Annotated in this window: 175 protein-coding genes, 5 tRNA genes and 33 pseudogenes (2 of these 213 cut by a window edge); 144 read left to right on the top strand and 69 right to left on the bottom strand. The window is 70.6% G+C overall.

Features of this window, described 5'->3' with window-relative positions; genetic code table 11:
- The 7 genes and pseudogenes from OJ254_RS01770 to OJ254_RS01740 form a co-directional block, all read left to right on the top strand.
- Positions 1-564 carry the final stretch of a putative bifunctional diguanylate cyclase/phosphodiesterase gene (locus tag OJ254_RS01770; protein WP_423835801.1) on the top strand. The gene continues 2,352 nt to the left of window position 1, outside the view, so 564 of the gene's 2,916 nt are visible here — the last part of the coding sequence; its start codon lies beyond the left edge, outside the window; the stop codon is at positions 562-564.
- A 209-nt stretch (positions 565-773) separates the two neighbouring features.
- Positions 774-2,633, top strand: coding sequence for an acetolactate synthase large subunit (locus tag OJ254_RS01765; protein ID WP_261955516.1), 1,860 nt, complete (start codon positions 774-776; stop codon positions 2,631-2,633).
- A gap of 28 nt (positions 2,634-2,661) precedes the next feature.
- Positions 2,662-3,186 carry an acetolactate synthase small subunit gene (gene ilvN, locus OJ254_RS01760; protein WP_006602925.1) on the top strand — a complete coding sequence of 175 codons (525 nt, stop codon included), beginning with the start codon at positions 2,662-2,664 and terminating at the stop codon, positions 3,184-3,186.
- Positions 3,187-3,297: 111 nt separating this feature from the next.
- Positions 3,298-4,295: pseudogene (gene ilvC, locus OJ254_RS01755) on the top strand (ketol-acid reductoisomerase).
- A gap of 271 nt (positions 4,296-4,566) precedes the next feature.
- Positions 4,567-6,159, top strand: a complete 1,593-nt coding sequence (gene serA, locus OJ254_RS01750) for a phosphoglycerate dehydrogenase (protein ID WP_265360961.1) — start codon at positions 4,567-4,569, stop codon at positions 6,157-6,159.
- A 288-nt stretch (positions 6,160-6,447) separates the two neighbouring features.
- The gene (locus tag OJ254_RS01745) at positions 6,448-7,050 is read left to right on the top strand and encodes a PRC-barrel domain-containing protein (RefSeq protein WP_265360960.1); all 603 of its coding nucleotides are present in this window, start codon (positions 6,448-6,450) and stop codon (positions 7,048-7,050) included.
- Positions 7,051-7,163: 113 nt separating this feature from the next.
- Positions 7,164-7,751, top strand: coding sequence for a TetR/AcrR family transcriptional regulator (locus OJ254_RS01740; protein WP_265360959.1), 588 nt, complete (start codon positions 7,164-7,166; stop codon positions 7,749-7,751).
- Positions 7,752-7,836: 85 nt separating this feature from the next.
- Here the strand turns inward: OJ254_RS01740 and OJ254_RS01735 are convergent, their stop codons facing one another.
- Together OJ254_RS01735 and OJ254_RS01730 are read right to left on the bottom strand one after the other, a co-directional pair.
- Complete coding sequence (locus tag OJ254_RS01735; RefSeq protein WP_265360958.1) at positions 7,837-9,519, bottom strand: purine-cytosine permease family protein; 1,683 nt, start codon at positions 9,517-9,519, stop codon at positions 7,837-7,839.
- 594 nt (positions 9,520-10,113) lie between these two features.
- A complete protein-coding gene (locus OJ254_RS01730; protein ID WP_265360957.1) occupies positions 10,114-11,388 on the bottom strand; it encodes a PucR family transcriptional regulator in 1,275 nt (424 codons plus the stop codon).
- A gap of 206 nt (positions 11,389-11,594) precedes the next feature.
- On the opposite strand from OJ254_RS01730, the gene OJ254_RS01725 reads away from it, so the two are divergent.
- Complete coding sequence (locus OJ254_RS01725; protein ID WP_265360956.1) at positions 11,595-12,521, top strand: proline dehydrogenase family protein; 927 nt, start codon at positions 11,595-11,597, stop codon at positions 12,519-12,521.
- Between the two features lie 71 nt (positions 12,522-12,592).
- Complete coding sequence (gene pruA / locus OJ254_RS01720) at positions 12,593-14,224, top strand: L-glutamate gamma-semialdehyde dehydrogenase (protein WP_265360955.1); 1,632 nt, start codon at positions 12,593-12,595, stop codon at positions 14,222-14,224.
- Positions 14,225-14,285: 61 nt separating this feature from the next.
- Here pruA and OJ254_RS01715 read toward each other — a convergent pair whose 3' ends face one another.
- Positions 14,286-14,936, bottom strand: coding sequence for a Uma2 family endonuclease (locus OJ254_RS01715; protein ID WP_265360954.1), 651 nt, complete (start codon positions 14,934-14,936; stop codon positions 14,286-14,288).
- 353 nt (positions 14,937-15,289) lie between these two features.
- On the opposite strand from OJ254_RS01715, the gene OJ254_RS01710 reads away from it, so the two are divergent.
- Positions 15,290-15,421 carry a hypothetical protein gene (locus OJ254_RS01710; protein WP_261955507.1) on the top strand — a complete coding sequence of 44 codons (132 nt, stop codon included), beginning with the start codon at positions 15,290-15,292 and terminating at the stop codon, positions 15,419-15,421.
- A 157-nt stretch (positions 15,422-15,578) separates the two neighbouring features.
- Here OJ254_RS01710 and OJ254_RS01705 read toward each other — a convergent pair.
- Positions 15,579-16,791: pseudogene (locus tag OJ254_RS01705) on the bottom strand (metallophosphoesterase family protein).
- A gap of 130 nt (positions 16,792-16,921) precedes the next feature.
- On the opposite strand from OJ254_RS01705, the gene OJ254_RS01700 reads away from it, so the two are divergent.
- Entirely contained in the window at positions 16,922-17,962 is a 1,041-nt protein-coding gene (locus tag OJ254_RS01700) for a 3-isopropylmalate dehydrogenase (protein ID WP_265360953.1), read from the top strand.
- 308 nt (positions 17,963-18,270) lie between these two features.
- On the top strand, positions 18,271-19,359 hold the full coding sequence (locus OJ254_RS01695) for a branched-chain amino acid aminotransferase (RefSeq protein ID WP_265360952.1): 1,089 nt from the start codon (positions 18,271-18,273) through the stop codon (positions 19,357-19,359).
- Positions 19,360-19,457: 98 nt separating this feature from the next.
- Here the strand turns inward: OJ254_RS01695 and OJ254_RS01690 are convergent, their stop codons facing one another.
- Positions 19,458-20,927, bottom strand: coding sequence for a cytosine permease (locus tag OJ254_RS01690; RefSeq protein ID WP_265360951.1), 1,470 nt, complete (start codon positions 20,925-20,927; stop codon positions 19,458-19,460).
- A 256-nt stretch (positions 20,928-21,183) separates the two neighbouring features.
- Here OJ254_RS01690 and ureA point away from each other — a divergent pair.
- From ureA to OJ254_RS01635, 11 genes and pseudogenes are all read left to right on the top strand, one after another.
- Positions 21,184-21,887, top strand: a pseudogene (gene ureA / locus OJ254_RS01685) (urease subunit gamma).
- Complete coding sequence (locus OJ254_RS01680; RefSeq protein WP_265360950.1) at positions 21,884-23,572, top strand: urease subunit alpha; 1,689 nt, start codon at positions 21,884-21,886, stop codon at positions 23,570-23,572. The pseudogene ureA and the gene OJ254_RS01680 overlap by 4 nt, the downstream one beginning before the upstream one ends.
- Before the next feature lie 63 nt (positions 23,573-23,635).
- A complete protein-coding gene (locus OJ254_RS01675) occupies positions 23,636-24,676 on the top strand; it encodes an agmatine deiminase family protein (RefSeq protein ID WP_265360949.1) in 1,041 nt (346 codons plus the stop codon).
- 36 nt (positions 24,677-24,712) lie between these two features.
- The gene (locus OJ254_RS01670) at positions 24,713-25,330 is read left to right on the top strand and encodes a TetR/AcrR family transcriptional regulator (RefSeq protein WP_261955499.1); all 618 of its coding nucleotides are present in this window, start codon (positions 24,713-24,715) and stop codon (positions 25,328-25,330) included.
- 128 nt (positions 25,331-25,458) lie between these two features.
- Complete coding sequence (locus OJ254_RS01665; protein ID WP_265360948.1) at positions 25,459-26,787, top strand: MFS transporter; 1,329 nt, start codon at positions 25,459-25,461, stop codon at positions 26,785-26,787.
- A 97-nt stretch (positions 26,788-26,884) separates the two neighbouring features.
- Complete coding sequence (locus OJ254_RS01660; protein WP_265360947.1) at positions 26,885-28,561, top strand: S28 family serine protease; 1,677 nt, start codon at positions 26,885-26,887, stop codon at positions 28,559-28,561.
- Entirely contained in the window at positions 28,558-30,198 is a 1,641-nt protein-coding gene (gene cimA / locus OJ254_RS01655; RefSeq protein ID WP_265360946.1) for a citramalate synthase, read from the top strand. The genes OJ254_RS01660 and cimA overlap by 4 nt, the downstream gene beginning before the upstream one ends.
- A 611-nt stretch (positions 30,199-30,809) precedes the next feature.
- A complete protein-coding gene (locus OJ254_RS01650; protein ID WP_265360945.1) occupies positions 30,810-33,149 on the top strand; it encodes a polysaccharide lyase 8 family protein in 2,340 nt (779 codons plus the stop codon).
- A gap of 253 nt (positions 33,150-33,402) precedes the next feature.
- On the top strand, positions 33,403-34,986 hold the full coding sequence (locus tag OJ254_RS01645; RefSeq protein ID WP_265360944.1) for an acyl-CoA carboxylase subunit beta: 1,584 nt from the start codon (positions 33,403-33,405) through the stop codon (positions 34,984-34,986).
- Positions 34,987-35,038: 52 nt separating this feature from the next.
- Entirely contained in the window at positions 35,039-35,245 is a 207-nt protein-coding gene (locus OJ254_RS01640) for an acyl-CoA carboxylase epsilon subunit (RefSeq protein WP_261955493.1), read from the top strand.
- 274 nt (positions 35,246-35,519) lie between these two features.
- Positions 35,520-36,173 (top strand): DUF4360 domain-containing protein, encoded by a 654-nt coding sequence (locus OJ254_RS01635; protein WP_265360943.1) that lies wholly within the window; start codon positions 35,520-35,522, stop codon positions 36,171-36,173.
- 108 nt (positions 36,174-36,281) lie between these two features.
- Here the strand turns inward: OJ254_RS01635 and OJ254_RS01630 are convergent, their stop codons facing one another.
- The 8 genes and pseudogenes from OJ254_RS01630 to OJ254_RS01595 all read right to left on the bottom strand — a co-directional run bounded on the left by OJ254_RS01630 (position 36,282) and on the right by OJ254_RS01595 (position 46,548).
- On the bottom strand, positions 36,282-36,860 hold the full coding sequence (locus tag OJ254_RS01630) for a GTP-binding protein (RefSeq protein ID WP_073447656.1): 579 nt from the start codon (positions 36,858-36,860) through the stop codon (positions 36,282-36,284).
- Positions 36,841-37,428, bottom strand: coding sequence for a DUF742 domain-containing protein (locus OJ254_RS01625; RefSeq protein ID WP_423835800.1), 588 nt, complete (start codon positions 37,426-37,428; stop codon positions 36,841-36,843). The genes OJ254_RS01630 and OJ254_RS01625 overlap by 20 nt, the downstream gene beginning before the upstream one ends.
- Before the next feature lie 84 nt (positions 37,429-37,512).
- Entirely contained in the window at positions 37,513-37,926 is a 414-nt protein-coding gene (locus tag OJ254_RS01620; RefSeq protein ID WP_018087204.1) for a roadblock/LC7 domain-containing protein, read from the bottom strand.
- 10 nt (positions 37,927-37,936) lie between these two features.
- Positions 37,937-41,026: a sensor histidine kinase gene (locus OJ254_RS01615; protein ID WP_265360941.1), complete on the bottom strand. Its 3,090-nt coding sequence runs from the start codon at positions 41,024-41,026 to the stop codon at positions 37,937-37,939.
- Positions 41,027-41,429: 403 nt separating this feature from the next.
- The gene (locus OJ254_RS01610) at positions 41,430-42,023 is read right to left on the bottom strand and encodes a GTP-binding protein (protein ID WP_261955489.1); all 594 of its coding nucleotides are present in this window, start codon (positions 42,021-42,023) and stop codon (positions 41,430-41,432) included.
- Entirely contained in the window at positions 42,004-42,414 is a 411-nt protein-coding gene (locus OJ254_RS01605) for a DUF742 domain-containing protein (RefSeq protein WP_261955488.1), read from the bottom strand. The genes OJ254_RS01610 and OJ254_RS01605 overlap by 20 nt, the downstream gene beginning before the upstream one ends.
- Before the next feature lie 106 nt (positions 42,415-42,520).
- Entirely contained in the window at positions 42,521-42,934 is a 414-nt protein-coding gene (locus tag OJ254_RS01600; protein WP_018087204.1) for a roadblock/LC7 domain-containing protein, read from the bottom strand.
- Between the two features lie 9 nt (positions 42,935-42,943).
- Positions 42,944-46,548: pseudogene (locus OJ254_RS01595) on the bottom strand (sensor histidine kinase).
- Between the two features lie 604 nt (positions 46,549-47,152).
- Here OJ254_RS01595 and OJ254_RS01590 point away from each other — a divergent pair.
- The 10 genes and pseudogenes from OJ254_RS01590 (at position 47,153) to OJ254_RS01545 (ending at position 51,872) form a co-directional block, all read left to right on the top strand.
- A complete protein-coding gene (locus OJ254_RS01590; RefSeq protein WP_265360940.1) occupies positions 47,153-47,344 on the top strand; it encodes a hypothetical protein in 192 nt (63 codons plus the stop codon).
- Between the two features lie 124 nt (positions 47,345-47,468).
- Positions 47,469-48,240, top strand: a pseudogene (locus OJ254_RS01585) (fumarylacetoacetate hydrolase family protein).
- Positions 48,233-49,712 (top strand): annotated as a pseudogene (gene gltX / locus OJ254_RS01580) (glutamate--tRNA ligase). Before OJ254_RS01585 ends, gltX begins: the two co-directional pseudogenes overlap by 8 nt.
- A 96-nt stretch (positions 49,713-49,808) precedes the next feature.
- Positions 49,809-50,534, top strand: a complete 726-nt coding sequence (locus OJ254_RS01575; protein WP_265360939.1) for an HAD family hydrolase — start codon at positions 49,809-49,811, stop codon at positions 50,532-50,534.
- 87 nt (positions 50,535-50,621) lie between these two features.
- Positions 50,622-50,693 (top strand) — tRNA-Gln (locus OJ254_RS01570).
- A 21-nt stretch (positions 50,694-50,714) separates the two neighbouring features.
- A tRNA-Glu gene (locus OJ254_RS01565) sits at positions 50,715-50,787 on the top strand.
- A gap of 83 nt (positions 50,788-50,870) precedes the next feature.
- A tRNA-Glu gene (locus OJ254_RS01560) sits at positions 50,871-50,943 on the top strand.
- A 16-nt stretch (positions 50,944-50,959) separates the two neighbouring features.
- Positions 50,960-51,031, top strand: a tRNA-Gln gene (locus tag OJ254_RS01555).
- A gap of 41 nt (positions 51,032-51,072) precedes the next feature.
- Positions 51,073-51,145, top strand: a tRNA-Glu gene (locus OJ254_RS01550).
- A gap of 247 nt (positions 51,146-51,392) precedes the next feature.
- Positions 51,393-51,872, top strand: a complete 480-nt coding sequence (locus OJ254_RS01545; protein ID WP_265360938.1) for a DUF4188 domain-containing protein — start codon at positions 51,393-51,395, stop codon at positions 51,870-51,872.
- Between the two features lie 97 nt (positions 51,873-51,969).
- Here the strand turns inward: OJ254_RS01545 and ndgR are convergent, their stop codons facing one another.
- Complete coding sequence (gene ndgR, locus OJ254_RS01540; protein ID WP_030414225.1) at positions 51,970-52,686, bottom strand: IclR family transcriptional regulator NdgR; 717 nt, start codon at positions 52,684-52,686, stop codon at positions 51,970-51,972.
- Positions 52,687-52,862: 176 nt separating this feature from the next.
- On the opposite strand from ndgR, the gene leuC reads away from it, so the two are divergent.
- The 5 genes from leuC (at position 52,863) to OJ254_RS01515 (ending at position 56,346) form a co-directional block, all read left to right on the top strand.
- The gene (gene leuC, locus OJ254_RS01535) at positions 52,863-54,287 is read left to right on the top strand and encodes a 3-isopropylmalate dehydratase large subunit (protein ID WP_265360937.1); all 1,425 of its coding nucleotides are present in this window, start codon (positions 52,863-52,865) and stop codon (positions 54,285-54,287) included.
- Between the two features lie 3 nt (positions 54,288-54,290).
- Complete coding sequence (leuD, locus tag OJ254_RS01530; protein WP_261955481.1) at positions 54,291-54,884, top strand: 3-isopropylmalate dehydratase small subunit; 594 nt, start codon at positions 54,291-54,293, stop codon at positions 54,882-54,884.
- 135 nt (positions 54,885-55,019) lie between these two features.
- Entirely contained in the window at positions 55,020-55,265 is a 246-nt protein-coding gene (locus OJ254_RS01525) for an SCO5555 family protein (RefSeq protein WP_030414222.1), read from the top strand.
- A 125-nt stretch (positions 55,266-55,390) separates the two neighbouring features.
- The gene (locus tag OJ254_RS01520; RefSeq protein ID WP_265360936.1) at positions 55,391-56,044 is read left to right on the top strand and encodes an HU family DNA-binding protein; all 654 of its coding nucleotides are present in this window, start codon (positions 55,391-55,393) and stop codon (positions 56,042-56,044) included.
- A gap of 98 nt (positions 56,045-56,142) precedes the next feature.
- Positions 56,143-56,346 (top strand): hypothetical protein, encoded by a 204-nt coding sequence (locus OJ254_RS01515; protein WP_261955478.1) that lies wholly within the window; start codon positions 56,143-56,145, stop codon positions 56,344-56,346.
- On the opposite strand, the gene cofC is transcribed toward OJ254_RS01515, so the two are convergent.
- Positions 56,327-57,055, bottom strand: a complete 729-nt coding sequence (gene cofC / locus OJ254_RS01510; protein ID WP_265360935.1) for a 2-phospho-L-lactate guanylyltransferase — start codon at positions 57,053-57,055, stop codon at positions 56,327-56,329. The two genes, OJ254_RS01515 and cofC, sit on opposite strands and share 20 nt — an antisense overlap.
- A gap of 140 nt (positions 57,056-57,195) precedes the next feature.
- Between cofC and OJ254_RS01505 the strand changes: the two genes are divergently transcribed.
- The 3 genes from OJ254_RS01505 (at position 57,196) to OJ254_RS01495 (ending at position 60,318) form a co-directional block, all read left to right on the top strand.
- Complete coding sequence (locus OJ254_RS01505) at positions 57,196-58,035, top strand: lysophospholipid acyltransferase family protein (protein ID WP_265360934.1); 840 nt, start codon at positions 57,196-57,198, stop codon at positions 58,033-58,035.
- Positions 58,032-59,033 carry an NAD(P)H-dependent glycerol-3-phosphate dehydrogenase gene (locus OJ254_RS01500; RefSeq protein WP_265360933.1) on the top strand — a complete coding sequence of 334 codons (1,002 nt, stop codon included), beginning with the start codon at positions 58,032-58,034 and terminating at the stop codon, positions 59,031-59,033. Before OJ254_RS01505 ends, OJ254_RS01500 begins: the two co-directional genes overlap by 4 nt.
- Positions 59,034-59,163: 130 nt before the next feature.
- Entirely contained in the window at positions 59,164-60,318 is a 1,155-nt protein-coding gene (locus OJ254_RS01495; RefSeq protein ID WP_265360932.1) for a D-alanine--D-alanine ligase family protein, read from the top strand.
- 26 nt (positions 60,319-60,344) lie between these two features.
- Here the strand turns inward: OJ254_RS01495 and OJ254_RS01490 are convergent, their stop codons facing one another.
- Positions 60,345-60,845, bottom strand: coding sequence for a DUF3515 domain-containing protein (locus tag OJ254_RS01490; protein ID WP_265360931.1), 501 nt, complete (start codon positions 60,843-60,845; stop codon positions 60,345-60,347).
- Between the two features lie 9 nt (positions 60,846-60,854).
- Complete coding sequence (locus OJ254_RS01485) at positions 60,855-61,088, bottom strand: Lrp/AsnC family transcriptional regulator (protein ID WP_030414214.1); 234 nt, start codon at positions 61,086-61,088, stop codon at positions 60,855-60,857.
- A gap of 170 nt (positions 61,089-61,258) precedes the next feature.
- Between OJ254_RS01485 and OJ254_RS01480 the strand changes: the two are divergent.
- Both OJ254_RS01480 and thiD read left to right on the top strand, forming a co-directional pair.
- A pseudogene (locus OJ254_RS01480) lies at positions 61,259-62,226 on the top strand (thiamine-phosphate kinase).
- A gap of 28 nt (positions 62,227-62,254) precedes the next feature.
- Positions 62,255-63,069, top strand: a pseudogene (gene thiD / locus OJ254_RS01475) (bifunctional hydroxymethylpyrimidine kinase/phosphomethylpyrimidine kinase).
- 99 nt (positions 63,070-63,168) lie between these two features.
- Here thiD and rpmB read toward each other — a convergent pair.
- Positions 63,169-63,354 (bottom strand): 50S ribosomal protein L28, encoded by a 186-nt coding sequence (rpmB, locus tag OJ254_RS01470; RefSeq protein ID WP_006602870.1) that lies wholly within the window; start codon positions 63,352-63,354, stop codon positions 63,169-63,171.
- 234 nt (positions 63,355-63,588) lie between these two features.
- Between rpmB and OJ254_RS01465 the strand changes: the two are divergent.
- From OJ254_RS01465 to mutM, 10 genes and pseudogenes are all read left to right on the top strand, one after another.
- Positions 63,589-65,267 (top strand): annotated as a pseudogene (locus tag OJ254_RS01465) (DAK2 domain-containing protein).
- A gap of 58 nt (positions 65,268-65,325) precedes the next feature.
- On the top strand, positions 65,326-65,463 hold the full coding sequence (locus tag OJ254_RS01460) for a hypothetical protein (protein WP_265360930.1): 138 nt from the start codon (positions 65,326-65,328) through the stop codon (positions 65,461-65,463).
- Between the two features lie 65 nt (positions 65,464-65,528).
- The gene (locus OJ254_RS01455; RefSeq protein ID WP_265360929.1) at positions 65,529-68,285 is read left to right on the top strand and encodes a helicase-related protein; all 2,757 of its coding nucleotides are present in this window, start codon (positions 65,529-65,531) and stop codon (positions 68,283-68,285) included.
- 188 nt (positions 68,286-68,473) lie between these two features.
- Positions 68,474-69,072, top strand: a pseudogene (gene rsmD / locus OJ254_RS01450) (16S rRNA (guanine(966)-N(2))-methyltransferase RsmD).
- Positions 69,069-69,581, top strand: coding sequence for a pantetheine-phosphate adenylyltransferase (gene coaD, locus OJ254_RS01445; RefSeq protein WP_030414208.1), 513 nt, complete (start codon positions 69,069-69,071; stop codon positions 69,579-69,581). The pseudogene rsmD and the gene coaD overlap by 4 nt, the downstream one beginning before the upstream one ends.
- A gap of 127 nt (positions 69,582-69,708) precedes the next feature.
- A complete protein-coding gene (locus OJ254_RS01440; RefSeq protein WP_265360928.1) occupies positions 69,709-70,809 on the top strand; it encodes an ATP synthase F0 subunit B in 1,101 nt (366 codons plus the stop codon).
- A gap of 836 nt (positions 70,810-71,645) precedes the next feature.
- A pseudogene (locus tag OJ254_RS01435) lies at positions 71,646-72,271 on the top strand (YceD family protein).
- Positions 72,272-72,273: 2 nt separating this feature from the next.
- Positions 72,274-72,447 carry a 50S ribosomal protein L32 gene (gene rpmF, locus OJ254_RS01430; protein ID WP_028802425.1) on the top strand — a complete coding sequence of 58 codons (174 nt, stop codon included), beginning with the start codon at positions 72,274-72,276 and terminating at the stop codon, positions 72,445-72,447.
- Between the two features lie 7 nt (positions 72,448-72,454).
- Positions 72,455-73,327, top strand: coding sequence for a ribonuclease III (gene rnc / locus OJ254_RS01425; protein WP_265360927.1), 873 nt, complete (start codon positions 72,455-72,457; stop codon positions 73,325-73,327).
- 138 nt (positions 73,328-73,465) lie between these two features.
- Positions 73,466-74,392, top strand: a complete 927-nt coding sequence (gene mutM, locus OJ254_RS01420; RefSeq protein ID WP_265360926.1) for a bifunctional DNA-formamidopyrimidine glycosylase/DNA-(apurinic or apyrimidinic site) lyase — start codon at positions 73,466-73,468, stop codon at positions 74,390-74,392.
- Between the two features lie 43 nt (positions 74,393-74,435).
- Here mutM and OJ254_RS01415 read toward each other — a convergent pair whose 3' ends face one another.
- On the bottom strand, positions 74,436-74,864 hold the full coding sequence (locus OJ254_RS01415) for a winged helix-turn-helix transcriptional regulator (protein ID WP_265360925.1): 429 nt from the start codon (positions 74,862-74,864) through the stop codon (positions 74,436-74,438).
- Positions 74,865-75,035: 171 nt separating this feature from the next.
- On the opposite strand from OJ254_RS01415, the gene OJ254_RS01410 reads away from it, so the two are divergent.
- Complete coding sequence (locus OJ254_RS01410) at positions 75,036-75,626, top strand: flavodoxin family protein (protein ID WP_265365008.1); 591 nt, start codon at positions 75,036-75,038, stop codon at positions 75,624-75,626.
- A 675-nt stretch (positions 75,627-76,301) separates the two neighbouring features.
- Here the strand turns inward: OJ254_RS01410 and OJ254_RS01405 are convergent.
- Positions 76,302-76,658, bottom strand: a complete 357-nt coding sequence (locus OJ254_RS01405) for a CAP domain-containing protein (protein WP_265360924.1) — start codon at positions 76,656-76,658, stop codon at positions 76,302-76,304.
- A gap of 717 nt (positions 76,659-77,375) precedes the next feature.
- Here OJ254_RS01405 and OJ254_RS01400 point away from each other — a divergent pair.
- The 4 genes from OJ254_RS01400 to OJ254_RS01385 all read left to right on the top strand — a co-directional run bounded on the left by OJ254_RS01400 (position 77,376) and on the right by OJ254_RS01385 (position 83,868).
- Positions 77,376-77,657, top strand: coding sequence for an acylphosphatase (locus tag OJ254_RS01400; protein WP_265360923.1), 282 nt, complete (start codon positions 77,376-77,378; stop codon positions 77,655-77,657).
- Positions 77,658-78,037: 380 nt separating this feature from the next.
- On the top strand, positions 78,038-78,241 hold the full coding sequence (locus OJ254_RS01395) for a hypothetical protein (protein WP_006602857.1): 204 nt from the start codon (positions 78,038-78,040) through the stop codon (positions 78,239-78,241).
- Positions 78,242-78,617: 376 nt separating this feature from the next.
- Positions 78,618-82,217 carry a chromosome segregation protein SMC gene (gene smc, locus OJ254_RS01390; RefSeq protein ID WP_265360922.1) on the top strand — a complete coding sequence of 1,200 codons (3,600 nt, stop codon included), beginning with the start codon at positions 78,618-78,620 and terminating at the stop codon, positions 82,215-82,217.
- 232 nt (positions 82,218-82,449) lie between these two features.
- Positions 82,450-83,868 (top strand): sugar porter family MFS transporter, encoded by a 1,419-nt coding sequence (locus OJ254_RS01385; RefSeq protein ID WP_265360921.1) that lies wholly within the window; start codon positions 82,450-82,452, stop codon positions 83,866-83,868.
- 725 nt (positions 83,869-84,593) lie between these two features.
- Here the strand turns inward: OJ254_RS01385 and OJ254_RS01380 are convergent.
- Entirely contained in the window at positions 84,594-85,667 is a 1,074-nt protein-coding gene (locus OJ254_RS01380) for an LLM class flavin-dependent oxidoreductase (RefSeq protein WP_265360920.1), read from the bottom strand.
- 95 nt (positions 85,668-85,762) lie between these two features.
- Entirely contained in the window at positions 85,763-87,238 is a 1,476-nt protein-coding gene (locus OJ254_RS01375; protein WP_265360919.1) for a purine-cytosine permease family protein, read from the bottom strand.
- Between the two features lie 312 nt (positions 87,239-87,550).
- Here OJ254_RS01375 and ftsY point away from each other — a divergent pair, with 312 nt between their 5' ends.
- Positions 87,551-88,783, top strand: a complete 1,233-nt coding sequence (gene ftsY, locus OJ254_RS01370) for a signal recognition particle-docking protein FtsY (protein ID WP_265360918.1) — start codon at positions 87,551-87,553, stop codon at positions 88,781-88,783.
- A gap of 123 nt (positions 88,784-88,906) precedes the next feature.
- On the opposite strand, the pseudogene OJ254_RS01365 reads toward ftsY, so the two are convergent.
- Positions 88,907-89,580, bottom strand: a pseudogene (locus OJ254_RS01365) (bifunctional DNA primase/polymerase).
- 510 nt (positions 89,581-90,090) lie between these two features.
- On the opposite strand from OJ254_RS01365, the gene nsdA reads away from it, so the two are divergent.
- Positions 90,091-91,566 carry a transcriptional repressor NsdA gene (nsdA, locus tag OJ254_RS01360; protein WP_265360917.1) on the top strand — a complete coding sequence of 492 codons (1,476 nt, stop codon included), beginning with the start codon at positions 90,091-90,093 and terminating at the stop codon, positions 91,564-91,566.
- A gap of 228 nt (positions 91,567-91,794) precedes the next feature.
- Here nsdA and OJ254_RS01355 read toward each other — a convergent pair whose 3' ends face one another.
- Positions 91,795-92,040 (bottom strand): hypothetical protein, encoded by a 246-nt coding sequence (locus OJ254_RS01355; protein ID WP_265365384.1) that lies wholly within the window; start codon positions 92,038-92,040, stop codon positions 91,795-91,797.
- Between OJ254_RS01355 and OJ254_RS01350 the strand changes: the two are divergent.
- From OJ254_RS01350 to ffh, 4 genes and pseudogenes are all read left to right on the top strand, one after another.
- Positions 91,943-93,281: pseudogene (locus tag OJ254_RS01350) on the top strand (ammonium transporter). The gene OJ254_RS01355 and the pseudogene OJ254_RS01350 sit on opposite strands and share 98 nt — an antisense overlap.
- A complete protein-coding gene (locus OJ254_RS01345; RefSeq protein ID WP_030415772.1) occupies positions 93,278-93,616 on the top strand; it encodes a P-II family nitrogen regulator in 339 nt (112 codons plus the stop codon). The pseudogene OJ254_RS01350 and the gene OJ254_RS01345 overlap by 4 nt, the downstream one beginning before the upstream one ends.
- A gap of 169 nt (positions 93,617-93,785) precedes the next feature.
- Complete coding sequence (locus OJ254_RS01340; RefSeq protein ID WP_265360916.1) at positions 93,786-96,278, top strand: [protein-PII] uridylyltransferase; 2,493 nt, start codon at positions 93,786-93,788, stop codon at positions 96,276-96,278.
- A 148-nt stretch (positions 96,279-96,426) separates the two neighbouring features.
- A pseudogene (ffh, locus tag OJ254_RS01335) lies at positions 96,427-97,979 on the top strand (signal recognition particle protein).
- A gap of 95 nt (positions 97,980-98,074) precedes the next feature.
- Here ffh and OJ254_RS01330 read toward each other — a convergent pair.
- On the bottom strand, positions 98,075-98,941 hold the full coding sequence (locus OJ254_RS01330) for a methyltransferase domain-containing protein (protein ID WP_265360915.1): 867 nt from the start codon (positions 98,939-98,941) through the stop codon (positions 98,075-98,077).
- A 596-nt stretch (positions 98,942-99,537) separates the two neighbouring features.
- On the opposite strand from OJ254_RS01330, the gene OJ254_RS01325 reads away from it, so the two are divergent.
- The 18 genes and pseudogenes from OJ254_RS01325 (at position 99,538) to OJ254_RS01240 (ending at position 111,518) form a co-directional block, all read left to right on the top strand.
- Positions 99,538-100,128 (top strand): hypothetical protein, encoded by a 591-nt coding sequence (locus OJ254_RS01325; protein ID WP_030415776.1) that lies wholly within the window; start codon positions 99,538-99,540, stop codon positions 100,126-100,128.
- Positions 100,129-100,283: 155 nt separating this feature from the next.
- Positions 100,284-100,724: a 30S ribosomal protein S16 gene (gene rpsP, locus OJ254_RS01320; protein WP_261955447.1), complete on the top strand. Its 441-nt coding sequence runs from the start codon at positions 100,284-100,286 to the stop codon at positions 100,722-100,724.
- A gap of 2 nt (positions 100,725-100,726) precedes the next feature.
- Positions 100,727-100,965: pseudogene (locus OJ254_RS01315) on the top strand (RNA-binding protein).
- Between the two features lie 77 nt (positions 100,966-101,042).
- Entirely contained in the window at positions 101,043-101,588 is a 546-nt protein-coding gene (gene rimM / locus OJ254_RS01310; RefSeq protein ID WP_265360914.1) for a ribosome maturation factor RimM, read from the top strand.
- Positions 101,588-102,397: a tRNA (guanosine(37)-N1)-methyltransferase TrmD gene (trmD, locus tag OJ254_RS01305; protein WP_265360913.1), complete on the top strand. Its 810-nt coding sequence runs from the start codon at positions 101,588-101,590 to the stop codon at positions 102,395-102,397. Before rimM ends, trmD begins: the two co-directional genes overlap by 1 nt.
- A gap of 134 nt (positions 102,398-102,531) precedes the next feature.
- The gene (gene rplS / locus OJ254_RS01300) at positions 102,532-102,879 is read left to right on the top strand and encodes a 50S ribosomal protein L19 (protein ID WP_030415780.1); all 348 of its coding nucleotides are present in this window, start codon (positions 102,532-102,534) and stop codon (positions 102,877-102,879) included.
- A gap of 96 nt (positions 102,880-102,975) precedes the next feature.
- Positions 102,976-103,738: pseudogene (lepB, locus tag OJ254_RS01295) on the top strand (signal peptidase I).
- A pseudogene (lepB, locus tag OJ254_RS01290) lies at positions 103,731-104,860 on the top strand (signal peptidase I). The pseudogenes lepB (OJ254_RS01295) and lepB (OJ254_RS01290) overlap by 8 nt, the downstream one beginning before the upstream one ends.
- A complete protein-coding gene (gene lepB / locus OJ254_RS01285) occupies positions 104,802-105,872 on the top strand; it encodes a signal peptidase I (protein WP_423835992.1) in 1,071 nt (356 codons plus the stop codon). The pseudogene lepB (OJ254_RS01290) and the gene lepB (OJ254_RS01285) overlap by 59 nt, the downstream one beginning before the upstream one ends.
- Positions 105,873-106,184: 312 nt before the next feature.
- The gene (gene lepB, locus OJ254_RS01280; protein WP_265360912.1) at positions 106,185-106,913 is read left to right on the top strand and encodes a signal peptidase I; all 729 of its coding nucleotides are present in this window, start codon (positions 106,185-106,187) and stop codon (positions 106,911-106,913) included.
- Entirely contained in the window at positions 106,906-107,442 is a 537-nt protein-coding gene (locus OJ254_RS01275) for an NUDIX hydrolase (protein WP_423835799.1), read from the top strand. The genes lepB (OJ254_RS01280) and OJ254_RS01275 overlap by 8 nt, the downstream gene beginning before the upstream one ends.
- A gap of 38 nt (positions 107,443-107,480) precedes the next feature.
- On the top strand, positions 107,481-107,789 hold the full coding sequence (locus tag OJ254_RS01270) for a DUF2469 domain-containing protein (protein WP_005311352.1): 309 nt from the start codon (positions 107,481-107,483) through the stop codon (positions 107,787-107,789).
- 424 nt (positions 107,790-108,213) lie between these two features.
- Positions 108,214-108,564: pseudogene (locus OJ254_RS30840) on the top strand (YraN family protein); the annotation flags it as partial.
- Positions 108,565-108,705, top strand: a pseudogene (locus OJ254_RS01260) (ATP-binding protein); the annotation flags it as partial. It lies immediately after the preceding pseudogene.
- A 347-nt stretch (positions 108,706-109,052) separates the two neighbouring features.
- Positions 109,053-109,247 carry a hypothetical protein gene (locus OJ254_RS01255; protein ID WP_265360910.1) on the top strand — a complete coding sequence of 65 codons (195 nt, stop codon included), beginning with the start codon at positions 109,053-109,055 and terminating at the stop codon, positions 109,245-109,247.
- Complete coding sequence (locus OJ254_RS01250; protein WP_265360909.1) at positions 109,231-109,740, top strand: DUF6879 family protein; 510 nt, start codon at positions 109,231-109,233, stop codon at positions 109,738-109,740. Before OJ254_RS01255 ends, OJ254_RS01250 begins: the two co-directional genes overlap by 17 nt.
- 25 nt (positions 109,741-109,765) lie before the next feature.
- Positions 109,766-110,581, top strand: coding sequence for a helix-turn-helix domain-containing protein (locus OJ254_RS01245; RefSeq protein ID WP_265360908.1), 816 nt, complete (start codon positions 109,766-109,768; stop codon positions 110,579-110,581).
- A gap of 760 nt (positions 110,582-111,341) precedes the next feature.
- On the top strand, positions 111,342-111,518 hold the full coding sequence (locus tag OJ254_RS01240) for a hypothetical protein (RefSeq protein ID WP_265360907.1): 177 nt from the start codon (positions 111,342-111,344) through the stop codon (positions 111,516-111,518).
- Between the two features lie 735 nt (positions 111,519-112,253).
- Here OJ254_RS01240 and OJ254_RS01235 read toward each other — a convergent pair.
- The 9 genes from OJ254_RS01235 to OJ254_RS01195 form a co-directional block, all read right to left on the bottom strand.
- Complete coding sequence (locus OJ254_RS01235; RefSeq protein ID WP_265360906.1) at positions 112,254-112,592, bottom strand: head-tail adaptor protein; 339 nt, start codon at positions 112,590-112,592, stop codon at positions 112,254-112,256.
- Between the two features lie 309 nt (positions 112,593-112,901).
- Complete coding sequence (locus OJ254_RS01230; protein WP_265360905.1) at positions 112,902-113,342, bottom strand: Gp19/Gp15/Gp42 family protein; 441 nt, start codon at positions 113,340-113,342, stop codon at positions 112,902-112,904.
- A 52-nt stretch (positions 113,343-113,394) separates the two neighbouring features.
- Positions 113,395-114,339, bottom strand: coding sequence for a phage major capsid protein (locus OJ254_RS01225; RefSeq protein ID WP_265360904.1), 945 nt, complete (start codon positions 114,337-114,339; stop codon positions 113,395-113,397).
- Between the two features lie 22 nt (positions 114,340-114,361).
- Entirely contained in the window at positions 114,362-114,844 is a 483-nt protein-coding gene (locus OJ254_RS01220) for a capsid assembly scaffolding protein Gp46 family protein (protein WP_265360903.1), read from the bottom strand.
- Positions 114,837-115,106, bottom strand: coding sequence for a helix-turn-helix domain-containing protein (locus OJ254_RS01215; protein ID WP_265360902.1), 270 nt, complete (start codon positions 115,104-115,106; stop codon positions 114,837-114,839). Before OJ254_RS01215 ends, OJ254_RS01220 begins: the two co-directional genes overlap by 8 nt.
- 636 nt (positions 115,107-115,742) lie before the next feature.
- Positions 115,743-116,018, bottom strand: coding sequence for a hypothetical protein (locus OJ254_RS01210; protein WP_265360901.1), 276 nt, complete (start codon positions 116,016-116,018; stop codon positions 115,743-115,745).
- A 377-nt stretch (positions 116,019-116,395) separates the two neighbouring features.
- Entirely contained in the window at positions 116,396-116,548 is a 153-nt protein-coding gene (locus OJ254_RS01205) for a hypothetical protein (RefSeq protein ID WP_265360900.1), read from the bottom strand.
- Entirely contained in the window at positions 116,545-117,105 is a 561-nt protein-coding gene (locus tag OJ254_RS01200; RefSeq protein ID WP_341483541.1) for a hypothetical protein, read from the bottom strand. Before OJ254_RS01200 ends, OJ254_RS01205 begins: the two co-directional genes overlap by 4 nt.
- Positions 117,045-118,202, bottom strand: a complete 1,158-nt coding sequence (locus tag OJ254_RS01195; protein ID WP_265360898.1) for a recombinase family protein — start codon at positions 118,200-118,202, stop codon at positions 117,045-117,047. The genes OJ254_RS01200 and OJ254_RS01195 overlap by 61 nt, the downstream gene beginning before the upstream one ends.
- A gap of 124 nt (positions 118,203-118,326) precedes the next feature.
- Between OJ254_RS01195 and OJ254_RS01190 the strand changes: the two are divergent.
- From OJ254_RS01190 to OJ254_RS01175, 4 genes and pseudogenes are all read left to right on the top strand, one after another.
- Positions 118,327-119,877: pseudogene (locus OJ254_RS01190) on the top strand (YifB family Mg chelatase-like AAA ATPase); the annotation flags it as partial.
- Positions 119,878-119,884: 7 nt separating this feature from the next.
- On the top strand, positions 119,885-121,252 hold the full coding sequence (dprA, locus tag OJ254_RS01185; RefSeq protein WP_265360897.1) for a DNA-processing protein DprA: 1,368 nt from the start codon (positions 119,885-119,887) through the stop codon (positions 121,250-121,252).
- Positions 121,253-121,613: 361 nt separating this feature from the next.
- On the top strand, positions 121,614-122,450 hold the full coding sequence (gene whiG, locus OJ254_RS01180; protein ID WP_265360896.1) for an RNA polymerase sigma factor WhiG: 837 nt from the start codon (positions 121,614-121,616) through the stop codon (positions 122,448-122,450).
- Between the two features lie 184 nt (positions 122,451-122,634).
- Complete coding sequence (locus tag OJ254_RS01175) at positions 122,635-123,174, top strand: TetR/AcrR family transcriptional regulator (protein WP_265365005.1); 540 nt, start codon at positions 122,635-122,637, stop codon at positions 123,172-123,174.
- A 501-nt stretch (positions 123,175-123,675) separates the two neighbouring features.
- Here OJ254_RS01175 and OJ254_RS01170 read toward each other — a convergent pair.
- Entirely contained in the window at positions 123,676-124,386 is a 711-nt protein-coding gene (locus tag OJ254_RS01170) for a murein hydrolase activator EnvC family protein (RefSeq protein WP_265360895.1), read from the bottom strand.
- 949 nt (positions 124,387-125,335) lie between these two features.
- On the opposite strand from OJ254_RS01170, the gene rpsB reads away from it, so the two are divergent.
- The 5 genes and pseudogenes from rpsB to OJ254_RS01145 all read left to right on the top strand — a co-directional run bounded on the left by rpsB (position 125,336) and on the right by OJ254_RS01145 (position 129,983).
- Complete coding sequence (gene rpsB, locus OJ254_RS01165; RefSeq protein WP_265360894.1) at positions 125,336-126,211, top strand: 30S ribosomal protein S2; 876 nt, start codon at positions 125,336-125,338, stop codon at positions 126,209-126,211.
- Between the two features lie 106 nt (positions 126,212-126,317).
- Entirely contained in the window at positions 126,318-127,154 is an 837-nt protein-coding gene (gene tsf / locus OJ254_RS01160) for a translation elongation factor Ts (protein WP_265360893.1), read from the top strand.
- 163 nt (positions 127,155-127,317) lie between these two features.
- Positions 127,318-128,088 (top strand): UMP kinase, encoded by a 771-nt coding sequence (gene pyrH, locus OJ254_RS01155; protein ID WP_265360892.1) that lies wholly within the window; start codon positions 127,318-127,320, stop codon positions 128,086-128,088.
- A gap of 175 nt (positions 128,089-128,263) precedes the next feature.
- Positions 128,264-128,821, top strand: coding sequence for a ribosome recycling factor (gene frr, locus OJ254_RS01150; protein WP_030413725.1), 558 nt, complete (start codon positions 128,264-128,266; stop codon positions 128,819-128,821).
- Positions 128,821-129,983: pseudogene (locus OJ254_RS01145) on the top strand (phosphatidate cytidylyltransferase). The gene frr and the pseudogene OJ254_RS01145 overlap by 1 nt, the downstream one beginning before the upstream one ends.
- Before the next feature lie 166 nt (positions 129,984-130,149).
- Here OJ254_RS01145 and OJ254_RS01140 read toward each other — a convergent pair.
- Together OJ254_RS01140 and OJ254_RS01135 are read right to left on the bottom strand one after the other, a co-directional pair.
- Complete coding sequence (locus OJ254_RS01140; RefSeq protein ID WP_265360891.1) at positions 130,150-130,362, bottom strand: hypothetical protein; 213 nt, start codon at positions 130,360-130,362, stop codon at positions 130,150-130,152.
- Entirely contained in the window at positions 130,359-130,586 is a 228-nt protein-coding gene (locus OJ254_RS01135) for a hypothetical protein (RefSeq protein WP_261955433.1), read from the bottom strand. The genes OJ254_RS01140 and OJ254_RS01135 overlap by 4 nt, the downstream gene beginning before the upstream one ends.
- Before the next feature lie 79 nt (positions 130,587-130,665).
- On the opposite strand from OJ254_RS01135, the gene OJ254_RS01130 reads away from it, so the two are divergent.
- Together OJ254_RS01130 and OJ254_RS01125 are read left to right on the top strand one after the other, a co-directional pair.
- Positions 130,666-131,289: a TetR/AcrR family transcriptional regulator gene (locus OJ254_RS01130; protein WP_265360890.1), complete on the top strand. Its 624-nt coding sequence runs from the start codon at positions 130,666-130,668 to the stop codon at positions 131,287-131,289.
- 660 nt (positions 131,290-131,949) lie between these two features.
- A complete protein-coding gene (locus tag OJ254_RS01125) occupies positions 131,950-132,522 on the top strand; it encodes an RICIN domain-containing protein (RefSeq protein WP_265360889.1) in 573 nt (190 codons plus the stop codon).
- A gap of 595 nt (positions 132,523-133,117) precedes the next feature.
- On the opposite strand, the gene OJ254_RS31330 is transcribed toward OJ254_RS01125, so the two are convergent.
- Positions 133,118-133,258, bottom strand: a complete 141-nt coding sequence (locus tag OJ254_RS31330; RefSeq protein ID WP_423835798.1) for a chaplin — start codon at positions 133,256-133,258, stop codon at positions 133,118-133,120.
- A 392-nt stretch (positions 133,259-133,650) separates the two neighbouring features.
- Between OJ254_RS31330 and rlmN the strand changes: the two genes are divergently transcribed.
- The 4 genes and pseudogenes from rlmN to OJ254_RS01100 all read left to right on the top strand — a co-directional run bounded on the left by rlmN (position 133,651) and on the right by OJ254_RS01100 (position 138,883).
- On the top strand, positions 133,651-134,757 hold the full coding sequence (gene rlmN, locus OJ254_RS01115; RefSeq protein ID WP_030413730.1) for a dual-specificity RNA methyltransferase RlmN: 1,107 nt from the start codon (positions 133,651-133,653) through the stop codon (positions 134,755-134,757).
- A gap of 256 nt (positions 134,758-135,013) precedes the next feature.
- Positions 135,014-136,088, top strand: a pseudogene (locus tag OJ254_RS31325) (thiamine ABC transporter substrate-binding protein).
- A gap of 41 nt (positions 136,089-136,129) precedes the next feature.
- Positions 136,130-137,794, top strand: coding sequence for an ABC transporter permease (locus tag OJ254_RS31320; protein WP_265360888.1), 1,665 nt, complete (start codon positions 136,130-136,132; stop codon positions 137,792-137,794).
- Complete coding sequence (locus tag OJ254_RS01100) at positions 137,795-138,883, top strand: ABC transporter ATP-binding protein (RefSeq protein WP_265360887.1); 1,089 nt, start codon at positions 137,795-137,797, stop codon at positions 138,881-138,883.
- 120 nt (positions 138,884-139,003) lie between these two features.
- Here the strand turns inward: OJ254_RS01100 and OJ254_RS01095 are convergent, their stop codons facing one another.
- From OJ254_RS01095 to OJ254_RS01075, 5 genes are all read right to left on the bottom strand, one after another.
- Complete coding sequence (locus OJ254_RS01095; RefSeq protein WP_265360886.1) at positions 139,004-139,690, bottom strand: response regulator; 687 nt, start codon at positions 139,688-139,690, stop codon at positions 139,004-139,006.
- Complete coding sequence (locus OJ254_RS01090) at positions 139,684-140,838, bottom strand: sensor histidine kinase (protein ID WP_265360885.1); 1,155 nt, start codon at positions 140,836-140,838, stop codon at positions 139,684-139,686. Before OJ254_RS01090 ends, OJ254_RS01095 begins: the two co-directional genes overlap by 7 nt.
- A gap of 583 nt (positions 140,839-141,421) precedes the next feature.
- Positions 141,422-142,486, bottom strand: coding sequence for a DMT family protein (locus tag OJ254_RS01085; RefSeq protein WP_265360884.1), 1,065 nt, complete (start codon positions 142,484-142,486; stop codon positions 141,422-141,424).
- Positions 142,487-142,651: 165 nt separating this feature from the next.
- The gene (locus tag OJ254_RS01080) at positions 142,652-143,797 is read right to left on the bottom strand and encodes an LOG family protein (protein WP_423835797.1); all 1,146 of its coding nucleotides are present in this window, start codon (positions 143,795-143,797) and stop codon (positions 142,652-142,654) included.
- 10 nt (positions 143,798-143,807) lie between these two features.
- The gene (locus OJ254_RS01075; protein WP_261957410.1) at positions 143,808-144,215 is read right to left on the bottom strand and encodes a MarR family winged helix-turn-helix transcriptional regulator; all 408 of its coding nucleotides are present in this window, start codon (positions 144,213-144,215) and stop codon (positions 143,808-143,810) included.
- 111 nt (positions 144,216-144,326) lie between these two features.
- Between OJ254_RS01075 and OJ254_RS01070 the strand changes: the two genes are divergently transcribed.
- Positions 144,327-144,761, top strand: a complete 435-nt coding sequence (locus OJ254_RS01070) for a RidA family protein (protein WP_265360882.1) — start codon at positions 144,327-144,329, stop codon at positions 144,759-144,761.
- 378 nt (positions 144,762-145,139) lie between these two features.
- Here OJ254_RS01070 and OJ254_RS01065 read toward each other — a convergent pair.
- The 4 genes and pseudogenes from OJ254_RS01065 to OJ254_RS01050 all read right to left on the bottom strand — a co-directional run bounded on the left by OJ254_RS01065 (position 145,140) and on the right by OJ254_RS01050 (position 149,100).
- Positions 145,140-146,311 (bottom strand): annotated as a pseudogene (locus OJ254_RS01065) (hypothetical protein).
- Positions 146,293-147,032: pseudogene (locus OJ254_RS01060) on the bottom strand (ABC transporter ATP-binding protein). The pseudogenes OJ254_RS01065 and OJ254_RS01060 overlap by 19 nt, the downstream one beginning before the upstream one ends.
- Positions 147,033-147,262: 230 nt before the next feature.
- Positions 147,263-148,624, bottom strand: a complete 1,362-nt coding sequence (locus OJ254_RS01055) for an aspartate aminotransferase family protein (protein ID WP_265360881.1) — start codon at positions 148,622-148,624, stop codon at positions 147,263-147,265.
- Between the two features lie 2 nt (positions 148,625-148,626).
- The gene (locus OJ254_RS01050; RefSeq protein WP_018087114.1) at positions 148,627-149,100 is read right to left on the bottom strand and encodes an Lrp/AsnC family transcriptional regulator; all 474 of its coding nucleotides are present in this window, start codon (positions 149,098-149,100) and stop codon (positions 148,627-148,629) included.
- Between the two features lie 200 nt (positions 149,101-149,300).
- Between OJ254_RS01050 and OJ254_RS01045 the strand changes: the two genes are divergently transcribed.
- Together OJ254_RS01045 and OJ254_RS01040 are read left to right on the top strand one after the other, a co-directional pair.
- Positions 149,301-150,755, top strand: a complete 1,455-nt coding sequence (locus tag OJ254_RS01045; RefSeq protein WP_265360880.1) for a gamma-aminobutyraldehyde dehydrogenase — start codon at positions 149,301-149,303, stop codon at positions 150,753-150,755.
- Between the two features lie 146 nt (positions 150,756-150,901).
- Positions 150,902-152,083: a polyamine ABC transporter substrate-binding protein gene (locus OJ254_RS01040; protein ID WP_265360879.1), complete on the top strand. Its 1,182-nt coding sequence runs from the start codon at positions 150,902-150,904 to the stop codon at positions 152,081-152,083.
- A 27-nt stretch (positions 152,084-152,110) separates the two neighbouring features.
- Here OJ254_RS01040 and OJ254_RS01035 read toward each other — a convergent pair whose 3' ends face one another.
- The 3 genes from OJ254_RS01035 to OJ254_RS01025 all read right to left on the bottom strand — a co-directional run bounded on the left by OJ254_RS01035 (position 152,111) and on the right by OJ254_RS01025 (position 154,710).
- On the bottom strand, positions 152,111-152,755 hold the full coding sequence (locus tag OJ254_RS01035) for a DUF2690 domain-containing protein (protein ID WP_265360878.1): 645 nt from the start codon (positions 152,753-152,755) through the stop codon (positions 152,111-152,113).
- A 170-nt stretch (positions 152,756-152,925) separates the two neighbouring features.
- Positions 152,926-153,948: an adenosine deaminase gene (locus tag OJ254_RS01030; protein ID WP_265360877.1), complete on the bottom strand. Its 1,023-nt coding sequence runs from the start codon at positions 153,946-153,948 to the stop codon at positions 152,926-152,928.
- Positions 153,949-154,128: 180 nt separating this feature from the next.
- Positions 154,129-154,710 carry an NADAR family protein gene (locus tag OJ254_RS01025; protein WP_265360876.1) on the bottom strand — a complete coding sequence of 194 codons (582 nt, stop codon included), beginning with the start codon at positions 154,708-154,710 and terminating at the stop codon, positions 154,129-154,131.
- Between the two features lie 260 nt (positions 154,711-154,970).
- On the opposite strand from OJ254_RS01025, the gene OJ254_RS01020 reads away from it, so the two are divergent.
- From OJ254_RS01020 to OJ254_RS00995, 6 genes are all read left to right on the top strand, one after another.
- Complete coding sequence (locus OJ254_RS01020; RefSeq protein WP_265360875.1) at positions 154,971-156,488, top strand: gamma-aminobutyraldehyde dehydrogenase; 1,518 nt, start codon at positions 154,971-154,973, stop codon at positions 156,486-156,488.
- 179 nt (positions 156,489-156,667) lie between these two features.
- Positions 156,668-157,915, top strand: a complete 1,248-nt coding sequence (locus OJ254_RS01015) for a polyamine ABC transporter substrate-binding protein (protein ID WP_265360874.1) — start codon at positions 156,668-156,670, stop codon at positions 157,913-157,915.
- Between the two features lie 65 nt (positions 157,916-157,980).
- Complete coding sequence (locus tag OJ254_RS01010; protein ID WP_265360873.1) at positions 157,981-159,144, top strand: ABC transporter ATP-binding protein; 1,164 nt, start codon at positions 157,981-157,983, stop codon at positions 159,142-159,144.
- Positions 159,141-160,076 carry an ABC transporter permease gene (locus OJ254_RS01005; RefSeq protein ID WP_423835796.1) on the top strand — a complete coding sequence of 312 codons (936 nt, stop codon included), beginning with the start codon at positions 159,141-159,143 and terminating at the stop codon, positions 160,074-160,076. The genes OJ254_RS01010 and OJ254_RS01005 overlap by 4 nt, the downstream gene beginning before the upstream one ends.
- Complete coding sequence (locus OJ254_RS01000; RefSeq protein WP_265360872.1) at positions 160,076-160,936, top strand: ABC transporter permease; 861 nt, start codon at positions 160,076-160,078, stop codon at positions 160,934-160,936. The genes OJ254_RS01005 and OJ254_RS01000 overlap by 1 nt, the downstream gene beginning before the upstream one ends.
- A 14-nt stretch (positions 160,937-160,950) precedes the next feature.
- The gene (locus OJ254_RS00995) at positions 160,951-162,372 is read left to right on the top strand and encodes an NAD(P)/FAD-dependent oxidoreductase (RefSeq protein ID WP_265360871.1); all 1,422 of its coding nucleotides are present in this window, start codon (positions 160,951-160,953) and stop codon (positions 162,370-162,372) included.
- Between the two features lie 172 nt (positions 162,373-162,544).
- Here OJ254_RS00995 and OJ254_RS00990 read toward each other — a convergent pair whose 3' ends face one another.
- A complete protein-coding gene (locus OJ254_RS00990; RefSeq protein ID WP_341483537.1) occupies positions 162,545-163,282 on the bottom strand; it encodes a phosphatase PAP2 family protein in 738 nt (245 codons plus the stop codon).
- Positions 163,283-163,765: 483 nt separating this feature from the next.
- Positions 163,766-165,115 carry a 4-aminobutyrate--2-oxoglutarate transaminase gene (gene gabT, locus OJ254_RS00985; RefSeq protein ID WP_265360869.1) on the bottom strand — a complete coding sequence of 450 codons (1,350 nt, stop codon included), beginning with the start codon at positions 165,113-165,115 and terminating at the stop codon, positions 163,766-163,768.
- Positions 165,116-165,399: 284 nt separating this feature from the next.
- Here gabT and OJ254_RS00980 point away from each other — a divergent pair, with 284 nt between their 5' ends.
- The 10 genes and pseudogenes from OJ254_RS00980 (at position 165,400) to OJ254_RS00935 (ending at position 181,353) form a co-directional block, all read left to right on the top strand.
- Positions 165,400-167,589 carry an ATP-binding protein gene (locus tag OJ254_RS00980; protein ID WP_265365004.1) on the top strand — a complete coding sequence of 730 codons (2,190 nt, stop codon included), beginning with the start codon at positions 165,400-165,402 and terminating at the stop codon, positions 167,587-167,589.
- Positions 167,590-167,759: 170 nt separating this feature from the next.
- Positions 167,760-169,538 carry a PucR family transcriptional regulator gene (locus OJ254_RS00975; protein WP_265360868.1) on the top strand — a complete coding sequence of 593 codons (1,779 nt, stop codon included), beginning with the start codon at positions 167,760-167,762 and terminating at the stop codon, positions 169,536-169,538.
- A 311-nt stretch (positions 169,539-169,849) separates the two neighbouring features.
- Positions 169,850-171,310 carry an aldehyde dehydrogenase family protein gene (locus tag OJ254_RS00970; protein ID WP_265360867.1) on the top strand — a complete coding sequence of 487 codons (1,461 nt, stop codon included), beginning with the start codon at positions 169,850-169,852 and terminating at the stop codon, positions 171,308-171,310.
- A gap of 541 nt (positions 171,311-171,851) precedes the next feature.
- A pseudogene (locus tag OJ254_RS00965) lies at positions 171,852-173,770 on the top strand (acyl-CoA dehydrogenase family protein).
- An 89-nt stretch (positions 173,771-173,859) separates the two neighbouring features.
- A pseudogene (gene dxr, locus OJ254_RS00960) lies at positions 173,860-175,141 on the top strand (1-deoxy-D-xylulose-5-phosphate reductoisomerase).
- Positions 175,138-176,438 (top strand): annotated as a pseudogene (locus OJ254_RS00955) (M50 family metallopeptidase). The pseudogenes dxr and OJ254_RS00955 overlap by 4 nt, the downstream one beginning before the upstream one ends.
- A 172-nt stretch (positions 176,439-176,610) precedes the next feature.
- Positions 176,611-177,768: a flavodoxin-dependent (E)-4-hydroxy-3-methylbut-2-enyl-diphosphate synthase gene (gene ispG / locus OJ254_RS00950; protein ID WP_265360866.1), complete on the top strand. Its 1,158-nt coding sequence runs from the start codon at positions 176,611-176,613 to the stop codon at positions 177,766-177,768.
- 171 nt (positions 177,769-177,939) lie between these two features.
- Positions 177,940-178,784: pseudogene (locus tag OJ254_RS00945) on the top strand (GNAT family N-acetyltransferase).
- Positions 178,785-178,808: 24 nt separating this feature from the next.
- Complete coding sequence (locus OJ254_RS00940) at positions 178,809-179,345, top strand: GNAT family N-acetyltransferase (protein WP_265360865.1); 537 nt, start codon at positions 178,809-178,811, stop codon at positions 179,343-179,345.
- A 299-nt stretch (positions 179,346-179,644) separates the two neighbouring features.
- Positions 179,645-181,353: pseudogene (locus OJ254_RS00935) on the top strand (proline--tRNA ligase).
- A gap of 82 nt (positions 181,354-181,435) precedes the next feature.
- Here the strand turns inward: OJ254_RS00935 and OJ254_RS00930 are convergent.
- From OJ254_RS00930 to OJ254_RS00920, 3 genes are all read right to left on the bottom strand, one after another.
- Positions 181,436-182,347, bottom strand: a complete 912-nt coding sequence (locus OJ254_RS00930) for an aminoglycoside phosphotransferase family protein (protein WP_265360864.1) — start codon at positions 182,345-182,347, stop codon at positions 181,436-181,438.
- A 52-nt stretch (positions 182,348-182,399) separates the two neighbouring features.
- Entirely contained in the window at positions 182,400-182,918 is a 519-nt protein-coding gene (locus tag OJ254_RS00925) for a ferritin-like domain-containing protein (protein ID WP_265360863.1), read from the bottom strand.
- Positions 182,919-183,003: 85 nt separating this feature from the next.
- A complete protein-coding gene (locus tag OJ254_RS00920; RefSeq protein WP_341483536.1) occupies positions 183,004-183,417 on the bottom strand; it encodes a hypothetical protein in 414 nt (137 codons plus the stop codon).
- A gap of 160 nt (positions 183,418-183,577) precedes the next feature.
- Here OJ254_RS00920 and rimP point away from each other — a divergent pair, with 160 nt between their 5' ends.
- The 9 genes from rimP (at position 183,578) to OJ254_RS30825 (ending at position 192,490) form a co-directional block, all read left to right on the top strand.
- Positions 183,578-184,129, top strand: coding sequence for a ribosome maturation factor RimP (rimP, locus tag OJ254_RS00915; protein ID WP_265360862.1), 552 nt, complete (start codon positions 183,578-183,580; stop codon positions 184,127-184,129).
- Between the two features lie 2 nt (positions 184,130-184,131).
- Complete coding sequence (gene nusA / locus OJ254_RS00910) at positions 184,132-185,136, top strand: transcription termination factor NusA (protein WP_265360861.1); 1,005 nt, start codon at positions 184,132-184,134, stop codon at positions 185,134-185,136.
- A 122-nt stretch (positions 185,137-185,258) separates the two neighbouring features.
- Positions 185,259-185,537 carry a YlxR family protein gene (locus tag OJ254_RS00905; protein ID WP_265360860.1) on the top strand — a complete coding sequence of 93 codons (279 nt, stop codon included), beginning with the start codon at positions 185,259-185,261 and terminating at the stop codon, positions 185,535-185,537.
- A 176-nt stretch (positions 185,538-185,713) separates the two neighbouring features.
- Positions 185,714-188,770, top strand: a complete 3,057-nt coding sequence (gene infB, locus OJ254_RS00900; protein ID WP_265360859.1) for a translation initiation factor IF-2 — start codon at positions 185,714-185,716, stop codon at positions 188,768-188,770.
- Positions 188,771-188,919: 149 nt separating this feature from the next.
- A complete protein-coding gene (locus OJ254_RS00895; protein WP_030414192.1) occupies positions 188,920-189,213 on the top strand; it encodes a DUF503 domain-containing protein in 294 nt (97 codons plus the stop codon).
- 66 nt (positions 189,214-189,279) lie between these two features.
- Positions 189,280-189,729, top strand: coding sequence for a 30S ribosome-binding factor RbfA (rbfA, locus tag OJ254_RS00890; RefSeq protein WP_265360858.1), 450 nt, complete (start codon positions 189,280-189,282; stop codon positions 189,727-189,729).
- Positions 189,730-189,731: 2 nt separating this feature from the next.
- Positions 189,732-190,661, top strand: coding sequence for a tRNA pseudouridine(55) synthase TruB (truB, locus tag OJ254_RS00885; protein WP_265360857.1), 930 nt, complete (start codon positions 189,732-189,734; stop codon positions 190,659-190,661).
- A 255-nt stretch (positions 190,662-190,916) separates the two neighbouring features.
- Positions 190,917-191,600 (top strand): S1 family serine peptidase, encoded by a 684-nt coding sequence (locus OJ254_RS30830; RefSeq protein ID WP_341483535.1) that lies wholly within the window; start codon positions 190,917-190,919, stop codon positions 191,598-191,600.
- Positions 191,601-191,701: 101 nt separating this feature from the next.
- The gene (locus tag OJ254_RS30825) at positions 191,702-192,490 is read left to right on the top strand and encodes a hypothetical protein (RefSeq protein ID WP_341483534.1); all 789 of its coding nucleotides are present in this window, start codon (positions 191,702-191,704) and stop codon (positions 192,488-192,490) included.
- Between the two features lie 125 nt (positions 192,491-192,615).
- Here the strand turns inward: OJ254_RS30825 and OJ254_RS30820 are convergent, their stop codons facing one another.
- Positions 192,616-193,101 (bottom strand): hypothetical protein, encoded by a 486-nt coding sequence (locus tag OJ254_RS30820; RefSeq protein ID WP_341483533.1) that lies wholly within the window; start codon positions 193,099-193,101, stop codon positions 192,616-192,618.
- 442 nt (positions 193,102-193,543) lie between these two features.
- On the opposite strand from OJ254_RS30820, the pseudogene OJ254_RS30815 reads away from it, so the two are divergent.
- A pseudogene (locus OJ254_RS30815) lies at positions 193,544-195,040 on the top strand (hypothetical protein); the annotation flags it as partial.
- Between the two features lie 382 nt (positions 195,041-195,422).
- Positions 195,423-196,370, top strand: coding sequence for a bifunctional riboflavin kinase/FAD synthetase (locus OJ254_RS00875; RefSeq protein ID WP_265360856.1), 948 nt, complete (start codon positions 195,423-195,425; stop codon positions 196,368-196,370).
- A gap of 772 nt (positions 196,371-197,142) precedes the next feature.
- Here the strand turns inward: OJ254_RS00875 and OJ254_RS31315 are convergent.
- From OJ254_RS31315 to eccE, 3 genes and pseudogenes are all read right to left on the bottom strand, one after another.
- A pseudogene (locus OJ254_RS31315) lies at positions 197,143-199,913 on the bottom strand (SCO5717 family growth-regulating ATPase).
- A 302-nt stretch (positions 199,914-200,215) separates the two neighbouring features.
- The gene (locus tag OJ254_RS00855) at positions 200,216-201,070 is read right to left on the bottom strand and encodes a hypothetical protein (protein ID WP_261955384.1); all 855 of its coding nucleotides are present in this window, start codon (positions 201,068-201,070) and stop codon (positions 200,216-200,218) included.
- Positions 201,070-202,296, bottom strand: a complete 1,227-nt coding sequence (gene eccE / locus OJ254_RS00850; RefSeq protein WP_265360855.1) for a type VII secretion protein EccE — start codon at positions 202,294-202,296, stop codon at positions 201,070-201,072. Before eccE ends, OJ254_RS00855 begins: the two co-directional genes overlap by 1 nt.
- A gap of 346 nt (positions 202,297-202,642) precedes the next feature.
- Here eccE and OJ254_RS30795 point away from each other — a divergent pair.
- The 8 genes and pseudogenes from OJ254_RS30795 to OJ254_RS00815 form a co-directional block, all read left to right on the top strand.
- Positions 202,643-203,638 (top strand): annotated as a pseudogene (locus OJ254_RS30795) (type VII secretion protein EccB); the annotation flags it as partial.
- Positions 203,639-203,781: 143 nt separating this feature from the next.
- A complete protein-coding gene (locus tag OJ254_RS30790; RefSeq protein WP_341483765.1) occupies positions 203,782-204,294 on the top strand; it encodes a type VII secretion protein EccB in 513 nt (170 codons plus the stop codon).
- Positions 204,295-204,706: 412 nt separating this feature from the next.
- The gene (locus OJ254_RS00840) at positions 204,707-205,030 is read left to right on the top strand and encodes a WXG100 family type VII secretion target (RefSeq protein WP_030414183.1); all 324 of its coding nucleotides are present in this window, start codon (positions 204,707-204,709) and stop codon (positions 205,028-205,030) included.
- A gap of 118 nt (positions 205,031-205,148) precedes the next feature.
- On the top strand, positions 205,149-205,442 hold the full coding sequence (locus OJ254_RS00835) for a WXG100 family type VII secretion target (protein WP_265360854.1): 294 nt from the start codon (positions 205,149-205,151) through the stop codon (positions 205,440-205,442).
- Positions 205,443-205,670: 228 nt separating this feature from the next.
- Positions 205,671-206,942 carry a type VII secretion-associated serine protease mycosin gene (gene mycP, locus OJ254_RS00830; RefSeq protein WP_265360853.1) on the top strand — a complete coding sequence of 424 codons (1,272 nt, stop codon included), beginning with the start codon at positions 205,671-205,673 and terminating at the stop codon, positions 206,940-206,942.
- Positions 206,935-207,243, top strand: a complete 309-nt coding sequence (locus tag OJ254_RS00825) for a hypothetical protein (RefSeq protein ID WP_265360852.1) — start codon at positions 206,935-206,937, stop codon at positions 207,241-207,243. Before mycP ends, OJ254_RS00825 begins: the two co-directional genes overlap by 8 nt.
- A gap of 51 nt (positions 207,244-207,294) precedes the next feature.
- The gene (locus tag OJ254_RS00820; protein ID WP_265360851.1) at positions 207,295-208,845 is read left to right on the top strand and encodes a WXG100 family type VII secretion target; all 1,551 of its coding nucleotides are present in this window, start codon (positions 207,295-207,297) and stop codon (positions 208,843-208,845) included.
- Between the two features lie 89 nt (positions 208,846-208,934).
- The gene (locus tag OJ254_RS00815) at positions 208,935-210,302 is read left to right on the top strand and encodes a S8 family serine peptidase (RefSeq protein ID WP_265360850.1); all 1,368 of its coding nucleotides are present in this window, start codon (positions 208,935-208,937) and stop codon (positions 210,300-210,302) included.
- A 233-nt stretch (positions 210,303-210,535) separates the two neighbouring features.
- On the opposite strand, the gene OJ254_RS00810 is transcribed toward OJ254_RS00815, so the two are convergent.
- Positions 210,536-211,543 carry a WXG100-like domain-containing protein gene (locus OJ254_RS00810; protein WP_265360849.1) on the bottom strand — a complete coding sequence of 336 codons (1,008 nt, stop codon included), beginning with the start codon at positions 211,541-211,543 and terminating at the stop codon, positions 210,536-210,538.
- Between the two features lie 162 nt (positions 211,544-211,705).
- Positions 211,706-212,035, bottom strand: a complete 330-nt coding sequence (locus tag OJ254_RS00805; RefSeq protein ID WP_265360848.1) for a WXG100 family type VII secretion target — start codon at positions 212,033-212,035, stop codon at positions 211,706-211,708.
- A gap of 1,048 nt (positions 212,036-213,083) precedes the next feature.
- Here OJ254_RS00805 and OJ254_RS00800 point away from each other — a divergent pair.
- Together OJ254_RS00800 and OJ254_RS00795 are read left to right on the top strand one after the other, a co-directional pair.
- Entirely contained in the window at positions 213,084-213,545 is a 462-nt protein-coding gene (locus OJ254_RS00800) for a hypothetical protein (RefSeq protein WP_265360847.1), read from the top strand.
- 419 nt (positions 213,546-213,964) lie between these two features.
- Positions 213,965-214,408 (top strand): hypothetical protein, encoded by a 444-nt coding sequence (locus OJ254_RS00795; RefSeq protein ID WP_423835991.1) that lies wholly within the window; start codon positions 213,965-213,967, stop codon positions 214,406-214,408.
- A gap of 208 nt (positions 214,409-214,616) precedes the next feature.
- Here the strand turns inward: OJ254_RS00795 and OJ254_RS00790 are convergent, their stop codons facing one another.
- The 7 genes from OJ254_RS00790 to OJ254_RS00760 form a co-directional block, all read right to left on the bottom strand.
- Positions 214,617-215,942, bottom strand: coding sequence for an SUKH-4 family immunity protein (locus OJ254_RS00790; protein ID WP_265360845.1), 1,326 nt, complete (start codon positions 215,940-215,942; stop codon positions 214,617-214,619).
- Complete coding sequence (locus OJ254_RS00785; protein ID WP_265360844.1) at positions 215,939-216,124, bottom strand: hypothetical protein; 186 nt, start codon at positions 216,122-216,124, stop codon at positions 215,939-215,941. The genes OJ254_RS00790 and OJ254_RS00785 overlap by 4 nt, the downstream gene beginning before the upstream one ends.
- Positions 216,049-216,939: a hypothetical protein gene (locus tag OJ254_RS00780; protein WP_265360843.1), complete on the bottom strand. Its 891-nt coding sequence runs from the start codon at positions 216,937-216,939 to the stop codon at positions 216,049-216,051. The genes OJ254_RS00785 and OJ254_RS00780 overlap by 76 nt, the downstream gene beginning before the upstream one ends.
- On the bottom strand, positions 216,939-217,097 hold the full coding sequence (locus OJ254_RS00775; protein ID WP_265360842.1) for a hypothetical protein: 159 nt from the start codon (positions 217,095-217,097) through the stop codon (positions 216,939-216,941). The genes OJ254_RS00780 and OJ254_RS00775 overlap by 1 nt, the downstream gene beginning before the upstream one ends.
- A complete protein-coding gene (locus OJ254_RS00770) occupies positions 217,094-217,312 on the bottom strand; it encodes a hypothetical protein (protein WP_265360841.1) in 219 nt (72 codons plus the stop codon). Before OJ254_RS00770 ends, OJ254_RS00775 begins: the two co-directional genes overlap by 4 nt.
- On the bottom strand, positions 217,300-218,073 hold the full coding sequence (locus OJ254_RS00765) for a hypothetical protein (protein WP_265360840.1): 774 nt from the start codon (positions 218,071-218,073) through the stop codon (positions 217,300-217,302). The genes OJ254_RS00770 and OJ254_RS00765 overlap by 13 nt, the downstream gene beginning before the upstream one ends.
- Before the next feature lie 469 nt (positions 218,074-218,542).
- Positions 218,543-218,947, bottom strand: coding sequence for a hypothetical protein (locus OJ254_RS00760; RefSeq protein WP_265360839.1), 405 nt, complete (start codon positions 218,945-218,947; stop codon positions 218,543-218,545).
- A gap of 234 nt (positions 218,948-219,181) precedes the next feature.
- Here OJ254_RS00760 and OJ254_RS00755 point away from each other — a divergent pair, with 234 nt between their 5' ends.
- The gene (locus OJ254_RS00755) at positions 219,182-219,511 is read left to right on the top strand and encodes a hypothetical protein (protein WP_265360838.1); all 330 of its coding nucleotides are present in this window, start codon (positions 219,182-219,184) and stop codon (positions 219,509-219,511) included.
- Entirely contained in the window at positions 219,508-220,278 is a 771-nt protein-coding gene (locus OJ254_RS00750) for a WXG100 family type VII secretion target (RefSeq protein WP_265360837.1), read from the top strand. The genes OJ254_RS00755 and OJ254_RS00750 overlap by 4 nt, the downstream gene beginning before the upstream one ends.
- Positions 220,279-220,353: 75 nt before the next feature.
- Here the strand turns inward: OJ254_RS00750 and eccCa are convergent.
- Positions 220,354-224,309, bottom strand: a pseudogene (gene eccCa / locus OJ254_RS00745) (type VII secretion protein EccCa).
- Positions 224,310-224,563: 254 nt separating this feature from the next.
- On the opposite strand from eccCa, the gene eccD reads away from it, so the two are divergent.
- The 5 genes from eccD to dapB form a co-directional block, all read left to right on the top strand.
- Complete coding sequence (gene eccD / locus OJ254_RS00740; protein WP_265360836.1) at positions 224,564-226,027, top strand: type VII secretion integral membrane protein EccD; 1,464 nt, start codon at positions 224,564-224,566, stop codon at positions 226,025-226,027.
- A gap of 153 nt (positions 226,028-226,180) precedes the next feature.
- The gene (gene rpsO / locus OJ254_RS00735) at positions 226,181-226,468 is read left to right on the top strand and encodes a 30S ribosomal protein S15 (RefSeq protein ID WP_030414166.1); all 288 of its coding nucleotides are present in this window, start codon (positions 226,181-226,183) and stop codon (positions 226,466-226,468) included.
- A gap of 292 nt (positions 226,469-226,760) precedes the next feature.
- Entirely contained in the window at positions 226,761-228,983 is a 2,223-nt protein-coding gene (locus OJ254_RS00730; protein WP_265360835.1) for a polyribonucleotide nucleotidyltransferase, read from the top strand.
- A complete protein-coding gene (locus OJ254_RS00725) occupies positions 228,980-230,359 on the top strand; it encodes a M16 family metallopeptidase (RefSeq protein ID WP_265360834.1) in 1,380 nt (459 codons plus the stop codon). The genes OJ254_RS00730 and OJ254_RS00725 overlap by 4 nt, the downstream gene beginning before the upstream one ends.
- Positions 230,360-230,419: 60 nt before the next feature.
- On the top strand, positions 230,420-230,686 hold the start of the coding sequence (dapB, locus tag OJ254_RS00720) for a 4-hydroxy-tetrahydrodipicolinate reductase (RefSeq protein ID WP_261955363.1). 486 nt of this gene lie beyond the right edge of the window; 267 of the gene's 753 nt are visible here — the first part of the coding sequence; its start codon is at positions 230,420-230,422; its stop codon lies off the right edge, out of view.

Here is a 230,686-nt window from a genome sequence, read left to right as displayed (position 1 = left end):
GGCCTGCCCGCCCGGGAACTCGTCCTGGAACTGTCCGAAAGTGACTCCCGGATCCCGCTGGACGACCTGGAGCGCCGGTTGGTCGCCCTGCGCCGGCTCGGCGTACGGATCGCCCTCGACGGCTTCGGCAGCGGATACGCCGCGATCACCGCGCTGCGCCGGCTGCCCGTCGACGTCCTGCGGCTGGACCGCGGCCTGGTCGACGGCGTGGTGGAGTCCTCCCGGCTGCACAAGATCACCGCCGGGCTGCTGCGGATCGCCGGCGATCTGGGCATGCAGACCGTCGCGGACGGCGTCGACCTGCCCGAACAGGTCCTCGCACTGCGCTCCATGGGCTGCACGCACGGCATGGGCCTGGCCTTCTCCGGACCGCTCGACGAGCACCGGCTGCGCCGGGCGCTGACCCGTACCGGTTACCCCGTTCCCGACCACGCGGGCCAGGGCCGCGCGGTGGTGCTCAGCGGCAGCGGAGTGCCCGCCCGACGTGGGGGTCTGGCCGGTCCGGAGGCCATGGTGCATCCCCCATTGCGCTCAAATAGTGAGACCTCCGTCCCACCCACTTGACACTCGGTGCACGAGAGGGGGAGGGTCAGTGCCATGCGCACCCGAATTCTCGTACTTGGAAAGCGCGTCGGCTGAAGCTGGGCCCCCTACGCCACCCAGCAGACCGCACCGACGCGCTCCCCTCGCTTGCCACCCGGCACGAGGGGTTTTTTGTTGCACAGCAACCTCACAAATCCCGTCAAAACCCTCAGCTTCGAGAAGAGACGCAGATGACCGAGCAGGCCTCCGGGGCCCACCATCCGCAGCCGCGGGCCCGTAACGCCGGCGGACCGCAGCCGACCGCCACCGTCGAGCACGTCACGGGCGCGCAGTCCCTCATCCGTGCGCTGGAGGAGGTCGGGGCCGACACCGTGTTCGGCATCCCCGGCGGTGCGATCCTGCCGGCGTACGACCCGATGATGGACTCCTCGAAGGTCCGGCACATCCTCGTCCGCCACGAACAGGGCGCCGGACACGCCGCCACGGGATACGCGCAGGCCACCGGCAAGGTCGGGGTCTGCATGGCCACCTCGGGCCCGGGGGCCACCAACCTCGTCACCCCGATCGCGGACGCCCACATGGACTCCGTCCCGCTGGTCGCGATCACCGGTCAGGTGGCGTCGAAGGCGATCGGCACGGACGCCTTCCAGGAGGCGGACATCTGCGGCATCACGATGCCGATCACCAAGCACAACTTCCTGGTCACCGACCCGGCCGAGATCCCCAAGACGATCGCCGAGGCGTTCCACATCGCGTCCACCGGCCGTCCCGGCCCGGTCCTGGTCGACATCGCCAAGGACGCCCTGCAGGCGCAGACCACGTTCAGCTGGCCGCCGCACACCGACCTGCCCGGCTACCGCCCGGTGACCAAGCCGCACGCCAAGCAGATCCGCGAGGCCGCCCGGCTGATCGCCGAGTCCAAGCGCCCGGTGCTCTACGTCGGCGGCGGCGTCCTCAAGGCCGGTGCCACCGCCGAGCTGAAGGTGCTCGCCGAGCTGACCGGCGCCCCGGTCACCACCACCCTGATGGCGCTGGGCGCCTTCCCCGACAGCCACCCGCAGCACGTCGGCATGCCCGGCATGCACGGCTCGGTCACCGCGGTCACCGCGCTGCAGAAGGCCGACCTGCTGATCACCCTCGGCGCCCGCTTCGACGACCGGGTCACCGGCAAGCTGGACTCCTTCGCGCCGTACGCCAAGGTCGTGCACGCCGACATCGACCCGGCGGAGATCGGCAAGAACCGCGCCGCGGACGTGCCGATCGTCGGTGACGCCCGCGAGGTCATCGCCGACCTGATCGTGGCCGTCCAGGCCGAGCACGACGCCGGCCACAAGGGCGACTACAGCGCCTGGTGGAAGGACCTCAACCGCTGGCGGGAGACCTACCCGCTGGGCTACGACCTGCCGGACGACGGCAGCCTGTCCCCGCAGCAGGTCATCGAGCGGATCGGCAGGCTCGCCCCCGCCGACACCATCTACGCCGCCGGCGTCGGCCAGCACCAGATGTGGGCCGCCCACTTCATCAAGTACGAGCAGCCCGCCACCTGGCTCAACTCCGGCGGCGCCGGGACCATGGGCTACGCCGTGCCGGCCGCGATGGGCGCCAAGGCCGGCCAGCCGGACCGCACGGTCTGGGCGATCGACGGTGACGGCTGCTTCCAGATGACCAACCAGGAACTGGTCACCTGCGCGCTGAACAACATCCCGATCAAGGTCGCGATCATCAACAACGGCGCGCTGGGCATGGTCCGCCAGTGGCAGACCCTCTTCTACAACCAGCGCTACTCCAACACCGTGCTGCACAGCGGTCCCGAAGCGGACGGTAAGCAGCCCTCGGCGGGCACCCGCATCCCGGACTTCGTCAAGCTCTCCGAGGCCATGGGCTGCGTCGCCCTGCGCTGCGAGGACCCGGCCGACCTCGACAAGGTCATCGAAGAGGCCAATGCCATCAACGACCGCCCGGTCGTGATCGACTTCATCGTCCACGAGGACGCCCAGGTGTGGCCGATGGTCGCCGCCGGCACCTCCAACGACGAGGTCATGGCCGCCCGCGGCGTGCGTCCCGACTTCGGCGACAACGAAGACGACTGAGACGACGAAGAGCGAAAGAGAGAAGACCATGTCCAAGCACACGCTCTCCGTCCTGGTGGAGAACACCCCCGGCATCCTCGCCCGGATCGCCGCGCTGTTCTCCCGCCGCGGCTTCAACATCGACTCGCTCGCCGTCGGGGTCACCGAGCACCCCGACATCTCCCGCATCACCATCGTGGTCAGCGTCGAGTCGCTGCCGCTGGAGCAGGTCACCAAGCAGCTCAACAAGCTCGTCAACGTCCTGAAGATCGTCGAGCTGGAGCCCGGCTCCGCGATCCAGCGCGAACTGGTCCTGGTGAAGGTCCGCGCGGACAACGAGACCCGCTCGCAGATCGTCGAGATCGTCCAGCTCTTCCGCGCCAAGACCGTGGACGTCTCGCCCGAGGCCGTCACCATCGAGGCCACCGGATCCAGTGAAAAGCTGGAGGCCATGCTGAAGATGCTGGAGCCGTTCGGCATCAAGGAACTGGTGCAGTCCGGCACGATCGCCATAGGCCGGGGCGCCCGTTCCATCACGGACCGCTCGCTGCGCGCGCTGGACCGTTCGGCCTGACCGCCCCCGTCCGCCGCGGCCGACCGGACCGTATGGCGAGACCCACCGACCTTCCTCACCCCGCCCGACGTACTGTGTGGGCACCCCGCTAGATCCAAGGAGAAACCCGAAGTGGCCGAGCTGTTCTACGACGACGACGCCGACCTGTCCATCATCCAGAACCGCAAGGTCGCGGTGATCGGCTACGGAAGCCAGGGCCACGCCCACGCGCTGTCCCTGCGCGACTCGGGCGTCGACGTGCGCGTCGGTCTGCACGAGGGCTCCAAGTCCAAGGCCAAGGCCGAGGAGCAGGGCCTGCGCGTGGTCACCCCGCCGAGGCGGCCGCCGAGGCCGACGTCATCATGATCCTGGTGCCGGACCCGATCCAGGCCAAGGTCTACGAGGAGTCCATCAAGGACAACCTGAAGGACGGCGACGCGCTGTTCTTCGGCCACGGCTTCAACATCCGGTTCGGCTTCATCAAGGCCCCGGCCGGCGTGGACGTCTGCATGGTCGCCCCCAAGGGCCCGGGCCACCTGGTGCGCCGCCAGTACGAAGAGGGCCGCGGCGTGCCGTGCATCGCGGCCGTCGAGCAGGACGCCTCCGGCAACGCCTTCGCGCTGGCGCTGTCCTACGCCAAGGGCATCGGCGGCACCCGCGCCGGCGTCATCAAGACCACCTTTACCGAGGAGACCGAGACCGACCTGTTCGGTGAGCAGGCCGTGCTCTGCGGTGGCGCCTCGGCGCTGGTCAAGGCCGGCTTCGAGACCCTGGTCGAGGCGGGCTACCAGCCGGAGATCGCGTACTTCGAGTGCCTGCACGAGCTGAAGCTCATCGTGGACCTCATGTACGAGGGCGGCCTGGAGAAGATGCGCTGGTCGGTCTCCGAGACGGCCGAGTGGGGCGACTACGTCACCGGCCCGCGGGTGATCACCGACGCCACCAAGGCCGAGATGAAGAAGGTCCTCACCGAGATCCAGGACGGCACCTTCGCCAACAACTGGATGGCGGAGTACAACGCCGGTCTGCCGAAGTACAACGAGTACAAGAAGGCCGACGAGGGCCACCTGCTGGAGACCACCGGCAAGCAGCTGCGGAAGCTGATGAGCTGGGTCGACGACGAGGCGTAAGGACTGTGGACAGGGGGTCGCGAAACACTCGCGGCCCCCTCGTCCGTATGACCGGCCGCGTACCGCCGCGGCGCCTTGTCCACCGCGTAGAACCACGCACGGGTGATCCTTCCGCAACGGCACAGGACGCGCCCCCCACCGCCACTACACTGCCCATCACAAGCGCGTTCAGGCTCACAATGTCGTGCGTCTTCCACGCGGCTTTCCCCCTTCACCGCCTTCGGCCGTCGGGACGGCCGTCCGCGAAGGACTAGTGAGGACTGAAGACCACGTGAGCTCGAAACCTGTCGTACTGATCGCCGAAGAGCTGTCGCCCGCCACCGTCGACGCCCTCGGCCCGGACTTCGAGATCCGGCACTGCAACGGCGCGGACCGCGCCGAGCTGCTCCCCGCCATCGTCGACGTCGACGCCGTCCTGGTGCGCAGCGCCACGAAGATCGACGCCGAGGCGATCGCCGCCGCCAAGAAGCTGAAGGTCGTCGCCCGCGCCGGCGTGGGCCTGGACAACGTCGACGTCTCCGCCGCCACCAAGGCCGGCGTGATGGTCGTCAACGCCCCGACCTCCAACATCGTCACCGCCGCCGAGCTCGCCTGCGGCCTGCTGGTCGCCACCGCGCGGAACATCCCGCAGGCCAACACCGCGCTCAAGAACGGCGAGTGGAAGCGCAGCAAGTACACCGGCGTCGAGCTCAGCGAGAAGACCCTCGGCGTGGTCGGCCTCGGCCGGATCGGCGTCCTGGTCGCCCAGCGGATGTCGGCGTTCGGCATGAAGGTCGTCGCCTACGACCCGTACGTCCAGCCGGCCCGCGCCGCGCAGATGGGCGTCAAGCTGCTGACCCTGGACGAGCTGCTGGAGGTCGCCGACTTCATCACCGTCCACCTCCCCAAGACGCCGGAGACCATCGGCCTGATCGGCGACGAGGCGCTGCACAAGGTCAAGCCGTCGGTCCGGATCGTCAACGCCGCGCGCGGCGGGATCGTCGACGAGGTGGCGCTGGCCAGCGCGCTCAAGGAGGGCCGGGTGGCCGGCGCGGGCCTGGACGTGTACGCCGTCGAGCCCTGCACCGACTCCCCGCTGTTCGAGTTCGACCAGGTCGTGTGCACCCCGCACCTGGGCGCGTCGACGGGTGAGGCGCAGGAGAAGGCCGGTATCGCGGTCGCCAAGTCGGTGCGGCTGGCGCTGGCCGGCGAGCTGGTGCCGGACGCGGTCAACGTCCAGGGCGGCGTGATCGCCGAGGACGTCAAGCCCGGGCTGCCGCTGGCCGAGCGGCTGGGCCGGATCTTCACCGCGCTGGCCGGCGAGGTGGCGATGCGGCTCGACGTCGAGGTGTACGGTGAGATCACCCAGCACGACGTCAAGGTGCTCGAACTCTCCGCGCTGAAGGGCGTGTTCGAGGACGTGGTGGACGAGACGGTGTCCTACGTCAACGCCCCGCTGTTCGCGCAGGAGCGCGGCGTCGAGGTGCGGCTGACGACCAGCAGCGAGTCGCCCGAGCACCGCAACGTGGTCACCGTGCGCGGCACGCTCGCCGGCGGCGAGGAGGTGTCGATCTCTGGCACGCTCGCCGGCCACAAGAACGTCCAGAAGATCGTGGCGGTCGGCGACCACTCGATCGACCTCACGCTCGCCGACCACATGGCGTTCATGCGCTACACCGACCGCCCCGGCGTCGTCGGCACGGTCGGCCGCATCCTGGGCGAGGCGGGCATCAACATCGGCGGCATGCAGGTCTCCCGGGCCGATGTCGGCGGCGAGGCACTGGTCGTGCTGACCGTCGACGACACCATTCCGGCGAACGTGCTCAACGACATCTCCGAGGAGATCGGCGCGACGTCCGTACGCGCGGTGAACCTCGGTCACTGACCGAACGGTCTTCGCAGGTCAACGGGCCCGGCTCCCGCTTCGGCGGGGTCCGGGCCCGTTCGCGTGCCGGCATCGTACGGACGCCCCGCGGATGCGGCCCGTGCGGCCGACCGGTCAGGCATTCACCCGAATGGCGTAGTGAGGGGTGGGGCCGGGGGAGCCGCGTGGGGGCTCCCGGGGCCGACCGGCCCGGCACCCCCGTGGCCTTTCGAGTCGCAAGCCGGAAGCGGACGTCGCGCAATGGGAACTGTGCGTGCCGCACCGGCGCGTGCGGAAGGAGCGAGACCCATGAACGCACCTCTGGGAGACACCCCGCAGACGCTGACCGGCCTCCACGTGGTCGACGAGAACGGCGCGAAGGTGGGCACGGTGCAGCAGGTCTACCGGGATGACGCCACCAACGAGCCCGAGTGGATCACCGTGCGCACCGGCCTCTTCGGGATGAAGGAGACGTTCATCCCGCTCGCCGGGGCCCGCCGGACCGGCGACGAACTGCACGTTCCGCACGCCAAGGAGACCATCAAGAAGGCCCCGAGGATCGACGCCGAAGCGCACCTCGACCCGTCCGAGGAGACCGAGCTGTACCGCCACTACGGGCTGATCCGGCCGGTCGCCACGGAGCCCGCCCGCGGCGAGCCGGGCGGCACGGAGGCGGCGGGGCCCACCGGGCCGCGCGCCGGAACGGACACCGGGGGCTCGCCGCGGACGCCGGCCGAGCGCAACAAGCTGTTCGACCGGCCGATGGCCGGGGCCGGAGCGGGGGAGCGCACCCGCGAGGGCCGGCCGGACGCCGACGCCCGACGCGACACCGAGCAGACGCCCGAGGCCACACCCCCTGAGGAGCGGGGGAAGGGGGGCGCGGAGGGAGCCGGTGGCGAGAGGGGTCGGTGATCGGCGCGCAGGCGGGTGCACGGGCGTGTGCCTGGACCGCAGGTACGTGTGCATGGACGTACGTATAAGACATCCGTCTGGTACGAGCGTATGCCGGCGATTAGGCTGCCGTCATGGGACACCGTGAAGATCTTCTGGAAGGCGCCAAGCGCTGCCTGCTGGAGAAGGGGTACGCGCGCACCACCGCCCGCGACATCGTGGCCGCCTCCGGCGCCAACCTCGCCTCCATCGGCTACCACTACGGCTCCAAGGACGCCCTGATGCGCCAGGCGGTGATCGCGTCCAGCGAGGAGTGGGGCGCGAGCATGGCCGAGGCGCCGGCCGCCGCGGAGGGCGCGCGGACCTCCGCCGATCCGCTGGAGCGGTTCGCCGAGACGTGGGACCGGGTGCTCCAACACATCGCCACGGAACCGGAGTTCATCGCCGCCCAGGTCGAGGTGCTGGGACTGCTCCCGCGCGACGAGGGCCTGCGGGAGGCGATCGGGGCCGTACTGCCGGAGGGCGGCGAGGGCCTGGTCGCCATCTTCGAGGGCGTCCCCGACACGGAGGTCGACGCCGAGGCGGCCCGCATCGTCGGCTCCTTCTATCAGGCCCTCCTCACCGGCCTGATGGTCCAGTCCCTGGTCACCCCGGACGCGCTTCCTACGGGGCACGACTTGGCGGCGGCGCTGCGGCGGGTCACCAGCGGGCGGGTGCTCTGAGCTCTTCTTCCCACGCCCGGCCCCTCCGGCCCGTCCCCTCCCGTTGGGGGAGGGGAAAGGGCGGGTGGGGGTGGACGCCGGTGGGTCAGAAGGGTGACGCCGCCGGGAGGACGTGTTCGGACGAGCGGTCCGTGCTGAGGCACAGTGAGCAGACCATGGCGTCGTGGGCCGGGCAGGCGGCCAGGTCGGGGCGCTCGAACTCCTGCCGGCAGACGTGGCACGGGTAGCTCGTGGCGCTCGGGTTGCCGTCCGCGTCCAGCAGCGGCTCGTCGATCCCGTCGTCGGAACGCCGCAGGTAGTAACGGCCCTTGGTGACCGCCGCCATCAGCGGCGTGAGGACGAAGGCGAGCACCGCGGCGGCCACCGGTGAGTACGGCTGGAGGGCGTCGCCCAACGCGTGGAAGTACATCGCGATGGACAGGCCGGAGGCCGCGGTGAAGGCCACCACCCCCACCGGGTTGACCGCGTGGAGCATGCCGCGGCGGAACTCCGGGATCTTCGGGGAGAGTTTCAGCAGGTACTTGTTGACGAGGATGTCGGTGGCGACGGTGACGACCCAGGCGATGGCGCAGTTGGAGTAGAAGCCCAGGATCCCGTTGAGGAAGCTGAACATGTCTGCCTCCATCAGGATCAGCGCGAACGCCAGGTTGGCCAGGACGAAGACCATCCGTCCCGGGTAGCGCTTGGTGACCCGGGTGACGGAGTTCGTCCACGCCAGCGAGCCGGAGTAGGCGTTGGTCACATTGATCTTGATCTGGCTGATCACGACGAGGACCACGGCCAGCGGCACCACCAGCCAGGAGGGCAGCATCGCGGCGAACGCACCGGTGAACTGCCGGATCGGCTCGGTGGCCGCGGCCGGCCCGGCCTTCGCGAGGATGTAGACGGCCAGGAACAGCCCGATGGCCTGCTTCACCGCACCCAGCACGACCCAGCCGGGCCCGGCCATGATCACGGCCGCCCACCAAGTGCGCTTGTTCTCCTCCGTCTTGGGCGGCATGAAGCGCAGATAGTCGATCTGCTCGCCGATCTGCGCGATCAGCGACAGGCAGACGCCCGCGCCCAGCAGTACGGAGGCGGTGTTGATCCCGCCGTGGCCGTCGGTCCCGGCGTACGACACGAAGCGGTGCACGGTGCCCGGGTCGGTGGCGACCAGGTAGACCAACGGCCCCACCATCAGCAGCAGCCACAGCGGCGTCGTCCAGACCTGGAGCTTGCTCAGCGCCTTCATGCCGTAGATGACCAGCGGTATCACCAGGAGCGTGGCGACCAGATAGCCCAGCCACAGCGGCAGCCCGAGGCCCAGCCGCAGCCCCTGGGCCATGATCGAGCCCTCCAGCGCGAAGAAGATGAAGGTGAAGCTGGCGAAGATGACGCTGGTGAGCACCGACCCGTAGTAGCCGAAGCCCGCACCACGGGTGATCAGGTCCAGATCGATGTTGTAGCGGGCCCCGTAGTAGGCGAGCGGGAAACCGGTGACGAAGATGACCACGGCCGCGACCAGGATCGCGGTCAGTGCGTTGCCGGTTCCGTGGGTGAGCCCGATCCCGGCGCCGATCGAGAAGTCCGCCATGTACGCGATCCCGCCCAGCGCGGTGGTCGCCACCACGGCCGGCGTCCACCGGCGGTAACTACGCGGCGCGAACCGGAGGGTGTAGTCCTCCAGGGTCTCGGCTGCGCTTTCCCCTGCGGTTGGCCTGGGGCGTACGTCGTCGGGTGCCCCGCCGTGCGCTGTCTCTTCGTTGCGTTCCGCAACGGCCTCGCTCATGCCACGTCTCCTCCGGCGCCGGGGCCATTTCTTCTGGCCGGACGCTAGGAAGGGAGTGTTTCGGCGGGGGGCTTGTCCGGTGAACCGGGTGTTTCTTCGCCCACGTACCTGTCTGCGGCGTCGCGGGTCGTCTCGCCGTTGCGCTTTGCGGCGCCCCGCACGTACCTGTCTGTCCCGCCGTGGTTGTTGTTCGCCGTTGCGCCTGCGGCGGGCTGGGTTGTGGTGGGTGCGGTGACGGGCCTCCGGGGCCGGTTGTGTGGACTGCTGACGCTTTACGTCCACACAACCGGCCCCTCCGGCCCGTCCCCTCCCGTGAGGGGGGAAGGAAACGGTGGTGGGGGTGCACGTAATGCCCACGTGCTCGCAGGCAGCAGACCAGATCCGCCCCCAACCAGCTTTGAAACTCCCACTCACGGGAGGGGCTGGACCGGAGGACGAAGTCTGGAGGGCCGGCACCGCACCCGACACACCACGCCCGCCGCCAGGCGCTACGGCGAACAAGCCCCGCGGCGGGACGGCCAACTACGTGCGGGGCGCCGCAAAGCGCAACGGCGAGCGAGCCCCGCGGCGCCGCAGACAGGGACGTGGGAGGCGTTACAACCTCGCCACCTTGAGGGCCATATGGAGAAGCAACCGGTGCTCCCCGTCGTCCAGGTCGAGACCCGTGAGCTTTTCGACGCGGCCGAGGCGGTAGTAGAGGGTCTGGCGGTGGATGCCCAGGGCCTGGGCCGTGCGGCTCGCCTGGCCCGCGCAGTCGAGGAACACCTCGGCGGTGCGGGCGAGTTCGGCGTGTGCGGGGGTGAGCAGGGGGCCGATCACGGGGTCGGGATCGGTGACCGGCAGGGCGGTCAGCATGCGGTACGAGCCGATGGTGTCCCACTGGGCGACCGGGCCCAGCCGGGGCTCGGCGCGGGCCGCGCGGGCCGCGGCGAGGGCCTCTTGCCAGGACGTGGGGAGTTCGGCCGGTTCCCGGGTGGCACCGCCGATGCCGGCCGCGCCCGGGCGGGGTGGTGCGGAGCGAGCGGAAGAACGGGAACCCCCGGGGCCGGAGGGGGCCGCGGTGGCCGGGGCGCTCCCCGCCCGCGGGGAGCGCAGCAGGTGTTCCGCCACCGTACGGGCGGGGGCCGCCCCGCCCGTAGCACGCAGGCGGACCAGCGCGGCCAGGACGGGCGGGCCGGGCGGGCCCGTCGGACCGCCGGGGGAGCGCAGTGCGCACGCCGCGAGCAGACCGGGCAGGCTCGGCAGGGGGGCCGCATCGGTGTCCGAGGTGTCCCAGGGCGTCACCGCCACCAGGGCGAGCGGCAGACCGGGCGTGAAGCGCAGCGTGTCGCGGAGCGCGTCGCGCAGGGCGGTCGCCGCGGCCGGCCGGCCGGTGGCCGGGCCGGTCAGCAACTCCCGTAGCAGATCGCCGAGTTCGGAGCCGGCGCGGGCCTCGTCGGCCAGCAGTGCGCCGATCCGGGCGGCGGTCTCCATCGCCTGGGCGATCCGCGGGTCGGGCGGGGTGCCGTGGCCGCCCAGGGCCAGGTCGGTGAGGTGCCCGTCGTCGAGCAGCCAGACGTACCCGTGCACCACGCCCCGGTGGCGTACGGGGAGGCAGATCCGGCCGCGGAAGACGCCGGCGGCCGGGTCCGGCGGGATCCGCAGCGGCGTCGTGGCCCGGGCGATCCCGAACGCCTCGAACCAGGCCCGGACCGCCGCCGAGGAGCGGCGCTGGAGGATCGACCGGGTCCGCACCGGGTCCATGACCTCGTCGTCCTCGCCCTCGTGCGCGCCGAACGCGATCAGCCCGAAGTCCCGGTCCTCCAGCGTCGCCGGTGCGCCGAGCGCCGCCGAGATCTCGTCCACGAGCTGCTGGTAGTCGCCCCGCATCCGCCGTTCGGCTCCTCTCCTGTCGCAGTGGTCGTCCCTGTTCCCATTCTCATACATCTGTCTGAGATCCCGGCCACGAAGGCGTGACAGCTGTCGATGGCCGCGAAGTGGCGCGATCCTTAAATTTCAGGTGGCTCAATCTTGCCGACGCGTCCGCCCTGCCTGGCGCCGCCCGGTACTTGTCACCCTGAATGTGGAGGTGCCCCATGCTGGGTCCCGTGCTCCTCGCCGCAGCGCGCAGCGACAGCATCCGACGCGTCGTCGCGGCCGCTCCGGTCACCCGCCCCGTGGTGGAACGGTTCGTCGCCGGCGAGCGTCTGGACGAGGCCATGGCCGCGGTGCGCAACCTGGCCGCGCGCGGACTGGAGGTCACGCTCGACCACCTCGGCGAGGACATCACGGACCCGACGGAGGCGCTGCGCAACCGCGACGCCTACCTCCGGCTGGCCGAGGCCCTCAAGGAGCACGGGCTCGGTGTGAAGGCCGAGATGTCGGTGAAGCTGTCCGCTTTCGGCCAGGCGCTGCCGGGCGGCCACGAGCTGGCCCTGCAGAACGTCACTCCGGTGGTCGAGGCGGCCGCCGAGGCCGGGACGACCGTCACCCTCGACATGGAGGACCACACCACGGTCGACTCGACCCTGGTGATCCTCGCCGAGCTGCGCGAGCGGTTCCCCCAGACGGGCGCGGTGCTGCAGTCCTACCTCTTCCGTACCGAGGACGACTGCCGGGCGCTCGCCGGGGAAGGCTCCCGGGTGCGACTGGTCAAGGGCGCGTACAAGGAGCCCGCGACCGTTGCCTTCCAGGACAAGCGGGAGGTCGACCGGGCCTATGTGCGCTGCTTGAAGATCCTCATGGCCGGCCGGGGCTACCCCATGATCGGGTCGCACGACCCGCGGATGGTGGCCATCGCCCAGGAGCTGGCGCACCGCAACGGCCGCAAGCCGGCGGACTACGAATTCCAGATGCTCTACGGCATCCGCGAGGCGGAGCAGCGCCGGCTGGTAGCCGAGGGGAATCGTATGCGGGTGTACATCCCGTACGGCACCGATTGGTACGGATACTTCATGCGCCGGCTCGCCGAGCGCCCCGCGAACCTGGCCTTCTTCCTGCGGTCGCTCGCGACCCGGGGATGACGGCGGCCCGGGGCTGACCCCCCGGCCCCTTACGTACGTACGAACCGACCACCGAAGGAGAAACGGCCGCCATGGACGCTGTGACCCAGGTCCCCGTACCGGTGAACGAGCCGGTCCACACCTACGCCCCCGGCAGCGCCGAGCGTTCCCGTCTGGAGGCCAAGCTCAAGGAGCTGGCCGGCAACCCGCGGGAGCTGCCGATGACCATCGGCGGCGAGCGCCGGATGGGCGGCGGCGAGCGCTTCGACGTCGTCCAGCCGCACAACCACGGAGCCCGGCTCGGCACGTACGGCAACGCCACGGTCAAGGACGCCCAGGACGCGGTGGACGCCGCGCTGGCCGCCGCCCCCGCCTGGCGCGCGATGTCCTTCGACGACCGCGCCGCGATCATCCTCCGGGCCGCCGAGCTGCTCTCCGGCCCCTGGCGCGAGACGCTGGCCGCCGCCACCATGCTCGGCCAGTCCAAGACCGCCCAGCAGGCCGAGATCGACACGCCGTGCGAGCTGATCGACTTCTGGCGCTTCAACGTGCACTTCGCGCGCCAGATCCTCGCCGAGCAGCCCCCGGCGAACTCCCCAGGCGTCTGGAACCGCTCGGACCACCGTCCTCTTGAGGGCTTCGTCTACGCGATCACGCCGTTCAACTTCACCGCGATCGCCGGCAACCTCCCGACCGCCCCCGCCCTCATGGGCAACGTGGTCGTGTGGAAGCCCTCGCCGACCCAGACCTTCGCGGCCGTGCTGCTGATGGAGCTGCTGGAGGAGGCCGGGCTGCCCAAGGGCGTGATCAACCTGGTCACCGGTGACGGCAAGGACGTCTCCGAGGTCGCGCTGGCCCACCCGGACCTCGCGGGCATCCACTTCACCGGGTCGACCAAGACCTTCCAGTACCTGTGGAAGACGGTCGGCGCGAACATCGAGAACTACAAGACCTACCCGCGTCTGGTCGGCGAGACCGGCGGCAAGGACTTCATCGTCGCCCACCCCTCGGCCGACCGCGCCGTGCTGAAGACCGCCATGACCCGTGGCGCCTTCGAGTTCCAGGGCCAGAAGTGTTCCGCGGCCTCCCGCGCCTACGTCCCGGCCTCCCTCTGGAACGCCGGCTTCAAGGAGGAGTTCGCCGCCGAGGTCGAGTCGCTCGCCATGGGTGACGTCACCGACCTGTCGCACTTCATGGGTGCCGTCATCGACGAGCGGTCCTTCGCCAAGAACAAGGCGGCGATCGACCGCGCCAAGGCCGACCCGACCATCGAGGTCGTGGCCGGCGGCACGTACGACGACAGCGAGGGCTACTTCGTCCGCCCGACGGTCCTGGCCTCCACCGACCCGGACAACGAGATCTTCAAGGACGAGTACTTCGGCCCGATCCTCGGCGTCTTCGTCTACGACGACGCGGACTACGACGAGATGCTCACCCAGATGGAGTCCGCCTCGGCGTACGGCCTGACCGGTTGCGTCATCGCCCAGGACCGCGCCGCGGCGGCCGCCACCTGCGAGAAGCTCCGCTTCGCCGCGGGCAACTTCTACATCAACGACAAGCCCACCGGCGCCGTCGTCGGCCAGCAGCCCTTCGGCGGCGGCCGCGCCTCCGGCACCAACGACAAGGCCGGCGCCAAGCAGAACCTGATGCGCTGGACCTCCACCCGCTCCATCAAGGAAACCCTGGTCCCCCCGACGGACTACCGCTACCCGCACATGGGCTGACACCCACGGGTACGACCACGGCCCGGCTCCCCGTCCCGGGGGCCGGGCCGTCGGCTTCGGCTCAGGTACGGGCGTTCCGCGGCGGCCCGGTGATCGCCTCACCGATGACGAATCCCTTGGCGGGGCCTTCGGGGATGATCGCTTCCGCGCCGTACGGCACCCGGTTCTCACCGGCGTAGGCCGCCTCCTCGGGAGAGGGAGAAGTGAGCACGGTGACGGTGCCATGGCCGTCGTAATCGTCGATGAGGACGTAGACGGGAATGCCGGCGCGGGCGTAGGCGCGGCGCTTGCGGACGCGGTCGCGCTGGAGTCCGTCGTTGCCCGGCGAGACGACCTCGATGATCAACTGCACGGCCTCAGCCTTGATGCCGACACCGTCGTCCGTCACGTGCTCCTCGGAGTCCTTCGGTACGACGAAGCCGTCGGGGATCCAGAGCTTGCGGCCGTGAATCACGTTCATGTCCTGGCGTGCGGCGTATTCACTGTCCGACAGGAACACGACCAGTTCATCGCGCAGAAGATTTGCGATCTGCCCGTGTGAGTAGCGACCGGTGGGCGACACCTCGATGAACCCCTCGATGATCTCGGCGTGGAAGCCCTCGGGGAGTTCCATGGCTTTCCATGCCTGCCACAGGACCTCGTCCAGATCGGGGCCGGGCATCGTGGCCTCCGGCGTCGCGGTCACGGGAGCCTCCTGTGCGAGCGCGGTCATGGTGCAGCACCTCCTCCTAAGTGTGGGCGGGCTCGGCCTGGTGGCACAAGCGACACCCGCGACGCTAGGCACGTGAGACAGCCGCTGAGCTGCGTATGTGCAGGGATCACTCGTTCGAGTACACGGAATCCGTCTCAGATAGTAGGAAGCCCAAGTAATTGTGCAGACATCACGGCCAGGCTGTCCTAGCTTTGTAGGAGCCGAACGTAACGCTCCATCGAGCGACTGCGGATGTGGCCCGGTGCGTGTGCGCAGGTGACCCCTGTTGCGCCGGAGCCCCCGCCCTTTCCGGCCCGCTTCTGGATCGACGCATCCCATCCGTTCTCGGGGCTTTGGCATTGGAGACGTGAATCATGGCCGAGACCGCTGTCCGCAGGACCCGCCACTCCGCGCGTACGACCAACGACGCCGACCGCAGGAACGCCGCGGCCGCCCTCCAGCGTGCCCTCGACCGCCGGGACAACGGCGGCTCCACCGGACACTGAGATGCACCGCGTGCATGGCGCGGGCCGGGCATCGGTACCGTGTCGCTGCTGGTGGCGGCTCCGGTGCTCCGTCGCCCGGCTGATCTGCCCTTCGTGACACCACAGGGGCGCCCGGTGCGGGCGCCCCTGCGTGAGTGCGTACGCGAGGTGGGTGCGCTCAGTGGGAGCGGGCCACCTCGAAGTGGTCGATGCACTCGCCGGATTCGGCGAGGGCGGTGACCGTCATCCGCGGGCGGTGGCCCGGGGTGACCCCGACCGCGAGGAACGAGTAGCCGGTGTAGCGGACCCGGGACCACTCCACGGTGTCCTTGGTCTTCACCTGGCCCTTCGACCAGTGGTACGTGTCGACGTGGTCGAGGTCCTTGACGTGGCCCTCGTAGCTGTCGGGCACCGGGAAGTCGTAGAGGGACCTGCCCGCGCCGCCGGCCGTCACGTAGACGATGCCCTCGCGCGCGGCGTCGACGGACTCGCCGATCGGCATCTTCTTCGCGACCCGGCCGCCCTTGATGGCGTCGGTCCGCTCGTAGACGTGGTTGTGGCCGTTGATGACCAGGTCCACCTGGTGCTTCTCGAAGAGCGGCAGCCAGGCGTCGCGCACCCCGCCGTCGGAGGCGTGCGAGCCCTCGGTGTAGCCCTGGTTGGCGGGGATCTCGTAGGAGACGTCGTTGGCGTCGAGGGCGACGACGGCGACGTTGCCGTAGGCGAAGGAGTAGACCCCCGGGGCGTTCTCGGCGTCGGGGCCGTTGCCGGGCAGCGACCAGCGGGCGTTCTGGCCGCCGTAGCCGTGGGGCGAGTACCACGCCTCCATGTCGTGGTCTGCGCGAGGAACTGGTCCCAGACCCGGGCGTCGTAGGTGTCGTGGTCCGAGCCCTGGCCGTCCGGGTCCGCGTAGCAGATGTCGCCCGCGTGCAGGTGGAAGGACGGGTTCTGACCCAGGATCAACTGGTCGTTGCTACCGCTGGGAGGTGCCCCCAGCGCGTGGTAGCTGACGCCCTGGTCGCCGAAGGCGGTGAAGACGAACTGGTCGACGGCCGGCGGCTTGGCGGTGAGCGCGGGGGTGTGCAGCGGCCGCACCTCGGCCTCGATCTTGCGGCCCAGGTCCCAGGGCTTCAGCCCCACCTGGCGGCGACGGAGGACGCCAGCAGGGTGGGGGAGGTGGCCTGTGCCGAACCGGCCAGCAGGCCGGAGCCCGCCACCGCCACCGCCCCCGCGGTGACGGCCGAGGTGCGCAGCAGCCCCCGGCGGGTCAGCTTGGTGCGGAGGTAGTCGTGCTGCTCGGGCATGGTCATCCGGGCCGCGAGCTGTTCCGGTATACCGACGCGCGGGGTGTGCGAGGGCGGGGGCGTGGACGCCCGGGGGGTACCAGTCATGTGGCCGAATTCGGCAGCATGATCCGACTGTTACGGGTCGTCCGGATGAACGACAGCTGACCGACTTCCCCGCGTGTCCGCATGGCGGACGTTACGTGTCAATCAATGGGACGAAGAGTAGGGTCCAAACATGTCTCGCAGCATTCGCCTCGCAGTGATCCCCGGTGACGGCATCGGCCAGGAAGTCGTGGCCCAGGGCCTCAAGGTCCTGACCGCCGTCCTGCCGCAGGACGTCAAGCTGGAAACCAAGGAGTACGACCTCGGGGCCAGGCGCTGGCACGCCACCGGCGAGACCCTGCCGGACGCGGAGCTGGAGTCGCTCAAGCAGCACGACGCGATCCTGCTCGGCGCGATCGGCGACCCGTCCGTCCCCTCCGGCGTGCTGGAGCGCGGGCTGCTGCTCAAGCTCCGCTTCGCCTTCGACCACTTCGTCAACCTGCGCCCGTCGAAGCTCTTCCCGAACACGAGCACGCCGCTGGCCGGCCGCCCGGACATCGACTTCGTCGTCGTCCGCGAGGGCACCGAGGGCCCGTACACCGGCAACGGCGGCAGCCTGCGCACCGGCACCCCCGCCGAGGTCGCCACCGAGGTCAGCGTGAACACCGCCTACGGTGTCGAGCGGGTGGTCCGGGACGCGTTCGAGCGGGCCAACGCCCGCCCCCGCAAGAAGCTGACGCTGGTCCACAAGAACAACGTGCTGGTCTACGCCGGCCACATGTGGAAGAACATCTTCGACAAGGTCGGCCAGGAGTACCCCGAGGTCACCACCGACTACCTGCACGTCGACGCGGCGACGATCTTCTTCGTCACCCAGCCCGAGCGGTTCGACGTGATCGTCACCGACAACCTCTTCGGCGACATTCTCACCGACCTCGCCGCGGCCGTCACCGGCGGCATCGGCCTGGCGGCCTCCGGCAACATCAACCCGACCGGTGAGTTCCCGTCGATGTTCGAGCCGGTGCACGGCTCGGCGCCGGACATCGCCGGCACCGGCAAGGCCGACCCGACCGCCACGATCCTCTCCGTCGCGCTGCTGCTGCGCCACCTCGGCTACGAGGCCGAGGCCGCCCGCATCGAGACGGCCGTCGCGACCGACCTGGAGGCCCGGGACGGCACCGCCCGCAGCACGGACGAGATCGGCGACGCGCTCGCCGCACGCGTAGCGGGCTGAGGCCCGCAGCGCACGCAGCAACCCACCGACAGCGCCGGGCCCCCACGGGGTTCCGGCGCTGTCCGCATTCCCGGCCGCCGGCCGCCCGCCGGTCGACCCTGTGCTAACGCCGGGCGGGATGCGACCATCGGACCCGGAGACCGCAGACGCGGGTACGGCGGCGGACACCCCCGAGCGATAATCGGAAGAGGGGCCGCCGTCCGCGGGGAAACTCGGACGTCCCAGTAACGACCGGTACGCCAAGATCCCGCCGTACGCGGCCACCGCCAACCGCCCGGCGCGGACCACGCAGTGAAGGACATGCATACATGACGACGCCCACGATCGAGCTCAAGCCCTCCTCGCACCCGCTGTCCGACGCGGAGCGGGAGAAGATCCTGGCCGCCCCGGGCTTCGGGCGCCACTTCACCGACCACATGGTGACGATCAAGTGGACCGAGGGCCGCGGTTGGCACGACGGACAGCTCGTGCCGTACGGGCCGCTCTCCCTCGACCCGGCGACCAACGTCCTGCACTACGCGCAGGAGATCTTCGAGGGCCTCAAGGCGTACCGCCAGCCCGACGGCTCCGTCGCGTCCTTCCGCCCGGACGCCAACGCCCGCCGTTTCCAGGCGTCGGCGCGCCGGCTGGCGATGCCGGAGCTGCCGGTCGAGACCTTCATCGAGGCCTGTGACCTGCTGGTCCAGCAGGACAAGGACTGGGTGCCGGCGCACGGCGGCGAGGAGTCGCTCTACCTGCGCCCGTTCATGATCGCGACGGAGGTCGGGCTGGGCGTGAAGCCGGCCAACGAGTACCTCTTCGTGGTCATCGCCTCGCCGGCCGGCGCCTACTTCCCCGGTGGCGTCAAGCCGGTCTCCATCTGGCTCTCCGAGGACCGGGTGCGCGCGGTGCCCGGCGGCGTGGGCGACGCCAAGACCGGCGGCAACTACGCCGCGTCGCTGCTGGCCCAGGCCGAGGCCGCGGTGCACGGCTGCGACCAGGTCGCCTACCTCGACGCGGTGGAGCACAAGTGGGTCGAGGAACTCGGCGGGATGAACCTGTACTTCGTGTACGGAGACAAGATCGTCACCCCGACGCTCACCGGCTCGCTGCTCGCCGGCATCACCCGTGACTCGCTGCTGTCCGTCGCCCGCGACCTGGGCTTCGAGGCGGAGGAGAGCCGGGTCTCCATCGACCAGTGGCAGGCCGACACCGCGAACGGAACCCTCACCGAGGTCTTCGCCTGCGGTACGGCCGCGGTGATCACCCCGGTCGGCACGGTCAAACGCGACGGCGCCGAGTGGACCCAGTCCGACGGCGAGCCCGGCAAGGTCACGCTGAAGCTGCGCGAGATGCTGCTGGACATCCAGCGCGGCATCGCCGAGGACACCCACGGCTGGATGCACCCCCTGGGCTGACCCCGGCGGCGGGACCGGCAACGGCCGGCGCCCGCCCGGTACGACCGAGGCCGCCCCCGACGGTGCGTCGGGGGCGGCCTCGGTCGTACCGGGCGGGGTCAGCCGACCTCCGCGGGGGCCTCCGGCGCGGGGGCCTCCGGTGCGGTGCCCGGCGGGGGAGTGGCGACGGTCCGCAGCGCGGGGACCGGGCGCGGCCGGCGGGCGGTGAGCAGCAGGTAGGCGAGCCCGGCGACGGCCGCGGCCAGCAGGAAGCTGATGTCGATGCCGCCGGTGTGGGCCAGCAGCGGGCCCTGGTAGAACGGCGTGTCCACGCCCAGCAGGCCGACGGCCGAGCCCAGTGCCCAGGCGACGGTGGCCTGGACGTTCCAGCCGGCCTTGTACCAGTACACGCCGCCGCGGGTGCCCCGGTTGTAGACCTGCAGCGAATCCGAGTCGTAGTTGCCGCGGCAGCGCGCGAAGCCCATGACCGTGATGACCGCCCAGGGCGTGCCGATCGCGGTCATCAGCAGCACGAAGGACGTCATGGCGTCCTGTGCGGCCCACAGGAAGTGGCCGGCGTAGACCAGCGCGGTCGAGACGCCCGCGACCACGTACGTGGCCTGGGTGCGGGTCGCCCGGGGCAGGATCGCGTCGAGGTCGAGTCCCATGCTGTAGAGCATCAGACCGGAGTTGCCCACCGAGCCGGCGGAGGCGTTGAGCAGCAGGAAGACCAGGTACCAGGCCGGGGCGCCGGCCACCAGCGGGCCCGCGTAGTCGTCGCCCGCGCCGACCGCCAGCGCGCTGAAGGTACCGAACAGCTGCGGCACCAGCAGGCCGATCACCAGGCCGAGGTAGGTGGCGGCGAACACCTTCTTCGAGGAGTGGCGGCGCGGCGAGATGTAGCGGCTGTAGTCGCCGAGCAGGGTGATGAAGGCGATCGGGCCGCTCAGCCCGGCGGAGACCGCGGAGAGCAGCCAGGTCTGCCAGTAGCCGCCCAGCGCGTACGGGACGCCGTGCACCGGGCCGGTGGTGAAGTGGTGCGCGTAGGCGAAGACGCCGACCACGAGCAGGATCGTCAGGCCGATGGAGAGCACCTTGCTCATCCGCAGCAGGACCTTGTAGCCGTAGACCGCGCCCACGGCGGTACAGCCCGCCAGGACGGCGTAGACGACGGCGTACGAGGCGCCGCCGGTCGGCAGGCCCAGCAGGCGGTGCAGACAGCCGACCATGGCGTCGCCGCCCACCCACAGGGTGAGCGCGGTGTAGCCGAGCGAGAGCAGCAGGCCGATGACCGAGCCGATCAGCCGGCCGCGCACGCCGAAGTGGGCGCCGCTGCTGGTCGAGAGGTTGGTCGCGCTGCGCAGCGAGACCAGGGCGAGCGGTGCGGTCAGCACGGCGCCGACCAGGGTGCCGGCGGCCAGCGAGCTGACCGACCCCCAGAAGCCGAGGCCGAACGAGACCGGGAGCCAGCCGAAGATCACCACGCCGAGGGCGAGGTTCGATCCGAGGAGGATCGAGATGAGATCTCGGGGACCGCTGGTGCGCTCCTCGTCCGGGATGGTGTCGACTCCGTGTTGTTCGATCGGCATGAGGCTCCCCTGAGAGGCCGGACAGCAGTGTGTGAGCAGTGCTCTGCGTGCAGTGCTCCGTCATGTGGACAGTGCTCGGAGTGAGCGAGGACTCGCGCTGCGGATGCGCCGCGAGATCATTTAGAGCGGTGCTCTATTCACCGCTTATTTAGAACAGCGCTCAATGTGACTCATCCCCATGCCATAGGTCAATGCTTTCGTGTTGACTACTTTCATGGTTAGAGTGATGCTCTAATCGAGCTGGAAGGTGGGACGGATGCGGTTGACCCCGACGGAACGCGACCGGCTGCTGCTGTTCGGCGCAGCCGAGCTGGCGCGGACGCGCCGGGCCCGCGGACTGAAGCTGAATGTGCCCGAGGCGACCGCGTTGATCGCGGACACAGTCTGCGAGGCGGCGCGGGACGGGCGCCGCCTCGCTCAAGCCATCGAGGCGGCACGCAGCGTGCTCGGTCCGGACGACGTCCTGCCGGGCGTGGCCGACGTGGTCACCGAGGTGCACGTGGAGGCCGTCTTCGACGACGGCTCCCGGCTCGCGGTGGTCACCGACCCGATCGGCGCCGCGGCGGGGGAGCGCGACGGTACCGCGGCCCCGGCGCCCGGCGCCGTGCTCCCCGGCCCGGCCGACCCGGAGCCGGCGCCCGCGGTGGTGCTGACCGTGCGCAACACCGCGGAGGTGCCGATCAGCGTCACGTCCCACTTCCACTTCTTCGAGGCCAACCCCGGCTGGAGTTCGACCGCGCGGCCGGCTACGGCATGCGGCTGTGCGTGCCGGCCGGCTCGTCGGTCCGGTTCGACCCCGGCGGCGCCTCGGAGGTCGGTCTGGTGCCGATCGGCGGCGACCGGATCGCGATCGGCTTCGCCGGTCTCGTGGACGGCCCGCTGGACGCACCGGGCGCGAAGGAAGAAGCGCTGCGGCGGGCCGCCGCCTGCGGCTACCTGGGAGCGGAGGAGCAGGCATGAGCATCGATCCCCACGAGTACGCGTCGGTGCACGGCCCGCGCGCCGGCGACCGGGTCGTCCTCGGCGACTCGGGCCTGGTCGTCCGGGTCGAGTCGGACGCCCAGAAGCCCGGTGACGAGTTCCTGGCCGGCTTCGGCAAGACCGCCAGGGACGGGCTGCTGCTCAAGGCCGCCGCGGTCCGCGAGACCTGCGACGTGGTGATCAGCAACGTCCTGGTCATCGACGCGGTCCAGGGCATCCGCAAGGTGTCCATCGGCATCCGCGAGGGCCGCATCCACGCCATCGGCCGGGCCGGCAACCCCGACACCCTCGACGGCGTCGACGTCGTCGTCGGCACCGGCACCTCGATCGTCTCCGGCGAGGGCATGATCGCCACCGCCGGCGCCGTGGACACCCACGTCCACCTGCTCTCGCCGCGCGTCATGGAGGCCTCGCTGGCCTCCGGTGTGACCACGATCATCGGCCAGGAATTCGGCCCCGTGTGGGGCGTCGGCGTCAACTCCCCCTGGGCGCTGGGCCATGCGTTCAACGCCTTCGACGCCTGGCCGGTCAACATCGGCTTCCTCGGCCGCGGTTCCTCCTCCGGCGACGCCCCGCTCGTCGAGGCGCTCGCCGAGGGCGGCGCCTGCGGCTTCAAGGTGCACGAGGACATGGGCGCGCACGCCCGCGCCCTGGACACCGCGCTGCGGGTAGCCGAGGACCACGACGTCCAGGTCGCGCTGCACAGCGACGGCCTGAACGAATGCCTCACCGTCGAGGACACCCTGCGCGTCCTGGACGGCCGCACCATCCACGCCTTCCACATCGAGGGCTGCGGCGGCGGGCACGTCCCCAACGTCCTGAAGATGGCCGGCGTCCCCAACGTCATCGGCTCCTCGACCAACCCCACCCTCCCCTTCGGGCGGGACGCGGTCGCCGAGCACTACGGCATGATCGTCTCGGTCCACGACCTGAAGACCGACCTGCCCGGCGACGCCGCGATGGCCCGCGACCGCATCCGCGCCGGGACCATGGGCGCGGAGGACGTCCTGCACGACCTCGGCGCGATCGGCATCACCTCCTCCGACGCCCAGGGCATGGGCCGGGCCGGCGAGACCGTACGCCGCACCTTCGCGATGGCCGGCAAGATGAAGGCCGAGCTCGGGCCGATCGAGGGCGACGGCCCGCACGACGACAACGCCCGCGTGCTGCGCTACATCGCCAAGCTCACCATCAACCCCGCCATCGCCCACGGCCTCTCGCACGAGATCGGGTCGATCGAGGTCGGCAAGATGGCCGACATCGTGCTCTGGACGCCGCAGTTCTTCGGCGCCAAGCCGCAGCTGGTGCTGAAGTCCGGCTTCCCGGCCTACGGCGTCACCGGCGACCCCAACGCCGCCACCGACACCTGCGAACCCCTCGTGCTGGGCCCGCAGTTCGGGGCGCACGGCGCGACGCCCGCGGAGATCTCCGTCGCCTTCGTCGCGGGCGCCGCGGTAGACCAGGGCAACGACAAGATGCCCACCCGCCGCCGCCGGGTCGCGGTCCGCGGTACCCGCGGCATCGGCCCGGGCAGCCTCGTCCACAACTCCCGGGTCGGACAGGTCCAGGTCGACGCGCGCAGCGGACTGGTCACCCTCGACGGCGACCCGATGCGCTCCGAGCCGGCCGACACCGTCTCGCTCTCGCGCCTGTACTTCCTCTGACCCACCGCTTTCCGACCACACCGGTGTCCGTTGACCGCACCGGCTCCCTCCCAAGGACCCCACATGAACACTCCCGTCGCCGACGGCTTCGCCATGCCCCCGGAGTGGGCACCGCACGAGCGCACCTGGATGGCCTGGCCCGGCCCCAACTTCACCTTCGGTGAGGAGGGCGGCGAGACGCTGGCCGAGGCCCGCCGGGCGTGGGCCGCGGTCGCCCGTGCGGTGCGGCGGTACGAGCCGGTCACCGTCGTCGCCGGCCCCGGCCAGCTGGCCGGCGCCCGCGAGCTGCTCGGCGACGACATCGAGCTGGTCGAACGGCCGCTGAACGACGCCTGGATGCGCGACATCGGCCCGACCTTCCTCACCGACGGCAAGGGCAACCTCGCCGCCACCGACTGGGTCTTCAACGGCTGGGGCGCCCAGGAGTGGGCCCGCTGGGACCTCGACGAGAAGATCGCCGAGCAGGTCGGCGCGCTGGCCGGGGCCCGCCGCTACGCCACCCCTCTGGTCAACGAGGGCGGCGGCATCCACGTCGACGGCGAGGGCACGGTCCTGCTCACCGAGACCGTCCAGCTCGACCCGGGCCGCAACCCCGACCACACCAAGGAAGAGGTCGAGGCGGAGATCCACGCCCACCTCGGCACCACCAAGGCGATCTGGCTGCCCCGCGGCCTCGCCGCCGACTACGGCCAGTTCGGCACCCGCGGCCACGTCGACATCGTCGCCGCCTTCGCCCGCCCCGGCGTCGTCATGGTCCACACCCAGCCGGACCCGGACCATCCCGACCACGCCATCTGCAACGAGATCGTCAAGCTGCTGAGCGCCGCCACCGACGCCAAGGGCCGTCAGCTGGAGGTGGTGGAGATCCCCGCGCCGACCGTCATCGAGGAGGACGGCGAGCTGGTGGACTACTCGTACATCAACCATCTGCAGTGCAACGACGGCATCGTGCTGTGCGCCTTCGACGACCCGCGGGACGAGGAGGCGGCCGCGATCTTCCGCCGGCTGTTCCCCGGGCGGACCGTGACGCTCGTGGACGCCCGTACGATCTTCGCAGCGGGTGGCGGTATCCACTGCATCACCCAGCAGCAGCCGAAGGCCTGATCCCCCAGGCCCCGACCAGCCGACCCGGAGGTCCCCGTGCCCGGTCCCGTGCGCCGTCCCCGGCGCCGGCTCAACCAGCCCCGCGAGCAGGTCCTGGCCGCGGCGATGGCCACCATCGCCGCGGAGGGCCTGGACCGGCTGACCATGGCGGGCCTGGGCCGCGAGGTCGGCATGAGCAGCGGCCACATCCTGTACTACTTCGGGACCAAGGACGAGCTGCTGCTGCAGACCCTCCAGTGGAGCGAGGAGCAGCTCGGCGCCGAGCGCCGGGCCGCCCTCTCCCGCCGCGTCCCGGCCCGCGAGCGGCTGGACGCACTGATCGACCTCTACCTCCCCCAGGGCCACCGCGACCCGCGCTGGACCCTCTGGCTGGAGGTCTGGAACCGCTCCCAGAACGCCGACGACGAGACCCGCGAACGCCAGCTGGAACTCGAACTCGCCTGGCACCGCGACCTGGTGGCGCTCCTCGTCGAGGGCGCGTCCAAGGGCGAGTTCCGCCCCGTCGACGCCGAACGCTTCGCCACCCGCACCCGCGCCCTGCTCGACGGCTTCGGCACCCACCTCGTCGTCGGCCTGCCCGGCACCGACCGGGAACAGGTCCGCGACCACATACGGGACTTCCTGGACGAATCCCTCAGCGTCCCGCGTCCGTAGCCGACCGCGCACGTCGACCCGCGGCCGGCCACGCGCGCCGCCCCGCGACCACAACGCACGCAAATACGCCCGATCGTTGCCGTGCGCTCCCTTGCCGAAGGCCGACCGGTCCGCGACCGTGATCGGCTATGGGACGAGAGCAATGGAAGAAGATCTGGGTCGGCTCGGCCGGCAACATGGTCGAGTGGTTCGACTGGTTCGTGTACGCCAGCTTCGCGGTGTACTTCGCGGATGCGTTCTTCCCCAAGGGGAATGACACGGCGAACCTCATGAACACCATGGGGATCTTCGCCGTCGGCTTCTTCATGCGGCCGGTCGGCGGCTGGCTGCTCGGCCGGATCGGCGACCGCAAGGGCCGCAAGGCCGCCCTGACGCTCACCGTCACCCTGATGTCCGCCTCGGCGATCCTGATCGCGATCGCGCCCACGTACGCCGCCGCCGGCTACGGCGGGGTCGCCGTACTGCTCCTCGCCCGGATGCTGCAGGGCCTCTCGGTCGGCGGGGAGTACGCGGCCAGCGCCACCTACCTGACCGAGGCGTCCGCCGAAGGGCAGCGCGGTTTCGCCTCCAGCTTCCAGTACGTGTCGATGACCGCGGGCCAGCTGCTGGGCCTCGGGCTGCAGATCGTGCTCCAGCGCACCCTGTCCGAGGACGCGCTGCACAGCTGGGCCTGGCGGATCCCGTTCATCGTCGGCGCGCTGGGCGCCGGGATCGTCTTCTACCTGCGGCGCAACATGCTGGAGACGGAGGTCTACGCCCACGACGAGGGCGCCCAGGCCGACCCCGAGCGCGGCACGATCAAGGCGCTGCTGGCCCACAAGCGCGAGGCGTTCCTGGTCATCGCCCTCACCATGGGCGGCACCGTCGCCTACTACACGTACACGACCTACCTGACCAAGTACCTCTCGCAGAGCGCCGGCATGGCCAAGCCGACCGCCTCGCTGGTCAGCTTCTGCGCGCTGTTCCTCTTCATGTGCCTGCAGCCGTTCGCCGGCAAGCTGTCGGACCGGATCGGGCGGCGGCCGCTGCTGATCACCTTCGCGGTCGGGTCGACCTTCCTGACCGTGCCGATCATGATGCTGCTCAAGCACGCCGGCAGCTTCTGGCCGGCGCTCGGGCTGTCGCTGCTGGCGCTGGTCGTGGTCACCGGCTACACCTCGATCAACGCCTGTGTGAAGGCCGAGCTGTTCCCCACCGGCATCCGCGCCCTGGGCGTCGCCCTGCCCTACGCGATCGCCAACGCGCTGTTCGGCGGCACCGCGGAGTACGTCGCCCTGTGGTTCAAGAACGGCGGCATCGAGTCCGGCTACTACTGGTACGTGGCGGGCTGCGCCGCGGTCTCGCTGATCGTCTACATCACCATGCGGGAGACCCGGACCATCGATCTGCACCGGGTCGGCACCGGGGCACCCTCCGGTGCCGCGCGGACGCCGGGCCGGCAGCCCGTCGCCGACTGAGCCCACGCCCGCCCGGCCACGGCCTCCCCTGCCCGGGGGAGGCCGTTCCCGTCTCCGGGGGATCCGCGCCCCGGCCCCCGGCGGCTTGGCTGGAGACATGAAGAAAGCCAGGCACCTCCTCATACCGCTGCTGCTGACGGGGCTGCTGACCTCGGGCGCCACGGCCCCGTCCGCAGCGATGGCCCGGCCCGCCGAGGGCCGGCCGGCCGCCGCCCGTGAGGCCGCCCGCCCGGCCGCCGACGACCTCTCCGCCCGGCTCTCGGCCATACCCGGCATGCGGGTGGTCAAGGAGAACCCCGCCCCGGCCGGCTACCGCGCGCTGGAACTGCGCTACCGCCAGCCCGTCGACCACCGGCACCCCGACCGGGGCAGCTTCGAGCAGCGGCTGTTCCTGCTGCACCGCGCCACCGACCGGCCGATGGTGCTGTACACCAACGGCTACGACCTCGACTACCAGGACCCCGGCCTGCGCACCGAGCCGACCGAGATCCTCGACAGCAACCAGATCAGCGTCGAGCACCGCTACTTCGGCACCTCCACGCCCCACCCCACCGACTGGTCGAAGCTCGACATCTGGCAGGCGGCGAGCGACCACCACCGGATCGTGCAGGCCCTCAAGACGGTCTACCGCGCCGCCTGGATCTCCACCGGTGGCAGCAAGAGCGGTATGGCCGCCCTCTACCACCGGCGCTTCTACCCGCACGACGTGGCCGGCTCGGTGGTGTACTCGGCGCCCAACATCACCGACGTCCGGGACGGCGCCGCCGAGGACCGCTTCCTGGAGCGGGTCGGCAGCCCCGCCTGCCGCCGTGCGCTCACCGCGGTCCAGCGCGAGCTGCTGGGAGCCCGCAGGACGGAGACGGCGGGCCGTATCGCCCGCTCCGCCGCCGCCCACGGCGACACCCTGCACATCGTCGGCAGCGCCGACCGGCTGCTGGAATTCACCACGCTGATGCTGCCGGAGCGCTTCTGGATGGGGCAGGGCGAGGCGGGCTGCCGCCGCATCCCCGGGCGCTCCGCGACCGGTGCGGCGCTCTACACCTGGTTCGACGGGGTGATGGGCCTCCAGGGCTACACCGACCCTTACGTCTCCCTGGTCACCGCGTCCTTCTACCAGCTGGGCACCCAGCTCGGCATGACCGCGCGGGCCGCCCCGCAGCTGGCCGGAATGCTGCGCTACCCCGGAATCCAGCAGATCCGCACCCTCGTACCGCGGCACATCCCGATGCGCTTCCAGCCGCGGGCCATGCCCGACATCGACCGCTGGGTGCGGCACCACGGCAGCGAGCTGCTCTTCGTCTACGGCGAGAACGACCCCACCCGGGCGGAACCGTTCCGTACCGGCCCCGGCAGCCGTGACGCCCACGTCTACCTGGCCCCGCACACAGGCCACCTCGTGCGGTTCGCCCAGCTGTCGCCGGGGACCGCGCCCGGGCCACCGCCGCGCTCCGCCGCTGGGCCGCCGTGGACACGCCGCCCGCATAGTGAGACCGTCGGGTGCACGGTGCGTCCGATATGGCACACTGCGGACCGTGCTCTCGTTCGCCATGATTATTGGCAGCAGGCGCGCCGGTCCGCAGTGACCGCCCCGTACGACCCGAGTACGGCGCGGCCACCGTCGTCCCAGACCCGCGCGCAGACCTCTCGCACCCGCGAGAGGTTTTTTCGTTTCCGGCCCACACCCCACCGGAGGCGGAGCGCGAGGGAGCATGGAGGGGCGGTGGCACCGGTTATTCCGGTAGACCGAGAACCCGACAGGAGCCAGACCGCATGACGGACGCACCTCAAGCCTCCCCGTCGCCCGCCCCCCGTCCCGCCGGCGCGGTGCCCGACGACTTCCACGTCTTCGACACCACCCTCCGCGACGGTGCGCAGCGCGAGGGCATCAACCTCACCGTCGCCGACAAGCTGACCATCGCCCGGCACCTCGACGAGTACGGCGTGGGCTTCATCGAGGGCGGCTGGCCCGGCGCCAACCCCCGGGACACCGAGTTCTTCCAGCGCGCCCGCGAGGAGATCGACTTCCGGCACGCCCAGCTGGTCGCGTTCGGCGCCACCCGCAAGGCCGGCGTCCGCGTCGAGGACGACGCCCAGGTCGCCGCCCTGCTGGCCTCCGGGGCCCCGATCATCACGCTGGTCGCCAAGTCCCACGTCGGACACGTCGAACTGGCGCTGCGCACCACCCCGGAGGAGAACCTCGCGATGGTCCGGGACACCGTCGCCTACCTCCGGTCCCAGGGCCGCCGGGTCTTCCTCGACTGCGAGCACTTCTTCGACGGGTACGCGCTGGACCCGGTCTACGCCAAGCAGGTCGTCCGCACGGCCGGCGAGGCCGGTGCGGATGTCGTGGTGCTCTGCGACACCAACGGCGGGATGCTTCCCGCGCAGGTCACCGCGGTCGTCCGGACCGTCCTCGCGGACACCGGCGTCCGGCTCGGCATCCACGCCCAGGACGACACCGGCTGCGCGGTCGCCAACACCCTCGCCGCGGTGGACGCAGGCGCCACGCACGTCCAGTGCACCGCCAACGGCTACGGCGAGCGGGTCGGCAACTCCAACCTCTTCCCGGTCGTCGCCGCGCTGCAGCTCAAGTACGGCCGCCAGGTGCTGCCCGAGGGCAAGCTCGCCGAGACCACCCGGATCTCGCACGCCATCGCCGAGGTCGTCAACCTCACCCCCTCCACCCACCAGCCCTACGTCGGTGTCTCCGCCTTCGCCCACAAGGCCGGTCTGCACGCCTCCGCGATCAAGGTGGACCCGGACCTCTACCAGCACATCGATCCGGCACTGGTCGGCAACACGATGCGGATGCTGGTCTCCGACATGGCCGGCCGCGCCTCCATCGAGCTCAAGGGCAAGGAACTGGGCATCGACCTGGGCGGCGACCGCGCGCTGGTCGGCCGGGTCGTCGAGCGCGTCAAGGAACGCGAACTGGCCGGCTACACGTACGAGGCGGCCGACGCCTCCTTCGAACTGCTGCTGCGCGAGGAGGTCCGCGGCAAGTCCCTGCGCTACTTCACCGTCGAGTCCTGGCGGGCGATCGTCGAGGACCGCCCCGACGGCACGCACGCCAACGAGGCGACCGTGAAGCTGTGGGCCAAGGGTGAGCGGATCGTCGCCACCGCGGAGGGCAACGGCCCGGTCAACGCCCTCGACCGCGCGCTGCGGGTGGGCCTGGAGCGGATCTATCCGCAGCTCGCCCACATGGAACTCGTCGACTACAAGGTCCGCATCCTGGAAGGCGCCCTCGGCACCGGCTCCATCACCCGCGTCCTGGTCTCCACCAGCGACGGCCGCGGCGAATGGTCCACGGTCGGCGTAGCGGAAAACGTCATCGCGGCGTCCTGGCAGGCACTGGACGACGCGTACGCGTACGGGTTGCTGCGGGCCGGGGTCGAGCCGCAGGAGTAACCCCCCACGTACTTGGCCGTCCCGCCGCGGTTGTTGTTCGCCGTTGCGCGCTTGGCGGCGCCTCCCACGTACTTGGCCGTCCCGCCGCGGTTGTTGTTCGCCGTTGCGCCTGCGGCGGGCTGGGTTGTGGTGGGTGCGGTGACGGGCCTCCGGGGCCGGTTGTGTGGACTGCTGACGCTTTACGCTCCGCTGCGCTCCGCCTTCGCTCTTTATTGAGCCCTTGGAAGCGAAGCCCACACAACCGGCCCCTCCGGCCCGTCCCCTCCCGTGAGGGGGAAGGAAACGGTGGTGGGGGTGCACGTAATGCCCACGTGCTCGCAGGCAGCAGACCAGGCCCGCCCCCAACCAGCTTGGAAACTCCCCCTCACGGGAGGGGCTGGACCGGAGGACGAAGTCTGGAGGGCCGGCACCGCACCCGACACACCACGCCCGCCGCCAGGCGCAACGGCGAGCAAGCCCCGCGACGCCGCAGACGGGTACGTGCGGGGCGCCGCAAAGCGCAAAGGCGAGCAACAACCGCGGCGGGACAGACGGGTACGTGGTAGGCACCGCAAGAACGTGGGGATGCTACAAGCGTGCTCAAGCGCAGAGGCTTTCTCACGTTGTCCGCCGTGAGCGCCTGCGGGCTCGCGGGGCCGGTCGCGTACGGGGCCGAGGACCCGTACGCCCCGTTACGGCGCCGCTGGTGCGAGCTCTCACTCGGGACCGGGTTCGACCCGGACGCCCCGCCGTACGCGGCCGTACTGCGGGAGACCGGCGCACTCGCCGCCGGGTTCCTGGCGAGCATGCGGCCGGCCGCGGGCTCGTTGTGGCCGGACTGCCCGTACGACCCGCCCTCCGGCATCACCCAGAGCTACGGCCGGCTGAACACGATGGCCCAGGCCTGCGCCCAGCCCGGGACCGGGCACACCGGTGACCCGGACCTCGCCGACGCCGTCCGCCGAGGACTCGCGCATCTGGACGACACCGTCTACCACCCCGGTACCACCCGCTACGGCAACTGGTGGGAGTGGCAGATCGGCAGTCCGAGGCTTCTCCTCGACACGCTGGTGTTCGTGGCGGAGCGGCTGCCGGGCGGGCTGACCGAGGAACTGCGCGGGCGCTGCCTCGCCGCCGTCGACCACTTCGTGCCGGACACGATGCTCGGCGACTACACCGGCACCAGCACCGGCGCCAACCGCGTCGACCTGTGCCGGGTGGTCGCCCTGCGCGGCATCCTCGGCCGGGCGCCCGCCAAGATCGCACTGGCCCGGGACGCCCTCTCGCCGGTGTTCCCGTACGTCAGCGAGGGCGACGGGCTCTACGCCGACGGCTCGTTCGTGCAGCACACCTGGGTCGCCTACTCCGGTACCTACGGCTACGTCCTGCTGGACGGGCTGGGGCGGCTGTTCGCGCTGCTCGACGGGTCGGAGTGGGAGGTCACCGATCCGGGGCGGCAGATCATCTCGGACAGCGTGGCGCACGCGTACGCGCCGCTGCTGCACAACGGGTTGATGATGGACAGCGTCAACGGCCGTGCGATCAGCCGCGGTTACCTCCGGAACGACGAGCGGCGGGTGCTGCGCAGCGACCACTACCACGGGCATGCGCTGATCGCCGCCATCGCGCTGCTCGGTGAGAGCGCGAGCGCCGCCGAACGGGACCGCTGGCACGCGATGGTCAAGGGCTGGATCGCCCGCGACCGCACCCTGCCGGTCCTCACCGACCGGCAGTACGGCGTCGCCGACCTCGCCCGGCTGCGGAAGATCGCCGACGGGCCGGGGCCGGCCGCCGCCGAGCCCGTCGGCCACCGGCTCTTCGCGGCCATGGACCGCGCCGTGCACCGCCGCCCCGGCTGGGCCGCGAACGTGGCGATGTGCTCGGACCGGATCACGTACTACGAGAACGGCAACGGCGAGAACCGCCGCGGCTGGCACACCGGTGCGGGGATGACGTACTGGTGGGGTGCGGACTTCGGCGGGGACCAGTACACCGATGCCTTCTGGCCGACCGTCGATCCGTACCGGCTGCCCGGCACCACCGTCTCCACCAAGCCGCTCGCGGACAACGAAGGCGGCGGCTGGGGCGAGCCGAAGCCCGACGTCCGGTGGGTCGGGGGGACCACCGACGGGGAATTCGCCGCCCTCGGGCAGCATCTGCGGGGGCTGTCCTCGACGCTGAGCGCCCGGAAGTCCTGGTTCGCGCTCGCGGACTGCGTCGTCTGTCTGGGCGCCGGGATCACCGCGCGGGACGGCGTGGCGGTCGAGACCGTCGTCGACAACCGGTGCCTGGGGGAGTACGGCACGGCCGCGCTCACCGTCGACGGCGTACGGCAGCCCGGCACGCTCGGCCGCCGTACCGCCTTCCGCCGCGTCCGCTGGGCCCACCTCGCCGGGCACGGCGGCTACGTCTTCCCCGGCGGCATCCCCCTGCACGCGCTGCGTGAGGCCCGCACCGGTTCCTGGCACGACATCAACACCACCTCGTCGCCGGAACCGTTCACCAGGCGGTATGTCACGTTGTGGTGCGATCACGGGCTCGATCCGGCTGATGCCCGTTATGCGTATCTCCTGATGCCGGGAGCCTCCACGCGGGCCGTCGCGGCGCGGGCCGCCGACCCGCACTGGCTGACCGTGCTCGCCAACGACGCGTGCCGTCAGGCGATCGCCGTCCACCCGCTCGGCGTAACGGCCGCGAACTTCTGGCGGGCGGGGAGCGCCGGGCCGCTGTGCAGCAGTGGCCCGGTGAGCGTGCTGGTGCGTAAGGCGCCGGGCGGACGGACCGCCCGGCTGTGCGTCGCGGCCCCCGCGCGGACCGGTGATCCGGTGGAGATCACCTGGTCGCGGCCGGTGCGGGCGGTGCTCGACCACGACCCGTCGATCGAGGTGCTGGCGAGCGGACCGGGCCTGCGGCTGCGGGTCCGCCCCGGTACGGTCTGCGCCACCCACCGCTGCACGGTCCGACTGCGCTGACCTGCGCCGGGGCCCGCTCCGCCGAGCCTTGGGGCCGCCGCTCGTCCGGGCCCGCGGACCACCGGTCACCACAACATCACTCGGCGGCCGTTTGTCGGGCCCATACAGAGGAACCGGGGGCCGGCCACCCGAACGGAGGGCGGGACGCGGGCCGCGTACAGGAGGGTTCTGTACTGCCTGCCCACCAAAACGCATGTGACGTTGTACGAAACCGACATCGGTGTGCGGCGCCCCGCACACGTACCGTCGATACATGACCACTGTCGAAGATCTGCCCGCCGGCGCCAACGACGCCCGCGGGCGCGTCGCCGAGCTGCACGCCATCCGTGAGCAGGTCCGGCGCGGACCCAGCGAGCGGGCGACCGAGGCCCAGCGTGCCAAGGGCAAGCTGACGGCGCGCGAGCGGATCGAGCTGCTGCTGGACGAGGACTCGTTCAACGAGGTCGAGCCGCTCCGCCGGCACCGGGCGACGGGCTTCGGTCTGGAGGCGAAGAAGCCGTACACCGACGGTGTGATCACCGGGTGGGGCACGGTCCACGGCCGTACGGTGTTCGTCTACGCACACGACTTCCGGATCTTCGGCGGCGCGCTCGGCGAGGCGCACGCCACGAAGATCCACAAGATCATGGACATGGCCATCCAGGCCGGTGCCCCGCTGGTGTCGCTCAACGACGGCGCCGGCGCCCGCATCCAGGAGGGCGTCTCGGCGCTGGCCGGCTACGGCGGCATCTTCCAGCGCAACACCAAGGCCTCCGGGGTCATCCCGCAGATCTCGGTCATGCTCGGCCCGTGCGCGGGCGGCGCGGCCTACTCCCCGGCCCTGACGGACTTCGTGTTCATGGTCCGCGAGACCTCCCAGATGTTCATCACCGGCCCGGACGTGGTCCGTGCGGTGACCGGCGAGGAGATCACCCAGAACGGCCTGGGCGGCGCCGATGTGCACGCCGAGACGTCCGGTGTCTGCCACTTCGCCTACGACGACGAGCAGACCTGCCTGGAGGAGGTCCGCTACCTCCTCTCCCTGCTGCCGGCGAACAACCGTGAGAACCCGCCGGCGGTGCCGTGCGAGGACCCGGCCGACCGCTCCGGCGACGCGCTGCTGGACCTGGTGCCGGCCGACGGCAACCGCCCGTACGACATGCGCAAGGTCATCGAGGAGATCGTCGACGACGGCGAGTACCTGGAGGTCCACGAGCGCTGGGCGACCAACATCATCTGCGCGCTGAGCCGCTTCGACGGCAAGGTGGTCGGCATCATCGCCAACCAGCCGCAGTCGCTGGCCGGTGTGCTGGACATCGAGGCGTCCGAGAAGGCCGCCCGCTTCGTCCAGATGTGCGACGCCTTCAACATCCCGATCGTCACCCTGCTCGACGTGCCCGGCTTCCTGCCCGGCGTCGACCAGGAGCACGGCGGCATCATCCGGCACGGCGCCAAGCTGCTGTACGCGTACTGCAACGCCACCGTGCCGCGCATCTCCATCGTGCTGCGCAAGGCCTACGGCGGCGCCTACATCGTCATGGACTCCCAGTCCATCGGCGCCGACCTGACCTACGCCTGGCCGACCAACGAGATCGCGGTGATGGGCGCGGAGGGCGCCGCCAACGTCATCTTCCGCAAGCAGATCGCCGAGGCCGACGACTCCGAGGCCATGCGCACCCGCATGGTCAAGGAGTACAAGTCCGAGCTGATGCACCCGTACTACGCGGCCGAGCGCGGTCTGGTCGACGACGTCATCGACCCCACCGACACCCGCCGGACGCTCATCCGGGCCCTGGACATGCTGCGCACCAAGCACGCCGACCTCCCGGCCCGCAAGCACGGCAACCCGCCCCAGTAGCCATCCCGCACCCGCGACTCACCGACGACGCGACGACGGAGAAGAAGACACCGTGAATCCTGCCCACCGCACCGACCCGATCCGCGTGGAGAAGGGCCAGGCCAGCGAGGAAGAGCTCGCCGCCCTGACCGCCGTCCTGCTGGCCCGCGCCGCGCACCGCCCGGCCGCCGCCCCGGCCGGCCCGCGCGCCACCGCCGCCCGCTGGCGCCGCCTGGAGCGCCAGACCGGCTTCCACGGCGCGACCAGCTGGCAGCGCTGAGAGAACACCCACGGAAGGGCCCCGCGGCACGGCTGCGGGGCCCTTCCTGTTCCCTTTTCAACTTCCTTGTGAGCAAAGGTAGTTGACGTCGCATCAGTACCACGGCGTCCGGGGGTTCCGATTCGGTAGCCGACGTCCGAATCAAGGCGTAGGTTCGCCCCAATCCTGCGGAGCAGAGCTGGTCAAGGGGAGATCCCCGTGCTGGCATGCGCTCGTCATCCCCACTCCTGGTGTTCCCGCCCCGCGGGCCTAGGACGACCGGAAGGAAGAGCCCATGCTCAGCACGCTCAGTGCTGGTGCCGCAGTGGCATCGTTGCTCCTCGCCGGATCGGCATCCCCCACCCCAGCGCGGTTCGGCGACGACCCGCCGTCCGGCAAGATCACCATTACCGTCGCCACGGTCAACGGATCGGGCTGCAGACCCGGCAGCGCCGCGGTGGCCATCGCCCCCGACAACACCGCCTTCACCGTCACCTACAGCGAGTACCTCGCCCAGGCGGGCGGCACCAGCAAGCCCACCGACGCCCGCAAGAACTGCCAGATCGCCCTCAACGTCCACGTCCCGCAGGGCTTCACCTACGCGATCGCCCGCGCCGACTACCGCGGTTACGCCTCGCTGGCCCCCGGCGCCAAGGGCCTGGAGCAGGCGAACTACTACTTCCAGGGCCAGCAGCAGACGGCCCGCAAGAGCCACAGCTTCGCCGGCCCCTACGACAACAACTGGCAGTCCTCGGACGAGACCGACATCGACGCCCTCGTCTACGCGCCCTGCGGCGAGGAGCGCTACTTCAACATCAACACCGAGCTGAGGGTGGACGGCAAGTCGGCCGACCCCAAGGCCACCAGCTTCATGGCCATGGACTCCACCGACGGCAGCATCAACACCGTGTACCACTTCGCCTGGAAGGAGTGCCCGGCACGTAAGTAGCCGCGCGCGGCTCGTGCCGCGGACACGCCGAAGGCCCCCGCATCACGCGATGTGGGGGCCTTCCGGCTGGTGCGGCGTACGGGCACGGGGGGCCGGTACGCGGCGGTGCTAGCGCAGGCGCGCCATCAGGGCGTGCTCGACGAGCGTGATGAGCGCGCTCTTGGCCTCGCTGCGGTGCCGGGCGTCCGTGGTGATGATGGGGGCGTCCGGGCCGATCTGGAGGGCCTCACGGACCTCGTCGGGCGTGTAGGGCTGGTGCCCGTCGAAGCCGTTGAGGGCGATGACGAACGGCAGGCCGCTGTTCTCGAAGTAGTCGACGGCCGGGAAGCAGTCGGCGAGGCGGCGGGTGTCCACCAGGACGACGGCGCCGATGGCACCGCGGACCAGGTCGTCCCACATGAACCAGAAGCGGTCCTGGCCCGGCGTACCGAAGAGGTACAGGATCAGGTCCTGGTCCAGCGTGATCCGGCCGAAGTCCATCGCCACGGTCGTGGTCGTCTTGTCCGGCGCGTGCGTGAGGTCGTCGATCCCCGCGGAGGCGGAGGTCATCACGGCTTCGGTACGCAGCGGATTGATCTCTGAGACGGCCCCGACGAACGTGGTCTTGCCCACGCCGAAGCCGCCCGCCACCACGATCTTCGCGGAGGTGGTGGAGCGGGCTGCACCGCTAGAGCTTGCGAAGTCCACTGAGCACCCTTTCGAGCAGTGTCACATCTGGCTGTCCGCCGGCGGTCTCGTCCCCGCCGGGCTGATGGATGGCGACGAGCCCGGCCTCCGCCAGGTCGGCGACGAGGATTCGGGCGACGCCGAGGGGGATGGAGAGGAGGGCCGAGATCTCGGCCACCGATTTGATCTCGCGGCAGAGGTGGCAGATGCGCTGGTGCTCCGGCAGCTGGCCCTGCAGCTTGGCCGGGTCGGCGGTCGTGCTGACCAGCGCCTCGATGGCGAGCTGGTAGCGCGGCCGGGTCCGGCCACCGGTCATGGCGTACGGGCGCACGAGCGGGTTGTTCGCCCCGGTGGGGGCGGGCTCGGGCTTCCGCGGCGGCTGCACCGGCTGGATGCGCGGTGGCTGCGGCTGGTCGTACACCGACGGCTCGTACGGCTGGGAGTCGTACGGCCCCGGCTGCGATGGCTGGGGCCGCTGCGACCGGCGGCTCGGCGCAGACGGGAAGTTGAAGCGGTTGTGATGGGTCTCGCCCACAGGCCCGGACTCCTGCCCGGAACCGTACGGGTATCCGCTAGGGGGCGTTGCCACGTCTCCTCCTTCAACTTGCCTGTCTGACGCCGGTCGCGCCACCGAACCATAAGACGCGGCGGCGGGAAACGCACTGCCTGTTTGCTAGTTGAGAAGACTGCCCTGGAGTTCTGCGCGCAGGTCGGGCGTGAGCACCGTGCCCGCGCGGTCGACCAGCAGGGCCATCTCGTAGCCGACCAGACCGATGTCGCACTCGGGGTGCGCGAGCACGGCCAGCGACGATCCGTCGGAGACGGACATGATGAAGAGGAAGCCACGCTCCATCTCCACCACGGTCTGGTTGACGCTCCCGCCCTCGAAGATGCGGGACGCGCCGGAGGTCAGCGAGGTCAGCCCGGAGGCCACCGCCGCCAACTGGTCGGCGCGGTCACGGGGGAAGCCCTCGGACATCGCGAGAAGGAGTCCGTCCGCGGAGACCACGACCGTGTGGGACACCCCGGGGGTGTTGTCCACGAAGTTGGTGATCAACCAGTTCAGATTCTGCGCCGCCTGGCTCATCGGGCTCACACTAACGCTCCTGATCGTAGGTGCTGCCGGGGCCGAAGCCCTGTTGGTCATTCTGGGGGACCCCGGAGGGGTCCGTGCCGACATTGCGTCCCTGCTGGACTCCGCGGCGCAGGTTGCTCAACCTGCCGCGGACGTCCTCCGGGGCGCGGGAGACCTGGGGGCCGCCCTGCGGGGTCTGCTCCGCGGCACCCTCGACCAGGTTGGCCTTGGGCACCCGACGGGGAAGACCGGAGGCTGTGACTCCGCCCGCCTTCGGCTCGCGCAGCCGCTCCGCCCGCTCCCAGCGCTCGTCGTTCGAGCTGCGCCAGTCGGAGCCGTCCTGGCCGGTCTCCGGCGCGCTCCGCGGCTGCTGAAACTGCTCTGCCTGCTGGTCGCGGCCTCCGCGGCGCGGAAGGCCGGCGTCCGTCAGCGAGTGCGAGTCGCTCGGTGTGGGGCCCGGACGCTCGAATGGTACGCGCTCGGGCGCGTCAGCGGGAGCGGCAGTTGTATTCCGGTCAGATTCCGCTTCGGTCCCGAAGTAGCCCTCGAATGCGTGGCGTTCGGACCATTCGTCCGGCTGTACCGGTTCGTGCGAGACGTATGGCTGCTGGCCGGTGGTCTCCGGGAAGCCCAGATCACCGAACGCCTGGCTGCCGTGCGACCGGTCGTCGTAGAGCGGTTGATCAGCTTCCGGATAGCCCGGGGCGGGGTGGCCCTGGTAGCCGGTGGCGGACGTCGCCGGGTCGCGGAAGAGCGGATTGCCGACCTCCGGCCCCTCGGCCGGGCGCTCGCCACCGGTGGTCTGTGCCTCCAGCGCGGCCCGGCGCTCCTCGCGCATCAGCGAGCGGCCGACCATGTCCAGGTCCGCGGCGTCCGTGCGGGCGTAGCGGCTGTCGTCGAAGCCCAGCTCGGCGGCGGTGCGCTGGTGGCCCTCGTAGGCCCCCTGCTGGTGCTCGGGGACGATCCGGGAGACCGTGAAGTCGTCCTCGAACTGCTCGTCGCCGCCACCACCGTGGGTGATCGCCTCGGGCAGCATGACCAGGGACGTGGTGCCCGCCTGCTCGCCGGAGGGGCGCAGCTGCACCCGGATCCCGTGCCGGTCGGCCAGCCGGCCGACCACGAACAGGCCCATGCGCTGGGAGATCGCGGCGTCCACGCTCGGCGGGTTCGCCAGCTTGTGGTTGATGTCCGCGAAGTCCTCGGGGGTGAGCCCGATGCCCTTGTCGTGGATCTCGATCATCACCCGGCCGTCGGGCAGCCGGGTCGCGGTCACCCGCACCTTGGTCTGCGGCGAGGAGAAGGTGGTGGCGTTCTCCAGCAGCTCGGAGAGCAGGTGCACGAGGTCGGTCACGGCGGTGCCGTGGATCTCGCTCTCCGGCACCCCGGTGAGGTCTATTCGCTCGTACGACTCGACCTCACTGATCGCCGCCCGCAGGACGTCGACCAGCGGCACCGGCTGGTTCCAGCGGCGGCCCGGCTCCTCGCCGGCGAGGATGAGGAGGTTCTCGCCGTTGCGGCGCATACGGGTCGCGAGGTGGTCGAGCCGGAAGAGGCTCTCCAGCTGGTCCGGGTCCGCCTCGTTGTTCTCCAGGTCGGTGATCAGCTCCAGCTGACGCTCGATCAGGCCCTGGTTGCGGCTGGAGAGGTTGGTGAAGATCGCGTTGACGTTGCCCCGCAGCAGCGCCTGCTCGGCGGCCAGCCGGACGGCCTCGCGGTGCACCTGGTCGAAGGCCCGGGCGACCTCACCGATCTCGTCGGTGGTGGCGATCGGGATCGGGGTGACGCGGGTGTCGACCCGGCCGGGGGCGGTCCGGGAGAGCTGGTCGACCAGCATCGGCAGCCGCTGCTCGGCGACGCCGAAGGCGGCGTTGCGCAGCTGGCGCATGTTGCGGCTCATCCGGCGGGCCATCAGACCGGCCACGACGAACGCGATGATCAGCGCGGCGAGCACGATCGCGGAGTCGACGAAGGTGGACTGCTTGGCGTCCGCGGAGATCTGCGCGGCCTCGTTCACGGCCTTGTCGGCCAGGTCCTTCTCGATGGACCGGTACATGTTGAACTTGCCGGTTGCGGCCGCGAAGTAGCTGTCGGAGGTGATGCCCTTCAGGCTCAGCGTCTCCGGCGCCGCGCCGGTCCCGATCCAGGTGGACATCTGGTCGATCGACGGCGGGGTGCGGAACGGCCGGTTCGCGGCCTGTGCCTGTTCCTTTGCCTGTGCGATCTTCTGCTGCGCCGCCTGCTTCAGCGCGGCGGCGTCCTTCTGCAGCCGCTCGACGTCCTCCGGGGTGCCGCCGGAGGTGTACTCGCCGATGGCGATGCCCTCCAGGTAGCGGTACGACGCGAAGGCGGTCAGCTGGAGCTTGTGCTCCTTGCCGCCCTGCGGCGTCGCCGGGTCGACCAGCAGGTGGGTGCCGATCGAGCGCTCCAGCGACTCGGCCGCCTTGGCCAGCGCCACGGCGTAGACGGTGCGGCCGTACGAGGTGATGTTGCCGGTGCCCAGGCCGAGCTCGTTGGCGAACTCCATCAGCGGGTGCTGGACCTCGACGTAGCCCTCCTCGGTCTGCACACCGTGCAGCTTCGAGGTGTACGCGGCCTGGCGCAGCTGCTGGAGCTTGGGCTCGACCTTCTCGAACGAGGCGAGCCGGCGCTTCAGGCCCGGCTTGTCCGGCATGGCCTTGGCGGCCTTGTGGAACGCGTCCGCGGCGGAGTCGGTGGCGTCCCGGGCCTCCTGGACGGTCGGGTCGTTCTTCTTGCCCTCCAGCAGCGGCGCCGCGGTGCGGTCCCGCTCGTCGATCAGGGCGGTGCTGTAGGAGAGCGCGGCACGCACGAGCTTCGCGGTGTTCTCCGCGTCCTGCGCCTCCTGCCAGGTGGCGAAGGAGGTGTTCACCCGCAGGCCGCCCAGAACCAGGGCGAGCAGCACGGGGATCAGCAGGATCGCGTTCAGCCGGGTGGCCACCCGCCAGTTGCGCGGGGAGTACTTGCTACCGGTGACCGGAGGCTTCGCGACCGTGTCCTCGGGCGCGTCGGAAGCCGGTACGCCACCTCTCGGTGGCGGGGTGAAGTTGCCCCGCCGCGGTTCCTGCGGCTCGGGGCTAGACGTGCTTCGCCTCACTCGACCAACAACCTCTCGGCGGCCGGCACTACCTGCTGTGCCGTTTCTTCTGGGCGTTCCTACTCCGGAGTTCAGCGAATTTCAGCACGTCAGGGCGGTGCGTTCCAAACACTGAGCAAAGCTGGAGCAGGCCCGGAAGGCCCTCAGATAAAAGGGGCGTTAAGGGCGAGGTGCAGCAAAAGACAAGCGATCCGTGAGCGCAGCGAAGCCGGGCATGCGCGTGCGGTGTCGAAACCTCGGGGATTCACTGTCGAAACGTTATGAAGCGAATTTGTGGGCGTGTCGAAGGACACAGATCCCTTCGCGGATGGTGGGGCGCAGCCCTGGGCAGGGCTGCGCCACCCATGAGAATCAACTGCCGGGCCGTCCACTACTGATGACGAACCGGAGCGCCGGCCGGTTCCTACTGGAGCCGGGCCATCAGCGCGTGCTCGACGAGCGTGATGAGCGCGCTCTTGGCCTCGCTGCGGTGCCGGGCGTCGGTCGTGATGATCGGGGTGTTGGGACCGATCTGTAGCGCCTCACGCACTTCGTCGGGCGTGTAGGGCTGGTGCCCCTCGAAGCCGTTGAGGGCGACGACGAACGGCAGGCCGCTGTTCTCGAAGTAGTCGACGGCCGGGAAGCAGTCGGCCAGGCGGCGGGTGTCCACCAGCACGACCGCGCCGATGGCACCGCGGACCAGGTCGTCCCACATGAACCAGAAGCGGTCCTGGCCCGGCGTACCGAAGAGGTACAGGATCAGGTCCTGGTCCAGCGTGATCCGGCCGAAGTCCATCGCCACGGTCGTCGTGGTCTTGTCCTGCACGTGGCTGAGGTCGTCGATCCCCGCCGACGCGGAGGTCATGACGGCCTCCGTGCGCAGCGGGTTGATCTCCGAGACCGCGCCGACGAACGTGGTCTTGCCCACGCCGAAGCCGCCCGCCACCACGATCTTCGCGGACGTGGTGGCGCGGGCCGGGCTCGCGGCGAAGCCGCCGTCAGAGCTTGCGAAGTCCACTGAGCACCCTCTCCAGCAAGGTCACGTCCGGCGTACCGCCGGCCTCGCCGCTGCCACCGGGCTGGTGGATCGCCACCATCCCGGCCTCTGCCAGGTCCGCGACGAGGATCCGCGCCACGCCCAGCGGGATGTGCAGCAGCGCGGAGACCTCGGCGACCGACTTCACCTCACGGCACAGGTGGCAGATCCGCTGGTGCTCGGGCAGCAGCCCGGGCAGCTGGGCGGGGTCGGCGGTCGTGCTGACCAGCGCCTCGATGGCGAGCTGGTAGCGCGGCCGGGTCCGGCCTCCGGTCATGGCGTACGGGCGCACCAGCGGCTGGTCACCTTCGCTCCCGTACGGCGCTTGGCTGTAGGCGCCGTACGGGCCGGGCGAGGCAGGTGGCGGGGTCATGGGGTCCTCCGGACGGGACAGCGCGCGCTGTCGTCGGGTTGGGCCGGTGGGGGGTGCGGCACGAATGGGTGGTGTGGTGCTGGACGGGGCGGCGCTGCGGACGCCGTCAGTTCAGCAGACTGCCCTGGAGTTCTGCGCGCAGGTCGGGCGTGAGCACCGTGCCCGCGCGGTCGACCAGCAGGGCCATCTCGTAGCCGACCAGACCGATGTCGCACTCGGGGTGCGCGAGCACGGCCAGCGACGATCCGTCGGAGACGGACATGATGAAGAGGAAGCCACGCTCCATCTCCACCACGGTCTGGTTGACGCTCCCGCCCTCGAAGATGCGGGACGCGCCGGAGGTCAGCGAGGTCAGCCCGGAGGCCACCGCCGCCAACTGGTCGGCGCGGTCACGGGGGAAGCCCTCGGACATCGCGAGGAGCAGCCCGTCCGCGGAGACCACCACCGTGTGGGACACCCCGGGGGTGTTGTCCACGAAGTTGGTGATCAACCAGTTCAGATTCTGCGCCGCCTGGCTCATCGGACTCAACTAACGCTCCTGCTGGTGAGTGGGATCGACAATGCCGTGGTTGCCGGTGGACGACGTCCCGGCCTGCCGGCCCTGCTGGATACCGCGACGGAGATTGGTCAGCCGGCCACGCACATCACCCGGCGCGCGGGAGACCTGCGGACCGCTCTGGGCGGGCTGCTGCTGTTGGGCGGTGCCCGCGACGAGGTTGGCGCGCGGGACCCGGCGCGGCAGCCCGGAGGTGGTGATACCGCCCGAGGCCGGCTGACGGATCTGCTCCGCCTGCCGCCAGGTCTCGTCGTTCGGCGAACTGCGCCACTGCGCCGTGGCGTCGGCCCGCTCCGGGTTGCGTGCGGCGTTGCCCTGCGGCTCGGCGGGCGCGCCCGGGGCCGCCGCGGATCCGCGGCGCGGCAGCCGCGGCGCCTCCGGCTCCTCGGTGGGGCCCTGCGGCGGCACACCGGCAGCGGCTGCCGCCGGGTGGCTGAACCAGTTGGACTCGATCGTGTCGAAGATCGGCGTACGGCCGTCACCGGGACCGGCGTCGGCGGCGCCGAGCACGTCCGGCTCGGGCGCGCGGCCGTCCTGCGGCCCGGCCGCCGGGAACTGGCCGGTGCTCTGCGGGTCGTCGGCGTAACCGGCCCGGCCCGCGTCCGGCTGCCGCAGCTGACGGGCGTCGAGCTGCCCGGTCTCGTACGGGTCGGCCTCGGCGGCGGGCCGCGGGAAGCGGTCCGCCGGGTACTCGCCGGTGTCGTAGCGGTCCGCGGGGTACTCGCCGGTGTCGTAACGGTCCGTCGGGTACTGGCCCGTGTCGTACTGACCCGTGTCGTAGCGGTCCGGCTCGCGTTCCGGGGCCTTCGCCGCGGGCGGCGGGGCGTTGAAGTCCGGGCGGGCGAACTCGGCGGTGTCACCGGGGCCGCCGGCCGGCGCGGGCCGCTCGAAGCTTCCGGTGGTCTCCGGCTCCTCGTGGCCGCGCGGCCGGTCCTGCGCCTCGCGGGGCGTCAGCGGCCAGTCGTCCTGACCGCCGCGCTCGCGGCGGGCACCCCAGCTCGTACCGCCCGGCTGCTGCTGACCGCCGAAGGCGTCCTGGCCACCGCGGCCGCCGCCGGCCGGCGTACCGCCCGGCAGTTCGGCCGCCGGACCGCGGGCCGGCAGCTCCGCGCGCTCCTCGCGGCGGGGCGCACCGGTGGGCGGGGCGACGGTCGCCGCGGGCCCGTTGTCCGCACCGCGGGTGGGCAGCGCGGGGCGCGCACCGCCGGAGCGCGCGGCGGGCGGACGGGCGTCGCCGCCCGCGGCCGGGGCACCGGGTGCGGCGCCGGCGGGCGCGGGGCGTCCGGAGGGGGCGCCGAAGGCGTTCGGGGCGCCACCGGGACCGCCGCGGCCGGGCAGCGCGGGACGGCCGCCGGCGCCCGGGCCGGAACCGACCTGGCCGCGCGGCTGGAGGCCGGCGAGCCGGCTGGCCGGCGCACCGCCGACCTCGCCGGACGGGCTCTTGGCGGTGCTCGGCGCCGGCTTCTTGCCGCCCTGGGCGACGTCGACCGGCAGCATGACCAGTGCGGTGGTGCCGCCGGAGTCGGACGGCCGGAGCTGGATGCGGATGCCGTGCCGCAGGGACAGCCGGCCGACCACGAACAGACCCATCCGGCGGGAGACCGAGACGTCCACGGTCGGCGGGCTGGCCAGCCGCTCGTTGATCGCCGAGAGGTCCTCGGGGGACAGGCCGATGCCGGTGTCGTGGATCTCGACCAGGACGCGGCCGTCGGGCAGCGCGTGGCCGGTGACCTTGACCTTGGTCTGCGGGGAGGAGAACGAGGTGGCGTTCTCCAGCAGCTCGGCGAGCAGGTGCACGAGGTCGTTGACGACCCGGCCGGCGACCTCGGTCTGCGGGACGGCGTTGAGCTCGATGCGCTCGTACTGCTCCACCTCGGAGGCGGCGGCACGGAGCACGTCGACCAGCGGCACCGGGCGGGTCCACCGGCGGCCCGGCTCCTCACCCGCGAGGACCAGGAGGTTCTCGCCGTTACGGCGCATACGGGTCGCGAGGTGGTCGAGCTTGAAGAGCGAGGAGAGCTGGTCCGGGTCGGCCTCGCGGGACTCCAGTTCGGAGATCAGCGACAGCTGACGCTGGATCAGACCCTGGGAACGGCGCGAGAGGTTGGTGAACATCGCGTTGACGTTGCCCCGCAGCAGTGCCTGCTCGGAGGCGAGGCGGACCGCCTCGCGGTGCACGTCGTCGAAGGCCGCGGCCACCCGGCCGATCTCGTCCCGGCTGTGCACACCGACCGACTCGACGGAGGTGTCCACGTCCTGCGGGTCGGACTCGGAGAGCTGCTTGACCAGCTCGGGCAGCCGGTCCTGGGCGACCTTCTGGGCGGTGTCCTGCAGCCGGCGCAGCGAGCGGACCATGGAGCGGGCCACGACGAACGCGCCGACCAGCGAGACGCCGAGGACGAGCAGGATCAGCGCACCGTTGATGAGGGCGTCCTGCGTGGCCTCGTCGCGGGCCTCGCGGGACTTCTGCTCCATCTCCGACAGCAGCGTGGTCTCGATCCGCGACATCTCGTCGATCTTGACGGTGTCGGAGTCGTACCAGTCGAGGTAGCGGTAGTCCTGGCTGCGGATGCCGGAGGCGCTGGCGAAGGCGCGGTGCGAGAAGGCGGACGCCGCCTTGATCTCGTCGTTGTTGCCGTCCAGGCCGCGGGTGAGCGCGCCGGCGTTGTTGGCGTAGATCTGCGAGAACCGGTCCCGGGCGGCCTTCTCGCTGATCTCGGCGTTGTGGCCGGCCTGCCGGTCGTTGGCGGACAGCTCCGGGCCGCCCTTGTGGGCGAGGCCGGCACTGATCAGGGCGCGCTGGATCGACGCGTACTCCTTGGCCGACGAGAACGCCGCCAGCGCACGGGTACTGCGGATCATTTCCGGGTTGCTGGTGGCCTGCGCCATGTCCTGGGAGAGCGACAGCAGCGAGTTGATCAGCTGGTTGTAGCTGGTGACGGTCCGCGCGGTGTTGCCGTCGTCCTTGTAGGCGTTGGCGCGGATCTCGTTGAGGGTGTTGAGCTGGCGGCCGATCTCCAGGATGGTCGCCCGGACGCCGGCCATCGTGGCGTCCTGGCCCTGGATGTCGCCGGTGGCCTGGTTGAAGGACAGCTTGGCGCGGTCGGTCGCCTCACGGGGGGCGACGACGTTCGCGTCGTCCTTGGCGTTGCCGCTGCCGGCCAGCGGACCGGCCGACTTGTCCCGCTCGACCTGCAGCGCGTCGGCGAGCTCGGTCGCCTGCCGGGTCATCTCGGTGAGCATCTGCATCTTGTCGAGCTGGTCGATGTTCTCCAGCTGCGTGGCGATGCGCATGCCGCCGAGCGTGGTGGCGGCGACCACGGGCAGCGCGAGCAGGGAGACCAGTCGGGTGCTGATGCGCCAGTTGCGCAGCGCTATTCGCGAACCGGGGCCGGTCGCGGCCTTGGGCGCACCGGTGTCCGCGGCATCACCGCCCGGCGCCTGGCCGCCGCGGTCGGACGACGTCAGGCCGCCCGCCGGGTTGTTGCGGTCGCGCTGGGCGAGGAGGCGCGGTCGGTTCCGCCGCGCAGCTCCGGTTCCGCCGCAGCGCTGCCATCCCTCTTGAAACGTCCCTGCACTAGCGTCGCAACCTCTGGACCAGGCGTCCCACCTCGGCGGGACGGTGTCGAGTCGTATAGGGGACCGTGAATCCCCCATGGGCGGTCGTGAATGACCGGCGGGCTGCCCCCTCTGGCCGAGAGAGCGGCACCACCGCGCGGCGCCACCTTGCGCCCTGCGCGCCGGCTGAAACGTGCGGCGGTCCGTGGAATTCCAGCACAGTGCCGGATCTCCAACAAGAGCGGAGCGGGTGGCTGTGACGTGGATGACGCAATGTACGGACCACGTCACGAGTTGTAGAAGAAGGCGCTGGAGATATCGGACTTTTGCCCGCGAGTCGCACGCCTCTGCCGGCTGTCCCAGGTGCGGTGATCGGGAGCGGAACGTGCGCTTCAATCCGTCATTGTCCGATTCGCCCAGGGTTGTTGATCATGGGAAATGCGGCTTTTGTCGCACGGCTCGTGAGCAAACTCACAGGAAGATCGTTGAGTTCCCCAGCACTTCGGAGGGAATAGCGCGCATAGCCTGACGCTTTACACAGTTGCCGAAACCGACAAGACAGGTTTCCGCAACGGCTTTTCCACCGGCCGATCACCACCTTTCGACCACACGAGGCGTACCGAAGTGAAGACGACGATGATGTTCCGCAACATAGCCAACCCGCGGCGCACCACCCTGGCCCACCTCAAGGACGCCGACGAGCTCGGCACCCCCCTCCCCGAGGCCCCGGAGCACACCGTCGATCTCCCCGCGCAGACCGCCAACCCCCGGCGCACCGTCCTGATGGACGCCCCCGAGCAGGCCGTCACCGCGTAATCACGCGGCCGAGGGGCAGCGGCCGCGGACCGCCGCGGCGCCCATGGGTGAGCGCGCGCCCAAAAAGGGGCGATAGCCTGGAGTGTCAACTCCGGTCAATGATCACTGAGGGGCAGCGGCACCCGTGCGCATCGCCAGATTCTCCATCGACGGCAACGTCGGCTTCGGCGTCCTCGAAGGCGACGAACTCGACGTCATCAAGGGTCATCCCTTCGCGGAATTCGAGCGCTCGGGCCAGAAGGTTCCCCTCGACAAGGTCCGGCTGCTGCCTCCCGTCCTGCCCAACAAGGTCGTCTGCGTGGGCCGCAACTACGCCGAACACGCCGCCGAGCTGGGCAACGCCGTCCCGGACGTGCCCGTCACCTTCTTCAAGCCGTCCACCTCGGTGATCGGCCCCGGTGACCCATCGCCTACCCCTCCTTCTCCCAGGAGGTGCACCACGAGGCGGAGCTCGCCGTCGTCATCGGGCGGATGTGCCGCGAGGTGCCCCGCGAACGCGCCAAGGACGTCATCCTCGGCTACACCTGCGCCAACGACGTCACCGCGCGCGACGTCCAGCAGCGCGAGAAGCAGTGGGCCCGGGCCAAGGGCTTCGACAGCTCCTGCCCGCTCGGCCCCTGGGTCGAGACCGGGCTGGCCCCGCCGACGTCGCCGCGGGCCTCGCGATCCAGTGCACGGTCAACGGCGAACAGCGCCAGCTCGGCCGGACCAGCGACATGATCCGCCCGATCGAGGACCTGATCGTGCACATCACCGAGGCCATGACCCTGCTCCCCGGCGACGTCATCCTCACGGGCACCCCGGCCGGGGTCGGCCCCCTGAACGTCGGCGACGAGGTCGCCGTCACCATCGAAGGCATCGGCACTCTCACCAACAAGGTGATCAAGCGTGGCTAACGCGACCCCCGTCCGCGTCCGTTTCTGTCCCTCCCCGACCGGTAACCCCATGTCGGCCTGATCCGCACCGCCCTGTTCAACTGGGCCTACGCGCGGCACCACAAGGGCACCCTGGTCTTCCGGATCGAGGACACCGACGCGGCCCGCGACTCCGAGGAGTCCTACAACCAGCTGCTGGACTCCTTCCACTGGCTCGGCTTCGACTGGGACGAGGGCCCCGAGGTCGGCGGCCCGCACGCGCCGTACCGCCAGTCCCAGCGGATGGACCGCTACAAGGACATCGCCGAGAAGCTGCTCGCCGCCGGCCACGCGTACCCCTGCTACTGCACCACCGAGGAGCTCGACGAGCGCCGCGAGGCCGCCCGCAAGGCCGGCCGGCCCTCCGGTTACGACGGCACCTGCCGCGAGCTGACCGCCGAGCAGAAGGCCGCGTACGAGGCCGAGGGCCGCACCTCGATCATCCGCTTCCGGATGCCCGACGAGCCGATCACCTTCACCGACCTGGTCCGCGGCGAGCTGACCTTCACCCCGGACAACGTCCCGGACTACGGCATCGTGCGCGCCAACGGCGCGCCGCTGTACACCCTCGTCAACCCGGTCGACGACGCCCTGATGGGCATCACCCACGTCCTGCGCGGCGAGGACCTGCTCTCCTCCACCCCCCGCCAGATCGCCCTGTACAAGGCGCTGATCGAGCTGGGCATCGCCTCGTCGATCCCCGAGTTCGGTCACCTGCCGTACGTCATGGGCGAGGGCAACAAGAAGCTCTCCAAGCGCGACCCGCAGGCCTCGCTCAACCTCTACCGCGAGCGCGGCTTCCTGCCGAGGGCCTGCTCAACTACCTCGCGCTGCTCGGCTGGTCGTTCTCCGCCGACCAGGACATCTTCTCGGTGCCCGAGCTGATCGAGAAGTTCGACATCACGGACGTCAACGCCAACCCGGCCCGCTTCGACCTGAAGAAGGCCGAGGCGATCAACGCCGACCACATCCGGCAGCTGGACGTCGAGGACTTCATCAAGCGGTGCGAGCCCTGGCTGGCGGCCCCGTTCGCCAACTGGGAGCCGGCGGACTTCGACGAGGCCGCCTGGCGCGCGATCGCCCCGCACGCCCAGACCCGCCTCACCGTCCTGTCCGACATCACCGCCAACGTCGACTTCCTGTTCCGCAAGGAGCCGGTGGAGGATGAGGCGTCCTGGACCAAGGCGATGAAGGGCGACCCGGTCGCCCTGCTCACCACCGCCCGGGCCAAGCTCGCCGCCGCCGACTGGAACGCCGGCCCCGAGCCCCTCAAGGAGGCCGTCCTGGCCGCCGGTGAGGAGCACGGCCTCAAGCTCGGCAAGGCCCAGGCCCCCGTCCGGGTGGCCGTCACCGGCCGCACGGTCGGCCTGCCGCTCTTCGAGTCCCTCGAAGTCCTCGGCAAGGAGCGCACCCTCGCCCGCATCGACGCCGCGCTGGCCAAGCTCGCCGGCTGACCCATGACGGGTGCCCGAGGGCCCGGAAGCCGCACCGGCTTCCGGGCCCTCGGCATATTCCCTCCCTGACCCGCCCAGGAGCGTTAGATTGCCGTCATGGCCCTCCGCGCCGTCCTGTGGGACATCGACGACACCCTCTTCGACTACACCGGCTCGGACCGCGCCGGTGCGCTGCGGCACCTGCGCGCCGAAGGACTGCTGGCCGCGTACGGCGGGGAGGAGGCGGCGCTGACGCGCTGGCGCGCGGCGATGGAGACCGAGTTCGCCCGCTTCCTCGCCGGTGAGCTGGGATTCCTCGACCACCGCAGGGAGCGGGCCCGGACGTTCCTGGGCGTGGCACTGAGCGACGACGAAGCGGACGCCTGGTTCGCGCGGTACATCACGCACTACGAGGCGTCCTGGGTGCTCTTCCCGGACTCCGAGCCCGCGCTGACGGCGCTGGCGCCCCTGGTGCGACAGGCCGTGCTGTCGAACTCCTCGGTAGCCAACCAGGAACGCAAACTGGCCACGCTGGGCATCCGCACCCACTTCGAGGCGGTGCTGTGCGCGGACGAGCTGGGACACGCCAAGCCCGCGGCGGAGGCCTTCCACGGCGCCTGTGCCGCGCTTGGCCTCGGGCCCGAAGAGGTGGTCTACGTCGGCGACCGGCTCGACATCGATGCGCTCGGCGCCCGGGACGCCGGGCTGGGCGCCGTCTGGCTGGACCGCACGGGCGCCGGCGGGGAGCTGCCGGCCGGGGTGCGGCGGATCGTGAGCCTGGCGGAGCTGCCCGAGCTGCTGCACGGAGTTATCGGTTTTGGAGCCCCGTCCACGATCAGGTAATGTTCTTCCTGCGCCGCCCGAGAGGGCCGAGAGGCCCGGCCGGGAAGCGTAAGTCAAATACCACCCCCGCAGGGGGTTGTGCTTTGATGGCCTATGGTGTAATTGGCAGCACGACTGATTCTGGTTCAGTTAGTCTAGGTTCGAGTCCTGGTAGGCCAGCTCGCAGAGCTCATCTGCAAAGCCCCCGTTGTGTAGCGGCCTAGCACGCTGCCCTCTCAAGGCAGTAGCGCCGGTTCGAATCCGGTCGGGGGTACAGATCCATCCCGTAGATCATCAGGGTCGCTCCCGATGGTATTGCGGTGACAACATCCGGCTCCGGCCGGATGGGATCGCTAGGGCCCCGTTGTGTAGCGGCCTAGCACGCCGCCCTCTCAAGGCGGTAGCGCCGGTTCGAATCCGGTCGGGGGTACTGGTCTAAACCACCATGGGCTATGGTGTAATTGGCAGCACGAGTGATTCTGGTTCATTTAGTCTAGGTTCGAGTCCTGGTAGCCCAGCGCAGCGTGTCCTCGTGACAGGCTCAACTGCAAGAAGACTTGCCCCCGTTGTGTAGCGGCCTAGCACGCCGCCCTCTCAAGGCGGTAGCGCCGGTTCGAATCCGGTCGGGGGTACGTAAGAGGGAAGGCCCTCCGCGTCATGCGGGGGGCCTTCTCGCTGTTCCGGTGGGCCAACGGCCCGTTCCGAAGTGCCCGTTGGGCTCCTCGTTGGCCTTGAGGCCGCGACATCGTCGCGGCGGCCACTCCGCCGCGCTCCCGCGCTCCCCGGTCGCCTACCCCTTGCGCTCCCTCTTGGGGAGTGGCACTATCCAATTATGGATAGCGACGCTATCCAGCATCAGGTGTGACCAAGGGGGCTGTGATGAGCGGCAAGCCGGTGCAGGGACGGATGACGGCGGACGGTACCGGGGAGGTGGTGGTCTTCCTCGTCGGGATGCGGATCAACGACTGGCGGGCGGTGCGCAGTTGGCTGCCCGTGCTCCGGGCGATGACGCCCATGATCAAGGAGCTGGCGCGCGACCCGGAGCGGGGCATGCTCGGCTACCGCTTCCTGCCCGGACTGCGGAACGTCGCGGTCCTGCAGTACTGGGAGTCGAAGGAGAAGCTGCTGGCCTACGCGAGCGACCAGGGCGGTGCGCACCGCCCGGCCTGGGCCGCCTTCAACCGGCGGGCGCGGGCGGGGCGGGGGCACGTCGGCATCTGGCACGAGACCTACGCCGTCCCGGCGGGCTCGTACGAGAACATCTACGCGAACATGCCGCCCTACGGGCTGGGGGCGGCCCGCGGGGTGGTGCCGGTCGCCCGCCGCGGGGAGCGGGCGGCCGAGCGGCTGGCGGCCTGAGCCGGCGCACGGCCGCCCGGCCCCGGCCCCGGACGGAGTTCGCCGTACGGGAGCGGGGCCGGGCCGCGTGGTTCGGGCCGGGGGCCGGCCGCGTCGCTCAGCCGTTGCGGCGCAGGCCCTCGGAGAGCCGGGCGGCCGCGTCGATGACCGCCTGGGCGTGCATCCGGCCCGGGTGGCGGGTCAGCCGCTCGATCGGTCCGGAGACCGAGACGGCGGCCACCACACGGTTCGAGGGGCCGCGTACGGGCGCGGAGACCGAGGCCACGCCGGGCTCGCGCTCACCGATCGACTGGGCCCAGCCGCGGCGCCGTACGCCCGACAGGGCCGTCGCCGTGAAGCGGGCGCCCTGGAGGCCGCGGTGCAGCCGCTCGGGCTCCTCCCAGGCCATCAGGATCTGCGCGGCCGAGCCGGCCTTCATCGGGAGCGTGGAGCCGACCGGGACGGTGTCCCGCAGTCCGGACAGCCGCTCGGCCGCTGCCACGCAGATCCGCATGTCGCCCTGCCGGCGATAGAGCTGGGCGCTCTCGCCCGTCACGTCGCGCAGGTGGGTCAGTACCGGTCCGGCCGTGGCCAGCAGACGGTCCTCGCCGGCCGCCGCGGCCAGCTCGGAGAGCCGTGGGCCCAGGATGAACCGGCCCTGCATGTCCCTCGCCACCATCCGGTGGTGTTCCAGTGCCACGGCCAGCCGGTGGGCCGTGGGTCGTGCAAGCCCTGTCGCCGCGACCAGCCCGGCGAGGGTGGCCGGACCGGACTCCAGGGCACTCAAAACCAGAGCTGCCTTGTCGAGAACGCCGACGCCGCTAGAGTTGTCCATGCAACGATACTCACGTCTCACACTGTGAAACGCAAGTTCAATTTTCCAGGGAAGTCGTCAGTCTGTAGGTGTGGGCCCTCGACCAGGGCCCGGCGTAAGGCCCGGCAGGGGGAGTTCTGCGGGCGATCGCGCATGGACGAGCAAGGCCGGCACAGCGGCCGGCCGGAGGGAAAGCGATGGGACGGACACTCGCGGAGAAGGTCTGGGACGACCACGTCGTCCGGCGCGCGGAAGGCGAGCCCGACCTCCTCTTCATTGATCTGCACCTGCTGCACGAGGTCACCAGCCCGCAGGCGTTCGACGGCCTCCGCAAGGCCGGCCGCCAGGTGCGCCGGACGGACCTGACCATCGCCACCGAGGATCACAACACCCCGACCCTCGACATCGACAAGCCGATCGCCGACCCGGTCTCGCGCACCCAGCTGGAGACGCTGCGCAAGAACTGCGCCGAGTTCGGCGTCCGGCTGCACCCGCTCGGCGACGTCGAGCAGGGTGTCGTCCACGTCGTGGGCCCCCAGCTGGGACTGACCCAGCCGGGTACCACCGTGGTCTGCGGTGACAGCCACACGTCCACCCACGGCGCCTTCGGCGCGCTGGCGTTCGGTATCGGCACCAGTCAGGTCGAGCACGTGCTGGCCACCCAGACGCTGCCGCTGGCCCCGTTCAAGACGATGGCGATCACCGTCGACGGCGAGCTGCCGGAGGGCGTGACCGCCAAGGACCTGATCCTGGCGATCATCGCCCGGATCGGCACCGGCGGCGGCCAGGGATACGTCATCGAATACCGCGGTCCGGCCATCGAGAAGCTCTCGATGGAGGCCCGGATGACCATCTGCAACATGTCGATCGAGGCGGGCGCCCGGGCCGGCATGATCGCCCCGGACCAGACCACCTTCGACTACCTCCAGGGCCGCGACCACGCCCCCCAGGGCGCGGACTGGGACGCCGCGGTCGAGTACTGGAAGACGCTGCGCACCGACGATGACGCGGTCTTCGACGCCGAGGTGCGCATCGACGCCGCCGCGCTGGCGCCGTTCGTCACCTGGGGCACCAACCCGGGCCAGGGCGCCCCGCTTTCGGCGCAGGTCCCCGACCCGGCTTCGTACGAGGACGCCTCGGAGCGACTGGCCGCCGAAAAGGCCCTGGAGTACATGGGGTTGACGGCGGGTCAGCCGCTGCGCGAGATCACCGTGGACACCGTCTTCGTAGGTTCCTGCACCAACGGCCGCATCGAGGACCTGCGCTCCGCGGCGTCGATCCTGGAGGGCCGTAAGGTCGCAGACGGCGTACGGATGCTGATCGTTCCCGGCTCGGTCCGGGTCTCCCTGGAAGCGGTCGCCGAGGGGCTGGACAAGGTCTTCACCGCGGCGGGCGCCGAATGGCGGCACGCGGGCTGCTCGATGTGCCTGGGCATGAACCCCGACCAGCTGGCGCCCGGTGAGCGCTCGGCGTCCACCTCCAACCGCAACTTCGAGGGCCGCCAGGGCAAGGGCGGTCGTACGCACCTGGTCTCGCCGCAGGTGGCCGCCGCAACGGCGGTTCTCGGCCATCTGGCCTCACCGGCCGACCTGTCCGACGTCGCCACGCCCGCGGGAGTCTGAACCATGGAAGCTTTCACCACCCACACCGGCCGGGCCGTCCCGCTGCGCCGCAGCAACGTCGACACCGACCAGATCATCCCGGCCCACTGGCTGAAGAAGGTCACCCGCGACGGCTTCGAGGACGGGCTGTTCGAGGCCTGGCGCAAGGACCCGGAGTTCGTCCTCAACAAGCCGCAGTACAAAGGCGCCACGGTGCTGGTCGCCGGCCCCGACTTCGGCACCGGATCCTCGCGTGAGCACGCCGTCTGGGCGCTGCAGAACTACGGCTTCAAGGCCGTCATCTCCTCGCGGTTCGCGGACATCTTCCGCGGCAACTCCCTCAAGAACGGCCTGCTGACGGTGGTCCTGCCGCAGGAGACGGTGGACCGGCTGCAGAAGCTGGTGGAGGCCGACCCGGCCGCCGAGGTGACCGTCGACCTCGTGGACCGGCAGGTCCGGGCGGAGGGCATCAGCGCGGACTTCGAGCTGGACGAGAACGCCCGTTGGCGCCTGCTGGAGGGGCTGGACGACATCAGCCTCACCCTTCGGGAGGAGTCATCAATCGTGGCGTACGAGGCGAATCGCCCGTCGTTCAAGCCGCGTACGATCGAGGTCTGACCTCGGGTTTTTGGCTCAAAGCGTTATTGCGTACGATGCGCCCCCTGTGCAGTTGGCAGGGGGCGCATCGGCTTGTGAAGACACCTGTTGAGGCCCCGTGAAGCGACAACTCGCCGCAGATGGCACAATTAGCGCATGGAACGCGACGACCAACTCCAGCTCTACGGCGTCGTCGCCGACCGACTCAAGGACGCACACGCAAGAGTGCGGACACTGCAAGTCCCGGAGGGCGTACGGATGGCGCTGACCCGGAAGCTGCTCGTCATCACGGCCGCGGCTAAACACGATCTTGCGGACGCGGCACGGCGTCTGGAGTGGTTCATGGAAGACCTCGACGAAGGTCGTTATCCCGAAGATGTGCACGCCGACGGAAGTCCGTGAAGGTCGAGTTCGTTGCGGCACAAGGGTGATTAGCCCGTTTCGTGTTTGATTTGCGGTATATATCTGCCTAACGTGCGAAAAAGCTTGGAAACTTTCCTTCCAGCAATGTCTCCGAAGGGGAAGACGTGAACAAGGCGCAGCTCGTAGAAGCCATTGCCGACAAGCTCGGCGGCCGCCAGAACGCCGCGGACGCGGTCGACGCCGTACTCGACGCGATCGTCCGTGCAGTGGTCACCGGTGACCGCGTTTCGGTCACCGGATTCGGCTCGTTCGAGAAGGTCGACCGTCCGGCCCGTTACGCCCGCAACCCGCAGACGGGTGAGCGGGTGCGGGTCAAGAAGACCTCGGTGCCGCGCTTCCGCGCCGGTCAGGGCTTCAAGGACCTGGTGAGCGGCTCGAAGAAGCTCCCCAAGGGCGGCGAGGTCTCCGTCAAGAAGGCCCCCAAGGGCAGCCTCACCGGTGGCGCGGCCATCAAGAAGGCGGCCGCGAAGAAGGCCACCGCCAAGAAGGCCGCCGCGAAGAAGGCGGCTCCGGCGAAGAAGGCCGCGGCGAAGAAGGCCACCACCGCGAAGAAGGTCACCGCCAAGAAGACGACGGCGAAGAAGGCCCCCGCCAAGGCCGCCGCCAAGAAGGCGACCCCGGCCAAGAAGACCACCGCGAAGAAGGCGACGGCCAAGAAGACCGCGCCCGCGAAGAAGGCGACGGCGAAGAAGGCTCCCGCCAAGAAGGCCACCGCGCGCAAGACCACCGCGAAGAAGACCACCGCCCGCAAGCGGTGACCAACAGCAGCGGCGACGCCATGCGTCGGGCCGGTCTCCCTCCGGGGAGCCCGGCCCGCGGTGTTTGTGGGCCCAGGCCGCCGTCTAGGCTCTCTGCCATGCAGGCCACCGCGTACACGTACGACCCCCAGACCCGCTCCGGCAGCGTGCTGCTCGACGACGGCACCCCGCTGCCCTTCGACGCGGCCGCCTTCGACGCCGGCGGGCTGCTGCTGCTCCGGCCCGGTCAGCGGGTGCGCATCGAGGTCACCGGCGAAGACGACGCCCGGCACATCGACCTGATCACGCTCCAGACGCTCTGACCTGCGGCGGCACCGGCCCGGACGGGTCCACGGCGGCCCCCGCGGCCGTCCGCGCCACCAGCGGCGCCTGCCGAGCCGTGTACGGGCCCACACCAAGCTTCAGCGCGGCCAGCAGATCCTCGCCGGTGTCCACGTCCCGGCGCACCGACGGCACGTCCGGCGCGGTGATCTCTCGCGCGCCGGACGCCAGATGACGGGCCCGCGAGGCACCCCCGAATGCCGGTGCCAATTCCACCCCGGAACTCGCGGTCAGAAGTGTTGTCCCGAAATGCGCCGCATCCGCGAGAAATGCACGGGGAAATAGCGCGGCGGAATGGAGCACCCGGGCCAGCTCGGCCGGGCGCAGCGCGGGGAGATCCGCGTTCAGCGCGGCCACCGGCGCGCCCGGACGACCCGCCCGGACCGCCGCCGCGCCGTGCGCCAGCGCCGCGTTCAGCCCGCCCGCCGGAGTGTCGGGCACGATCCGCGCCCCCAGCGCCGCGAGCCGCTCCGCGGCCGACCGGTCGTCCGTGACAACCACCACATCGTGCACATCGCCGCAGGCCAGCGCCGCTGTCACGGTGTCCAGGGCGAAGGCCAGGGCCAGCCGCGGCCGGAACTCCTCCCCGGCGGCCCGGGCAAGCCTGCTCTTGGCCCGCACCAGCGGTTTCAGCGGCACCACCAGGCTCCAGGCCGCCGCCGCCTCGCCGTCCGCTCCGTCTCTTCGCATCCGCGCCATTCTCACCCGCCGCCGACGCCCCGGGGGAGCGCCGGGGTTACGGTGTCCTCGACATAGCGGGTACCTGGGGCGACACTTGTGCGGCTGCCGGCCCGTAGCAGCTACGCAGGTCCCACAAGGAGGGTGTCCCAGTGTCCCGCCGCAGAATCGGCTTCTGGTACCGCTTGGCCGCGGTCATCTGCAAACCGCCGCTCTTGGTTCTGTTCAAGCGGGACTGGCAGGGAATGGAGCACATTCCGGCCGACGGTGGATTTATCACCGCGGTCAACCACAACTCCTATCTCGACCCGCTCTCCTATGCGCACTATCAGTACAACACCGGGCGGGTCCCCCGATTCCTCGCCAAGGCCGGACTCTTCAAGAGCGGCTTTGTCGGCCTGATGATGCGCGGCACCGGACAGATCCCGGTCTACCGGGAAACCACCGACGCCGCCAACGCGTTCCGCGCCGCCGTCACCGCCATCCACAAGGGCGAATGCGTCGCCTTCTACCCCGAGGGCACCCTCACCCGGGACCCCGAGCTCTGGCCGATGCAGGGCAAGACCGGTGCCGCGCGGGTGGCGCTGCTGACCAAGGCCCCGGTCATCCCGGTCGCCCAGTGGGGCGCCAACGACGCGATGCCGCCGTACGCCAAGGAGAAGAAGCTCCAGCTCCTCCCGCGCAAGACGCTGCGGGTGAAGGCGGGGCCGCCGGTCGACCTGAGCGCCTACTACGACCAGGAACCCACCGCCGAGGTGCTGCGCGCCGTCACCGACCTCATCATGAGCGCGATCACCGAGCAGCTGGCTCAGCTGCGCGGCGAGCCCGCACCGACCGCACCGTACGACTGGCGCAAGGCCATCGCCCAGGAACGCCGGGCCGCCCGCGAGGCCGCCAAGGCCGTCGCTGAGCCGGCCGCCGCCACCGAAGGCGCGATCGCCCCGCAGCAGGCCCGAAGCACCCAGCAGGCACAGGAGGATGAAGGCAAGTGACGCGCTGCGCCGTCTACGGCACGGGGTCCTGGGGCACCGCATTCGCGATGGTGCTCGCCGACGCGGGATGCGAGGTGACCCTGTGGGGGCGCCGCGCGGCCCTGGTCGACGCCATCAACAACGGCCGTACGAACCCCGACTACCTGCCGGGCGTCGAGCTCCCCGAGGCCGTACGGGCCACCACCGACCCGGCACGGGCGGCCCGCGACGCGGAGTTCACCGTCCTGGCCGTGCCGTCCCAGACGCTGCGCGGAAACCTCGCCGAATGGGCGCCCCTGCTGCCCGCCGACACGATCCTGGTCTCCCTGATGAAGGGCGTCGAACTGGGCACGGCCAAGCGGATGAGCGAGGTCATCGAGGAGGTCGCCAAGGCCCCCGCCGAGCGGGTCGCGGTGCTCACCGGCCCCAACCTCGCCAAGGAGGTCGCGGCCCGGCAGCCCGCCGCCGCGGTCGTCGCCTGCGCCGACGAGGCGGTCGCCCGCCGGGTGCAGACCGCCTGCCACACCGCGTACTTCCGCCCGTACACCAACACCGACGTGGTGGGCTGCGAACTGGGCGGTGCGGTCAAGAACGTCATCGCCCTCGCCGTCGGCATCGCCACCGGCATGGGCCTGGGCGACAACGCCAAGGCCTCGCTGATCACCCGCGGGCTCGCCGAGACCACCCGGCTCGGCCTCGCCATGGGCGCCGACGCGCACACCTTCGCCGGCCTCGCCGGCATGGGCGACCTCGTCGCCACCTGCTCCTCGCCGCTGTCCCGCAACAACACCTTCGGCACCAACCTCGGCCGCGGTATGACGCTCCAGGAGACCATCGCGGTCACCAAGCAGACCGCCGAGGGCGTCAAGTCCTGCGAATCCGTTCTGGATCTGGCCCGCAGGCACGGCGTCGACATGCCGCTCACCGAGACGGTCGTGTCCATCGTGCACGACGGCAAGCCGCCCCTGGTGGCCCTCAAGGAGCTGATGGCGCGCAGCGCCAAGTCCGAGCGGCACTGAAGTACGGCACCAAAGAGCGGCACCGAACCGGGACGAAAACCCGGCCGTCCGCGGCGGGCGCCGGCGCCACACCACCAACGGCGGCCGCCGCACTGACGCCGCGCCGGTCAGCAGGTACCCTCAACGCGATATGAGCAGCCAGACCTCCTCCCACAAGCCCCGCGTCGCCGTCGTGTTCGGCGGGCGCAGCTCCGAGCACGCCATCTCCGTGGTCACCGCCGGAGCCGTACTGCGCGCCATCGACCGCGACAAGTACGACGTGCTGCCCATCGGCATCACCACCGACGGCCGCTGGGCGCTCACCGCCGACGACCCCGAGCGGATGGCCATCGCGGACCGGCGGCTGCCCAGCGTGGCCGAGCTCGCCGAGTCCACCGAGGGCGGAGTGGTGCTCCCCGTCGACCCGTCCAACCGGGAGGTGGTCTACACCGAGCCCGGTTCGGTGCCCAAGGCGCTCGGCGAGGTCGACGTGGTCTTCCCCGTCCTGCACGGCCCGTACGGCGAGGACGGCACCCTGCAGGGCCTCCTGGAGCTCTCCGGCGTCCCCTACGTCGGCTCGGGCGTGCTGGCCTCCGCGGTCGGCCAGGACAAGGACTACATGAAGCGGGTGTTCACCTCCTTCGGGCTGCCGGTCGGCCCCTACGAGGTCATCCGTCCCCGGGAGTGGGAGAAGACCGCTCCGAATGGAGAAAAGGGCGCGGCGGCCCGCAAGAAGATCGTGGACTTCGCCGCCGAACACGGCTGGCCGCTCTTCGTGAAGCCCGCCCGGGCCGGCTCGTCCATGGGCATCAGCAAGGTCGACGGCCTGGAGGGCCTGGACGAGGCCATCGAGGAGGCCCGCCGGCACGACCCCAAGATCCTCGTGGAATCGCTGCTGAGCGGCCGCGAGATCGAGTGCGGGGTGCTGGAGTTCGCGGACGGGCCGCGGGCCAGCGTGCCGGCCGAGATCCCGCCGGTCACCGCGCACGACTTCTACGACTTCGAGGCCAAGTACATCGACTCGGCCGCCGGTATCGTGCCGGCACCGCTGACCGCCGAGCAGACCGCCGAGGTCCAGGAACTGGCCGTCGCGGCCTTCGAGGCGGCGTCCTGCGAGGGCCTGGTCCGCGCGGACTTCTTCCTGCAGGACAACGGCGAGTTCGTGATCAACGAGATCAACACGCTCCCCGGCTTCACGCCCATCTCGATGTACCCGCGGATGTGGCAGGAGAGCGGAGTGAGCTACCCGGAGCTGATCGACCGCCTCCTGGAGGCGGCGCTGCAGCGCTCGACCGGCCTGCGCTAGCCCGCGGCCGGCCGGCGCCGGGCGGGCTAGATGCCCGCGGGGATGGTCTTCTTCACCGCGCCCGCGAGGTCGGGGAGCACGTTGACCTCGGGGGCGTACTTCCCGGGCACGGTCACCTCGACGTACACCTTGCGCAGCACGGTCGTGAAGCGGTAGCCGTCGTCCTGTTTCTCGAAGAGCCACCGGACGCCGTTGACTTCCGCCGCCTCCGGGTTGGGGTTGTAATGTTCACTCCCGTGTCTCAGGACGTCCGGCTTCGGCACCCCGCAGCGCAGTTGCACGGCGGGGTCGCCCCAGACGGCGGTGAAGTCGGAGACGGGCTCGGCGGTCCGCCGCTTCAGTCCGTCGACGGTCCGCGGCAGTTCCTCGTGGAGTGCCCGGCAGTGCCGCGCCGCCTCGCCCCGGGGGGACGGGACGGCCACGTCCTCGGAAGAAGAACAGCTCACCGCGGCGAATGCCACGGTGAGCAGGGGAAGGGCCAGGATCGGGCGGCACCGGCGACGCGAAGAGATCACCCGGCCGAGCATACGGGGGAGCTAGAGATGAACGACCGGGCAGGTGAGGGTGCGCGTGATGCCCTCCACTTGCTGGACCTTCGCCACCACCATGCGGCCCAGCTCATCGACGGTGTCGGCCTGTGCGCGCACGATCACGTCGTAGGGACCGGTGACGTCCTCGGCCTGCAGCACGCCGGGGATCTTCGAGATCACCTCCGCGACGGCCGAGGCCTTGCCGACCTCGGTCTGGATCAGGATGTAGGCCTGTACCACGGGACCTCCAGGGCGGCTACGAGGATCATGGGGGAAGAAGGGACGCCACGGTACCGCGTCACCGTGCGGAGCGGGGAGACCCGCGCGGTGAACACGGCAGGTGCGGCGCAACCGTCAGCCACGTACGGACCGTCCGTACAACGGTCCGTACACATGAGAAGGGCAACAGCATGAAGGGCACCGTGGGCGAGCTGGGGGAGTTCGGTCTGATCAGGGAGCTCACCTCCCGGCTCACGTCCACTCCGGCGGTACGGATCGGGCCGGGGGACGACGCCGCGGTGGTCACCGCGCCGGACCGGAGGGTGGTCGCCAGCACCGACGTCCTCCTGGAGGGCCGGCACTTCCGCCGTGACTGGTCCACCGCCTACGACGTCGGCCGCAAGGCCGCCGCACAGAACCTCGCCGACATCGCGGCGATGGGCGCGGTGCCCACCGCGATCCTGCTGGGCCTGGTCGTGCCCGCGGAACTCCCCGCGACCTGGCCGACCGAGCTGATGGACGGGCTGCGCGACGAGTGCCAGGTGGCCGGCGCCGCCGTCGTCGGCGGGGACGTGGTCCGCGGCGACACCATCACCGTCGCCATCACCGCCCTCGGCGACCTGCGCAACCAGGAGCCGGTCACCCGGGCCGGCGCCCAGCCCGGCGACGTGGTCGCGGTGACCGGCTGGCTCGGCTGGTCCGCCGCCGGGCACGCGGTCCTCTCCCGCGGCTTCCGCTCGCCGCGCGCCTTCGTGGAGGCGCACCGCCGCCCCGAACCGCCGTACCACGCCGGCCCGCGGCCGCCGGGCTCGGCGCCACCGCCATGACCGACGTCAGCGACGGGCTCGTCGCCGACCTCGGGCACATCGCGGAGGCCAGCAAGGTCCGGATCGACCTGCGGTCCGCGGCGATCGACATCCCCACGCAGATGTCCGACATCGGCACCGCGGTCGGCGTGGACCCGATGCAGTGGGTGCTCAACGGCGGTGAGGACCACGCGATCGTGGCCACCTTCCCGCCGGACGTGAAGCTGCCCGCCCGGTGGAAGGTCATCGGCGAGGTCCTCAACCCCTCCGCGCTGCCGCAGGTGACGGTGGACGGCGCCCCCTGGGCGAAGGGCGGCTGGGACCACTTCGGGGACAACGCCGACGCCGAGTAGCCCCTTGGCGGCGGGTAGATTCGCCGGCATGCACATCCCTCCACGCGTCCTGACCGTCGCCGGGTCCGACTCCGGCGGCGGCGCGGGCATCCAGGCCGACCTGAAGACGATGCTGGCGCTGGGCACCCACGGCATGAGCGTGCTCACCGCCGTCACCGCCCAGAACTCCCTGGGCGTGCAGGGCGCGTGGGACCTGCCCGCCGAGGCCGTACGCGCCCAGTTCCGCAGCGTCGTCGACGACATCGGCGTGCAGGCCGTCAAGACCGGCATGCTCTCCTCGGCGGAACTCGTCGAGACCGTCGCCGACCTGCTCGCCGGGCTGGACGTCCCGGTCGTCGTCGACCCCGTGGGCGTCTCCAAACACGGTGACGCACTGCTCGCCGCGAGCGCCCTGGACGCGGTGCGCATCAAACTCCTGCCGACGGCCACCGTCGCCACCCCAACCTCGACGAGGTGGCCCAGCTCACCGGCGTGACCGTCCACGGGGAGGCCGACATGCGCCGGGCGGCCGCCGCCGTCCTGGACTTCGGGCCGCGCTGGGCGCTGATCAAGGGCGGCCACCTCACGGCCACGGACGAGGGCGGTGACAGCGCCGTCGATCTGCTCACCAACGGCACCGAGGAGCACTGGCTGCGCGCCCCGCGCCACGACAACCGGCACACCCACGGCACCGGCTGCACCCTCGCCAGCGCGCTCGCCGCGCAACTGGCCAAGGGCGACCCCGTTCCGCGGGCCGCCGCCGCGGCGAAGGAGTACGTCACCGGCGCGATCGCGGCCGGCTTCCGGCTCGGCGCCGGCATCGGGCCGGTCGACCACGGCTGGCGGCTGCGCGACGGGCGCTGAACCGCCCGCCCGCGGCAGCGCCGGAACGGCAAAAAGCCGGTCCACCCATGGGTGGACCGGCTTCCCAGGCAACCGGCTGGCTGCGCTACGACTAAGGCGTCAGCGCGAGACCTTGCCGGCCTTGATGCACGAGGTGCAGGCGTTCAGCTTCTTCGGCGTGCGCCCGATCACTGCACGCACCGTCTGGATGTTGGGGTTCCAACGACGGTTGGTACGGCGATGCGAGTGCGAGACACTCTTGCCGAAGCCCGGCCCCTTGCCGCAGACGTCGCAGTTGGCAGCCACGGGTCACTCCAAAGACTTCAGATGCACTTACGGTGAAATCCCGACGGGCCGAGTGCATTGCCCGACCGGCGACCGTCAGGAGAGGAAATGGCCCGATTCTCATCGGGCAACCGGAGCAGCATACAACGACCGCTCCCGTAGAACGAAACTACCACGCACCCTCCGGCCCCCGCCCCGGCCTCCCCACCGGCGCGCGGCTACTGTGCGGTGCAGCCCGTGACCCAGGAGGACGATGTGCCGTACCCGCTCGACGCCGCCGCGGTCCGCTCCTGGTGCGGGCTGGCGCTGGAGGCGCTCGGCCGGGAACGCGAGCGGATCGACGCGATCAACGTCTACCCGGTGGCCGACGGGGACACCGGCACCAACCTCTATCTGACGCTGGAGTCCGCGGCCCGGGCGGTCGAGGCCGCCTTCGACGGCCACGCCTCCGCGGGCACCGCCCCCGGCCTCGCCGACGCGATCGGCGCGATGGCACACGGCGCTCTGATAGGAGCGCGCGGGAACTCCGGCACCATCCTGGCGCAGCTGCTGCGCGGGATGACCGACGTCCTGGCGGCCGGCGGCGGGACGGACGGCACGGACACCGCGACCGGTGACCGCTCGGCCGAGGCGCTGCGCCGGGCCCTGCGCCGGGCCGCCGCCTCCACGTACGAGGCCGTCGCCCACCCGTGGAGGGCACCGTCCTGACCGTCGCCACCGCCGCCGCCGACGCCGCGGAACGCGCCGCCGGCGGGGCCGGGGACGCCGCTGCGGTCGCCCGCGCCGCCCACGAAGGCGCCCGTACGGCCCTGCAGGAGACCCCCGGGCAGCTGGCGGTCCTAGGCAAGGCGGGCGTCGTGGACGCCGGCGGCTGCGGGCTCGTCGCGCTGCTGGGCGCGCTCGCCGACGCGCTCTCCGGAGAGGTCACCGCCACCCCCGTCGCCGTACGGGCCGACGCCCCGCTCCCCGAGGCCGCCGGCTGCGACGTGGCCGCCCACATGGCGGCCGACGCCTGCGGAGAACCCGGTGGGCCCGCCTTCGAGGTGATCTACCTGCTGGAGGCGCCGGACGAGGCCGTGGCAAGACTGCGCACCCGGCTCGACGGACTCGGCGACTCCCTGGTGGTGGTCGGCGGCGACGGGCTGTGGCACGTCCACGTCCACGTCGACGACGCGGGCGCCGCCGTGGAGGCCGGCATCGAGGCCGGCCGCCCGTACCGGATCCGCATCACGCACTTCGGCGGTGCCGGCCGCACCAAGGAGCCGGCCCTGGCAGCGCGGGCCGTGGTCGCGGTGGTGCCGGGCGCCGGGCTCGCCGGTCTGTGCACCGGGGCCGGCGCGACCGCCGTCACCGTACGCCCCGGGGAGCCGCCGGCCAGCGGCGAACTGGTGCAGGCGATCCGGCAGGCCCACGCCCGCGAGGTCATGCTGCTGCCCAACGACCCCGAACTCCGGCACACCGCCGCGGCCGCCGCCGAACAGGCCCGCACCGAAGGCGTCCGGGTCGCGGTGATCCCCACCCGCGCCGCCGTCCAGGGCATCGCCGCGCTGGCCGTGCACGAGCCGGACCGCAGTTTCGACGAGGACGCGGTCGCCATGACCTCCGCCGCCGGCGCCACCCGCTACGCCGAGCTCGCCCTCGCCGAACGCCAGTCGTGGACCATGGCGGGCGTCTGCCAGGCCGGCGACGTCCTCGGGCTGATCGACGGCGACGTCGCGGTGATCGGCTCGGACCTCACCGTCACCGCCATGACCGTGCTGGACCGGATGCTGTCCGCGGGCGGGGAAATGGTGACCCTGGTCCTCGGCGCGGGGGCGCCCGCCGACCTCGCCGAGCGGCTGGAACGGCACGTCCGCGAGCGGCACCTCGCCGTCGACACGGTCGTCTACGACGGCGGCCAGCGCACCGCCCCGCTGCTCATCGGCGTGGAGTGACGGCGCCCCGGCGGCCGGGACCGGCGCAATTGTCAGAGGCGTGGTGTGCAATAGACGCGTGGCTGCGCTTGACGAACCCCTGAAGAAAATCCTCGGCGGCACCACCGCGAAGGTGCTGGCCGAGCATCTCGACCTGCACACGGTCGGTGACCTGCTGCACCACTACCGCGCCGCTACGCCGAGCGCGGCGAGCTGACCCGCCTCGCCGACCTCCCGCTGGACGAACACGTCACGGTCGTCGCCCGGGTCGCCGACGCCCGGGTGCACAAGTTCAACGCCGGCCGGGGACAGCGCCTGGAGGTGACCCTCACGGACGGCAGCGGCCGGCTCCAGCTGGTCTTCTTCGGCAAGGGCATCCACAAGCCGCACAAGGAACTGCTGCCCGGACGCCGCGCGATGTTCGCCGGCAAGGTCTCGGTCTTCAACCGCAAACTCCAGCTGGCCCACCCCGAATACGCGCTCCTGGACGGCGACACCGACGGCGACGCCGTGGACGCCTTCGCCCATCAGCTCATCCCGATCTACCCGGCCTGCCAGCAAATGGCGTCCTGGAAGATCACCAAGGCGGTCGACGCGGTGCTGCCCAGCGCCCAGGACGCCGTCGACCCGCTGCCCGAGGCACTGCGCGAGGGCCGGTCACTGGTCCCGCTCACCGAGGCGCTGCTGAAGATCCACCGCCCCGACAGCAAGGCCGACATCGCCGGTGCGCGGGACCGGCTGAAGTGGGACGAGGCGTTCGTGATGCAGGTCGCGCTGGCCCGCAGACGCCTGACCGACACCCAACTCCCGGCGGTTCCCCGGCAGTTGGTCAAGGGCGGCATCCTCGACGCGTTCGACGCCGAGCTGCCGTTCACGCTCACCGAAGGCCAGCAGAAGGTCAGCCGGGAGATCTTCGACGACCTGGCGACCGAACACCCCATGCACCGCCTCCTCCAGGGCGAGGTCGGCTCCGGCAAGGCCCAGCCGCTGGACGCCCTGGTGCTCACCCCGGGCGGCTTCCGGCCCATGGGGGAGATGGCCGTCGGCACCGAAGTGGTGGTGCCCAGCGGCGAGCGCGCCGTGGTGGACGGCGTCTTCCCGCAGGGCGAGCGCGAGGTGTGGCGACTGGTGCTGTCGGACGGCTCCACCGTCGAGTGCGACGACGAGCACCTGTGGATCGTCGGGTCCCGCGAGACGGGCGAGCGGGTGCTGACGACCCGCGAGCTACGGGCCGACCTGCTGCGCGCCGACGGCCGGCCCAAGTGGTCCATCGCGCCCGCCACACCGGTGGACCTCGACGACGGCGGGGAGCGGCCGCTCGACCCGTACCGCCTGGGCCGGTCCCTGCCCGAGGACGGCCTGCCATCCGCCTACCGCAACGCCCCCGTCAAGGACCGGCGGGCCGTGCTGCGCGGTCTGCTGGACGCCGGGGGAGAAGCTTCCGGCACCGGGGACGTGTTCCGCGCCGCGTCCGGCCCGCTGGCCGCCGACCTCGCCTGGCTGGTGCGCTCCCTGGGCGGCACGGCCCACCCGCAGGACACCGGGACGGGCATGTACGACGTCCATGTCGCGCTGCCGGAGGAGGGGGCCGGTGACGCCCCGGGCTTCCGGCGCTCCCTCCGTGCGATCGAGCACGTGGGCCGCAAGCCCGTCCAGTGCATCAGCGTCGCGCACCCCTCCCACGCCTACGTGACCGACCACTTCACCGTCACGCACAACACCATGGTCGCGCTGCGCGCCATGCTCGGAGTCGTCGACAGCGGCGGCCAGGCCGCGATGCTGGCGCCCACCGAGGTGCTCGCCCAGCAGCACCACCGCTCGATCACCGAGATGATGGGGGAGCTGGCCGAGGGCGGGATGCTCGGTGGCGCCGAACAGGGCACCAAGGTGGTGCTGTTGACCGGTTCCATGGGCGCCGCGGCCCGCCGGCAGGCGCTGCTCGACCTGGTCACCGGCGAGGCCGGCATCGTCGTCGGCACGCATGCGCTGATCGAGGACAAGGTGCAGTTCCACGACCTGGGACTGGTGGTCGTCGACGAACAGCACCGCTTCGGCGTCGAGCAGCGCGACGCCCTGCGCGGCAAGGGCAAACAGCCGCCGCACCTGTTGGTGATGACCGCGACCCCGATCCCGCGGACGGTCGCGATGACCGTCTTCGGCGATCTGGAGACCTCCGTCCTCGACCAACTCCCCGCCGGACGCTCGCCGATCGCCAGCCACGTGGTGCCCGCGAAGGACAAACCGCACTTCCTCGCACGCACGTGGGAGCGGGTCCGCGAAGAGGTCGAGGCCGGGCACCAGGCGTACGTGGTCTGCCCGCGGATCGGCGACGAGGAGGACGCGCCCAAGCCGGGGAAGAAGGGCACGTCCGGGGGCAACGGCGCGGCGGAAGCGGCGGGTTCGCCGGAGGACATCGCCGAGAAGCGCCCGCCGCTCGCGGTGCTCGACATCGCCGACCAGCTCACCAAGGGCCCGCTCGCCGGCCTCCGGGTGGCGGTGCTGCACGGCAGGATGGCGCCGGACGACAAGGACGAGGTGATGCGCTCGTTCGCGGCCGGCGAGCTGGACGTACTGGTCGCGACGACGGTCATCGAGGTCGGGGTGAACGTCCCCAACGCCACCGTCATGGTGATCATGGACGCGGACCGGTTCGGCGTCTCCCAGCTGCACCAGCTGCGCGGCCGGGTCGGCCGTGGATCGGCGCCCGGCCTGTGCCTGCTGGTCAGCGAGATGCCCGAGGCCAGCCCGGCGCGGGCCCGGCTCGCGGCGGTGGCCGGCACCCTCGACGGCTTCGAGCTCTCCCGGATCGACCTGGAACAGCGGCGCGAGGGCGACGTCCTGGGCCAGGCGCAGTCCGGCGTCCGTTCCTCGCTGCGGATGCTCACGGTCATCGACGACGAGGAGATCATCGCCGCCGCCCGCGAGGAGGCCACCGCGCTGGTCGGCGACGACCCCGAGCTGACCGGCTATCCGGAGCTGCGGATCGCGCTGTCCGCCCTGCTGGACGAGGAACGGGAGCAGTATCTGGACAAGGGCTGAGCGAGCCGGGACCGAGGGCCACGCCGTCCGTGCGCCGCCCGCGGCCGGGTGAGAACGATCACGGTCCGGGGTGCCGCCGGGACGCCTCCGGCGGGCGCCCGCCGCCGGGCGACGGAATATCGTGGAGGACGGAGCCCGCGCGGCTCCGCCCAGCACCCCTGCACCCCGCACGACGTAAGGACGGGCCCATGACCCGCGTGATCGCCGGTACGGCCGGCGGCCGCCGCCTGGCCGTACCACCCGGCAACGGCACCCGCCCGACCTCCGACCGGGCACGCGAGGGCATGTTCTCCACCTGGGAGTCGCTGGACGGCCCGCTGACCGGCGCCCGGGTGCTCGATCTGTACGGCGGCTCCGGCGCGGTCGGCCTGGAGGCGCTCTCCCGCGGCGCGGCACACGTCCTGCTGGTGGAGGCCGACGCCCGCGCCGTCCGCACCATCCGCGACAACGTCCGCACGGTCGGCCTCCCGGGCGTCGAGGTGCGGCCCGGCAAGGCCGAGCAGACCGCCGCCGCCCGGCCCCCGGCGAGCCGTACGACATCGTCTTCCTGGACCCGCCGTACGCGGTGAGCGACGCCGAGCTGTGCGAGATCCTGCTCACACTCCGTGGTCAGGGGTGGCTGACCGACGATGCACTCGTCACCGTGGAACGGAGCACCAGAGGCGGCGCGTTCCCGTGGCCGGACGGCTTCACCGCGATCAAGGCCCGTCGCTACGGCGAGGGGACGCTTTGGTACGGTCGCGCCGCTTCGACGTCCGCCGAACCGACGTCAGCAAGCGTGTCATGACCGCATCGGAGAGCGAGGAACCCGCGTTGCGCCGCGCCGTCTGTCCGGGGTCGTTCGACCCCATCACCAATGGGCACCTGGACATCATCGCCCGTGCCTCCAAGCTGTACGACGTGGTCCATGTGGCCGTGATGATCAACCAGTCCAAGCAGGGGCTGTTCACGGTCGACGAGCGGATCGACCTGATCCGCCGGGCCACCGCCGAGTACGGCAACGTCCAGGTCGAGTCCTTCCACGGCCTGCTCGTCGACTTCTGCAAGCAGCGCGACATCCCCGCGATCGTCAAGGGCCTGCGCGCGGTCAGCGACTTCGACTACGAGCTGCAGATGGCCCAGATGAACAACGGCCTCTCCGGTGTGGAGACCCTGTTCGTCCCCACCAACCCCACCTACAGTTTCCTCTCCTCCAGCCTCGTCAAGGAGGTCGCCGCCTGGGGTGGCGACGTCTCCCACCTGGTCCCGCCGTTCGTGCTCGACGCGCTCACCGAGCGGCTGCGCAAGAAGAGCTGATCACCGCCCCGGCGCACCCGCCGCGGGCACTTCCTGACGCACCGTCAGTTGGTGTCGGGCGGAGGGCCGGTGGACGTACAGTCGTCCCGTTCCGTCGTTCCAACCCTCAGAGAGTGGCGAGTCCAAGGTGGACGTGCAGAAGAAGCTCGACGACATCGTCGCGACCGTCGCCGGCGCCCGGTCCATGCCCATGTCGGCCTCGTGCGTGGTCAACCGCGCCGAGCTGCTCGCCATGCTGGAAGAGGTGCGCGCCGCGCTGCCCGGATCGCTCGCCCAGGCGCAGGAGCTGCTCGGCGGCCGGGAGCAGATGGTCGAGGAGGCGCGCGCCGAGGCGGAGCGGATCATCGAGTCCGCGCACGCCCATCGCGGTTCGCTGATCTCCGACACCGAGGTCGCCCGGCAGTCGCAGGAGGAGGCGGACCGGATCCTCGCCGAGGCCACCCGGGAGGCCGCCGAGATCCGCGCCGAGGCCGACGACTACGTCGACTCCAAGCTCGCCAACTTCGAGGTCGTCCTCACCAAGACCATCGGATCCGTCGACCGCGGCCGAGAGAAGCTGCTCGGCCGGGGTCCCGGGCTCGACGAGCAGGGCTACGAGGACGCCGAGGCCCCCGAGCGCAGCGCCGACCCGGAGACCCTCAGGCAGCGCGCGGACGCCTATGTGGACACCAAGTTCGGCGCCTTCCAGGCCGTGCTGACCAAGACGCTGGAGGCGGTCGGCCGGGGCCGCGACAAGCTCCAGGGCGCCCGGGCGATCGACGAACTCGGCGTGCACCTGGCGGCCCAGGGCGACCCGCAGACCGCACAGCCGCAGGCCGACGCGGAGTACCTGGCCGAGCTGGCCGGCATCGGCGCCGACCGCGAACCGCCGACGCCCGTGGTCCCGCAGGAGCAGCCCCTGGAGCATCAGCAGCCGCTCCAGCCCCAGCAGCAGGGCTACTACACCGACCCGGCCGCCTACCCCCAGCAGGACGTCTACGGCTACCAGCAGCCCCAGCAGCCCGCCGCGTACGCCCAGCACCAGGACCCGTACGCCTACGACTGGCAGCAGCAGTCCCAGCAGCCCGGCTACGACCCGAACGCCTACCTCCAGCCCCAGGTCCCCCAGCAGCCCCAGCACGCCCCGCACGCGCCCGCCCAGCCCGCCGCCCTGGACGAAACCAGCCTCTTCGACACCAGCATGATCAACCTCGATCAACTTCGCCAATACGAAGAGGGCCGCCAGTAGGGGGCGTCCCCTCGGCGAGCCCGGCTGCGGCGGTGCCGGGCGCTGCGGGCGGCCTCGGCCGGTCCGGGAGTCCTCCGACGGGGTCGCCGAGGTGGTGGCGGCCCGCGAACGGCAGAACGACCCCGCCCGCGCTCCGCACCCGCGCTCCGCACCCGCGCTCCGCTCCGCCCCCGCGCTCCGCACCCGCGCTCCGCTCCGCCCCGCGCTCCGCACCCGCGCTCCGCTCCGCCCCCGCGCTCCGCACCCGCGCTCCGCTCCGCCCCCGCGCTCCGCACCCGCGCTCCGCTCCGCCCTCGCGCGGCGGAATAACCCCGCCCTCCACCTGGTTGTGGCCCGCAGGGGGGCCTCGCGTCCCCTACGGGATCTGTTCCCCCGACCCCTAGGTGCCCGGGATTACCTGGGTATGCGTAGGTGCACGGGATACGGGAGTACGGGATACGGGAGTACGCGTTTACGGCCCCACGCCTCGCCCCCCAGTGACCGCCCCACCGCCCCACCGCCCGGAGGGTGACCTGCGCGCCTCGCCCCCGCGCCTCGCCCCCGCCTACGCGGCCGCCAGACGTTCGGCAAGCGGTCCGTCCTCAGCCGGAACGGCTCCCGGGCCCGGCCTGCGCGTGGCTGTACGAGCCGTCCCCGTACGGGGCCCGGTGTGCGGCCCGTACGTGTCCAGCCCGCCCGCGGCCCGGGTGTGGCCGGGGAGAGCGGGTGCGGATTGGGCCTATCGGGGTGCTTCCAGTATCCTGGCTCTTCGGTCGCGCGTATTTCCGCGATCTCTGCTGCCCGGATTTCCCATCGAAGCACGGGCGGCGCGAAAACCCCGTAGAAAGCAGGAAGCCATCAACGCCCGCCTCGACCACCGCGCCCCTCTCGTGTTCGACACGCGTGAGCTGGGCCGGCGTCCCGGTGCGCTCAAGAGGGTCTCCCGCTCCGTCGAGGCCCCCGGGACCTCGGCAACGAGGTCATCGGTGTGCCCGAGGGCGCCCCGATCGAGCTCGACCTCCGCCTCGAATCGGTCATGGACGGGGTGCTCGTCACGGGCACCGCCCGTGCAGCGGTCAAGGGGGAGTGCGTAAGGTGTCTGGAGCCGCTGGAGCGAGAGCTCGACAGCGACTTCCAGGAGTTGTTCGCCTACCCCGACGCCGATGCCAGGGTCCATGACAAGGACGCGGGCGACGACGCCGAGGATGAGGAGGACACCCTCTTCATCGAGGACGACCTGTTCGACCTCGAACCCGTGCTGCGCGATGCGGTGGTGCTCGCACTGCCGATGCAGCCGGTGTGCCAGGACGACTGCCCGGGCCTGTGCTCCGATTGCGGAGTGCGGCTCGCGGACGACCCGGACCACCACCACGACGCCGTCGACATCCGTTGGGCGGCACTGCAGGGACTCGCCGAAACCAGCAAGGACGGCGAGAAGGACAACGCACCCCGCGACGGCGGGGATGAACCTCAGGAGAAGTAGCCGTGGCTGTTCCGAAGCGGAAGATGTCGCGCAGCAACACGCGCCACCGCCGGTCGCAGTGGAAGGCTGCGGTCCCCACCCTGGTGGCGTGCGAGCGCTGCCACGAGCCCAAGCAGCAGCACATCGCGTGCCCCGCTTGCGGCACCTACAACAAGCGCCAGGTCCTCGAGGTCTGAGCGGCTGGTGACAGGCACTGTGTCTAGCCCCAAGAAGGCGGAAGACGCCCATTCGGCATCCCGCAAGCGCGGGGAGGAAACGACTCCGGCGGACACAGCCTCGTCCCACACGCTTCTGGAAGGGCGGCTCGGGTACCAGCTCGAGTCCGCCCTTCTGGTGCGTGCGCTGACGCACCGCTCGTTCGCATACGAGAACGGCGGTCTGCCCACCAACGAGCGGCTGGAGTTCCTCGGGGACTCGGTGCTCGGCCTGGTGGTCACGGACACGCTGTACCGCATCCACCCCGACCTGCCCGAAGGCCAGTTGGCCAAGTTGCGGGCCGCGGTGGTCAACTCGCGTGCGCTCGCCGAGGTGGGGCGCGGCCTCGACCTCGGTGCCTTCATCCGCCTCGGACGCGGCGAAGAGGGCACGGGCGGCCGGGACAAGGCCTCCATCCTCGCCGACACGCTCGAAGCGGTGATCGGCGCGGTCTACCTCGACCAGGGTCTCGACGCGGCCGCCGAGCTGGTGCACCGGCTCTTCGACCCGCTCATCGAGAAGTCCTCCAGCCTGGGCGCGGGCCTGGACTGGAAGACCAGCCTCCAGGAACTCACCGCGACCGAGGGTCTCGGCGTCCCGGAGTACCTGGTCACCGAGACCGGCCCGGACCACGAGAAGACCTTTACTGCTGCCGCCCGCGTCGGTGGTGTCTCGTACGGCACCGGCACCGGCCGCAGCAAGAAGGAAGCCGAGCAACAGGCGGCGGAGTCCGCGTGGCGTGCCATTCGCGCCGCCGCGGACGAGGCGGCCAAGACGGCGGCCTCCGGCGACGCGGCGTCGCCGGGCCCGGACGGATCGGCTCCCACCACCGCCGACGACGGCTCGTCGTCGGCACACTGAAGCACCTCTCCTGACCCCGTCCGGGGCGACCATGCGTCGCCCCGGCCGGGGTCAGAAGTCTTTTCCCCCGGCCGCCGAAGTGCTTCCGCCGCGGCCTTCCCCTCCTTCCCACCCGTCGTCGTTTCCGAGGAGTCCGCCGTGCCCGAGCTGCCCGAGGTCGAGGTCGTCCGCCGCGGACTGGAGCGCTGGGTCGACGGCCGCACCATCGACGACGTCGAGGTGCGGCACCCGCGGGCGATCCGCCGGCACACGGCGGGGGCGGAGGACTTCGCGGCCCGCCTCACGGGGCTGCGCCTGGGGGCCGCGCGCCGCCGCGGCAAGTACCTCTGGATCCCGGTGACCGGCGGCACCCCGGCAGCGCAGACCGCCGCCGAGGGCATCGCGCCGCTCGTCACCCCCGACGTGACCCACGGTCTGGCGGTCCTCGCCCACCTCGGCATGAGCGGCCAGCTGCTGGTCCAGCCGCACGACGCGCCGGACGAGAAGCACCTGCGCATCCGGCTGCGGTTCGCCGACGACCTGGGGACCGAGCTCCGCTTCGTCGACCAGCGCACCTTCGGCGGCCTGTCGCTGCACGACACGGTGCCCGGCGACCCCGACCAGCTGCCCGACGTCATCGCGCACATCGCCCGCGACCCGCTCGACCCGGCCTTCGACGACGCCGCCTTCCACGACGCGCTGCGCCGCCGCCGGACCACCGTCAAGCGGGCGCTGCTCGACCAGACCCTGATCAGCGGTGTGGGCAACATCTACGCCGACGAGGCGCTCTGGCGCAGCAAGCTGCACTACGAGCGGCCGACCGCCACCTTCACCCGCCCGCGCACCGCCGAGCTGCTCGGGCACGTACGGGACGTGATGCGCGCCGCGCTGGCCGTCGGCGGCACCAGCTTCGACAGCCTCTACGTCAACGTCAACGGCGAGTCCGGCTACTTCGAGCGCTCGCTGGACGCCTATGGCCGCGAGGACGAGCCCTGCCGCCGCTGCGGTACGGCGATCCGCCGCCGGCCGTGGATGAACCGCTCCAGCTACTTCTGCCCGCGCTGCCAGCGGCCGCCGCGCCCCTGAACGGGTCCGGGTTCCTCCCCGGAAAGTCGTTGAGGCCGGCGGCTCAGCGCGCGGTGTGCTCGGCGTCGTAGCGCTCCCGTGCCTGGAGCACCTGCGGCATGCGGTCCTCCACCAGGTCGATCAGCGCCCGGAGTTGGCGGGCGACCTGGTGCCCCAGCGGGGTCAGCGCGTAGTCCACCCGCGGCGGGTTGGTCTGCTGTGCCTCGCGGTGCACCAGCCCGTCGCGCTCCAGTGCGTGCAGGGTCTGCGACAGCATCTTCTCGCTCACCCCGTCGACCCGGCGTCGCAGTTCGTTGAACCGGAACGTCCCGTCGAGCAGCGCGCCCAGCGTCAGGCTGCCCCAGCGGTCGGTGATGTGCTTGAGCGTGTCGCGGGAGGGGCAGTTGCGTGCGAACACGTCGTAGGCCAGGTCGTCCGGACAGCCGCCGGTGGCCTCGCCGTTCGTCCGGTCCGCGGTCTCGGTCGTCGCCATCTTCACACCATACTCCGCGATAGCGCTAACTGCTGGTGAGCGCTATCTGTGACGTCTGCGCTATCTCGTGGGTTGCACTTTCGAAAAGTTAGTGCTTTTCTCGGTGTAGACGCCCCGGCGACGACCGCCCGGGGCCCCGTCCCCCGAGGAGACTCCGTGACCACCCCTGCTCTGCCCGCGCCCGTCGTCTCGATCGCGTACCACTCCGGTTTCGGTCACACCGCCGTCCTGGCCGAGGCCGTCCGGGCCGGCGCCGCCGAGGCGGGTGCCACCGTCCACCTGATCAACGTCGACGGGATCACCGAGGCCCAGTGGGAGCAGCTCGACGCCTCCGACGCGATCGTCTTCGGCTCGCCGACCTACATGGGGACCGCCTCCGGCGCGTTCCACGTCTTCGCCGAGGCGACCTCCGCGCGCTGGGCGACCCGCGCCTGGCAGGACAAGCTCGCGGCGGGCTTCACCAACTCCGCCTCCAAGAGCGGCGACAAGCTGCACACCCTGCAGTTCTTCACGGTGCTCGCGGCCCAGCACGGCATGACCTGGGTCGGCCTCAACCTGCTCCCGGGCTGGAACTCCTCCACCGCCTCCGAGAACGACCTGAACCGGCTGGGCTTCTTCCTGGGTGCCGCCGCCCAGTCGAACAACGACCAGGGCCCCGAGGGTGTCCACAAGGCCGACATCGGCACCGCCGAACACCTCGGCCGCCGTATCGCCGAGCAGGCCCGGGTCACCCTCGCGGGCCGCGCCGCGCTGTCCGCCTGACCGGCACGGACCCGGCGCATCGGGCCTCCGCGGGCCCGGCCGCCACGGCGCGTGACGGGCCGCCGGCCGGCAGCGGGGCCGCTGACCGGCACCTCGGTCAGCGGCCCCGCGCGGTCACCGGCCCGTCCCCGGAACGTACGGCTACCAGCCCTTCCCCAGAACGGCTGCAGCACGGAGGCGAAACCCGACAGCACCGCGAGGATGCCGCCGATCGTCGCCAGGGCGGACGTCGCGTTGGGGAACAGTTCCCTCGCCAGCTGGCGCCACCGTTCCCGCACGACGACCAGCTTGAACTTCTGCCACTTGTGCTGACGGAGATGGCAGCCCATCAGGACGCCCTTGCTGTTGTTGCGGCACGTCCCCTCCCGCCCCGAGGCGCCACACCACGCCGGGACGCGGAAGAAGAAGTACACCGTGCTCAGCGCCGAGAGGGTCAGCAGCACCCCCGGTCCGAACGCCGAGGTCGGCCAGGCCGCGATGAGCACCGCGAAGACCGCCCATCCCCAGTACTTCCCCAGTCCCTTCATGGACGGCGAAGTTACCGGGGGCCTCGGTGGCATATGCAGGGCGCATGAACGGCGCACCAAAGCGCCCGCCGGGGGCGCGGGGGCAGGTCAGGAGCCGCTCAGGCGCAGGTCAGCGGCCGGTCCCCGCGGAGGCCGGTCAGCGCGTGGGTCAGAAGCCGAAATCCTGGGTCCACCACGGCCCGCCGGGGCCGAAGTGGGCGCCGACGCCGAGGGTCTTGTACTCGCAGTTGAGGATGTTCGCGCGGTGGCCGGGGCTGTGCATCCAGGTGTCCATGACGGCCTGGGCGGTGGCCTGGCCGCGGGCGATGTTCTCGCCGCCGAGGCCGCTGATGCCCCGGGCCTCGGCGCGGTCCCAGGGGGTGTGGCCGTCGGGGTCGGTGTGGTCGAAGAAGTTGCGGCGGGCCATGTCGTCGCTGAACCGCTGGGCGAGGGAGGCCAGTTCCGGATCGGCGGTCACGGGGGAGCACCCGGCCTTGGACCGCTCCTGGTTGACCAGGGCCAGCACCTGGGCCTCGGCCGACGACTCGCTGCCGGTGTCGCCGGCGGCCGACGCGGCGGGGTGCGGGGTCGTGGCGGAGGCGGAGGCCGACGGGTGGCCGGTGGGTGCGGCGGAGCCGGAAGGCGAATCGGCCTTTCGGGTGGGGGATTTGGCGGGGTGGTGCGGCGAGGGGGAGGTCGTCGGGGTGGTGGGGCCGGTGCTGCCGGGGACCGCGGAGCGGGCGCTGCCACGGCTGGCCGGGAGGGTGGCGCGATCGGTGGGGGTGGCCGAGAGGCCCCCAGCGGCGCGGTGGTCTCCGGCAGGGCGCCGGCCCGTACCCGCTCGCCGGGCCCGTCGCCCGGACCGCCGTCGAACTGGCCGCCGCCCGGGATCAGTCCGGAGGCGACCGCGACGGCCCCCATCGCCATCGCCGCGGAGATGCCGAGCAGGCCGGTGCGCACCGGTGCCGCGCCCCGGGGCGGGCCGCACGGTGCGAGCGGTGCGGCACCGGGCCGGCCTGGCCGGCGGCCGGACCCGTTGCCGTCGGGGCGTCAACAGGCCGTGGGCCGGGGGCTGCCGGCGTGGGGTTCGCAAGACGTCGATGGCGGCCCATCCGCTGTCTTCCTTCCGTCCTCAGCGTCAACACGCTCACCCGTAAGGGTGAGTTTCGCTGTCGGGGGACTGTACGCCATGGCGCATGGGGCCGAAGTGTCCGTTGAGCAATTGGCCAGTTAACGTGCACACATGGAAGAAGAGGTGCGGGTGACCGCATGGGTACGGGGGCGGGTGCAGGGTGTGGGGTTCCGCTGGTTCACCCGTGCGAACGCCCTGCGAATCGGTGAACTCAGCGGATTCGCGAGCAATCTCGAAGACGGCCGCGTCCAGGTGGTCGCCGAGGGGTCAAAGGACCGTTGCGATCAGTTGCTCGACTGGCTGCGGACCGGTGACACGCCCGGGCGAGTAGACGGAGTCACTGAGATATGGGCCACGCCGCGGGGCGGTTACGACGGCTTCGAGATCCGCTGATACCGGCCACCGGAAGCGGCCGTACGGCCGATATCCGCGATCTTGGCGGTGCGTCTTCGTCAGCTGCTTACGGCGGATAAGGCCTGGTGGTTGCCAACTCGGCCGACCCGTGCAAGGCTGCCGCTGTACGGATGATCTCTACGCCCCCGCGGGACCTTTCTGGGGAGTCGGCGCAGCGCCCTCGCGGCCGCGCACTCTCAGGTGCCCGAGGATACGGGGTGTGATCGTGTTGACCGTCTAACCGTTTGGTGAGACTCTGGAATCCCCGCGCACCTTAGCTGTTTGGCATTGAGTACACCAGAGAATGACAAGCCGCGGGTGCGAATCCCTCACGACCCACACCGCTTCGGTCGGTCACTCATTGTGGAGGACCATCCATCATGGCAAAGGCGCTTCTCGGTTACGTCGGCGGCTCCGACCCCCGAGTCCTCTCCGAGATGCGACGGCTTCAGCAGCGCGTCCAAGACCTTGAATCCGAGCTTATCCGGATGCAGGCCGAAAACGACATGCTGTCCGCTGCCGCACGTCGCGACGACTCGATGCTCGACATCGACGTACCCCAGGCGGAGCCCGCGCTCACCTGACCCGACGAGGGCCGGTAGGGCTGCTTGCCAGCCGCTTGAGGCACCGCTCTCTTCAAGATCTGCAAGGGACGCTTCGGCGTCCCTTCGTCGTTTCCCGGTTCTTCGGTCGTTTCCCGGATCTTTGCGCGGCCGGTCGTCCGTCGTCCGGCACTTCTCGTGATGGATACCGTCCGCGATCAATGCGGCCTGTGATCGATACGGCCGCTCCGGCCGGCCCGCCCCTCCCTTACCGCATGATGTGCCCTTCGCTTTCCGCGGTGAAACCGAAAATGAACGGCGCGGTATCCGCAGGTGCCGGGGGTGCGTACCGGGGGCGGGGGCCGGCGGCGGAATGTTGGGGTGGCCCGTCAAGGGGCGGCCGGTAGAGTCCAACGGCGTGCACCTCAAGAGTCTGACCCTGCGAGGCTTCAAGTCCTTCGCCTCCGCCACGACACTCCGGTTCGAACCGGGAATCACCTGTGTCGTGGGCCCCAACGGTTCCGGCAAGTCCAATGTCGTGGACGCGTTGTCGTGGGTCATGGGGGAGCAGGGCGCGAAGTCGCTGCGCGGCGGGAAGATGGAGGACGTCATCTTCGCCGGGACGACCGGGCGGCCGCCGCTCGGCCGGGCCGAGGTTTCGCTCACCATCGACAACTCCGACGGTGCACTGCCGATCGAGTACGCCGAAGTCACCCTGACCCGGATCATGTTCCGCAATGGCGGAAGCGAGTACCAGATCAACGGGGACACCTGCCGGCTGCTCGACATCCAGGAATTGCTCTCCGATTCCGGTATCGGCCGGGAGATGCACGTCATCGTCGGACAGGGCCAGCTCGATTCCGTTCTGCACGCCGATCCGATGGGCCGCCGGGCCTTCATCGAGGAGGCGGCCGGCGTCCTCAAGCACCGCAAGCGCAAGGAAAAGGCGCTGCGGAAGCTGGAGGCGATGAAGGCCAATCTCGCCCGCGTCCAGGACCTGACCGACGAGCTGCGGCGGCAGCTCAAACCGCTCGGGCGGCAGGCCGCGGTCGCCCGGCGCGCCGCCGTCATCCAGGCCGATCTGCGGGACGCCCGGTTGCGGCTGCTCGCCGACGACCTGGTCACGCAGCGCGCCGCGCTCCAGGCGGAGATCGCCGACGAGGTGGCGCTCAAGGAGCGCAAGCAGGCCGCCGAGGAGCGGCTGCGCACCGCCCAGCGCCGGGAAGCGGCCCTGGAGGAGGAGGTCCGCGCGCTCACCCCGCGGGTGCAGCGCGCCCAGCAGACCTGGTACGAGCTGTCGCAGCTCGCCGAGCGGGTGCGCGGCACGATCTCGCTGGCCGAGGCGCGGGTCAAGAGCGCCACCGCGGCCCCGCCCGAGGAGCGGACCGGGCGCGACCCGGACGACATGGAGCGGGAGGCGGCCCGGATCCGCGAGCAGGAGGCGGAGTTGGCGGCCGCGCTGGAGGCGGCGACCCGGGCGCTGGAGGACACCGTCGAGCACCGTGCCGCGCTGGAACGCCAGTTGGCGGACGAGGAGCGGCGGCTGCGGGACCTGGCCCGGGCCCTCGCCGACCGCCGCGAGGGCCTGGCCCGGCTCAGCGGGCAGGTCACCGCGGCCCGCGGCCGTGCCGCGTCGGCCCAGGCGGAGATCGGCCGGCTCGCCGAGGCCAGGGACGACGCCCGGCAGCGGGCGGCCGCGGCCCAGGAGGAGTACGAGCAGCTCAAGGCCGAGGTCGAGGGGCTGGACGCGGACGACGAGGAGAGCGCGGGCCGGCACGAGGCGGCCCGCCGGGAGCTGGCCGAGGCGGACGCCGCACTGACCGCCGCCCGGGAGGCGCTGACCGCGGCCGAGCGCAAGCGCGCCGCGACCGCCGCCCGGCACGACGCGCTCGCCCTCGGGCTGCGCCGCAAGGACGGCACCGGCGCCCTGCTGGCCGCGTCCGAGCAGCTCAGCGGGGTGCTCGGGCCGGCCGCCGAACTGCTGACCGTCACGCCCGGCTTCGAGATTCCGGTGGCCGCCGCGCTCGGTGCGGCGGCGGACGCGGTCGCGGTCAGCGACCCGGCCACCGCCGCCGACGCCATCCGGCTGCTGCGCAAGCAGGATGCGGGGCGGGCGGCGATGGTGCTGGGGGCCGGCGGAACGGTGCCGGCGCAGGGCAGGGCGGCTGACGCCCCGGCCGCCGTGCACCGGGTACCCGGGCCGCGCGCGGAGCCCGTACCGGCCGGTCAACTGGTGCAGGGGCCGCCGGATTTGACGGCCGCGGTGGCCCGGCTGCTGCGGGATGTCGTGGTCGTCGGGACGCTGGAGGACGCCGAGGACCTGGTGGCCGCGCGGCCGGAGCTGCTGGCCGTGACGGGTGAGGGCGATCTGCTCGGGGCGCACTTCGCGCACGGGGGCTCGGCCGGTGCGCCGAGTCTGCTGGAGGTGCAGACCTCCGTCGACGAGGCGGCCGCCGAGCTGGAGGCGCTGGCGGCGCGCTGTGAACTGCTGGCCGAGGAGCAGCGGGCCGCGGACGGGCGGCGGGCCGAGTGCGCGGCGCTGGTCGAGGAGCTGGCCGAGCGGCGGCGGGCCGCGGACCGGGAGAAGTCCAAGGTCGCCGGGGACCTGGGGCGGCTCGGCGGGCAGGCCCGGGCGGCCGCCGGCGAGGCCGAGCGGGCCGCCGCGGCGGCCTCCCGCGCGCAGGAGGCGCTGGTCCGGGCCACCGAGGAGGCCGAGGAGCTGGCCGAGCGGCTGGTGGTGGCCGAGGAGGAGCCGGGCGTCGGCGACGAGGAGCCCGACACCTCCGTACGGGACCGGCTGGCGGCGGACGGGGCCAACGCCCGGCAGACGGAGATGGAGGCCCGGCTCCAGGCGCGTACGCACGAGGAGCGGGTCAAGGCGCTGGCCGGGCGGGCGGACGCACTGGACCGGGGGGCGCGGGCTGAGCGGGAGGCGCGGGCGCGGGCCGAGCGGCGGCGCGCCCGGCTGCGGCACGAGGCGGCGGTGGCCGGGGCGGTGGCGTCCGGGGCGCGGCAGCTGCTGGCGCACGTCGAGGTGTCGGTGGTCCGGGCCGAGGACGAGCGGGCCGCCGCGGAGCGGGCCAAGGCCGAGCGGGAGCAGGCGCTGGTGGCCGAGCGGAACGCGGCCCGGGACCTGAAGTCCGAACTCGACAAGCTGACCGACTCGGTGCACCGGGGCGAGGTGCTCGGCGCCGAGAAGCGGCTGCGGATCGAGCAGCTGGAGACCCGGGCGCTGGAGGAGCTGGGGGTGGAGCCGGCCGCGCTGCAGTCCGAGTACGGCCCGGACCAGCTCGTGCCGCCGTCGCCGCCGGCGGAGGGCGAGACGCTGCCGGACGACCCGGAGCACCCCCGTAACCAGCCGGTGCCCTACGTGCGGGCCGAGCAGGAGAAGCGGCTGCGGGCCGCCGAGCGGGCGTATCAGCAGCTCGGGAAGGTGAACCCGCTGGCGTTGGAGGAGTTCGCGGCGCTGGAGGAGCGCCACCAGTTCCTCAGCGAGCAGCTTGAAGACTTGAAGAAGACCCGGGCCGACCTGTTGCGGGTGGTCAAGGAGGTCGACGAGCGGGTGGAGCAGGTCTTCACCGAGGCGTACCACGACACCGCCCGGGAGTTCGAGGGCGTCTTCGCGCGGCTCTTCCCCGGGGGCGAGGGGCGGCTGGTGCTCACCGACCCGGACGACATGCTGGCGACCGGCGTGGACGTCGAGGCCCGGCCGCCGGGCAAGAAGGTCAAGCGGCTGTCGCTGCTGTCGGGCGGCGAGCGGTCGCTGACCGCGGTGGCCCTGCTGGTGTCGATCTTCAAGGCGCGGCCGAGCCCGTTCTACGTCATGGACGAGGTCGAGGCGGCGCTGGACGACACCAATCTCCAGCGGCTGATCCGGATCATGGAGGAGCTGCAGGAGAGCTCCCAGCTCATCGTCATCACGCATCAGAAGCGCACGATGGAGGTCGCGGACGCCCTGTACGGGGTATCCATGCAAGGGGACGGCGTCTCGAAGGTCATCAGCCAGCGGCTGCATTGATCGCAGCGCGTGTCCGACGCGGCATCAGTTCCTGATCAATTCACAAGTTGAATGAACCCTCCCCTGAACCGCGGGGAAACAAATCCATCTCGGCCTATTGACTTCGAAACTTGAAGGCATAGTCTCTGCAACGTTGCTTTTACCTTCAAGTGGTGGGTACCCCCAACCTATGCACCACTAGAAGGGCCAGCCCCCTACGCCCGGCAGCGCAGCCGGGCCACTGGAGTTCACGTTGACCAGCACCGCGCAGCCGACGGTTCCGGAAGGCCGCAAGGCCCACCCCGAACACCTCGGCCATGTCATCTTCATCACCGCGGCTGCCGCGATGGGCGGCTTTCTCTTCGGCTACGACAGTTCCGTGATCAACGGCGCCGTCGAGGCGATCCGCAGCCGCTACGACGTCGGGTCCGCCGTCCTGGCCCAGGTGATCGCCGTCGCCCTGATCGGCTGCGCGATCGGAGCCGCCACCGCCGGCCGGATCGCCGACCGGATAGGACGCATCCGGGTGATGCAGATCGCCTCGGTGCTGTTCACCGTCAGCGCCGTGGGATCCGCCCTGCCGTTCGCGCTGTGGGACCTCGCCCTCTGGCGGATCATCGGTGGCTTCGCGATCGGTATGGCCTCGGTCATCGGCCCGGCCTACATCGCCGAGGTCTCGCCGCCCGCCTACCGCGGCCGCCTCGGATCCTTCCAGCAGGCCGCCATCGTCATCGGCATCGCCATCTCCCAGCTCGTCAACTGGGGCATCCTCAACCTCGCCGACGGCAAGCAGCGCGGCACCATCGCCGGCCTGGAGGCCTGGCAGTGGATGCTCGGCGTGATGGTCATCCCGGCCGTCCTCTACGGCCTGCTGTCCTTCGCGATCCCCGAGTCGCCGCGTTACCTGATCTCCATCGGCAAGATGACCCGGGCCAAGGAGGTGCTGGCCGAGGTCGAGGGCCACACCGTCAATCTCGACACCCGGCTCACCGAGATCCAGGACGCGATGCGCCGCGAGCACAAGTCGAGCTTCAAGGACCTGCTCGGCAGCAAGATGGGCTTCCTGCCGATCGTCTGGGTCGGCATCGGCCTCTCGGTCTTCCAGCAGCTGGTCGGCATCAACGTGGCGTTCTACTACTCCTCGACGCTGTGGCAGTCCGTCGGCATCAACCCCGAGAGCTCGTTCTTCTACAGCTTCACCACGTCGATCATCAACATCATCGGCACCGTGATCGCGATGATCTTCGTCGACAAGATCGGCCGCCGCCCGCTGGCACTGATCGGCTCGGTCGGTATGGCCGTCGCGCTCGGCCTGGAGGCCTGGGCCTTCTCCGCCAAGACCGCGGCCGGCACCCTGCCGACCACCGAAGGCACCGTGGCCCTGATCGCCGCCCACGTCTTCGTGCTCTTCTTCGCCCTCTCCTGGGGCGTCGTGGTCTGGGTCTTCCTCGGCGAGATGTTCCCGAACAAGATCCGCGCCGCCGCGCTGGGCGTCGCCGCCTCCGCGCAGTGGATCGCCAACTGGGCCATCACGGCCAGCTTCCCGAGCCTGTCCGACTGGAACCTCTCGGGTACCTACGTGATCTACATGTTCTTCGCCCTGCTCTCGATCCCCTTCGTGCTCAAGTTCGTGAAGGAGACGAAGGGCAAGGCGTTGGAGGAGATGGGCTAACCCCCCCGCCAGCCCACTCCTCAGTGCAAGCTGTTGCCCCGGACCGACAGGCGGTCCGGGGCATCAGCTTTTCCGTTCCCCGGCCCTTCGCCCGTCGTGCGGAACGCCCGCCGGTACGCCGCCGGCCCAGCAGCCACATCTGCGGCGCCCCGCACGTACCCGTCTTTCCCGCCGCGGGTCGTCTCGCCGTTGCGCCTGGCGGCGGGCGTTTGTGTGTTGGGTGCGGTGCCGGCCCTCCAGACTTCGTCCTCCGGTCCAGCCCCTCCCGTGAGTGGGAGGTGAGAGGCCGGTGGGGGCGAGCGTTGCCTGTTGCCTGCGGGCACGTGGGCATTACGTGCACCCCCACCGGCCCCAACTTTCCCCCAACGGGAGGGGACGGGCCGGAGGACGAAGTCTGGAGGACCGGCACCGCACCCGACAATCACCTAGCCCGCCGCAGGCGCAACGGCGAGCAAGCCCCGCGGCGGGAAAGACGGGTACGTACGGGGCGCCGCAAAGCGCAACGGCGAGACGACCCGCGGCGCCGCAGACAGGTACGTGGGCGGCGCCGCAAAGCGCAACGGCGAGCAAGCCCCGCGGCGGGAAAGACGGGTACGTACGGGGCGCCGCAAAGCGCAACGGCGAGCAAGACCCGCGGCGCCGCAGACGGGTACGTACGGGGCGCCGCAAAGCGCAACGGCGAGCAAGACCCGCGGCGCCGCAGACAGGTACGTGGGCAGAGGCGCCTACGGCGCAAGCCGCGTCAGCACCCGCTCCGCGAACAGGTGAAGTGAGCGCCACCCCTCGTCCACCGGCATGCCGCCGCACAGGGGGTGGAGGATCAACGGGCCCTGGGCGCCTGCCTGTTGGGCGAGGGTGAGGCACTCGTCAGGGGTGACGACGCGGTAGACGCCCTCCTTGCGCAGCGCCTCCGCGTCCGTCGCGGCCGAACGCACCGCGGAGCGGATGTCCGCGGACTGCCAGGAGGCGTAGGTCCGCGCCTCGTGCAGCAGATGGCCGCCGTACTCGGCCCAGGTGCGGTCCGGGTCCTCGGAGACGTGCAGCAGGCAGGTCCGCTCGGGGGGTTGCAGCACCCAGCCGTCGGTGCCGTGGACGGCGCGCTGCTCGTGGTAGTACGCCTCCAGCGAGGGCAGGCGGGCGCTGGGGAAGAAGGGGAGGCCCAGCCGGGCGGCGCGCCGGGCCGCGGCGCGCGAGCTGCCGCCGACCAGCAGCAGCGGGTGCGGCCGGGTGAACGGGCGCGGGGTGACCCGCACCGTACGCCCCCGGTAGCTGAACGGTTCGCCGGTCCAGGCGGACAGCAGGGTGCCGAGCACCTCGTCCTGGAGCGCGCCGCGGCCGGCCCAGTCCCTGCCGTGGGCCGCGTACTCCTCGGGCCGGTAGCCGATGCCCGCGACGGTGACCAGCCGGCCGCCGCTGAGCAGGTCGAGCGAGGCGAGGTCCTCGGCGAGCCGGAGCGGGTCGTGCAGCGGGGTGATCAGCGCGGAGACCGTCACCCCGATCCGGCGGGTGGCGCCGAAGACGGCGCCCGCGAAGGTGAGCGGCGAGGGCATCCAGCCGTTGTCCGTGGCGTGGTGCTCCTCGGTCTGGATCATGGTGATGCCGCGGTCGTCGGCGAAGGCGGCCATCTCGACGGCGGCCCGGTAGCGGGCGGTGAGCGAGGCGGCGGTGGGCGCCGGGTCGACGAGGTTGACGCGCAGGACCGTGACGGGCCGGGCGGGCGGTGCGGCCGGCGTGGGCCGGGCACCGGGCGTGGCATCGGGCGTGAGATCGGACAGGGCACCGGACATGGCACCGGACATGGCAACGTCCCCTTCGCCAAGGACGGTTGGCGAAGGGGACGTTAGCTGACGCGGCGTCAGGTAGCCAGAGGGCGGGGGCCCCGGAGCGGGGCGGCTCAGCTCACCTCGACCGGCTGCCGGGCCTCGGCGGCGGCGGCCGGGACGGACTCCTTCGCCGCCGGGAGGACCGCGAAGACCACCGCGGCGATCGCGATCGTGGCCGCCCAGCCCAGGCCGTTCTCGCCGATCCAGGTCGTGGCCAGCGGGCCGGTGAACCACTGGACCTTGGTGAAGGACAGGCCCGCCACCAGCGCGATCGCCCAGGCGGCCATGGCCTGCCAGCAGAAGCCGCCGGTGTACCAGTAGCGGCTGGTGCGGCCGGTGTCCATCAGGCCGGCGGAGTCATAGCGCACCGCGAGCTTGCGGCGGCGGAACATGTCGACCGCGTAGACCCCGATCCAGGCGGAGAAGGAGACCGCGAGCAGCGTCAGGAAGGCGATGAACTGCCCGATGAAGTCCTTGGCCACCAGCATCATGAACAGCCCGCCGATCAGGCTGATGGCGGCGTTGATGCTGACCGCCAGGGCGCGCGGCAGCTTGACGCCCATGGTCTGCGCGGTGAAGCCGGCCGAGTACATCGACAGGCTGTTGATCAGCATCATGCCGATCAGCGCGGTGATCAGGTACGGGATCGCGATGGCCCGCGGCAGGACCTGGCCGAGGAAGGACATCGGGTCGGTGTTCTGGCTGGCCAGCTCCGGGTTGGAGACCGCCATCACGCCGCCCATGAGCACCATCGGGATCAGCACCAGCGCCGCGCCGGAGATGGTCGTGCCGACGATCTTCTTGCCGGACGCGGAGTGCGGGAGGTAGCGCGCGAAGTCCGGGCCGGTGGGGACCCAGCTGATGCCGCCGGCGGCGATGGTGCCGATGCCCGCGATCATCAGGGTGGTCGAGCCCGGCGACTTGTGGAGGATCGAGCTCCACGGCGCGGTGGCGACCAGGTAGACCAGCACGACCACGCTGATCGCGCTGAACAGGTACGTCGAGTACTTGTTGCACACGTTCAGCGCCTTGCGGCCCATGCCGCTCACCAGGAACGTACAGGCGACGAAGGCCAGCAGGGTCACGACCACCAGGGCGTTGTTGGCCTTGATGCCGAACACCAGGTGCAGCACGGTCAGGATGGCGTACGCGCCGGTGACCGCGTTGATCGTCTCCCAGCCGAAGCGGGCGACCCACAGGATCGCGCCCGGGAAGTAGTTGCCCCGCACGCCGAAGGCGGCCCGCGAGAGCATCGCGCCCGGGGCGCCGCCCCACTTGCCGGAGACCGACAGTAGACCGACCATGCCGAACGAGACGGCGGAGGCGATCGCGGCGACGATCAGCACCTGCCAGAAGTTCAGGCTGTTGTTGATCACCAGCGAGGCCCCCATGGTGAGCAACAGCACGCTGATGTTGGCGGCGACCCAGGTCGGGAAGAGTTCGCGGACGCGCCCTCGGCGCTCGTGATCCGGGACGGGCTCGATGCCGCGGGTCTCGACGGCGCCTTCGGTTTCGGTACGGGACGTGGACGTGGTGCTGGTGCCCATAGGTGCAGCTATCTCCGTGCGGGGATCTGGGGGGCACCCCCGGGGGAGGAGGTGCAGGCAGCGGCTGTGGTACCTGGCCAGAGCCTTGGTTGCCAGGACTCTACGCGCGTTGCGCGGCCGTCCACCATCGTACTTTGATCCAACTTCTGCCACTTTGCACCGTTGGACCCCTCAACGAGGACGAGTGTGACCCACACTCGTCGAAGGGTCCAGTCGGGCCCCCGCGACCAGGCCCCGGGCCGGTCCGGGCCGGAGCCGGAAACCGGCGCGTGAGGGTCCCGCCCACGGGGCGTGGCTGATACTGGAGGGGTTATGGAATACGTCATCCTTGCTGTAGTCATCGCCGTGGTCGTGCTCGGCGCGATCAGCGGGCTCGTCGTCAGCGGCCGCAAGAAGAAGCAGCTGCCGCCGCCCCCGCCGGCCACCCCCCAGCCCTCCGTCACCGCGCCCCCCGCCGAACCGCACGTCGGCGAGGAGGCCGAAGCCCCCAGCGACGAAGAACGTCGCACCGTCGAGGACGTCACGCTGCCCACCGCCGAGGCCCCCGCGGCCGAGGCACCGGCCGCCGAGCCCGAGGCGCCCGCCGCGCCCGCCGTCGAGGTCCCCGAGCCCACCGCCGGCCGGCTGGTCCGGCTGCGCGCCCGGCTCTCCCGCTCGCAGAACACCCTCGGCAAGGGCCTGCTCAACCTGCTCTCCCGCGAGCACCTCGACGAGGACACCTGGGAGGAGATCGAGGACACCCTCCTCACCGCCGACGTCGGCGTCGCCCCCACCCAGGAGCTCGTCGAGCGGCTGCGCGAGCGGGTCAAGGTGCTCGGCACCCGCACCCCCGACGACCTGCGCGAACTCCTCCGCGAGGAACTGCTCACGCTGATCGGCCCGGACCTCGACCGGACCGTCCACACCGCCAACGGCATCGGCAACGGCGGCGACGAGATCCCCGGCGTCGTGATGGTCGTCGGCGTCAACGGCACCGGCAAGACCACCACCACGGGCAAGCTCGCCCGCGTCCTGGTCGCCGACGGCAAGTCCGTCGTCCTCGGCGCCGCCGACACCTTCCGCGCCGCCGCCGCCGACCAGCTGCAGACCTGGGGCGAGCGGGTCGGCGCCCGTACGGTCCGCGGGCCCGAGGGCGGCGACCCCGCGTCGATCGCCTTCGACGCGGTCAAGGAGGGCATCGCCGAGGCCGCCGACGTCGTCCTGATCGACACCGCCGGCCGGCTGCACACCAAGACCGGCCTGATGGACGAGCTCGGCAAGGTCAAGCGGGTCGTCGAGAAGCACGGCCCGGTCGGCGAGGTGCTGCTCGTCCTGGACGCCACCACCGGCCAGAACGGCCTGGTCCAGGCCCGGGTCTTCGCCGAGGTCGTGGACATCACCGGCGTCGTCCTCACCAAGCTCGACGGCACGGCCAAGGGCGGCATCATCATCGCCGTCCAGCGCGAGCTCGGCGTCCCGGTCAAGCTGGTCGGCCTGGGCGAGGGCGCGGACGACCTGGCGCCGTTCGAGCCGAAGGCGTTCGTGGATGCGCTTATCGGCGACTAGCGCGCCCGTCCGCGCGGACCTCGCAGCGCCCCGGAACGCGGGCCCGGCTCCACGGCCGGCCGCACCGGGGCGCTCCGCATGTCCGGTCCGCACCGGACGCCGGTACGCGCCGGCCGCCGCGGCTCAGCCGTACAGCGGCGCGCGGTGGCACACATAGGCCAGCGTGCCCAGCACCAGCCGGGCCTGCGGGGGCCGGCCCGCGGTCTCCAGGGCCGGCGGGCGCAGCCAGCGCATCGGGCCCCGCCCGCCGTGGTCGGACGGCGGCGCGGTGACATGGGTCCCGGGGCCGAGCGCCCGCAGATCGAGCGCGGCGTCGTCCCAGCCCGTCCGGTAGAGCAGATCGGGCAGCTCGGCGGCCGCACCCGGGGCGACGAAGAACAGCGCCCGGCCGGTCGGGGTCAGCGCGACCGGGCCGAGCGGCAGCCCCATCCGCTCCAGCCGCGCCAGCGCGTGGCGGCCCGCGGCCTCCGGCACGTCGAGCACGTCGAAGGACCGGCCCACCGGCAGCAGGACCGCGGCCCCGGGGTCTCCGCCCAGGCCGCCGCGGCCTTCTCCAGCGTCGCCCCGGCCGCCAGCTCCCCGGCGAACTCCAGCGGATGGGCACCGGGCGCGGGGCAGTCGCGGGCGCCGCACGAACAGTCCGGACGGCCGCCGGCGGCGCGGGCCGCCCGGGCGCCGGGGACGACGTCCCAGCCCCACAGCCCGGTGTACTCCGCCACCGCCGTGATCTCGGTCGAGCGGGCGCGGCGCCGGGAGGCGGAACGCATCTCCCGGATGCCGCCGATCGTGAAGCCCATACCCCCTCCAACGGGTGGTGCCTGGCAGTGGTTACGAGTCGGTGGGTTGACGACGGGCGCCCTTCACGCTCCGTCCACGGCCCGCGGGGCCGGTGGTGTGCCGGGGTGCGCCGGGTGGTGCGGAGTGCCGCGGGAGCCGCTGCGTGCTTCGTTCCGCCCGGACGTGCTCGACCTGTGTCAAGTCAATCGCGAGAGCAGCGCCCGGAGTTCATTCGAAGGGGTGGCGAATGGTGGCGTTTCCGCGATCGCCCTCGCGGGGGGCGTGATCGTAGGATTACTTTCAGTGCTTGAACCCCGAAGAGGCATCGTTCGCACGGGTATGCCGGTGGCAACGCACCGGTCGAGCACAGGCCAAAAGGTGTGGCCGGAATCGGTGATCGGGTAGATGTACCCCGGACAGGCGTCGCAACGGGCCGCCGCCTGCGGGCGGTTCGCATGACGGCACCAGGCACCACGCAACGCACCAAGCACGCACCAGGCACCAAGCAGTAATCGGGATGGGGGCTTCCAGTGGGCGGCAACGGCGGCACGGGCGGCACCGACGCCGTCAAGAAGCCCAACGCGCAGTTGGGTTCGTGGTTCATGCGCAGCGGCTGGTCCAAGGGCGAGCTCGCCCGCCAGGTCAACCGCCGCGCACGGCAGATGGGCGCCCACCACATCAGCACCGACACCTCCCGGGTGCGCCGGTGGCTCGACGGCGAGCAGCCGCGCGAGCCCATCCCCCGGATCCTGTCCGAGCTGTTCTCCGAGCGCTTCGGCTGCGTCGTCGGCATCGAGGAGCTGGGCCTGCGCTCCGCGCACCAGTCCCCGTCCGTCTCCGGTGTGGACCTGCCCTGGGCCGGCACCCAGACGGTCAACCTCATCAGCGAGTTCTCCCGCAGCGACCTGATGCTCGCCCGCCGCGGCTTCCTCGGCACCTCGCTCATGCTCGCCGCCGGCCCCAGCCTCATCGAGCCGATGCAGCGCTGGCTGGTGCCGGTCCCGGCCTCCCCGGGCGCCGCCGACCCGCAGACCGACCGCGCCAGGCGCCCGGTCCGGCTCTCCAAGCCCGAGCTGGACCTGCTGGAGTCGACGACCGCGATGTTCCGCCAGTGGGACGCCCAGTGCGGCGGCGGACTGCGGCGCAAGGCCGTCGTCGGCCAGCTCCACGAGGTCACCGACCTCCTCCAGGAGACGCATCCGGAGCCGGTCACCAAGCGGCTCTTCAAGGTCGCCGCCGAGCTCGCCGAGCTGGCCGGCTGGATGAGCTACGACATCGGGCTGCAGCCGACCGCGCAGAAGTACTTCGTGCTGGCGCTGCACGCCGCCAAGGAGGCCGGCGACCGTCCGCTGGGGTCGTACATCCTCTCCAGCATGAGCCGCCAGATGATCCACCTCGGTCGGCCCGACGACGCCCTGGAGCTCATCCACCTCGCCCAGTACGGCAGCCGGGAGACCGCCACCCCGCGCACCCAGGCCATGTTGTATGCGATGGAGGCCCGCGCCTACGCCGGGATGGGGCAGCCGAGCAAGGTCAAGCGGGCCGTGCGGATGGCCGAGGACACCTTCTCCGACGTCACGCCCGGCGAGCCCGAGCCGGACTGGATCCGGTTCTTCTCCGAGGCCGAGCTGAACGCCGAGAACGCCCACTCCTACCGCGACCTGGCCTACGTCGCCGGCCGCAGCCCCACGTACGCCTCGCTCGCCGAGCCCGTCATGGAGCGGGCGGTGGAGCTGTTCGGCAAGGACCCCGAGCACCAGCGGTCGTACGCGCTCAATCTCATCGGGATGGCGACCGTGCGGCTGCTGCAGAAGGAGCCGGTGGCCTGCGCGGAGATGGCGCAGAAGGCCATCCCGTTCGCCCGGCAGGTCCGCTCGGAGCGGGTCAACACCCGGCTGCGGAAGACCGTGGACACCGCCGCCCGGGAATTCGGTGGGGTCGCCGAGGTCATCCGGCTCAGCGACGACCTCGCCCGCTCCCTCCCGGAAACCGCGGCGGCCGGCTGACCGGCCCCGCCCCCGGAACGCCGGCCGCGGCTGCCGCCCCGTACACCCCGACTCGGCTCCCCCCTGCCAGGTCACGCGGCGGCGGACCGCGGCCGGTCTGCCTTTGCGCCGTGACCGGCGCAGCTCCCGCGGAGGGGATTGCCCGTGGTGGGGGCCGCTCGGGGGAGGGGTGTGGGCGTGGCGTGTTTCTTGCGGCTGAACGGGTGAATGTGGGGCCGATCGCGGAGTTCACCGGGGCGTAACACTGCGGCGGTCTTCGTCACTGCGGTGAAACACCGGCAAGGTTTGGCCGAAACCACCCTGCGACAACCTCATCGCGAAGTCGGCCCACCAGAAACACGCCCGCACGGGCCGCATCGACGACGAGGAGACGCCGATGCCCCCAGGCATCCTGACGATCGCGGCAGACAAAGTGACACTGAGCCCGGCCAACACCGGGTTCATGCTGGTCTGCTCCGCACTGGTGATGATCATGACCCCGGGCTCGCCTTCTTCTACGGCGGCATGGTCCGGGTCAAGAGCGTGCTCAACATGCTGATGATGAGTTTCATCAGCCTGGGCATCGTCACGATCCTGTGGGTCCTGTACGGCTTCGGCCTCGCCTTCGGCAACGACGCCGGCGGTTTCCTCGGCTGGAACGGCTCGTTCGCCGGCCTCAGCGGCATCGGCCTGACCCAGCTGTGGGGGCCACCACCATCCCGATCTACGTCTTCGCGGTCTTCCAGCTGATGTTCGCGATCATCACGCCCGCGCTGATCAGCGGTGCGCTCGCGGACCGGGTGAAGTTCACCGCCTGGGCGCTGTTCATCGCCCTGTGGGTCACCCTCGTCTACTTCCCCGTCGCCCACTGGGTCTGGGCCGACGGCGGCTGGCTGTTCAACCTCGGCGTGATCGACTTCGCCGGCGGCACGGCCGTCCACATCAACGCCGGTGCCGCGGCGCTCGGCGTCATCCTCGTGGTCGGCAAGCGGATCGGCTTCAAGAAGGACCCGATGCGGCCGCACAGCCTGCCGCTGGTGATGCTCGGCGCGGGCCTGCTGTGGTTCGGCTGGTTCGGCTTCAACGCCGGCTCCTGGCTCGGCAACGACGACGGCGTCGGCGCGGTCGCCTTCGTCAACACCCAGGTCGCCACCGCCGCCGCGATGCTCGGCTGGCTCGCGTACGAAAAGCTCCGGCACGGCTCCTTCACGACCCTCGGCGCGGCCTCCGGCGCGGTCGCCGGCCTGGTCGCCATCACCCCGGCCTGCGGCTGCGTCAGCCCGCTCGGTGCCATCGCGGTCGGCGTGATCGCGGGTGTGCTGTGCGCGATGGCCGTCAACCTGAAGTACAAGTTCGGCTACGACGACTCCCTCGACGTGATCGGCGTCCACCTCGTCGGCGGCGTCGCCGGCTCCCTGCTGATCGGCCTGTTCGCCACCGGCGGGGTGCAGAGCAAGGCGAAGGGCCTGTTCTACGGCGGCGGCTTCGAACAGCTCGGCAAGCAGACCGTCGGAGTGGTCTGCGTACTCCTCTACTCCCTCGTGGTCAGCTACGTCCTTGCCAAGGTCATCGACCTGGTGATGGGCTTCCGGGTCAGCGAGGACGAGGAGATCTCCGGTATCGACCAGGCCGCGCACGCGGAGACCGCGTACGACTTCACCGGCGCGGGCGGCGGTACCGCGGCCCGCAAGGGACCGGCACTCGGCGAGGCCCTGACGAAGAAGGTGGACGCGTGAAGCTCATCACGGCAGTAATCAAGCCGCACCGGCTGGACGAGGTGAAGAACGCCCTGCAGGCCTTCGGGGTGCACGGGCTGACCGTCACCGAGGCCAGCGGCTACGGCCGGCAGCGCGGGCACACGGAGGTGTACCGCGGCGCCGAGTACACCGTCGACCTGGTGCCCAAGATCCGGATCGAGGTGCTCGTCGAGGACGCGGACGCCGAGGAACTCGTCGACATCGTCGTCAAGGCGGCCCGCACCGGGAAGATCGGCGACGGCAAGGTGTGGAGCGTCCCGGTCGACGACGCGGTGCGCGTCCGCACCGGCGAGCGGGGGCCGGACGCGCTCTGACGCACCCGGGACGGACGGCCGTCCGCCGCCCGTGCGGCGGACGGCCGCCCGCCCGGCCGCGGCCCGGACCGGGCATGCGGGCGGGCCGGGAACGCGCAGGGCGGCGGCCAGGGCGTACGGCGGGGGCCACGGGGCAGGCGGGGGACAACACGACCAAGGAGCGCGGGAGTTGACCGACAGCGTCGAGGACACGGCAGGAACGCCAGCGGCAGCCGGCCGGAACGAGGGGCCCGCGGACGGCGGCGGCTACCCCGCGGCCCGGGTACGGCTCCTCCAGGACGAGAAGACCACCGGACCCGACCGCCGCGCCGCGCTCGCCCGGCTCACCGACGAGTGGCTGGCCGGCCTGCTGAACCGGCACGCCAGCGCCGCCGGCCTGTCCGGCACCGCACTGGTCGCGATCGGCGGCTACGGCCGCGGCGAACTCTCCCCCCGCAGCGACCTCGACCTCCTCCTGCTCCACGACGGACGCGCCGACCCGCGCGCCCTGGCCGCCCTCGCCGACCGGCTCTGGTACCCGGTCTGGGACCTGGGCATGGACCTCGACCACTCCGTCCGCACCCCCGCCGAGGCCCGCCGGGCCGCCCGCGACGACCTCAAGGTGCAGCTGGGCCTGCTCGACGCCCGCCACCTGGCCGGCGACCCGGAACTGAGCACCCGGCTGCGCTCCACGGCGTACGCCGACTGGCGCGAGAGCGCCCCCAAGCGGCTGCCGGAGCTGCACGCCCTGTGCCAGGAGCGCGCCGAGCGCCAGGGCGAACTGCAGTACCTCCTCGAACCGGACCTCAAGGAGGCCAGGGGCGGGCTGCGCGACGCCACCGCGCTCCGGGCGGTCGCCGCCTCCTGGCTCGCCGACGCACCCCGCGGCGGCCTGGAAGCCGCCCGCACCCTCCTCCTCGACACCCGCGACGCGCTGCACCTCACCACCGGGCGCGCCACCGACCGGCTCTCCCTCCAGGAACAGGACCAGGTCGCCGCCGCCCTCGGTGTGCTCGACGCGGACGCCCTGCTCCGCCAGACCTACGAAGCCGCCCGCACCATCTCCTACGCCGCCGACGTCACCTGGCGCGAGGTCGGCCGGGTGCTGCGCGCCCGCGCCGTCAAACCCGTCCTGCGCGGCCTGCTGACCGGCCGCACCGCCGCCAAGGGGGAGCGCTCACCGCTCGCCGAGGGCGTCGTCGAACTCGACGGGGAAGCGGTGCTGGCCCGCACCGCCCGGCCCGAACGGGACCCGGTGCTGGTCCTGCGCGCCGCGGCCGCCGCCGCCCAGGCCGGACTGCCGCTGGCCACCGCCGCGATCCGCCGCTGCGCGAGCGCCCTCGCCACCCGGCCGCTGCCCGAGCCCTGGCCCGCCGAGGCGCTGGAACAGCTGGTCACGCTGCTCGGCGCGGGCGCGCCCACGGTGCCCGTATGGGAGGCGCTGGAGGCCGAGGGCGTCATCCCCCGGCTGCTGCCCGACTGGGAGCGGGTCCGCTGCCGCCCGCAGCGCAACCCCGTCCACACCTGGACCGTCGACCGCCACCTGGTCGAGACCGCCGTACGGGCCGCCGCGCTCACCCGCCGGGTGCACCGCCCCGACCTGCTGCTGGTCGCCGCGCTGCTGCACGACATCGGCAAGGGCTGGCCCGGCGACCACTCGGTGGCCGGCGAGACCATCGCCCGCGACATGGCCGCCCGGCTCGGCTTCGACGCCCGCGACACCACGGTGATCGCCACCCTCGTCCGCCACCACCTGCTGCTCGTCGAGACCGCCACCCGGCGCGACCTCGACGACCCGGAGACCGTCGGCGCGGTCGCCGACGCGGTCGGCACCACCCGCACCCTGGAACTCCTGCACGCCCTCACCGAGGCCGACGCGCTGGCCACCGGGCCCGCCGCCTGGAGCGCCTGGCGCGGCGGACTCGTCGCCGACCTGGTCAAACGGGTCGCGGCACGGCTCGCCGGGGAACCCGAGGCGGAACAGCGCGGTGCCGACGGGCCGACCGCGGAACAGGAACGGCTGGCCATGGAGGCCGGACGCACCGGCGGCCCGGTCCTCGCGCTGCGCACCCGCGCCGAGGCCCCCGCCGAGCACGCGCCCGAAACGGACGGCCGGGAACCGGTCGGCGTCGAGCTGCTGATCGCCGTCCCCGACCAGCCGGGCGTGCTGCCCGCCGCCGCCGGGGTGCTGGCCCTGCACCGGCTCGCCGTGCGCGCCGCCGACCTGCAGCTCCTGGACCCGATCGGCGACGGCCCGGTGCTGCTGCTCAGCTGGCGGGTGGCCGCCGAATACGGCTCGCTGCCCGAGGCCGACCGGCTCCGCGCCGACCTGGTCCGCGCCCTGGACGGCTCTCTCGACGTCCCGGGCCGGCTCGCCGAACGCGAACGTGCCTACGCCCGCCGCGCCCGCGCCGTACACGCCCCGCCACCACGGGTCACCGTCGCCACCGGCAGCTCCCGCACCGCCACCGTCATCGAGGTCCGCGCCCACGACGCCCACGGCCTGCTGCACCGCATCGGCCGCGCCCTGGAAACCGCCCGGGTGGCCGTCCGCAGCGCCCACATCAGCACCCTGGGCGCGGACGCGGTCGACGCCTTCTACGTCACCAGCACCGACGGCGCGCCCCTGACCGACGCGGCGGCCCACGAGGTCGCGGCGGCGGTGGAGGCGGCGCTGCAGTAGCCGTACGGGCCCGTACGGGGGAGCGGGCGGGCCCGGCCGCCCCGGAACGGGGCGGTAAACAGGGCAGGAACGGTTCGCTTGCCGAGCCCGATACCCTAGAAGCCGACTGACTGCACCCCGCCCCCGACCCCGAGGATCGACGACCGCCGTGTTCGATACGCTTTCCGACCGCTTGGCGAGTACTTTCAAAAACCTCCGGGGCAAGGGACGCCTGAGCGAGGCGGACATCGACGCCACGGCGCGCGAGATCCGCATCGCGCTGCTCGAGGCGGACGTCGCCCTCCCCGTCGTCCGGGCCTTCATCAAGCAGATCAAGGAGCGCGCCCTCGGCTCCGAGGTCTCCCAGGCCCTGAACCCGGCCCAGCAGGTCATCAAGATCGTCAACGAGGAGCTCGTCGGCATCCTCGGCGGCGAGACCCGCCGGCTCCGCTTCGCCAAGCAGCCGCCGACCGTGATCATGCTCGCCGGTCTGCAGGGTGCCGGTAAGACCACCCTCGCCGGAAAGCTCGGCCGCTGGCTCAAGGGACAGGGCCACGCCCCGCTGCTGGTCGCCTGTGACCTCCAGCGCCCCAACGCCGTCAACCAGCTCCAGGTCGTCTCCGAGCGCGCCGGCGTCGCCTTCTACGGCCCCGAGCCGGGCAACGGCGTCGGCGACCCGGTCCAGGTCGCCAAGGACTCGATCGAGTACGCGCGGACCAAGCAGCACGACGTCGTGATCGTCGACACCGCCGGCCGCCTCGGCATCGACGCCGAGATGATGCAGCAGGCCGCCGACATCCGCGACGCGGTCGGCCCGGACGAGGTCCTCTTCGTCGTCGACGCGATGATCGGCCAGGACGCGGTCAACACCGCCGAGGCGTTCCGCGACGGCGTCGGCTTCGACGGCGTGGTGCTCTCCAAGCTGGACGGCGACGCCCGCGGTGGTGCCGCGCTCTCCATCGCGCACGTCACCGGCAAGCAGATCATGTTCGCCTCCAACGGCGAGAAGCTGGACGACTTCGACGCGTTCCACCCGGACCGCATGGCGTCCCGCATCCTCGGCATGGGCGACATGCTCAGCCTGATCGAGAAGGCCGAGCAGACCTTCAGCCAGCAAGAGGCCGAGAAGATGGCGGCCAAGCTGGCGAAGGGCCCCAAGGAGTTCACGCTCGACGACTTCCTGGCCCAGATGGAGCAGGTCCGCAAGATGGGCTCCATCTCCAAGCTGCTCGGCATGCTGCCGGGCATGGGCCAGATGAAGGACCAGATCAACAACCTCGACGAGCGCGAGGTCGACCGCACCGCCGCCGTCATCAAGTCCATGACGCCGGCCGAGCGCCAGGACCCGACGATCATCAACGGCTCCCGCCGTGCCCGTATCGCCCGCGGTTCCGGCGTCGACGTCAGCACGGTCAAGAACCTGGTCGAGCGGTTCTTCGACGCCCGCAAGATGATGTCGAAGATGGCCCAGGGCGGCATGCCCGGGATGCCGGGCATGCCGGGGATGCCCGGCATGGGGGCGGCGCTCGGAAGAAGAAGCAGGTCAAGCAGGCCAAGGGCAAGCGCAAGAGCGGCAACCCGATGAAGCGCAAGGCCGACGAGCAGGCCGCGGCCGCCCGCCGCGAGGCCGCCCAGGCCGGCAATCCGCTCGGTCTGCCGCAGGCCGACCAGGACCCGAAGAACTTCGAACTCCCCGAGGAATTCAAGAAGTTCATGGGCTGACCGGCCCTCGGCACCCCGCCGTACGCACCGCGAGCCCCCGGCCACACCTCGTGGCCGGGGGCTCGCGGTGCATCGACCGCGGTCCCGGGCGCCGGCTACCGCGTCCGCGCGATCAGATAGCGGAAGACGTTCGGCATCCACACCGTCCCGTCCGGACGCTGATGCGGATGCAGCGCCTCCGCGAGCTCCTTCTCCACCTGGCGCTGCTCGGCCACCCGCAGCGCCGCGTCGAACACGCCCGTCGACAGCAGCCCGCGCACCGCGCTCGTCAGGTCCGCGTACCCGAACGGGCAGGCCACCCGGCCCGAACCGTCCGGCCGCAGCCCGGCCCGCTCCGCCAGCTCCTCCAGATCGTCCCGGCCGCTGGGCTGCCACCTCGCGGGACCGGCCGCCCGGTCACCGCCCGCCTCGGCCAGCCGCTGCGCCACCCGCAGCACCCCGGCCGTGGCGCACCGCTCCACCGGCCCCCAGCCGCCCAGCACCACCGCGCTGCCGCGCTCCGCGAGCCCCGACGCCGCGGTCAGCGACGCCGCCAGCCCCTCGACGGTGCTCACACACCCCACCGGATGGAAGGCGGTGACCACGTTGAACGCGGTGTCCCCGGACGCCGCCGCCTCCAGGCCGCCGCTGACCACCTGGGTGTGCTCCGGCAGGCCGTCCGGCGTGAGCCGCTCGCGCGCCAGCTCCAGCCGCGACTCGTCCGCGTCCACCCCGCTGACCTGCGCCCCACGGGCCGCCGCCAGCAGCAGCGCCAGACCGGAACCGCAGCCGAGCCCCAGCAGCCGGGTGCCCGGCCCGATGCCCAGCCGGTCGTACGCGGCTTCGTAGAGGGGTACCAGCATCCCTTCCTGGATCTCGGCCCAGTCACGGGCGCGCGCCCGTGACCCGGCCGGTAGGGGCGGGCCCTCACAGCGCAGGGATGCAGAGTCCGGAAGCTGGTGCCGTACGAGCGTGGGTGACATCGATAGCGCCCCTATTCGCCGAGAACCGAACCTGTGCCGTACCGATCGCCCCCGTCATCACGCGTGGTGCGCCCCCGCAACCCAGACAACTGCGCATCCGTCCGGGCGTCCAGGGGGTGCGCCGGGGTTGTCTCCCGCGCGCCCCCGTATGCGCCGGGGCCGCTCCCTGAAGCGCCGTTCCAGGGTGCCCCGGCCGGCGCCGTTCCGCCACGCCAGCGTTCCCGGCGGGGTCGCCTCCGCACCTCCGCGCGCCCTCGCGGGGCGCCCGCGCGCGGCCCTACGGTGGGGCGCGGGCCGGTGCGGGGACGCACAGGTAGGCCCCGTACCATCGCCGCGGCGCTCTCCGCGGCGGCCGGCCGTCGTTACGCCGTGCGGCGTACCCGGATGCGCCCGGAGACGGACCGCGGGCAGTCCGCGGGCACCTTCGGTGCATACGCGGGGGTACGTCCCGGCTTGCGGCCCGATGGGCGGCTTCTGCGTAGATCGGCGTAGGCGCCCTCACGCACGGCGCATGCCCGGAAACTGACTGGTACGTGCAAATTATTTGGGATGGCCCGGAATCGGAACACTGGGCGTCCCTGGCTCGTTGTTACGACGTGAGCACGACACCGCCTGTTCTCGCCGCCGAGCTGGCGCTCGCGTGGGCCGACATTCAACGGCACCACCCCGAGCTGCCGGACCTGGCCGCGCCCGAGTCCCTGATCGGAGAGTCCTCGTCCGCCTGCGGCGCCGAACTCTCCTTCGAACGGCTGCTCCATGAGGCAGTCCACGGCATCGCCGCCGCCCGCGGCGTCCGCGACACCTCCCGGGCAGGCCGCTACCACAACCGCCGATTCCTGGCGATCGCCGAGGAACTGGGCCTGGACCACGCCGACGAGCCGCACCCCAGCAGCGGCTTCTCGCTGGTCACGCTCAACCCCGAAGCCAGACGGCGGTACCGCCCGACCATCGAACGGCTCGGCAGAGCCCTCAAGGCGCATTCGGCCGCGACCGCCACCGACACCGCCCGCAGCTTCCGGGGCCCGGCCGCCCGGCACGGCTCCTCCGGAGGCGGCGTCCGCGTCAAGGCCGTCTGCGACTGCGGGCGCAACGTCCGGGTCGTTCCGTCCGTCCTCGCACAGGCGCCGATCGTCTGCGGCGGCTGCGGCAAGCCCTTCCGGATCCCCGAGGTGGCCGCGGTCGGCTGACCCAACCGCGTGTGGCACAATGGCTAGCTGTACTCGACAGTCGCACAGGACCCCTCTCTCCTCCGGCTGACGCGTCCATCGGGCATTCGGGTACCGCAACCCCACGCGGCAGCTCGCCGTGCCCAACCACGTCAAATCCAGGAGAACCCACTCCCGTGGCAGTCAAGATCAAGCTGAAGCGTCTGGGCAAGATCCGTTCGCCTCACTACCGCATCGTCGTTGCCGACTCCCGTACCCGCCGTGACGGCCGGGCCATCGAGGAGATCGGCCTGTACCACCCGGTGCAGAACCCCTCGCGCATCGAGGTCGACTCCGACCGTGCGCAGTACTGGCTGAGCGTCGGCGCCCAGCCGACCGAGCCGGTTCTCGCCATCCTGAAGAAGACCGGCGACTGGCAGAAGTTCAAGGGCGAGCCCGCCCCGGCGCCGCTGCTGGTGGCCGAGCCGAAGGCCGACAAGCGCGCCCTCTTCGAGGCCGCCGCCAAGGCTTCCGGTGACGAGCCGAAGGGTGAGGCCATCACCCCGAAGGCGAAGAAGACTGACAAGAAGGCGGACGAGGCTGCGGCCGAGTCCACCTCCGAGTCCTCCGAGGCCTGAGCATGCTCGAGGAAGCCCTCGAGCACCTCGTCAAGGGCATCGTCGACAACCCCGATGACGTGCAGGTAGCCTCGCGCACCCTGCGTCGCGGCGGGTGCTGGAGGTCCGGGTCCACCCCGACGACCTCGGCAAGGTGATCGGCCGCAACGGCCGCACCGCCCGCGCGCTGCGGACCGTCGTCGGCGCCATCGGCGGCCGCGGCATCCGCGTCGACCTCGTCGACGTGGACCAGGTCCGCTGACACGTTGAACACCGGCTCGGGCCGGGGAGGGCTTCGGCCCGCCCCGGCCCGTAGTCGTCGTCAAGGGAGAAACAAGCGTGCAGTTGGTAGTGGCGCGGATCGGCCGCGCCCACGGCATCAAGGGTGAGGTCACCGTCGAGGTGCGCACCGACGAGCCGGAGCTCAGGCTCGCGCCCGGCGCCGTCCTGGCCACCGACCCGTCCTCCGTGGGACCGCTGACCATCGCGACCGGCCGGGTCCACAGCGGCCGGCTGCTGCTGCGCTTCGAAGGCGTCACCGACCGCACCGCCGCCGAGGCGCTGCGCAACACCCTCCTGATCGCCGAGGTCGACCCCGACGAGGTCCCCGAGGACCCGGAGGAGTTCTACGACCACCAGCTGATCGACCTCGACGTGGTCACCCGCGACGGCACCACCGTGGGCCGGATCTCCGAGATCTCCCACCTGCCCTACCAGGACCTGCTGGTCGTCGAACGCCCCGACGGCAGCGAGGTCCTGATCCCGTTCGTCGCCGAGATCGTCCCGGAGATCGACCTGGAGGAGCAGCGGGCCGTCATCGAACCGCCGGCCGGCCTCCTCGACGACAGCCAGGCGGAGATCGCGACCGGCCGCGAGGACAGCTGATGCGGCTCGACGTCGTCACGATCTTCCCCGAATACCTCGAACCGCTGAACGTCTCCCTGGTCGGCAAGGCACGCGCCCGCGGCCAGCTCGACGTGCGGGTCCACGACCTGCGGCAGTGGACGCACGACAAGCACCACACCGTCGACGACACCCCCTACGGCGGCGGGCCCGGCATGGTCATGAAGCCCGAACCGTGGGGCGAGGCGCTGGACGCCGTCCTGGCCTCCGGCGAGGGCGCGCCGGTCATCGTCGTCCCCACCCCCAGCGGTGTGCCGTTCACCCAGCAGCTCGCCGTGGAACTCTCCACCAAGCCCTGGCTGGTCTTCACCCCCGCCCGCTATGAAGGCATCGACCGCCGCGTCATCGAGGAATACGGCGACCGCGTCGACGTCCGCGAGGTGTCCATCGGCGACTACGTCCTGGCCGGCGGCGAGGCCCCGGTCCTGGTCATGGTCGAGGCGGTGGCCCGGCTGCTCCCCGGCGTCCTCGGCAACGCCGCCTCCCACCAGGACGACTCCTTCGCCCCCGGCCCGATGGCCGACCTCCTGGAGGGGCCCGTCTACACCAAGCCCCCCGAGTGGCGCGACCGTACGATCCCCGAGGTGCTGCTCAGCGGCCACCACGGCAAGATCGCCCGCTGGCGCCGGGACCAGGCGTTCCGCCGAACCGTCCGCAACCGCCCCGATCTGATCGAGCGCGCGGACCCCGCCGCGTTCGACAAACACGACCGCGCGATCCTCGCCGCCCTGGGCTGGGCGCCCGGGGAGGACGGCCGATTTGGGCGGACGACCGAGGCCGTGGAAGAATAGGCCGCTGTTGTGTGCGTCCGGCGCGCGCCCCTGCCACAGGGGGAACGACGCCCGCCCGACGGAACAGCATCCGAAGCATCCTTTATCGATATTCCGTTGATGACCTGTGGCATCAGCGAAGAAAGCAGTGGGTCATGCACCTTCTCGACTCCGTCGACTCCGCGTCGCTGCGCAGCGACATCCCGGCCTTCCGCCCGGGTGACACGATCAACGTCCACGTCCGCGTCATCGAGGGCAACCGCTCCCGTGTGCAGCAGTTCAAGGGCGTCGTCATCCGCCGCCAGGGCTCGGGCGTCCGCGAGACCTTCACGGTCCGCAAGGTCAGCTTCTCCGTCGGCGTCGAGCGCACCTTCCCGGTGCACACCCCGATCGTCGAGAAGATCGAGGTCGTGACCCGCGGTGACGTCCGTCGCGCCAAGCTGTACTACCTCCGCGAGCTGCGCGGCAAGGCCGCCAAGATCAAGGAGAAGCGCGAGAGCTGAGCCGCGCGGCCCCGGAGCGCGAATTTTTGCGCCCCGGCAACGCAAAGCCCCTCTCGCGCCGGGTGTCCGGATCCGGCCGGATAGGCTCAGGGCCCGATGGACACCGACGCACATCTCACGGAGCGCGACCCTCTCCCACCCCCGACGCGGGGCGGAGCAGGGGTCGCGCTCCGCGCGTTTCACCGCCCGCCTCGCCGGGCTGCGCCACCGGCCGGTCACCCTGCTCGCGCTCTGCCTGGCCTTCGTCCTGCTGCTGAGTTCCTTCGTCGCGCAACCGTTCCTGATCCCCAGCTCGTCCATGGAGAACACCCTCCAGATCGGGGATCGAGTGCTGGTCAACAAGCTGGCGTACCGTTTCGGCAGCGAGCCCGCGCGGGGCGACGTGGTGGTGTTCGACGGCATCGGGTCGTTCGTTCACAGGGAGCAGGGGGAGAATCCCGTCACGGGTCTGCTGCGCGGCGCCGGAGCGGCGCTGGGCCTGGCCCGCCCCGCCGACACCGACTACGTCAAGCGCGTGATCGGCATCGGCGGCGACCATGTGACCTGCTGCGACAAACGGGGGCAGATCGAAGTGAACGGTGAGCCCGTCGACGAGGGCTATCTCCACCCGGGGGACGCGCCGTCCTCGGTGGAGTTCGACATCGTGGTGCCGGAAGGGAAGCTCTGGGTCATGGGGGACCACCGCGCACGCTCCAGCGATTCCCGCGACCACCTCGGCGAACCGGGTGGTGGCACGGTGCCGGTCGACGAGGTCATCGGCCGGGCGGACCTGATCACCTGGCCGGTGAGCCGCTGGCGCACGATCGACACACCGGGCTCCTTCGCCCGGATACCGGCCCCGGCAGGCCCCCATGGGTAGCCGCGGACGTCCCCGGCACGGGCGCCAGGGCGGCAACGAGACCGGACGCGGCACCGGCGTCGCACCCGACGCGGGCAGCGGTGCGTACGGCGACCGGGACGGCGCGTACGGCGACACCGCGGCGCCCGGGGAGGCCCCGGCGGGCGGACGTGGCGGAGGTGCCACGCCGCGGCGCTCGGCGACCGGCGGGCGGGCCGAACGGCGCCGTCAGGCCAAGCGCATCAAGCGCCGCAGGCAGCGCTCGTACCTCAAGGAAATCCCCATCCTGGTGGGCGTGGCGCTGGCCATCGCCCTCGTACTGAAGACGTTCCTCGTCCAGGCCTTCGTCATCCCGTCCGGCTCCATGGAGCAGACGATCAGGATCGGCGACCGGTGCTGGTCGACAAGCTCACCCCCTGGTTCGGCTCCAAGCCGGAGCGCGGCGACGTCGTGGTCTTCAAGGACCCCGGAGGCTGGCTCAAGGGCGAGCAGCACCAGCCCACGGACGACGGAGGCGCCTTCCAGCCGGTCAAGGACGCCCTGACCTTCATCGGGCTGCTGCCGTCGGCCGACGAGCAGGACCTGATCAAGCGGGTCGTGGCGGTCGGCGGCGACACCGTCAAATGCTGTGACAAGCAGGGCCGGGTGACGGTCAACGGCAGCCCGCTCACCGAGCCGTACGTCCATCCGGGCAATCCGCCGTCCCAGATCAAGTTCACCGTCAACGTCCCCACCGGGCGGATCTTCGTGATGGGCGACCACCGTTCGGACTCCGCGGATTCGCGCTTCCACCTGGACGAGCCGTACCGTGGCACGGTCTCGGAGGACAACGTCGTGGGCCGGGCAGTGGTGATCGCCTGGCCGTTCAGCCACTGGCGGCGCCTGGAAGAACCGGACACGTTCGGGACGGTGCGCGACGCGCCGGGCGCCAAGGCGTCCGCGGCGGGCGTGCCGCATAGGCTGTCACCCGAGAGTTTGACCGTACTCCCGACCCCTGCGGAACTCCCGCTCGTTATGGGAGTGGTGGGCCTGCACCGGTTGACGGGTGGGCGAGTGCGTGGAGTAAGGAGCAGACGTGGGGGACTTGGCGGTCGGCGCGCGGTCCGGAACCGGAGAGCCCGAAGAGCCGGCACGACGCGGTGAGACCCCGCAGCCGGCGGCGAGTTCCGTGCCCCAGTCACCAACACAGTCACGAGCGGAGTCAGAGCCGTCCCGGCCGGAGTCACCGGCCGCCGCACGGACGCGGTCGCAGGGCCCGGTGGCCCTGGACAAGCCGGACGGTGCCGGCGCGCCGGACGGACCAGCGGGTGAGGAGACCGTCGGCAGCATGAAGAAGGGCAAGAAGCCGCGCGCCTTCTGGAAAGAGCTGCCGATTCTGATCGGGATCGCCCTGCTCCTCGCGCTGCTGATCAAGACGTTCCTGGTGCAGGCGTTCTCCATCCCGTCCGACTCGATGCAGGACACCCTGCAGCGCGGGGACCGGGTGCTGGTCGACAAGCTGACGCCCTGGTTCGGCGCGAAACCGCAGCGCGGTGAGGTCGTCGTCTTCCACGACCCGGGCGGCTGGCTGAACGAAACGCCGACCCCCGAGCCCAACCCCGTGCAGAAGGTCCTCAGCTTCATCGGGCTGATGCCCTCGGCCGAGGAGAAGGACCTGATCAAGCGGGTCATCGCGGTCGGCGGCGACACCGTCGAGTGCCACGGCAGCGGCCCCGTCAAGGTCAACGGCAAGGCGCTCAAGGAGAGCTCGTACATCTTCCCCGGCGCCACCCCGTGCGGTGACCGCGCCTTCGGCCCGATCCACGTCCCCAAGGGCCGTATCTGGGTGATGGGCGACCACCGCGACGACTCCCTCGACTCCCGCTACCACCAGAACCTCAAGGGCCGCGGCACGGTCTCCGAGGACGAGGTCGTCGGCCGCGCCTTCACCATCGCCTGGCCGGTCAACCGCTGGGCGACCCTGCCGGTCCCGGACACCTTCGACCAGCCCGGCCTCGACAAGGCCATGGCGGCGGCCCCGGCGGCCCTCGGGCTGGCCGGTGCGGTACCGCTGGTGCTGTGGCGGCGGCGGAGGCAGGCCGCGGGCCTGACCGTGGGGGCGGTCGGTGATGCCGGTGCGACCACGGGGGCAGGCCCGGAGGGCGGCCGAGAGTAGCGCGTGAAGTGTGGCCGGGTGGTGCCTGTGGGTGCCACCCGGTGGTGACTGCCCGGGCGAGTCCCGGGCAGTCGGCGTTTTGGGGGGTCTGGTGGGGGCTTCTGCGGGCTTCTCGTGCGCCGTATTGCCGGGGCTGGTGGGGGCTTCTCCCGGGACGGGGCCTCTGGGGTGGTTGGCTTGGTGGGGGTGGGAGCGTCCACGGAAACGGGATCATGGGCCCGGCCCCAGGTACTGACCGCGGGGCGTAACCCCAGGTAAGGTGCCGTCCCGGATCTTCGACGCGGGCCGGGCCTGCGGGGTGGGAGCGCTGGGATGAGCAGCAGTACGGAACGCAGGACCGACGGACACAGCCGGACGGCGGGCAGTGTGCTGTCCGGTCTCGCGGTGGCCGCCGGCTGTGTGCTGTTCCTCGGCGGCTTCGTATGGGCGGCCCTGACCTACCGCCCCTATACGGTGCCGACCGATTCGATGTCACCGACGATCGCGGCCGGGGCCCGGGTCATCGCCGAGAAGGTGGACGGCTCCGAGATACGCCGCGGCGACATCGTCGTCTTCAAGGACTCCACCTGGGGCGACCTGCCGATGGTCAAGCGCGTCGTCGGCGTCGGCGGCGACAAGGTCGCCTGCTGCACCAAGCAGGGTCGGCTGACCGTGAACGGCACCCCCATCGAGGAACCGTATCTGCAGGGCAGCGGCCCCGCCTCGCCCGTCGGCTTCAAGGCCAAGGTGCCCACCGGCCAGCTCTTCCTGCTCGGCGACCACCGCAGCGACTCCCTCGACTCCCGCGTCCACCTCACCGACGGCGACCACGGGTCGGTGCCGCGCGGCGCCGTCGCCGCCCGGGTCGACGCCCGCGCCTGGCCGCTCGGCAGCGTCGGCATGATGCAGCGCCCGGCCGCCTTCTCGGACCTCCCCGGCGGCACCTCCCAGCCGGGCCCCATCCAGCCCATCGCCCTCTCCGTGGTGGCCGGGGCGGTCCTCATCCTCGGCGGCGCGGCCTACGGCCCGATCGCCCGCCGCAAGGGACGCAAACGTGCCTGAGCGGCTGACCCCGGAACACGGGCCCAGGACGGAGGCCGAGCCGGCCGTCGCGGTGCGCCAGGTCTCCCGCGTCATCCTCCTCGACCCCGACGACCGGATCCTGCTCCTCCACGGCTTCGAACCGGACGACCCGACCGAAACCTGGTGGTTCACCCCTGGCGGCGGCCTGGAAGGCGAGGAGACCCGCGAGGAAGCCGCCCGCCGGGAACTCGCCGAGGAGACCGGCATCACCGACGTCGTCCTCGGCCCCGTCCTGTGGAAGCGGCGCTGCGCCTTCCCCTTCGACGGACGACGCTGGGAGCAGGACGAGTGGTACTACCTGGCGAGAACCGACCGGACTGCCACCCATACGGAAGGGCAGACGGCCCTGGAACGACGCAGCGTCTCGGGACTGAAGTGGTGGACTTCGGAGGAACTCTCCGCCTCGCATGAGACGGTGTACCCGACCAGACTCGCCGAGCTGCTGCGCACACTGCTCGACGAAGGGCCCCCGAGTGCGCCGGTGCTCCTGGAGACCGAGCGGGCCTGACGCACAATAGGGGGACGCACGGCTGAAGGGGATCTGCCATGAGCGCCGAGGACCTCGAAAAGTACGAGACCGAGATGGAGCTGAAGCTCTACCGGGAGTACCGCGACGTCGTCGGGCTGTTCAAATATGTGATCGAGACCGAGCGTCGCTTCTACCTCACCAATGACTACGAAATGCAGGTGCACTCCGTCCAGGGCGAGGTCTTCTTCGAGGTCTCGATGGCGGATGCCTGGGTTTGGGACATGTACCGGCCGGCTCGATTCGTCAAGCAGGTGCGCGTCCTCACATTCAAGGACGTGAACATCGAAGAGCTCAACAAGAGCGATCTGGAGCTTCCCGGCAGCTGATCGGCGCGCTCGACGCAGTCGACGACCGGTGCTCTCGGCGCGGCCGCGCGGGCTGGGCGCGCGGCCGCCTTCACTCGCCCGGGTGAGCGAGTTATCCACAACCGGCCGGTTGTCCACCAAGATCCAATAGGTTCGGGCGGGGGCGTCACAGTCGGTGCCGGAGGTGGTACCGATGAACGCCACGCACGCCCGGCACCCGGCCGGACACGACACCCAGACCCCGCCCACGCCCCGCCCGCTCCGCGCGCCACACGCGACCCCGGCGCTGCCAGGGGCCCTCCCGGCACCCGCGAAACCCAAGACGGCACCCGCGAAACCCAAGACGACCGCACCGCCACCGCGGCCCGGGACGACCCGAAAGCGGCGTCCCCCGGCAACGACCGAACCCTCGGCAACGACCGCGCATCCACGCACCGACGTCCGGCGACGCGCCCTCGGCCGCTACGGCGAAGACCTCGCCGCCCGGCTCCTCATCAAGGCCGGCATGCGGATCCTGGCCCGTAACTGGCGCTGCCAGGAGGGCGAGATCGACCTCGTCGCCATCGACGGCGACGCCCTGGTGATCTGCGAGGTCAAAACCCGCCGCGCCGGCCGGTACGAACACCCCATGGCCGCCGTCCGCCCCGAGAAGACCGCCCGCCTCCGCATGCTGGCCGAACGCTGGATGGAACGCCACGGCGGCCCACCGCCCGGCGGCGTCCGGATCGACGTCATCGGAGTCGTCCTGCCCGCCCGCGGCGCCCCGTCCGTCGAGCATGTGCGGGGGGTGGCCTGAATGGGATTCGCCCGTACGTGCTCGGTCGCCCTGGTCGGCGTCGAAGGAGTCGTCGTCGAGGTCCAGGCCGACCTCGAACCCGGCGTCGCCGCCTTCACCCTTGTCGGGCTCCCCGACAAGAGCCTCATCGAACCATGGGACGCATTTTGTCAACGCCTGATCCCTTGGGAGCCCTGGAAGGCACGCTGGCAGGCACCGAGTCACGTGACCCGGTGACTACCTCGTTGCGAAGCGAGGTGCCCCACCCCACCTAGTTGCACAACTAGCTGACCTCCCCTGAGGAGCCGCTGTGCGGCTGCCTGAGAGCCGTTGAGCTTGTCAGGGATAACGGGTGCCTGGACATGCGTGCAGAGCCGAGAAGCGCCCACAGAGAGCCGTGCGCGGACACAGACGGATCTATGCGGGAACGTGACTAGAGGCTTGATCACTCTTGTCCCGGGGTCTGTACGCCCGTAGCTTGCTGCGGACTGCGACCGGAGGGGGTAACCGTGAAGTTGACCAAGATCGCTGGAGAAGACCCGGACTGTGACAGTGGCGACTGCGCCAACGTCTTCACGACTGATCAGCCCAACACCATTGCCATACAGGGGTACTTGACCGATCGCACGACGCCTGAAGGTGAAGCGGTCGTGACGATCCCTGAACACGTTCTGAGGGAGGCCGCACGTGCTCTTGGATGGTGAACCCTGGGCAGCGATGTTCCAGGACTTCAAGCGCTCCGCGTGGCGCTTCGAGGTGCAGCCGACGTACACCATGCCCGCCGAGGCTGACAGCCTGGCCCGCTTCCTGCGAGGCGAGCCGAAGCCCGAAGGCCACAACGCCAAGTGGCACGTGACCGTCCGAGACGCCATCAAGGCCGGGAAGACCTTCGGCCGTGTCAGGGTCGTACGTCAGCCGCTCACGGACTACCAGCGGTATCAGTTCGCGTGGGGCATCCCCGGCAACATCAAGGCCGGGGAAGACATCCGAGTTCTTGACCTCACGGACAGGGACCTTGACCTACCGGATCAAGATTTCTGGATGTTCGACGAGACCACCGTGGTCCACCTGAACTACCGCCCGGACGGCACACAGATCAATCGGGAACTGATCGAATCCCCGGACCTCAAGAAGTACCTCGGCTGGCGTGACCTGGCCCTAGAGAACGCTGTCCCATTCGGTGAGTATCGAGCCTGAGAGTCAAGAACGAGAACGGAAGGACTTGGCGGAGACCCTGAGGGGACTTCGCCAAGCCTCCGGCCTCAGTGGTGAGCGTTTGGCTGTCCGCTGCCACCTGAGCCAAACGAAAATCTCCCGGATCGAGACCCGAAGGCACATTCCGACCGTTCTCGAAGTTCAGCAGATCCTGACAGCCTTGGAAGTCCCCGAGGAAGTCGCACAAGAGATACTTAAACTCGCTCGCAGAGCGAATGTTGATTACGCATCTTGGCGGGCCTATGCCCGCGTAGGTCTCTATCACAAGCAAGCAGAGTTGAAGGCGCTCGAAGCGTCGTCACGGGAAATGCGGCACTTCCTGCCAGCGATCCCCACAGGGCTCTTGCATGTCCGCGCATACGCGGAACAGACCCTTTCCAAGACCGTGAAGAGCGACCCTGCACGCGATGTTGCCAGGGCCGTACAGGCCCGCATGGATCGCCAGGCCGTCTTGGATGACCTATCCCGAAACTTCACCTTCATACTCACGGAGCAGGCCGTGAGATGGCGTCGGGCAACTCCGGAAGTCATGGCCGCACAGTGCGAACACATGGCACGCGTCTCGGAGAAACCGAACGTTGAGATTGCAATCATTCCCAACGCTGCCGAAGTTTCAGCGACACCGATGAACATCTTTGTCATCTACGATGATCGGCTTGTTACGGTCGAACTGTTCTCCGGTGAAGTCGTACTGCGTGATCCTCGGGACATCTCCCACCACCTTGGCCTGTTCGATCTCTTCCTATCTCATGCCCTCAGAGGCGAGGAAGCAAGCACCTTTCTGCGGAGCGCAGCAGACGACTTTATGCAACAACGTGACTGAGGGACCTAAGCGGTTCTGAGTGGGGCAAGAATGGACCCCGGAAGCATTGAAGCCGGGGAGGACAGATGGCAGCCACAACCGAAACCGATACGTGGGAATACTTCACTTACGTGCCTTCCGGTTCGCAGTGCGCTGCGTGCCTCAAGGAGATCAAGCCCCTTGAGTTGGCGCGCCGGGGAAACATGGAACGTGCCTCTGGACCGCCCGTGGTGATCTACCGGCACGCTGACAGGTGCCCCAGGTAATGGGCATTGCAGAAAAGCCGTTCACAGACTCTCACGATGATTCCCCGAGGGATGGTGGACGGAGTACGGCGGACGGCTGGACGTGGCCTCTGGCGTGGTGTTCATCCCGAGAGGCCAGAAGCTTCCGCCGTGCCCTTTCCCATGCTCCATTTGCCGGGACAAGGGGCGTCAGACGAGATGAGCCACGACGGCATCAATCATGAGATAACCGGGTGCCCTAAGTGTGACGCTGCGGCACATCAAGAGGCTGTGGAAGAACAGCAAAAGACAGAGCCTGTCGCCTCAGTTGGTTTGGTCATCGCAGTGGCTTTGATTTGTCTCGTGGTGGTCGGACTGTGGGCTGGTGCGATGTCTGTCCTATCGCTCCTGGGGTGACTTCCGGCTTATGAAACTCCCGCTCCTCCCGTGACGGCGGCGGTGCCGGGCGGTGGGGGCGGGTTTCTCAATCCGCAGGTTTTCTGCGGGCTATCGACACGCAGAGCGGCGTGGTCCCAAACAGAAGAGGAGGTTGGTGGATGAGCGCTGAAGCGGTAGACACGATCGAGACGCGGTTGCGTGATGCCGAAGGCTGGCCCGGTATCCCGTTCCGGCACCCGGCCGACATGGAGGCGGACGGCGGGAAGCACGATGGCGGCCCCATGCCGCCCGAAGCACCTCGTGACCCCGCACCGCAGGGAGGCGACGGCAAGTAGCTGTACTCGACCGTAGAGGGACTGGCGAGCAACAACACCTCGGCGCGTCGGCAAGGCCGCATTTGTCGGCGCCCCATAGACTCGCCATGAATGGTTTGAGTCGAGATGAGCCCCACTGGTTCCCCTTCCTGGCCGGTGGGGCTTTTCGTATGGTCACACCCGGTGAGCCATCTCAACAGCTTCCCTCAGAGCCTCGACAGCATTTCGCAGTCGCCACCGAAACGGCTTATGCCCTTCTAGGGCTTCTCGACGCTCACCGGTCACGGCGTGAATCTCGGCAACGAACTCTTCGATATCAGAGAGCTGACCCGACATGGGAAACGGGTTAGGCATGAGCTAGTCCTTTCTCCTCGCGTACGTACGCGCGAGGGCATGAGTGCGGGCGGGCATCGTGTGCGCTGCGCCCGATCTGAATTACGTGTTAGGCTGTGACCACAGCAGGAAAGAGAAACCACAGGTCAGCGGTAAGAAGAGAGCCCCAACGGGCAGTCGGAAATGGCTGCCGGAAGGGGCTTTCAGTGTTTTCCCAGACCCGTACACTTTTTGGATCGCTAAGGCCGGGCGGGTGGGATTGGATCGGGTTAGGGGGTGCACCCCACCCTGAGTTTGGTAACCGGAACTCAGAGCGTCAAGCTTGTTGCTTTCAGTGACGATTGGACTTGCGAAGCGAAAGAGCTTCGAGCCAAAGAACAAGCGAAGATGAGTAAACGAACAACGTGTTTAGTGTGTTGTTCATCACGAGTCGAACCAATCAAGAATCGTATTGAGCTTCACCGAATGATGATGAGCTTTCAACGCATTGCAATGCGTTGTCACTGAGATGACTTCGTAGACGTTGTTCGCATGCAGCACACGACAGTGATGGTCAATCGACACATGGGCAGGCAGGTACACCACGGCCGTCTCAGTGCCCTTGTCGTCAGCCCCTGGCCCTTCCTTGCCCCCGGTTATCTCCACGCGGCCCTTCACCATGACCGTGAAGGCGTCGTTCCAATCAGGCTCTTTGTTGCCCCACCGGTCCGTGACCCATGCGGGCCGGGAGACGGCTACCCGGTCGCAGTAGAGCCCCGTCATGGAGCCTCCCCGGGGAATGCAGGATGGTTTTCGGGCCCCCGGAGCCGATTGGTGGAGCGCCGGGGACTCTCTCCTGAAGTCTTAATGCGGTGGTGGTATTCGCAGAGAGCCTGAAGGTTGTCCAAGCTGTGTTTATCTCCCCGTCGAATGTGGTCCACTTGGTTTGCCCGCAGTCCACAGAGCGAGCCTGTGTCGGCTCGCACCCACTGGCAAACTCCCGAGTCACGTCTCAGCACCAAGGACCTACGTTGCGGCCAGTCGGCTGGCAGACGCTGTTTCCGATGCGAGGGGCGGTCGTACCAACCTGTCTTAGTCGGCATAAGTGAAACCTCCCCAGTACGCGCGATCCTTCCAAGTAATCCCGCTGCCCACGTGAACCGACTTCACCGGAGAACGGTTCATCGCAAAGTCAATCTGCTTCTTTTCGTCGAGAGTGAGCTGTAGACCTGCCACAGCATTGGAGCTGCGGCGGTACGAGTAGTCACCCATAGATTCCGACGTAATTCCCATCGGGTTGTTGAAGCACCGCAGCACGACTTGACGGCAGATGATCTGAATGGACTTTGGAACATTCCTGCCGATTGGCCAACCGTCCGGGAAACCTGCATAAGCGCTGACTACCGCCGACGCATCCTCGATCAGGGCCCGAACTCGATCCCTGTCAGACTCCATCACTGGCGCATCTAGCCTGCGCTCGATCTCTTCGAGTGTTGTTAGGTTCAACTGAACTCCAGACATAAAAAGGGGCACCCTGCGAAGGGTGCCCGCATCATCTTGAGAGGCTTAGCTAGCCCACTCGGCCCTAACTCCCTTTGGGCGGGTTCGGGACATCGGGCTTCTCCCAAACAACCTTGGCCTTAACAATGCCCTTGGTCGGCTTGGACTCATCGAAGGTATGGTCGTCCTTCTTGGTGTCCAGGCCCGGGAAGCGAACGACCTTTCCGCCATACAGGTGGAGAGTGTCGATGTAGTCCGCGCGGAACTTCTCAGACTGACCATCACGGAACCCGGTGAACTGAGAAGCGAAGGTAGCGAACTGCGAATTACCCGCAACGATGTCAACACTGTCCGGCATGGCCGTGGTCGAGAGAACAGTAAATCCGGCCAGCTCGGCAATCACGCCGTTCTGAGTGGCGCCGCCCTTACCGAAAGCCGAAGCATCGGCAATGGCCGGATGCTCCAGAAGGTGACGCTTCACCTTCGGAGAGACGACCACATAACGCGTCTCTGGAATATCGTTCTCGTCAAGCGCAAGCATCATGTCCAGGATGCCGCTGTAAAGCACCTGCGGAACATTCACGCTCTCCCCGTAGGCGGTGATGTCAGCGAGCGGCGTAGCGGCGGCGGCGATAACGCCACCCATGAACTTGTCAGTCTCGCGAGCAAGAGCCTTGACCATCTCCTGATTGATCGGAGACTCAAGCGCACCGGCAGCCTGAGTCACCTCCGCATTCTCCAGCAGAATCTGAAGATACTTGGCCTCACTGATCACGAGACTCTGATCTACGGTCTCCGGGCGCTCCGGAGTCATGCCCTTACTTACATCATAGTCGCCCACGGTCGGACGAAGAAGGGAGTTGATATGGACAACATCACCCTTCTTGGAAATGCCACCCTCATACTGTCGATTAGTGACAGTCGGAGATGCCCAGACGAGCTGGGGATCAAACTGCGTAAGAAGCTCGCTATCCCAGAGTTCCGGAACAAAGCTATGAGTACCAGGATTCTGGTATGCCATGGTTGCCATTAGGTCTATCTCCTAGTTGTTGTTACTTGCGCTTGCGGGCATCGAGCGAAAGGCGACGCCCGTCGGGGTAAGGGTTCGTGGCATCGCCGCCACCTCGAAGATTCTCGGCCGGGGCCTTCTGGAGATTGCGTGCACCAGTGGCAGAAGCCAGCTTTGAAGCCTGTACACGCATCTCATCTTCGGTGCCTCGAATGAAGTCCGCGAGATCAGGGGGCAGGCCAGCCTCATCCAGAATCTGAGCCTTCAGTTTCTCGACTTCCTGAGCGGCCTTCTCCTGCTTCATTGCCTCAAGCTCAGTACGTACGGCTTCAAGCTCCTGAGCCACCTTCTGAAACTCTTCAGTCGATACCTGAGGAGTCTCATCCGGAGATTCCGGAGCATCACCCTCGGGAACGCCCTGCGTGGCGTTCTGAGCGCCGTTCTCGGCCTCGATGGACTCCTGGTCGCCCTGAGTCGTTTCAGGCTCCCCTGTGGGCCCCTGGGGATTCTTGAGCGGCTTAGCCATTCTTGATGGTCTCCTTCTGTCGGAACACGTCGGCCGCGACGACTTCGCCAAAGGTCACGGTGTCCATCGGATGGGCCAGCACCTCGGACAGAGGGATGGAGAGAGCCGCGGACCATCGGACGAACGAATCTACGCCCGGCATGTTCTGGCCGTTCTCCCAATTCGAGATGGAGTCACGGCAGACACCCACGCGGTGGGCAACCTCAGCCTTAGTCATGTGAAGGTCCTCGCGTCGAGCCTTCATCACCTTCGGATCAAACATTTTCGTTCCTTACGTCAACGAGAAAGGGCGGCCCTCCGAAGAGGCCGCCCAATCAGATACATGGAGTGCGGTCCACTTCACCTCACCGGTGAACCAACGGTGTCCCCACTTGTCGGAGCGCAGTGGAGGCCACTGCGTCCGTTCTTCCTGAACCACGGTGAACGGCTACCGTGCCCGGTCGCCTACCCGAATCGACCGGGAAACTTTTCTCCCCCACTTGGTTATAGGTGTCACGTGACCTAGTTCGTGACGGTCAGAGAATACTTTCTTTTCCCCTCACTTATAAGGAGGTGTCCAAAGCCTGATTTTGCAGCAGTCAGAGCATGATTTGTGACCGATCTAACATTTTCGACAGTGAGCGATCGGCCCACTAGTCGCCGAAGAGTCGATCCGTGTTCGTGACCGTGTACGGTCAAGCATTCTTGTTCTTGGTTAAGCTTAGGCGGTAGAGATGCAAGTAACCCCCGGTCGAAGTAACCGGGGGTCTTCTGCGGTGAGATCTTGAGCCATCTGAGAGCCATCAAGCTCGAAGATGGAACTTACTCCCGGATCGCCGAAGGGCTCACTATTCAAGGCTCTAGACTTCCAAGGTCTAGAGCTCCAAGGTTATGGGTGCACTGTGCTGCACCCCAGCGCTCAGCGCTTACGCTTTCGCTCCTCGGCCTCCAAGGCTTCGGACCGCTCGAAGATGTCATCCCACTCGTGGCCGTGGCCGCATTCGGGCACGGTGAGCCAGAACTCATCCGGAACACCTTCGCCGTTGTTCGAGCTTGCTCGGTACAGCCATCCAGCTTCCTCGGCCCACTCGATGTCGCCCTGAACGGCTCGTCGCTTCTTGCCGACCGCCGCGGCATAGACGGTGATCCGCTGCTTGGCTTTCTTGCCTGTGCTCCAGTCCGAGAAGCGGGACACGGCCCATAGCGTCCCTAGGCGCGAAGGTGGCGTGATGTCTGGGCAGCCCATGACGTGCCTTTCCCACTCCGACTTAGGGACGGGCCGAACCTTGCTCTTTGCCGGGGTCGGCTGCTCAGTCTTCTCGGAAGCGTTCAACTCGCAGTCGGGGGAGTGGTGCGGTGCGGGTGCTCCACAGTCTTCACATTCGGACTCCGGGGCCTCTTGGGCAGGCTCAGGCCATTCCGGGGCGTCTACCACTAGACGCGCGTCCTTATGGCCCACTCCGCCGTAGCCAGCAATCTCCGGACAGGCAAGGACATCCCTTCTCTCAGTTCCTTCAACCGTTATCCGAGGCTTCCGGATCATCGTGTGCGTGTCACCGCACGGGCACTTAGTCACTCGCCGGTCTCCAAGTCCAGGTACTCAATGAGAGCCGCTATCTCAGGCTCCTTGATCTCATTCAGAAACTTCACGATGGTTTCGCGGGCATCTTCTTGACCCCACGCGAACCCACGTAGGAAGTCGGCGGATGCATCGCCGTGGTTCATGCTGCCTGCTCCATCGAATAGCTCTTGATCTTCTTCTTTACGTCCTCGGGCCAGTCAAGGTGAACGATCGGGACGTTTGAGTTTGTGGCCGACCACTCGACCTTGACGCCAAGGTGGCGGAGCAGCTTTCCGCGTTCGTCCCAATCCATGCCCGGCCACACCTGCCCGTACGTCTTTCCCGTCGGTATCTCGTCCCACCGGTCCGGCCGCTGAGGTAGCGCAGACAACCGTTCAAACTCCTTACTGAGCGATTCCAACGAACCTTCTGCCTGCTTCCGCAATGCCGGAGCGTGGAACCTTCCGCCGGGCTTCAGGTTGCTCATGTGGTAGGCAATGGACTCTTCAACCTCGGCAAGTTCCGTCGTGTGATCCTCGCCGGGGACGAACACCTTCTCGGTGACCTCTACTTCCGATGCCTGACTCAGGAAGGAGTCGTCAATGATTTCGTGGATCAGGTCTTGCCGGACGGTGACGTACTGGCACCGCTGAGCGGTGTTCACGAGGGAGCCGCATCGGTAGCGGGTCGGCGACTTGTGGCCGCCGCGCTGGACGTACATCGGCTCGCCGCAGGCGCAGAACAACACCCGGAGCATGGGGCTGCCGCCGTAGCGGTTGCCAGCCTTGCCGTTCCGGTTGGAGTCCAGGGCGGCCTGGAGCCGGTCGAACTTCTCTTGCGTGACGATCGGGGAGCCTGCCGTACAGGCTTGCCATCCTTGTAGACCAGGTACTCAGCCTTGATGGTCTTGCCGGTCGCGGGGTCCTTCGTCTCGTCGCGTCGGACCATGTAGCCGAGAAGCCGCTTCGAGCGGAGGAGCCGGAGCAGGTTCACTCCGGACCACTTGCCGGGCGGGCAGTCGCACGGGGCCTCGGCCCTGCAATCCTCGGTGTGCTTCTTGAGCTTGCACGTCTCGGCGTGGGTGGCCTTGCACTCCTCGGTGTGCTTCTGTGCGGGCTTCTTGCCGTTGGCAATGCGCTGAGCGTCGGAGGGCAGTGGAATCCCGGCCTTGTTCATCATCGAGACGTAGGACGTGGCGGAGTTTCCCGCTAGGACCCACTCAACGGCGCCGCTTATGACCTTGACGGGGGCCATGCCTGCTGCGGTCCCCAGCGAGGCCAGTTCCCTGGACTCCGTCCAGGGCTGCAACCACAGGTGGCCGTCCTCTCCCATCTCGGGGCGGTAGCCGTAGGGCCAGGGCCCACCACGCCACCGGCCGAGGCTGAACACCTTCTCGAAACCCTGCTGCACGCGGTGCTGGATCGTCAGCCGCTCAAACTCTGCGAACGCTGCCAGGATGTTGGCCACCAGGCGGCCGACGGCAGAGCTTAGGTCGATCTTGTCGTCTATACAGACGAGCTGTACGTCATGCTCCTCGGACCACTCGCAGAGGTTCGCGAAGTCCTTCATGGAGCGGCTGAGGCGGTCGAGCTTCCAAGAGACGATGATGTCGTACTTCTCGGGAGTCTTGAGCCACGGGCCCAGCTCAGGGCGGTCCCACGGGCTGATCTTCGCGGACACACCATCGTCTACGGCCCAACCAGCTATCTCGTGGTCGAAGAGGTCAGCCCAACCTTCGATCTTCTCTATCTGCCGTTCGATCGACGTTGACTGATCGTTGCGGGCAGACAGGCGGACGACACCCAGGACGCGGGCCATGCGCGGTTCTCTCCTCTTACTACTGCACCCCCTTAGACGGGCTCCTCTTCGACCTTCCGTGATGGCTGGCACGGATCAGAAGGGACGGAAGTCCTGACTAGGCGGTGATGTGTGTCAAAGCGATTCCCACGCTGAATCCCGCGACCGAGTGCGCGCCGCCGTCGTCAATTCCGGCGCCGAATGGCCACAGAAGAAGCTCACCGTCGGCCTCAGCCCGGCCTCCGTCCCCAAGGGTGGCAGCGGCTTCGACCTGGCCGTCGCCTGCGCCGTCCTGGGCGCCGCCGAGCGCCTCGACCCCCGCGAACTCACCGACCTCATGATGATCGGCGAACTGGGACTGGACGGCCGGGTCCGGCCCGTACGCGGCGTCCTCCCCGCCGTCCTGGCCGCCGCCGACGCCGGATACCGCCAGGTCGTCGTCCCCGAACGGACCGCCGCCGAAGCCTCCCTCGTCCCCGGCATCTCCGTCCTCGGCGTCCGCAGCCTGCGCCAGCTCATCGCCGTCCTCGCCGACGAACCGGTACCCGAAGAGGAAGACCGCCTGGAGGAAGGACGCCCCGACCCGCTGCTGGCGGGCCTGGTCGTGCCCGGCACGGGCACCGGCGCCGGCCTGCCACGCGGCGACCACGTCCCCGACCTCGCCGACGTCGCAGGTCAGCACACCGCCCGCCGCGCCCTGGAGGTGGCCGCCGCCGGACGCCACCACATCTTCTTCAAGGGCCCGCCGGGCGCCGGCAAAACCATGCTCGCCGAGCGCCTCCCCGGACTGCTGCCACCCCTCACCCCCAAGGAATCGCTGGAGGTCACCGCCGTCCACTCCGTCGCCGGCACGCTCCCACCGGGACAGCCGCTGGTCGACCGGCCGCCCTACTGCGCCCCGCACCACTCCGCGACCATGGCCTCCCTGGTCGGCGGCGGCACCGGACTGCCCCGCCCCGGCGCGGTATCGCTCGCCCATCACGGAGTCCTCTTCGTGGACGAGGCCGCCGAATGCAGCCCCAGCGTCCTCGACGCGCTGCGTCAGCCCCTGGAATCCGGCCATGTCGTCGTCGCCCGGGCCGCCGGCATGATCCGCATGCCGGCCCGCTTCCTCCTGGCCCTCGCCGCCAACCCCTGCCCCTGTGGACGGCACGGCACCGTCAGCGGCGGCTGCGAATGCCGCCCCTCCTCCATCCGCCGCTACCGCGCCCGCCTCTCCGGCCCCCTGATGGACCGGGTCGACCTCCGCATCGCCGTGGAACCGGTCGCCCGTTCCGAGCTCATCGCCCTGAGCCGGGGCACCGAATCCAGTGCGACCGTGGCCGACCGCGTACGGGCCGCCCGCGAACGCGCCGCGGCCCGCCTCGCCGGCACCCCCTGGCACACCAACAGCGAAGTACCCGGCCACGAACTCCGCACCCGCTGGCAGGCCCACCCCGGCGCCCTCGCCCAAGCGGAACGCGACCTCGAATGCGGTCTCCTCACCGCCCGCGGACTCGACCGCGTCCTCCGCGTCGCCTGGACCGCCGCCGACCTGGCCGGCCGTGACCGCCCCACCAGCGAAGACGTCAACTGGGCCCTGGAACTCCGCACAGGCGTACGACGCGGCGCCCTGACAACCGTGGGCAGCGACTCCCGCGGCGCTGCCCACGACACCGCACCCACCCGCCCACCAGCCACCCGGAACCAGGACTGACCGACCCATGACCGGACTCGACGAATGGGGCTTCGCCACTCCCGGCCCCGCCCCCGACACCGAACAACCGCCCCCAGGCAGCAAGCCCGCCGCGAACCCCGACGACCGGAATCACCAGACACCCGCCGACGCCACCGGCGGTCCATCACCCCGCCCCACGACCCCACCGGACCACACCCACCCACCCGGCCACCCACGCACTCCCCACCCGCCCACTCACCACCCGCCCTACGAACCACACCGCAACGCCCGCGCCGCCCTCACCCGCATTCTCGAACCAGGCGACGAAACCGCCGGCCGCTGGCTGAACGACATGGGCCCGGTCGCCCTGCTGCACGCGCTCACCGACGACGACGCGGCCCCGCCCCCGCGCGCCGGCCGGACCAAGCTCGCCGGCCTCCGGCTGCGCGCCGCACGGGCCCGCCCCGCCGAGGACCTCGCCGCCGTCGCCGCACTCGGCGGCCGGTTCCTCTGCCCCGGCGACGAGGAGTGGCCCAGCCAGCTCGACGACCTCGGCGACGCCCGCCCCATCGGCCTCTGGGTGCGCGGCAGGGCCCACCTCCGGCTCTGGGCGCTGCGCTCGGTCGCCGTCGTGGGCGCCCGGGCCTGCACCGAATACGGGGCCCACCTCGCCACCACCCTCAGCGCCGGGCTCGCCGAGCGCGGCTGGGCCGTCGCATCCGGGGCCGCGTACGGCGTCGACGGCGCGGCCCACCGCGGCGCGTTGGCCGCCAACGGCGCCACCATCGCCGTACTCGCCTGCGGCGTCGACTACGCCTACCCGCGCGGCCACACCGAGTTGATCGACCGCCTCACCGAACAGGGCCTGGTCATCGCCGAGTTACCACCCGGCGACCACCCCACCCGCAGCCGCTTCGTCCAGCGCAACCGCGTGATCGCCGCCCTCACCCGGGGCACCGTCGTCGTGGAGGCCGAACTCCGCAGCGGCTCGCTCGTCACCGCCCGCCGCGCGCTCGCCCTCGGGCGCTTCACGATGGGCATGCCCGGCCCCGTCACCAGCGGTCTGTCCGCCGGAGTGCACCAACTCCTGCGCGGCGAGGCCGCCCTGGTCACCGACGCCGACGAGGTCATCGAACTCGTCGGCAGCATCGGCGACCTCGCCCCCGAGCGGCGTGGACCGACCCACCTCCGCGACCTCCTCGATCCCGTCGCAACCCGCGTACTGGAGGCACTGCCCGCGCGCGGAAGCGCGGGCACCGGTCATCTCGCGCGGGAAGCCGGCACGACCCGCGACATCGCCCACAACAAACTCTTCGAGCTGCTGTCCCTCGGATTCGTTCAAAGGTGCGGTGACGGCTGGGAGTTGGCCCGACGCGCCGAGACGACCGATGGTTCCCGGCGAGGCGGTACTTGACCTGGAGCGAACGGGTGAAAGGGTGAGGGGAATGACCGCAGAATCCAGGTTTGCCATGCTTCGGGACCCGTGTCCGGCCCACGGCGCGACAGCGATAGTGCGCGACGGGCACAGGGCATCACGCCCACCCGGTCGCCGCGTCCACCCCCACGGCTCGCCACCGGCGCACGCCCGGCATCGCACACACGCGTCGACACGCCGTACGAGGTAACCCTGAGGTGCGGGCAGCGGAACGTATCTGCGCACGCCCGAACTCGCCCTCCTCGCGGACCGCAACGCTCCGGTCACGCTACGCTCACACCCAATTCATCCCTCACACATCCATCCACCCGCGTCTCGGCAGAACGGCTCAAGGCGACGAATGCCCCAGCACACCTCCGGGTCTGACCGTGCGGCAGTACCACCTGCCGCACGCGGCAGCGTGCGCCCCGCCCCGCCCACCTCACTCGACGAGCTGTGGCGCTCCTACAAGACATCCGGCGACGCACGGTTGCGGGAACAGCTGATCCTGCACTACTCACCGCTCGTCAAGTACGTCGCCGGCCGCGTCAGCGTCGGCCTGCCACCCAACGTCGAACAGGCCGACTTCGTCTCCTCCGGAGTGTTCGGACTGATCGACGCCATCGAGAAGTTCGACCCCGAACGCTCCATCAAGTTCGAGACCTACGCCATCACGCGCATCCGGGGCGCCATGATCGACGAATTGCGCGCCCTGGACTGGATCCCCCGCTCCGTACGCCAGAAGGCCCGCGCCGTCGAGCGCGCCTACGCCACTCTCGAAGCGCAACTGCGCCGTACCCCGACCGAGGCCGAGGTCGCCGAGGAGATGGGTATCGCCCTGGAGGAGCTGCACGGCGTGTTCAGCCAGCTGTCCCTGGCGAACGTGGTGGCCCTCGAAGAGCTGCTGCACGTCGGTGGCGAGGGCGGCGAACGGCTCAGCCTGATGGACACCCTCGAGGACACCGCCGCCGAGAACCCCGTCGAGATCGCCGAGGACCGCGAACTCCGGCGACTGCTCGCCCGCGCCATCAACACCTTGCCCGAACGCGAGAAGACCGTGGTCACCCTCTACTACTACGAGGGCCTCACCCTCGCCGAGATCGGCAACGTCCTCGGGGTCACGGAGAGCAGGGTCAGCCAGATCCACACCAAGTCCGTACTGCAGCTCAGAGCCAAGCTCGCCGACGTCGGCCGCTGAGTCCTCCTGCGTGGGGCCCGTTGCCGAGTCGCGGGCCGAGGCGCCCGCCGAGTCGCCACGGCACCCGATCGCTCGCCCGTTCCGGGACGCCGTGTCGCCATGCGGAGTGCCACGCCGGGCACGCCATCCGTAGAGTGGTGACGTGCCCAGGATTCGAGCGGCCTCCGTGGCCGAGCACCGGACGATGCAGCGCGGCGCCCTGTTGGACGCCGCTCGCACCTTGCTGTCGGAAGGCGGAACCGAAGCGCTGACCTTCCCCGCCCTCGCTGAGCGCACCGGACTCGCGCGGTCCTCCGTGTACGAGTACTTCCGCTCGCGCGCAGCCGTCGTCGAGGAGCTGTGCGCGGTCGACTTTCCTGTATGGGCCGCCGAGGTGGAGGCGGCGATGGAGCGCGCCGCCACCCCCGAGCAGAAGATCGAGGCGTACGTCCGGCGACAGCTCGCCCTGGTCGGCGACCGGCGCCACCGTGCGGTCGTCGCCATCTCCGCCGGCGAGCTGGACGCCGGCGCGCGCGAGAAGATCCGCGCGGCACACGGCGGCCTCATCGCCATGATCGTCGAAGCCCTCGCCGCCCTCGGCCACGAACAGCCCCGACTCGCCGCGATGCTCCTCCAGGGCGTCGTCGACGCCGCCGTACGCCGCATCGAACTGGGCGCCGCAGAGGACCCGACCGACATCACAGAGGCAGCCGTGGCCATGGCCCTTCGCGGCATCCACGGCTAGGGCCCTTCGCGGGCATCTACGGCGAGCACCCGGCAGGACTTGCTTGCGCGGCTTACCTCGCTTGGGGACCTTGCGGGTCTTGGGACTTTGCCAACCTGGGAGTTTGCTGGCCAGGGAGCTTGTCGACTTGGTGACTTTGCTGGGTGGGGGGCCTTGACCGTGAGCCCTGGCGGGACCGGCCGCAGCTCCTGACCAGCTCTCTTCCCTCTCTTCCCCCGGGGGCCCTCCCCCCGCCCCGCCCGCCCCTCCTCCCTCCCCACCCCACCCCGCATCCCAGCCCTCACCCCCACATCCCAGCGCCTCACCTGCCCCCACTCGTCGCCCGCACCCCGCACGCCGCACCCGGAACCCCACACCCGGAACCCCGAACCCGGCACCCCGCCGCCTGGGCTGACCGGCACGGCGGCCTGAGGGACCCGGTGGGACTCCATGTGTCAGGCACTCAAGAAGTCACGCTTTCAAGGTGCACCGGGTGAACCAGGCAACCGCCCGGCACGCGCCTCACCCCTGCTGCTCCCCGCGCCCACCCCCTCGCATCGGCCGACCTCTCCCCGAGCGATCAGCACGAAGTCGACCCAGCGCCCACAACGCCGCCACTGCCAGCCCGACCGCACCCATCACGGCAGCTCCCGTCGGTGCCGCCCCCGTCTCCCGAGCCACGGGTGTCGCACCCATCGGGCTCGCTGCCTTCACCGGCTGGTGCGGGCGCTGCTCCCCAGGCTCCGCACTGATGCCCGGCGGCACCGGCACACCGAACACCGGCAGCAGGCGTGAGGGGCCTCCATTGCGCATGCTCGGCGGCAATAGGGACAGCGGATCCAGGTAGGTCTTGCCGCGGCGCAGCCCCCAGTGGAGGCAGGGCGCTCGGCAGTGGAAAGGCCCTCGCTGGAGTACGGCAACCGGCTGGCCCGCCGTGACCCGCTGGCCCTTCCGGACAGTGGCGCGCACGGGTTCGTACGTCGTGCGTAAGGGAGGGCGGCCGGAGCGGGACACTTCGATGGTCAGCACCCCGCGGCCGGCCACGGTCCCGGCGTACGCCACTCGGCCCGGCGCGGCGGCCCGTACCGTCGCGCCGGCGGAGGAGGCCAGGTCCACACCACGGTGTCCGGCCGCCCAGGGTGCCGGCGGTGGCTCCCAGCCGCGTAACACCGTGGGGCGTATCCCTTCCGCCCCCGTCACCGGCCAGGCCCGTTCACCTGCAGCGGGCGGCATGCCACCGGACTCAGCACCCCCAACCCCGGCACCCCCAACCCCGGCACCCCCAACCCCGGCGCCACCGGCCTCGGCGCCACCGGCCCCGGCACCACCGGCCCCGGCCTCGGTCGCGTCCCCGGTGCCACCTCGCTCCAGGTCTGCGGACCGTGACTGCCGCCCCTCACCCGGAGAAGCCCTCGCCACCTGGCCCACTACCGGCACCTCACGCACCTCACGCACCTCCGCCACCCCGGGCCTCAGCTCCTCGGCCGCCGCGTGCGCGAGCGGTGAGGTGGTCAAGGCCAGTCCCAGAGCCAGCGCCGGGGCCAGCAGGGCTCTGGTCACGCGGGCCGGAAAGAAGCAGCTCGGCCCGTGGGCAGCCGGGTCGCCGAGCGGAGGCGAGCACGGAGACGAGCACAGGGACGGGGGCAGGCGTAAGAGCCGGTGGCCGGTCAGCGACGCCGCGGTGGTGAGTCGCCCGGCGCGCGGTCGATCTTGCCGTCCCTCACGCCGTCGAACGTGCAGTTGCCACGCCGGAGGCCTTAGCCCCAGCCTCAGCCCCCACTCTTGCTGTTCTTGCTGCTCTTGCTGTCGTTGCTGTCGCATGGATCGAAGGTGACGCAGTCCGGCCCGGCGTGGGGATCTTGGTCCGGAACTGTGGATAACGGGCCGGTTGTGGACAACTGCCTCACCCGGACGGGTGTCGGTCTCACCCGGTCAGGGCTCGAAATGATGCGTGTCGCCCGGTGCATCAGCCGTCCCGTACACTTCTGGTGGCGATCCGGGTCACCGGGTCGACTTCGCACGCCCCGCCGTCAGTGCACCAGTCCCGTTCGGGCAGCACGTCGGCCGCGCTCCTCGGTCCTCGGACGGCTCCGCAAGGTGTCTTCCCCGGCAGGCGCGTCGGGGCGTCAGGCACCGCGGCCGACCGGCCGCAGTGGAACCGAGAACAACAAGGAGTACGGCCATGGCCGTCGTCACGATGCGGGAGCTGCTGGAGAGCGGCGTCCACTTCGGGCACCAGACCCGCCGCTGGAACCCGAAGATGAAGCGCTTCATCTTCACCGAGCGCAACGGCATCTACATCATCGACCTGCTCCAGTCGCTGTCGTACATCGACCGCGCCTACGAGTTCGTCAAGGAGACCGTCGCACACGGCGGCTCCGTCATGTTCGTCGGTACGAAGAAGCAGGCCCAGGAGGCCATTGCCGAGCAGGCGACCCGCGTGGGCATGCCCTACGTGAACCAGCGCTGGCTCGGCGGCATGCTGACCAACTTCTCGACCGTCTACAAGCGCCTGCAGCGCCTCAAGGAGCTCGAGCAGATCGACTTCGAGGATGTGGCCGCGTCCGGCCTCACCAAGAAGGAGCTCCTGGTCCTCTCGCGTGAGAAGGCCAAGCTGGAGAAGACCCTGGGCGGTATCCGCGAGATGCAGAAGGTGCCCAGCGCCGTCTGGATCGTGGACACCAAGAAGGAGCACATCGCCGTCGGCGAGGCGCGCAAGCTCAACATCCCGGTCGTCGCGATCCTCGACACCAACTGCGACCCGGACGAGGTCGACTACAAGATCCCGGGCAACGACGACGCGATCCGCTCCGTCACCCTGCTCACCCGCGTGATCGCCGACGCCGTCGCCGAGGGCCTCATCGCCCGCTCCGGCGCCGCCACCGGCGACCAGAAGCCCGGCGACAAGGCTGCCGCCGAGCCGCTGGCCGAGTGGGAGCGCGACCTGCTTGAGGGCGAGAAGAAGGCCGACGAGGCGGAGAAGCCCGCCGAGGCCCCGGTCGCCGACGCCCCGGTCGCCGAGGCCGAGAAGCCGGCTGCGGACGCCGAGCAGGCCTGACCTCAGGACCGGTTGACGACGGCGGGGGAGTGCGCCACGAGCGCCGCCCCCGCCGTCCACCCGTAGATCTTTCGACTTCGAGATTTCGAGAAGAGATTCACAGACCATGGCGAACTACACCGCCGCCGACGTCAAGAAGCTCCGCGAGCTCACCGGCGCCGGCATGATGGACTGCAAGAAGGCCCTGGACGAGGCCGAGGGCATCGTCGACAAGGCCGTCGAGGCGCTGCGCATCAAGGGCCAGAAGGGTGTCGCCAAGCGCGAGGGCCGCTCCGCCGAGAACGGCGCGGTGGTCTCTCTGATCGCGGACGACAACACCTCCGGCGTCATCGTCGAGCTCAAGTGCGAGACGGACTTCGTCGCCAAGGGCGAGAAGTTCCAGGCCGTCGCCAAGGCGATCGCCGAGCACGTCGCGAAGACCGCCCCGGCCGACGTCGAGGCCCTGCTCGCCTCCGAGATCGAGGCCGGCAAGACCGTCCAGGCGTTCGTCGACGAGGCCAACGCCAACCTGGGCGAGAAGATCGTCCTGGACCGCTTCGCGCAGTTCTCCGGCGGCTACGTGACCGCGTACATGCACCGCACCATGCCGGACCTGCCGCCGCAGATCGGTGTCCTCGTCGAGCTCGACAAGGAGAACGCCGAGGTCGCCAAGGGCGTCGCCCAGCACATCGCCGCCTTCGCGCCGAAGTACCTCGCCCGCGAGGACGTCCCGGCCGAGGTCGTCGAGGCCGAGCGCCGCGTCGCCGAGGAGACCACCCGCCAGGAGGGCAAGCCCGAGGCCGCCCTTCCGAAGATCGTCGAGGGTCGCCTCAACGGCTTCTTCAAGGACGCGACGCTGCTCGGCCAGCCGTACGCGCTCGACAACAAGAAGTCCGTCGAGAAGGTCCTCCAGGAGGCCGGTGTCACCCTGAAGCGCTTCTCGCGCATCAAGGTCGGCATCTGAGAGCCTGCCGCAAGGCAGCGAATGACCTACGACCCCGCTAGGGTCGTACGCAGTCGGCCGCTCACCGGCCGGCCGCAGATGTGACGAGGAGGCCATTGCCGCACAGGGATCTGGACCAGACCCACGGCAATGGCCTTCTTCGTATGTGCACGAGGAGAGCTCAATGAATCACGGTGCCGACAGCGCGCACACAGACCATGCCGCCAAGGACGGCAGGCGGCGCTTCCTGCTGAAGCTGTCCGGCGAGGCGTTCGCCGGCGGCGGCGGACTGGGCGTCGACCCCGACGTCGTGCACGCGATGGCCCGCGAGATCGCCGCCGTGGTGCGCGACGGGTACGAGATCGCCATCGTGATCGGCGGCGGCAACTTCTTCCGCGGTGCCGAACTCCAGCAGCGCGGCATGGACCGGGCCCGGTCCGACTACATGGGCATGCTCGGCACGGTGATGAACTGCCTGGCCCTCCAGGACTTCCTGGAGAAGGAGGGCATCGACTCCCGCGTCCAGACCGCGATCACCATGGGCCAGGTCGCCGAGCCCTACATTCCGCTGCGCGCGGTGCGCCACCTGGAGAAGGGCCGGGTCGTCATCTTCGGCGCCGGCATGGGCATGCCGTACTTCTCCACCGACACCACCGCTGCCCAGCGCGCCCTGGAGATCGACGCCGAGGCCATGCTGATGGGCAAGAACGGCGTGGACGGGGTCTACGACTCCGACCCCAAGATCAACCCGGACGCGGTCAAGTTCGACGCCCTCGAATACGGTGAGGTCATCACCCGTGACCTGAAGGTCGCGGACGCCACCGCCATCACGCTGTGCCGGGACAACAAGCTCCCGATCCTCGTGTTCGAACTGCTCGCCGAGGGCAACATCGCGCGTGCGGTGAAGGGTGAGAAGATCGGCACGCTCGTCAGCGATCAGGACACCCGGGCCTGACGGCCCCAACTGCCGCCCTTCCGTACGGGCATCGGTCCGTACGGGCGGCAACCACCGGCCGGGGTAAGACCTCGGTACGGGGATGGACAACCGCCTGCCGGTCGGACACCGTGCAGGAGTAGACGCGCGGCAGGGGCGAGGCTCTGCTTCTTACCGAAAAGACCAGGAGCAAGTGGTGATCGAAGAGATCCTCCTCGAAGCCGAGGAGAAGATGGAGAAGGCCGTCGTGGTCGCCAAGGAGGACTTCGCCGCGATCCGCACCGGGCGTGCGCACCCGGCGATGTTCAACAAGATCGTGGCGGACTACTACGGCGCCATGACGCCGATCAACCAGCTGGCGTCGTTCTCGGTTCCCGAGCCGCGGATGGCCGTCGTGACCCCGTTCGACAAGAGCGCCCTGCGCAACATCGAGCAGGCGATCCGCGACTCCGACCTCGGCGTCAACCCGAGCAACGACGGCAACATCATCCGGGTGACCTTCCCCGAGCTGACCGAGGAACGCCGCAAGGAGTTCATCAAGGTCGCCAAGAACAAGGGCGAGGACGCGAAGATCTCGATCCGCAGCGTCCGCCGCAAGGCCAAGGAGTCCCTGGACAAGCTGGTCAAGGACAAGGAGAGCGGCGAGGACGAGGTGCGCCGCGCCGAGAAGGAGCTCGACGACACCACCGCGAAGTACGTCGCGCAGGTGGACGAGCTGCTCAAGCACAAGGAATCCGAGCTCCTCGAGGTCTGATGAACGAGTCATCCTGGGGGCCCCGCCCGGCGCCGGTCAATGGGGACCGCCCGAATACGGACCGGCCCCCTCGCTTCGCGGGGTGGCGCCGTCCGCCTCGGCGGGTCCCGTGCACGACTGGGGCGAAGCGGCGCAGACTCGGCCCATGCCCATCGTGCCCGAGCCAGGCGGACACCAGGACGACGACCGGGAACATCGGCACATCCGGGATAACCGGGATCACCCGGACGACCGGGGGGCTGCTCCACGGAGCGGCCCCCTGTTCCGCGACGACCAGCCGCAGGAGCCCATGCCCACCTCCGTCCCCGGGTCCGACCGTTCGCCGGACTCAGAGAAGCCCAAGAAGAAGAGCGCGGGGCGCAATCTGCGCGCCGCGATAGGGGTCGGTGTCGGTCTCGGCGCGGTCATCCTCGCCTCGCTCTTCGTCTACAAGCCGGTCTTCGTCGGCGTGATCGCGATCGCCGTCGTCGTCGGACTGTGGGAGCTGACCTCGCGGCTGGCGGAACGCAAGGACGTCAGGGTGCCGCTGGTGCCGCTCGCCGTCGGCGGCACCGCCATGGTCGTCGCCGGGTACGTGCGCGGAGCCGAGGGTGCCTGGGTGGCGATGGCGCTCACCGCGCTCGCCGTCCTCGTGTGGCGGATGACCGAGGCCCCCGAGAACTATCTGCGGGACGTCACCGCCGGTGTCTTCGCGGCGTTCTACGTGCCGTTCCTCGCGACGTTCGTGGCGCTGATGCTCGCGGCCGACGACGGGCCGCAACGCGTGCTGACGTTCCTGCTGCTCACCGTCGTCAGCGACACCGGCGCGTACGCGGTCGGCTGGCGGTTCGGCAAGCACAAGCTCGCCCCGCGCATCAGCCCGGGCAAGACCCGCGAGGGACTCGTCGGCGCGCTGCTCTTCGCGATGGTGGCCGGCGCGCTGTGCATGGAATTCCTGATCAAGCACGGCGCGTGGTGGCAGGGCCTGCTGCTCGGCCTCGCGGTCGCGGCCAGCGCCACCCTCGGCGACCTCGGCGAATCCATGATCAAGCGGGACCTGGGCATCAAGGACATGGGCACCTTGCTCCCCGGTCACGGCGGCATCATGGACCGCCTGGACTCCCTCCTGCCGACGGCGCCCCTCGTCTGGCTGCTCTTCGTGGTCTTCGTCGGAGCGGGTTGAGCCCGACGGCGCCACCCGGCCCCTGAGCCGACGAGAACAAGCCGGAGCAGCGGGAGAAGCCTGAGCCCCCTGCCAGCGGATTGCGCTGGCAGGGGGCTTTTGCGTGGGGGTGCGCGGGTGGGATCGGCCGTGAGGTGGGTTCCGCCGGCCGCCCTTCCCGGCCGCCTCACTCGTCGATCTTCCGCTGCCGTTTCGGCGGTCGGCCGACTCGCCTCCAGATCACTGTCATCCCCAGCCCGAGCACCACCAGGGCCACGACGACGATGAGGATCTTGATGGCGAAATCCATCAGCAGATGGTGGGCGAGAGCGGACGCCGCCAGGTAACGATCGGACGCCTCCAGGGGGAGGTCAGGCGCCTCCAGGGCGAGCCCGGTCACCGTCGGCCGTCCCGCCGCCGGTCCCGGCCGGCCCCGTCCTCCAGCCGCCGGGCGGCCATGCGGAGTGCGGCCCGTACGGCGGGATCGGCATAACGGCGCGCCTCGTCGAGCCGGCCCCTGCGCTTGAGGAACACGGCGATGCCGAAGACCACCAGGGCAAGCACCACGATGCCGCCCGCGATCACGCCGAACCGGATGAGCATGAGGTTGAGATACGTCTCCACCGGAGCCTCCCGTTTTCTATCACGACTGTGACACAAAACAATTTATCACGGCCGTGATACAACGTGATACAAAGAGGTCATGCCCAAGGTCGTGGATCCGGACGCCCGCCGCCGCGAGGTCGTCGACGCCCTGTTCCGAGTCGTCGTACGGGACGGTCTGCAGCGCACCTCGCTGCGTGCCGTCGCCGACGAGGCCGGACTCAACATCGGCTCGCTGCGCCACTACTTCGCCAGCCAGCAGGAGCTGATGGACTTCGCCATGCAGTCGATGCTCGACGGTCTCACCGACCGGTTGCTCCGCCACGTCGAGGACATCGGAGACTTGAGCCGGCATCCCCCCGCGGAACGCCTCCGCCTCGCGGCCGGGCTGCTGGCCGAACTCCTTCCGCTCGACGAACGCCGCCGCGCGGAGGTCACCGTCTTCCTCGACTTCAACGCGGCGGCCCGCACCAACCCGGCTTTCAAGGACCTCTCCGACCAGGCCGCCGCCGGCGCCCGACGACTGGTCCGCCGCGTGCTGACCCGCCTCGACGAGTCCGGCACCCTGCGCCCGGGCCGCGACCTGGACATCGAGACCGAGCGCCTGACCGCCCTCCTCGACGGCCTGGGCCTCGGCGCCGTCCGCAACCCCGACGTCCTGAGCCCGCAGAGGTGCAGCGCCGTACTGGCGGCCCACCTGGGGGACTTGGCGGGGGAGGGATAAGGGGCGGGCGGTCCCGGAGTCGATCGTTCGGGTCTCGGCATCGTTCCGGTCGAGGCCGCCCGTGCGTGCGGTCTCGGCATCGTTCCGGTCGGGGCCGCCCGTGCGCGAAGGCGGGGCCTCGTGCCGAAAGCCGGGCGGTAAGTCGGCCCCGTTGGCTGAGAGTTACCTGTCGACGGGGTCGAATTGCAGAATGGGGCTATCCCGTTCAAGGGAGGCGGGATGGCCGTGATGTGGACTTGGATCTGGAACTGGCCCGAAATTGTCCTGACACCGAAGAAGCGGAACGTGCGGCGCACTCACTCCTGAATGCTGCGGCACGCGTCCGCCGGGGCCGGAGTGGGAGTGATGGCACGCCGCAGCTCAGCCGGCGAGCCGTCCGGCTGAGCTCAAAGTCGTGACGGAGCTGCCGAACGGCGGGGGAGCACAGCGCTTTGGCGCGATCTGCGCCCACCCCTTACCGGCTGCCGATCCGTACCAGTCGTGCTTCGATGGTGGGAGCGGCTGCCGTGCCCGTATCGGTGGCCCACTGTCAGGCGTCGACCGCCAGCCGTTGACACGGCGCCGGAGTTCGTTTCGCTGGAGTCCTGGAACAGGACCAGCGGGCGACCACGTATTTCCTTCTCACTCCCTCCTCGTAGAAGTGTCGAGAGGAGCACTCCCATGCGCAAAAACCACCGTCGATGCCGTCTTTTGACGGCATCGACAGTTCTTGTAGCCGGGTGCGTCATGCTCTTTCCTGATGGCGCAGTCGCGCAGCCGGCCACAGACAGTGCCCCGGCACAGATATCGGGAACCTTCCAACTCATCAACGCGCAGACCGGCAAGTGCGCGACGGTCGCGGGCGGTGTCTCCACCGACAACAACGTGCGGCTCGTCCAGTTCAATTGCGATTCACACCCCTCGCGTCGCTGGATCGTTACCAACAGCAACGGCCGGTCCAACCAGGTCGTCAACGAACAGACCCGCAAGTGCGCCACTGTGGCCGGCGGTGTCTCCACCGACAACAACGTCGAGCTCGTCCAGTTCAATTGCGATACGCACCCGTCGCGGCGCTGGATCATCACCAACCAGAGCGGCAATTCGTTCCAGCTCGTCAATGCGCAGACCGGCAAGTGCATGACGGTCGCGGGCGGTGTCTCCACCGACAACAACGTCGCGCTCGTCCAGTTCACCTGCGACACCCACCCGTCGCGCCGCTGGATCCTGCGGAGGGTCGGCGGGAACATCGACTGAAACGTGGTGCCGTCGGCCTCTCCAAGCGCCGAGCCAGAAGGACACGGCTGGCCGCTGCCGCCGCACCATCGTGGGGCTCAGCATCCGGCTGTGGGCCGCCGTCGGGGCATGCCGGACCGACCACGGGCCGATCAGCGACCATGACCGACCAACGACCATGACCGACCACGAGACCAGATCACCGGCGCCCTGACGACGTGACGACGTGACGACATGACGACTGAGAGTGGCAGGCCCGCCACTCCTCCTGCATGGACTTCCCGGGCGGTCTGCGACACAGGGCAGATCACGCCCGCACCCACAGAGCACGCATCTCACCATTGCGGGAACGCTGCTCGTCGGTCGGCCTCTGAGCGGTAGGGCGGTAGGGCTGTAGGGCGGTACGGCGTTAGGGCGGTGCCAGGCCCTTGCGTCGAGCAGGTCTCGGCCGCAGGCCAACGGGAAAGTCTCCGGGATCGACTGCGAGCGCAAAAGGTACGCGCCGCCCGCTGTCGGCGGGCGGCGCGTCGAGGGGTGGGTCCCGGTCTCTTTCGTTCACTCACGGGCAGCAGGCACGAGATCGTCCCCCGCCCAACGACGCTCGCGGGGGCTGCTCTCAGCGCCTGTGGAACTCGTCGTGGTAGTAGCCGTGGGCCTTGACGTCGGAATTGATGCACGTGTTCCCGAAGGCCGGGTTCAGAAGAGTGATGAAGTTGAGGGAGTTTCCGCAGACGTTGATCGGGATGTGGATCGGCACCTGGATGTTGTTGCCGGAGAGGACGCCCGGGAGCGAACCGCGCCACCGCTTGCATGGGCGTCGGCCGAGGCCACGCCGGCCATGCCTGTGACGGCCACCCCGGCAGCGACGGTCGCCACGAGTGCCTTCGCAATATGCGACATGCTCTCTAGTCCTTTCACGTATGACCTCAGATCACGCTCCCCGCCCATGGGCCACGGCCGGGGTTCTGATCAACGCGCGGCTGACCGATATGTCACACAATGCCCCCTGGGTGGCTTAATGTTCATGCGGCCCATTGGCCGCGACCGGGCCGCGCAAGGCGGGTCGACGAAGAAAGGGCACCCAGGGTGACCGTTCCCTCACCGCTCTCACCTGGGCCGGGTCGGATGATCTGCGACACTGGATCCACCATGCCTGCACCCGGAGAACTCACTTTCGTCGCGCCGCGCGGGGCCAAGAAGCCCCCGCGGCACCTTGCCGACCTCAGCCCCGTCGAGCGCCGCGAGGCGGTGGCCGCGATCGGTGAGAAGCCGTTTCGCGCCAAGCAGCTGTCGCAGCACTACTTCGCCCGCTATGCGCACGACCCGGCGCAGTGGACCGACATCCCGGCGGCGGCCCGCGAGAAGCTGGCGAGCGAGCTGTTGCCGGACCTGATGACGGTCGTACGGCACATCTCGTGCGACGACGACACCACCCGTAAGACGCTGTGGAAACTGCACGACGGGACGCTCGTCGAGTCCGTTCTGATGCGCTACCCGGACCGGGTCACGATGTGCATCTCCTCGCAGGCCGGGTGCGGGATGAACTGCCCGTTCTGCGCGACCGGCCAGGCCGGCCTGGACCGTAATCTCTCGACCGCGGAGATCGTGCACCAGATCGTCGACGGGATGCGGGCACTGCGCGACGGTGAGGTGCCGGGTGGTCCGGCGCGGCTGTCCAACATCGTCTTCATGGGCATGGGCGAGCCCCTGGCCAACTACAAGCGGGTGGTCGGCGCCATCCGCCGGCTGACCGACCCGGAGCCCGATGGACTGGGCCTGTCCCAGCGTGGCATCACCGTCTCCACGGTCGGCCTGGTCCCGGCGATGCTGCGGTTCGCCGACGAGGGCTTCAAGTGCCGGCTCGCCGTCTCGCTGCACGCCCCGGACGACGAACTGCGCGACACGCTCGTGCCCGTCAACACGCGCTGGAAGGTCCGCGAGGTGCTGGACGCGGCGTGGGAGTACGCCGAGAAGTCCGGCCGCCGGATCTCCATCGAGTACGCACTGATCCGCGACATCAACGACCAGGCATGGCGCGGTGACCTGCTTGGACGGCTGCTGAAGGGCAAGCGGGTCCATGTGAACCTCATTCCGCTCAACCCGACGCCCGGGTCGAAGTGGACCGCCTCGCGCCCCGAGGACGAGCGGGCGTTCGTCCAGGCCATCGAGGCGCACGGGGTTCCGGTGACCGTCCGGGACACCCGCGGCCAGGAGATCGACGGCGCCTGCGGGCAGCTCGCCGCCTCGGAACGCTGAGCGCCCGCTGGTACTGTGTGATCGAACAAATGCACATTCCGACAGGGGAGCGCCACAGCGCTGAGAGTGCGGAAGCGTCGTAGACCTACGGTGCCCGCAGACCCTTGAACCTCGCCCGGGTCATTCCGGGTAGGAAGTTCGGTCGTCACTCATGCTGTTGCGCCCTGCCCGGCGTCCCCCTCCGTACGTCCCCGACGTCGAGAGCCGAGGACACCGGGCGGGCCGCGTCTCTTCCTGGCCAGCCAGGAGGAAATCAGTGAGCACCACCAGCAGGATCACCGCGACAGCGCTCGCCGCCGCGGTCGGCATGACCGGGCTTGCCGCATGCGGCAGCTCGGGCGGCGGGAGCGCGGACGCCAAGACCGTCACGCTCGTCAGCCATGACTCGTTCGCCGTCTCCAAGTCCGTCCTGGCCGCCTTCGAGAAGGAGAGCGGTTATAAGGTCAACTTCGTCAAGGGCGGGGATGCCGGCAAGGCCGTCAACCAGGCGATCCTGTCCAAGGACAACCCCCAGGGCGACGTCTTCTTCGGTATCGACAACACTCTCCTTTCGCGGGGACTGAACGAGGGGCTGTTCACCCCCTACAAGGCCAAGGGCCTGGACAACGTCCCGGCCGCCCTGCAGCTCGACAAGGGCCGGCACCGCGTCACCCCGCTCGACTACGGCGACATCTGCGTCAACTACGACCGCGCCTACTTCACCAAGCACAAGATCGCGCCGCCGACCACCCTCGACGATCTGACCAAGCCGCAGTACAAGAACCTGCTCGTCACGGAGAACTCCGCCACCTCCTCTCCGGGGCTCGCCTTCCAGCTCGCCACCATCGCCAAGTACGGGAACGCCGGCTGGCAGAACTACTGGAAGAAGCTCAAGGCCAACGGCGTCGAGGTCGTCGACGGCTGGGAGCAGGCGTACAACGACCGCTTCTCGGGCTCTGCCGCAGGCGCGGGCAAGGGTGACAAGCCGCTGGTCGTCTCCTACGCATCCAGCCCGCCGGCCGAGGTCCTCGGTAAGAAGCCCGCCCCAAGGAGGCCCCGACCGGGGTGGCGACCGGCACCTGCTTCCGGCAGATCGAATTCGGCGGTCTGCTCAAGGGCGCGAAGAACGAGAAGGCGGCAAGGCGCTCCTGGACTTCCTCCTGAGCAAGAAGTTCCAGGAGGACGAACCGCTGGAGATGTTCGTCAATCCGGCGCGCGAGGACGCCAAGGTGCCCGCGCTGTTCACCAAGTACGGCACCAAGATCGACAAGCCGACGACGCTGCCGCCGGAGACGATCACCAAGAACCGGGAACAGTGGATCAAGCAGTGGTCCTCGCTCGTTCTGAAGTAGCCCAGACCCGGCGACGCGTGCGCCCCGCGCGGGGAACGGCGGTGCGGCTCGGCCTGATGGCGGTGCCGCTCGCCTTCTTCGCGCTGTTCTTCGCCTATCCGGTGGCCGCGATCGTCGGACGGGGACTGAAGGACGGCGGACAGTGGCAGCTCGGCCGGCTCGGCGCCGTACTGACCGACCCGGACATCGTCCACGTGCTGTGGTTCACCGTCTGGCAGGCGGCGGCCTCCACCGGCCTGACGCTGCTGATCGCACTGCCCGGCGCCTACGTCTTCGCGCGTTTCGACTTCCCCGGCAAACAGCTGTTGCGTGCGGTGGTGGCGGTGCCGTTCGTGCTGCCGACCGTCGTCGTCGGCTCCGCCTTCCTGGCCCTCGTCGGCCGTGGAGGGCTGCTGGACGAACTCTGGGGCCTGCGCCTGGACACCTCGGTGTGGGCGATCCTGCTCGCGCACGTCTTCTTCAACTACGCGGTGGTCGTACGGACCGTCGGCGGGCTGTGGGGGCAACTCGATCCGCGCCAGGAAGAGGCCGCGCGGGTACTGGGCGCCGGGCGGTTCGCGGCCTGGCGCAGGGTGACGCTGCCCGCACTGGGACCGGCCGTCGCGGCGGCCGCACTGATGGTCTTCCTCTTCACCTTCACCTCTTTCGGCGTCGTCCAGATCCTGGGTGGCCCCACCTTCTCGACGCTGGAGGTGGAGATCTACCGGCAGACCGCGGACTTCCTGGAACTGCCGACAGCCGCGGTCCTCACCGTGATCCAGTTCGCGGCCGTACTGGGCGTCCTCGCGCTGCACGCCTGGACGGTGCGCCGGCGGGAATCCGCGCTCCGGCTCGTGGACGCCTCGCAGGCCGCCCGTCGACCGCGCGGCCGTGGCCAATGGGCACTGCTGTGGGGCAACCTCCTGATCATCACCGTGCTGCTCGTCGTCCCGCTGGTCGTGCTCGTCGAGCGGTCGTTCGCCGGCCCTGACGGCTACGGAACGATCTTCTACGACTCCCTGCGCTCCGCCGCGTCCGCCAACAGCACCTTCGTCGTCGCCCCGCTCGATGCCTTGTGGAACTCCCTCGCCTACGGCGCCGCGGCGACGCTGATCGCCTTGGTGATCGGCGGACTGGCGGCCGCCGCCCTGACACTGCCTCGGCTCCGCAGGAGCCCGTCCGGGAGGACCCCCACGGTCAACCGGTTCGTCCGGGGCTTCGACGCCCTGCTGATGCTGCCCCTCGGTGTCTCCGCGGTGACCGTCGGCTTCGGCTTTCTGATCACCCTCGACAAGCCACCCCTGGACCTGCGTGCTTCCTGGTGGCTGGTCCCGCTCGCCCAGGCGCTGGTGGGGGTGCCGTTCGTGGTCCGGACGATGCTGCCCGTCCTGAGGGCGGTCGACGGACGACTGCGTGAGGCCGCCGCCGTCCTTGGTGCCTCGCCATGGCAGGTATGGCGAGAGGTCGATCTTCCGATGGTGCGGCGGGCGATGCTGATCGCCGCGGGGTTCGCCTTCGCCGTGTCGCTCGGCGAGTTCGGCGCGACGGTGTTCATCGCACGGCCGGACCACCCGACGCTTCCGGTGGCCGTGGCACGGCTGCTGGGGCGGGCCGGAGAGCTCAACTACGGGCAGGCGATGGCCCTGTCCACCATCCTGATGGTGGTCTGCGCCGGCGCCCTGCTGGTCCTGGAGCGCATCCGCATCAACCACCCCGGGGAGTTCTAGATGACGGCACGGGCTGAGACCACTGCGCCGGCCCTGTTGCGGCTGGACGGCGTGACCATCCGCTTCGGTTCCGCCGATCGCCCCGCCCTGGACTCGGTGGATCTGGATGTCGCCGCGCACAAGATCGTCTGCGTCCTGGGCCCGAGCGGCAGCGGCAAGTCCACCCTGCTGCGGGTGGTCGCCGGTCTTCAGCAGGCCGATGCGGGTCGGGTGCTGCTGGAAGGGCGGGACCAGACGGGAGTACCCACGCACCGGCGCGGGGTCGGCCTGATGTTCCAGGACCACCAGCTCTTCCCGCAGCGGGACGTCGCAGGCAATGTCGCCTTCGGGCTGCGGATGCGACGCACCGCGCGCACCGACCGGGACCGTACGGTCGCCGAACTGCTCGACCTCGTCGGGCTCCCGGGCGCCCAGCGGCGCGCCGTGGCGTCCCTGTCCGGCGGTGAGCAGCAGCGGGTCGCCCTGGCCCGTGCGCTCGCCCCGCGCCCCCGCCTGCTGATGCTGGACGAACCCCTCGGACAGCTCGACCGCGGCCTGCGCGAACGGCTGGTCGTCGAACTGCGCCGCCTCTTCCAGGAGTTGGGAACGACCGTACTGGCCGTCACCCACGACCAGGGTGAGGCCTTCGCGCTCGCTGACCGGGTCGTGGTGATGCAGGAGGGGCGGATCGCCCAGACCGGGACTCCGCTGGAGGTCTGGCAGCGCCCGGCCTCGGAATTCGTCGCCCGCTTCCTCGGCTTCGACAACGTGGTCGAAGCAACGGTGCAGGGCGAGGCCGCGGTCACCGCGTGGGGCAAGGTGCCGATCCCGAACGGGACCCCGGACGGGCCGTGCCGGCTGCTCGTACGTCCGGCCGGTGTGCGGCTGATGCCGGCGCCCGAGGGCCTGCCCTGTAGGGTCGCGGCCCGCACCTTCCGCGGTACCCATGTCGCCCTGCTGCTCCAGCCGTCCGGCGGACCGCAGTTGGAGGCTGCCTGCGCCCTGCGCGAGGCGCCGGAGGTGGGAGAGCGCGTGGGAATCGCGTTCACCGCACAGGACGTCGTGGTCCTGGACGCTACGGAACAGGACGCTTCGAACCCGGCGGAATAACTGGCGGGTGCGGCGTGGCTGGCTGCTGCGGAGTAACGGTGCCGGTGCTTGCGCCTCTGTCATAGCCATGGCTTGCTCCTTGAGCTGGTCGTCGTCTGTCGTTCAGGGGTGGTTTGTTGGTCATACGAGGGGAAGGGTGTCCGGCCGGCGGCCCTGTGGGACCACCAGGCCCAACTCGTAGGCGAGGATGACCGCTTGAGCCCGGTCACGTAGACCCATCTTGGTGAACAGCCGGTTGATATGTGTCTTGACGGTGTGGTCGGTGATCGTCAGTCGTTCGGCGATCTCCGCGTTGGAAAGCCCCTGGGCGATCTGGACGAGCACCTCCACCTCCCGGCCGGTCAGCTCCTCGACCGTGCGCACGGGAACCGGCGCCGCCCGCTGCTTGACGAAGGCCGCGATGAGCCGCTTTGTCAGCTCCGGCGCCAGCAGTGCATTCCCTTCCGCCACCACCCTTACGGCATGCAGGAGTTCGGGGAACGTCGCATCCTTCAACAGGAAGCCACTGGCCCCGGCGGCGAGCGCGTCATAGACGTACTCGTCGAGGCCGAACGTCGTCAGCATGAGTGCTTTGGTAGCGCCGCCGGACGCCCGGGTGATCTCTCGAGCGGCCTCGATCCCGTTCTTGTGCGGCATACGGATGTCCAGTAGCGCCAGGTCGGGCCGCTGCTCCGCGGCGACACGCACCGCCTGGACCCCGTCCTCGGCCTCACCGACCACCTCGATGTCGTCCTGAGTGTCCAGCAGATTGACGAATGCGGTGCGGACGACCGCCTGGTCGTCGGCGACGATTGCTCTGATCACCAAGGGATTTCCGCTTCTATGAGAAAGCCGCCGTCGGGTCCGGGCCCGGCGGTGAGCTTCCCGCCGAGCAGCGCTGCCCGCTCCTGCATGCCGACCAGTCCGTGGCCGGTGTGGGCCGACCCCACCGGACCCGGTCCGTCGTCCGCGATGCGCACCGCCAGCCGGTCGGAGCAGTAGCCGATCTCCACCACCGTATGAGCGCCGGGAGCATGCCGACGCGCGTTGGTCAGCCCCTCCTGCACGATGCGGTATGCGGACAGCTCCCAGGAGGTGGGCAGCGCGACGCGTTCACCGCTGATGCGCAGCTCGACCTCACCGCCCACCGAGCGGTGCTGTGTTATGAGGTCGTCCAGCGCGTCGAGGGTCGGCAGGGGAGCCGTGCCGGCCTTGTCATCGGGCCCGGTCCGCAGGATGCCCAGCAGTCGGCGCAGCTCCGCCATCGATGAGCGGGCGGAGGCGGCGATCTGCTGAAAACCGTCGCGGGCCTGCGGGGAGAGACCTGGTGTGGTGTAGGTGGCGCTCTCGGCCTGGACCGCGATCATCGAGACCGAGTGCGAGATGACATCGTGGAGTTCGCGAGCGATCGCCGCCCGCTCGGTCTCGGCGGCCTGCCGCCGCTCCATCTCGATCAACCGGGCCTGTGCCGCGGTGCGCTCCCGATGCGTTTCCTCCCGCGCGCGTACCGCATCGCCCATGGATACCGCCGCCAGGATCGCCACGGTCAGCACGAACCACTCGGCGTACAGCCTGGGGGAGTAGGCGGGCCATCCCCATGTCGCGATGTGCCACTGGTTCACGATCAGTGAGAGAACCGATCCGGCGACGACAACGGCCGCGGGGTGTGCGACTCTGCGACGCCCGAGGGTGTAGCAGCCGATCAACCCGCTTACGGCGGCCGCGATATAGAGGTCGCTGCCGGCCGCGAAGCTGACCAGGACCGCTACGACCGCGAGCACCGCGATGGCCGGGCACGAACGGCGCCAGGCCAGAGCCGCGGCGGACGCCAGCACGGCGAGCGCGATCACCAGCGAGTGCCGCGGCACGACCATCAGTTCCGCGGCAGCGGACGCGGTCAGCGCTCCGCCGGTGATCCCGGGGTATGAGGGCGACGCGATCCATGCGCGCAGCCGCTGCTGGAGAGATTTGCTCATGCCGACATTTTTCAAAATCGCGCTGTGCCGCAGCGTCGCCGCACGGGTTGATCTCTCGACTGCATGTCATGCCACGGGTTGATGCCGAGGTTCGGTTGCTCGGTTGACGCTCCGCGAGCGCGCACTCCGTAGCCTCGTAATCACGCAAGGACGGAGGGATGATGGGCTACCAATACCCCTTATATGTAAGGCAGTTGTCGACATTGTGGCTTGCGACGCCGACCAGGCGCGGGCTGCATGATGTACGGCGCGCGGGCTCGCCCGCGGAGACATGGGAAGGGAGCGTCAGCGCGATCGCTGCCCTCCGCCCGGCACGCGTCGCGGACGCGCGGCACGAGCGGGTGTCGTTGGGGTCGGCTGCAGGTCCGAGGCGATGCGGGACAGTGAGGCCGGTCGTGTGGGCGACGGCTGCAGTCGGCGTGCGGTCTCGGACTACCTCAACGGCACGCCGACCGAACCCTGATGTCGTGCGAATGATCAGGGAGAAAGGGGGTGCCTGGGGCAGGTCGGAGTGGGACTGGGCCGGGACTGGGGCCCGCTCCTACGGCAATGGGGCGCGCTTACTGGCCACGGGGCGAACGGGCTATTGGCTGAGCTCGGCGCTGGGCTGCTCGTCCCTCGCCGCGCGCGGTGCCTGTTCGTGGCCGGGAGACGGCACGGCACCGCCAGGGAGAGCCCCGTCCGCCGCCCCGGCCGAGCCCGCACCCGGCGACCCCATCTTCCTCTCCGCTCCTGTGCCGGATCGTGCGCCCGACGCCATCGCAGCGTCGGAACCGTCCGGCTCGGGCTCGCCGAACCAGGCGACGGCGACCGCCCCGGCCACGGCTACTACAAAACCGAGGACAGCGACCCAGGCGAATCCCGGACGGGAGGAATCACCGAGCCAGAGGACGCCGAGGATGCCGGGGACCACGGTCTCGCCCACCACGAGCGCCGCCGTGGCGCCGTTCACCGAACCGATCTGCAGGGCGACGGTGTGCAGATACATGCCGCCGAGGCCCGCGACGAGGATCGCGTACAGAGCGGGGTCCGCGAGCATGGACGGCAGATGGAAAGGGTCCGCGCCGTTCAGCACCCGTACTCCGACGCCGAGGGCACCGAAGCCCAGGCCGGAGAGCAGACCGGCGAGGATCGCGGCCCGTCCGCCCATCAGGCGCACGATCAGAGTGCCGCCTCCCATGAGGAGGACGGAGGCGGCGAGCAGCCACCAGTGGGTGGCGATCGGAGTATGGCCGCTGCCTTCCGGGCCTGCGGCCGTGGCGAGCAACACCAGCGCGGAACAGACCACACCGATGGAACCCCACTCGGCCTTGCTGAGCCGGATGCCGAGGAGCTTGATGCTCAGAACGGCGGTGATCACGAGGTTCGCGCTGATCACGGTCTGGGACAGGAACAGCGGCAGCAGCCGGGCAGCCAGCGCGCCGAGCCCGAAACCGATGAAGTCCAGCACGGTTCCCACCATGAATTCCCAGGTCACGGCAGCTTTGGCGGTCGAGGAGAGGCTGGGGCCGCCGTGCTGGGTGACGCCCGCGGTGGAGGCCTTGGCCGCCTCCTGGCGTGCGGATTTACGGGAGCCGACCGCCTGTAGGACCGAACCCGTGCCGTAGCAGGCCGAGGCCGCCACGGCCGTCAGAAGGCCGATGATCACCGAGAGCTCCGTTCGCCCGCTGTCTGCATTACCTGTTCATTACCTGGCTTGGCAGACGTGCATTTCGGGAGGGGAGTTGCCTCAGCGGGCAAACGGATCACTCGTCGTCGGCAGGAGCGCGCCCATTCGTCTCTCAGAAGGCCGGGTGGAAGAGGGCCCCCTGGCTCAGGAAGTGGCCTCGCCCCTCAGGCGGACGAGCGCGTCCGGGACCTCGTCCACCGAGTCGACCAGCGCGATCCGGGTAGCCATGGGGCGGTCCACGGCGAGGGCCTGGAGCAGGGGCCAGGTGGGCAGCTTCTCGGTCCAGTGCGCGCGGTTCACCAGCACCATCGGGGTCGGCTCGCCCCGTGACTGGTAGTAGTTCGGGGTCGCATTGTCGAAGATTTCCTGGACGGTTCCGGCTGCGCCGGGCAGGAACACGACGCCGGCGTTCGAGCGTGCCAGCAGGCCGTCCTCGCGCACCGCGTTGACGAAGTATTTGGCGATGTGGGACGCAAAGGCATTGGGCGGTTCGTGTCCGTAGAACCAGGTCGGGATACCGACCGAGGAGCCGCCGCCCGGCCGGCTCCGGCGTACGTCGAAGGCGGCACGTGCCCAGTCGGTGATCGAGGGGCCGAAGTGCGGGGCCTTGGAAAGGATCTCCAGCGCGGAGTCCAGCATCTCGTCCTCGAAGGGCGCGGCATACGCGCCGAGGTTCGCGGCCTCCATGGCTCCCGGGCCGCCACCCGTCGCCACGGTCAGGCCGTCGCGGGCGAGTCGGCGACCAAGCCGGGCCGCCCCTGCATAGGCTGCGGACCCGCGCTCCAGCGCATGTCCGCCCATGATGCCCACCACCTGTGCGCCCGCGAGGTGTTCGTCGAGGGCGTCGGAGACCGCGTCGTCGTGGATGCTGCGGAGCATCGAGGCGAAGATGTCGCCGTCCGATTTGGTGTCCTGGTACCAGTGATAGGTGAGAGCGTCCGGGGTGGCGTCGTAGCCCGCGTCGACCAGTCCTTCGAAGAGCGCCTCCGGCCCGTACAAACTGCCCCGGTAAGGATCGAAGGGCAGGTCCGGTATGGGCGGGAAGACCAAGGCGCCACCGGCACGGACCTTGGCCGCCGCGTCCGGCTCCATGGCGCAGCCGAGAAACACCGATTCCGCGGTGTCCGTGCTGAGGAGCGCGAACGTACGGTCCATCAGGTCGATCGACTGGATGCGGTAGCCCGCGAGGCTGCCGGTGGAGGCGACCTGGTCGAACTCCTTCAGTGACTCGATCTCACGGTCGTGCTCGGGGTGACGGTCGGACGCTGGGGACTCTGAATTCCAGTGCACGCCCGCCATGTTAGGGCCGCAGGGATTCCACCAGGGGGCGGAGATTACGGTCGGCGGCCGCGGAGTCCAGGGCGGCGCGCAGGGCGCCGTCGTAGGTCGGCCGCGCCTTCTTCTGCAGCTTGCGGCCTTCCTCGGTGATCACGCTGTACACGCCGCGCCGGTCGTCGGGGCACAGATCCCGGCGGGTGAAGCCGGAGGACTCCAGACGCGAGGCCAGCCGGCTCACCGAGCTCTGGTTGAGACCGATGAGATCGGCGAGTTCCTGCATCCGCAGCTCGCCGTCGTCCGCCTCGGCCAGCCGGGCCAGTGCGCGGTACTCCGACAGCCCGATGCTGTGGTGCTGCTGCAGGGCCCTTGCCAGTTCCTGTTCGACGCGCGTGTGCAGTGTTCCGAGCCGGTCCCAGTGCTCCGCGTCCATCGCCATCCGCCTCTTCTGCCTTTTCCCGCTGGGCTCTTGACAGCAGCGTACATGCACCTGAAACTTATGTATGTGCATGCAAGTGATGTATACACATGGAACTAGGGGAGGATGGCGATGATGACGGGGAATGTGGCTACGGAGGCTCGGAGTGCGACCGAGATCGAGCGGATCGCCACCGTGCCGGACTGGTGCGAGCCGTACAAGATCTCGCAGGCCATCAGGGCGGGCGGATTGATCCACGTCTCGGGGCAAGCGGGGTTCGACGAGCAGGGGCGGACCGTCTCGGACGACTTCCTGGAACAAGGTCGGCAGGCGTTCGCGAACGTCGAGCGAGTCCTGGCCGCGGCGGGTGCTTCGCTGGCCGACGTCGTAAAGGTCGGCATCTTCGTGACGGACATGGCGGCTCACCTCGAGCATGTCATCGCGCTGCGCGAGGAGTTCCTGTCCGAGCCCTATCCCGCCGACACGCTGCTGGAAGTGTCCGCACTGGCCCAACCGGACTGGCGAATAGAGGTGGAGGTCACGGCGCTGGACCGCCGCTGACCGGGGGTGGCTGAGGTGGGAACGGCCCGCTGTCTCCCCACCACGGGGCAACGTGATTCGAGTCGGAGCGGCGTATTCACCGGAGCGGCGTGCTCAGGCGAGACCGCCATACGGCCAGATGCGGCGACCCCGCCCAGAGGCTGGGCCCCTCACCGCACACATCACCCCACACCCCACCACGCCACACACCGCCCAACTCCCCACCTCCCAGCCCCAGCTGAACCACAGCACAACCCGCAGCTCACCTGTCGACTCACTGCAGAGCCCACCCGCCAGCTCCATGCATCAACGGCCTCAATGCAGGGCCCAATGCAGGGCCCAATGCAGGGCTCAACGCAGGGCCCAATGCAGGGCTCAACGCAGGCCTCAACGCAGGCCTCAACGCATCAACGGCAGCGTCGCCATCTCGGCCACGGTCCACGTCAGTGGGCCCAGGACGATCAGGAGGACCAGGGTGCGGAGGGCGGCGGCGCGGTGGAGGACGGAGGCGGAGGCGCCCAAGCGGCGGAGGGCGGCCGTGGTCCGGGCTCGGGCGGATCGGGATTCCAGAGCGGCGGTCAGGGCGCTGGCGATGACGCAGGCGAGGACGACCGTTGCGCCCACGCCGGTGAGGGGGCCGAACGGACGGGAGGGAATGGAGCCGTAGACCTTGGCGGCGACGTAGGCAGCGGAGGCGACCGCGCACATCACACCGAGCGGGCGGCCGAGGCGGTGGGACTCCTCCTGGAGGACGCGCCCGGAGAGGAGGCGCAGGGCGCCGGGCCGGCCGGCGCACAGGAGGCGGCCGCACAAGTGCACCAGGCCGGGGCCGGCCAGGACGAGGCCCAGGGCCGACAGGGCCCAGCCGCCCAGTACGCCCGGGGGCTGCCGATCAGCCGGCCAGGCAGGGGGAGCAGTCCGCCGTGAGCCCTGGAGGCGGGGCTGGCGTAGGCCTCGATCGCCAGGCCGGCAGCGGCCAGTGCGATGCCCCAAGGGAGGCCGGACGGCGGGGCGGTCCGGGGGCGGGGCTCGGCGTCCTGTGACCCGGCGTCGACGCGGGGGCGCAGGGAAACGGCGGTCGCGGCGGACGCCGTGAGCGGGACGAGGGCCAGCAGGAGGAGCGCTCCCGCGAGCGGCAGGGGGTGGCCGGCGCCCAGGAGGTCGGCGTCGATGCCGAGGGAGCGGGCGGTGTCCGCGCCGCCGAGGTCACCGCGGAGGCGCAGGAAGACGAGCAGCGAGAGGAGGGCGCCGAGGAAGCAGGTCAGCGCGGTGGATGCGGTGGCGAGGAGGGTGAGACGGAGGGGGCCCAGGCCGGCGGCGGTCATGCCGCGCTGGAGACGGGCGGCCGGATCGGTGCGGGCCGTGGAGACCGCGAGCTGGGCGGTGGCGGCGAGCGGGGCGGCGCACCACAGCAGCCGTACGACGGATTCCTCGGCCGCGGCCGGGTGGCCGGCGGCGTGGCCGAGGGTGGACAGCATGAGGAAGCCGGTGCCGGCCGCGGCGGTGGTCACGAGGAGGCGGCGCAGCAGGACGAGGGGGTGAGAGCCGCGGGCTAGACGGAGAGCGAGCACGCTGCCCTGCTTTCCTCGTCGGAGGAGCCGGCGCCGGACGGGGCGGCGGTCGACTGGCGGCCGTCGAGAAGTGCGACGGACCGGTCGGCGAGCGTGCCGATGTCCGGGTCGTGGGTGGTGAGGACCACGGTGATCTGGTGCGAGCGGGCCGCGGTGGTCAGGGTGCGCAGGACCTGGGTGCCGTCGGCGTGGTGCAGGGGGCGGTCGGCTCGTCGGCGAACAGCACCTGAGGGGTGGTGGCGAGGGCGCGGGCGATGGCGACGCGCTGGCGCTGGGACTGGTCGAGCTGGGCGGGGCGGCGGCGGGCGCACATGCCGACGTCGAGGCGGTCGAGCCATTCGATCGCGGTGTGCTTCGCGGAGCGGGCGCCGGTGCCGCGCAGCAGCAGGGGGAGGGCGGCGTTCTCCCAGGCGGTGAGTTCGGGAACGAGGTGGGGTTCGGTGTCGATCCAGCCGAACCGGTCGAGACGCAGCCGTTCGCGGCTGGGGGAGGAGAGGGTGTGCACGGGGGCGCTGTTGAACCAGACCTCGCCCTCGGTCGGGACGAGTTGACCGGAGAGGCACTTCAGGAGGGTGGTCTTGCCGCTGCCGCGCGGGCCGTTGACGGCGAGGATCTCCCCTTCGCGGACGCCGAGGGAGATTCCGGCGAGGGCGGTGGTCCCACCGTACGTGTGGTGCAGGCCGCGGGCCCAGAGAACGTCGTTGTCAGGCGGGGCCACCATCTGCGCACCTCTTGCTCGTTCGCGTCGATTCGTTCCCCCGAGCGGGTGAACGACCATGGAGGGTATCGGTCACTAGCACGGTAAGGATTGCTGACCCCCGGTATTCGCCGCTTGGCAGCACAACGGCCCAGATTCACTCGTATGGCTTGAAGTGAGTGAATCTGAGCCGCTGGGTGTTCAGTTGTGTATCTGTGAGCTCCGCATCAGCGAAACAGGAGGTGACGCGATGATCAGAGCTTGGTCCAGGCCTCGGTGAGGACCGCGCGCAGGATCTGCTCGATCTCGTCGAAGACCGACTGGTCGGCGATCAGCGGCGGGGCCAGCTGGATGACCGGGTCGCCACGGTCGTCGGCGCGGCAGTAGAGACCGTTGTCGTACAGGGCCTTGGAGAGGAAGCCGTACAGGACGCGCTCGGTCTCCTCCTCGTTGAACGACTCCTTGGTGGCCTTGTCCTTGACGAGCTCGATGCCGTAGAAGAAGCCGTTGCCGCGGACGTCGCCGACGATCGGCAGGTCGTGCAGCTTCTGCAGGGTGCTCAGGAAGTTGCCCTCGTTGTCGAGGACGTGCTTGTTGAGACCCTCACGCTCGAAGATGTCGAGGTTGGCGACACCGACGGCCGCGGAGACCGGGTGGCCGCCGAAGGTGTAGCCGTGCAGGAAGGTGTTGTCGCCCTTGTAGAACGGCTCGGCCAGGCGGTCGGAGATGATGCAGGCGCCGATCGGGGAGTAGCCCGAGGTCATGCCCTTGGCGCAGGTGATCATGTCCGGGACGTAGCCGAACTTGTCGCAGGCGAACGTCGTGCCCAGGCGGCCGAAGGCGCAGATGACCTCGTCGGAGACGAGCAGCACGTCGTACTGGTCACAGATCTCGCGGACCCGCTGGAAGTAGCCGGGCGGCGGCGGGAAGCAGCCACCGGCGTTCTGCACCGGCTCCAGGAAGACCGCGGCGACGGTCTCGGGGCCCTCGAAGAGGATCTGCTGCTCGATCTGGTCGGCGGCCCAGCGGCCGAAGGCCTCGGGGTCGTCGCCGTGGATCGGGGCGCGGTAGATGTTGGTGTTCGGCACCTTGTGCGCGCCGGGGACCAGCGGCTCGAAGGGGGCCTTCAGGCCGGGCAGTCCGGTGATGGACAGGGCGCCCTGCGGGGTGCCGTGGTAGGCGACCGCACGCGAGATGACCTTGTGCTTCATCGGCTTGCCGGTGAGCTTGAAGTACTGCTTGGCCAGCTTCCAGGCGGTCTCGACGGCCTCGCCGCCACCGGTGGTGAAGAAGACCTTGTTGAGGTCAGCGGGGGCCTCGTTGGCCAGGCGCTCGGCGAGCTCCACGGCCTTGGGGTGGGCGTAGGACCATACGGGGAAGAAGGCGAGCTCCTGCGCCTGCTTGTAGGCGGTCTCGGCGAGCTCGACCCGGCCGTGTCCGGCGTTGACCACAAAGAGGCCGGCGAGGCCGTCGATGTAGCGCTTGCCCTTGTCGTCGTAGATGTTGGTGCCCTCACCGCGCACGATCGTGGGCACGGGCGAGTTCTCGTACGACGACATGCGGGTGAAGTGCATCCACAGGTGGTCGTACGCCGTCTTGGAGAGGTCGGCGCTCATTGCTATCTCGTTCCCCAGGTGTAGGTCTGCTTCCGGAGCTTGAGGTACACGAAGCTCTCGGTGGATCGAACGCCGGGAAGCGTGCGGATCCGCTTGTTGATCATTTCCAGAAGGTGGTCGTCGTCCTCGCAGACGATCTCGATGATGAGATCGAAGGAGCCTGCCGTCATGACGACGTACTCGACCTCCTCCATGGTCGTCAGGGCGTCGGCCACGGGGTCGAGGTCACCCTCGACGTTGATGCCGACCATTGCCTGCCGGCGGAAACCGACCGTGAGGGGGTCGGTGACCGCGACGATCTGCATCACGCCTTGGTCGAGCAGTTTCTGTACGCGCTGGCGCACGGCCGCCTCGGACAGGCCTACGGCCTTGCCGATCGCGGCGTACGGACGGCGCCCGTCCTCCTGGAGCTGCTCGATGATCGCCAGGGAGACGGAGTCGATCGACGGAGTGCCGTTTCTGTCACGAGTGGCCACGTCCCTCACTGTGCACGAGCCTCGACAGTCTTGCAACCCCAAATCGATGAAATTCGTTGTGTTGCGATCAGAATTTCACTGATTCCGTTGTTCCCGAGTGGCGGGTGTGTTGAAAACGTGGGTTCCGCAGCTAGGGTGGTGCCAAACCACCGGACAGTGGTTCCCACCCACCGGACACATCTGACTGAAGGGGGCGCACAGTGACCACCGCACTGCGTCGTCTGCGCAACTACATCGACGGGGAGTTCCGGGACGCCGCCGACGGGCGGACCACGGAGGTGGTCAATCCCGCGACGGGTGAGGCGTACGCCACCGCCCCTCTCTCGGGTGCCGCCGACGTGGACGCGGCGATGGCCGCGGCCGCGGCTGCATTTCCCGTATGGCGTGACCTGATCCCCGCCGAGCGGCAGAAGGTCCTGCTCAAGATCGCGGACCGCTTCGAGGAGCGCGCCGAGGAGCTGATCGCCGCCGAGTCCGAGAACTGCGGCAAGCCGATCGCGCTCGTCCGCTCCGAGGAAATCCCGCCGATGGTGGACCAGATCCGCTTCTTCGCGGGTGCCGCCCGGATGCTGGAGGGCCGTTCGGCCGGCGAGTACATGGACGGCTTCACGTCCATCATCCGCCGCGAGCCGGTGGGCGTCTGCGCCCAGGTCGCGCCGTGGAACTACCCGATGATGATGGCCGTCTGGAAGTTCGCCCCGGCCCTGGCCGCGGGCAACGCCGTCGTCATCAAGCCGTCCGACACCACGCCGGCCTCGACGGTGCTGATCGCCGACATCATCGGCAGCGTGCTGGACGAGCTGGGTCACCCCCGCGGCGTGTTCAACGTCATCTGCGGTGACCGCGAGACCGGCCGCCTGATGGTCGAGCACGAGGTCCCGGCGATGGCCTCGATCACCGGCTCGGTGCGCGCCGGTATGCAGGTCGCCGAGTCCGCTTCCAAGGACCTCAAGCGGGTCCACCTGGAGCTGGGCGGCAAGGCCCCGGTCGTCGTCTTCGAGGACACCGACATCGCCAAGGCCGTCGAGGACATCGCGGTCGCCGGCTACTTCAACGCCGGCCAGGACTGTACGGCCGCCACCCGCGTGCTCGTCCAGGAGTCCATCCACGACGAGTTCGTCGCCGCGCTCGCCAAGAAGGCCGCGGAGACCAAGACCGGTGCGATCGACGACGAGGACGTGCTCTACGGCCCGCTGAACAACGCCAACCAGCTCAAGCAGGTCAAGGGCTTCATCGAGCGGCTGCCCGCGCACGCCAAGATCGAGGCGGGCGGCGAGCAGGTCGGCGAGAAGGGCTACTTCTTCGCCCCGACTGTCGTCTCCGGCCTCAAGCAGGACGATGAGATCGTCCAGCACGAGGTGTTCGGCCCGGTCATCACCGTCCAGTCCTTCTCCGACGAGAAGCAGGCGGTGGAGTGGGCCAACGGCGTCGAGTACGCGCTGGCGTCCTCGGTGTGGACCAAGGACCACGCCCGCGCCATGCGGCTGTCCAAGAGCCTCGACTTCGGCTGTGTGTGGATCAACACCCACATCCCGCTGGTCGCCGAGATGCCGCACGGCGGATTCAAGAAGTCCGGTTACGGCAAGGACCTGTCGGCCTACGGCTTCGACGACTACACCCGGATCAAGCACGTGATGACCTCGCTCAACGACTGAGCGGACCGGCCGGTTCGACCGGCCGACCCGGGGGATCCCCACCGTCGAGCGGCACGGAACGCTCGACACACCGTCGCGGGCGGAGGCCCGGCAACTGACGCTCTGTCGCTTGCCGCCTCCGCCCGCGGCGCGTGAGAGTGCTCGCCATGGCTGATCTTTCACGGCGGACGCTGCTCCGGGGCATGGGCGGAACGGGTGTGGTGGGGGCGCTGGCCGCTCTGACGGGATGCGGGGTGCCGCCCGCGTACGTCGAGGCCGCGGACCGCGGCGGTCCAGACCGTTCCGGGCGGGACCGGAAGATCGTCTTCGCCAACTGGCCGCTCTACATCGACGTCGACGACCACGACAAGGAGCGGCGCCCCACCCTCGACGCGTTCCAGCGGCGCACCGGGATCTCCGTCACGTACACCGAGGAGATCAACGACAACGACGAGTTCTTCGGCAAGATCAGCCCGGCGTTGATGAACCACCAGAGCACCGGCCGCGACCTGATCGTCATCAGTGACTGGATGTGCGCGCGGTTCGTCCGGCTCGGGTGGGTGCAGAGGATGGACCGCGCCGCGCAGCCGCACGTCGCCAAGTACCTCGACCCGCTGCTGCGCACTCCGCACTTCGACCCCGGCCGGCTGCACTCGGTGCCCTGGCAGTCCGGGATCACCGGCATCGCCTACAACCGGAAGAAGCTCGGCCGGGAGATCAAGCACACCTCGGACCTCTGGAAGCCCGACCTGCGCGGCCGGGTCACCCTGCTCTCCGGGCTCGACGAGGCGTTCGCCCTGCTCATGCAGGGGAACGGCGCCGACATCACCCGCTGGACGGCGGACGACTTCTACCGGATGACCGACCAGCTCCGCGGCCTGGTCCGCAAGGGCCACATCCGGCGCTTCACCGGCAACGACTACATCAAGGACCTCGACTCGGGCGACGTGCTCGCCGCCCAGGCCTACTCGGGCGATGTGATCCAGCTCCAGGCGGACAACCCGGACATCGAGTTCGTGGTGCCCCAGGAGGGCGCCGAACTGTGGGCGGAGAGCCTGATGATCCCCAACCTCGCCGATCACAAGCGCAACGCGGAGCGACTGATCGACTACTACTACGAGCCGGCGGTCGCCGCGGATCTGGCCGCCTGGGTCAATTACGTCTGCCCGGTGCCGGCCGCGCGCGACGTCCTGGCCTCCTCCAAGGACAAGGAGCGGGCCGCGCTCGCCGAGGACCCGCTGATCTTCCCCGACGACGCGATGCGCAAGCGGCTGGCCACGGCCCGGGACATCACGTCCAAGGAGCGGACCGAGTTCGCGAAGGAGTGGAACGGGATCGTGGGGCTGTAGTGAGGGGTGCGGGGCGGCGGGGCACGTCTAGAGCGGGGGGATGTCGTTCTGGCCGGCTCCGACGGGGACCTGGTGGCCCGGCGGGAGGTCGTGGGCGGGCTGGCCCTTGAGGCTGGTGCCGGTGGCCTGGGCGGAGAAGGTTCGGCCGGCCGGGAGCATGGCCGTGTACTGGGTGTGCCCGGTGTGGACCGCTTTGCGTTCCTTCTTGGCCGGGGAGGTGGCGATCTCGATCGTGTCGCCCTCCTCGGCGCCGGTCAGCTTGCCCCAGACCGTGCGGCAGCCGGGGCTGTAGCGGACCGAGACCTGCATGCTGCCGGCCATCTCCCGGGCCAGGGTGACCGCGCCCCGGTCGCAGTGGGTGTCCTTGGGGTCGAGGCCGTCGCAGTCGATCATCGTGCAGGTCGGCGGCTCGGTCGCGGCCGTGACGGCGGACGGGGTGCGGACGGGGCCGGCCCCGCCGCCGCGGTCGTCGTCCGGGTCGCCGCCCGCGAGCAGCGGGATCGTCACGGTCAGCACGGTGGTCACCGCGGCCACGATCACCGAACCGATCAGCGTCTCGGGGCCGTGCCGCTTCAGCCAGGAGCGCGCGTCGGGCGTGGCCGTACGCGTGCCCGCTCCCGAGTCGTCCGTCCCGCCGTGGGGGTCCTCCGCATCGCCTCGTGAGCCGGGCATGCGACCTCCTGCACTGTGTGACACCTCGCCAGGAGGGCAGGATAGGGCGTTTGGCCGGATATGACGCGGACGGATCCGGTCGTTGTGTCGGCGATGACGGCGGCGTTCCCGTCGGGAAACGCCGCCGGTCAGCGGGCCGTCGTGGTGCCGTCGACGGGCGGTGGCGCCGGTCAGCCGCGCCAGGAGGCGGTGTACGCGTCGATCTCGGTGGCCAGCCGGGCCTTGGCCGGGGCGTCCATGAACGAGGCCTCGACGGCGTTCTTGGCCAGGGCGGCCAGCCCGGCGGTGTCCAGGTCCAACAGCTGGCCGGCGACGGCGTATTCGGTGTTGAGGTCGGTGCCGAACATCGGCGGGTCGTCGCTGTTGATGGTGACCAGGACGCCCGCGTCGACCATTTCCTTGATCGGGTGCTCGTCCAGGGTGCGGACCGCGCGGGTGGCGATGTTGGAGGTGGGGCAGACCTCCAACGGGATGCGGTGCTCGGCGAGATGGGCGAGCAGCGCGGGGTCCTGGGTCGCGCTGGTGCCGTGCCCGATGCGCTCGGCGCGGAGGTCGCGGAGCGCGTCCCAGATCGTGCCGGGGCCGGTGGTCTCGCCGGCGTGCGGTACGGAGTGCAGCCCGGCGGCGATCGCGCGGTCGAAGTACGGCTTGAACTGCGGGCGCGGGACGCCGATTTCGGGTCCGCCGAGGCCGAACGACACCAGCCCCTCGGGCCGCAGGTCGCAGGCGATCCGGGCGGTCTCCTCGGCGGCCTCCAGACCGGCCTCGCCGGGGATGTCGAAGCACCAGCGCAGCACCACGCCCAGCTCGGACTCCGCGGCCTTCCGGGCGTCCTCGATGGCCTCGACGAACGCGGCGTCGGGGATGCCGCGGCGGGTGGAGCTGAACGGCGTGATGGTGAGCTCGGCGTAGCGGATCTGCTGGCGCGCCATGTCGCGGGCGACCTCGTACGTCAGCAGCCGGACGTCCTCGGCGTCGCGGATCAGGTCCACGACGGAGAGGTAGACCTCGATGAAGTGCGCGAAGTCGCGGAAGGTGAAGTAGTCGGCCAGCGCTTCGGGGTCGGTGGGGACCGCGGAGTCCGGGTGCCGGGCGGCCAGCTCGGAGACGATCCGCGGCGAGGCCGAGCCGACGTGGTGGACGTGCAGCTCCGCCTTGGGCAGGCCCGCGATGAAGGCATCGAGATCGGACAACGGATCCTCCTGGTCAGGGATGGGCGGGATGAGCGGAACGGCCTGGTCGGCCCCGTCATAACGGCCTGGTCGGCCCCGTCATGCTATGCGGGGCGATGACGGGGCAGGGGGCGGCCCTTGTGAGCGGACGGCCCCCCGGCTCCGAGCGGACGCCCCCGGCTCCGAGCGGGCACCCTCCCGCTACGCCGCCCCGTCCTCCCGCAGTCGCTGACGGGCCTCCATCAGGGCGAAGCCCAGCAGATTCAGCCCGCGCCAGCGCGCCGGGTCCGGGGCGCGCTCGTCGTCGGCGGCCAGGCCGATGCCCCATATACGGTCCAGCGGGCTGGCCTCGACCAGGACCCGGGAGTTCGTGCCCAGCAGGAATTCCCGCAGGGCGGGGTCCTGGCCGAATTTGTGCAGGCTGCCCTCGACGACCAGGGCGAATCGATGGCGCCGCCAGGTCTCCTCGTCGAAGCCCCGGACCTTCCGGCCGGCGTCCTTGGCCTGCTTGGGGTGGCCGGCCGCGACGGCCTGCCGCTCCGCCTCGGCGTCGCCGAAGAGCCGGGCCTTGCCGGCCATCATCCAGTGCTCGGCGGTGGCGTAGGTGGTCCCGTCGACCGTGAAGGGGGCGGGCCACCACTGGCTGAAGCAGCTCGGGCTCAGGCCGCCGTCGCGGCGCGGGCGGTGGCCCCAGAAGAAGACGTATTTCGGACGCGTGCCGGCGGACGTCTCCCGGCGCAGTTCCTCGACCGAGCGCGGCCCGTCCGCGGCGCGCCCGTCCATGATCCCCCGGCGATCCCCGGGGCCTGCCCCTGGTCGCTCCCCGTGCTGTCGTGCATCATGCCGGGATTCTGTCAGCGGGCACTGACAACGTGTCGGGGTGTACACCACAGAAATCGCAGAATTCGTCGCGTAACCAAAAGGCAACAACGGAATCCCTTGTTGAGGCTGTTCTACTCTGTCAAGATCGGCCATCGATTCCGGAAATAGCTACGCCAGGCAGTGCCGCGGAGCGGCCCCGGCGGCCGGCGGAGGAGAGCACCATGGATCACCGATTCGACGTCACCGAGCGATTCGCCCAGGGCGCGCAATTCATTGCGGGCGGCCTCCGGAGCGGCACCTCCGGCCGGAGCCAGGACGTCGTGGACCCGGCGACCGGCGAGACGGTGTACCGCTACGAACTCGCAGGTACGGCCGATGTCGACGCGGCCGTCGAGGCGGCCGGACGGGCCTTCCCGGAGTGGGCGGGGGCCACGCCCGGCGAGCGCTCCGACACCCTCCACCGCTTCGCCGCCGCGCTCGCCGAGGACGCCGCCGATCTCGCCTTCGCCGAATCGCTGAACTGCGGAAAGCCGATCAAGCTCAGCAATGAGTTCGATGTGCCGGGTTCGATCGACAATGCCGCATTCTTCGCCGGTGCGGCCCGCCATCTGGAGGGCAAGGCGGCCGGCGAATACAGCGCCGACCACACCTCCGTGATCCGCCGCGAGCCCATCGGCGTCGTCGGCTCCATCGCGCCCTGGAACTATCCGCTCCAGATGGCCGCCTGGAAGGTGCTCCCGGCCATCGCCGCGGGCAACACCATCGTCCTGAAGCCCGCCGAGATCACCCCGCTGACCTCGCTGCTCTTCGCCCAGGCCGCCCAGCGCGCGGGGCTGCCCGACGGCGTGCTCAACATCGTCTCCGGGGCCGGCCGGGACGCCGGTGAGCACCTGGTGGGCCACCGCACCGTCGCCATGACCTCCTTCACCGGCTCGACCGCCGTCGGCAAGCGCGTCGCCGAGATCGCCACCGGCACGGTCAAGCGCCTCCACCTCGAACTCGGCGGCAAGGCCCCGTTCGTCGTGTTCGACGACGCGGACCTGGAGGCGGCCGTCCACGGAGCGGTCGCCGGCGCGCTGATCAACACCGGCCAGGACTGCACCGCCGCCACCCGCGCCTACGTCCAGCGCCCGCTCTACGACGCCTTCGTCAGCGGCGTCGCCGACCTGATGGCGACCGTACGGCTCGGCGACCCCTTCGACCCGTCCACCGACCTGGGCCCGCTGATCTCGCACACCCAGCGCGACCGGGTGGCCGCCTTCGTCGACCGGGCGCGCGACTACGCCACCGTCGTCACCGGCGGCGAGGCCCCCCAGGGCGAGCTGGCCAAGGGCGCGTACTACCTGCCCACGCTGATCGCCGGCGCCGCCCAGGACAGCGAGGTCGTGCAGTCCGAGCTCTTCGGCCCGGTGCTGGTCGTGCTGCCCTTCGACGGCGACGACGAGGGCATCGCGCTGGCCAACGACACCCCCTACGGGCTGGCCGCCTCCGCCTGGAGCCGGGACGTCTACCGCACCGGCCGCGCCACCCGCGAGATCAAGGCGGGCTGCGTCTGGGTCAACGACCACATCCCGATCATCAGCGAGATGCCGCACGGCGGCGCCAAGGCGTCCGGCTTCGGCAAGGACATGTCGGCCTACTCCTTCGAGGAGTACACCCAGGTCAAGCACGTGATGTACGACAACACCGCGGTCGCCAGGAAGGACTGGCACCGCACGATCTTCGGGGACCGCACCTGACGGGACCACCGGGGGCCGCGACGGCCCCCGGACCGGTCCCCGGTCGACTCCCCGGAGCGAGCCCCCACCTCGCCCCGCCCGTTCCCCGCCCCTACGGGCTCACCCCGCGGCCAGCCGGCCGCACGGCACCGTCATCGCCGGCCGAGCGCCGGGCTCACCCCCCTGAAAGGGCACCGCGCATGGAGCACCACCAGCAGCCCGAACCCCTGTCCGCGGTCGAACTCGCCGCCATGCGCCGGAGCGCGACCAACGGCCGGCTCGCCATGACCCGCCGCTCGCTGCTGCGCGCGGCCGGTGCCATGGCGGCCGTCACCGGCGGCCTGGGCGCCCTGGGGGCCTGCGGCATCCCGCCCGCCGGCCGTACCGACGCCGTGGCGTCCCAGGACCACTCCCGGAAGGAGAAGCGGCTCAACTTCTCCAACTGGACCGAGTACATGGACGTCAGCGACGACGGCAAGCACCATCCGACGCTGGACCGTTTCACCCGGCGCACCGGCATCGCCGTCAAATACACCGAGGACATCAACGACAACGACGAGTTCTTCGGCAAGGTCCAGGCACAGCTGGCGGCCGGCCAGGACACCGGCCGCGACCTGATCGTGCTCACCGACTGGATGTGCGCGCGGATGATCTCCCTCGGCTGGATCCAGGAACTGGACCCGGCCAACCTGCCGCACGCCTACGCCAACCTCTCGGCGCAGTTCCGCAACCCCGCCTGGGACCCCGGCCGGGCGCACTCCTACGTGTGGCAGGGCATCCCCGCGATCATCGCGTACAACAAGAAGGCCACCGGCGGCCGGAAGGTCGACTCGGTCAGCCAGCTGCTGGAGGACCCGCAGCTCAAGGGCCGGGTCGGCTTCCTCTCCGAGATGCGCGACTCCATAGGGCTGACCCTCCTGGACATGGGCAAGAAGCCCGAGGAGGTCACCGCGGACGACTACGACGCGGCGATCGCCCGGCTCCAGAAGGGCGTCGACTCCAAGCAGATCCGCCGCTTCACCGGCAACGACTACACCACGGACCTGGACAAGGGCGACCTCGCCGCGTGCGTGGCCTGGGCCGGCGACATCGTCCAGCTGCAGAACGACAACCCGGACATCGAGTACGTCGTCCCCAAGAGCGGCTACATGACGTCCACCGACAACCTGATGGTGCCGAACAAGGCCCGCCACAAGGAAAACGCCGAACGGCTCATCGACTACTTCTACGAGCCGAAGGTGGCGGCGCAGCTCGCGGCGTACATCAACTACGTCTGCCCGGTCGACGGCGTCCGCGAGGAACTCGCCAAGATCGACAAGAAGGCGGCGGACAACCCGCTGATCCTGCCGGACAAGGAGATGGCCACCAGGTCCCACTCCTTCCGCGCGCTGACCGCCAAGGAGAACAAGGCGTTCAGCCAGAAGTTCTCCGACCTCACCGGCGCCTGACCCCACCACGCACCGGGCCCGCCCCCCCCGAGCCGTTTCGCCCACCGACCCCCGGGACGACCGACATGACCAAGACCGCGACCCCGCAGAGCAGCGGCGGCGACGTCCGCCTCCAAGGGATAAGCAAGACCTACGGCTCCTTCACCGCCGTCCATCCGCTCGACCTGACCGTCCCCGCGGGCTCCTTCTTCGCGCTGCTGGGCGCCTCCGGCTGCGGCAAGACCACCACCCTGCGGATGATCGCCGGCCTGGAGGAGCCCACCACCGGGACCGTCGAACTCGCGGGCCAGGACGTCACCGTCCTGCCGCCCTACAAGCGCCAGGTCAACACCGTCTTCCAGAACTACGCGCTCTTCCCGCACCTCGACATCTACGAGAACGTCGCCTTCGGACTGCGCCGCCGCGGCATCAAGTCCGTCAAGAAGCAGGTCGAGGAGATGCTCGACCTGGTCCAGCTCGGCCCGATGGCCCGCCGCAAGCCGCAGCAGCTCTCCGGCGGCCAGCAGCAGCGCGTCGCGGTCGCCCGCGCGCTGATCAACCACCCCCAGGTACTGCTCCTCGACGAGCCGCTGGGCGCCCTCGACCTCAAGCTGCGCCGCCAGATGCAGCTGGAGCTCAAGCGCATCCAGACCGAGGTCGGCATCACCTTCGTGCACGTCACCCACGACCAGGAGGAGGCCATGACGATGGCCGACACCGTGGCCGTGATGAACGGCGGCCGGGTCGAGCAGCTCGGCGCCCCCGCCGACCTCTACGAGAACCCCGGCACCACCTTCGTCGCCAACTTCCTGGGCACCTCCAACCTCATCGAGGCCGAGGTCGTCGAGGCCGGCGGCGACGAGCTGCTGCTCAAGGCCGCGGACGCCAAGCTCCGGCTGCCCGCCGCCCGATGTAGCGCCTCGGCCCGTACGGGCGAGAAGGTGCTGGCCGGCGTACGGCCCGAGAAGGTCGCCCTGCGGCACGCCGACGACGCCGGGTCCATCACCGAGGGCCACAACCGGCTGCCCGGCCGCATCAAGGACGCCAGCTTCATCGGCGTCTCCACCCAGTACGTCGTCGACGTACCGGGCCTGGGCGAACTCGCCGTCTACGAGCAGAACATCGAGCGCGACGGCCGGCTCGTCCCCGGCGCGGAGATCGTGCTGCACTGGAGCCCGGCGCACACCTTCGGACTGGACGCCACCCAGGACATCCAGGCCGGCGCGGACCTCGACGAGGAGGCCGCGTGACCACCACCGAAACCCCCGCACCAGCGGAGGAGCAGACCGCCGCACCCCTGGAGGTGCGCAAGACCCCGGCCCGCAAACGGCTGGTCCCCTACTGGCTGCTGCTGCCCGGCATCCTGTGGCTGATCGTCTTCTTCGCCGCCCCGCTCGTCTACCAGGCGTCGACCTCCATCCAGACCGGCTCCCTCGAAGAGGGCTTCAAGGTCACCTGGCACTTCGCCACCTACTGGGACGCGCTCGGCGAATACTGGCCGCAGTTCGTCCGCTCGGTCGGCTACGCCGCCATCGCCACCGCGCTCTGCCTGCTCCTGGGTTACCCGCTGGCTTACCTCATCGCCTTCAAGGCGGGCCGCTGGCGCAACGTCGTGATGATCCTGGTCATCGCCCCGTTCTTCACCAGCTTCCTGATCCGCACGCTGGCCTGGAAGACGATCCTGGCCGACGGCGGACCGGTCGTCGCCGCCCTGAACTCGCTGCACCTCCTCGACGTCACCAGCGCGCTGGGCATCACCGAGGGACACCGGGTGCTGGCCACCCCGCTCGCGGTGGTCTGCGGACTGACGTACAACTTCCTGCCATTCATGGTCCTGCCGCTCTACACCTCGCTGGAGCGCATCGACCCACGGCTGCACGAGGCGGCCGGCGACCTCTACGCCCGCCCGGCCACCACCTTCCGCCGGGTGACCTTCCCGCTGTCGATGCCCGGCGTCGTCGCGGGCACCCTGCTCACCTTCATCCCGGCCGCCGGTGACTACATCAACGCCGAACTGCTGGGCTCCACCGACCAGAAGATGATCGGCAACGTCATCCAGTCGCAGTTCCTGCGGGTCCTGGACTACCCGACCGCCGCCGCGCTCTCCTTCATCCTCATGGCGGCCATCCTCGCGATGGTCACGATCTACATCCGCAAGTCCGGGACGGAGGATCTGGTCTGATGGCGGCATCGAGCACCACGGCCGGGACCACGGCAACCACGGCGCCCACGAACGGCCGCACGCCCAACAGGGGCCTGCGCTGGCTGCGCCGCAACATCATCACCCTCGCGGGGCTGGGCACCCTGGGCTACCTCATCCTGCCCAACCTCGTCGTGATGGTCTTCTCGTTCAACAAGCCCAACGGCCGCTTCAACTACCAGTGGCAGCGGTTCTCCACGGACGCCTGGACCGATCCGTGCGGGGTCGCCGACCTGTGCGGCTCACTGGGACTGAGCCTGCAGATCGCGGTGTGGGCCACGGTCGGCGCGACCGTCCTCGGCACCATGATCGCGTTCGCGCTGGCCCGTTACCGCTTCCGCGCCCGGGCCGGCGTCAACACCCTGATCTTCTTGCCGATGGCCATGCCCGAGGTCGTCATGGCCGCCTCGCTGGCCACCCTCTTCCTCAACATGGGCATCCAGTTCGGCTTCTGGACGATCCTCATCGCGCACATCATGTTCTGCCTGAGTTTCGTCGTCACCGCCGTCAAGGCCCGCGTGATGAGCATGGACCCGCGGCTCGAACAGGCCGCCCAGGACCTCTACGCCTCGCCCACGCAGACGTTCCTGCGGGTGACGCTGCCGATCGCCGCGCCCGGCATCGCGGCCGGTGCCCTGCTCTCCTTCGCGCTCTCCTTCGACGACTTCATCATCACCAACTTCAACGCCGGCTCCACCGTGACCTTCCCCATGTTCGTCTGGGGATCGGCACAGCGGGGCACACCCGTTCAGATCAATGTCATCGGTACGGCGATGTTCCTGGTCGCCGTGGCGTGCGTAGTGGTCGGCCAACTGGCCGGCAAACGCCGTAAGAGGAGCTAGAGGAGCTGAGAACCATGGCACGAGCTGCCATGAACGCCCCGTCCCCCGTCCACGCGCTCGCGGACGCCGCCCCCACGCCCTTCTGGCTGGACGACCCGGCCCGCCCCGCCGCGCAGCCCGCCCTCGTCGGCGACGAGAACTGCGACCTGCTGGTCGTCGGCGGCGGCTACTCCGGACTGTGGACCGCGCTGCTCGCCAAGGAGCGCGACCCGCAGCGCGACGTCGTGCTCGTCGAAGGCGCCGAGATCGGCTGGGCCGCCTCCGGGCGCAACGGCGGCTTCTGCGCCGCCTCCCTCACCCACGGCCTGGGCAACGGACTGGCCCGCTGGCCCGGCGAACTCGCCACGCTCGAAGAACTCGGGATCCGCAACCTCGACGCCATCGGGGAGGCGGTGGCCCGCTACGGCATCGACTGCGACTTCGAGCGCACCGGCGAGATCGACATCGCCACCGAGCCGTACCAGATCGCCGAGCTCAAGGAGGCCGCCGAGGACGCCGCGAAGCTCGGCCTGGACCGGCACACCTTCCTCGACGAGGACGAGCTCCGCGCCGAGGTCGACTCACCGACCTTCCGGGCCGGCCTGTGGGACCGCGACGGCGTCGCCATGGTCAACCCGGCCAAGCTCGCCTGGGGCCTGAAGGAGGCGTGCCTGGGCCTCGGCGTGCGCATCTACGAGCGCACCCGCGCCACCGCGCTCGCCTCCGAGGGCGTGGGCATGGCCGTCCGCACCCCGTACGGCCGGGTCTTCGCCCGCCATGTCGCGCTCGGTACCAACGCCTTCCCGTCGCTGGTCAAGCGGGTGCGCCCGTACATCGTCCCGGTCTACGACCACGCCCTGATGACCGAGCCGCTGACCGACGAGCAACTGGCCGCCATCGGCTGGAAGAACCGCCAGGGCCTCTCCGACTCCAACAACCACTTCCACTACTTCCGCATCACCGCCGACAACCGCATCCTGTGGGGCGGCTACGACATCGTCTACCGCTACCGCGGCGGTGTCCGCGCCGAGTACGACCATCACCCGGAGACGTACGAGAAGCTCGCCCGGCACTTCTTCCGCTGCTTCCCGCAGTTGGAGGGCCTGCGCTTCACCCACACCTGGGGCGGCGCGATCGACACCTGCGCCCGCTTCTCGGCGTTCTTCGGCACCGCGCACGCCGGCCGGGTCGCCTACGCCGCCGGCTACACCGGTCTCGGCGTGGGCGCCACCCGCTTCGGCGCCGACGTGATGCTGGACCTGCTCGCCGGCGAACGCACCGAGCGCACGGAGCTGGAGATGGTCCGCAGCAAGCCGTTGCCCTTCCCGCCCGAGCCGCTGCGCTGGGCCGGCATCGGCATCACCCAGTGGTCGATGACCCGCGCCGACACCCACGGCGGACGCCGCAACCTGTGGCTGAAGGCGATGGACAAGGTGGGGCTGGGCTTCGACAGCTGAGTCCGCCGCCTGAGGCGGACGAGGGGTCACGGGAGCGGGCGGAGGACTTCCGCCCGCTCCTTCGTGTCCGCCTCCCGGTGTGCCCGTATCGTCGCGCGTTCCTTCGGGTGTTCCTCGGGTCTTCCGCGGGTGTTCCGTACCTTCGCGTGCCCCTCGGAGGGGGCGGGCGGGGCTACGGGAGCGGAGGGGGCGAAGGGGAAGTGGGGGCCGTGACGGGCGCGGCGGAGGCGGTGGCCTCCGGCGCCCAGCGGTCGCAGACGGCCCACCAGAGCGCGAGCACCACGCCCGCCAGGCACCAGCTGCCGAGGACGTCCAGCGGCCAGTGATAGCCACGGCGCACCAGCCCCACACCGACACCGAGGTTGAGCAGCACGGCCGTAGTGGCCACCGCCACCGGGAGCACTCCCCGGGCCCCGCGGCCGGCCCGGCCCGCACCGGGACCCCGCCCGCGGATCAGCAGCAGCGCGGCCACCCCGTAGGCGACCGCCGCCGTGGCGGCATGGCCCGACGGATAGAAACCGTCCGGCCCACCGCCGGCCATCCGCGGCGGACCCGGCCGGGCGAGCCACAGCTTGAGCGGGACGACGAGCACGGGGACCGCGGCGAGCGCGAGCCCGGCGGCCAGCGGCGGCAACCACCACCGCCCGGCCGGGCCGCCGGTCGCCCCGTCCCCCCGTCGTGACCGCCACCCGACCCACCCCACCACCATCAACAGCCCCACCATCCCCAGCAACACCGGCAAGGCCACGACCGTGTTGCCGAGATCGGCGAAGAACTCGGCGACCCAGGAGGGGATGTGGCGGGCACCGGCGATGCCCCGCCCGAGCCGCTCGTCGTACGTGCGCAGTGGACCGTGCGCCGCCACCTGCCAGGTGAGGGCGGCGAACAGCAGCGCGCAGAGGAGCAGCACGGACCGGGGGGTGAACAGGCCCGGAAAAGGGTTCGGCCGCCTCGGAACAGGGGGGGTGGTTCCGAGGCGGCCGCGCTGACCGGTGTCCCGCGCGCCCCGGGGGGTATGGGGCGGGCGGACATCCGATCGGTGAGGATTCCCGGAGCCCCTCTCACGAGGGGGACCGGCTTTGTGCGCGAGGGCACGGCCTGGCCGGAGCCGGGGAAGCGCCGACCGGGCGTCGCCCGCAGTCCCCTGCGGGCGGGGTGTTTCTCTCATCTGCAGAAACCGTACGGCACGGGGAGCGGACCGGACAGCCGCATCACTCGCCCGCCATCGCCCCCGCACATCTTCTTCACTCGGCACCTCCGGCCACCCGCGTCCGCCCGGAACGCGGTGATCAGGCCGGGGTGCTGACCGATCGCGGCCACCTGCGGAAACGGGAAGCGGCCCGCAGACAGGCTGCGGGCCGCTCACTCCTGGCGGGATCGGCTCCCGGGCGGATCAGATCTTCGCGAACGCCGCCTCGAGGATGTCCAGACCCTCGTTGAGCAGGTCCTCGCCGATGACCAGCGGCGGCAGGAAGCGCAGCACGTTGCCGTACGTACCGGTCGTCAGGACGAGCAGGCCCTCCTGGTGGCAGGCCTTGGCGAGCGCGCCGGTGGCCTCCGGGTTGGGCTCCTTCGAACCGGACTTGACCAGCTCGATCGCGATCATGGCGCCGCGGCCGCGGACCTCGCCGATGATGTCGTACTTCTCCTGCATCGCGACGAGGCGGGCCTTCATGACCTCCTCGATGCGCTTGGCCTTGCCGTTGAGGTCCTGCTCGCGCATGGTCTCGATCGAGCCGAGCGCCGCGGCGCAGGCCACCGGGTTACCGCCGTAGGTGCCGCCCAGGCCGCCCGCGTGCGCGGCGTCCATGATCTCCGCGCGACCGGTCACGGCCGCCAGCGGCAGACCGCCGGCGATGCCCTTCGCGGTGGTGATCAGGTCGGGCACGATGCCCTCGTCCTCGCACGCGAACCACTGGCCCGTACGGCAGAAGCCGGACTGGATCTCGTCCGCGACGAAGACGATGCCGTTCTCCTTCGCGAAGTTCGCGATGGCGGGCAGGAAGCCCTTGGCCGGCTCGATGAAGCCGCCCTCGCCGAGCACCGGCTCGATGATGATCGCCGCGACGTTCTCGGCGCCGATCTGCTTGGTGATCTGCGAGATGGCCTGCTCCGCGGCCTCCTGCGCACAGTTCTCCGGGCCGGTCAGCCAGCGGAAGGGGTAGGCCAGCGGCACCCGGTAGACCTCGGGCGCGAACGGGCCGAAGCCGTGCTTGTACGGCATGTTCTTGGCGGTGAGCGCCATCGTCAGGTTCGTCCGGCCGTGGTACCCGTGGTCGAAGACGACCACGGCCTGCCGCTTGGTGTACGCCCGCGCGATCTTGACGGCGTTCTCGACCGCCTCCGCACCGGAGTTGAACAGCGCCGACTTCTTCTCGTGGTCGCCCGGGGTCAGCTCGGCCAGCGCCTCACAGACCTCGATGTACGGCTCGTACGGCGTCACCATCACACAGGTGTGGGTGAAGTCGGCGAGCTGCGCGGTGGCCCGGCGGACGACCGCCTCCGCGCTGTTGCCGACCGAGGTCACCGCGATGCCCGAGCCGAAGTCGATCAGGGAGTTGCCGTCCACGTCCTCCAGCACGCCGCCGCCCGCACGCTTCACGAAGACGGGCAGCACGGCGCCGACACCACTGGCGACCGTGGCCTGCTTACGGGCCCACAGCTCCTGCGACTTCGGGCCGGGGATCGCGGTGACGACGCGACGCTCCTGGGGAAGGGCGGGGCCTCCGGACAGTTCGCTCATGGCAGTCTCCTGGATGGAACGGGAACGGACAGACGTCTTGAGTCTTGTTCTCGCAGGCTAGGGGCGGGGGAGCGGGTCTGGCATGTTCCGTTCGGGAGAAGTGCGCGTGTTGCGTTGTCCGCACCGGACATAGCGACGGCTCCCGGCCAGTAGATTGAGCGCCGGCGCGCCCGGCAGCGGCGCCCACCAGCGCGGGCATGACAATGACAACGCGGCACCGCCGGCCACCGGCACCGCCGCACCGGCACACCAGGCCACGGCTCAAGGGGGACAAGGGGCACCGGATGGACACCGAGGGCACGCACGACGCACGTCACACCGCTCCCCAGCCGTCGGGCGGAGCGCACCGCACCGAACCCACCGTGCCGCGTCCCGCGGCCCCGCCCACCGCACCGCCACCGCCCTCCGCCCCGCCGGCGGTACCGGCCGTGCCCACCCTCCCGCCGACCGGCGGCCCGGGCACGCCCGAGCCACCGGTCCTGAGCTGGCTCCGCATGCCACGCCCGGCGGCGGCACCCGGCGTGTGGACGTACGGACACCGCCCTCGCCCCGCGGAGGAGCCGGACCGGGTGCCGGGGCGCCAGCTGGTCAGCGGGGCGGTGATCTCGTTTTTGTGCGGGTGGTTGTTGTGGTCGTTGTTGTGGAATGGGTACTTGGGGCCTTACTGGTACTGGCCTCTGCAAGTCCTCAGGCCCGACTCGTGGGCAGCCGCGCGAACATCTGGCGACCGCACCGCCTTCTTGGTGGTCACCAACGCTTACTACGGCCTGTGGATCCTCGGCATCGCGTTCCTCTTCGGCCGTCTCGGCCGCTGGCCCGAGCTCGGCCGCCGCTTGTTCGGGCCCGTCTTCCGTCGCCTCCGCACCCCCGCCGTCGCCCCCAAGCCCCAACCCGCCTCCGACCCCGCGGAGTGGCCCGAGCTGCGGGCGCACGGTGCGCCGGACGCGGCCGAGAAGCTGGCTGCCGAGGCGCGTGCCGGGCGGATGAACGACGTGGATGTGGCCAGGATCGAACGGGCCTGGCGGTCGGTCCGGTCCGGAAAGAACTCCCTGGCGACGTTCACCGACACCGTGCTGCGACACGGCGCGGCCGCCTGTGCGCACCCCTCGGGCCGCCGTGACCTGCCCCGCCGTACCGCCGCGCACGATCTGCTCGCCCGCCAAGTTCGTCTCGGCACCGCCGCCGACCACCCTCGCAACCCGTACCAGCACCGCGGTGTCGGCTGCGCCCTTGAGCCCGGTGTGCTGGGCACGTCCCTGCTGGCCGTCGGCCCCGCCGGGAGCGGGAAGACCACCCGGGTCGTGAAGCCGGTCGTGGAGTCGATGTGTCTGCAGGCGCTGGCCGGGCAGTGCGCCGTGATCGCCGTCGGACCGGCAGGTTCCGACCTTGGGCCCGACGAGGCGTTCGATGTGGTGGTCAGGGTCGGCCGCCCGGACCCGGACTGCGACCTCGATCTCTACGGCGGCACCACGGACCCCGACGAGGCGGCGGGCATCCTCGCCGAGGCGTTGGTCGGGGACCTCGCCGACCAGCTGCCCGGCGGGGACAGCCGGCGGGCCGCGACCGCACTGGCCCAGCTGCTCGGCCCCTTCCGGGCCGCCCACGACCGCTTCCCGACGGTTCCCGAGTTGCGCGCGCTCCTGGACGCGGCGCCCGAGGCGATCACCGCCCTGCGCACCGCTCTGGAGGAGGCCGAGGCCCCCACCCTGCTGCGTGAACTGGACGCCCGGGCCCGCCAGGCCGAGCGCCCCGGCGACGCCGCCGTCCTCCTCGCCGACCGCCTCGCCCTCCTGGACCGGCCCGCCTTCGCCGCGTTCTTCGACCCGACGGGGCGCACCCGCCAGGTCTCGCTGCACGCCCTCGACCATCCGCTGCGGGTCCGCATCGAACTGCCCGAGCGCGGCCATGCGGAGGCCTCGCGGATCCTCGCCCGGCTGGTGCTGGCGCAGTTCACCGAGTGCGCGGTGGCCCGCAGCGACCGCTCGCTGTTCGCCTGCCTGGTGCTGGACGAGGCCGGGCACACCATCACCGCCGAGGCGCTCCGTGGTCTCCAGCGGCTGCGCTCGGCGAACGCGGGAGTGGTGCTCACCCTGCGCTCCCTCGACGACGTCCCGGACGCGCTGCGCGGCACGCTGCTCGGCACGGTCGGCTGCCGGATGGCGTTCGCGGGCGTCACGACCTGGGACGGGGCGCGGTTCGCCGAGGTCTGGGGCAAGGAGTGGGTGGAGACCCGTGATGTGACGGACCGTCAGATCATCGCGGAGAGCGCCGCGGGGAAGGCGTTCCACATCTTCCGTCACCTGGTCACCGGCAAGGCCGCCACCGCCAAGGCCGTCACCGTCCGAACCGTGGAACGGGAACGCTGGTCCGCCTCCGACCTCGCCAACTCCGTCCCCGCGGGCCACGCGGTGCTGTCCGTGACGAGCGTGACCGGGGAACACGCCCCACCCGTCCTCGTGGACCTTCGCCCCTGACCCCTGCGCCGCCCGCACCCCAGTCCCCCCGATTCCTCCGCTGAGGCAGAATCGGGGGTGGCCGTTCGTACGGGGCGGCGTAAAGAATGGGTCGTGGGCCGGTTGTCGGGTGGTCGACGATCGGTTGTCCGCTCAGGTTCGCCGACGTCACCGAAGTCATCGAAGGTCTTATGCCGCACACGCTCGCTTCTCTGGTCAACCACACCGCGCTCAAGCTGACCGTGCTCGCGGGCGAGGAGCGGCTGGACGTGCCGGTGCGCTGGGCGCATGCCAGTGAGCTGATCGATCCGGTGCCGTACATGGAGGGCGGCGAGCTGCTGCTGATCACGGCGCTGAAGCTGGACGCGGAGGATCCGGAGGCCACCCGCAGGTACGTGCGGCGGGTGGCGGAGGCCGGGGTGGTCGGGCTGGGCTTCGCGGTCGGGGTGAATTACGAGGACGTGCCGGAGCCGCTGGTGGCGGCGGCGCGGGAGCAGGGGCTGCCGCTGCTGGGCGTGCCGCGCCGGACGCCGTTCATCGCGATCAGCAAGGCCGTGTCGGCGGCGGTGGCCGCCGATCAGTACCGCGCCGTGACCGCGGGCTTCGAGGCGCAGCGGGAGCTGACCCGGGCGGCGCTCAGCGCCGAGGGCCCGGCCGAACTGCTGGCCCGGCTGGCCGCGCACCTGGACGGCTGGGCGGCGCTGTACGACGCGTCGGGGGCCGTCGTGGCGGCCGCCCCCGACTGGGCGGCGCGGCGGGCGGCGCGGCTCGCGGAGGACGTGGCGCGGCTCCGGGAGCGGCCCGCCCCGGCGAGCTCGGTGGTGAGCGACGCCGAGGGCGACGACCGGGTCGAGCTGCAGTCGCTGGGCACCGGCCGGCGGGCCCGCGGGGTGCTCGCGGTGGGCACCGGCGCGCCGCTCGGGACGGCCGAGCGGTACGCGGTGCACTCCGCGGTCGCGCTGCTGACGCTGACCACCGAGCGGTCCCGGGCGCTGCAGGACGCCGAGCAGCGGCTGGGTGCCGCGGTGCTGAAGATGCTGCTGGCGGGCGAGCCCGATCATGCACGGGCGGTGGCCGGGCGGCTCTACGGCGGGCTGCTCGACGCGCCGTTCCGGATGGTGGTCGCGGAAGCGGTGGCGGGGGAGGAGGGCGGCGGAGCGGCCGGCTCCTCGACCGCCGGTGCGTCGCGAGGCACGGCAGGGACGTCGCGGGGGCCGGCCGGTACGTCGCGGGGCACGGCAAGCACTCGGGCCACCGGTACGGGCGGGGCGTTGGACGTGCTGGCCGATGCCATGGATTCGGCGGCCGCGCGGACCGGTGAGGCGGTGCTCGCGGTGCCGGACGGCGGCCGGCTGATCGTGCTGGTCGCGGACGGCGGCGCGGCGGCGGACGCCTGTGCGTCGTACGCGGCGCAGGCCGAGGCCCGGGCCGGTGCGCAGGCCCGCACGCGGGGCCGGGCGGGACGTGCCGAACCGGGCGGGGGCGGCGACGGACTGGCCGTCGGGCTGTCCGCGCCGACCGGGCCGGCGGCCGCCGCGAACGCGTACCGGCAGGCCGAGCAGGCGCTGTCGGTGGCCCGGCGGCGCGGCCGGGTGCTGGTCGAGCACGAGGACGTGGCCGCCGGGTCCGTCCTCCCGCTGCTCGCCGACGACGCGGTCCGGGCGTTCGCCGACGGGCTGCTGCGGGCGCTGCGGGACCACGACGCGACCGGCCGCGGTGACCTGGTGGCCTCGCTGCGGGCCTGGCTCGCCCGGCACGGCCAGTGGGACGCGGCCGCCGCCGACCTGGGCGTCCACCGGCACACGCTGCGCTACCGGATGCGGCGGGTGGAGGAGATCCTGGGGCGGTCGCTGGACGACGCGGACGTGCGGATGGAGCTGTGGCTGGCGCTGAAGGCCACGTCGTCGTCACCGTCCTCGTCCTCGCCATCGTCATCGCCTTCGTCGCCGTCCTCGCAGGGCGGGGAGTGAGCGGAGGGCCCCGAACAGGGCGGGGAGTGAGCGGAGGGCCCTCGACGGCCCGAGCGCCCTCGACGCCCTGGCGCCCCCAGCACCCCCAGCACCCTCGCGGCCCCGACGCCCGCCCCGTCCCGCCCACCGCCCCCCATGGCCCCCACGCCCCACACCCCCTCCACCACGGAGAGCCCAGCCCCCTGATTACGCCGCTTCGGACAAACGCCATCGTGGCGGCGCGCCCCTACCGTGGGGGCAGCAGTCACACCGCAGAGCCGCTCGCTGAGCCATGCGCACCACCCACCACGTCTGAAGGGCCGGGTTCCACTGTGCCGATCCCCACTGATGCAGCCCCCACCGCCTTCTGGCTCGCCGGCCGCGAGGCCACCGGCGAGGCCACCTTCGATGTCACCTCCCCCTGGGACGGACGTCTCGTCGGCACGGTGAGCGTGCCCACCGAGGACCAGGTCGAGGAGGCCATCGCGGCCTCCGTCGCGGTCCAGGAGGAGTTCGCGGCGACCCCCGCCCACGTACGGGCGGCCGCGCTGGACCACGTGCAGCGCCGGCTCGTCGAGCGCACGGAGGAGATCGCGCGGCTGATCTCCGCGGAGAACGGCAAGCCCATCAAGTGGGCGCGCGGCGAGGTCGGCCGGGCGATCTCCGTGTTCCGCTTCGCGGCCGAGGAGGCCCGTCGCTTCAACGGCGGCGAGGCACAGCGGCTGGACACCGACGCGGGCGGCGCCGGCCGGCTCGCGCTGACCCGCCGCTTCCCGCGCGGCACGGTCCTCGGCATCGCGCCGTTCAACTTCCCGCTCAACCTCTGCGCCCACAAGATCGCCCCGGCCATCGCCGCCGGCGCCCCGATCATCCTCAAGCCGGCCCCGGCCACCCCGCTGTCCGGTCTGATCCTCGGTGAGCTGCTCGCCGAGACCGACCTGCCGGCCGGTTCCTGGTCGATCCTCCCGGTGCCCAACGAGCGCATGGAGGCGCTGGTCCAGGACGAGCGGCTGCCGGTCGTCTCCTTCACCGGCTCCGAGAAGGTCGGCTACGCGATCCTCGACTCGGTGCCGCGCAAGCACTGCACCCTGGAGCTCGGCGGCAACGGCGCGGCCGTCGTCCTGCCCGACTGGTCCTCCGAGGAGGACCTGGACTGGGCCGCGCAGCGGATCGCGATCTTCTCCAACTACCAGGGCGGCCAGTCCTGCATCTCCGTGCAGCGGGTGATCGCGGACGCCTCGGTGTACGACCGGCTGGTGCCCAAGATCGTGGCGGCCGTCGAGGCACAGGTCACCGGCGACCCGACGGACGACGCGACCGAGGTCGGCCCGCTGGTGAACGAGGACGCCGCCAAGCGCGTCGAGGCCTGGGTCGACGAGGCCGTGCAGGGCGGCGCGAAGCTGCTCGCCGGCGGCAAGCGCGACGGCGCCTCCTACGCGCCGACCGTGCTGGAGGGCGTGCCCGCGGGCGCCACCCTCGCCTGCGAGGAGGTCTTCGGCCCGGTGCTCACCCTCACCAAGGTCGACGGCGTCGACGCGGCCTTCGCGGCGGTCAACGACTCCAAGTACGGCCTGCAGGCGGGCGTGTTCACCCACGACGCCAAGACCGCCTTCCGCGCCCACCGGGTGCTGGAGGTCGGCGGCGTGGTCATCGGCGACGTGCCGTCCTACCGCGCCGACCAGATGCCGTACGGCGGCGTCAAGCAGTCCGGCGTGGGCCGCGAGGGCGTCCGGTTCGCCATGGACGACTACACCTACGAGCGGGTGCTGGTCCTCACCGGCCTCGCCCTGTAGGACCCGGTGCCCCTCCGGGGGCACCACCGGCGTCCCCCCGACGCCCCCGACCAGGTCGGGACCGGTGGACAGCGACGGCCTTCCCTCGGGCCGAATCACCGTCCCGACCCCGGCCGGCGCACCCCCCGGCGCCGGCCCCTCGACGCGGCGCGCTCCGGCACCCTGTTTCCGGAGCGCGCCGCGTCCCCCGTTCTCCGGCACCGTTCCCCCGTCGTGCCGGATCTTGACCGTACGGCGCGGACCGCCCCGGCGCCTCCTGTCCCAGGTGGAGTCGCGGCCGTGTCCCAGGGGGAGACCCGCGGGTACGTACAACCAGCGTGGTATGCGCACACCCCCCGAAGGGCCGATGACGGCGGGCCGGACCGCGGGCGTGCCGGGGCGCAGGCCTCCCATGGCCGGGAGGCGCCGTTGCGGCCCGCAGCGGCCGGTACCTCCAGTGGTGCAAGCCGCGCGGATCGGGTAACTCTCACAAGTAGCGCTGTCCAGCGGCCGACCGGCCGCCGGCGCTGAACTCCCGACCCCGCGGCGAGGTGAGCTCCTGATGACCGCTCCATCCATCCGCAACGTTTCCGAGCGCGAAGCACGCCAGGTCGCCGAGGCGGCCCGCGAGCAGGACTGGCGCAAGCCGAGCTTCGCCAAGGAACTGTTCCTGGGGCGCTTCCGGCTCGACCTCATCCATCCGCACCCCACGCCCGCCGTGGACGACGTGCGCCGCGGTGAGAAGTTCCTCGCCACCCTGCGGGACTTCTGCGAGACGGAGATCGACGGCGCGCGGATCGAGCGCGAGGGCAGGATTCCGGACGAGACGGTGCGCGGGCTCAAGGAACTCGGCGCGCTCGGGATGAAGATCGACCCCAAATACGGCGGCCTCGGGCTCACCCAGGTCTACTACAACCGGGCACTGTCCCTGGTCGGCACGGCCAGCCCCGCCATCGGCGCGCTGCTCTCCGCCCACCAGTCGATCGGCGTACCGCAGCCGCTGAAGCTGTTCGGCACCCCGCAGCAGAAGGAGACCTTCCTGCCGCGGCTGGCCCGTACGGACATCTCGGCGTTCCTGCTGACCGAACCGGACGTCGGCTCGGACCCGGCCCGGCTGGCGACCACGGCCGTTCCGGAAGGCGACGAGTACGTCCTCGACGGGGTCAAGCTGTGGACCACCAACGGCGTGGTCGCCGACCTGCTCGTGGTGATGGCGCGGGTGCCCGCCTCCGAGGGCCACAAGGGCGGCATCACCGCCTTCGTCGTCGAGGCCGACGCGCCCGGCATCACCGTCGAGAACCGCAACTCCTTCATGGGCCTGCGTGGCCTGGAGAACGGCGTCACCCGCTTCCACCGGGTCCGGGTGCCCGCGGCGAACCGCATCGGCCCCGAGGGCGCCGGCCTGAAGATCGCCCTGACCACGCTCAACACCGGACGGCTCTCGCTGCCCGCGATGTGCGTCGGCTCCGGCAAGTGGTGCCTGAAGGTCGCCCGGGAGTGGTCCGCGGCCCGCGAGCAGTGGGGCCGGCCGATCGCCAAGCACGAGGCCGTCGGCGCCAAGATCTCCTTCATCGCCGCGACCACCTTCGCCCTGGAAGCGGTCGTCGACCTGTCCTCCCAGATGGCCGACGAGAACCGCAACGACATCCGCATCGAGGCCGCCCTCGCCAAGCTCTACGGCTCCGAGATGGGCTGGCTGATGGCCGACGAGCTCGTCCAGATCCGCGGCGGCCGCGGCTTCGAGACCGCCCCCTCGCTCGCCGCCCGCGGCGAACGCGCGGTCCCCGCCGAGCAGATGCTGCGCGACATGCGGATCAACCGGATCTTCGAGGGCTCCACCGAGATCATGCACCTGCTGATCGCGCGGGAGGCGGTGGACGCCCACCTGTCCGTCGCCGGTGACCTCATCGACCCCGACAAGTCCCTCGCCGACAAGGGCCGGGCGGCCGCCAAGGCCGGCGGGTTCTACGCCCGCTGGCTGCCCAAGCTCGTCGCCGGTCCCGGCCAACTCCCGAGTACGTACCAGGAGTTCGGCATCCTCGCCGGGCACCTGCGGTACGTCGAGCGGACCTCGCGCAAGCTCGCCCGGTCCACGTTCTACGCGATGTCCCGCTGGCAGGGCCGGATGGAGACCAAGCAGGGCTTCCTCGGCCGGATCGTCGACATCGGCGCCGAACTCTTCGCGATGAGCGCCGCCTGCGTCCGCGCCGAGCACCTGCGCGAGACCGCTGACCACGGCCGCGAGGCGCAGCAGCTGGCCGACGCGTTCTGCCGGCAGGCGCGGATCCGGATCGAGGAGCTCTTCGGCCGGCTGTGGACCAACACCGACGAGCTCGACCGCAAGGTCGTCTCCGGGTCCTCGACGGCAGCTACGGCTGGCTGGAGGAGGGCATCGTCGACCCCAGCGGCGACGGCCCGTGGATCGCCGACGCCACCCCCGGCCCGAGCGCCAAGGACAACGTCCACCGCCCCATCCGCTGACCCACCCCCGGGCCCGGTCCGCCGATGATCGGCCGGACCGGGCCCGCCGTGTGCCCTCCGTGCCCACGGCACCCCCGCGACCGGCCACAATGGACCCCATGACGGACTCCCTCGCCCATCCGCACCTGCGCTTCGAGCCGGCCGCCGGCGACCCCGACGGCCCGGCCGGGCCCCGCTCCCTGGTGATCCTCGGCTCGACCGGCTCGATCGGCACCCAGGCGATCGACATCGTGCTGCGCAACCCCGACCGCTTCCGGGTGACCGCGCTCTCCGCGGCCGGCGGCCGGACCGAGCTGCTCGCCGAGCAGGCGCACCGGTTGCGGGTGGACACCGTCGCGGTGGCCCGCGAGGACGCGGCCCCCGTGCTGCGCGCCGCGCTCGCCGACCGCTACGGCCCGGGCGAGAAGCTCCCCGAGGTCCTGGCCGGCCCCGACGCCGCCACCGAACTCGCCGCCTCCCCCTGCCACACCGTCCTCAACGGCATCACCGGCTCCATCGGCCTCGCCCCGACCCTGGCCGCCCTCAAGGCGGGCCGGGTGCTGGCGCTGGCCAACAAGGAGTCGCTGATCGTCGGCGGCCCGCTGGTCAAGGCCGTCGCCCGGCCGGGCCAGATCATCCCCGTCGACTCCGAGCACTCCGCGCTCTTCCAGGCGCTGACCGGCGGCGACCGCGCCGAGGTCCGCAAGCTCGTGGTCACCGCGTCCGGCGGCCCGTTCCGGGGCCGTACGAGGGCCGAGCTGGCCGGGTCACCCCCGAGCAGGCGCTGGCCCACCCCACCTGGTCCATGGGCCCGGTCGTCACGATCAACTCCGCGACCCTGGTCAACAAGGGCCTGGAGGTCATCGAGGCGCATCTGCTCTTCGACGTCCCCTTCGACGCGATCGAGGTCGTCGTCCACCCGCAGTCCTTCATCCACTCGATGGTGGAGTTCACCGACGGCTCCACCCTCGCCCAGGCCAGCCCGCCCGACATGCGGATGCCGATCGCGCTGGGCCTGGGCTGGCCCGACCGGGTCCCGGACGCCGCCCCCGGCGTCGACTGGACCACGGCGCAGACCTGGAGTTCTTCCCGCTGGACGCCGAGGCCTTCCCGTCCGTACCGCTCGCCTGCCACGTCGGCTCCCTGGGCGGCACCGCACCGGCCGTCTTCAACGCCGCGAACGAGGAATGCGTGGACGCTTTCCTCAAGGGCGGGCTGCCGTTCACAGGGATTGTGGATACCGTCGCCGATGTGGTCGCCGAACACGGCACGCCCGCCCGGGGAACTTCCCTGACCGTCGCGGACGTCCTGGAGGCGGAGACCTGGGCGCGCGCCCGCGCCCGCGAACTGGCCGCCCGTGCGGCACGGACACCCTCGGAGGCTCGCGCATGACGACCTGGATGACCATCCTCGGCATAGTCGTCTTCGTCGTCGGCCTGCTGTTCTCCATCGCCTGGCACGAACTCGGCCACCTCTCCACGGCCAAGATGTTCGGCATCCGCGTGCCGCAGTACATGGTGGGCTTCGGGCCGACGATCTTCTCCCGCAGGAAGGGCGACACCGAGTACGGCATCAAGGCCATCCCGCTCGGCGGCTACATCCGCATGATCGGGATGTTCCCGCCCGGGGACGACGGGAAGCTGCAGGCCCGCTCCACCTCGCCGTTCCGCGGCATGATCGAGGACGCCCGCTCGGCGGCCTTCGAGGAGCTGCAGCCCGGCGACGAGAAGCGGCTCTTCTACACCCGCAAGCCCTGGAAGCGCATCATCGTGATGTTCGCCGGGCCGTTCATGAACCTGATCCTCGCGGTCGTGATCTTCATGAGCGTCCTGATGGGCTTCGGCATCAACACCCAGACCACCCAGGTCGGCTCCGTCTCCGACTGCGTGATCTCGGCCGCCGCCAAGACCGACAAGTGCCCGTCCGGCGCCAAGGACTCCCCGGCCAAGGCCGCCGGCCTGCGCGCCGGCGACAAGATCGTCACGTTCAACGGCCACGACGTCCCCGACTGGGGCGCCCTCCAGCAGCAGATCCGGGACACCACCGGACCCGCGACGCTGGTCGTCGAGCGGCACGGCGTCCGCAGGACCCTGCACGCCGACCTGATCAAGAACAAGGTCGCCAAGACCGACGGGCACGGCGGCTACGTCCCCGGCCAGTTCGTCACCGCCGGCTTCCTCGGCTTCACCCCGGCCAGCGGCGTGGTCCAGCAGTCCTTCGGCCAGTCCGTCGACCGCATGGGCAACATGGTCGAGCAGGGCGTGTCCTCCCTGGTCGCCCTGCCCGGCAAGGTCCCGGACCTGTGGAACGCGGCCTTCAACGGCGGCGAGCGCAAGCAGGACTCCCCGATGGGCGTGGTCGGCGCCGCGAGGGTCGGCGGCGAGGTCTTCTCGCTGCACATCCCGCCGGAGCAGCGGGTCGCGACCATGCTCTTCCTGGTCGCCGGGTTCAACCTCTCGCTGTTCCTGTTCAACATGCTGCCGCTGCTCCCGCTCGACGGCGGCACATCGCCGGCGCCGTGTGGGAGTCCATCCGCCGGGCCTTCGCCAAGATCGTCCGCCGGCCGGACCCCGGCCCCTTCGACGTGGCCAAGCTCATGCCGGTCGCCTACGTCGTCGCCGGGATCTTCATCTGCTTCACGCTGCTGGTGCTCGTGGCGGACGTGGTGAACCCGGTGAAGCTCACCTGAACCGGACATCCGTGACGGCCGGACCCGCAGCGACCGTATGGGCGTGCCCGGCCGCCTCCGTTAGTGGGGGCGCACGGCCTCGATGTGCCCCGGGCGATGCCGGTGCCGTAATCTCGGAGGCCGGAGCCCGCCGACGCGGGGCCTTGATCCACACCTTGGGGTTGCTCGCCAGATGACTGCCATTTCACTGGGAATGCCGGACGTACCGACCAAGCTGGCCGACCGCCGGGTCAGCCGCAAGATCCACGTCGGTACGGTCGCCGTGGGCGGAGACGCACCGGTCTCGGTGCAGTCGATGACGACCACGCGTACCTCCGACATCGGCGCGACGCTGCAGCAGATCGCCGAGCTGACCGCCTCCGGCTGCCAGATCGTCCGGGTCGCCTGCCCGACGCAGGACGACGCCGACGCGCTGCCCGTGATCGCCAAGAAGTCCCAGATCCCGGTCATCGCGGACATCCACTTCCAGCCGAAATACGTCTTCGCCGCCATCGACGCCGGCTGCGCCGCGGTCCGGGTCAACCCCGGCAACATCAAGCAGTTCGACGACAAGGTCAAGGAGATCGCCAAGGCGGCCTCCGACGCCGGCACCCCGATCCGGATCGGCGTCAACGCCGGCTCCCTCGACCGCCGCCTGCTGCAGAAGTACGGCAAGGCCACCCCCGAGGCGCTGGTCGAGTCCGCGCTGTGGGAGGCGTCCCTCTTCGAGGAGCACGGCTTCCGCGACATCAAGATCTCGGTCAAGCACAACGACCCGGTCGTGATGGTCAACGCCTACCGCCAGCTCGCCGCCCAGTGCGACTACCCCCTCCACCTCGGCGTCACCGAGGCCGGCCCCGCCTTCCAGGGCACCATCAAGTCCGCGGTCGCCTTCGGCGCGCTGCTCAGCGAGGGCATCGGCGACACCATCCGGGTCTCGCTCTCGGCGCCGCCCGCCGAGGAGGTCAAGGTCGGCATCTCCATCCTGGAGTCGCTCAACCTCCGCCAGCGCCGCCTGGAGATCGTCTCCTGCCCGTCCTGCGGCCGCGCCCAGGTCGACGTCTACAAGCTCGCCGACGAGGTCACCGCGGGCCTGGAGGGCATGGAGGTGCCGCTGCGGGTCGCCGTCATGGGCTGCGTTGTCAACGGCCCCGGCGAGGCCCGCGAGGCCGACCTCGGCGTCGCCTCCGGCAACGGCAAGGGCCAGATCTTCGTCAAGGGCGAGGTCATCAAGACCGTCCCCGAGTCGAAGATCGTCGAGACCCTCATCGAAGAGGCCATGAAGATCGCCGAGCAGATGGAGAAGGACGGCGTCGCCTCCGGCGAACCGGTCGTCACCGCCGCCGGCTGACCCGCCCCGCAGCGCCCCAGAGCCCCGCCGCCCACCCGGGCCCGGGGCTCACGGCTGCCCGGACCGGCCCCGCGGGCAGCGCACAGGGTGCCTCGCGCGGGCGCGAGGTAAAGTGCCAAGACCTGCTCCCGCCTGGCCTCCCAGGCCCGTAACGGTGAGGCAAACCGAGACGTGCTGACGACCACCACCATCAAGGTCCTCGAACCAGGGGACCTCGACGATGCGCTCGCGGTCCTCGACCGCGACCCGGTCGCCAACGCCTTCGTCGCCGCCCGCGTCCAGGTCGCCGGACTCGACCCCTGGCGGCTGGGCGGCGAGATGTGGGGCTGGTACGTCGGCGGCCGGCTGGAATCGCTCTGCTACGCCGGCGCCAACCTCGTCCCCGTCTGCGCCACCTCCGAGGCGGTCCGCGGCTTCGCCGAGCGCGCCCGCCGCCAGGCCGGCGGTGCTCCTCCATCGTCGGCCCGGCCGGCCCGACCGCCGAACTCTGGTCGCTGCTGGAGCCGCACTGGGGCCCGGCCCGCGAGCTCCGCGCCCACCAGCCGCTGATGGTCACCACCTCGCAGTCCGCCGAGATCGCCCCCGACCCGTACGTCCGGCGGATCCGCAAGAACGAGATGGACCTGATCATGCCGGCCTGCGTCGCCATGTTCACCGAAGAGGTCGGCATCTCCCCGATGGCCGGCGACGGCGGGCTGCTCTACCAGGCCCGGGTCGCCGAACTCGTCGGCTCCGGCCGCTCCTTCGCCCGCATCGAGGACGGCAAGGTCATCTTCAAGGCGGAGATCGGCGCCGCCACTACGCGCGCCTGCCAGATCCAGGGCGTCTGGGTCGACCCCGCGCACCGCGGCAAGGGCCTGTCCGAGACCGGTATGGCCGCCGTCCTCCGCTACGCCCTCAGCGACGTCGCCCCCGTCGTCAGCCTCTACGTCAACGACTTCAACACCGCCGCCCGGGCCGCCTACCGACGGGTGGGCTTCGAGGAAGTCGGCGCGTTCATGAGCGTACTGTTCTGACCCCCGGCCTTGTACGCTCCGACCATGGATGACGTCGCGGTCGGCCCCCTCGATCTCGCCGCCCGCGTGGACGACGCGCTCGCGGTGCAGGCGCTCGCCTTCGGCCTCAGCGAGGAGGAGATCGCCGTCCGCCGGCACATCGTCCTGCGCCACCTCGACTGCCCCGGCGCCCGGGCCCTGGGCGCCACCACCCCCGCCGGCCGGCTCGTCGGCTTCATCTACGGCATGCCCAACGACCGCGCCCACTGGTGGTCCACGGTCGTGGAGCCGTATCTGCGCAGCGAGGGCCTCGACCACTGGCTCGACGACTCCTTCACCATCACCGAGCTGCACGTCCACCCCGCCTACCAGCACCGCGGCCTCGGCCGGGCACTGATCACCCGGATCACCGACGGCGCCGGCGAACCCCGCTCCATCCTCTCCGCCATCGACGTCGAGAGCCCGGCCCGTAAGCTCTACCGCTCCCTCGGCTACCACGACCTGGCCCGCCGCGTCCTCTTCCCCAGCGCCCCCACCCCCTACGCCGTCATGGGCGCCCCCTTGCCCCTGAAGCGCCCCTGATCCGGGGCCCACAGGCAAGCCCCCACTCACCGTTTTCCTGCCCCCAACGGGAGGGGACGGGCCGGAGGGGCCGGTTGTGTGGACGTAAAGCGCCAGCAGTCCACACAACCGGCCCCGGAGGCCCGTCACCGCACCCGACAACCACCCGCACGCCGCAGGCGCAACGGCGAGCACACCCGCGGCGCCGCAGACAGGTACGTGGGAGGCACCGCACACCGCGGGCCGTATCCCATTTCCGCGGGACACACCCGGCCCGCTAACCTCCAGGGAGTCACCTTTCTTACGCAGGAGAAACTCCCATGGCCAACGCCGCACAGGTCCAGCGCATGTCCCGCTTGATGATCAAGACACTGCGCGACGACCCGGCCGACGCCGAGACCGCCAGCCACAAGCTGCTCGTCCGCGCCGGGTACGTCCGCCGCTCCTCCGCCGGCATCTGGACGTGGCTGCCGCTGGGCATGAAGGTCCTGGAGAACGTCTCCCGCGTCGTCCGCGAGGAGATGGACGCGATCGGCGGCCAGGAAGTCCTGCTGCCGGCGCTGCTGCCCAAGGAGCCCTACGAGACCAGCGGCCGCTGGGAGGAGTACGGCGACCTGCTCTTCCGCCTCAAGGACCGCAAGGGCGCCGACTACCTCCTCGGCCCCACCCACGAAGAGATCTTCACCCTCACGGTCAAGGACCAGTGCACGTCCTACAAGGACCTGCCGGTGATCCTCTACCAGATCCAGATCAAGTACCGCGACGAGGCCCGCCCCCGCTCCGGCGTGCTGCGCGCCGCGAGTTCCACATGAAGGACTCGTACAGCTTCGACACCACCGACGAGGGCCTGGCGCAGTCCTACGCGCTGCACCGCGAGGCGTACCAGAAGATCTTCCAGCGCCTGGGCCTGGACTACCGCATCGTCTCCGCCGTCTCCGGCGCGATGGGCGGCTCCGCCTCCGAGGAGTTCCTGGCCCCCGCCGCGGCCGGTGAGGACACCTTCGTCGACTGCCCGGCCTGCGACTACGCCGCCAACACCGAGGCCGTCACGGTCAAGGTCCAGCCGGCCGACGGTTCCGCCCACGGCCCCGTCGAGGAGCTGGACACCCCCGACACCCCGACCATCGAGTCGCTCGCCGAGTTCCTCGGCGTACCGGCCTCCGCGACGCTCAAGAACCTCCTGGTCAAGGTCGACGGCGAGATCGTCGCGGTGGGCGTGCCCGGCGACCGCGAGGTCGACCTCGGCAAGCTGGGCGAGCACCTCGCGCCGGCCACCGTCGAGCTGGTCACCGCCGAGGACTTCACCGACCGCCCGGAGCTGGTCCGCGGCTACGTCGGCCCGCAGGGCCTGGCCGGCAAGGCGTTCCGCTACATCGCCGACCCCCGCGTCGCCCCCGGCACGGCCTGGGTCACCGGCGCCAACAAGGAGGGCAAGCACGCCCGCAACGTCGTCGTGGGCCGGGACTTCGAGGTCGACGACTACCTCGACGTGGTCGTCGTCGAGCCCGGCGACCCCTGCCCGAAGTGCGGCACCGGCCTGAAGATCGACCGCGCCATCGAGATCGGCCACATCTTCCAGCTCGGCCGCAAGTACGCGGACGCCTTCGAGCTCGACGTGCTCGGCCAGAACGGCAAGCCGACCCGGGTCACCATGGGCTCGTACGGCATCGGCGTCTCCCGTGCGGTGGCCGCGCTGGCCGAGCAGACCCACGACGAGAAGGGCCTGTGCTGGCCCCGCGAGGTCGCCCCGGCCGATGTGCACGTCGTCGCGGCGGGCAAGGCCCAGCAGACCGAGCTCGCGCTGGCGATCGGCGACCGGCTCGGCGACGCCGGCCTGCGCGTCCTGGTCGACGACCGGGCCGGGGTCTCGCCGGGCGTGAAGTTCACCGACGCCGAACTGCTGGGCGTGCCGACCATCGTGGTCGCCGGCCGGCGCGCCGGTGAGGGCGTCGTCGAGGTCAAGGACCGCCGCACCGGCGAGCGCGAGGAGCTGACGGTCGAGGAGGCCGTCGCCCGGCTCAGCGCCTGATCCACCGGGTACGCCTGGGACGAAACCGCTGCGGCGCCACCGGTCCTCCGACCGGCGGCGCCGCAGCGCAGGTATGAGGGGCCTACAGCCAGGCCGCGAACTCCAGCAGCAGCTCGCCGCGCTGGCGGTCGCCCACGGCCGCCTCCCGCACCCCGGCGTCCACCGCCCGGTACAGCGTCCAGTCGCGCAGCCGGTCCCGGTCCACTTCCAGGGAGTCGGCCAGCTTGGCCACCCGGCGGCGGACCGCGGCGGCCGCCCCCGACCCGGCCACCAGGTCCTCGAAGCGGTCCAGCACCAGCGCCGCCAGGTCGTACGCCCGCTCGCCGACCACCGGCGACGGGCCGATCGCCAGCCACGGCGCCCGCTCACCGGCCAGCACCTTGCCCTGGCGGAACGCCCCGTGCAGCAGGAACCGCTCCGCCGAAGCGGCCGGCAGACCACGGCGCAGCTCCTGGGCCTCCGCCACCAGCGGACCGGCCGCCCGGGTCAGCCCACCCGCCGTCCCCAGCGCCTCCGCGTCCGCCTCGGCACGCCCGGCCAGGGTCTCGAACGGGTGCTCGGCCGGCGGCTCCACCCACAGGCGCCGGACCGTACCGGACGCCTCCAGCAGGGCCTTGGCCTCCGGCAGCGAGCGCAGCGACACCCCGCTCTGCAACCGCTCCAGCAACAGCGCACCGCTCGCCGCGTCGGCCCGCAGCAGCCGCACCGCACCCCAGCCGTCCCAGGTCGCGAGCGCCGCCGCCTCGTGCCCGGCGCGGCGGCCCGGAGCCGGCAACTTCAGCGCCGCCGGCGTACCGTCCGCCTGCCGTACGAGCGCCAGCAGACTGCTGCGGCCACCGGGGGCGTGCACCCGTTCCAGCGTCAGCTCCCAGTCGTCGAGCCGCTGCTGAACCAGCGTCGGCAGCGCGTCGAGCCACTGCCGTACCGGGCTTTCCGGGTCGCCGCTCACCGAACTCACCAAACGCTGCGGTGGTTCGATGGGTGCCGTTGCCATGCCTGCGCTGTCCCTTTCCTCAAGCCTTCCCGGGGCGGTGACCGCCGGTCGTTCAGAGCGCGCCCGCGGGGGCGCTCGCGGAGCCGGACGGAGCGGCGCCCGAGGCCCGCTCCGTGAGCCCAGGGAAGGCTACGCCGCCGCCGCGCCAGCGCACCGCCCGCACCGCCGCCTCGCGCAGCGCGGCGGCCGCCTCCCGCCGCCGGGCCCGGCCGCCGGCCCGTACGAGGTCCGCGTAGACGGCGGCCAGCCGGTCCTCCAGCTCCGCCGCCAGCCGCACCGCGGCGGCCGGGTCGGGCACCGGGAACGGCAGTTCGTACGCGGCCGCCGCGGCCTCGGGCGTGCCGCCCAGCGCCAGCACCTCGCGGCGCAGCGCGTCCCGGCGGGCGCGGTGGGCGTCGTAGGCGGCCTGGGCCTCGGTGCGCCGGTCGTGGGAGATACGGCCGCCGACCACGCCGTAGCCGTAGACCGCGGCGTGCTCGGCGGCCAGCGCGGCCTGCACGGCGGTCAGCTCCGCGCGGCTCTCGTCGCTCCGCTCGTCGCTCCGCTCGTCGCTCTTCTTCCGTGAGGTCATCGGGGCGGCTCCGTCAGCAGATAGGCGTGCGCCGCGCCGGCCGCGGCCACCGAGGCGAGCAGCCGGGCCAGTTCGGGCGGCGCGGTCAGCAGCGCGGTGGTCCGGTTGTCGGCGAGCTTGCGTTCCGCGGCGGCCAGGGCGCCCTGCGCGGCCTTCTCGTCCCGGGCACCGGGGGCGCGGCGGCCCGGTGCGGGCGGCCCCGGCGGGCGGAGCCGGCGGGGGAGGGGGAGGCGCCACCGGTCGTGAACGCCTGGACGTGCCGGGCCACTTCGGAGCGCAGCGGGCGCAGCCGCGGCTCCAGAGCCGGGTGCGCGGTGAGCGTCGCGTCGTAGCGCGCCAGCAGCGCCGTACTGTCGTGGGCCGCGGCCGTGCGTAGCCGGTCGGCGGCGGAGGAGTGCTCGTCCCGTTCGGGGGAGACGTCCTCGGAGCAGCCGGCGAGCAGCGCCGCGCCCCCCAGGGCGGCGCCGGCCAGCAGGGTCCTTCTGCGTGTGAGCGCCACTTTCGGCACGTTGCACTTCCCGGGGTCTTCCGTTGTGATCACCGCAGGCGAGAGTATCCGTGACCACCCACCGAATCGTCAGTACCCCGCCGGAACCGATAGGCTTTGACCCGACACGCGATCCACCCACAACAGCACACGCGGCCGAGGAGTCACCCGGATGAGCACCACCCAGAGCGAGAGGCTGCGCGGACTGCTTGAACCGCTCGTCGCCGCCCGAGACCTGGATCTGGAAGAGATCGAGGTGACACCGGCCGGGAAGCGCCGGGTGCTGCGGATCGTGGTCGATTCCGACGAGGGCGTCCAGCTGGACGAGTGCGCCGAGCTGAGCCGCGAGGCGTCCCAGGTCCTGGACGACACCGACGCGATGGGCGGCGCGCCCTACACCCTCGAGGTGACGTCCCCGGGCGCCGACCGCCCGCTGACCGAGCTGCGCCACTACCGCCGCGCCCTCGGCCGCCTCATCAAGGCCCAACTCACCGACGCGGCAGGGTCCGGGGAGCTGGTCGCCCGGATCACCGGCGTCGACGAGGACGGCCTCGATCTGGAGGTTCCGGGCGTGAAGGGGCGCAAGCCGACGGCCCGCCGGGTCTTGTTCGACGAGATCGCCAAGGCGCGCGTCGAGCTGGAATTCAGCCGTAAGCCGGAGAAGGCGGACAAGCGCGACGCGCAGCACGAAGAGAAGATCGACGAGAACAAGGAGGAGGCGTAGCCGTGGACATCGACATGAGTGCCCTGCGGGGGCTGGTGCGGGAGAAGGAGATCTCGTTCGACCTGCTGGTCGAGGCGATCGAGTCGGCCCTCCTCATCGCTTACCACCGCACCGAGGGCAGCCGCCGGCGGGCGCGGGTGGAGCTGGACCGCAACACCGGCCATGTGACGGTGTGGGCGAAGGAGGACCCCGAGGACCTGGAGGAGGGTGCCGAGCCGCGCGAGTTCGACGACACCCCGTCGGGCTTCGGCCGGATCGCGGCGACCACCGCCAAGCAGGTCATCCTGCAGCGGCTGCGGGACGCCGAGGAGGAGATCACGTTCGGTGAGTACGCCGGGCGGGAGGGCGACGTCGTCACCGGCGTGGTCCAGCAGGGCAAGGACCCCAAGAACGTCCTGGTCGACATCGGCAAGCTGGAGGCCATCCTGCCGGTGCAGGAGCAGGTCCCCGGTGAGGAGTACACCCACGGCACCCGGCTGCGGTCGTACGTCGTCCGGGTGGTCAAGGGCGTGCGCGGCCCTTCGGTGACGCTGTCGCGCACCCACCCCAACCTGGTGAAGAAGCTCTTCGCCATGGAGGTGCCGGAGATCGCGGACGGGTCGGTGGAGATCGCCGCCATCGCCCGTGAGGCCGGGCACCGCACGAAGATCGCCGTGCGCTCGACGCGGTCGGGGCTGAACGCCAAGGGTGCGTGCATCGGCCCCATGGGCGGGCGGGTGCGGGCCGTGATGGCCGAGCTCAACGGCGAGAAGATCGACATCGTGGACTGGTCGGACGACCCCGCCGAGCTGGTCGCCAACGCGCTGTCGCCGGCCCGGGTCAGCAAGGTCGAGGTCGTGGACCTGGCGGCGCGCTCCGCCCGGGTCACCGTCCCCGACTACCAGCTGTCACTGGCCATCGGCAAGGAGGGGCAGAACGCCCGTCTCGCGGCCCGGCTCACCGGATGGCGGATCGACATCCGGCCGGACACCGAGCACGCCTCGCAGGCCGGGGATCACACGTCGTAGCCGCCGGAGCCGCGGCCCACGGAAAAATTGGTGGCGCCGCGGCACCCCGACGGGAATTCTGAGCAGCCGTTCGGCCTTTACCCCATCGGGGTGCGGTCGGCGCGGGGAGGTAGACTTAAGCAGTGTCTGGCCGGACGCATGCCCGCGCATGCCCTGAGCGCACATGTCTGGGATGCCGGGAGCGGGCGGTCAAGGGCGATTTGCTGCGCATCGTGGAGATCGAGGGCGAGTGTGCCCCTGATCCTCGCGGTACGCTGCCCGGCCGGGGTGCATACGTGCACCCGACACTGGTCTGCCTCGACCTGGCGGTCCGCCGCCGGGCGTTTCCCCGGGCCTTTCGGGGCCGGGGGCCGTTCGACACGACGGACGTGCGTCGGTTCCTCGAACGGCGCGCCGGTTGAAGCCGCCCATTGCAATAACGCACAGCAAGATGCACAGCGCACGGAAAACCGTGCGGTCAGGTACCTCGCGAGTCGGAAGTAGGTCGAGATTGCGATGAGCACTCGATGAGTACGCGATGAGTACGCCCATGAAGTAGCGACGGTCCGGTGGACACCCCGGACCTAGAAGGAGCGAAGTGGCTAAGGTCCGGGTATACGAACTCGCCAAGGAGTTCGGCGTGGAGAGCAAGGTCGTCATGGCCAAGCTCCAAGAACTTGGTGAATTCGTCCGTTCGGCGTCCTCGACGATCGAGGCGCCGGTTGTTCGCAAGTTGACCGACGCTTTCCAGGCAGGCAGCGGCAACGGCCGCGCCGCCGGGAAGCCCGCGGCGCCGCGCAAGTCGGCCCCCGCGAAGCCGTCGGCGCCCTCTCCGGCGCAGGCGGCTCGTCCTGCTGCCCCGAAGCCGGGTGCCCCCAAGCCGGGCCCCGCGGCCCCGGCTCCGGCCGCCTCCGAGGCGCCGGCCCCCGCGGCCCCCAAGAGCACCACCCCCGCTCCCGGCCCGCGCCCCGCCCCGGCGCGCCCGGCAGCACCCAAGCCCGCTCCGGCCGCGCCCGCGCAGCCCGAGTTCCAGGCACCCCCGGCCGCCCCGTCGGCCCCCCGTCCCGGTGCCACCCCCGGCCCGCGCCCGGCCCGTCCGGCGCCCGGTCCCGGTCAGGGTGGTCAGGGCCGTGGCAACGCCCCGCGCCCCGGCGCCGAGCGTCCGGCCGCGCGTCCCGGCGGTCGTCCGTCCGGCCCGCGTCCGGGTAACAACCCCTTCACCTCCGGTGGCTCCACGGGCATGGCCCGTCCGCAGGCCCCCCGTCCCGGTGGCGCGCCGCGTCCCGGTGGCCAGGGTGGCCCCGGTGGCCCGCGTCCGCAGGGCGGCGGCCAGGGCGGCCCCCGTCCCCAGGGCCAGGGCGGCGCGCGTCCGACCCCCGGTGGCATGCCCCGTCCGCAGGGTGCCGCGCCCGGCGCGGGCCCGCGTCCCGGCGGCGGTAACCGCCCGAACCCGGGCATGATGCCGCAGCGTCCGGCTGCCGGCCCGCGTCCCGGCCCCGGTGGCGGCGGGCGCGGTCCCGGCGGTGCCGGTCGTCCCGGCGGCGGTGGCGGTCGTCCGGGCGGTGGCGGCGGCTTCGCCGGCCGTCCCGGTGGCGGCGGCGGTCGTCCCGGTGCCGGCGGTGGCTTCGCCGGTCGTCCCGGTGGCGGTGGCCCCGGCGGTGGCGGCGGCGGCTTCGGCGGTCGTCCCGGCTTCGCTGGTCGTCCCGGCGGTCCCGGTGGCCGTGGTGGCACGCAGGGTGCGTTCGGCCGTCCCGGCGGTCCGGCGCGTCGCGGCCGCAAGTCGAAGCGGCAGCGCCGTCAGGAGTACGAGGCCATGCAGGCCCCGTCGGTCGGCGGCATCATGCTGCCGCGCGGCAACGGCGCGACGGTTCGGCTGTCGCGCGGTGCCTCGCTGACGGACTTCGCGGAGAAGATCAACGCCAACCCGGCGTCGCTGGTCCAGGTCATGCTGAACCTCGGCGAGATGGTCACCGCGACCCAGTCGGTCTCCGACGAGACGCTCCAGCTGCTCGCCGACGAGATGAACTACGTCGTCGAGATCGTCAGCCCGGAGGAGGAGGACCGCGAGCTGCTCGAGTCCTTCGACATCGAGTTCGGCGAGAACGAGGGCGGCGAGGAGATGCTCGTCTCCCGTCCGCCGGTGGTGACCGTCATGGGTCACGTCGACCACGGTAAGACCCGACTGCTCGACGCGATCCGCAAGACGAACGTCATCGCGGGCGAGGCCGGCGGCATCACCCAGCACATCGGTGCCTACCAGGTCGCGACCGAGGTCAACGAAGAAGAGCGGCGCATCACCTTCATCGACACCCCCGGTCACGAGGCGTTCACCGCCATGCGTGCCCGTGGTGCCAAGTCGACCGACATCGCGATCCTCGTGGTGGCGGCCAACGACGGTGTCATGCCGCAGACGATCGAGGCCCTGAACCACGCCAAGGCGGCCGACGTGCCGATCGTGGTCGCGGTCAACAAGATCGACGTCGAGGGCGCCGACCCGACCAAGGTGCGCGGTCAGCTGACCGAGTACGGCCTGGTGGCCGAGGAGTACGGCGGCGACACCATGTTCGTCGACATCTCCGCCAAGCAGGGCCAGAACATCGAGTCCCTGCTGGAGGCCGTGGTCCTCACCGCGGACGCCGCGCTCGACCTGCGGGCCAACGCCGAGCAGGACGCGCAGGGTATTGCGATCGAGGCCCACCTCGACCGCGGCCGCGGCGCCGTGGCCACCGTCCTCGTCCAGCGCGGTACCCTCCGCGTCGGCGACACGATGGTCGCCGGTGACGCGTACGGCCGAGTCCGTGCGATGTTCGACGACAAGGGCAACAACGTCGAGGAAGCGGGTCCGTCGACCCCCGTCCTGGTCCTGGGTCTCACCAACGTCCCGGGTGCCGGCGACAACTTCCTGGTCGTCGACGAGGACCGCACGGCCCGCCAGATCGCCGAGAAGCGCGCGGCGCGCGAGCGCAACGCGGCCTTCGCCAAGCGCACCCGCAGGGTCTCCCTGGAGGACCTGGACAAGGTGCTCAAGGCCGGCGAGGTCCAGCAGCTCAACCTCATCATCAAGGGTGACGCTTCTGGTTCCGTCGAGGCCCTGGAGTCCTCGCTGCTCCAGCTCGACGTCGGCGAAGAGGTCGACATCCGGGTGCTGCACCGCGGCGTCGGTGCGGTCACGGAGACCGACATCAACCTGGCGTCCGGCTCCGACGCGATCGTCATCGGCTTCAACGTGCGGGCCGAGGGCCGCGCCACGCAGATGGCCGAGCGCGAGGGCGTCGACGTCCGGTACTACTCGGTCATCTACCAGGCGATCGAGGAGATCGAGGCGGCCCTCAAGGGCATGCTCAAGCCGGAGTACGAAGAGGTCGAGCTCGGTACGGCGGAGATCCGCGAGGTCTTCAAGTCGTCCAAGCTGGGCAACATCGCGGGTGTTCTCATCCGCTCCGGCGAGGTCAAGCGCAACACCAAGGCGCGCCTCATCCGCGACGGCAAGGTGGTCGCGGAGAACCTCAACATCGACGGTCTGCGTCGCTTCAAGGACGACGTCACCGAGATCCGCGAAGGGTTCGAGGGCGGTATCAACCTCGGCAACTTCAACGACATCAAGGTCGACGACGTCATCGCGACGTACGAGATGCGAGAGAAGCCGCGCGGCTGATCACGCACTGACCTTTCGGGGCCGGTCGGCGGAAGAAACTCCGTCGATCGGCCCCGGCCGTTGCGTGTACGGTTCGAACTGACACGTACGCCCCCGGCCCATGCCGGGAGGTACCCCCAAGGCCCCACGGGTGGCTTGACCCGGCTTGCATGTACGTAGGGACGCTGTCCTTCGACCTGCTTCTCGGCGACGTACGGTCGCTGAAGGAGAAGCGCTCCGTCGTCCGCCCGATCGTCTCCGAACTCCACCGCAAATTCGCGGTGAGCGTGGCGGAGGTCGGGGACCAGGATCTGTACCGCAGGGCCACCATCGGCCTGGCGGTGGTGTCCGGGGACGTCGGGCATCTCACCGATGTCATGGACCGTTGCGAGCGCCTGGTCGCCGCACGGCCCGAAGTGGAGCTGCTGTCGGTACGCCGACGGCTGCACGGCGACGACGACTGACCTGATGACGGGGCAGGTCGCCGCCGGTGGAAGCACAATTGTGGAAGACAAGAAGGAGACGGACCAGTGGCCGACAATGCGCGGGCGAAGAAGCTGGCGGACCTCATCCGGGAGGTGGTCGCCCAGAAGCTGCAGCGCGGCATCAAGGACCCGCGGCTCGGCTCGCACGTGACCATCACGGACACCCGGGTCACCGGCGACCTGCGGGAGGCTACGGTCTTCTACACGGTCTACGGCGACGACGAGGACCGGGCCAGCGCCGCCGCCGGACTGGAGAGCGCCAAGGGCATGCTGCGCTCCGCGGTCGGTGCCGCGGCCGGCACGAAGTTCACGCCGACCCTGGCGTTCGTCGCGGACGCCCTGCCGGAGAACGCCAAGACCATCGAGGACCTGCTCGACAAGGCACGGGCCTCGGACGCCAAGGTCCGTGAGGCCTCCTCGGGCGCCCGGTACGCCGGCGAGGCCGATCCGTACCGCAAGCCCGGCGACGACGAGGATGACGAGGGCACCGCGTAAGAATGAAGCGTGAGAGCAACAAGCCGGGCGGCCTGGTCATCGTCGACAAGCCGGCCGGCTTCACTTCGCACGACGTGGTGGCGAAGATGCGCGGTATGGCCCGCACCCGCCGGGTCGGCCATGCCGGCACCCTCGACCCGATGGCCACCGGCGTGCTCGTCCTGGGCCTGGAGCGGGCCACCAAGCTCCTCGGCCACCTGGCGCTGACGGAGAAGGAGTACGTCGGTACCGTCCGGCTGGGCCAGACCACGATCACCGATGACGCCGAGGGCGAGATCACCGCGTCCAAGGCGGCGCACGGCCTGGCCCGCGAGGACATCGACGCCCGGGTCGCGCAGCTGTCCGGCGCGATCATGCAGGTGCCGTCCAAGGTCAGCGCCATCAAGATCAACGGCAAGCGGTCGTACTCCCGGGTGCGCGAGGGCGAGGACGTGCAGATCCCGGCCCGCCCGGTCACCGTCTCCTCGTTCGTGGTGCACTCCGCGCACGAGACCGAGGCGGAGGACGGCACGCCGGTGACCGACCTGCTGGTCTCCGTCGAGTGCTCCTCCGGGACGTACATCCGTGCCCTGGCCCGCGACCTGGGCGCCGGGCTCGGCGTCGGCGGCCATCTGACCGCACTGCGCCGCACCCGCGTCGGGCCGTACAAGCTGGACCAGGCGCACACCCTGGAGCAGCTCCAGGCGGCGGTGGACGCCCCCGAGGGCGGCGGGCTGCCGATCATGCCGGTCGGTGAGGCGGCGGACGCGGCCTTCACCCGCTGGGACGTCACCGAGGCACAGGCCCGGCTGCTGCTCAATGGCGCACGGATCGCGATGCCGCGCTTCGAGGCCGACGGGCCGGTCGCGGCCTTCGGGCCCGATGGGCGGTTCCTGGCGCTGGTGGAGAACCAGGGCGGGAAGGCCAAGAGCCTGGCGGTCTTCGCCATCTGACCGCTGGGGACGGACCGGAAACCCCGCTTCGGGGAGGTGGTGGAACGCGGGCCGCCCGGCAGGCACGGGTGCCGGTCCGCGCTCCACCATCCCCCTCCGCTTGATCTCTATCCAGGGCACCTCGGGCATTCACTCATTCGGCGAGGCGCTCGGAGTGAAGCAAGGCGCGGACGGGGGCGCGTTCGCCGCACCCCCTGCCAGGACGATCACGGCCTGCTTACCGTCGGGGGACGGTACCGGCGGGAAGGATCGGCAATGGCGTTGCTGGATGCCGATGCGGACTCCGCACTGGTGCGGATCCGTGATCTGGCAGGTCACACCCGTGGCACGGGATTCCTCGCGGACCACGAGGGCACGGTGGTCACCAGTCATGAGGCCGTGGACGGCGCGGCCGGACTGGTGCTCCAGCCCATGCGGCCCGTCACGGCCACCGGCGGGGCGGCCACCGCCTGGACCCGCCCGGTGGAGCCGAGCGACATCACGCCCCTCCCCGGAAGCGGGCTCGCGCTCATCAGGACCACCGGCTTCCGCCCGGACCGGCTCCGCCCGCTGCCGATCGGCACGGCCCGGCCGGACGCGGGCGCCCCGGCCCGGCTCTGGACGGGCGGCTGGCTGGACGGCACGGTCGTCGGCCCCGCCTCCGGCGTCACGTACACCGCCGGCGACCGTGTCCATCCCCTTGACCACACCCTGGAGTTGGCGCTGTGCGCGGGCGGCCGGGAGGCGCTGCGGCTGGGCGGGCCCGCGATCGGCGGGCCGGTGCTGGACGGCCGGACCGGTGTGGTGCTCGGCGTCCTCGGCAGCGCGCTGCACGCCGGCCGCCGGGCCGGCGGCCTCGCCGTCCCGCTGCGCGCGATCGCCGAGGCCGCGCCCAGGGCCCACTGGCCGCCCTGCTGGCACGCAACGCCACGACCGTCCCCGCGTACGGCAGCGAACTGAACCCCGCCGGGGTACTGCGGCTCACGGCCCTCTCCGCGAGCCCGTCCGCCCCCGCCCGGCCGCTCCCCGAACCAGTCGAACGCCCTGACGTCCAGGGGGAGTTGACCCGCTTCACGGAGGCGGAGGCGTACCGGGCGTCCGGGGCGCGCGTGCTGGCCCTGGTGGGCGGCCCGGGCACCGGGCGGAGCACCGAGCTGGCCCGGCTCGCGGCGCGCCGGGCGGCCGGCGCGCCACCGGCCCCCACCGTCCGGCTGCGCGGCGCCGACCTGCGGGCCGGTGACGAGGGCGTACGCGCCGCGGTGGGGCGCGCGCTGCGCTCCGCGGGCCGGGACCTCGTCGCCTCGGGTCGTACGGCGGGCGACCCGACGGACGCCACCCCCGAGACCGTCGCCGCACTCGCCGCCGGCACCGGCCGGCCGCTGCTGGTGCTCCTCGACGGCCCGGAGGAGATGCCGCCCGCGCTGGCCCGGCACGAGCGGCTGGCCGAATGGACCGCCGCGACGGTCCACTGGCTGCGCACCGCCCGCGTCCAGCTCGTCATCGCCTGCCGCCCCGCCCACTGGGAACGGGCCGGAGCGCTCTTCCCGCCCGGGCTGCTGCACCGGCCGCGACCGGGCGGTGCGGCGCCCTCCCTCCCCGATTGCGTGGCGGTCGGCGACCTCCCCAAGACGGCGGCGGAGCGCGCCCGGGAACGCTACGGCCTGCCGCCCGGCGCCCCCGCCGCCCCGGACGCCCGCCACCCGCTGACGCTGCGGCTGCTGGCGGAGGTACGGGAGGAGCTGGCCGGGGGAGGGGCGGGGCCGGGGCGGAACGCGGGAACGGTGAGCCGGGCGGGGCGCTGCTCGGCGCACCGGACCGCCACCAGGTCTTCGACGCCTACCTGGACCTGATGTCCCTGCGGATCGCCGTACGCATCGCCGCCGGGTACCGGCCCGCGCCGCGCGGCATCGCCGTGCGCCGGCTGGCCACCCAGGTCGCGGGCCAGGTGCACGAGGCCGCCCGCCGCTGCCTCGCCTCAGTGGAGGGCGCGTTGGACCGTCCGTCCTTCGAGGAGGTCTTCCCGGCCCGGGCCGGCTGGTCCGCCGCGGCGCTCGCCGAGGGCCTGCTGGTACCGGCCGGCCCCGGATTCCGCTTCGCCCACGACGAGTTCGGCGAATGGCTGCAGGGCGCCCACGTCGATCTCGACCTGCTGACCGTCCCGGGCCACCGCCCGGCCCCGGTCGTCGAGGCACTCCTCCGGCTCGCCCGACAGGCGGGCCGGGTCCAACTCGCCTTCCGGCTCGCCGAGTTGGTGCCGATGGCGACGGCGGCTGGCGAAGGGCCGCTCCGGGCCACCTACGGGGACGGCTTGCTCCAGGCTCGGCGCGAGGACGTACCGCAGGCGCAGCCCGCGCTCCTCTCTTACGACGGTGACGCCGGCGATTCCAGCGACTGCGGCGGCTCCGGCGATTGTGGTGGCTCCGACGATTGCGGTGGCTCCGGCGATTGCGGTGGCTGCCATGGGCCGTCGCCGGATGTTCCGGATCTTCGGGATGTTCAGGATGTCCGGGATCTTCTGGGGGATCCGGATGGCGGGGCCGGGCCGGGCGTTCCGGGAGGGGGGCCGGACACGGAGCGGGGGCGGAGCCGGATGTGCTGGGGGAGGGGGCGGCGGTTGCGTCCCCACGGCCCGTGGACGGGCCCCGGTGGGCCCGGCAGCTGCTCACCGGCGTACTGCTCGCGGTCCCCGACGCCGGGCCGTACACCGGCGTGCTGCGGCTGCTGGCCGACCGGATCACCGAACGGTCGCTGCGGGCGGGCGGTTTCGCGCACACGGGGCTGGACGCGTTCGGGCCGTGGTTCTGGGAGCGGCTGGCACTGGCGGACGAGGACCGGCTGGACCTGCTGCGCCGGCTGGTGCCGGCTGACGGGCGGGGGCCGGCGGCGCGGTGGGCACACCGGCGCGCTTTCTGGACGCCGCGGCCGAGCTGCTGCGCGCCGACCCGCAGCGCGTCCAGCCCCTGTTCTGCGCATGGTTCGACGACAACCGCCTGCTGGGCGCCGGACTGCCGGGCCGCCCGGCCCCCGACTCCGTACCTCCGCCCCGGGGTTCCACGCCTCCGCCTCCCGGCTCAACACCCCTGCTGGATTCGTCCGTACCGGCGCCGCGCGAGATCACCGTCGCGGCCGCCGCGCAGGCCCTCCTGTACGCCCACCGCCGGCGGGCACCCGACGCGCTCACCGAGGCGCTGGTGGCGGCCGCACACCCCAGGGGCGACGAGCTGCTCGGCGCGCTCGCCGAGGACGAGCCGTCGACGATCTGCCGGGCCGTCGCCCGCTGGGCCCAGGACCCCTGCCCCCGCCGCCGGGCGGCCGCCGCGTCGTACGGCCTGCGTGCCGCGCCCCACGCCCGTACGGAGGCCGATCGCGCCCTGCTCCGCGAGGCGGCCCTCGCCCTGCTCTCCGGGCCTCAGGGCACACCGCACGGGACGCCGTCCGAAGCGACGGACGAAGCGACGGACGAAGCGACGGACGAACCGACGCTCGCAGCGACGCGCGCGGCGAAGGGCGAAGCGACGGGCGAAGTGCCGGGCGAAGCGGAGGGCGAACCGTTCGCCGAACCCTGCGTGGGTTCGGCGCTGGCGCTCCTGGTGGGCGACCCGGTCAGCCGCCCCCGCTATCTGGCCCGGGCGCTGGCCCGTTTCGTCGCGGGAGACCCGCAGCTGCCGCCCACGGCGTTCGCGGGTGCCCTCGCCGAGCACCCCGTGCCGGTGCTGGCCGCCTTCCGGGCCCGGCTCACCGGCGGCGAAGGGCCACCGGTCGCCGCCGCGCTGCTGCGGCTGCTCGCCGGGCTCGACGCGCCCGGGCCCGCCACCCGTGCCGCCTCGCTCGTCCGCGACTACGCCCGGTGCAGCCCGGACCGCGCCGCGCGGCCGGTCGCGGAGTTCGTCGCCCATCGCCTGGAGCGCGGACCGGCCGCCCGCGCCGCGCTGCGCCAGTTGGCCGGTGAGCTGATCACCGGCTGCCCGGCGCCGGTCCGGTGCGCACTGGCCGATGTACTGGCGGAGGCCGGTTCCGGCGCCTCGGAAGCGCTGCGCGGCGACCTGCTGGAGGCCCTGCTGGCGCAGGAGGAACAGGAGCGGGGCCCGTACGGTCTGGCCCAGGGCGAGCACGGTGCCGCCGCCGACACCAGCGTCCTGGAAGCGCTGCTCCGGGCGGCCGCCGAGGGCTGCGAACGGCGGCCCGCGGAGCGCACCCGTGACCTGGTGCGGCGCACCGGCGTGCTGCTGGCCCGTACGCCGGGCGGCGCGGCCCGCTACGAGCGGCGGCTGGCGGAGCTGGGCCGCCGCCTGCCCGGCTTCGCCCGCCGGCTCCGGGAGGGGGCGGCGGATCCGGCGGGGTCCGCCGCGACGAGGGGAGCCCGCGCCCGTACGCCGGCGGCCGGGAGCCGGAGCGGGTGACCGGGCCGGAGGCCGCGGCCGGGGCGCGTACCGGAAAACGGACCGGGGGCACGGACCGGCGGCAGGGGCCGGCGGCACGGACCGGCGGCACGAACCGGGGGCACGGACCGGGGTCAGGGTCCCGACCCCCACCCCGACCCCGCCCGGCCTTGAGCCCGACCTCAGATGCCGTCGGTCAGGCGTGCGCGATCAGGTGTCCGTGGGACGGAGACCGGGTACCCGGCCCGGGTGCGGGGCCGGCGTGGTGCCGCCGTGAAGATCCACCGGGCGGTCGCCGGCGACCCTTCGCGCGAAGCACCACCCGGGGCATGGCAGTCTTAGACCTGCGCCATGCCGACGTGGCGCAGTGGACTGACAAGAGTTCGGGCGAGGAGCGGGCAGAGTGCAGCGCTGGCGTGGCTTGGAGGACATCCCCGAGGGCTGGGGACGCAGCGTCGTCACCATCGGCTCGTACGACGGTGTGCACCGCGGCCACCAACTGATCATCGGCAAGGCCGTCGCGCGCGCCCGCGAGCTGGGGATCCCGGCGGTGGTCGTCACCTTCGACCCGCACCCCAGCGAGGTTGTACGGCCCGGGACCCACCCGCCGCTGCTGGCGCCGCACCACCGGCGTGCGGAGCTGATGACCGCGCTCGGTGTGGACGCGGTCCTGGTGCTGCCGTTCACCAAGGAGTTCTCGAAGCTGTCGCCGGCCGACTTCGTGGTCAAGGTGCTGGTCGACAAGCTGCACGCACAGGTCGTCGTCGAGGGCCCCAACTTCCGCTTCGGCCACAAGGCGACCGGCAACGTCGAGACCCTCGCCGAACTCGGGACCACCTACGACTACACCGTCGAGGTCGTTGACCTCTTCGAGCGCGGGGAGGCGGGCGGCGGCGAGCCGTTCTCCTCCACGCTCGCCCGCCGGCTGGTCGCCGGCGGCGACGTGACCGGTGCGCGGGAGGTCCTGGGGCGGCCGCACCGCGTCGAGGGCGTCGTCGTCCGTGGCGCCCAGCGGGGCCGTGAACTGGGCTTCCCGACGGCCAACGTCGAAACCCTGCCGCACACGGCGATCCCGGCCGACGGCGTCTACGCGGGGCTGCTGCAGGTCGAGGGCGAGGCGATGCCGGCGGCCATCTCGGTCGGCACCAACCCGCAGTTCGACGGCAAGGTGCGCACGGTCGAGGCGTACGCGATCGACCGCGTCGGGCTGGACCTGTACGGGCTGCACGTGGGGGTGGACTTCCTCGCCTACATCCGCGGCCAGGAGAAGTTCGACACCCTCGACGCCCTGCTGGACCGGATGGCGGTCGACGTGAAACTGGCCCGCGGCCTCATCGCCGACGCGGGCTGACGACGGGACGTGCCCCAACCGGCCGCGGCCGGTTGGGGCCTGAGGGTCGGAGATGTGACGGCCTGGGGCCTGAGTGCCTGGTTGCCTGACTGCCTGACTGCCTGAGGCCTGACGGCTGACTGCCTGAGGCCTGACTGCCTGAGGCCTGACGGCCTGGCGGGAGCTTCCCCGTTGACGGGAGCCTTCCCCACCGGCACAAGTCTTCCCCGCCGATGCAAGCGTTCCCCGCCGCTTTCCCGTTTCCCGCCGAACCAGTTTTTCCCCGCCGCCCACCCCCCTTCGGGGGGTGGGCGGGTGTAGTGCTGCGGTTGCGGCTGTGACTGTGGCTGTGGCTGCCGTGTTCCGTGGGCGGGCGTTGCGCTCAGGTGTTGTGTGCCCTGGGCGGGCGTTGCGCTCAGGTGTTGTGTTCCCCGGGCGGGCGTTGCGCTCAGGTGTTGTGTTCCCCGGGCGGGCGTAGCGCTCGGGTGTCGTGCCGCCGTGAACGTCAACTCGGCCGGAATCAGGCGGAGTTCGACCGGGAAGGGTTCACTCGTTCGGGTCGGCGTGAGGTACGGGCGTGACGGCCCTCGCAGGGCCTCGGCCCGCGCGACGTAGATGACCTTCACGATGACCGTCACGTGACCTTCACGACGCTCAAGACGTCCACGGGAGCCAACCGGCGTCGCCTACCGGGCCGGCACACCGAATCTCGCACACGGGTCGGGGCCCGGCACCCACAAGGTGCCGGGCCCCGACCCGTATCGCTCTGCGCCTGCGCGCCCGTCAGCCCGTGCTACTGCGGAGGCGGCTGCTGCTGCCAGCCCGGGGCCAGGCCGGACTGGTCCGGCTGGGGGGCGTCCGGGGCGGGCTGTTGCTGCTGCCAGTGGGCCGGCGGCTGGCCGGGCTGCTGGGTCCAGCCGCCCTGCTGCGGCGGGTAGCCGGCCGGCGGCTGGCCCTGCTGCGGGTGCTGTTGCGGCTGCCCCTGCTGCGGCTGCCCTGTTGCGGCTGGCCCTGCTGGGCGGCGTACTGCTGCTGTTGCTGGGCGTACGGATCGCCGCCCATCTGCTGCTGCGGGTACATCCCCTGCGCCTGCTGGGCCCGCGCGAAGTCCTCGGCCACCAGAGCGGAGAGGTTGAAGTACGCCTCGCGGGTCTTGGGCCGCATCATGTCGAGGTCGACCTCGGCACCGGCGGCGAGGTGTTCGTCGAAGGGGACGACCACGACGCCGCGGCAGCGGGTCTCGAAGTGCGACACGATGTCGTCGATCTTGATCATCTTGCCGGTCTCGCGGACACCGGAGATGACCGTGATGCCGCGCTGCACCAAGTCGGCGTAGCCGTGCGCGGAGAGCCAGTCCAGGGTCGTACTGGCGCTGCTCGCACCGTCCACGGACGGGGTGGAGATGATGATCAACTGGTCGGCGAGGTCGAGGACTCCGCGCATCGCGCTGTAGAGCAGACCGGTACCCGAGTCGGTGAGGATGATCGGGTACTGCTTGCCGAGGACGTCGATCGCCCGCCGGTAGTCGTCGTCGTTGAACGTCGTCGAGACGGCCGGGTCGACGTCATTGGCGAGGATCTCCAGACCCGACGGGGCCTGCGAGGTGAACCGGCGGATGTCCATGTAGCTGTGCAGATGCGGGATCGACTGCACCAGGTCACGGATGGTCGCGCCGGTCTCGCGGCGCACCCGTCGGCCGAGCGTGCCGGCGTCCGGGTTGGCGTCGATCGCGAGGATCTTGTCCTGCCGCTCGGAGGCGAGCGTGGAGCCCAGCGCCGTGGTGGTCGTCGTCTTGCCGACGCCGCCCTTGAGGCTGATCACCGCGATCCGGTAGCAGGACATCACCGGCGTACGGATCAGCTCCAGCTTGCGCTGCCGCTCCTCCTGCTCCTTCTTCGCGCCCAGCTTGAACTTCGACGGCTGCGCGTTGGCGCCCGGCTTGCGCTTCTTGGGCTGGTTGCGCAGCAGCCGGTCGGAGGTCAGCTCGACCGCCGCGCTGTAACCGAGCGGTGCGCCCGGAGCCGCCCGCTGCGGCTGCTGCTGACCGGGCTGCGAGTACGTCGCGTAGTTCGCCGCGGCGTTGGGGTCCGCCTGCTGGCCGGGCAGCGGCTGATACGGCGCCTGCTGTGCCTGCTGCGCCTGCTGTGCCTGCTGCGCTTGCTGGGCCTGGTGCGCCTGCTGTGCCTGGTGCGCCTGTTGCTGGGCCTGGGCGGCCTGTTGGGCTTGGGCGGCCTGCTGCGCCTGTGCGGCCTGCTGGGCCGCCTGGTGCTGGTCGTACCCGGGCTGCTGCTGGCCCTGCTGGGGATAGCCCTGCGCCGCGGTCTGCGGGTAGCCGTAAGCGGGCTGCTGCGCGGCCGCGTTGGGGTGCTGCTGCGGCTGGCCCTGCTGTGGGTAGCCGTACGCGGGCTGCGGATAGCCGTAGGCGCCCTGCGCTTGCGCGGGCTGGCCCTGCTGGGGGTACCCGGCCTGCTGGGGGTGCTGCGCCTGCTGCGGGTAACCGGCCTGCTGCTGCGGCTGCTGCTGGGCCGGCATCTGCTGCTGGCCCAGCTGCGGCACGCCCTGCTGCGGCTGCTGACCGTGCTGGGCCGGCGGCTGCTGACCGGCCTGGGCCATGCGCGGGTCGGCGGGCTGGAACTCCGGCGGCAGCGGCGGCAGTCCACCCTGGCCGGGAACGGCCTGACCGGGGACGCCCTGCCCGGGCACCCCCTGCCCGGGAACGGCCTGGCCCGGGACGCCCTGCTGCTGACCGTCCGTCGCGGCGCCCCACGGAGCGCCCTGCTGCGGGACACCCTGCTGCTGCGGAGCGCCCTGCGGTACGGCCTGCTGCGGCTGCTGACCCTGCTGGGCGGGCGGCTGCTGCTGGCCCTGCACGGGTGCGCCCTGCGGATGTGCCTGCTGCGGCACCGGCGGCTGGCCCGCCTGCGCGCCCTGAGCGGCGGCATCGGGAACGTGCTGGACCGGCTGGGCGGGCGGCTGCTGCTGGACCGGGGGAGCGGCCTCCGCGGCCGGGGCGGCGCCCTCGGCAGGGGAGTTGGGGGCCATGGCATCCGGCTGCGGTGCCGGGGCGGCGGCCGCGTTCACCGTCTCGGGTGACGCCTCGGGCTCCGGCTCGCTGTCGTCATCGTCGTCCCAGAGGGAGGCCGACGGGTCGACGCCCGTGCCGGAACGCTTGTTGCCGCCGTCGGACGCGTCGTTCGCGGCCGGCGCGGGCTCCGCGGGGGCCTCCGGCGCGGCGCCGTCCGCGCCCTGCGGACGCAGCGTCGGGAAACCGGGCGGTGCGGCGTCCACGGCCGGTGCGCCCTGCTGCGGAAGGCCCGGCACCGGTGCGCCCTGGGCCGGCCCGGTCAGCGGCTGACCGGTTGGCGGGCCGGGCGGCGTCGCGGCCGGCGGAGTGGTGGGCGAAGGCGCAGGAGAAGCCGCGGCACCCGCGCCGCCGCTGGTGTCGTTGCTCGCGTACCAGGCCGGCGCGGCAAAGTCGATCTTGAACTCGCCGGTCAGGTCGAACTCGGACTGGTCGTCGTCAGGATCGTTTCCGTCCGGCCGGAAAGCCTCCTGCTCGTTCACTGTGCCTCCTGGTGTACTGCAACGCACCTGAACGGCAGGACCGGATACAGGCGGATAGTTCGGGTGTAACGGAAGTGGGAACACACCACCCGGGGTTGCGCCAACACTAACTGTCTCCATCCCCGTATCGACTGCCGTCGCGCTGTGCTCCTGCGGCTCTCCCACACAGCCTAATCAAGAGTCGGCCCATAACGGCAGTCGGTGCCATGTCGTCTTCAAGCCCTTCGGCACACCTACGGGCGCACCCGGCGATTACGCCTGGATGCGCCCGTGCGGCCGTGCCGGAGGTGATTGTTCAGGTATCAGTCCATACGACGCGGGCCGCCCAGCAGGTTGGTCTCCGCCTCCGTGGGCTGGGTCATGACGAACTGGTGACCACCGTCACGGCGGCACCACAGCATGGCGTTGTCGCTGAGCGTCGGCAGCACCGCGCCGACCTGCTCCGGCAGCCGCATGATGCGCGTCACGACCTCCGCCTCCTCCGGCGACAGCCGCTGCAGCCCGACGAGGTCGGCACGGCTGAGCATCTGCGGCGACCGCGGCCCGAGGAACGGCAGCACGGTCAGCACCGACTGCCAGGGGCTCGGGGCGAGCTGATTGCGCGGCGGCCGGGCACCCATGTCCCGTACGACCAGCACGGGGCTGGAAACCGACGGACCCTGGGGCGCGATCTGGCGGACGTCATGGACGGACACGCACTGCTGGCCGCCGCCCGCGCTCTGCGCCATCTGGCCCCAGGCGGGCGGCCGGGCGGTCTCGACCGCGACCCGGGCGCCGGTGGCGACCGTACGCAGCGCCAGCACCTGCGCCATCCACATGCTGCCGACGAGGACGACCTCCAGCGGGGTCGGGCGCAGCAGGCTGAGCACGGCGGGCTGGTTCTGCGGGTCGATGCCGATGATCACGCCGTCGTCGCCGACCGGCAGGGTCAGCGCGGCCAGCGACTCGGCGGTCAGCACGTGCGGGCTGCGCCGCGGGCCGCGCAGGCCGTAACCGGGCCGGGGCTTGGGCCCGGTCGGCCCGCTCTGCTCCTCCTCCGGACGCGGCTGGTGCGACAGCCGGCGGCCGTCACCGCCGCTGATGCCCGCCGACAAGGGGGGATTGCGCCAGCCGTCGCTGCTGGTGTTGACGCGGGGCTGATACGTGGGCGAGGCCATCAGCGGGTACCTCCGAGGGGGAGCGTGGCCAGCAGGCCGGGCAGCTGTTCACGGTCGAGGCGGACCAGCCCGACCTTCGCGGAACCGGAACGGCGCTCCAACTCGTCCTGGGCGGCCGAGAGTTCGTTCTCGCTGCGGGTGGAGAGGCGGATGTAACCCGAGATGGCCGGGGCGCGGCCGCCGCCGTGCGTGGCGGTCAGCGCGAAGGTGCTGGCCATCGCCCTGGTGCTGGTCAGCAGCTGGGTGACGGCCGCCAACGGCGCACCGCCCTGGCCCAGTTGGGGCCACCGGCCGATCCAGTACGTGGAGTGCCAGCGGTCGTCGCAGCGCATCGCCCGGGTCGTCTCCTGGGTGCGCCGGACCGCCCGGCCGTCCCGGCCCATGGCGCCGTTGGCCGCCCGCGGGCTGACGCACACGGCCGTGCCGATCGAGGCCGTGACCTCGCGCTCGTTGAGCACCCTGGCCCGCACGCCGTGCGCGGTCAGCCGGCTGACGAGCTGGTCCGCGGCGCGCAGCAGCGAGCGCTCGGCGCCCTCCAGGCCGCCGCCGCGGGCCTCGATGGCCTCCGAGCACAGCTCCGGGTCGAGCTTGAGGGCGATCCAGGTCAGCTGGACGGCCGGGGTCTGCGACTGCGCCTGCAGCGGGGCGTACGAGCGGGACGCCACGGCCTGTTCGGGCAGGTGCGGTGCCGGCGCGGGCTGGGTGTACTGCACGAACTGGACGGACTCCAGGTGGATGTCCTCGATGTCCAGGGCGGTGTGCAGCACCTCCAGGGGCAGCATGTGGCTGCCGCGCTGCGGCCGCAGCGGCTCGTCGCGCGCGTCCACCTGGACGATGGCCGTCAGGAACGTACCGTCGCCGACGAAACCGATGGCCCGCTGATCGGCCTCGGTCGTGTACTCGTAGGTGCGCAGCGCCGGTTCGCACTCCACCACGGGGGCGATCGCCGGGTCGACGCCCTGGGTGGCCGCGAGCGCGGTGGTGCTGTTCTTGCCGCGGCGCTTCATCGCGCGCACGGTCGTGATCCATTCCGGCAGCGGGATCTTGCGCCGCCGGCCGAGCGCGAAGACGACCAGTACGGCCGCGACGACGATGGCCGCGGTCAGCGCGGCCGGGTGGATCGACCAGCCCACCAGCACCAGCGCGGCGGCGAGTTCGATGATGGCCAGCTGCTGGACGCGGACACCGCCGATCGTGCCGGCCTGTTGGCGCAGCCGCGGCGCCACCGGACCCGCCGGGCGGGCCGCGGAACCCCGGCCGCCATTTCCTCTGTTGCCCGAAGCTGTGCCGTTTTGGCCAGCATTTCCCGCATATTGCGGTGCCCCGGAAGGCTGTTGCTGCTGTTGCCGCCCATTGCGGCGTCGAGCCCTGGTGGCGCTGGACATCCCCCGGCCTGCTCCTCTACTGGTGATGTGGGCCTCTAGGCGTATCGACCGCCGCCGAGACTGGTGCGTTGGAAGGTGGCACCCGTACCGTACGGGTCGATCGACACACGGCATAGTAGAGGGCGCTACGGCGTGAGTGCCGGGGGCGGTTCGATGTGGATCCAACAGGCGGGGAGAGAAAGCAACAATGGCATCACGTCGGGACGAGCTGAATGCGTATTCGTTTGCTCGAAAGCGCACGAATGCGGCATTTCTGAAGCCGCTGCCCAACGGCTCGATCGAGAGCGCCCCCAAGCCGCTCAAGGCGGTGGTGCCCAGCGTCATCATGGGTGTCCTGATGCTCGTGGGATTCGGCGCCTGCGGCATTCTCAAGCCGGTGGCACCGTCGGGGTGGGACGAGGTCGGCAAGAACGTCATCGTCGGGGATGAATCCACCACCCGCTATATCGTCCTGAACACCAAGGACGCCAATGGCAATAAGCAGAAACTCCTGCACCCCATCCTGAACCTCGCCTCCGCCCGGCTGCTTCTCGACCCGAAGTTCCAGGTCGTCAAGGTCAAGGAATCCGAACTCGACGGCAAGATCCCGCACGGCCCCGCCATCGGCATCCCGTTCGCCCCCGACCGGCTGCCCAGCGCGGACGACGCGGACAAGCCGAAGACCTGGGCGGTCTGCAACCGCCCCGGCACCAGCGGCGCCGACAGCAAGCCGCAGCAGGCCGTGTTCGTCCTGGCCGGCAAGGACAAGCAGCTCGTCGACGACACCCGCAAGGGCAAACTCGACTTCCACCAGGCGCTGTACGTCGAGGACCCCGACGGCAAGAAGTGGCTGGTCGACCACAACGGCATGGCCTTCGAGTTCAACTCCACGGCCCTCGGGTGGCAGCCGAAGGGCGGCAAGGAGCAGGGCGACAACGACCTGCGCCGCATCATCTTCGGCGCCCAGGCCCAGCCGCAGAAGGTCTCCCAGCAGTTCATGGACACTCTGCTGAAGGTCCCCAGCGCCATCGGCATCTCCATGCCGACGGTCTCGGGGGCGGGCAGCCCGACCACCGACAAGGAGGTCCCGGCGGAGGCCAGGACCGTGGGCTCGATCCTTGAGGACAGCGACGGACAGAAGTACGTCGTGGAGAAGGACGGCGTCGAGCAGGTCTCGAACTTCGTCGCCAAACTGCTGATGGAGGGCGCGAACGCGCAGCAGCTGAACTCCAACGGCGAGGCGCTGAAGGCCGTACAGGTCGCCGCCGGCTCGTTCCGCCCGAAGCCGGACGAGACCGGTAACGGCTACTCGACGTTCCTGGGCAAGGTGGCCGGCTTCACCTCGCCGTGGCCGACCGACACCGTCAGCGCGGCCAACGACTTCGCCCACGGCTCCCAGACCAGCGGCCTGGGCGGTCCCACCGACCACGGTGTCTCCTGCAGCGTCTACAAGGGCACCACCACCAAGTACCCGGGCGGCGAGGAGAAGCAGCTCGGCTACCCGAACGGCGTCCCGGACATGCAGACCTGGGTCGGCGACGACTACCCCGCCAAGATCGCCTCGGGCGCCAGCTCGTACGTCACCCCCGGCAGCGGCCTGCTCTACACGGAGGTCGCCACCCCAAGGTCAAGAGCGGAAGCCTGTTCCTGGTCACCGACACCGGGCTGCGCTACTTCATCCCGCGGACCAACGACAGCGCCACCCAGGCCGGCAGTGACAAGCAGGAGGTCGACCAGGCGCGGATCCACCTCGGGTACGGCGGCACGCACCCCCCGCTGATCCTGAAGGCCTGGTCCACCCTGCTCTCCAACGGGCCGGCGCTGGACATCCGCAGCGCGAAGCAGCCTCAGTCGTCGTGACGTTGTCGGTCGCTTCTGTGTAGTTCGCCGTGAGGCGAGAGAAGGCCGCGCCGAATTCCCCCGGAAACGGGCATTCGGCGCGGCCTTTTGCGGTGGTGCGGATTCCGGGTCGCTGCCGGGCCGTGCAATTCACGGTGCCGGTCTGCGGACTTCTCGGTGTGATCTTCGTCGTTCCCCGGCCGTATCGGCCCTTCGACCGATAGCATCGGATCTGTCCGTTTCCCTGAACGTCGTTTGGGAGACGGGGAGTTGACAATGTTGTGATCCCGTCACAACAGTCTCCCCCCTGTTGGGAACGGGCATATGGAGTGGTTAGAGTAGTCAAAGGCGTCAGCAGGTGATGCCAACCGCGTGGGTCCCCGTTGGCGGCACGGCGCGGTACGACGTACGAGTCTCATGGGGGACGTTGACTATGGCTGGTCAGCAGTACACAACCACCGAGGAGGAGATGGTCGCGTTCAGCGGCAAGATCGCCTCGGTCAATCAGTCGATCCAGGGTGAGATCTCCCGCCTGAACACGGTCGTCGACACCATCACCTCGGGGTGGAAGGGTGCTGCGGCTTCCTCGTACAACCAGCTCCAGTCGCAGGTGAACGAGGACGCCAACCGTCTCAACCAGCTTCTGGGTGAGATCAAGGAAGCGATCGACGAGACCACGAAGAACTACTCCGCCTCCGAAGAGGAGCAGGCGCAGTCGATCTCGCACATCTCCGCCTCGGCTTCCCCGTTCGGATGATGGGGCCGCGCCGCTGACCCGCGGCGCCCGGCCTACTCGCCGCAGCCCGTGCCGGCCATCGCGCCGGCCCGCTGTGGTCTGTGACTCGACCAGCAGCATCAACTCCTGAGGAGACACCATGTCAGGCCAGATCCTCGTTAATTTTGCGACGATCCAGCAGGCCAGCTCCGACGTGCGCGGTACGGCCAACAACATCCGCCAGCAGCTCGACGACCTCGAGGCCGGCGTCAAGAAGATCGCCGCCAGCTGGGAAGGTGCCGCGCAGGAGGGCTACCAGGCCCGCCAGCGCGAGTGGGACCAGCGCGCTGCCTCCCTGCACTCCACGCTGGAGGCCATCGCCAAGGCTCTGGACACCGCTGCCCAGAACTACCAGTCCACCGAGCACAAGAACGCCGGTATCTGGGGCCAGTGACCGCAGGTCGGCACAGCTACGGATGGCGATCGGCTGAGCAGCCCCGACGGCTCGCACAGTGATCAATGAGGGCGAGCGCGCTGCATCAGTGCGCTCGCCCTTCTGCCGTCCACCGCACCTCCGACTCCTCCCCCCACTTCTCTCACTTCTTCCCTCTCACACCTCCCCCCACTCTCACCCCTCGATTCGTTCCCGCCCCTTTCGCCACACATGGAGAGCAGACAACCCGTGGGATCTCGCGCCATTGGTCACCGAGCCGGGCACCGTCGACGAGCGGCGGGCGCCCTGGTCACGGCGGCCTGCTTCGTCGGCCTGTCCTGCGCCACCGCCGCGCCGGCGATGGCGGACACGAACGTTCCGCTCAACAGTGGTGAGTGCAAGTTCGGCGCCGACGACATCAAAGAGACCCCTTGGTCGCTGCAGCGTCTGCTGACCAATCAGATGTGGGCCAAGACCAGGGGCAAGGGCGTCCGGGTCGCGGTGATCGACACCGGGATCGACGCGGGCAACGCGCAGATCAGGCCCAACATCAGCGGTGGCAAATCCTTCGTCGGAGGAAAGCCCACCGAGGACACGGTCGGCCACGGCACCAAGGTCGCGGGCATCATCGCCGCGCGCCAGAGGGCCGGCTCCGGCTTCTTCGGAATTGCGCCCGAGGCGAAGGTCATTCCCCTGCAGCAGACCAGCGACAAAAAGGCGGGCAATGCTGCCAGCCTGGCCGACGCGATCGATTACGCGGTGTCGCAAAAGGTCGACATCATCAACATTTCGCAGGGCACGTCGGCCAGCCCGGCCAGGCTGGAACTCCTCAAGACCGCAATCCGGAAAGCGGCCAGCAACAACATTCTGATCGTGGCCTCGGCGGGCAACGACGGCGCCAGCGGCGTGGAGAAGAACATGTACCCCGCCGCCTTCCAGGAGTTCGACAACGTCCTGTCCGTCGCCGCCTCGGACCGCAACAACGAGCGGGCCCCCTTCTCCCAGCCCGGCAGCTGGGTCGACATCGCCGCACCCGGCGTCGACATGGTCTCCACCGTCCCCAACGGCGGTAACTGCGTCGACCAGGGCACCAGCTTCGCGGCACCGTACGCGGCGGGCGCCGCTGCCCTCCTGATCGCCAAGCACAAGGACGAGGGCCAGCGTTGGACACCTCAAGAGGTGATCTGGCACCTGGAGCAGACCGCCGAGCGGGTGCGCAGCAAGGCGGACCACAACATCGGCTGGGGCGTCGTCGACCCGGTGGCCGCCCTCAAGGACGACACCAAGCCCACCGCCGAACCCCAGCCGGACAAGCCCTCCAACGCGGCTGACGGCTCCAACATCCAGCCGGCCGCCATCACCATCGGTGAGTCACCTGGGGAACGGCGCGCCCGCATCGCCATCTACATTGTCGGCGGCGGACTCCTGGCCGTCGCCGCGGTCGTCGGCTCCTCGATCGCCATCCGCGACTGGCGCCGCAAGACCGGACTGACAACACACGGGGAGGCCAAGCATGGCTAGCAAGGAATACGGCGTTGATCTCGACGCCCTCGACCAGGTCGTGAAGGAGCTGAACCAGGTCCTGAAGGACATGGGCGGCCCGAAGGACAAGGCGAAGAACCAGACTTACTTGCCGGATGGGGCGCTCGGGAAGGGCTTTGAAGAGCGCGACCGGATGCACAAGGCCCACAACGAGATGAAGGATTTCATCCAACAGCAGATCGTCGACAAGATCGAAGGCATGATCGACGAGTTCGGCAAGAAGTCCAAGCAGACGAAGGACGCCTACGAGGACGCCGAGCATGACAACAGCATGCACTGACGGTGGCAGTAGTTCGGTTGACCTGTAGGTGAGAGAGAAGGGGGTCCACTAATGGGTGGAGACGCGGGCGGTGTGCCCACGGGTGGAAACACCTGGGAAACGTTCACGACTAGGTTCAATCAGCACGACCTCGACGGTCTCAAGGGAATGCTGGACGGTGCCGACGTCCACCAGGTGCGCTCCGTAGCACAGCACTGGCAGGACCTGCACGACCAGTTGGTCGGGCCGGGCGAAGGCGGCGGCGGCATCCAGAAGCGGTTCGAAGATGCCGTGAAGAAGGTGCTGGAGACCTGGCACGGCGACACGGCAGAGAAGTTCGCCAAGCAGGCCCAGAAGATCAGCAACAACTTCAGGGTCGGCGCCCCCTACGCCACGCACACGGCGCAGGTCATGGGACAGACGGCTCAAGATCTGCAGAAGGCCATCGACAAGGTCAAGCCGATCGACGACGGCTGGAACTGGAGCGATGACGTCTGGGGTGAGATGCCCTGGTCGGACCAGATCGACGACGACGATCTGAACGACGCGCTGAAGACCGGTGTGAGCACCCAGGGGATCCTTGACGCGAACAAGGACAATCTTTCCGGCCACCAGAAGAAGCGGCTCGAGGCCGCTGTGGCCATGGAGAACCTCGGCACGGCCTATGTGGTGCGGGCGTCGTCTCTGAAGCCGCCGGGGATGGGCCCGGGAAGTGGTTTTGACGACAAGGTCCCCGAACAAAAGGACCCCACGAATGGCCTGGGCACTATGCCTATGCCCATGCCTGGCATGGGCGGGCCGGGAGGAGGCGGCGGCGGGGGCGGCGTGAAGATCCCCACCCGCGGCATGAAGGGCGGCAGCACTCCCAAGATGCCGACCTCTCCCAGCATCAACACCCCGAATACGCCGAAGACGCCTGGCATTAGCGGTGGTCTCGGTTCGATGAAGCCGAAGACCCCCAACGTCAACACCGGCCTGGACGGTCTCGGTGGTGGCGGCGGTGGCGCCGGGGTGAAGATCCCCGGTGGCGGCGGTGCCGGTGGCCTGAACGGCGGTGCCGGTGGCGGAGTCCACATGCCCGGTGGCGGCGGCGGTGGCGCCGGCGTCAACATCCCCGGCGGGGGCGGCCTCGGCATGGCTGGTGGAACCGGTGGTATGGCCGGTCGTGGTGCAGGCGGCGTCAAGGGCGGTGCCGGCGGCCTCAAGGGCGGCACGGCGGGCGCTGGTGGCGCGGCAGGTGCCCGCACCGGCCGTGCAGGTATGCCCGGCATGGGCGGCGCCCACGGTGGTGCCGCGGGCAAGGGCATGGGTGGCAAGCCGGGCGTCAGCACCGGTGGAGCCATGGCCCGGCAGAAGGGCGGCATCGTCGGCGGTGCGGCTGGCGGTAAGAGCAGTACCGGAGGCCAAGGCGGTTCCGGGCTGCACCGCAGCCGCGGAGGAACCGCCGCGGGTAGCAATTCGGGCTCCGGTCGCCGCCCGGCAGGCATGATGGGCGGCGCACATGGTGCGCACGGTGGCAAGGGCGAAGGCAAGGGGAACGACTCCAGCCGTCCCGACTACCTCGTGGAAGACGAGGAGACCTGGACGACGGAGCGTAATGTGGCTCCCCGGGTCATCGAGTAGGACCGGCCGGACAAGCAATCGGTAGAGACGCTTGGGGCCCGCAGCTCTCGGGCTGCGGGCCCCAACTCTGTGAGGAAGGGTGTTATGGCATGAGCTTCACGCGGACGCTGCGTGCGGTGGGCGGCGCGGTAGTGGCGGGGGCACTGCTCTTCGGCACCGCTCCGGTTGCTTCAGCGGACCAGATCAGAAACGACCAGTGGCCGTTGCAAAAGTTCGACGCTGAGTCGATCTGGAAGATTTCAACGGGCAAGGGCGTTACTGTCGCCGTAATCGATGGGCCGGTGGCTGGAAATCATCCTGATCTCACAGGCTCGGTTCTGCCAGGCAAAAACTTCGTGACTGGCGGCCGCGGAGACCAGGGCTCTGGCGATGAAGGGGATCATGGCACGGCGATGGCGTCGCTGATTGCCGGACATGGTCACGGGCCTGGTGGATCCGAGGGCGTAAAGGGCCTGGCTCCTGATGCCAAGATCCTTCCGGTTGCAATCAACCTCGCGACTCATGATGACATCCCAAAGTTGGGAGAAGAGACAAAGTATGCCGAAGCCCTGAAGTATGCCGTCGACCATGGTGCGAAGGTCGTCAACATGTCGTTCGGTACTGGCAAATCGGAGGCCACTGCCGAGGAGCAGCAAGCCATCGACTATGCCCGCAAACATGATGTGCTCCTAGTTGCGGCCTCGGGCAACGAAGGAGTGGGGTCTTCTCAGGACCCGGCTTCGGCTCCAGGCGTTCTCGCAGTGGGAGCAGTCGACGACCATGGCTACGTCTGGGACAAGTCGAACTACGGGTCTTACCTCAGGCTCATTGCCCCTGGCGTGCATATCAGGTCCGCAAGTCCCGTCGTGGACGTCAAGGGCAAGTATCGCCTGGCCAATGGCACCTCCGACTCCGCCGCCTACGTCTCCGCTGCCGCCGCGCTTCTTCGCTCCAAGTTCCCGGACCTGACTGCAGGTCAGGTGGCGAACCGTCTGATCAAGACAGCCGGAATCCCGGTGGATAAGCAAGATATGAAGCTTCCGGACACGCGCTACGGCTTTGGCTTCATCAAGCCCTACAGTGCCCTGACCAAGGATGTACCCGCCGGTTCGAAGAACGGTCCGTTCCCGGCGCTGAAGAGCGGCGGGTCTTCCGATCCCTCCAGTGCGGCTGGTAACAATGAGGCCGGCCCGAAGATCCAAAGTGACAAGGGCCTGAGCATGCCCTTCATCATCCTCGTGGCGGTCGTCGGGCTGGTCGTCCTCGTCATCGTCCTGGTCATTGTTCTCGTGGCCAAGAAGAAGCGTCGTAACGGCCCGCCGCCCGGTGGTCCCGGTGGTTTTGGTGGTCCGGGTGGGCCCGGCGGTCCCGGTGGGTTTGTGCCGCATCCGCCGAACCCGAACAACTCGTACCAGCAGCAGCCCGGTGGGCCCGGGGCCTACCCGCCGGCGCCGCCCACGCAGCCGCCTGGTCGGTAAGGCTCTGAGGTAGGTACAAGAGCGGAAAGCAACGGAAGTGTATTTGGGGTCCGTGGCCTTCGGGTCGCGGGCCCCATGTGTTTTCTGTAGCGGGAGATGAGTTCCGGTCCGGGCGGGGCGGAAACGGCTGCAGGGCCGCTGCGGGCCCGGGGGGTTCCGGGACGCAGCGGCCCTGCAGGACGACAGGACGGGCTTGTCGTTGAATTCGAAGGCGCGGGCTCAGTGGCGAGGGCTCAGCCGAAGACGTCCTCGACGCTGCCGCTCACCGTTTCCCTGACGGCATCCGTGGCGCCCTGGTGGCGGGTGGCGGCGCCGCCGGTGCGCTGGTCGGCGTGGCGTTGGGCCGCGTTGAGGCCGCGGTCGGTGAGGTCCTGGCGGGCGTGGTCGACGTAGGTCTTCGGGTCGGTGAGGTCTTGGGCGCCTTCCTTGATGCCGTCGACGTATTCACCAGCCTTTTCCTTGCCGATGTCGGCCGTTTCGCCCCAGTCGATACCGTCGCGGGCGCCGAAGTGGCTTTCGATGCCCTGCTGGGCGACGTTCTGGGCCATTTCGGTGCCGGCTTCCGTGGCCTTTTCCTTGGCCGCGTCGACAACCTTTTCCTTGACGGTGTCCTTGACCGTGTCCTTGACCGTCTTCTTGGCGTAGTCCATCGCCAGCTTGCGGGCTTCCTTGGACACGGCCTTCTTCGCCATCTTCTTGATGGCGTCCATGGTGGCGTGCTCCATGGCCTTGGTGGCCGCCTCCATGACCTCGCGTTTGATCTTGTCGAGGATCTGGCGGACGATCAGGCGGGTCGCCTGCGTGGCGCCGGCGGCGCCGAGTTCGGAGAGGCCGAGGGTGAAGGGCGCGGCGGCCTGTGCGGCGATGAGTTCCGCGGCCAGCATCACGAGCTGGACGATGACCGCGATCTTGCCGGCGAGAACGGCGATGGCCGCGGCGTCGAAGGCGACGGCGATGACTTCCGCCGCCGCGGCGGCATCGCGGAGGTAATTGTCCCCGCTGTTACCGCCGCCGGAGAAGGAGCCCCATTCGTTGGTGAAGCCCTCGACCGCTTCGCCGGAGTTGGCGGAGACGACTTCATTGGCTGCCGAAGTACCCGAGGAAGCTGCTTGGTTGACGGACTCGGCGAAGTTACGCCAGACCTGGGCGCATTCGTGGAGCTTGTCCTCGTCGGCGTCCGGCCAGCTGTAGCCGAGCAGGTCCAGGACCCAGGTGACCTCGCCTGGCAGCGTCAATGACACAGTGATCGTCCCCCGTGCAGTGGTAGCCGATTGCGGAGAGCAATGGAAAGAGTGGGAAGTGAGAGGTGGGAATCGGGCTGAGGGGGTGGGAGGTGGTGCGGGAGGAGATTTCACGCCCTCGGCCCGGGTTGCGCGCCCCGAAGTAAGTGCGGTGGCGGGGCGTCAGATGACCGGGCGGCCGACGGCGCTGATGGTGTGGATGCCCTGCTGGTCGGACTCGGTGTACGTCTGGGCCATGTGCTGGAGCTTGTCGCCGATGCCTTCGAGGCGCTCGCCCAGGGAGTCCATGGACTCGAACATTCCGTCCCGGATGGGCGTGTAGATCGTTTCGAAGATGTCGCCGAAGTCGCAGTTCTCCCAGGGGCTGCCGAGGTCCTCCAGGTCGGCCTTCAGCTTCTTCGACGCCTTGGAGAAATCGCCACCGATGTGGACGAATGCGTTGCCCTGCGTGCGCAGGACATCCGGATCGACGTCAAATTCGTTGCCTGCCACCACAACCCCCGTTTTTCGGCGCGTCCGCTCTGACTCTTAGCGTCTGACTCTTGGCGCGAGTTTAGCGTTCCCAGGTTAGGTGAACCGAACGCAGGCCTGTCAAGGCGGGTGATCCTGCGGTGGATTCAAGGGAATGTCTTTACTCGGCGCCGTGGAGGTTCCGTGAAAATTGGCCTGTCTATGGCATTGGTGGCACATGCCGCATAGCGGCATAGCGGTATAGCGGCATTGTGAGGGAGGGGAGGGGGCGTCGGCCTGCGTCCCAGGGGCCTGGGGAGCGAGGGCGTGGGGGAGCGGGGGCGAGAGGGTGGCTGACTGCTCGGCCAGGCCCGGGGCAGCCTCACGCACGTACCGCACCAGGTGGCCTGCCAGCCGGCTGCTGTCGCCCCGCTGTTGAATAAGATCCACTTTGCGCGCATGTCCACTACAGGGGGACTGGGATCGTGGCGGAACAATTCAGCGCTGCCGCAGGAGCTTTAGGACAGTTCACCCAAAGCTTCAGACCAGCGTGAGCTCCGACCGGAGTGGCGAGAAGGTGCGTGCGATATGCAGCAGAGAGCCTCGCCGACGTCCTGAAGATACGCAAGCCGGCCAAGAAGGTGTCCAAGGTGGAGCGGTACAATCCGCTGACCTGGAAGCACCTCAAGGAGGCTGGTGAAGCGGAGGAGTTCGCCATCTCCCGGAGCGCCAGGACGACGCACGAGGCGATCGAGCACGGTGTCGAGAAGAACGAGCAGGCGTTGAGCGGCGAGACGTTGAGCGGCGAGCGGCTCCCAGTCCGGGTTCCGGCGGCAGTGGGCAGGGTGGCGCGGATGCTCCCGGCAGCCACCACTCGTCGCACCCGTCGTCGCCACCGGACTTCGACCCGTCGCCCACCACACAGGACCCGCACAGGACCCGCTCAGCCGCTCTCGCGAACCGGCAGTCGAGAAGAACCCGCGGCTGGTCGTGCGCCCGGCGGCGGTCCAGCAGTCCCGCCATCCCGACAACCCCTTCGGCTGACGCCCCACGTCGGCTGACGCCCGCCCGACGAGAGGAGCCGCGCCGTATGAAGCCGGAGTACCGCGACTGCTTCCTGTCGTTTCTCCAGCCGGGCGAACGGCTGGTCATCGCCTGTGACTACTTCGCCAACGCTGCGCTGCCCTCCGTCCCCGCCGAGCTGCGCGCTCCGACCGTTCCGCAAGCTCCGTCGGCGATCGAGGAGCGGGTACGGGGTGTGCTGGGCGGCGCAATCGGCGCGGTGGCCCGTCCGCTGGGAGCGGTGACCAACAGCCGGCTGGCCAACAGCCGCCTGACCAACAGCCGCCTGGCCAACAGTCCGTTGGCCCGAGCCATTGGGCGGGTCGGCGACCGGGTGGAGCGCACGGTGGATGCTCTGGACCACGTCGCCGACCACGCCGTCGAGAAGGCGATCTGGGGCACTGTCATGGACGGCGGCTGGAACAGCACGGCCGGCCGCTTCCTCGTCGACCTGACGAACGCCGGGGTACCCCACGGCGGCAGGCGATGACCGACAGCCGGTTGATCCTGCTCGTGGACCGCAACACGAGTTGGCGCGACACCACACCGCGGTGGGACTTCGGGTGGCGGTGCCTCGTACGGACATCGCTCGGATCAATCCGCACCCCAAGGCCGTGGGCGGCCGGGGACGGTTCGACGTCGGCTTCACCGACGGTTCATGGATCGCCCTTGGCAGCGCGGTACGCACGCATATGGAGGCATTCGTCAGTGCATGGAACCGAGGTGCATGAACCGCTCATGGACGCACCCCGCAAGGAAGAGCCCGAGCCCGGCAAGGGAAAGCCCGAGCCCGGCAAGGAAGAGCCGGAACCCGGCAAGGGAAAGCCCGTTTCCGAGGACGGCAAACCGGTTTCCCGGGACGACAAGCCCGTTTCCGAGGACGGCGAGCTCGTTTCCGATGAGGGAGAGATCTCGCCCGGCGGGGGAGAGACCTCGTCCGGCCAGGGAGAGATCTCGCCCGACGAGGGAGAGACCTCGTCCGACCAGGGGGAGACCCCGTCCGACACGGAAGAGGCCCCGTCCGACGACGAAGAGCTCGCTCCCGACGGAGAAGAGGGCGACTCCGACAGCGAAGAGGCCGAGTCCGAGAATCGCGTGGGGCTGACCCCACGTCAGGCGCGGCGGATACGCATCGTCCTGGCCTCGGTGCTCATGGCCACTATGGCGGTGGTGCTCGTGGTGCGCCTGGCCTCGCGTACGTCGGTGCTCGTGGTCGGGGTGTACGGAGCCGCGCTGGTGCTCTGCGGGGTGGTGATCGAACTCAGCCGGCACGGGCGTACCCGGCTCGGCACCTGGCTGTTGGGCATCGGTCTGGCGGCCGCACTGGCCGCGGACTGGCTCCTGCTGCCGTAAGTACGGAGCCCTGGAGGAACCTGGCGCACCCCCCGAGCGGGCTCGGGGGATGCGTACGGGGATACGCGGGGGACGCGCGAGAGGAGCGGACGGGGCCCAGCGCCCGGAACCATGGCACTCCCGGAACCATGACCCCGGGAACCATGGCACCCCCGGGCCCCCGGGCCCCGGAACGTCCGCGCCCCGGAACCCCGTCCCACTCCTCCCCTCAGAACAACCCGTGCCACATCTGCTCGATCACCAGCGACCACCAGTTGCCGGGGTCGTCCAGTGCCCAGGAGTCGATCGCCGCGATCTGCTCCTGGAAGGCCGCCACCGCCGTGCCCGCCGTTGCCGGGTCCAGGCCCTGCATCTCCTGGCGGGTGGTGGTGAGGAGGGCCAGGGAGCGGAGGTAGGCGGAGGCGGTGCGGTTGACGAAGCGGCCGCCGCCGGAGGAGGGCTGGACGGCCCAGACGGTGCCGATCAGGTTCTGGTTGGCCTCCGGGGCGGTGCACTGGACGGCGATGGTGTAGAGGCCGTCGGTGCCGATCCGGACGTAGCCGGCCAGCGTTTCGAGCGTCTGCTCCTTGGCCTGCGTGCCGATCTCCCGGAGGTGGGTCGCCACGTCGGGGAACAGCCCGCCGGCGGGCGGGGCGTCGGGGCGGTCGGCCGTGAAGAAGTACGGGACCTGGGACGGGAGTCCGGCCCAGACCAGGGTGTTCCTGGTGGCTTCGGGCAGCTGGGTCGCGGCCAGGTCGTCGGCGTCCGGGCGGCGGATGCCCTCGGGGCCGTAGACCTCCACCAGGTGCTTGCCGAGGGCCACGTCCCGCATCTGCGGCGCCGGCTCGACGCGCTCCGGCACCGGCACCCGGTGCGGCCGCGGCGGCGGCTGCTGGCCCGCCAGTTGGTGCATCATCTCGACGTGCCGCAGCAGCCCCGCGACGCCCTCGGCGCGCTCCTCGGGGCGCATGCCGTAGCCCTCGGTGCAGGAGAACGAGGCGTTGGGGAACGCACGGAGGACGAAGTCGCCCGGGTAGCCGCCGGGCAGCAGGGCCGGGCGCAGGTCGGTGTGGACCGCGCGGACGGCCGCGGGGTCCACGCCCAGCCGCCGCAGCTCCTCGTACAGCTGGTACTCCGCGGGCGGCAGGCCGGGGGCCGAGACGCGGGCGAGGCTGGTCTCCTCGCCGGTCGCGGGGTCGTCGAAGGTGGCGACGGCGGTGTTACCGGGGCCGGTGACCGGCGGCCGGGCGGGTTCCGCCGGGGCCGCGCCGCCGCCGTGCTTCTGCTGGTACATCCGCACGACCTCGTCGACCGGTACGGACGGCCAGACCGTCAGCTCGCCGGAGGCCCGGTCGACCACGCCGCAGGCGGTACCGATCTCGGCGGGCGGGCGGCGCTGCCCGGTCTCCGGGTCGACCTCCGGGGGCGGCGGTACGGCCCACACCACCCAGCCGAGGTCGAACTCCTGCATGGCGACCTCACGCGGCGGGCCCTGGTGTCCCTCGGGGTTGAGCCAGCGGGCGGCGGTGGCGTGTGCCTGCGCCTGGGTGATCACGAGTGGTCTCCTTCGAGGCCGTGGGAAGCGTCGGCGTCAGTGGTGCCGGCGCGCTGGGCCGGCACGGTGGGGGCGGCGGGGGCGGCCGCGAGGATCTGCCGGGCGGTCACGCCGCGCTCGGTGGCGATGACGAGCACACCGTCCGCGGAGAGGTCGGCGCCGGTGATCGGGGTGTCGGACACCAGCGCGGCCACCACCTCCTGGGTCGCCCGGGCCCAGACCCGCAGGTAGTCGGCGCCCCGGCTGAGCCCGAAGGGCGCCTCGGCCCGCTCGTCCTCCGTGGGGCGCAGCACCTGCGCGGGGTCGGCGTCGAGGAACTCCGGGGTCCGAAGGTCGTGCAGGAGGATCGCCTGGCCGCCGGGCCGGGGGCGACGTCCGGCGCGCCCGCCCCGTCCGCGCCCTCTGTGGTGTCCGGCTCGGGTCCGGTGCCGTCCGTGGGGGACGACACCGTACGGGAGCCGGGAGTGTCCTCGGGGACGACCAGGGCGACGACGGGACGCGGGCCCGCGCCCTCCTGGGGGAGGGTGCCGGTCGTCACCGCGCGGACGCCGGGCAGCGGTGCGCTCCAGAGCGTCCGCCACGGCAGCCGGAAGCCGCGGGTGTGCAGCGCCTCGGCGTACGGCGTCAGCCCGTCCTCGACGAACGCGGTCTCCAGGAAGGCCGCCCGCATCTCGGCCGGAGCCTGCGAGCGGGTGAGCAGCGGAGCCGTGCGCAGGTACGTACGGGCCGGTGCGCCCAGCGCTTCCAGCGGGACGGCCTCGATGGCGGCCCGCAGGACCACCGGGTCGGCGTGCGCGAACAGGCCCGGGTCGGTGAGGAGTTGGGGCAGCAGACCGGCTTCGAGGGTGTGCGCCGCGAGGTGGTCGCGCAGGTACGGATCGGCCTGCGCCCAGTCCTGCTGGGGGACCGCCTCCAGCAGCGCCATGGCGATCCTGGTCTGGGCGTCCCGGACGTCGGGCAGGCCGGCGCGGATCTCCTCGGCGAGGGCGGGGTGCATCAGGCGGAGCAGCGACCGGCCGGGCCCGGCACCGGGGGCGTCCGTGGCCCCTCGCCGTCCGCCGCCGAGCCGTCCGCCGCGTCGTCGTCCGCCCCGGCCTCGACCGGCTGGATGAACGGGGCGGCCAGCAGCATGCCGTCGGCGATGTCCTGGCTCATGTCCCGTCCGGCGACGGCGCTCGCCAGGGGACCAGCAGCTGGACCGGCAGGCCCTCGCCCTCGGCGAACGCCAGCGGGGCCAGCATCAGCCGCAGGGTCTGCGGGTCGGCGCCCAGCCGGCGGGCGTGCACATCGAGTGCCTCGCCCACGCTGCCGGGCAGCAGGTCGGGGTCCGCCGGGTCGAAGCCCTCGGGCTGCATGATCAGCGACTGCACCGCCAGCTGGACGGTGAGCCGGCTGCCCGCCGCGCGTCCGGCCAGCGCCTCGGCGAGCGCCCGGCGGGCCGACGGGTCGGTGGTGTACGGGAGTTCCGGGGCGCCGGTGCCCGGGTCGAGCGCGGTCTCGGCGTGCAGCACCAGTCCTGCGGGGTCGGCCCACTCGGGCGCGTCGAGATCGATGACCTGGACCTGCCCGGACGGCAGCGCCCGGCGAGCTCCGCGGCCAGTTCCCGCGGGACGTCGGCGAGCAGCTGAACCGTTTCGACGGCGGCGAGCGGGGCGAGCACCTCCCGTACGAGGCGGGCCGGCTCCTGGGCGGCGCGCACCGGGCCGGCCCGGTCGACGTCCGGCACCACGACCGTCACCGTCTCCTCGCGCGCGGCGAGTTCGGTGAAGACGTCCTCGGTGCGGCCGGCCCGCAGGCCGAAGTGGTCGGCGATGAGCCACAGCACCTGCGCGGCGGTACGGCCCTCGGGGCCCGGTACGGCCGGCGGCGGCAGGTCCGGCGGCACCGTGGCCGGGTCCAGCTCGTCCAGCGGCAGCTGCTTGCGGTAGTCGGGATCGCACATCATCAGGAAGCCGGTGATCAGGCGGGACCGCCCGCTGCCCGGGTTTCCGGTGAGCACGATGACGCGCGGCGCACCGGGCCAGCGCATGCGCCAGGCCGACAGGGCGCGCAGCACGGCGGTGCGGCCGCCGATGTACGGATGCGGAGCGTATCCGGCCGTTCGGGCGTTTCCTTCATCTGAGGCGCTCATGGCTTCCTCGTCCCCCATCAATCCCGCCCTCCACCTTCGTGGATTCCTGCGTTGTACCGGCTTACCGGTTCGATCCTATGATCCGGGCCGCGTGTGCGGGACGCCGCGGGTCCGGCTGTGCCGGAACTGGAACACGCAGGCCGGAGCGGGTGCACGGGCGGCATGCCAGGGGCGCGTGGGGCGCCGGTGAGGGCGGGGGCTCCTGCGGCCTCATCCGCCGGGTGCGTCCGCCGGTTGTGGAGAAATCGGGAGTGCTGGAAATGTCCTGTGGAGAAAGAAGCAGATCAATGCCCGAAATTCCCGGGTATTGATCTGCTTCGTTCGCTCCGCGCACCCCGGGTGCTTTGCGTGACGCCGCAATACGGCACGACGCCGCAATACGGCGCAAGCCCGCACACGCACGCCCAAGCCCTTGGAAGATCCCGGTAATTCGCTCCGGGGCCGGTCAGGGACGGCGGCGGCGAACCGATCAGCCGCGGTGGCCGCGACCGCCGCCGCGCCGCGAGCCGGTGACGATGTTGCCCGACGGCCCGTCGCGCTCGGCGCGCTCCTGGTCTTCCTTCTCTTCCTGTTCCTTCTGCCAGGCGGCGAACTTCTCGCGCGACTCCTCGCGCTCGGCCATGGTCTGGTCCTCCGCGGCCCGCCGCATCTCGGTCAGCCGGTCACCGATGGCGTCCATGTAGCCCGGCGTCTGGATGGCGTCCTTCATGCCGATGCGGCCGGACAGCACCTCCTGGGCCATCTCCTGGAGCTTGCCGCCGACGTTGGGGTTTTCCGCGAGGACCTTCAGCGCCTTGCGCAGCCGATGCGCCTGCTCCGGATCCTGGGCGACGTCCATCAGGTCCTCGTCCTGGATCTGCCGCTCGTTGCTCATCCCTGCCCCCTCGACGTGATGGCACAGCAACCACGCGTGCTGCACCGGCGTCCAGAGTCTAATGACGGATGTGAACGCGTCGTCAAGGCGGGGGTTGTCGGTATTGCCGCATATTGCTCCGTATCCATTCCGCGGCCGGGCGCCCGGCCGGTTCACAGTGGGCTTCGGGGCTATTGCGGGTGTGCTAGACCTGAGGCGATGTTGGCAGGCAGCTGTCATTCAATTCGGGGAGAAATGATGTCCGACGAAGTCCGGCTCAGTACGGAGGAGTTGCACAAGCTCGGTGCCTCCTTCGGGATACGCGCGGAAGAACTGAGCCGGCAGTTGGCCGCATTCAGACGGCGGGCCGATGCCGAGGCGCTGCGGGACGGATTCGGCAGCGACGAGGCCGCCCGGCCGTTCCGCGAGCTCTACGAGCAGGCCGAGCACGCCCTGGTCCAGCTGCAGGAGCGGCTCGCCGAGGTCAGCAGCGGTATCAAGGAGACCGTCACCAACACGGAGGCGGCCGAGGACGAGCTGGTCGACACCCTGCGGAGCGTCGAGAAGATGCGGAGCGCCAAGTGAGCGGACGACGCAACCCCGAGGCCCTGCACGAAGCGGCGGCCGGCTGGCGGGAGATGGGCAAGCACCTCGACGGCATGGTCCGGGACCTGGACCGGCACGTCGGCACCGCGGCCGCGGCCAACTGGCACGGCCCGGCGGGCGAGGGGTTCGCCGCGGAGTGGCACCGCCTCAAGCGGTCCGTGGACGAGGCGCTGCCGGCCTTCGAACTGGCCGCGGCCGACCTGGAGAACGCCGCCGCGCAGCACCCCGACGACCACAAGGACGACCAGGACCACGGCGCCCCGCAGGCGCACAGCGCCTCGGGCGGCGGCCAGGGCTCGTCCGGCCCCCAGGTCGCCTACGGCTTCATGGCGCTCGGCCAGCTCGCCAACGGCCTCGGCGGCGCGTTCGGCAAGCGCGGCGGCAAGGGCGGCGGCCAGAGCTCGGTCCCGCAGCTACGGCACACCTGGGAGACCTCCACGGCCGCCCACGGGCCGGACCCGTTCGGACCGGCCCGGGACGGCGAGGCCGCGACCCGCGGCGGCGAGGGCCTCGCCAAGGGCGTACGGACCCAGCCGGCCGGCCCGGAGCCGGCGCCGGGCGCGGAGCGGGACCCAAGGCCGCGCCGGCCCCGTCCGCCGGCTCCACCACCTCCGGCGCGTCCGGCAAGAAGGACGCGCCGGCCCCGGCGGAGAAGAAGCCCGCGGAACCGGCCGCCCCCGATACCACCCAGCACGGCGCGTTCGGCTGACCGACCGGCCGCGCCGCCCGCAGCGGCCCGGCCGTAGCGCGCACCCCACACGAAACGGCGGTGGGGCGCCCCTCCCAGAGGGACGCCCCACCGCCGTTGCCGTGCTCGCCGGTTACCCGCCGTGGGCCGGCAGCCAGCCCGTCTGGACCAGCTGCGCACCCCGCTTGCGCGTGATGAACGTGGCCCGGCCGGGAGTCAGCTGCTGGCCCTTGATGTTGCCCATCAGCGGGCCCTCCGCCGGGTCGGCCGAAAGGATCAGACCCTGCGCACCGAGCTCCTTCGTACGCTGCATCACGGGCTCGAACGACGACCGTCCGGCGCCCGAGGAGCTGCGCGCGATGATCAGGCGCAGACCCAGGTCACGGGCGAACGGCAGGTACTCCAGCAGCGGTTGCAGCGGGTTGCCGCTGCTGGTCGCCACCAGGTCGTAGTCGTCCACGATCACGAACGCGTCCGGCAGGTCGTACCAGCTGCGGTTGCGCAGCTGCTCCGGCGTGACGTCCGGCCCGGGCATCCGGCGGCCCAGCGAACCGGCCAGTCCGCTGATGACCTCCTGCAGCTGCGGGCCCGCGGCGCAGTACTTGTACAGATGGCTCTCGGGGACCTCGCCGAGCAGCGCGCGCCGGTAGTCGGAGACCACCATCAGCGCCTTGTCCGACGGGTACCGCTCGGCGATCTGCTTGGTCAGCAGGCGCAGCAGCGACGACTTGCCGGACTCGCTCTCGCCGTAGATGACCAGCAGCGGGTCGGTCTCGAAGTCGATGAACGCCGGCGACAGCGTGGTCTCGTCGACACCGATCGCGATGCCGTGCTCCGGGTAGTCGCTGCCCTTGGGCAGCTCGGCGGCGTGGAGCATCGTCGGCAGCATCCGCACCTTGGGGGCGGGCGCGCCCTGCCAGTGCTCCTTGACCGTCGACACCAGGTTGGCGATGCCGTCGCTGATCGTCTCCGGGTCGCTCATCCCGTCCAGACGCGGCAGCGCCGAGAGGAAGTCGAGCTTCTCCGGGGACAGACCACGGCCCGGCTTGCCCATCGGGACGTTCTCCGCGCGCTTGCGGTCGAACTCCGACTCCATCGGGTCACCCAGGCGCAGCTCGACGCGGTTGAGGAGCTGGTCGCGCAGCGCCGGGCGGACCTCGGTGTAGCGGGCGGCGCCGAGGACCAGGTGGACACCGAAACCGAGACCGCGCGCGGCGATGTCCAGGATCACCGGGTCGAGCTGCTCGTAATCGGTCTTGAAGGTTCCCCAGCCGTCGATGATCAGGAAGACGTCGCCCCACTTCTCGTCGGGGAAGGCGCCCGCGGCCCGCCGCTGGCGGTAGGTCGCGATCGAGTCGATGCTGTTCTGCCGGAAGAACTCCTCGCGCTGGTTGAGGATGCCGACGACCTCGGCGACCGTACGGCGGACCTTCTCCGCGTCCAGACGTGAGGCGACCCGCCGACGTGCGGCAGGTCCTCCATCGTGAGCATGCCGCCGCCACCGAAGTCGAGGCAGTAGAACTGCACCTCGGCCGGGGTGTGGGTGAGCGCGAACGCCGCGATCGCGGAACGGATCAGGGTCGACTTGCCGGACTGCGGACCACCGACGACCAGACCGTGACCGGCACCGGCGGAGAAGTCCAGGTACATCACGTCACGACGCTGCTCGAACGGCTTGTCCACCAGCGCGACCGGCACCACGAGCTTGCCGAGCGCGGTGTACTCCGCCGCGTGCACGCCCCGCTCGGGCGTGACCGCGAGCGCCGGCAGCAGCTGGTTGACGGTCGGCGCCTCCTCCAGCGGGGGCAGCCACACCTGGTGCGCCGGCGGGCCCTGGCCCTGCATCCGCTGGACCATGACGTCGAGCACGGTGTCGGCGAGCGCGTCGTCGATCTCCGGCTCCGTCGCCTCGACGACGGGCTCCTCGATGATCTGCTCGATGACCGGGGCCGCGGTGAACGGCACCGGCATCCGCATCGACCGGCCGCCGCTGCCGCCCCGGCCGCCGCCGCCCGGACCGCGGTAGGTACCGGACACGTACGCGGCCTTGAACTGCACCATCGTCTCGGTGTCGTACTTCAGGATGCCGGAACCGGGGACGTTCGGCAGGTGGTAGGCGTCCGGTACACCGATCGCGGTCCGCGACTCGGCCGCGGAGAACGTCCGCAGACCCAGCCGGTAGGACAGGAAGGTGTCCAGACCGCGCAGCTTGCCCTCTTCCAGACGCTGCGAGGCGAGCAGCATGTGCACACCCATCGAACGGCCGATACGGCCGATCTGGATGAACATCTCGATGAAGTCCGGCTTGGCGGCGAGCAGCTCGGAGAACTCGTCGATGATCATCACCAGCGAGGGCAGCGGGTCCAGCGGGGCACCCGCGGCACGCGCCTTCTCGTAGTCGGTGATGTTGGCGTAGTTGCCCGCGGAGCGCAGCAGCTCCTGGCGGCGCTGGAGTTCACCGGTGATCGAGTCGCGCATGCGGTCGATCAGCGTGACGTCCTCACCGAGGTTGGTGATGACCGCCGCGACGTGCGGCATCTCCGACATGCCGGTGAAGGTGGCGCCACCCTTGAAGTCCGCGAGGATGAAGTTCAGCGTCTCGGAGGAGTGCGTGACCGCCAGCGCCAGCACCAGCGTGCGCAGCACCTCGGACTTACCGGAACCGGTCGCACCGACACAGAGGCCGTGCGGGCCCATGCCCTGCTGGGAGGCTTCCTTGATGTCCAGCATGACGGGCTGGCCGTCGCGGTCGACGCCGATCGGGACGCGCAGCCGCTCGGCCAGCGTCCGCGGCCGCCAGGTGCGCGAGACGTCCAGGGACCCGGCGTCACCGATGTTGAGCAGGTCGGTGAAGTCCAGGGCGGACAGCAGCGGTTCCTCACCGTCGGCACCGGAGCCCGCCCGCAGCGGAGCCAGCTGACGCGCCAGCGCCTCGGACTCGGCGATCGAGAGGGTGTCGCAGACACCGTGGTAGACCGCGCCGCTGGCCGACTCCAGCACCAGCTTGCCCGGCCACACCTGGACGGCCAGACCACCGCGGATCTCGTCCAGGTCGCCCGGGACGACCTCGATGATGGTGACGCCCTGCAGGCCCTCGGCCCCGGCGATCACCGAGTCCATCGGCACCTCGCCGCCGTCCAGCACGATCACCACGTGCGGGGTGTCGGTGACCGGGGTGCCCTGCGGGTTGAACCGCCCGCGGCCCTCCAGCTCGTCCGCCAGCAGCTCCTCGACCTCGCCGAGGTCACCGACGACCAGCCGGCGGCTGCCCGCGCCGTCCGTGGTCTTGTCCTGCACCTGCGGCAGCCACTTCGTCCACTCCCACTCCGCCTGCGCACCGGGCGCCGCGACGACGGCCACGACCAGGTCCTCGGGGGAGTGCAGGGTGCACAGCTGCGAGAGGATGGAACGGGCCGAGCCGTAGACGGTGTCCGGGTCACCGGAGATCGTCAGGTGGTAGAAGGCGCGCAGCGAGACCGCGAGCGGCAGGTTGTCCAACTGCCCGTGCTTGTCGAGGAATTCCTTCATCGCGTGCGCGGTGAGCGGCTCCAGCTCGTCGACCGGGGCGGTCTCCGGAGCCCGCAGGGGGGTGGCCAGCTGCTGCGGCCCGAGCCCGAGACGCACCTGCCCGAAGTCGGGGTCGGAAGCCCGGCGTTCCCAGACGCGTTTGCCCTCCGCGACGATCGACCACAACTGGCTCGGATCGGGGTGGGTGAAAAGCTGTGCATCCCGCTGCTTACGTGCGGTACGCCGTACCTCTTTCCGCTTCTGCGCAAGGTACTTGAGGTAATCCTGGCGCTCCTGGACCATTTGTCCGGAAGGGCCTTGGCGGGCCTTGACGATCTGCATGATCGCCATTGCCAGCGTGGACGCCACCATAAAGCCACCCATGATTTTCATGAACGGCTGGTTGCCCATGAACAGGAATCCCGCGGAGGACGCCATACCCATCATGGGCATAAACGTCATGAAGAGGTTCTCCTGCTCACCTTCGCGGGGCAGCTCAGGCGGAGCCTCAAGTGTCACCTCCTCCGAGGGGACTTCAGGTGGCAGCGCGCGGGGCGGGCGCTTGACGATGACAACGCTCACCGAGGCATCAGTCCTTCATGCATCTCGCAGTCTCGGACCGCCCCCGTTGGATTCGACGGTCCCCCGAGCCAAGTCCTTGGCCCGAACCAGGCGTTGATCCTACTGTTAAGCGTCAAGACTCGGGGTGGGTGGGGCAGCCGCTGAATTGGACGGTACGCTGACGCCTCGCGAGCGTGCCACGGCCCCGCAGAGACGGCTCTATATATACGGCGCGCGAAGCGACAAAACGCCCAACGGATAGGGGGAACCGCCAGGTGAGCACGAGCACTGGCACCGGCTTTTGCCGGGTCACAGTCGCCGCGCCGGACGCACGGATCGACGTGGCACTGCCGGAGGACGTCGCACTCGTCGACATCTACCCGGAGATCCTGCGGCTCTCCGGACAGTCCCAGGCGGAGGGCGCACCCACCGGCTACCACCTCGTACGCCGCGACGGAACGGTCCTCGACGCCGGGCAGTCGCTCGCGCAGCAGCAGATCCTCGACGGCGACCTCCTGCTCCTGAAGCCGTTCGCCGAATCGCTGCCGCTCCCGGTCTTCGACGACGTCTCCGACGCCGTCGCCTCCGCGGTCAAGCGCAACCGCAGCCGCTGGAGCGACGACCTCATGCACACCCTCGGCCTCAGCGCCGGTGTGCTGCTGCTCGTCATGATGGCGTTCGCCCTGTGGTTCTCGAACCCGATGAACCGCGACATGCACCGCCTGCCCGGCATCATCGCCGGCGTCGTCGGCATCGTCCTGGTCGCCCTCGCCGGCGTCCGCGCCCGGGTCTACGACGACCACGGCTCCTCCATCGCCCTGGGCCTGTCCGCGCTGCCGCACCTGCTCATCGCCGGCTCCGGCATCTTCCCGGTCGACGACGGCGCCGGCCCCGGCCGGCTGCACCTCCTCGTCGGCTGCGTGACCGTACTCATCGCATCCGTCCTCCTGGTGGTGCTGCTGCCGCGCGGTGACGCCCCCTTCGTCGCGGCCGCCTTCCTCTCCGCCATCGGCACCCTCGCGGTCTTCGCCGCGATCCTCACCGACGCCCAGCCCCGCGAGGTCGCCGCCGTCACCGCCGTCGTCGCCATCGCCATGGTCGCCTGGCTCCCCGGCCTCTCCGCCCGCTTCGCCCGGCTGCCCATCGGCTACCGCTCCCCGGACCAGATCGCCAAGGGCTCCCTGGACAACGGCGGCGAGACCGAGTCCGTCGACTTCATCAAGATCGGCAACCAGGCCAAGCGCGGCCACGAACTGCTGCTCGGCCTCGTCGCCGGCTGCTCCGCCCTCGTCGTCGGCTCCGCCGGTATCGTCCTCGGCTTCTCCGACAACATGTGGGCCCAGCTGCTCGCCCTGGCCGCCGGCATCACGATCATGCTGCGCGCCCGGCTCTTCGACTACACCGCGCAGGTCGCCTGCCTGACCATCGCCGGCATCCTGACCATCGTCCTGCTCATCCTGGGCATCGCGCTGCACCCGCCGCAGGACATCTTCGTGGACCTCCTGCAGTACCAGGACGCGGGCCCGCTCAACATCCGCACCGTCTGGTTCTCCACCAGCATCGCGGTCGGCGCGGCCGTCCTCGTCGGCGTCGGCCTGGTCGTCCCCCGCAAGGGCGTCACCCCCTTCTGGGGCCGGATCTTCGACATCTTCGACGGCCTCGTGCTGCTGTCCCTGGTGCCGCTGTGCCTGGCGGTCCTCGACGTCTACAACACCGTGCGCGGCCTCACCGGCAACTAGCGCCGCCCCCGCTCACGGCCACGGCCCCCCGACCACCCGGTCGGGGGCCGTTTGCCAGCTGGTACGCTGTGTGACGGCCCGGCCGAGTCATCCAAGGATTCCCTGTGAAGCAGACCAGGGACGCTCGACGGCCCAGACCCCAAGGAGTACCGCGTGTCGCTCGACGCCGCTACGAAGAAGCAGATCATGGCCGAGTTCGCCACCAAGGAGGGTGACACCGGCTCCCCCGAGGTCCAGGTCGCGCTGCTCTCCCGCCGCATCTCGGACCTGACCGAGCACCTCAAGACCCACAAGCACGACCACCACTCCCGCCGTGGTCTGCTGCTGCTGGTCGGCCAGCGTCGCCGCCTGCTGCAGTACCTGGCGAAGAAGGACATCACGCGCTTCCGCGCGCTGGTCGAGCGCCTGGGCATCCGCCGCGGCGCGGCGGGCGCCAAGTAAGACGCCGTAAAGGGAGCGGTTCCCACCGGGGACCGCTCCCTTTGCCATACGCACCGGATGTCCGTGCCACCACATGGCGGACGGAAGCTTTGTACTCTGGTGCCATATCGCAAAAGTGAACGCGGTAGGAGCGCCTCCTGGCCGCCGGTCCTCGGTAGTGGCCCCGGACGATCCATGGACACCATGCGCCATCACTCCGGGTGCTTCGATCGAAGACCGGCCCGCACCGGCGCTCCACCGAAGACGGTCTGCCGCCATACGGGCAGCAGACGCAGACGAGGAGATATTCCTGGTGGAGAACGAGACCCACTACGCCGAAGCCGTGATCGACAACGGCTCCTTCGGCACCCGCACCATTCGCTTCGAGACGGGCCGCCTGGCCAAGCAGGCCGCCGGCTCCGCCGTCGCGTACCTGGACGACGACACCATGGTGCTGTCGGCCACCACCGCTTCGAAGAACCCGAAGGACCAGCTGGACTTCTTCCCGCTGACCGTCGACGTCGAGGAGCGGATGTACTCGGCCGGGAAGATCCCCGGCTCCTTCTTCCGTCGTGAGGGCCGCCCCTCCGAGGACGCCATCCTCACCTGTCGCCTGATCGACCGCCCGCTGCGCCCGTCCTTCAAGAAGGGCCTGCGCAACGAGATCCAGATCGTCGAGACGATCATGGCGCTCAACCCCGACCACCTCTACGACGTGGTCGCCATCAACGCCGCCTCCTGCTCCACGCAGCTGGCCGGCCTGCCCTTCTCCGGCCCCATCGGCGGCACCCGCGTCGCCCTCATCAAGGGCCAGTGGGTCGCCTTCCCGACGCACACCGAGCTCGAGGACGCGGTCTTCGACATGGTCGTGGCCGGCCGGGTCCTCCCGGACGGCGACGTCGCGATCATGATGGTCGAGGCTGAGGCCACCGACCAGACCATCCAGCTGGTCAAGGACGGCGCCGAGGCCCCCACCGAGGAGGTCGTCGCCGCCGGCCTGGAGGCCGCCAAGCCGTTCATCAAGGTCCTGTGCAAGGCCCAGTCGGACCTGGCCGCCAAGGCCGCCAAGCCGACCGGCGAGTTCCCGATCTTCCTCGACTACCAGGACGACGTCCTGGAGGCCCTCACCAAGGCCGTCAAGGACGAGCTCGCCCAGGCGCTGACCATCGCCGGCAAGCAGGAGCGCGAGACCGAGCTGGACCGCGTCAAGGGTCTGGCCGCCGAGAAGCTGCTGCCGGAGTTCGAGGGCCGCGAGAAGGAGATCTCCGCCGCGTACCGCTCGCTGACCAAGACCCTGGTCCGTGAGCGCGTCATCAAGGAGAAGAAGCGCATCGACGGCCGCGGCGTCACGGACATCCGTACGCTCGCCGCCGAGGTCGAGGCGATCCCGCGGGTGCACGGCTCCGCCCTGTTCGAGCGTGGCGAGACCCAGATCCTGGGCGTCACCACCCTCAACATGCTCCGCATGGAGCAGCAGCTGGACACCCTCTCCCCGGTGACCCGCAAGCGCTACATGCACAACTACAACTTCCCGCCGTACTCCACCGGCGAGACCGGCCGCGTCGGCTCCCCGAAGCGCCGCGAGATCGGCCACGGCGCGCTCGCCGAGCGCGCGCTGATGCCGGTCCTGCCGACCCGCGAGGAGTTCCCCTACGCGATCCGCCAGGTGTCCGAGGCCCTCGGCTCCAACGGCTCGACGTCCATGGGCTCGGTCTGCGCCTCCACCATGTCGCTGCTGAACGCCGGTGTGCCGCTCAAGGCCCCGGTCGCCGGTATCGCCATGGGCCTGATCTCCCAGGAGATCGACGGCGAGACCCACTACGTCACCCTCACCGACATCCTCGGTGCGGAGGACGCCTTCGGCGACATGGACTTCAAGGTCGCCGGCACCAAGCAGTTCGTCACCGCCCTCCAGCTCGACACCAAGCTGGACGGCATCCCGGCGTCCGTCCTGGCCGCGGCCCTCAAGCAGGCCCGCGACGCCCGTCTGCACATCCTCGACGTGATGATGGAGGCGATCGACACCCCGGACGAGATGTCCCCGAACGCCCCGCGGATCATCACCGTCAAGATCCCCGTGGACAAGATCGGCGAGGTCATCGGCCCCAAGGGCAAGATGATCAACCAGATCCAGGAGGACACCGGCGCCGAGATCACGATCGAGGACGACGGCACCATCTACATCGGTGCCGCCGACGGCCCGGCCGCCGAGGCCGCCCGCGCCACGATCAACGGCATCGCCAACCCGACCATGCCGGAGGTCGGCGAGCGCTACCTGGGCACGGTCGTCAAGACCACCACCTTCGGTGCGTTCGTCTCCCTGCTCCCGGGCAAGGACGGCCTGCTGCACATCTCGCAGATCCGCAAGCTCGCCGGTGGCAAGCGCGTGGAGAACGTCGAGGACGTGCTCGGCGTCGGCGCCAAGGTCCAGGTCGAGATCGCCGAGATCGACCAGCGCGGCAAGCTCTCCCTCATCCCCGTGATCGAGGAAGAGGACGCCGCCAAGGAAGACAAGAAGGACGACGCCGACAAGTGACGTCCCGTACGCACACGACGACGGCCCGCACCTCCACGGAGGGGCGGGCCGTCGCCCGTACCCAAACGCTTCTCAAGGGCACCGCGGGCGCCGGCACGGTCCGCCGCACCACCCTGCCCGGCGGCCTGCGCATCGTCACCGAGACGCTGCCCTCGGTCCGCTCCGTCACCTTCGGCATCTGGGCGCACGTCGGCTCCCGCGACGAGACCCCGGCCCTGAACGGCGCCACCCACTACCTCGAACACCTGCTGTTCAAGGGCACCGAGCAGCGCAGCGCACTGGACATCTCCTCGGCCATCGACGCGGTCGGCGGCGAGATGAACGCCTTCACCGCGAAGGAATACACCTGCTACTACGCGCGGGTGCTCGACACCGACCTGCCGCTCGCCATCGACGTGGTGTGCGACATGCTCACCGGGTCGCTGATCGAGGCCGAGGACGTGGACGCCGAACGCGGCGTCATCCTCGAAGAGATCGCGATGACCGAGGACGACCCGGGCGACTGCGTGCACGACCTGTTCGCCCACACCATGCTCGGTGACACCCCGCTCGGCCGCCCCGTCCTGGGCACCGTCGACACCGTCAACGCCCTCACCGCCGAGCGCATCCGCCGTTTCTACAAGAAGCACTACGACCCCACCCACCTCGTCGTCACCGCGGCCGGCAACATCGACCACGCCAAGGTCGTCCGCCAGGTCCGCCGCGCCTTCGAGCAGGCCGGGGCGCTCGACCGGACGGACGCCACCCCGGTCGCACCGCGCTCCGGATCCCGCGCCATCCGCACCGCCGGCCGCGTCGAACTGCTCAACCGCAGGACCGAACAGGCCCACGTGGTCCTCGGCGTCCCCGGCATGGCCCGCACCGACGACCGCCGCTGGGCCATGGGCGTACTGAACACCGCCCTCGGCGGCGGCATGTCCTCCCGCCTCTTCCAGGAGATCCGGGAGAAGCGGGGCCTCGCCTACAGCGTGTACTCCTACACCTCGGGCTTCGCCGACTGCGGCCTGTTCGGCGTCTACGCGGGCTGCCGCCCCAACCAGGTGGACGACGTCCTCAAGATCTGCCGCGACGAACTCGACCAGGTCGCCGCGCACGGCCTCAGCGACGACGAGATCCACCGCGCGATCGGCCAGCTGCGCGGCTCCACCGTCCTCGGCCTGGAGGACACCGGCGCCCTGATGCACCGCATCGGCAAGAGCGAGCTGTGCTGGGGCGAGCAGATGTCGGTCGACGACATGCTCGCCCGGATAGCGGCCGTCACCCCCGACGAGGTGCGCGAGGTGGCCCGCGAGATCCTGGGCCGGCGCCCCTCGCTGTCCGTCATCGGCCCGCTGAAGGACCGGCAGGCGGCGCGCCTGGACGACATCGTCGCCTAGCGCCGCACCCTTGGAACGGGGTCGCCCGTCGCCGTACCACCGACAGAAAGACAGGAAACGATGAGCAAGCTGCGCGTGGCCGTACTCGGAGCCCGGGGCCGCATCGGCTCCGAGGCCGTACGGGCCGTCGAGGCCGCCGAGGACATGGAGCTGGTCGCCGCCCTGGGCCGCGGCGACAAGCTGGAGACGCTGGTCGAGAACGACACCCAGGTCGTGGTCGAGCTGACCAACCCCGCCTCGGTGATGGGCAACCTCGACTACTGCGTCCGGCACGGCATCCACGCCGTCGTCGGCACCACCGGCTGGACCGAGGACCGCCTCGCGCAG

The organism is Streptomyces endophytica (assembly GCF_026153355.1).
Lineage (GTDB): Bacteria > Actinomycetota > Actinomycetes > Streptomycetales > Streptomycetaceae > Streptomyces > Streptomyces endophytica.
Note: the sequence above shows the minus strand (reverse complement) of the source record. Positions and strands in the feature narration are given on the sequence as shown.

What these genes read in the sequence shown, in the direction of transcription:
- gabT (WP_265360869.1), bottom strand. Translation starts at nt 165,115, where the DNA reads ATGAGCGAACTGTCCGGAGGCCCCGCCCTTCCCCAGGAGCGTCGCGTC.
- OJ254_RS01220 (WP_265360903.1), bottom strand. Translation starts at nt 114,844, where the DNA reads ATGGCTAAGCCGCTCAAGAATCCCCAGGGGCCCACAGGGGAGCCTGAA.
- OJ254_RS01090 (WP_265360885.1), bottom strand. Translation starts at nt 140,838, where the DNA reads ATGAGCAAATCTCTCCAGCAGCGGCTGCGCGCATGGATCGCGTCGCCC.
- OJ254_RS01070 (WP_265360882.1), top strand. Translation starts at nt 144,327, where the DNA reads ATGGCGATGATGACGGGGAATGTGGCTACGGAGGCTCGGAGTGCGACC.
- OJ254_RS01575 (WP_265360939.1), top strand. Translation starts at nt 49,809, where the DNA reads ATGGCCCTCCGCGCCGTCCTGTGGGACATCGACGACACCCTCTTCGAC.
- OJ254_RS01715 (WP_265360954.1), bottom strand. Translation starts at nt 14,936, where the DNA reads ATGACCGCGCTCGCACAGGAGGCTCCCGTGACCGCGACGCCGGAGGCC.
- OJ254_RS01620 (WP_018087204.1), bottom strand. Translation starts at nt 37,926, where the DNA reads ATGAGCCAGGCGGCGCAGAATCTGAACTGGTTGATCACCAACTTCGTG.
- OJ254_RS01695 (WP_265360952.1), top strand. Translation starts at nt 18,271, where the DNA reads ATGACGACGCCCACGATCGAGCTCAAGCCCTCCTCGCACCCGCTGTCC.
- dprA (WP_265360897.1), top strand. Translation starts at nt 119,885, where the DNA reads ATGACCGGACTCGACGAATGGGGCTTCGCCACTCCCGGCCCCGCCCCC.
- OJ254_RS01735 (WP_265360958.1), bottom strand. Translation starts at nt 9,519, where the DNA reads ATGAGCGAGGCCGTTGCGGAACGCAACGAAGAGACAGCGCACGGCGGG.
- OJ254_RS01400 (WP_265360923.1), top strand. Translation starts at nt 77,376, where the DNA reads ATGGAAGAAGAGGTGCGGGTGACCGCATGGGTACGGGGGCGGGTGCAG.
- ftsY (WP_265360918.1), top strand. Translation starts at nt 87,551, where the DNA reads ATGGAATACGTCATCCTTGCTGTAGTCATCGCCGTGGTCGTGCTCGGC.
- cimA (WP_265360946.1), top strand. Translation starts at nt 28,558, where the DNA reads ATGACGGACGCACCTCAAGCCTCCCCGTCGCCCGCCCCCCGTCCCGCC.
- rlmN (WP_030413730.1), top strand. Translation starts at nt 133,651, where the DNA reads ATGCCTGCACCCGGAGAACTCACTTTCGTCGCGCCGCGCGGGGCCAAG.
- rplS (WP_030415780.1), top strand. Translation starts at nt 102,532, where the DNA reads ATGCACCTTCTCGACTCCGTCGACTCCGCGTCGCTGCGCAGCGACATC.
- OJ254_RS01025 (WP_265360876.1), bottom strand. Translation starts at nt 154,710, where the DNA reads ATGGACGGGCGCGCCGCGGACGGGCCGCGCTCGGTCGAGGAACTGCGC.
- OJ254_RS01215 (WP_265360902.1), bottom strand. Translation starts at nt 115,106, where the DNA reads ATGTTTGATCCGAAGGTGATGAAGGCTCGACGCGAGGACCTTCACATG.
- OJ254_RS01125 (WP_265360889.1), top strand. Translation starts at nt 131,950, where the DNA reads ATGCGCAAAAACCACCGTCGATGCCGTCTTTTGACGGCATCGACAGTT.
- pruA (WP_265360955.1), top strand. Translation starts at nt 12,593, where the DNA reads ATGGACGCTGTGACCCAGGTCCCCGTACCGGTGAACGAGCCGGTCCAC.
- OJ254_RS00995 (WP_265360871.1), top strand. Translation starts at nt 160,951, where the DNA reads ATGGCACGAGCTGCCATGAACGCCCCGTCCCCCGTCCACGCGCTCGCG.
- OJ254_RS01200 (WP_341483541.1), bottom strand. Translation starts at nt 117,105, where the DNA reads ATGTACGTCCAGCGCGGCGGCCACAAGTCGCCGACCCGCTACCGATGC.
- OJ254_RS01330 (WP_265360915.1), bottom strand. Translation starts at nt 98,941, where the DNA reads ATGTCACCCACGCTCGTACGGCACCAGCTTCCGGACTCTGCATCCCTG.
- OJ254_RS01395 (WP_006602857.1), top strand. Translation starts at nt 78,038, where the DNA reads ATGGCAAAGGCGCTTCTCGGTTACGTCGGCGGCTCCGACCCCCGAGTC.
- OJ254_RS01645 (WP_265360944.1), top strand. Translation starts at nt 33,403, where the DNA reads ATGACCACTGTCGAAGATCTGCCCGCCGGCGCCAACGACGCCCGCGGG.
- OJ254_RS00760 (WP_265360839.1), bottom strand. Translation starts at nt 218,947, where the DNA reads ATGAGCAACGAGCGGCAGATCCAGGACGAGGACCTGATGGACGTCGCC.
- OJ254_RS01035 (WP_265360878.1), bottom strand. Translation starts at nt 152,755, where the DNA reads ATGCCCGGCTCACGAGGCGATGCGGAGGACCCCCACGGCGGGACGGAC.
- OJ254_RS01225 (WP_265360904.1), bottom strand. Translation starts at nt 114,339, where the DNA reads ATGGCAACCATGGCATACCAGAATCCTGGTACTCATAGCTTTGTTCCG.
- OJ254_RS01515 (WP_261955478.1), top strand. Translation starts at nt 56,143, where the DNA reads ATGCAGGCCACCGCGTACACGTACGACCCCCAGACCCGCTCCGGCAGC.
- OJ254_RS00975 (WP_265360868.1), top strand. Translation starts at nt 167,760, where the DNA reads ATGCCGCACACGCTCGCTTCTCTGGTCAACCACACCGCGCTCAAGCTG.
- OJ254_RS00895 (WP_030414192.1), top strand. Translation starts at nt 188,920, where the DNA reads ATGTACGTAGGGACGCTGTCCTTCGACCTGCTTCTCGGCGACGTACGG.
- trmD (WP_265360913.1), top strand. Translation starts at nt 101,588, where the DNA reads ATGCGGCTCGACGTCGTCACGATCTTCCCCGAATACCTCGAACCGCTG.
- OJ254_RS01675 (WP_265360949.1), top strand. Translation starts at nt 23,636, where the DNA reads ATGAACACTCCCGTCGCCGACGGCTTCGCCATGCCCCCGGAGTGGGCA.
- OJ254_RS01375 (WP_265360919.1), bottom strand. Translation starts at nt 87,238, where the DNA reads ATGGGCACCAGCACCACGTCCACGTCCCGTACCGAAACCGAAGGCGCC.
- OJ254_RS00825 (WP_265360852.1), top strand. Translation starts at nt 206,935, where the DNA reads ATGGCTAGCAAGGAATACGGCGTTGATCTCGACGCCCTCGACCAGGTC.
- OJ254_RS01665 (WP_265360948.1), top strand. Translation starts at nt 25,459, where the DNA reads ATGGGACGAGAGCAATGGAAGAAGATCTGGGTCGGCTCGGCCGGCAAC.
- OJ254_RS01235 (WP_265360906.1), bottom strand. Translation starts at nt 112,592, where the DNA reads ATGACGGGGCTCTACTGCGACCGGGTAGCCGTCTCCCGGCCCGCATGG.
- OJ254_RS01000 (WP_265360872.1), top strand. Translation starts at nt 160,076, where the DNA reads ATGGCGGCATCGAGCACCACGGCCGGGACCACGGCAACCACGGCGCCC.
- OJ254_RS01380 (WP_265360920.1), bottom strand. Translation starts at nt 85,667, where the DNA reads ATGTCCGGTGCCATGTCCGGTGCCCTGTCCGATCTCACGCCCGATGCC.
- rpsB (WP_265360894.1), top strand. Translation starts at nt 125,336, where the DNA reads ATGGCCGTCGTCACGATGCGGGAGCTGCTGGAGAGCGGCGTCCACTTC.
- OJ254_RS01660 (WP_265360947.1), top strand. Translation starts at nt 26,885, where the DNA reads ATGAAGAAAGCCAGGCACCTCCTCATACCGCTGCTGCTGACGGGGCTG.
- OJ254_RS00940 (WP_265360865.1), top strand. Translation starts at nt 178,809, where the DNA reads ATGGATGACGTCGCGGTCGGCCCCCTCGATCTCGCCGCCCGCGTGGAC.
- OJ254_RS00820 (WP_265360851.1), top strand. Translation starts at nt 207,295, where the DNA reads ATGGGTGGAGACGCGGGCGGTGTGCCCACGGGTGGAAACACCTGGGAA.
- OJ254_RS01040 (WP_265360879.1), top strand. Translation starts at nt 150,902, where the DNA reads ATGGCTGATCTTTCACGGCGGACGCTGCTCCGGGGCATGGGCGGAACG.
- OJ254_RS00800 (WP_265360847.1), top strand. Translation starts at nt 213,084, where the DNA reads ATGAAGCCGGAGTACCGCGACTGCTTCCTGTCGTTTCTCCAGCCGGGC.
- ilvN (WP_006602925.1), top strand. Translation starts at nt 2,662, where the DNA reads ATGTCCAAGCACACGCTCTCCGTCCTGGTGGAGAACACCCCCGGCATC.
- OJ254_RS01725 (WP_265360956.1), top strand. Translation starts at nt 11,595, where the DNA reads ATGCTGGGTCCCGTGCTCCTCGCCGCAGCGCGCAGCGACAGCATCCGA.
- OJ254_RS01015 (WP_265360874.1), top strand. Translation starts at nt 156,668, where the DNA reads ATGGAGCACCACCAGCAGCCCGAACCCCTGTCCGCGGTCGAACTCGCC.
- OJ254_RS01740 (WP_265360959.1), top strand. Translation starts at nt 7,164, where the DNA reads ATGGGACACCGTGAAGATCTTCTGGAAGGCGCCAAGCGCTGCCTGCTG.
- OJ254_RS30820 (WP_341483533.1), bottom strand. Translation starts at nt 193,101, where the DNA reads ATGGCAGCCACCGCAATCGCCGGAGCCACCGCAATCGTCGGAGCCACC.
- OJ254_RS01635 (WP_265360943.1), top strand. Translation starts at nt 35,520, where the DNA reads ATGCTCAGCACGCTCAGTGCTGGTGCCGCAGTGGCATCGTTGCTCCTC.
- rimP (WP_265360862.1), top strand. Translation starts at nt 183,578, where the DNA reads ATGAGCACCACCCAGAGCGAGAGGCTGCGCGGACTGCTTGAACCGCTC.
- leuC (WP_265360937.1), top strand. Translation starts at nt 52,863, where the DNA reads ATGGGACGGACACTCGCGGAGAAGGTCTGGGACGACCACGTCGTCCGG.
- cofC (WP_265360935.1), bottom strand. Translation starts at nt 57,055, where the DNA reads ATGCGAAGAGACGGAGCGGACGGCGAGGCGGCGGCGGCCTGGAGCCTG.
- truB (WP_265360857.1), top strand. Translation starts at nt 189,732, where the DNA reads ATGAAGCGTGAGAGCAACAAGCCGGGCGGCCTGGTCATCGTCGACAAG.
- OJ254_RS01170 (WP_265360895.1), bottom strand. Translation starts at nt 124,386, where the DNA reads ATGCCGCCCGCTGCAGGTGAACGGGCCTGGCCGGTGACGGGGGCGGAA.
- OJ254_RS01130 (WP_265360890.1), top strand. Translation starts at nt 130,666, where the DNA reads ATGCCCAAGGTCGTGGATCCGGACGCCCGCCGCCGCGAGGTCGTCGAC.
- OJ254_RS01700 (WP_265360953.1), top strand. Translation starts at nt 16,922, where the DNA reads ATGTCTCGCAGCATTCGCCTCGCAGTGATCCCCGGTGACGGCATCGGC.
- OJ254_RS01240 (WP_265360907.1), top strand. Translation starts at nt 111,342, where the DNA reads ATGAGCGCTGAAGCGGTAGACACGATCGAGACGCGGTTGCGTGATGCC.
- OJ254_RS01710 (WP_261955507.1), top strand. Translation starts at nt 15,290, where the DNA reads ATGGCCGAGACCGCTGTCCGCAGGACCCGCCACTCCGCGCGTACGACC.
- OJ254_RS00775 (WP_265360842.1), bottom strand. Translation starts at nt 217,097, where the DNA reads ATGAGCCAGGACATCGCCGACGGCATGCTGCTGGCCGCCCCGTTCATC.
- OJ254_RS01545 (WP_265360938.1), top strand. Translation starts at nt 51,393, where the DNA reads ATGAGCGGCAAGCCGGTGCAGGGACGGATGACGGCGGACGGTACCGGG.
- OJ254_RS01490 (WP_265360931.1), bottom strand. Translation starts at nt 60,845, where the DNA reads ATGCTCGGCCGGGTGATCTCTTCGCGTCGCCGGTGCCGCCCGATCCTG.
- ispG (WP_265360866.1), top strand. Translation starts at nt 176,611, where the DNA reads ATGACTGCCATTTCACTGGGAATGCCGGACGTACCGACCAAGCTGGCC.
- OJ254_RS00815 (WP_265360850.1), top strand. Translation starts at nt 208,935, where the DNA reads ATGAGCTTCACGCGGACGCTGCGTGCGGTGGGCGGCGCGGTAGTGGCG.
- OJ254_RS01730 (WP_265360957.1), bottom strand. Translation starts at nt 11,388, where the DNA reads ATGCGGGGCGACTACCAGCAGCTCGTGGACGAGATCTCGGCGGCGCTC.
- OJ254_RS01745 (WP_265360960.1), top strand. Translation starts at nt 6,448, where the DNA reads ATGAACGCACCTCTGGGAGACACCCCGCAGACGCTGACCGGCCTCCAC.
- OJ254_RS01415 (WP_265360925.1), bottom strand. Translation starts at nt 74,864, where the DNA reads ATGGCGACGACCGAGACCGCGGACCGGACGAACGGCGAGGCCACCGGC.
- OJ254_RS00855 (WP_261955384.1), bottom strand. Translation starts at nt 201,070, where the DNA reads ATGGCCTCGCCCACGTATCAGCCCCGCGTCAACACCAGCAGCGACGGC.
- OJ254_RS01100 (WP_265360887.1), top strand. Translation starts at nt 137,795, where the DNA reads ATGACGGCACGGGCTGAGACCACTGCGCCGGCCCTGTTGCGGCTGGAC.
- OJ254_RS00980 (WP_265365004.1), top strand. Translation starts at nt 165,400, where the DNA reads ATGGACACCGAGGGCACGCACGACGCACGTCACACCGCTCCCCAGCCG.
- pyrH (WP_265360892.1), top strand. Translation starts at nt 127,318, where the DNA reads ATGAATCACGGTGCCGACAGCGCGCACACAGACCATGCCGCCAAGGAC.
- OJ254_RS01355 (WP_265365384.1), bottom strand. Translation starts at nt 92,040, where the DNA reads ATGATCATCACCAGTGCGGAGCAGACCAGCATGAACCCGGTGTTGGCC.
- OJ254_RS01020 (WP_265360875.1), top strand. Translation starts at nt 154,971, where the DNA reads ATGGATCACCGATTCGACGTCACCGAGCGATTCGCCCAGGGCGCGCAA.
- OJ254_RS01055 (WP_265360881.1), bottom strand. Translation starts at nt 148,624, where the DNA reads ATGAGCGCCGACCTCTCCAAGACGGCGTACGACCACCTGTGGATGCAC.
- OJ254_RS01495 (WP_265360932.1), top strand. Translation starts at nt 59,164, where the DNA reads ATGAGCAGCCAGACCTCCTCCCACAAGCCCCGCGTCGCCGTCGTGTTC.
- OJ254_RS00930 (WP_265360864.1), bottom strand. Translation starts at nt 182,347, where the DNA reads ATGGCAACGGCACCCATCGAACCACCGCAGCGTTTGGTGAGTTCGGTG.
- OJ254_RS01195 (WP_265360898.1), bottom strand. Translation starts at nt 118,202, where the DNA reads ATGGCCCGCGTCCTGGGTGTCGTCCGCCTGTCTGCCCGCAACGATCAG.
- lepB (WP_265360912.1), top strand. Translation starts at nt 106,185, where the DNA reads ATGAGCAGCAGTACGGAACGCAGGACCGACGGACACAGCCGGACGGCG.
- OJ254_RS01010 (WP_265360873.1), top strand. Translation starts at nt 157,981, where the DNA reads ATGACCAAGACCGCGACCCCGCAGAGCAGCGGCGGCGACGTCCGCCTC.
- tsf (WP_265360893.1), top strand. Translation starts at nt 126,318, where the DNA reads ATGGCGAACTACACCGCCGCCGACGTCAAGAAGCTCCGCGAGCTCACC.
- OJ254_RS01075 (WP_261957410.1), bottom strand. Translation starts at nt 144,215, where the DNA reads ATGGACGCGGAGCACTGGGACCGGCTCGGAACACTGCACACGCGCGTC.
- OJ254_RS01605 (WP_261955488.1), bottom strand. Translation starts at nt 42,414, where the DNA reads ATGACCCCGCCACCTGCCTCGCCCGGCCCGTACGGCGCCTACAGCCAA.
- OJ254_RS00835 (WP_265360854.1), top strand. Translation starts at nt 205,149, where the DNA reads ATGTCAGGCCAGATCCTCGTTAATTTTGCGACGATCCAGCAGGCCAGC.
- OJ254_RS00780 (WP_265360843.1), bottom strand. Translation starts at nt 216,939, where the DNA reads ATGCACCCCGCCCTCGCCGAGGAGATCCGCGCCGGCCTGCCCGACGTC.
- OJ254_RS30830 (WP_341483535.1), top strand. Translation starts at nt 190,917, where the DNA reads ATGGCGTTGCTGGATGCCGATGCGGACTCCGCACTGGTGCGGATCCGT.
- whiG (WP_265360896.1), top strand. Translation starts at nt 121,614, where the DNA reads ATGCCCCAGCACACCTCCGGGTCTGACCGTGCGGCAGTACCACCTGCC.
- OJ254_RS01525 (WP_030414222.1), top strand. Translation starts at nt 55,020, where the DNA reads ATGGAACGCGACGACCAACTCCAGCTCTACGGCGTCGTCGCCGACCGA.
- OJ254_RS00755 (WP_265360838.1), top strand. Translation starts at nt 219,182, where the DNA reads ATGATGTCCGACGAAGTCCGGCTCAGTACGGAGGAGTTGCACAAGCTC.
- OJ254_RS01205 (WP_265360900.1), bottom strand. Translation starts at nt 116,548, where the DNA reads ATGAACCACGGCGATGCATCCGCCGACTTCCTACGTGGGTTCGCGTGG.
- coaD (WP_030414208.1), top strand. Translation starts at nt 69,069, where the DNA reads ATGACCGCATCGGAGAGCGAGGAACCCGCGTTGCGCCGCGCCGTCTGT.
- OJ254_RS01690 (WP_265360951.1), bottom strand. Translation starts at nt 20,927, where the DNA reads ATGCCGATCGAACAACACGGAGTCGACACCATCCCGGACGAGGAGCGC.
- ndgR (WP_030414225.1), bottom strand. Translation starts at nt 52,686, where the DNA reads ATGGACAACTCTAGCGGCGTCGGCGTTCTCGACAAGGCAGCTCTGGTT.
- OJ254_RS01600 (WP_018087204.1), bottom strand. Translation starts at nt 42,934, where the DNA reads ATGAGCCAGGCGGCGCAGAATCTGAACTGGTTGATCACCAACTTCGTG.
- OJ254_RS01680 (WP_265360950.1), top strand. Translation starts at nt 21,884, where the DNA reads ATGAGCATCGATCCCCACGAGTACGCGTCGGTGCACGGCCCGCGCGCC.
- OJ254_RS01270 (WP_005311352.1), top strand. Translation starts at nt 107,481, where the DNA reads ATGAGCGCCGAGGACCTCGAAAAGTACGAGACCGAGATGGAGCTGAAG.
- OJ254_RS00765 (WP_265360840.1), bottom strand. Translation starts at nt 218,073, where the DNA reads ATGAGCGCCTCAGATGAAGGAAACGCCCGAACGGCCGGATACGCTCCG.
- OJ254_RS01765 (WP_261955516.1), top strand. Translation starts at nt 774, where the DNA reads ATGACCGAGCAGGCCTCCGGGGCCCACCATCCGCAGCCGCGGGCCCGT.
- OJ254_RS00925 (WP_265360863.1), bottom strand. Translation starts at nt 182,918, where the DNA reads ATGACCTCACGGAAGAAGAGCGACGAGCGGAGCGACGAGCGGAGCGAC.
- OJ254_RS01175 (WP_265365005.1), top strand. Translation starts at nt 122,635, where the DNA reads ATGCAGCGCGGCGCCCTGTTGGACGCCGCTCGCACCTTGCTGTCGGAA.
- OJ254_RS00840 (WP_030414183.1), top strand. Translation starts at nt 204,707, where the DNA reads ATGGCTGGTCAGCAGTACACAACCACCGAGGAGGAGATGGTCGCGTTC.
- leuD (WP_261955481.1), top strand. Translation starts at nt 54,291, where the DNA reads ATGGAAGCTTTCACCACCCACACCGGCCGGGCCGTCCCGCTGCGCCGC.